Origin of the sequence: Geomonas sp. Red32 (genome assembly GCF_023652955.1) — a bacterium.
GTDB lineage: Bacteria > Desulfobacterota > Desulfuromonadia > Geobacterales > Geobacteraceae > Geomonas.
Genome location: NZ_JAKLOY010000002.1, coordinates 57,672 through 288,357 on the forward strand (window position 1 = coordinate 57,672; position 230,686 = coordinate 288,357).

The window sequence follows — 230,686 nt, forward strand, 5'->3', positions numbered from 1 at the left end:
GAGACTGCAATAGCCTTCTTCGGCGGGATCGCCGAGCATAAAGGGGTCCATTACCTGGTCGAGGCGGTGAGCCTTCTCCAGCAACGAAGGCCGGGATCCGTCGTTCTCCTTTTGATCGGGGGATTCAACAACGACGGCACCAACGACCTCTTCCAGGCCGAGATGAAGGAGCGGATCCGGACGCTCGGCATCGAAAGGCAGGTCCGTGCCATCGAGCCTCCGCCTCCTGAAAAGGTCTCCCGCTGCCTCTTTGCTGCCGACCTGGCCGTCTATCCGTTTGTGAACGGAGTAGGGGAGAACAGCGGAAGCATGCTGGCCGCCCTGGCCCACGGGCTTCCGACCATTATTACCTCGGGGCCGGCCAACAATCCCGACTTCGCTTCCCGCCTCGGGGTCGCCATGGTTCCCCCCCGGAGCGCTGCCGCGCTGGCCGACGAGATCGAGTCGCTACTCGGTGATGCCGACCGCCGCCGTGAGCTGAAAGCGGCCTCTTTGATAACCACCAGGCGGCTCAACTGGGATTACATCGCCCAGGAGTACCTCCGCTTCTTCGATAGCCTGCTGGTAGAAGGGGAGGCTGGGCGCCTGCCGGTGTCGGCTGCTGGCGTGGAACGGCTTCCGGTTACCCCCCTGCACGCCAGCGGGGCCCACGAACCGCTCCGGGTGGAGGTCGCCAACTCTCCCGTCCCCCTCTTCTCGGTGGTGATCCCCCTCTACAACAAGGCCGCCGAGGTGGAACGCTCGGTGCGTTCAGTCCTCGCCCAGACGGTGGGCGATTTCGAGGTCGTGGTGGTAGATGACGGGTCCACCGACCACAGCAAAGACTTGGTAGAACGGATCCAGGACCCCCGCATAAGGGTGCTGAGCCAGCCGCACGCCGGCGTTTCAATGGCTCGTAACCGGGGGATCGTGGAGGCCAAGTCGGACATGATCGCCTTCCTGGACGCCGATGACGAATGGCAACCGGAGTTCCTGGAGACCATCGTCCGGCTGACCACCTCGTTCCCGGAATGCCACATCTTCGCCACCTCCTACTTCTACGCGACCCCGGATGGCCGGGTGAGGGCTGCCGTCCCCAAAGGGATTCCTCCCCACCCGTGGGAGGGGGTAAAGGATTTTTGCATCAGTTACGATCAGGACCCTCCCTTCAACATGTCCTGCCTGGCAGTACGCAAGAGAGCGCTGGAGGCGATCGGTGGGTTCCCGGTCGGCGTCAGCGTCGGCGAAGACTTGCTGGTGAAGATGCAACTCCTCCTTCGCTTCGATCTCGCCTACTCCACCTTTCCCTGCGCGGTCTACTGGACCCCGGGAGGGATGCGGCCGGGGAGAATGCCCTCCTATCCGGACCTGGTGGGGGATCGCCTGGAAGCGCTGCGCGGCACCTGCCCGGATTGGAAGACTCCCGAGTTGGAGAACTTCATCGAGCGCTGGTACCGCGGACGCTGCATTGCCAACCTCTCGGGCGGCCGCAGCTGGCGTGCGCGCGAAGAGCTTAGGAAGGTCGCCGGCATGGGGGGGTGGCACGGAGAGCTCTACCTTCTCTTCTTCATGTCGCTCCTTCCCAAACCACTGCCGGGTGAGGCGGTCAAGGCCCTCGCCAAACTGAAGGGATATCGGCGCAGGCTCCCGTTCTAACCAGGGAAGGGCCGGCGAGCGTAAAGGGATACGGATAGCTTATGAACATCATATTCTTCACCTCTTCCCATAAGATGGGGATCACCGGGCAGCTGACCGAGCATGCGCTGGCCTTTGCCAAAGGGGGGCAGGGCAACTTCACCTTCGTTTCGGGTGAGAAGGAGCAGTTTCCCGGCCTGCACCAGCGGATGAAGGAGGCAGAGGTCTCCTCGGTCGCCATCCGCGGCATGGACGACCACGCCGACTTCGGCCGGCTGGCCAGGGAATTCGCCCAGGTCATCAGCACCACCCGTCCCGATTACGTCACGGTGCAGACCAACTGGCAGCTGGCGGTCACGGTGGCAGCCCGCTTTCTGTCCGGGATCAGGTTCAAGATCCTCTACGTGGTTCACGGCTACCGCCACAACTTCAGGTTCCGCTCGGTCGTGGCTCGGGCGGTGATGGGAGTCGCCCTCCACCTATTTGCCGACCACGTGATCACCCCCAGTTCGTTTCTCAAGGAGAAGTTCCGCTTCCTCGGGGAGAAGATCAAGGTGATCTTCATTGGCGAGGACGAGGCCCTCTTCGCAGACCACCCGTTGCCGGAGTTTGGCGGTACCAAGCGCCTGGTCTTTCCGGCCGAATTCAGAACCGGCAAGAATCAGGAGATGGTGATCAGGGCTCTCAAGGGGTACATCGATCGCACCGGGGATCAGGATGTGGAGCTGTATCTCCCGGGGAAAGGGGAGCTCGTCGCGAGCTGCCAGGAGCTTTGCCGCACCCTGGGCTTGCAGGATAAGGTCCATTTTCCCGGCTTTGTCACCCGGCCGGAAGTAGCAGAACTCTACCTATCCAGCCAGTTCGCCCTGGTCGCCTCCAACGTGGAAACCTTCGGGCACTGTGTGGTGGAGCCGTTCATCCTCGGCCGGGTGCTCCTCACCAGGCACGTCGGGGTGGCTGATGACATCATCCGGGAGGGGGAAAACGGGTTCTTCTTCGATAACGAGCAGGATCTGATGGAGCTCCTCGTGAAGGTGCTCCCCGACCATGCCCTCTGCCGCCGGGTAGCCGCCAATACCAGGCTGGAGCGGGACCGCTTCCGCTGGGACCCGATCTGCCGGCAGCATTTCGAATTGATTTTCACCTAAGCCTCCCCGGTACCTGGACGACGAGATAATGAAGATTCTCCTGGTGCACAATTTCTACGGATCCTCCGCTCCCAGCGGCGAGAACACCGTCTATCTCGCCGAGCGCGACCTCCTGGTCTCGCGCGGCGAGGAGGTGCTGGAATTCAACCGCCACAGCGACGAGATCCGGGGACAGGGGGCGGTCGGCGTGCTGAAAGGGGCGCTGGCCACTCCTTGGAACCCCTTTTCGGCACGGGCCATCCGGGAGTTGATCGCGCGGGAGCGGCCGGAGGTGGTGCATGTCCACAACAGCTTCCCGCTGATATCCCCCTCGGTCTTTAGCGCCGCACGCAGCATGGGGTGCGCCACCGTGCTCACCCTCCACAACTACCGGACCGTCTGCGCCGCCGGCATTCCGGAACGGGGAGGGGTTCCCTGCACCCTCTGCCTGGAGAAAAGGAGCTCGCTCCCCGCGCTCGCCCGCGGTTGCTACCGCGACTCCCGGGTCGCGACCGTCCCGATGGCCGCCAACATCGAGCTCCACCGGGCGCTCGGGACCTGGCGAAAGCAGGTGGACGCCTTCATCGCGCTCACCTCGTTCCAGCGCGACATGCTCTCGGTGGCGGGGCTTCCCAAGGAGAAGATCCACGTGAAGCCCCACTTCTACGACAATCCTCCCGATCCGCTTCCCTGGAGCGGCCGTGAGGCACGGGTGGTTTTCATCGGCAGGCTCGGCCAGTACAAAGGTGTGCACGTGCTGATCGAGGCCTGGAACCGATGGGGAGCAGAGGCACCGCGGCTGGAGATCATTGGCGAGGGGCCCGAACGGAAGAGGCTCGAGGAGTTCGCAGCCTGGGGCGCCGGGAAGGTGACCTTCAGCGGACATCTCCCCTTCGAGGAGGCCCAGAAACGACTTGCCTCCAGCCGGCTGCTGGTGCTTCCCTCCCTCTGTTTCGAGGGGTTCCCGATGGTGATACGGGAGGCCTTCGCCCTTGGGGTGCCGGTTGCCGGGTCCAATTTGGGCTCCATCCCCTGCATTGTCGAGGACGAGACCAACGGTGTCCTCTTCACTCCCGGCGATCCCGACGATCTCTTGGCAAAGGTCCGTACCGCCTGGGAGGAGCCACTTCTTCTGGAAGGTTTCGCCCGCCGGGCCCGCCGCAGCTTTGAAGAGCATTACACCGCTGACAGTAACTACCGCGCCTTGCAGGAGATCTACCGGAAGGCGCTTCAGCAGAGAAGGTCGTCATGACGCAAACCGCCCATTCATCCGGCGCCCGCTGGGGTGTCAAACGCATCCCGGTCTGTGGTCTCGGGATCGATTCCCTCACCCTCAACGAACTGATGCCCCTATTGGACCGCATGGTGGAGAGCAGCAACGGTTCCTACGTTTCCTTCGTGGACGGGAACCTCTTCGCCCGCGCGCTTCAGGATCCCACCATCGTGGAGGTGCTTTCCAACGCCACGATGGCGCTCCCCGACGGGGCGATGCTGATGGTGGCCTCCCGGCTCCTCGGCGAACCGCTCGCCCAGCGCCTGGTCGGTCCCAACGTGCTCTTGAGCTACCTGCGCCACGCCGCCCCCCTGGGACGGCGGCACTTCCTCTACGGAGGCGCCCCGGGGATTGCCGAGCTCATGAAGGAAAAACTGACCGCGGAGATTCCGGGACTTAGGGTGGTCGGCACCTACTGCCCCCCCTTTAGACCGCTCACCGAAGAGGAGGAGGGGGAGGTCAAGCGGATGATCGAGGAGAGCGGGGCGGAGGTCATCTGGGTCGGTCTCGGCGCCCCCAAACAGGATATCTGGATGGCCGAGCACGTAGGCCGCATCCAGGTCCCGCTCATGCTCGGCGTCGGCGCGGCTTTCGATTACCTGAGCGGTACTAAGAAACGCGCCCCCCTCATCGTCCAACGTCTCGGGATGGAATGGCTGCACCGGATGTGCACCCAGGGAGGGAGGATCTTCTGGCGTAACGCCAAGAGCCTGCCGCTCTCCTTTTACTCGGTGGTGAAAGAGGTGGTCAGGGTCAGGGTTGGCGGAGCCCGCACCGGAGGAGGTCTGTCATGAAGAAAGTGCTGGTTACCGGAGCCACCGGCTTCGTCGGGCGGGTAGTCTGCCGCCGGCTGCTCGACCGTGGGCTGGCGGTGAGAGGGACCCTGCTCCCCGGTGAGCCGTCCTTAGCGCTGGTGCCAGGGGTAGAAGGGGCCACTGTCGATCCCTTAGGCCCCGATACCGACTGGCGGCAGGCGCTTCAGGGGATCGACGGTGTCATCCACCTGGCGGCCCGCGTCCATATTATGAACGACACGGCGGCCGATCCGCTGGTGGAGTTTCGCAAGGTAAACCTGGCCGGCACCGCTCGGCTGGGGGCTCAGGCGGCTGAGTGCGGTGTGCGGCGGCTGGTCTTCGTCAGTTCGGTGAAGGTCAACGGCGAGGAGTCTCCGGCCCCTTACCGTCCCGATTCCCCTCCCAAACCGATCGATCCGTACGGGATCTCGAAGCACGAGGCGGAACAGGCCCTGAGGAGGATCGAGGCCCTGAGTGGGCTCGAGGTGGCGGTGGTACGGCCGACCCTGGTGTACGGACCGGGAGTGAAGGCCAACTTCCTTCAGCTCATGAAGGTGGTGGAGCGTGGGATCCCGCTGCCGCTTGGGTCGGTCGACAACCGCCGCACCCTCGTCTACGTGGAAAACCTCGCCGACGCCCTGGCCGCCTGCCTCCTCCATCCTGCCGCGGCCGGGGAAACCTTTTTGGTAGGGGAGGGGGGCGACCTTTCCACCCCCGATCTCATCCGCGGTATCGCCCGCTCGCTTAACCGCCCGGCCCGTCTCTATCCCATCCCTTGCTCGCTTTTGCGCCTGGCGGGGCGGCTCACCGGGAAGAGCGGGGCCGTCGACCGGCTGCTTGGCTCGCTCACCGTCGACGATTCTGCCATCCGCGGCAAGCTGGGGTGGACTCCCCCCTTCACGACCGAGGAGGGGCTGAGGGAAACCGGAGCCTGGTTCAAAAACGCCATCAAATGACGGAGCCCTGCCGATGAAGCGTCTCTTCGATTTCGTCCTTACCCTGCTGCTCATGGTGCTCTTCCTGGTGCCGATGCTGCTGGTCGCCCTAGCCGTCAAGCTGACCTCCACGGGGCCGGTCCTCTACTGGTCCGACCGGGTCGGCAGGCACAACCTGATCTTCAGGATGCCCAAGTTCCGCACCATGAGGACGGATACTCCGCCGGTGGCCACCCACCTCCTCACCGATCCCGACCGTTTCCTCACCCCGATCGGCAAATTCCTGCGCAAGTCGAGCCTGGACGAGCTTCCCCAGCTCTACAGCATCCTCAAGGGGGACATGAGCTTCGTAGGTCCGCGCCCCGCGCTCTTCAACCAGGACGACCTGGTGGCCCTGCGGACCGAGAAGGGGGTCCACACCCTCACCCCCGGCCTGACCGGCTGGGCCCAGATCAACGGCCGCGACGAGCTCCCGATCCCGGTCAAGGTCGACTACGACGCCTATTACCTCGCCAACCGCGGCTTTTTCTTCGATCTCCGCATCATGATGCTCACCTTTCTGAAAGTTGTCCGCCGAGAGGGGGTCCAGCACTAGCAAAGCTCCCTCCCGCCGCGACATAGATCGCTCCCCCTCCTTTCGCCATGCACTGGTTTATACTTAATCCGCGCCTTGCCAACCCATTAGCATGATGCTATAGTTCACTCCATTAAATTCCCCCAATACAACTTCGGGAAGTCCTGATGCCGACCGCATTGCCACACGGTGCAGTTGGCGTTTTTCGTTCATCGGCCGGACACCAACCGTTGCCAGGGAGAAGCCATGACCGCCCCCCTTAACAACCTCAATTGGCACCAGCACTGGCTTAAGCGGCGCCAGTACCGGGAACGCAACGGGCACGCTCCGCGGCTCCTCTGGTTTACCGGGCTTTCCGGCTCCGGCAAGTCGACCCTTGCTCGCGCGGTGGAGGAGCGGCTGTTCGCTCGCGGCTGGTATACCTACCTCCTGGACGGCGATCACCTGCGCTACGGATTGAACAACGACCTCGGCTTTTCCGCCGCCGACCGCAAGGAAAACATCCGTAGGGTAGGGGAGGTTGCCCGGCTGATGGTGGAGGCGGGGCTGGTGGTCCACGCAGCCTTCATCTCCCCCTTCGCGGAGGACCGCGACCGCGTCCGTTCCCTGCTGCCGCCGGGGCAGTTCGTGGAGATCTACCTGAAGTGCCCCCTCGACGTCTGCGAGCTGCGTGATCCCAAGGATCTCTACCGCAAGGCCCGTGCGGGAGAGATCCCCGAATTTACCGGCATCGACAGCCCCTACGAGGAGCCGCCCCGTCCCGAGCTGGTGATCGACACCAGCCGGACCGATCTCGACCGCTCCGTCGCAACGATCCTGAACTACCTGGACGGGAGGTGAACTTGGTGGCTGAATCGTTCTCGCTGGTGCTGACCGGCCATGTCGACCATGGTAAATCGACCCTCCTGGGGAGGCTCTACGCCGACACCGGCACCCTCCCCACCGGACACCTCGAAAAGGTGCAGGCCATCTGCCAGCGCCAGGGAAAGTCCTTCGAGTACGCCTTCCTCTTCGACGCCTTCCTCGAGGAGCAGGAACAGGGAATCACCATCGACGTCGCCCGCGCCTTCTTCAACTGGAAGGGGCGCCGCTACCTGATCCTCGATGCTCCCGGCCACAAGGAATTCATCAGGAACATGGTCTCCGGCGCATCGCGTGCCGAGGCAGCGGCCATCATCGTAGACGCCGCCGAAGGGGTGCAGGAACAGTCCCGCCGCCACGCCTACCTCCTGAAACTCCTCGGCATCCGGCAGCTGCTAGTGGTGGTCAACAAAATGGACCTCGTCCGCTTCTCGCACGAGGCCTTCCGTGCCATCGAGCGGGACTTCCGCGCGGTCCTGGAGCCTCTCGGGCTCGTCCCGCGCCAGTTCATCCCGGTCTGCGCCCGCGAGGGGGACAACGTCGCCGCCGCCAGCCTCAGGCTCGACTGGTACCAGGGGCCGACCCTGTTGGGCGCCCTGGAAAAGCTCGAAAAGGCCCCCGACCGCCACGACCTTCCCCTGCGCTTCCCGGTCCAGGATGTGTACAAGTTCGACGACCGGCGGATCGTGGCGGGACGGGTGGAATCCGGGGAGCTCAGGCTTGGGGACCGGCTCCTGTTTTCACCCTCCGGCAAAACAGGCCGCGTGAAAAGCATCGAGGCCTTCAACGCCGCTACCCCTCCTCGTTCCGTCCCGGCCGGATACTCAACCGGCTTCACTTTGGAGGAGCAGATCTTCATCGAGCGGGGAGAAGTCGCCACCCTGGCGGATGCCGCTCCAGCGGTGACCTCGTTGTTTCGGGCGGTGGTCTTCTGGATGGGGAACGCGCCCTTGGAGCCGGCCAAGCGCTATCTGCTGCGGATTGGTACGCTGGAAACGGAGATGGAAATCGATGCGGTGGTGGCGGTTATCGACTCCTCGACCCAGCTGCGCAGTGAAAAGAGCCGCTCGGTCGCCCGTAACGAAGTGGCCGAAGTCGCCATCTCCACCCGTCGCCCCGTCGCGCTCGACTGCTACGGCGACCTGGAGGCCACCGGACGCTTCGTCATCGTGGACGGCTACGATATCTGCGGCGCCGGGGTGGTCACCGCGCCCTCACCAGAGCTAGCCGCGCGACGCCGGGCCATCGATTCGCGCCCGGCCGTCGCGCGCGGAGCCGTGGCCCTGCGGGAGAGGATCCGGCGCAACGGGCACCGCCCGGCCCTGGTCGTTCTCTCCGCCCCCCCCACCCGTAGGCTCCTGCGGCTTGCGCGCAGGCTCGAGCGCCGTCTCTTCTCCGCGGGGCGGCAGGTCTATCTCTTTAATCCCCGGGAGCTGGTGGACGGCCTTGCCGCCGGTGCCAATTTCGGCCACGAGGTGATCGAGGAACGGGCTGTCGCCGGCATGATGCGCCCTCTGCTCGACGCCGGCCTGGTGGTCATCGCGGTCATCGCCCCCCCGGCCATCGGGTGGGAGCCCCTTCGTCGTGAGCTAGCGCCCCATTTACTGGTGGTGCTATCACCGCCTTTTGGTGAGGCTACGACCAACAGCGAGGCAGGTGACGCCCTGAACGTTGACCGAGGGGATTCTCTGGAGCTGACCATCCAATTGCTGATGGAACAAATGGAGTCGTCCGATCCTTTCGGTCTCCCTCAGCTGTGGGAATGAAGCTTTTGTGGACCTCTTCTCATTGACACTGCGCACTCATCGGCTGACAAGATTGGTAGCTATTCAGTCATAAAGCTGTCATAAAAGTTGAAAAAGGCTTTCATCATGCTCACAAAACGCACAAATTTCACTGAAATATTGATGCAAAAGGGGAATGTGAAGAATTATGTCTTAGAAAGTTATATTAAAAAGTTGAATTCCAAGGGGCTCATGCTATACTTTTCGCTCTGCCGGCAGGAAGGACTCACTTTAGGGTAATTTCTTGGGTACATACCGGTTTTTCTGGGGGCGAAATGTTCCGAACCAAGAGGTTTCTGGTCTTTTTTCTCGATATCTTCCTGATCGCTTCATCCATTGTCATATCGTTTCTGTTGCGTTTTGACTTCGACGTTCCTCCCGAGCGGTGGCAACAGCTTGTTCAGGCACTTACCGTCGCCTTGATCGCCAAGCCGATCCTGTTCGCCGCTTCCGGCATGTACCGGAACATCTGGCGCTACGCCTCGCTGCAGGACGCCTACGAGATCTTCAAGGTCGTCTCCTTTTCCTCCCTGGTCACCGCCTTCACCCTGGTTTCCGTCAGGGGACAGTATGCCGTCCCCCGTTCCATCTACGTGCTGGACTGGTTCGTCCTCTTCGCCCTGGTGGCCGCCAGCCGCCTGCTCTGGAGGATCTACCGCGAGACGCGGGTGATCCCGTCGCTGCGCAAAGGGAAGCGGACCCTGATCATCGGCGCCGGGGAGGCCGGCAACCTGCTGTTGAAGGAGATCAGGAAGCAGTCGAACTCTCCCTACAACGTGGTCGGCTTCGTCGACGACGACAAGGATAAGCGTGGCCTGCGCCTGTCGGGGGTGCGGGTGCTCGGCGGGACCGACCGCCTGCGGGCGCTGATCCGCACCCACCGCGTCGAGGAGGTCATCTTCGCCATCCCCTCCGGCGACCGCGCCCTCATGCGCCGCGTCATCAACAACTGCGAACGGGCCAAGGCCCGCTTCAAGACGCTGCCGGGGATCACCGCCATCATCGACGGCAAGGTTTCCGTCTCCCAGATCAAGTCGGTCGAGATCGAGGACCTCCTCGGCCGCGAGCCGGTGGTCCTCGACCAGAGCGCCATCCGGAGCTACCTCACCGACAAGCGGGTGCTGGTCACCGGCGCAGCCGGGAGCATCGGCAGCGAGATCTGCCGGCAGGTCGCCCGTTTCAGCCCGGCCAAGCTCATCCTGTTCGACAACGCCGAGACGCCCCTTTTCTACATCGAGAAGGAGCTCACCGCCGCCAACCCGGAGCTGCGCATCATCCCGATCGTGGGTGACGTGAAGTGCCAGGATCGCGTGGAAGCGATCTTCGACGAGTTCGGCCCCGACGTCGTCTTTCACGCCGCCGCCTACAAACACGTGGCAATGATGGAGTACAACCCGACCGAGGCGATCCTCAACAACGTGATGGGCTCCAAGATCGTGGCCGACGCCGCCCACAAGTTCAAGGTCCACAATTTCGTCATGGTCTCCACCGACAAGGCGGTCAACCCCACCAACATCATGGGGGCCAGCAAGCGGAGCGCCGAGATCTACGTCCAGACACTCTCCCGCTCCAGCCGCACCAATTTCACCACCGTCCGCTTCGGCAACGTGCTCGGCAGCAACGGGAGCGTCATTCCGCTGTTCAAGGAGCAGATCGGTAAGGGTGGGCCGGTAACGGTCACCGACAAGGACGTGGTCCGCTACTTCATGACCATCCCCGAAGCTTCCCAGCTGGTGCTGCAGGCCGGCTGCATCGGCAAAGGGGGCGATATCTTCGTGCTCGATATGGGCGAGCCGGTACGCATCCTTACCCTGGCCGAGGAGCTTATCCGCCTCTCCGGCCTTGTTCCCTACCGTGACATCGACATCGTCTTTACCGGCCTGAAGCCGGGCGAGAAACTCTTCGAGGAGCTCTTGATCGACGGCGAGGGGATCAAGCCGACCACCCACTGCAAGATCCGGGTCATGGCACCGGTCGATACCGATTTGAAGACCACCAGCAAGCTTTTGGAAGAGCTCTTCGAGCTGGCGAGAAACTCCGATCTCGGCGGCGTCATGTCCTGCCTCAAGGAACTGGTGCCCGAGTTCGCACCCCGCTACAACTTCCATGGTGTGGCACCGTCGCCGGCGTTCCAGCGGGTCCGTCCCGACCTCTTCCCGCCCAAGCCCAACATCGTCAGAAACCTCCGGGTCGCCAGCCCGAGCGAGGGGTCGGCCGCCTGACCGGCTCCTGGATTTCCCATTGACACTAATGAAGGTGGACGGGTATCGTCACCGCTATCGTCCGGGGCTCATGGCCGCTCCCGGTTTATAGCGCGCCCCGGCCCCCGGACCGGAGCTTCCCTCGGCATTCCCCTCGCCCCTGCAATGTGGTTACTGTAAATGAAGCTATCGACAGTCGTTTTCGCTCTCGTTCTGACCCTGCTGGCTTACCCCTGCACCGTTTTCGCCCTTTCGTCGGCGAACATCCCGCTGGACAGCCCGATTTATCTCTATCTTGAGAAGCTCGCCGGGTATGGCCTGATCGAAACCGACGTGAAGGGGATTCGTCCCTTCTCGAAAACCGAGGCGGCCAGGCTTTTGCTGGAGGCCGAGGACCGGCTCGAGGCCGGAAGTTATCCTCCCCTGGCCAGGGAGTTCGCCACCAGGCTGCGGACCCTGATCCCGCGGGAGGCGAACCTTTATCAACAGCCTGACCAGGCACCCACCTTCGATTACAACCCATTCTCCCAGGCCCGCCTTCGTTACGTCTACCTGGACGGAGTCCCGCGCAACTACTACCGCGCGGTCAACGACCCGGGCAACGACGGCGTCTTCGGCATCGGCAGCGGGCTGCGTCCCCCCAACCCGTACCCGGATCCGGTTCAGCAGCGCGGCAGCGAAGGGACCCCCCTCTTCGAAAACAACGAAGGGGTCGTCTACGGCAGGGGCAACAACCTCGACCTGAGATTCGACGCCGAGGCCTACTACAAAAGTTCCGCAGCACTGCTGCTGGAGCCGATGTTCCTCTATTCCCAGGCCGACGGCGACAGTCGCGTCCGGCTCGACAAGGGATACCTCAAGGTGGGAGGAGAGGGGGCCGAGCTCGAAGTGGGGCGGGACGAGAACTGGTTCGGCCTTGGCTACCGGGGCGCCCTGACCCTCTCCAATAATGCCAAGAACTTCGATTTCGTGAAGATATCGAGCCCGGAGCCGGTGAAAAGCCGCTACCTCTGGGACCTGAAATACAGCCTCCTTTTTTCCCGGTTCGAAAAGACCGTCACCGACGGAATGGAACGCCAGCCCTGGTACGTGGCCGGCAAGCTCTCCTTCAAGCCGCTCGAGGACCTCGAGTTCGGGATCAACTTCGGGCGCCAGATCGGCGGCCCCGGGGTCGACAACCATGCCATGGAGGTGCTGCGCGGCATCGTCGGCGGGACCAGCAAGGACAACACCAACTCGCTCGCCGGCTTCGAACTGCGTGCCCGGCTCTCCTGGCTGAGGGAGACCGAGGTATTCGCCGAGTACTCCGGCGAGGATGCCGCCGCCTTCTGGCCCATCGTGGAGAGCTACCTGGCGGGCTTCTACATCCCGCGGCTGACCGACGACGGAGCCAACGACCTCCGTTTCGAATACTTCCGGGGCAACAACATCCTCTACACCAACGGAACCTTCGTCGAAGGGTACTTGCGCGACGGGCTTCCCATCGGGCACTCCCAAGGGGGCGCCACCCAGGACTTCTTTCTCCGCTACAGCCACTGGTTCAATCCGCGCAACAACCTGGCGTTTGAGGGGTTCCGGACCTCTCGTGGCGATGCCGGCCGTCTCCCCGTCGACGCCGCCGGAACCTTCGACCCCAACGGCACGATGGAGGCGGTCGAGCGCACGTACGCCGTCCGGGTGCACTGGATGCTTCCGGTGGCCGGCGACTGGAACGCGCTCTTGTCCTGGGGCCACGAATGGGTGGAAAACTTCAACCTCAAGGCGGGCGTCAACCGCTCGAACGAACTGGTGCGTGCCGAGCTCTCCTACCGTTATTAATCTCGATTTCCTGCTAACTCTTTATTTCCGTGCCGATTCGCGCTATATTTCCTGATCTCGTTTTCCGGATCCCCCAACAGCGAAGGTAGGCGCCATGTACTGTGAGTTTTTCGGCTTCCGGGAAAGTCCCTTCACCATCACCCCGAACCCCCGTTTTCTCTTCATGAGCGAGCGGCACCGGGAGGCGTTCGCCCACCTCCTCTACGCCATCGACAGCCGGGCCGGTTTCGTCGAGCTTACCGGCGAGGTCGGGACGGGAAAGACCACCCTTTTGCGGACTTTTCTCAACCGCCTCGATTCCAAGGGGCACCGCACCGCGCTCATCTTCAACCCCTGCCTGTCGTCCTTGGAACTCCTGCGGAGCATCAACCGGGAGTTCGGCATCCCCTGGGAGATGGAGAGCCGAATCGACCTCCTGCAGCAGCTCAACACCTTCCTTCTCGAGCAGAAGAAGGCCGGGCGGGCGGTGGTGCTGGTCATGGACGAGGCGCAGAATCTTTCCGCCGAGGTGCTGGAGCAGATCCGCCTGATCTCCAACCTGGAGACCGAGACCGACAAGCTGATCCAGATCGTCCTCTCCGGGCAGCCCGAGCTTTTGGCCTTGCTGGCCAAGGACGAGCTGCGGCAGCTCAACCAGAGGATCACGGTCCGCTACCACCTGCTGCCGATGGACTTCGACTGCGTCGGGCGCTACATCGACCACCGCATGGAATTGGCCGGCCGGTTCCGGGCCGCCCAGTTCACACCGGGAGCCCTCAAAAAGATCTATCGCTTCTCGGGTGGCGTTCCGCGCCTGGTGAACATCGTATGCGACCGTGCCCTGCTGATCGGCTACACCGAGGAGACGCGGGTCATCAATGGACGGATCGCCTCCCAGGCGATCTCCGAGGTGACGGGACGAAGCCCCTATGCCAGGGGGGTGGCTTTCTTCAGCCGCCTGCTGCGCTTTCTGCCCCGCTGATATTTGAAAGGACCGAGGTGAATACCCAATGAGTTCGATTCTTAAGGCCCTTGAAAAGGCTGAACAGTCCTCCTCCACACGGCGTGGCGGTCCCGAGCGGATCGTCGCTTCCCGCCAGCAGCGCCCTTCCTGGGTGCTTCCGGCCGGAGTCATCGGTGGCGCCGCAGTGGCGGCGATGCTTACCTATGCCGCCATGGGAGGATTCAGCAAACACAACGAAAAGGTTGCCGCCCAAGCGGTCACTCCTCCCGTTCAGGCTGTGCCCGCCGAACCGGCACCGGCCCCGGCGGCAACCAAGGCAGCCACGGCTGTTGCACCGGTGGCCGCACCTGCGGCACCCGCTTCGGTACCGGCAGCGGCCGCCCCGGTAGCCGCCAAGGCAGCTCCGGCGCCTGCCGCCAAAAACGCACCCCCCGTTAAAGCCGTGGCCAAGCCGGCCAAGCAGCCGGTGGCCAAGGCGTCGGCCGCCGCTCAACCGGCCCGAACGGTCACGGCGGCCAAGGCGATACGCCCCGGCCGCGATGCTTCCCGTCCGGCGGCTGCCGTTCAACCGGCCGCGGTGCCTCTCCAGCTGGCGAGCCCTTCGCCCGCCCCGGCGGCTGCCGAGCCCGCCCGTCCCGAGCTGCGGGTCACCGGAATCGCCTGGCAGAACAACAGCGAGTCGAGCGTGGCCATCGTCAACGGACGGATGTTGCAGCAGGGGGGGAGCGTCGACGGCTACCGCATTGAAAAGATCTTCGAGGACAGAGTCCGCCTGAGCAGCAAGGGGGGGACCGTCGAGGTGCCTCTCACCGGGGGCGAATAGGAGAAACAGTGGCACCACGAGACAAATCGACGGATAACTGGGAGGCCCTCTGTAATCAGTGCGGCCTCTGCTGTTTTGAAAAGCTGGAAGACGAGGATGGAAGGATCCTCTACACCTCGACGCCGTGCCGGTATCTCGACATCTCGACCCGGCGCTGCAAGGTGTACAACAAGCGTTTCAAGGTGAACCCCGAGTGTGTCCAGCTCACTCCCGAGCTAGTCAAAGAACTCAAGTGGCTTCACCGTAGCTGCGGCTACAAAGTCGCCCTTAAAAAAGAGAGCGAATAGACACCGTACCCCATCCTCATCCCAGCTTCGAAGGGGAGGGTGCGTGTTACGGAACGAAGAGCAATATCGCCCCCGGCGACTAACAGTGTGAAGGAGACAGTGAATTGGCAAAAGTGATCAAATTCGAAGCGAATGGCAGGCTTTCCAGCAAGGCTTTCCAAGCGCTGGATCTGCAGGAGAAGCGGAGGTACCTGGCAACCCGAGACGCCAAGGAAAAGATGGAGCTGATCGTCTCCGACCCGGATGCCAAGAGGCTCGCCGCCTCGTTCGAACCGCAGGAATTCTACTGGCTGGTCAAGGATATAGGGGAGACCGACGCGCTGGAGCTCCTGGAGCTTGCCTCGCCGGAGCAGTCGGTGTTTTTCTTCGACCTCGAGACCTGGGATGGTTACGACTTTTCCGAGGATAAGACGTGCGAATGGCTGGCCCATTTCCTGGAAGGGGGCGAGGCGCGCATCCACCAACTGCTGAAGCGTCTCGACTTCGAGTTCCTGCAGCTCTTCTTGTCCCGCGAGCTGATCGTCGGTGGAGGTATCGGCGACCAGAGCAACGACGAGGAGCGGCTGGCGGAATATGACCACACCTTAGACGGCGTTTTCATGCTGACCTTCAAGAATCCCGAGCACAGCCAGTTGATCGGGGCTTTCCTCTCCATGCTCATCAAGCTGGACAACCCGCTCTACACCGCGCTCATGGAGGGAATCAAGGGGGACGTCGACCTCGAGCTCGAGGAAAGCTGCCTCCGCTTCAGGACCGGCCGTCTGGAAGATCTCGGCTTTCCCCCGTTCGAGGAGGCGGTCTCCATCTACGCCCGGGTCAATCCTGCCAACTTCCAGCTGGAGGGCGACAAGGACCTCTCGTTGATTGCCGAAGAGGGCGCCGTGATACCGCTGCCGTCCCAGGACGAAACGCTTTTCTTCCGGGCCTTGGCAATCGCCGAGCGTCCGGCTCTCGTGCAGGAGCTGAATTACCTGGTGAACAGCGCCCTGGTCGCCGAGGGGCAAGCGATGAGGGAGCCGGAGGCGATGGGGGACATCGCCCGGCGCACCTGTGGCTACCTCAATATCGCCCTGGAAAGCCTCTGCGGCACCGATGAAGAGAAAGCGGCGGGGATTCTGCGGAGCGAGCGTCTCAAGCACCTTTTCCAGCTTGGCTTCAGCATCGTCTACCAGCTGCACTTCGAGGCCGAGAAGATCAAGGCGACCGATCCGGCCACGGAAAAACTACTGGGGGGCCTTTTGGCCAAGCGTCCCCGCTACTACCGTGCTCTCGACCCCGATGCCGTCGATGCCTACCGCGAGTTCCGCGACCTGGCCGACGTGAAGCGAAATACCGAACTCCTCAACGGGCTCATCGGCTGACGCCGAGGCAAGGCGGGCCAGGATGGGGACGCCCCTCCCGTAAAGATAGGGTGGCTTTCATAGAGCCACCCTATCTTCGTTATCATGAAGTTGCGGGGTTTCGGATTTCGTGAAAGCCGGTAAAATTGGATGGATTATTTTTTCTGCTCCGGACTTCACAGGCCGGTAAAAAGGAGCGAACAGATGCCGGGTCGACACCTTAAAGCAATCAGGACCCCAGGACTCGAGGATCTTCCGCCGCTTCCGATGGACGCGGCGAACCTGGTCAGGGACTTCGAACACCACTACGCACACCACCTGGGACGCGACAAGTACTGCCGCTCCCTTCGCTACCACTACCAGGCGCTCGCCTTCACCATCCGCGAACGCCTCCTGGAACGCTGGAACCAGACCCGCTACGCCTACATCGCCGCAAGTTCCAAGAGCTGCTACTACCTCTCGCTGGAATTCCTGATGGGACGGGCACTAGGAAATTCGATGCTCAATCTCGGCATCACCGACGAGGTGGCCGCAGCCGTACACCAGATCGGCGTCACCATGGAGGAGATCACCGACGAGGAGATCGACGCGGGGCTTGGCAACGGCGGCCTCGGGCGCCTCGCCGCCTGCTTCCTCGACAGCTGCGCGACCCTGCAGCTGCCGGTGATGGGTTACGGCATCCGCTACGAGTACGGCATGTTCCGCCAGCGGATCGAGGACGGACGCCAGGTTGAGGAGCCGGACCACTGGCTGCGCGACGGGCACCCCTGGGAGCTCGAGCGGCAGGAATATACCCAGGTGGTCCGCTTCGGCGGGCGCAGCGAATTCATGCGCGACTACCAGGGGGCCGGGCACTTCCGCTGGGTCGATACCCAGGACGTGCTGGCGGTTCCCTACGACATCCCGATCCCGGGGCACCGTAACGGTACCGTCAACACCCTGAGGCTCTGGAAGGCGGCGGCCACCGACGAGTTCGACCTCGTGGAGTTCAATGCGGGGAGCTACTCGGAATCGGTGGCCATGAAGAACGCGGCCGAGAACATCACCATGGTTCTCTATCCCAACGACGCCAGCGAAAGCGGGAAGGCGCTGAGGCTTCGTCAGCAGTACTTCCTCGCCTCCGCGAGCCTCCAGGACGTCATCGCCCGCTGGATCTCCCGTAACAGGCGGGACTTCACTGAGTTCGGCGACAAGAACTGCTTCCAGTTGAACGACACCCACCCGAGCTGCGCGGTTCCCGAACTGATGCGGCTCTTGATGGACGAGCAGGGGATGGGATGGGAAGAGGCGTGGAACATCACCAGCAGGTGCATGGCCTACACCAACCATACGCTTCTCCCCGAGGCGCTCGAGAAGTGGTCCCTGGATCTCTTCCGGCAGCTTCTTCCCCGCGTGCTGGAGATCATCTTCGAGATCAATGCCCGTTTCCTGTCGGAAGTCTCCAGCCGCTGGCCCGGCGACAGCGACCGGCTGAGAAGGATGTCCATCATCGAGGAGGGGCCCGATCCGCAGGTCAGGATGGCCTACCTCGCCATCGTGGGGAGCTTCTCGGTCAACGGGGTCGCCGCCCTTCATTCGCAGCTCCTGGTGGAGGGGCTTTTCCGCGACTTCTACGAGCTTTGGCCCGAAAAGTTCAACAACAAGACCAACGGGGTGACCCCGCGCCGCTGGCTCGCCTGGTGCAACCCGGGGCTAAGCCGCCTCATTGCCGACCGGATCGGTGAAGGGTTCGTGGCCGACCTCGAGCATATCCGGGAGATCGCCCCCCTGGCCGACGATCCCGAATTCAGGGAGCGCTGGTACCAGGTCAAGCAGGCCAACAAGGAACGGCTGGCAGCCCTGGTCAAGGAGCAGTGCAGCGTCGAGTTCGACGTCCACGGGCTCTTCGACGTCCAGGTCAAGAGGATCCACGAGTACAAGCGGCAGCTCCTCAACATCCTGCACGTCATCCACCTCTACGACCGGATCAAGCGGGGCGACACCGAAAACTGGACCGACCGCTGCGTCCTGATCGGCGGCAAGGCGGCTCCCGGCTACTTCATGGCTAAGCTGATCATCAAGCTGATCTGCAACGTGGCCAAGGTGATCAACGACGACGCGGTGGTCAACGGCAGGCTGAAGGTCGCGTTCCTCCCCAACTACCGCGTCACCGCCATGGAAATTATCTGCCCGGGAACTGACCTCTCCGAGCAGATTTCGACCGCCGGCAAAGAAGCCTCGGGGACCGGCAACATGAAGTTCATGATGAACGGCGCGGTCACCATCGGCACCCTGGACGGGGCCAATATCGAGATCCGCGAGGAGGTGGGAGACGACAATTTCTTCGTCTTCGGCCTGACCGCCCCCGAGGTGGAGGAGATGCGGCGCAGCTACGATCCCGCCTCGATCGTCGCCAACGACCCCGACTTGAGCCGGGTGATGCAGCTTTTGAGCAGCGGACACTTCAACATGTTCGAAACCGGCATCTTTGCTCCCATCATCGCCTCCATCATGAACCCGCGCGATCTCTGGATGGTCGCCGCCGACTTCCGCAGTTTCGTCAACGCGCAGCGGCGTGTGTCGGAAGCCTACCTGGACCGGGAACGCTGGACCAGGATGAGCATAGTCAACACCGCTCACAGCGGTAAATTCTCCACCGACAGAACGATCAGTGAGTACAACCGGGACATCTGGCATTTGAAGCCCGTTCCGGCCTCCTAGCTATTGGATCTGGTTAACGCTCTTTTTCTCAAGGTTTTTGCCGCCTTGCCGATAACCGATCTATACCGCACGCCTGCTCTTGAATCTCCGGGTCAGGTTCAGTGTCAAGACAGTTACCGTACAGTGAGTACAGGCAACCAGGAGGAACAATGTCAGCCCAGAACCTACCGGTCAAAAAAAGTGAGACACAGCGCGAGCTGATCCAGTTGGTCAGCTTCAATCTAGGTGCCGAAGAGTATGCGGTGGAGGTCCTGAAAGTCAGGGAAATCATCCGCATGACCGGCATTACCCATATACCGAATACCCCGCACTACATCGAGGGGATCATCAACCTGCGCGGCCAGGTGATACCGATCGTTTCCCTGAGGAAACGCTTCAGCATGGAGTTCATCGAGAGCGACCATCACACGAGGATCATGGTGATGGATATCGACGGCAAGCTGATGGGATTCATCGTGGACGGCGTTTCCGAGGTGATCAGGATCTCCAGCGGCGAGATCCAGCCCCCTCCGGCCATGGTGGCCGGCGGAGTCGACCAGGACTTCATCTGCGGGGTCATCCAGCACTCCGACCACCTGCTGCTGATGCTGCAGCTGGACCGGATGTTCACCTCGGAGGAGCAGGAAAGCCTGATGCTGATAAACGGTTAGCCAGTGGACCATATGACAACGAAACGGGGACCCGCCAACAAGAGGCCGGTCCCCGTTTTTTTTGTTTTGCCACAAAGGACAAACTCCCGCGCTTATTTCCCTTCCGTCGCTTGGCGATGGCAAACTCTGCGCTGCGTTTGTCATCCGTCACTCGACGATGGCGATCTCTGCGCGGCGTTTGCCTTCCGTCGCTCGGCGATGGCGATCTCTGCGCGGCGTTTGCCATCCGTCGCTCGGCGAAGGCAATCTCTGAGCGGCGTTTGCCATTCGTCGCTCGGCGAAAGCAATCTCTGAGCGGCGTTTGCCATTCGTCGCTCGGCGAAAGCAATCTCTGAGCGGCGTTTGCCATTCGTCACTCGGCGAAAGCAATCTCTGAGCGGCGTTTGCCATTCGTCGCTCGGCGAAAGCAATCTCTGAGCGGCGTTTGCCATTCGTCACTCGGCGAAAGCAATCTCTGAGCGGCGTTTGCCATTCGTCACTCGGCGAAAGCAATCTCTGAGCGGCGTTTGCCATTCGTCACTCGGCGAAAGCAATCTCTGAGCGGCGTTTGCCATCCGTCGCTCGGCGAAGGCAATCTCTGCCGACTCTATTACTTCCGTCGGCACAGAGAAGACAAACATTGCCAAGGGTTCGTTTTCGGTGGGGCGTGGAGATAGCAGCCACCCGGCGCATAAATTCATCTGGGATGGATACGGTGGAAGCGGGAAAGGGAGTTGTTACGCGGAGCAGTTCGACGTTTATGTCTGGGTACGGGGTGCCCAACCTGCCGTCAACCAACTTTTACTTCGGCCTCCACCGTCAGTTTCAATCCGAAGGCGGCTTCGAAGAGGTCCGCCTTGGCCATGGCGCCATGGACCTCAACGGAGAGATCGTCCCGGCCAATCAGCGTGATTTGCAGCGACTTTCCCTCCAGGCTGAATTCCAGGCTTTCGACTGCGGAATTTCGCCTCCGGTCAAGCCCGTCGCACAGGCGGAGGATGCCGCCGAGCCGGGAGACGAGGGTGCGGTCGCCGGGGGCGAGCCGGGTGTACTCGTCGTGCTTCTTCTTGGGGAGGGCCTTACGGTGATAGCGGGCGATGTTGGCGATCAGTTCCCGCTCCCTCGGCGTGAAGCCGAAGATATCGGCATGCCGGATGAGGTGGTAGGAATGCTTGTGATGGCTCGAATAGCTGATGAAATAGCCGACGTCGTGGAGGAGGGCGGCCGCCTCCAGTAGCCGGGCGTTTTTTTCGGACAACTCGAAACGCTTGTTCAAGGCGTTGAAGATTGCCAGCGCAAGTTTTCCCACCTGCCGCGAGTGCTCCGGCTCGAAATGGCAGGCATTGGCGAACTCGAGGACGGAATCCCGCCAACTACGGGGGCGCTTTCCGACGAAGAGCCCCTCCCTGCGCAAGGTCTGTAGGATGAGTCCCTCTCTTATGCCGCGCTCGTTGACCTTCAAGACATTGACCTTGAAGAAGTCCATCAGCTCGTCGACCACCGCCACCCCGGCCACGATGATGTCGGAGCGGTCAGGGTTCAGCCCCTGCACGGCCCGGCGTTCGCGATCGCTCTTGCGGGAGAGCATCGCCAGCAGGTGTACCACCTCGGAACGAAGGAGCTCGTGCCCGTGCAGCGAGTCGTAGCGTTCCTTCTTGGCGGCCGTGATCATCGCCGCGATATTGGTAATGGCACCGCCGGAGCCGATCAGGCACTGCATCCTCAAAAGTTCACCTGCATACTGGGCCTTCAGCGTCTTTCTGACGTGCTTTCTCAGCCTCTGGAGTTCTTCCGGGGTGACCGGGTCCTGTTTCAGGAAAGTCTCGGTCAAAAAGACCGCTCCCAGCTCGAGCGAGATCAGTTTTTCCGTGTGAGTTCCTACCGCCGTGATGATCTCGAGGCTGCCGCCACCGATGTCGAAGATGAGGTAGCGGACCCCTTCGAGATCGAAATTGTGGAAGGCGCTCAGCGCCGCCAGCTCCGCTTCATCCTCGCCGCTGATTACGTTCACCTGGATACCGACCTGCTCCTCGATCGCCCTCACCAGCTCCGGTCCGTTGGCAGCTTTGCGGACCGCACTGGTGGCCACCGCCTGGATCGATCCCACGTGGTAGCCGTCGATGATCTTCTTCTGCCTGGTCAGCGCCTCGATGGCCCGGTCCCCGGCAGCTTCGGATATCTTTCCGGACTGGTTCAAACCCTCGCCCAGGCGGACCAGCACCCGTTCGTCGTCCAGGATGCGGTATTTCCCGTTGGGGAGGGACTCGATGACGATGCTGCGAATGGAGTTGGTCCCGATATCGATGGCGGCCAGCCGCGGCAGTTGGACCGCTTTGGCCTCGGTGGCGGGGCGTTCTAGTTTATGCACCGGCGCTTTGGTCATCATGCTCCTCTGCTGTCAGATTGCCTTGTCGAGCGCTTTCCGGGCGCGCCTGATCCCTTTCCGGATCCTTTTGAGACCGCCACCTTCCAGGCCGGTCAGCCGTTTCTCCGCTTTTTTCATGGCTTTTCCGGCGCGGCGGGAGCGGTGATGCCCGTCGGGGAGAGCCCTCAACGCGTCCTCGATGCGAACGAGGTCGGCGGACAGCTTCTTCCCGGCCTTACCTCCAAGCTTGGGGGCAAAGCGGTCCTCGGCCTCCCGGGCCAGGTTGCGGGCGTGGTCCCTCACTCCGGCCGCCTGCTGCTCCAAGTCGACGTTGCACTCCTCGACCTGATCCGGAGAGGCGGCAGGCTCACCGGCCTCAGGGGCGGCGAGGGGGGCACCAGCAAGCTCTTTCTTCGCCTTCGCCTTCGGCGCGTACCGTACCCCCTCCCGTGACAACTCCCCCGCCTGGGTCAGAATGATCCCGATTTTGCGGGCGCCCACGCCCGGAATAGCCTGGAGCCCTCCTTCGCCGGCCCGGACGATCTTGTCGAAACTGTCCAGGCCGCCGTCACTCAATCGCCGGGCGAGTACCGTACCCACCCCCTTCAGTTGCCGTAGTTCCGTTCGGGTCGTCTTTCTCATGGTCCAGTCCCCTTTTCAGTAAAATCGCAATGACTGTTATTCCTGCAAGCGTGCCAGCGCCTCGGCGGTCGAGTCGATGGTCTTTCCCCCGCCGGTTATCATCTGGAGCAGCTTAGCCTCGCCCGGTTTGAAACCATCGGTTTCCAGAGAGACAATGACTCCTTTTTTCAGCGAGCAGGGCCCGTTAACCTCAAGTAGATCATGAACAAGCATCCCCACGTCCGGCTCGTGCCCCACCAGGACAACCTCCTTGGCTTCGCGATGACCGGCGAGGCATTTCTGCAGAAGGGATAGCCGGAAACCGGGGGAGAGTTGGGAAGCGACGTCGCAGTCGCCGGCAAAGTGCAGCGCCTCGGCGAGAATGTCCGCGGTCTGCACGGCCCGGACCAGCGGGCTGGTGAGGATGACATCCGGCCGGAAACCGGCCTTCTTGAAGGCCCTGGCGGCATCACGAAACCGTTCCCGGCCGCGCGCCGTCAGGTATCGATGTTCTTCGGAAACTTGTGGGGAACGATCCACGGCTTCGGCGTGACGTACGACGTGAATGATCATGGCAGGCCTTTCGTTCAGTAATGTCTCAACTTTAACGAAAGGGGATCGAAATGCAACTCATGGGAAAGGATGGTTCATTAGAGAGGCCAGGACGAGCTCACTGGGGAGGCGTCAAGGTGTCGGTACAGTGGAGGCGGCGAACAGTCGGGGCGGGCCGTGAGGTGTGGCAGATCCCCCCTGCGCGCGAGGGGGGATACTTTATGGAAAGACGCTTAAGCGGTGGCGACGAGGAGCTTTTCGAGGTTTTCCCGGATGGCATCGGCGATGGCGTCGGAGGGGCGGGAGCCGCCGACTCCGCGGAGCCAGAAACGGTCGACCGCGGTATTCCCCACGGTTTCGATGGTCATCTTCACCGGGAAGAGGCAGCGCATGCTGAAGTAGTCGAGGAGATCGCCCAAAAAGCCGAGCCTATCCACCCCTTTGATTTCCATGAAGAGGCTGTCCTCATCCCGGTAGCTCGAAAACTTCAGCAGCGAGATGCTGGCCACCGCACGGTCAGAAGGGAGCTCTCTCGATGCCAGCGCGGCATAATCCAGCGTCAAGGGATCGCTGGCAAACGGAGAAGCCTTGAGCTCGAAGCTGGAGTACCAGGCGCTCTGGCTGACCTTGGCGGCCTCGCCACGCTCGATGCTGATCCGGTGCTGGGCCAGTGCGGCAGTGAGGCGGCCGGTCCATCCCGGGGAGAGGAACCCCTTGACGACCAGGGTGTAGCAGTTCGTTTTGCCTGGGATGGGATCTATGGTGAATCCGACGGTGCTGGGTGAGGAAGCGGAGCTCTCGATGGGGGCTCTGGTCCGGAAGGCTAATCTGTTCATGGCTCTCTCCTTTGAGTATATATTCACGTCGCATCGTGATTATTGGCCGTCGTCGGCGGTCGTTACTCGACCCGTCCTCTTTACCGCGGGTCGATCCGGTGGTCCTCGATGAATTCGCGCGTGCTCCCGGCCAGGAAGCGGAAGACTTCGCCACGGCTGTTGACGAACCGGGGGAGGTCTTCGTTGAGGATGTCCTCGACCAGGTGAAGGGTCCGGCCGTCATCGCGCCCCAATTCGTCCATCACCGCCTCGAGCATCGGGATGATGTCGAAGAGGTCGTCACGGTTGAACGGCGCCGGATCGCCCGGGCCGGTGAACTTCGGATCGTCACGGGTCTCGAATATCTTCGGGTATTTGTACTTGAGATCGGACGGCTTGATCATGAGCCCCATGGGGCACCTCCTCGATACCGGTCAGTGGGCGCCACACCCGCGACAGCTGCCTCCGCAGCCGGCGGCCGGGAGTTCCTCCGGTGCCGACGGCTGGTACGTGGCCAGCGACTCGGAAGTCACAAACCAGCCTCCCTCGATCTGGGTTCCGCAGAGAGCTTTCTGCCTCAACAGCATCAAGATCTTCAGCTCGGTGGTCCCCAGATGCATGGCGGCGTCGGCCACCGGCACATATTCGATTCCGTCCATCATCAGCGTCATGGGCCACCTCCTTTTCGGATGCCAGTATTGTTTCACGGACCATGCCAGCGAAGGGACGCCGGCTAAAAGCGGGGATTTGCCTGTAGTTGAGAGAATTGCCGTTTTTATCCTGCGGGAACTATGCTCATTAAATAGCCACCGCTGCCTTCATGGCGGCAACGAGCGGAAGGGGAGGGCTCAAATTTCCATCCCCAGTGATTTCGCCTGGTTCCGGGAGAACGGCCGCAGGATGTGGTACAATACCATCTCGGTTAATGGGAGGGGCAGCATGGCGGTAATCATGGAGGGGACTTGAAAGCGGCATTAGTTAGCGAGGTGAACGACGGCAGGGGGGCTCGATGAGCGACGGCACGCTATCCGGGCGGATGTCAGCCTCCGACGCGAAGACGGTAGAGAACGCGCTGAACGTCCTGGGGAGCCAGAAAAAGCGCAACATCTTCGCGCGCCTTCTCCCGTTCATGGGCCCCGCCTTCATCGCCTCGGTCGCCTACGTCGACCCCGGGAACTTCGCCACCAACATCCAGGGGGGCGCCCAGTTCGGCTACCTCCTCATATGGGTCATCGTGGCGAGCAACCTGATGGCGATGCTGATCCAGGCGCTTTCCGCCAAGCTCGGGCTGGTCACCGGGCGCAACCTCGCCGAACACTGCCGCGATCGCTTTCCCAAGCCGGTGGTCTGGGGGATGTGGGCCCTGATGGAAGTAGTCGCCATGTCGACCGACCTGGCGGAATTCCTGGGGGCCGCCCTCGGTTTCCAGCTCCTCCTCGGGGTTCCCCTGCTGCTCGGGGCCGCGCTCACCGCCCTCGCCACCATGCTCATCCTCGGCATGGAGCGTTTCGGCTTCCGTCCACTGGAGGCGTTGATCTCCTCCATGGTCGCCCTCATCGCCCTTTGCTACGTCGCCGAGACTTTCATCGTGCTCCCCGAGTGGGGGAAGGTCTTCCACAGCACCTTCGTTCCCCGTTTTGCCGGGGCGGAGAGCGTCTTTCTCGCCTGCGGGATCCTCGGTGCCACCGTCATGCCGCACGCTATTTTCCTCCATTCGGCCCTCATGCAGGGGCGGATCGTGGTGCGGGACCGGGCCCAGCTCAAGAGCCTCTACCGGTTCGAGCTCGCCGACGTGGTGATCGCCATGGGAGTGGCGAGCTTGGTCAACGCCGCCATGCTCATTATGGCCGCCGCCACCTTCCACCGCACCGGCCACACCTCCATCGTCTCTATCGAGGAGGCCTACCGGACCCTGGAGCCGCTGCTCGGCTCGGGCGCCAAGTGGATCTTCGGCCTTTCGCTGCTGGTCTCCGGACTCTCTTCCTCCACGGTCGGTACCGGCGCGGGCCAAGTCATCATGCAGGGCTTCCTCGAGCGCCACATACCGGTCTGGCTCAGGAGGATCCTCACCATGGCTCCCTCGGTGGCGGTGATCGGCGCGGGCTTCGATCCAACCCGAACGCTGGTCGTGAGCCAGGTGGTGCTTAGTTTCGGGCTCCCCTTTGCGGTCATTCCCCTGGTCCTCTTCACCAGCCGCAAGGACATCATGGGGGATCTCGTCAACCGGCCGTGGACGACGGCGGTGGCGACCTTGATCGCCGTAATCATCGTTCTTTTGAACTGCTACCTCATCTACAAAACCATAAGCGGGTGATGTCATGCTGAAGCACATTCTGGTACCGATAGATGGATCGCGGCTGGCCGAGGCAGCGCTGCCGGCGGCTTCGCTATTGGCAGTACGGTTGAAGGCCCGGGTTACCCTCATGCACGTGGTGGAGAAGGACGCGCCCGAAGAGGTCCACGGGCAGCCCCACCTCCAGCACCCCGCCGACGCCGAAAACTATCTCCACGAAGCCGCCGGGCGCTACTTCCCGGACTCGGTGCCGGTCGAGTGCCACGTACACACGAGCGAGGTGGTCGACGTGGCGGGGAGCATCGTGGCGCATGCCGAAGAGCTCGAACACGACCTGGTGATCATGTGTTCCCACGGCAGGGGAGCCGCCCGCCACCTCTTTCTCGGCAGCATCGCCCAGAGCGTCATCGCCCGGGGCTCGCTGCCGGTTATGATTACCCATCCCGATGCCGAAGGGCGTCCTCCCGCCTTCGCCTGCCGCCACATCCTGGTACCGCTGGACGACGACCCGGAACACGCCGAGTCGCTGCCGGTATCGAGGAGGCTCGCCAAGGCCTGCGGAGCGACCCTCCATCTCGCCTATGTCATCCCCGACCTGGCGACCATTTCGGGGGAGACCGCGCTGGCCAGCCGGATGCTGCCGGGAACGACCCGCCGGGCGCTCGATCTCACCACCCAGGATGCGGAACGCTACTTTGCGGATTTGGAGGCGGCTTTACGGAAGGAAGGTTTTCAGGCGAGTGCGCACGTCCTGCGCGGAGACCCGGCGACCGTGATCCTGGAGGCGGCCCAGCTTCCCGAGATCGACCTGGTGGTCTTGGGGACGCACGGCAAGACCGGCATGGAGGCTTTCTGGTCGGGAAGCGTGGCGCACCGGATCTGCAGCCAGTCGAAAGTACCGCTTCTCCTCGTTCCGGTAGGGAAGGGGGGAGAGCGGGAAGATGAGTGGTAAAGGTGGGAACCCTCCCCGTGAAGGGGAGGGAGCGTTTATTGGAAGGGAGGAAGCGTTTCGGGTGTGCCGCGGCGGATAGTTACGGGGCGACCAGCTTCCAGCTCGGATCGGGGTTGTAGGCGGTCATCTTCCGCGCTATATCGGCGGTCTTCGGCCCCAGGTTCTTCTGATAGACCCGGCCGCTCTGATTAACGATAAAGGTCATCACCCCCGAAACGCCCCAACGGCTCGGGTAGGCCACCAGCGCGTGGCCCGCCACCATGTTGCCGTTGATGACGTAGCTGAATTTCCCGCCCGGGGCGCTCTTCTCCTGCTTTTTGAGGATCCTGAAGTAATAGCCATGGAAGGGGCGGCGGCCATGTTCGCCCGGCTTGCGCGGGGCCATGTACCCTTCCTCCTTGGCCTTGGCCACCAGCGGTCCCAGCGGGCTCTGCTTCATACCGGGGGCGGTCGGCCAGTAGAGCCCGTTGCGGGTACCCGGACGGCTGATCATGTGCTGGGCGTATTTCGGGATCGGGGCGCCGCCCTGGTCCGGCATGTTGTAGTACTCCTTCTGGGCATCGACGTAGGAACGGCAGACGTTGATGGCCAAAAGCTCGTTGTGCCCGATCCGGCGGTTAAGGATCTCCTCCCGCCCCGCGGTGGTGTCGAAGGCCCAGACGCCGTTCTTCTTGACGACCGGTATCGGGAAAGGCCACTTCTCGCTCCCTATCTGCAAGGTCGCCTTGCCATCCCCCTCCTTCACCAGTTGCACCCCTTCCGCCACGTGGCTGGCGAAATGGTCGAATTCCGCAGCCTCCTCCACCGGGTCTCCCGGTTCGAGATCCTTGAAGGCGGGTCCGAAGATGCGGGCCAGCCGCTGCCGGTCCTTCTCCTTGACCGCGTCCACCATGGCCTGGCTGGCCGCCTCCGGCGTGGGGAAGGTCAGTTGGGCTGCCTCGGTACCGGCAGCCATCGGCTCTCCCTTGAGGGAGGGGACGGCGGTCAGCAGGGCAACGGCCACCAGCAATCCCAGGGATACCTTCACGATAAAGTCGGTCGTTCTCATATCTCGCGGTTCCTTTTTTCTATCCGGATAAAGATCGTCATTACATGCAAACGGTGCGGTTTCCCGGGCCGGGACTCCGCTCTCCCTAGCGCCGCTCTCCCTAGCGCCGCTCTCCCTAGCGCCGGTCGCCAGGTGCCTGCCGCGGAGCCGCCGGAGCCTGCCGCGGCGCGCTCGGTGCCGGGCGCTGCCCCGCTGGTGCCGAGCGCTGTACCGCTGGTGCCGGGCGCTGTACCGGGGGCGCCGGGCGCGGCTGCGGAGCGACCGGCCTGGGGACGACGGCCCGCGGCTGCACTGCCGGGGTCAGACCGCGGCTGGACTGCCCGCGCTGGCGGTAGGTGTTGGCGTCCTGACTGGTACCGTACCCGCCGTACCCCGACTGAGAGGCGGGGAGCCGCTGCTGGACATCCCGGCCACGGTAAAGATCCTTCATCCCGGACTTGGTGGTTGCCGGAGCGCCGGGAGTCTGAGGTTGCGGCGACGGCTTGACCGCAGGGGCAGTAGAAGGGGTACCCGGCTGCCGGTGCTGAGGTTCCTGACGCTGGCGATCCGGCCGTTCTCCGGCAGAAGGACGCTCGCCCCCTCGCACCGGTGCCGGTGCCGGTGCCGCCGCACCCGGGCGTTCCCTGCGCGGTTTCTCGGCATTGGGCCTCAAGCGGGGATTGGCCTCCACCGGACGGCCTTCCCGCCGCCGGGCGCTCTCGCTCCTCAGCTCCTGGCGGAAACGGGTGTCGTGGTGCTCGAGCACCCGGCGATTGACGCGGACCTCGGAATAGCGGGGATTGACGTATATCCCCCTGCGGTCCCTGATGTGGGGCCTGACCCTTCCGACCCATCCGCCTCCCCGCCAGCCGTGATAATAGATCCGGTGGCGGTGCCAGTCGCAGTCGCGGCTGAGCCACGCCCCGATGATCAGCCCGGTGCTGAAGGTGATGAAGGGATAGGCGGGGCTGTAGCTCTCGTAGTAGACGACGTTGGGATCGTAGACGGGGACGTAGATGTACTCCGGGGAGGCCGGGACGATGCTGATCGCTTCCGGCTCCACCACCACCTGCTGCTGCGGGGTCGAGTAGAGGTTACCTGCCTCCTCCGCCTCTTCGCGCAGCCTCTGAATGGCGTCCATCACGTCCTGGGGCTGCTCGATGTAGGCCTGCCCCAGCGCGACCGTCCAGTCGTACTTCTGCTCCATCATGAAAAGCACATCGGGATAGTGGGCGATCGCCTTCACGCTCACGTCCCAGGGCTGGTCGTCGATGCGGGCAGCGCGGCCGTACTCGCGAACGTAGCGGGCCGCCTCGTCCACCTGGTCCACGAAGGTGGCGGCGGGGAGTATCTGGGCGATGAGCGGGTCCGGATAGAGGGCGATGGGGGCCAGCAGATCGTCCATTTCGTCCGGGGCCAAAAGGGGTGCGTCCGCAAGCGAGGAGGTGTCGTAGTACACCACCTCGTCCATCGGGCCACCCTCCTGCGCCAAGGCCGGCGAGCTCATCCCGCAGGCGAAGAGGAGCAGGAGGGCCGGCACGGCAAAGAGTGTTTTTTTCATGGGTGTCTCCATCTTGAGCTTTTCATCTTCACAGTGTACCAGATGCCCGGGCCGAGGCAAAGGAGGCAGGAGTGCTAACCTCCCGAAACCACCGGGATCCCGGCCATACCCACCGCAACCCCTTGACCCTTCACTTCAGCATCTTGACGCCATATCAGCTCATGATATCGTTTTTCCTGTTTATTAATTACAACTAATGCGACTGCGAGGCCGGGATGATAGCAAGGACGATTTTCGCACTGGTGGCCATTCTTTTCGTGTTGCCGACCGCTGCGGCGATGGCTACCCCCTCCAAGATAATCTGGATACCGTCCGTGGACGTGCAGCCGCTACTGGTCGGCCACCTGGACGTCGACACCTTTTTCCGCCGCGATTCGGCATCGGCAGGGGGAAGGGAAGTGAACACCATCGACGTCGGCTTCACCATCGGGGTCCTTCCCTACGACAAGCTCAGGCTCGAGGCCGGCTTCGACTACCTCACCAGGGCTCAGGATCCCAACGATCAGCACCCCTGGAGCGGCAACGTCAAGCTCGGCACCCCCGAGGATGCGATCTTCACCTACTCCCCGGCCATCGCGGTCGGCCTCTACAACGCCCGTCCGGTCAAGGACGTCGAGGCGGGGGACGCTCCCCGCGTGGTGTCGGGACAGAACATCGTGTACGGGCTGGTGGGGAAGACGGTCCCCGAGTTAGGGAGCGTCCCGTCCCTGGGGAGATTCGCCCTCGGCTATTACCGCGGGTCGAGGAGGGCGCTGGTAGACATCACCGGCGACGGTTCCAGCCGCTACGCCAATTCGGGGCTTCTCTTCTCGTGGGATCGGACCATGAGGGAGATATCGGACCAGCTCTGGCTGGGAGTCGACTACCAGGGGGGAGACAACGTCGATTCCAGCTGGAACATGGCGTTCACCTGGAAATTCTGCACCAACGTCTCGGTGCTCTTCGGCTTCGACATCTACACCAAGCGATCCCTCGCGGGACAAAACACCTTCACCATCCAGCTCGACCTCGATTTCCCGAGATGAGTAGCGCCGGGTAATCCGGTAAGACACTACACACCTACTTACCCGGCACGCCTAACTCTCGCGCACCTCGACGATTTTCGTGTGGAGCCCCTCCATGTTGAACGGCTTCTGGATGTAGAACATGCCGTTCTCGAGCACCCCTTCCTTGGCGACCAGTTCGGTCGAGTACCCGGACATGAAAAGCACCTTGGTCTCCGGGCGGCGGCCGACCATCCGCTGCGCCATTTCCCGCCCGTTCATCCCCGGCATCACCACATCGGAGAGCACCAGGTCGATCCCGTCCCCGTGGGAGTCGAAGAGCTCCAGCGCTCCCTCGGGCGTTTCGGCCTGGAGGACCGAGTACCCCATCTTCTTGAGCATCGCCGTGGTCATGGAACGGACATCGGAATCGTCTTCCACCACCAGCACGCGGCCGGACCCGGCCGGGATACGCGGCGGATCCACACTCTCCTGCTGTTTTTTCACGATCCAGCGCGGAAGGTAGATCCTGAAGGCGGTGCCGTTACCCGGCTCGCTCTCGACGTCGATGAAGCCGTGGTTCTGGGTGACGATTCCGTAGACGGTGGCCAGACCGAGACCGGTCCCCTTGCCGACCTCCTTGGTGGTGAAGAAGGGCTCGAAGATGCGCTTGATGAGGTCCTGGTCCATGCCGACCCCGGTATCGGTCACCGTGAGGCAGACGAAGTCGCCGGGGCTCGCGTCCAGCCGGTAGTCGCAGAACTCCCGGTCCACCGTGATATTTTCGGTCCGGATCACAAGCGAGCCCCCCTGCGGCATGGCATCGCGGGCATTGACGGCCAGGTTGATAAGGATCTGGTCCGCCTGGCAGGGGTCGATGCGCACCGGCCAAAGCCCCTGGGTGGGACGGAAGCTCAGGAGGACCTGCTCCCCGAGCAGGCGGCTCAGCGTCTTCTCGGTCTCCAGGTAATGGGCGTTGAGGTTCACCTCCCGGGGGGAGACGATCTCCTTGCGGGAGAAGGCCAGCAACTGGCGGACTATCTCCTTGGAGCGCTCTCCGGCCCGGGTGATCTCCTGGATGTACTGAGAGAGGGGATTGTCGGGCGAAACCTCCACCTGGCAGATCTGCGCGTACCCCAGGATGACGCTCAGCATGTTGTTGAAGTCGTGGGCTACGCCGCCCGCCAGCTGCCCCACCGATTCCATCTTTTGCGACTGGGCGAGCAACGCCTCGGTCCTTCGGTGCTCGGTGACATCGATCCCGAAGCAGAGGGTCCCCACCACGGCATCCTCCTCGAGAATGGAGGAGTTGCGCCACGAGATGGTGCGCAAGGCGCCGCTCCTGGTGACGATCTGGTTCTCGCAGGTACTCCTCATCTCCAGGCTTTCGCCGGGGACGATGCACATCTCCTCGAAGGCATCGCCGGTCATCACCAGGTCGAACCAGCTCCTGCCGGTCAGCTCCTCGGCCTGGTAGCCGAGCGCCTCCTCCGCCGTGCGGTTCATCAGGGTGACCACCCCCTCGGTGTCGAGCCCGACGATGATGACGTTGGCGGATTGGATCAGCTTCTCGGTGTACCTCTTGGCATGGCGAAGCTGCTCCACGGCGGTGGTGCGCTCGGCGATGTCCTCGATGCAGAGAACCGTGCCGGCGATCATGCTGTTCTGGAGTATGGGGGCGGCTCCGCAGGCGATGGGAAGGGTGCTGGCGTCTTTTTTGAGGAGGAGCGTCTCGAACTTGGCCATCCGGGTCTGGTCGCCGATCAGCCGGTCGAGTTCCCCCTGCACCTCGCGGCCTGCATCCACGGGGAAGAGCGAGTCGAGGCGGGCACCGTAGAGCTCGTCGCAGGAGTAACCGCTCATCTCGTAGCAGCGGCCGTTCACCATCCGGATCACCCCGCCGAGGTCCACCGCCACAATGGCGTTGGTGCTGCTCTCCATCACCCGGGCCAGGAAATCGTGGGAGTCCCGCAGTTTCACGTTGGCCAGCGCGATGGCGCGGAAGGGGAGCAGGACGAAGGCGAGCAGGCTGAAAAAGAGCCCGACCAGCCCGGTGACCGCCGTCCGCTGGAGGATGGGGCGCATCGACCGGGTGATCTCGATGTAGGCGACCTTGCGGCCGGAGTCCCAAAGGGGCTGCCTTCGTTTGATGATCGGCCTTTGGACGACGATGTTGTTGGAAGCAACCTCGCTGCCGTCGAGTTCCAGGATGCGTCTTTCCACCGTTTCATCGGAGGACGTCTGCCGGCGCAGGAGAAGGGCTTCCAGACGGTCGTGCTCGTATTTCCAGAAGACCGGATTGGCCTGGACGATCCCGGAGACGATGGGCGCGGTGATCTCCGCCTCCGCATCCAGGGTGCCGAGCGTGTACTGATAACTAATGGCGAAGTAGCCGCAGGAAATGGCGAGGGCAACCACTAAGGCCACCAGCACGGTCAACTCGGAACTCAGCCGCAGGTTACTACGGGTAATGGTCATACCTACCGCTCCTTCTCCGGGACCGGAATATTCCCGGATGAGCGAAGGATGCTTCGCCCCTTGGCAGAGGTGACGAATCTGGCGAACATCTTGGCCGAAGAGGAGGCCCTGTCCGGGACGACGAGGTAGAAGCGCTTTTCCAGGGGGTAGGCTCCTTCGGCGAGGTGGCGCAGGGTGGGCTTGATGCCGTCGAAGGAGAGCACCTTGAGGGGATGCCTGAGGGCCACCAGCTCAGTCAGGGTGACGGTCCCCAAGGCGCCGGGGGTGGCCGCCAGCGTGCTAATCGTCTCCTCGTTGGTGGTGGCGATGGTCATCCCGGGCCGGGAGTAGGCCTTTTCGACGGAGTCGGCCATACCCCGGGAGATGCCCATGATGATGGCGGTATCGATGTCGTTGAAAGGGCGGAGGACCAGGCGGAGAGGGGAGTCGTCCGACCATTGGTTTCTTTTCCCGCTGTAAATGAGCTCCAGGTCGGCGATGGTGAGGTCGGCATCGTTGACCGAGGGGTGGGCGGCGAACAGGAAGGGGGAACGGGCATATTCGATGACGGTACCGGCCCGGGCCTCGCACTTCTTGAGCGGCCGGCCGGTCACCGCCAGGTCGATGGCTCCCTTTTGCATGGCGGCGAGCCCTCCGCTGCTCCCGAGACTGGGGAGCACCTGCACGGTGACGTCGGGATGAGCGGCAGAAAAGGCCTCGGCCAGCAGATGAAGGGAGGGGAGGGCGGAACCGGTGCCCCCGATCCGGATTACGGTGACGGCGTTCGCGGAGGAGATGAGGGGCGGGGCGGCCAGCGACAGCAGCAAAAAGAGGGCTACCAGCAGTGGGGTATGTGGCCTCGTCAGCAGCATTACCTACTCCCGATACTCGATAACAAGATATACATCCCTTGCGGAACCAAGGGGCAGGACCGGAAGGGATAAGCATTCAATTGAATTCATCTAAAATAACAGAAGCCGAGGGGCTGTGACAGAAGTGAGAGGACATGCCAATCCTACTATTGCTGGCGGGGTGACGTTAACACATTTTAAAATAAAAGAGAAGAGTGTTTTAACCTGAGGAAACTGTCGCAGAAGGTGGTTCGGTCCCACCTGATTCAGACAAAGCCACCCTTGGGCAGTGACAGGAAACAACGTATACGCTATCGGCAGCCTGGCGGCCGCACCTCAAAACCGGCAATCACCGCGCTTTTGACTTAATATTACCTGATGTTATGAGCGCTATGCCAAGCTTTGCTTCAACTATCCAGAGACCGCAAAATGATTTGACACCGCCCGCATCCCTCTTGTATATCTATCGCACCGTGTCACAATTCTCACATTCGTGCTACCGTCCGCCGGTCGATAGGAGATACCCAACATGCATATGGCAGATGCTCTGCTCTCCCCGACCGTGGGCGCCGCCATGTGGGGTGTCTCCGGCGTATCGGTCGCCTGGTGCGCCTCCCGGCTGGGGAAGGATCCGGATGACCGGAGCGTTCCGCTGATGGGGGTACTGGGGGCCTTCCTCTTTGCCGCCCAGATGATCAACTTCTCGATTCCCGGCACCGGGTCGAGCGGACACCTCGGCGGAGGGCTGCTCCTGGCGATTTTACTGGGACCCCAGGCGGCCTTTTTCACCGTCGCCTCCGTCCTGGTGGTGCAGGCGCTGTTCTTCGCCGACGGGGGGCTCTTGGCGCTCGGCTGCAACATCTTCAACATGGGCTTCATCCCCGCCTTCCTGGTTTACCCCTTCTGCTACCGGCGCCTGGCCGGGGAGGGTGGCGCCGGAAGGCGTTCGGCGGCGATCATGATCTGCGCCGTTGCCTCGCTGCTGCTCGGTGCGCTGGCCGTGGTCCTGGAAACCTCGTGCTCGGGAATTTCCGAGCTCCCGGCGGGAACCTTCGCCACCCTCATGCTCCCCATTCACCTCGCCATCGGCCTCGTGGAAGGGGCGGCCACCGTCGCCATCGTCTCCTTCCTATCCAAGGCGCGTCCCGCGCTGGTCGAAAGCGAGCCATCCGCCGCCCGTCCCTGGTACCGCTCCGCCCCGGCCGTAATTCTCTTCTGCGCGCTGGTGACCGCGGGAATCCTCTCCTCCTTCGCCTCCAAAGATCCCGACGGCCTGGAGTGGTCGGTGGCAAGGGCGACCGGGAAGAGCGATCTGCTTGGTACCGCTCCCCTTCACCGTGCACTGGCCCGGGTGCAGGCCCAGACCGCGTGGTTTCCCGAATACGGCTTCCGTCCCTCGCCGAAAACCGGCTCTGCCGCCGCTTCCGCCGGGCGCTCCGCAACGGCCGCCGCAGGCACCGGTGCCGCCGGTCTGACCGGCACCGTCGTGACCCTGTCGCTCGTGCTCCTCACCGTTTTCGTTCTCAAAAGGCGAAAACAGGGGCACCTGTAGGCGCCGGGGATGGCATCGCTCGACGGCGCACTCCTCGACCTCAAGCGACTCGACCGCCTCGCCACCGGTTCCACCTTTCTCCACCGGCTCGATCCCCGGGTTAAGCTCGTCACCACCCTCGTTTTCCTCGTCTGCGTGGTATCCTTCGGACGCTACGAACTCTCCGCGCTGGTTCCGTTCTTCGTCTACCCCATCCTTTTGGCGGCGCTGGGCGATCTCCCCCTTGGCTATCTCGCCCACAAGATCCTCCTGATGTGCCCGCTGGCGCTCTTCATCGGCATCGCCAACCCGTTTTTGGACCACCAGGTCGTCCTGGAGCTTGGCGGGATCGGCATCACCGGCGGGGTCCTCTCCTGGCTTTCCATCGTGCTCCGCGCCGTGCTGACCGTCAGCGCCGCCCTGGTCCTCGTAGGGCTGACCGGGTTCCCCGACCTCTGCCGGGCCCTGGAGCGGCTCGGGGCTCCCAAGGCCTTCGCCGTGCAGCTTCTCTTCCTGTACCGCTACCTGTTCGTGCTGGTGGAAGAGGGGGGGAAGGCGTCCCGCAGCCGTGAGCTCCGCTGCGTCGGCAACCGCGGCAGGGGGATCTCGAGCTACGCCTCGCTGGTCGGGCACCTTCTGATGCGGACCTGGCAGAAGGCGGAGAGGATTCACATGGCCATGCTGGCCCGCGGCTTTACCGGATCGTTCCCCCGGCCGGAGGAATCATCCTTGAAGGCGGCCGATCTCCTCTTTCTGGCAGGCTGCACCTTCGCCTTCATCACCTTCAGAACCACCAACGTCACGCGGGCCATCGGCTCGCTGGTCACCGGAATACTGCCATGAGCCACCATATCGTCGAAGTCAAAAAGCTCCGTCACGTCTATCCCGATGGGACCGAGGCGCTCCGGGAGGTTTCCTTCAGGATCACCCACGGCGAATCGGTCGCCCTGATCGGAGCCAACGGGGCGGGTAAATCGACCCTTATCCAGCACCTGAACGGATACCTGGCCCCGACTGCCGGAGAGATCCGGATCGGGGACTTCCCGCTCTCCAAGGGAACGCTTCCCGAGATCAGGCGGACGGTGGGGATGGTCTTCCAGGATCCGGACGACCAGCTTTTCATGCCGACCGTCTACGAGGACGTGGCCTTCGGGCCCCTCAACCTGGGGCTCGCCGGGGCGGAACTGGAAGCGTGCGTAAAGGGGGCGCTCGACCGGGTAGGCGGGGCGCACCTGGCCCGCAAGGCGCCGTACCACCTTTCGGGCGGAGAGAAGAAGCGGGTGGCCATCGCCGCCGTACTCTCCATGTCTCCCGACATCCTGGTCATGGACGAACCCACGAGCGGCCTGGACCCGTACGCGCGGCGCCAGTTGATCTCCCTGCTGCGGGAGTTCCGCCACACGAAGATCTTCACCAGCCACGACCTCGACATGGTCCTCGAACTGTGTGAGCGGGTGATCGTACTGAAGGATGGAGAGGTGAGGGCGGACGGTCCCGCTCTGGAGATCTTCAGGGACGAGCAGCTGCTGGCAGAGTGCAGACTGGAGCCGCCGTTTTCGATGCAAGGGTGCCCGGTTTGTGGTAGTGTTGGACGGGACAAAGGGTAGGGGAGGGAGCCGTTGATACAGCGGTAGATTCACCGGATACTCTAGCTTTGTCAGCGTAACTTCTGCAATGCCATCGCTTTTGCATCGGTAAAGAGGTAAATACCTGCACAGGTAAGGAGAATCGTCATGCCGATTGACAGAGCCGAAATTCTCATCGTCGGGGCCGGCATCATCGGCCTGACCATCGCCCGTGAGCTCGTCAATAAAGGTCACGGCGACATCGTGATCATCGAGAAGGAGACGGATCTCGGCCGCCACGCCTCCGGCCGTAACAGCGGCGTTCTCCATGCCGGGATCTATTACTCCCCCGACAGCCTCAAGGCCAAATCCTGCCTGAACGGCAATTTCCTGATGCGGGCGTACTGCAAGGAGAAGGGGCTTCCGCTTCTAGAGAACGGCAAGGTGATCGTGACGAGGACCCCCGAGGAGTTGCCGGTCCTCGATGAGCTTTACACCCGGGCGACCGCCAACGGCGCCAAGGTGGAGATGATCGACGAAAAGCAGCTTGCCGGACTGGAACCCAACGCCCGGACGGTAGAGCGGGCGCTCTACTCGCACTACACGGCGGTGGTCGATCCGAAGGCAGTCCTGAAAAGCCTCAAGCACGACCTGGAAGAAAGCGGCAAGGTGAAGATCATCCTCGACTGCCACCTCACCGGCATCAAGGGAAGCGGGACCGCGCAGACGAGCAAGGGGGAGATCGGGTTCAACCGCTTCGTCAACGCGGCAGGCGCCCACTGCGACAAGGTGGCGGGGCACTTCGGGGTCGCCACCAACTACCGGCTGATCCCGTTCAAGGGGGTCTACCGGCTCCTGAGCAAGAGCGCCCCCTTCACGGTCAACTCCAGCATCTATCCGGTGCCGGACATCCGCAATCCGTTCCTCGGGGTGCACTTCACCCGCAGCGTCCACGGGGACGTCTACGTCGGCCCGACGGCCATTCCCGCCTTCGGCCGGGAGAATTACGGCATCCTGGCGGGGATCGATGCGGAAGGGTTCGCCATCGCCTTCGAAGACCTGGTTCTCTTCATGGCCAACGCCAAGTTCCGCAGCGTCGCCCTCTCGGAGCCGGTCAAATACATCCCGTCCTGCTTCTTCAAGGATGCCGCCCGTCTCGTCAAGGAGATCGCCCCCGCCGACCTGGTGGCCGCCACCAAGGTCGGCATCCGCCCCCAACTGGTCGACTGGAACACGAAGGAGATGGTGATGGATTTCATGGTGGTGGCCGACGGACCGGCTCTCCACGTCCTCAATCCCATCTCGCCGGCCTTCACCTCGTCCATGGATCTCGCCCAGGGTATGGTCGCCAAATACTTCTAACTCCTTTTCCCCTCCCTCAAGGGGAGGGGAAAAGGCTTGCCGCCGTCTCAGCCGCCGCCACTCCCTTCTTCGATTTCCCCCTTTGACTACCCTCCACAAAATTTCTCTCTCACCAGTTGCAAATCAAGACATCCCCCTTAATATTAATTCTTATTAATGCCATTGATTAGTCGTGTTTAATCTGTTCCTCTCCGGAAAGGTGGCGCCACTGACATGACTCAACTCGACGAGCTAGAGGCCCGCTCCATCTACATACTGAGGGAAGCCTACAAAAACTTCGGCAATCTCTGCATGCTCTGGTCGATGGGGAAAGACTCCACCGTCCTCCTGTGGCTGGTACGCAAGGCCTTCTTCGGGCACTGCCCGGTACCCCTGGTTCATATCGACACCTCCTACAAAATCCCGGAAATGATCGCCTACCGCGACGAGACCGTGAAGCAGTGGGGGCTCAACCTGGTGGTTGGCCAGAACCGCAGGGCGCTCGCGGAAGGTATGCACCCCTCCAACGGGACCCTCCAGTGCTGCAGCGCGTTGAAGACCGAGGCCCTCCGCCAGCTTTTGGAGGAGAAGGGGTACACCGGCGTGATCGTCGGGGTCCGCTCGGACGAGGAGGGGACCCGGGCCAAGGAGCGCTACTTCTCGCCGCGGGACCGGAACAACGACTGGGCTTTCCGCGAGCAGCCTCCCGAGCTCTGGGACCACTACAAGATCACCTTCCAGCCGGGAACCCACCTGAGGATCCACCCCCTGCTGGACTGGAGCGAGATCAACGTCTGGGAGTACATCGAAAGGGAGCATATCCCGATCATCCCCCTCTACTTCGACCGCGGCGGCGGCCTGCGCTACCGCAGCCTCGGCTGCGCCCCCTGTACATCCCCGATCGTCTCCAAGGCCGTCACGGTGACGGACATCATCGAGGAGTTGCGCCACACCCGGGTGGCGGAGCGGAGCGGCCGGGCCCAGGACGGCAACCGCGGAATGGAGAAACTGCGCAAGGACGGCTACATGTGATGACTCAATGAAACGTGAGGAAGGAGAGGACCGTGGAACAGCTTGCCAGGGTGACGAGCGGAACAGGGGAGGGGAGCTCCAGCACGAAGAAGATGCTGACCGCGCTGGGGACCAACATGATCAAGGGGATGAACGGCTTCGGCAGGGTGGCCCTCAAGGACGGCCGGGCCTTCCTCAAGCTGGACCGCGAGTACCTCCTGGAGAAGAGCAGGCGGCTCACCGGCCTCGACGATTTCGGCGAGAGCGACTTCCTGGAACCGCTCGAGATCCTCTTGGAGTCCTTCGAGCGGGACGCCAAACTCAACCTGATCGGCCGCATCACCGTCCACGCGGAGATGCTCCGCATGCTCTGCAACAAGCTCACCATGCACCATGACCGGAAGATGAATTCCGGCATTGCGCAGGAACAGGTGGTCAAACCGATCTTCATCACCGGCCTTCCCCGAAGCGGCACGACCTTTCTCCATGCGCTCCTCTCCTGCGACCCGGCCGCCCGCGCCCCCCAGGTCTGGGAGGTCATGCACCCGTCGCCCCCGCCCGAAAGCGGAAGCTACCACACCGACCCGCGGATCGCCAAGACCCGGCGCGAACTGGCCTGGATCGACGTGCTGATGCCGGGTTTCGACAAGTGCCACACCATCGACGCCACGCTCCCCCAGGAATGCATCGCCATGACCGACCATTCCTTCCTGAGCTACGTCTTCGAGTCGATGTACTACGTCACCGGCTACCGGGCCTGGCACGACCGGCAGGACAAGCTTCCGGCCTACCGCTGCCACCGGGGATTCCTGCAGCACCTGCAGTGGCGCTGTCCCGGCGGACACTGGGTGTTGAAGGCGCCCAGCCATCTCATGGCGCTCGATTCCCTCTTCCAGGTCTATCCCGACGCCCAGGTGGTGCTCACCCACCGCGACCCGCTGAAGATCCTCCCTTCCTGCGCGAGCTTCGCCCACGTTCTTCGTTCTCCCTTCACCGGCCCCATCGACCTCAAGGTGCTCGGGGCCGAAGTCAGCAAGCGGTGGGCCGCCAGCGCCCGGCTGGTGACCCGGCTGCGCCAGGAACGGCCCGAGCTGGAGAGCCAGTTCTGCGACGTCGGCTACCAGGACCTGATCCGCTACCCGATGTCCGTGGTGAGGAGGATCTACCGCCATTTCGGCCGGGAGCTCACCAACCATGCCCAGCGCGCCATGGAGCATTTCATCCGGGAGAATCCCAAGGACAAAAACGGCGTCCACCACTACTCGCTGGAACAGTTCGGGTTCGACCCGGACAGCGAGAGCAGGGCGTTTGCCGAGTACGTCGACCATTTCAAGGTCGTCCCGGAGGGTCACCATTCCCGGTCAAGACACCCCAACCACCACCGCTGATCCGAGCCGCCTGACCATGCGCCGCCTCAACCTGGCGCTTTTGGCGATCGCCGCCGTCGCCCTGGCCGTGCTGCTACGGGGCCTGGACTGGCCCGCGCTCGCCGTCACCCTGGCCAAGGCGAAGCACCGCTGGCCGCTTCTGCTGATCCCCTACGCCCTGACCACTTTCCTGTGGACCCTTTCCTGGCGCCTGCTCCTGCCGGGGGCGCCGGGCCGCGTATCGCTGTGGCGTCTTTACCTCCTCAGGCTGGCCGGCGAATCGCTCAACCAGCTCACCCCCACGGCCTCGCTCGGCGGGGAGCCGTTCAAGACCGTGCGCCTCCAGGCGGCAGGTGTTCCCTGGCAGCAGGCAGCCACCTCGGTCATCATCCACAAGGCCGCCATGGTACTCAGCCTGGTCCTCTACCTGCTGATCGGCCTCGCCATGCTCCCCGCGGTGCTCCCGGAGGTTCCCTCCCGGCTCGCCTGGTCCGGCTGGCTCGGGACCGGCGTACTCGCCCTGGCGGGGGGATCCTTCCTGGTCGTCCAGCGGGCGAGCCCATGCACCTCGCTGCTCAGGATACTCAAGCGGTTCGGCATCTGTCCGGGCTTTCTCCGCAGACGCGAGGAGGCACTGGCCTCGCTGGATGCCACCTTGGCGGCCTTCTATCGCCGTCATCCGTGGCTCGCCCTCGGATCCCTGCTGATGTTCCTCCTGGGATGGGCCGCCCACGCGGCCGAGGTCTACGTAATCTTCGCCGCCCTCGGCCACGGAATCGGCCTGGGTACCGCCCTTTGCCTGGACGCCCTTTCCCAGATGGTGGCTGCCCTCGGCTTCATGATCCCCGCCTCCCTCGGCGTCCAAGACGGAGGCAACCTGCTATTGGCGCTCGGCTTCCGATTGGGTGCCACCCTCGGGGCCGGTTTCGGGCTCCTCAGGCGTTTCAGGGAGGCGTTCTGGCTGCTGCTCGGCCTGTTGGCGGTGACGGCGGAGAGGTGATAAAGATCGACACTTGGTTTCCAGGGGATGCGATGCCGGGTTTTCTCATCATGGTCATGACGCTCCTGCTGACGGGATGCTCCCTCGGGCTTCCCCGCGATTACCTTCCCCCCCCTGTGCAGTCCGATTTCCCCGACCCGGTCAAGACCGTGGCCATCCCGCTGCCGGTGGTGGCAACGAGCCCCAACGAAGGGATCACCTTCGGCGGGCTGGTCGCCTTTCTCCTCCACGACAGCCACGACCAGGTGAGCGCGCTGGTCGTCCCCCAGGAGAACTACAACCAGTACTTCGGCTACACCTCCTCGCTCTACGCCGCCTTCTATCCCGAGCCCGACCGCAGCTACAAGCTGAACCTCGCCAAGGCAACCACCATCAACGAGGAGCTGAAGTTCCGCTACCAGGACGAACATTTCCTTTTCCCCCGCTTCTACTTATCGGCCCATGCCTTCACCTATGCGGACGGCTCGGCCCGCTTCTTCGGCTTCCAGTCCACCTCCCAGAAGAGAAACGAGACGAACTACACCGACCACGAGACCGGGATCGCGCTGACCGTCGGCTACCGCCCGGCCTATCCCTTCGAAATCGCCCTCGGCGAGCGCTTCAAGGACGTCGATATCCGCCCAGGAGCGGTGAAATCCCTGCCGTTCATCACCGGGGTCTTCTCTCCCGATTACGTTCCGGGGGTGGAGGGATACCATCTCCACGCCCAGAAGCTTTCCGTCCTCTACAACACCCTGAACTCGTCGGGAATGCCCACCGAAGGCACCTACGGCCGCATCTCCATCGAGAACAGTTCCAAGATGCTCGGCAGCGCCGCCCCTTTCCTCACCTACGAGGCCGAATTGAAGCTCTACCGCCCCCTCCAGGAGGAGCGCTTCATATCCGTTTTCCGTTTCGCCTTCAACCAGAACGAGGGGAACCGGATCCCCTTCCTCGAGCAGGCCATCCTGGGAGGGGAGACCACGCTGCGCGGTTACGGGCAGAACCGTTTCGTCGACAAGAGCTACATGCTCGTGAACCTGGAGGAGCGGATCAGGCTGTTCCGGTGGGAGGTCTTCAAGGTCAAGGCGGACTGGGAGCTCGCCCCCTTCGTCGATCTCGGCACGGTGATGAGATCGCTGGTGGAGGTCAAACGGCAGAGCTTCGAGTTCAATCCGGGGATAGGAATCCGGGCGGTGGTGAGGCCAAATATCGTGGGAAGGATCGACGTCGGCTTCGGCAAGGACGGCCCGGCGGTCTTCGCGGGGCTCGGCTACCCGTTCTAGCGGACGTGAGAAATGGGGATATGGGACGAAAAAAAGCGGGACCCCGGTGAGGGATCCCGCTTCGTTTTTCACGGCTGTGGCGAACCTTGGCGGCTAGTTGATGGTGCTGCCGGTGGAGCCGGTGCCGGTGGTGGTCTGGCAGTTGATCGGGGACTGGATGGTCACCGCCGCCGAGTTGCCGGAGACGGCCAGGGTCTTGGTACCCCAGGTCTTGTTGGTCCGGTCGTAGGCGAAGAAGCTGTAGTTGCCCGGCAGCAGGTTGAAGGTGTAGGTACCGTCGTTGCCGGTCGCGCCGGTGACATTGGCGTGGCTCGAGGTGTTCATCGCCATGACCTGGCCGGAGGGAACCGCGCGGGTCACGCTCGAATCCTGGATGCAGTACTCGAGAACGGTGATGGTGGTCGGAACCGGTTTCAGGGCAGCGGGTGCCACGTAGTCGAGCGAGATGGCATGGTTCGGCTGTGCGCACCAGTCGACGCCGTTGGGGGAGTTGGCGGTGGTGGAGGCGACCACGTTGTTGGCGCTATCGATCAGGTAGAGGTCGAGCTTCTGGCCGGACGGAATCCGGTACGCAGTGACGGAGCCGTCGCCGGAGGGCTTGGAACCGCGGTAGAGGAACCCGGCACCGTTGTGGAAGGTGGCCTTGATGGTGAGGGCCAGCTTCTGGGCGTCGTTGGTCAGGTTAAGGACGCCGGTGCAGGTGTTGGAGTACATCCAGTCGAGGTTCCAGTAGGAGAAGTGGTTGGTGGTGTAGTTGACGTAGAGCTTCCCGTTCTGGTCCTGCAGCACGGTGCCGAGGACCTGGTCCCCCTGGGCGTCCACCTCGGCTTTCCAGGTAGCGGTGCTCTCGTTGTAGGTCCAGATGGGTACCTGGTCGCCGGGAACGACGGCAACGCCGGTCTGGGGGTTGATGGTGCCTGCCGGGATGTCCATCCTGATGGTGAAGGGGGTGTTGGCGGTACGGGCGACCTTGCCGGTGGAGTCGGTGACGTTGACCGCCACGAACCCGGCGGTAGCGAAGGAGCCGGCGGTGGCCCCGGCGTTCTGGTTGGCGGCGACGCTCACGTTGGTCAACCCGCCCGGGAAGTTTTCCATCGGGGTGGAGTTGGCGATGTTGGAGCTGCTGAGCGCGGTGGTCGGCGGAGCGAAGGTGGTCACCGTGGCGGTGACGGTGCCGGTCAGCGCGTTGCCGCTGCCGTCCTTAAGGATGGTGCTGGCCGGGATGGTCACCTGGGCGGCGGACCTGGTGGTGTCGGCCGGAGCCACGGTGGCGGTGATGGGGGCGGCCAGGCCGGTAGTGGCGGAAGCGGCTACCGGAGCGCTGGTGACGGCTGCCAAGCCCGGGGTCGCCGAGGCAGTGTTGGGATCGACCAGTTTCACCACGAAGCTGTAGGAACCGACGCTGGCGATGGTAACCTGGGCGGAGCTGGAAACGCGGCCGGTTGCGTTGCCGATCGCAGTCACGGTGACCGGGAGGGTGGCGTTGGAGGAGACGTAGAAGCTCACCAGGCCGTTGGCCCCCACGGTGGCGTTGGTCAGGACGGTGCCGCCGGTGTGGTCGGAGTAGACGTTGACGTGGTTGCCGTTGGCGTCGGTGGCGGAGAGCGTGACGGTGCCGGAGATCGGTGCGCCGCTGGCATCCGCCAGCACGCCGGAGACGGCGTACTTTTCAGTGCTGAGAGCCGTCACCTGGTTCATGGTGACCCCCCCTTCGGGGTGGTTGCTGCAGGCCGGCAGGGCCAGCAGTGCTGCGCCGAGACAAAGATAGACACGTTTCATGATAAGGCCTCCTGTATTAAACTCGATGGAATAGTGGCATTTCAATTGATTCATCAACGTTGATGCAATCAACCGTGACGAAGAACTGTACCAGTGGATGCAACCATGCTGAAAAAGGCGAGACCGCAGAGGGGGAGAGGATGCGGAGGGACAGGTATAGAAATTAGAAATATCTATATCACTGACAAATCCCGTTTTATTTTGCCCTGTTGAGAGATGGAGGCGACCTGCTGATACTGCTAAGCTATAAAAATAGCGACACTTTATCTTTCTATGAACTCCATGTCAAGATCGAAATAGGTATGCTCGGCCCTTTTCCAGTGTGACGGACAAGCAGCCGCAAATTCTCCTCTGTCCCTCCCGGGCACAAATTGCGCGCCCAAAAACTATCATCTTGATGACATTACAGCGACTTTAGCCTGAACCAACGTCGCCGGAGCGATATTCCGGTATCAGTCGCGGTTGCCCGGATCGGGTGCAATCCCCCGCCGACCACGACAGCCTCCCGCCGTGGGAAATATTGCCCCTTCTCGGAGAGATATAATTAAATCCGCGCCGGAAGCTCCCCCCATCCCTTTGCAGCTCTCATGTGCCGCCCCCCATTCTCCCCTACGCGAGACCCCGCTCTCCCGCGCGCTCCCGGCTCTCTCCGGTTGCGTTCCCCCTCGGTACCGTTATACTTTCGGGGTCCCCAGATACTCATAAATACCCGGCCCTTGCCGTATTAACCTTCCCAGTCGCCGGCCGGACCCGTGCCGGTCCGGCCGGCGGTGCAGCCAACGAGAGCGCATGGCAATGACCCAGAAAATCTGTCTGATCCTGATGCCTTTCGACAAGCGTAAGGACGCCTCGGGGCGCGTGATCGACTTCCAGGCGGTGTACGAACGGCTGGTGGTCCCCGCGGTGGAGGCGGCGGGGCTCTACCCGGTGCGAGGCGGACAGGGACGCACTGGCGGGATCGAAGAGCACCTCCTGGAGCGCCTTACCCTCTGCGACCACGCGCTGGTTGATCTGACCGCCGCCGACCCCGCCGTTTTCTACCAACTGGGGGTCCGTCACGCCCTCAAGCGGCGCTCGACGCTCCTCATCTACGCGCTCGAGAGGGGGCAGGTCCCCCTCGACGTCCAGCGGCTCGAGGCGGTCCCCTACCGGCTTTCTCCCCAGGGACAGCCCGAATACGAGGCCAAGTACCGCACCCTCATCACCGACCGGTTGAAAAACCAGGAACAAACCGACGAAAGCCCGCTGTTCCCCCTCATGGAGCGGATACCGAAGCGGGGAGGGGAGTCGCTGGCCAGGCTCTGCGAGCAGGTCCGGCAGGAGGCCGCGCTTTGGGACCGCCTGGAGCGTGCCCGCCAGGAAGGGGGCGAGGCGGTCCGGGGAGTAGCCCAACAGATAGGGAACACGGTGCAGGCGGAACCTGGACTGGTGCTCGAACTCTTCTTCGCCTACCGGCAAGTCCGCTGGTGGTCGGAGATGGTCGAGCTGGTGAAGCGGATGCCACCCGAGCTGGCGGACTCCATACTCGTGCAGGAACAGCTCTCCTTGGCCCTCAACCGGATGGGAAGCGGGGTAGAGGCCGAGCAGACCATGCGGGACCTGATATCCCGCCGCGGGCAGAGCAGCGTGAGCTACGGGAAACTGGGAAGGATACTGAAGTACCAGTGGGAAAAGACGCTGGAGCAGGGAAATCGCCAGCAGGCCAAGGAGCTCCTCGAGAAGGCCGCCACCGCGTACCTCAAGGGGTTCGAGGCCGACTGGCGCGACACCTATGCGGGGGTGAACGCGGTCACGCTAATGGAGCTCAAGCAGCCGGCCGACCCGCGACGGCGCGAGATTCTCCCGGTGGTGCATTACGCGGTGGAGCAGAGCATCAGGTCGGGGGCGGCCGATTACTGGGATTTCGCCACCCTGCTCGAACTGGCGGTGCTCTCCTGTGATGAGGCGAAGGGGATCGATGCCTTGGGGAGGAGCCTCGCCCGGGTCCGCGAAGCGTGGGAGCCGCAGACCACGGCCAAGAAGCTCAAACTGATCAGGGATGCCCGACTGGGGCGCGGTGCGGAGTGCCCGAGCTGGGCGGACGCCGCCATGGAAAAGCTCCTGGAGGCGGCCGCCCGCTGGGGTGGAAACGGGTAAATCAGGAGCGGGCGAATTTCCCGAAGGCCTGCAAAAACTGCGGGAGGAGCAAAGGAGCGCTCGCCTGGATCTTGCCGCTGAGAAAGTCCATGATCCCCGGCTGGTAACCGTCGAACCAGATCTTATGGAACATCTGCTGGCTGGTCTTGCAGCTGCAGTCCGCATCGCCGCCGGCGTTTCCTCTATCGACCGAGTAACAATCCGCGTCCACCGTGACGGTGAAGGTCTCCTCGTCCATGGAGAAGCGGAAAACGGTCTTCCTGGCGAACACCCCCTTGGTAAACAAAGGCCCCATCTGCTTTATCAGGTCGTCAACTACCGAGTTGGACATCAAGTACTCCCCTATATAGATAATCCGGCGGCCCCGCCGCCGGAACTCCGGCCAAGCCGCGGGCGTCCCTGACGGGAACCGGCCGGTCCCGAAGGAAGGGAGATCATAGTTATCCTTTCCGCGGCTGTCAATCGGTAGCTTTACCCCGGCAGTCGCCCCCCCGAAATTGACGGCGGACGCACTCCCGTATATCATTAAAATCAGAGGGAGTTCTCGGGATCGATGTTTGCGTGGCCGCCGATCCTTCATCCTACCGCCGATTTGGGTGACCCGATGGAAACCGTTCCTTACCGATCGATACCGGACATGCTGAGGCAGGGCGCTCTTCGCCTTGGCGAGCGTCCCGCGCTCCGTTTCAGAAAGCTCGGGAGCTGGGTCACCCTGAGCTACGCGCAGTTCTACCAGCGGGCCCTGATGGTGGCCCGCGGCCTGCGAAAGCTCGGGATCGCGCCGGGTCAGCCGGTGGCCATCCTCTCGGAGAACCGCGCCGGATGGGTCATCGCGGACATGGGGATCCTGGCGGCGGGCGGGATCGCCGTCCCTATCTACGCCACCAACACCCCCGCCCAAGTCGCCTACGTCCTCAGCCACTGCGGCGCCACCCTGGTCTTCATTTCCGGCCGCGAACAGTACCGGAAGCTCCTTGCGGCACGCGACGAGATTCCCGAACTCCGCCTGGTGGTCTCCTTCGAGCGCTTTCTGGGCGAACCGGAACTTCCCCTGACCACCTTCTACCAGCTCTCCGAGATCGACGACCCGATCCTTCCCGAGGAACAGGGAGCCCTGGAACGGGTGATCGACACCATCGAGCCCGAGGACCTGATGACCATCATCTACACCTCGGGCACCACCGGCATCCCCAAGGGGGTCATGCTCTCCCATCGCAACGTCCTCTTCGACGTCTCATCCACCATCATGAAGGCGGGCGTCCTGGGCGACCAGGAAACCTTCCTGAGTTTTCTCCCCCTGACCCATGTGCTAGAGCGAAGCGTCGGCTACTACCTCTGCCTGATGCTGGGAGGGCTCATGGTCTTCGCCGACAGCGTGGAGAAGATCGCCGAGAACATGATCGAGGTGGAGCCAACCATCATGGTCTGCGTCCCGCGGCTCTTCGAGAAGATCCATTCGCGCATCTTCGAGTATGTCCACCAGCTTCCCCTGTTCAAGCGGCGGCTGTTCCGGACCGCGCTGGCCATCGGCAGCCGGTACATCGACGCCAAGTATCAGCAGAAAACGGTGCCATTGCTCCTCAGGCTCGAGTACTCCCTGGCGGACCGGATCATCTTCACCAAGCTCCGCCGGCGTTTCGGGGGGAGGCTCAAGCTCTGCTGCTGCGGCGGCGCGCCCCTCGATCCCCACATCAACGAATTTTTCTGGATCATCGGCGTCCCCATCCTGGAAGGGTACGGGCTCACCGAGACCAGTCCGGTCATCGCCAACAACAACTTCCAGCAGCTGCGCTTCGGGTCGGTGGGGACCCCGCTCCGGCAGACCGAGGTGGCGCTTGCCGAGGACAGCGAGCTGATGGTCAAGGGGCCGCAGGTAATGCTCGGCTACTACAAGGACCGCGAGGGGACCCGGGAAGTACTCAAGGACGGCTGGTTCAAGACCGGCGACATCGCCCGCCTGGAGGACGGCTTCATCTTCATCACCGACCGGAAGAAGGAGCTGATCATCACCGCCGGCGGGAAGAACGTCGCCCCGCAGCCGATCGAGAACCTCCTCAAAAGGGACAAGTACATCTCCCAGGCCGTCATCGTCGGCGACCGCAGGCCCTACCTGACGGCGCTGCTGGTCCCCACCATCGAGCGCCTTTTGGAGTTCGCCCGCGAGAAGGGGATCCCGTACAACGACCTCGACGACCTGGTGGTTCACGAGCCGGTCCAGGAGCTCTATCGGGAGCGGGTGGCCGAGATCAACAGCCAGCTCGCCCACTACGAGACCATCAAGAAGTTCGACCTGCTCCCCCACGATTTCACCCTGGCCGCCGACGAACTGACCCCGACCTTGAAGCTTAAGCGGAAGGTGATCGCCGAGCACTACCGTGAGCGGATCGAGCGTATGTACGCGGGAGAGAGCTGAAAGCAGGAGTGGCTTTGAAAACGTGGATGCCTGGAATACTCTCCGTGGCGCCTCCGGCAGCGTGGCACCATCGGCAAACGTAAACAAGTTGGGGGTGTTATGAGAACGATCGAAAGAGGAGCCGTACTGGGTGCCGGGGTAATGGGTTCCGCTATTGCCGCCCACCTGGCCAACGCCGGAATCAGCGTGCTCCTTTTGGATGTGGCAGGGGAGGGGAGTTCCCCGAAGGAGCGGAGCGCGGTGGCAGTGAAAGCCCTCGATGCCCTCACCAAGGCGAAGCCCGCACCTCTCTACCTCGCAGGCTACCGCGACCTCATCGATGCGGGGAACTTCGACGACGACGCGGGAAGGCTCCGCGAGTGCGACTGGGTGATCGAGGCGGTGGTCGAGAACCTGGAGATCAAGAAGCGCCTCTTCAGCGACCGGGTGGTCCCGAACCTCAAGGAGGGGGCCATCCTCTCGACGAACACGAGCGGTCTGTCCGTCAACGAGCTGGCGATGTCGCTCCCCGAGGAGCTCCGCCGCCGTTTCCTGGTCACCCATTTCTTCAACCCTCCGCGCTACATGCGGCTCATGGAAATGGTCCCCTGCCGCGACACCGATCCGGAACTCTATTCCTTCATGGCCGAGTTCATCCGGGTCAGGCTCGGCAAGGGGATCGTCCATGCCAAGGACACCCCGAACTTCATCGCCAACCGGATCGGCACCTACGCGGGGGCGGTCACCTTCAAGCACCTCATGGAGGCCGGGCTCACCGTGGAGGAGGCGGACCTGGCAACCGGCCAGGCCATGGGGCGGCCCCGGACCGGGACCTTCGCCCTCTGGGACCTGGTGGGGATCGACACCGTGGTGCGGGTCCTGGAGAACAGCCGGCGGCTTTTGACCGGAGACGACGAGGCTGCGGTCTTTGAGGTTCCCGAGAGCGTGCGGAAGATGGTGGCCGCCGGCCAGACCGGCAATAAGGGAGGGAAGGGGTTCTACCGCAAGGAGAGAGGGGAGGGGGGAACCACCCGGTTCTACTGGGACTTTGCGACAGAAAGCTACCTCCCGGCCGCCTCGCCGAAATCTCCGGCGGTGGCCGCCGCCAAGCAGCAGGACGACCCCGCCGTGAGGGTCAGGACGCTCGTCGAGGGTGACGACCCGGTCGCCCGCTTCGCCTGGGTCACCCTGCGCGATACCCTCATCTACGCCGTGAAAAGGCTCCCCGAGATCGCCGACGACGTGGTCAACGTCGACAACGCCATGAAGTGGGGATACAACTGGGAGCTCGGCCCCTTCGAGACCCTCGATGCCCTCGGGGTCGCCTCCTTCGTGGCCCGGGCGGAACGGGACGGGGTCGCCATCCCCGAGCTCCTCAGGAAGGTCGCCTCCTTCTACCGGGTGGAGAACGGCCGGCTTCTCTACTACAGCTTCCGCGACGAGGGGTACCGCGAAGTCCCGGCCTCTCCGGACCGTTACTCGCTCACCCTCCTGAAGAGCGCGGGGAAGGTGGTCGAGAAAAACGGCGCCGCCTCCCTTATCGACCTGGACGACGGGGTCTTCTGTCTCGAATTCCATTCCAAGATGAACACCATGGGGCCGGAGACCCTCTCCATGATCCAGAAGGGGGTGCGAAGGGCGGAACGCGACGGCACCGGCATGGTCGTCGCCAACGAGGGCCCGATCTTCTCCGCGGGGGCCAACCTCATGCTGGTGGCGATGGCCATCGCCGAGGGGGCCTTCGACGAGATCGAGCTGACCGTCCGCTCCTTCCAGAAGGCGATGATGGCCATCAAGTACGCCAGGGTCCCGGTGGTGGCCGCCCCCCACAACCTCGCCATGGGAGGAAGCTGCGAGACCTGCCTCCATTCCGACGCCATCGTGGCCCATGCGGAGACCTACATGGGGCTGGTTGAGATCGGCGTGGGGCTCTTACCGGCGGGGGGAGGGACCAAGGAGATGGCGATCCGCGCCATCAAGCTGGCCGAGGAGTACGACGCCGAGGTGATGCCGTTTTTGCTCCGCAACTACCGGAACATCGCCATGGCCAAGGTGAGCATGTCGGCCGCCGAGCTCTTCACCATGGGGCTCATGCGCCGGGGAGATTCCATCACCATGGACCTCGACCGCCGGATCCATGACGCCAAACAGAAAGCCATCGCCCTGGCGGTCAACTACCGTCCGGGGCAGCCGGGAACCTCGCTCAAGGCCCCCGGACGCGGCATCGCCGCCGCCATCAAGGCCCAGCTCTGGAACCTGGAGCAGGGGGAGTACATCTCCGCTTACGACCGCCATCTTGCCTCAGGGATCGCCGAGGTCATCACCGGGGGCGACGTCCCGGCGGGGACGATCATCTCCGAGCAGTACCTCCTGGACCTCGAGCGGGAGAAGTTTCTCCGCTTCTGCGGCGAAAAGAAGACCGGCGAGCGGATCCAGCACATGCTTAAGAAGGGGAAGCCCCTCAGGAACTAGCCCCATCGATGGGAGGAACCATGTCGAACGCGTACGTACTCGCCGCCTACCGCACCGCCGCCACCAAGGCGTACAAGGGGCATTTCAAGGACACCCGGCCCGACGACCTGGCGGCCGCCGCCATCAAGGGGCTTCTCGAGAGGACCGGTGTCGACCCGGCCCAGGTCGAAGACGTCATCCTCGGCTGCGCCTTCCCCGAGGCGGAACAGGGGATGAACATGGCCAGGATCGCCTCCTTCAAGGCGGGCCTTCCCTACCAGGTCCCCGCCCAGACCGTGAACCGGTTCTGCTCGTCCGGCCTTCAGAGCATCGCCTCGGCCGCCGAACGGATCATGGCCGGATTTGCCGACTGCATCGTGGCGGGAGGGGCGGAAAGCATGAGCATGATCCCGATGGGAGGGGAGAAATTCGCCCCCAACCCCGGCCTCATCGCCGGCTGGCCCGAGACCTACGCCGCCATGGGGGTCACCGCCGAGATCCTGGTCTCCAGCTACGCCATCAGCCGCGAGGAGCAGGACCGCTTCGCCCTGGAAAGCCACCGCAAGGCTGCCGACGCCATCGCCTCGGGCCGCTTCGACGAGGAGATCATCCCGGTGGAGGCGGAAAAATGCACCAGCGAGGGGGGCAAGCCCCGCTGCCGCAAGGAGCTCGTGACCGCCGACGACGGGGTCCGCAGCGACACCACGCTGGAGGCGCTCGCCAAGCTCAAGCCCGCTTTCAAGGCAAGCGGCACGGTGACCGCCGGCAATTCCTCCCAGATGACCGACGGTGCCGCCGCGGCACTGGTGGTGTCCGAGGAGTTTCTGAAAAAGATCGGCAAAAAGCCGATGGCCCGCTTCCGGGGCTACAGCGTGAAGGGAGTCCCACCCGAAGTGATGGGGATTGGTCCGATCGAGGCCATCCCGGCCGTTCTTGCACGCAGCGGCGTGAAGCAGGAGGAGGTGGGGCTGATCGAGCTGAACGAAGCCTTCGCCGTCCAATCGCTCATCTGCATCCGCGAACTGGGGCTCGACCCGGCCAGGGTCAACGTCAACGGCGGGGCCATTGCGCTCGGCCATCCGCTGGGCTGCACGGGAACCAAGCTGACCGCCACCATCCTTCACGAGATGCGCCGCCGCGGCAGCCGGTACGGATTGGTCTCCATGTGTGTCGGTGGAGGCATGGGCGCTGCCGGCCTCTTCGAGTTGGTCGACTAGCCCGTTGAGACGTCCGACCTGGAACCTGGAACGTAGAACCTAGAACCTGTCTATCGAGGTATGCCATGGCCAAGATCTTCAAGGGTGGAGAATTCCTGATCACCGAGTCCTCCGACGCCGACATCTTCACTCCGGAGGACTTCACCGGCGAACAGCGCCAGATTGCCGCCACCACCGAGCAGTTCGTCAAAAACGAGGTGCAGCCGGTGCGCGAGGAGATCGAGCACCAGCAGTTCGACCACGTGGTGAAGCTGATGAAGCGCTGCGGGGAGCTCGGGCTCCTGATGATGGACGCTCCGGAGGAGTACGGGGGGCTCGAACTGGACAAGGCGACCAGCATGCTGGCAGCGGAAAAGATCGCCTCGGCCGGTTCCTTCTCGGTCGTCTACGCGGCCCACACCGGCATCGGCACCCTCCCGCTCGTCTACTACGGCACCGAGGAGCAGAAACAGCGCTACCTGGAAAAGATCATCTCGGGAGAATGGATCGCCGCCTACTGCCTGACCGAGCCTGACTCCGGCTCCGACGCGCTGGGGGCCAAGGCGACCGCCACCATCTCCGAGGACGGCCGCTACTACCTTCTCAACGGCACCAAGCAGTTCACCACCAACGGGGCCATCGCCGATCTCTACACGATATTTGCCAAGGTGGACCGTCAGCACTTCACCGCCTTCCTGGTGGAGCGGGGAACCGAGGGGTTGAGCGTCGGCCCCGAGGAAAAGAAACTCGGGATCAAAGGCTCCTCCACCACCCAGGTCATCCTCGACAATGCGAAGGTGCCGGTGGAAAACGTGCTGGGCGAGATCGGGAAAGGGCACAAGATCGCCTTCAACGTCCTGAACGTCGGGAGGTTCAAGCTGGGCGCCGCGGTCACCGGCGCGGCCAAGGTGGCCCTCGGGGAAGGGATCCGCTACGCGAACCTGAGAAAACAGTTCGGACACCAGATCTCTTCCTTCGGCGCCATCAGGGAAAAGATCGCCGACCTTTCTGCCGCCATCTTCGCCTCCGAATCCCTCGTCTACCGGCTGGCCGGTCTGCTGGACGACCGCCTGGCCACCATTCCGAAGGAAACACCCAACTACTACGAGGTCTACCAGCGGGGGATCGAGGAGTACGCCCTCGAGTGCGCCATCGCCAAGGTCTTCTGCAGCGAAGTGCTGGCCGGGGTGGTGGACGAAGTGGTGCAGATCCACGGTGGCTACGGCTTCGTCCAGGAGTATCCCGCCGAACGCTTCTACCGCGACGAACGGATCAACCGGATCTTCGAGGGGACCAACGAGATCAACCGGATGCTTATCCCAGGCATCCTGCTGACCCGGTCCATGAAAGGGGAAATCCCGCTCCAGGCCGAGGTCGTCAAGGCGTTCGAGGCGCTCACCACACCGAGTTTCGAGGAACTCGACGAAAGCGTCCCGTTGGCCGCGGAGAAGGCCCTGGTCGCCAGCCTCAAGCAGGTCTTCCTGGTGGTAGCGGGGACGGCCGTTCAGAAGTACCGCGACGCGATCCGTGAGGAACAGGAGATCCTGCTGGCCCTGGCCGACCAGGCCATCAACGTTTTCGCCCTGGAAAGTGCCGTGCTGCGGGCCGCCAAGATGCTCCCGAGGCTGAGCGAGGAGAGAAGAAAGTCGGTCGAGGCGGCCGTCAGGATCTTCGCCTTCGCCATGTCCGAGCGTACCGCCACTGCGGCGCGTAAGGCGGCCTTTTACTGCGCCGAGGGGGATACCCTGACCCTCCTGCTGGCCGGGATCCGCAGGCTCACCAAGTACCAGGCAACCGGCCTTTTGGATGCCAAGCGGACCTTGGCTGCGGCGGCCACCAGCGCCGAGCGCTACCCCTTCTAGCACGCGGCGGGACCGCGATTCTCATCGCCCGGGGCGGGAGGCAGGTGCCGCCTCCCGCCTCCCGCCTCCCGCCCCGGGCCGGGAAACATCACTCATGGGTCCTGTGCTCGATACCCGCTAATTATTTTTTGCGACAACCTGCTTTAATTCTTGGTACTCCCACGATAATGTGGCAAAATCTTTTGGGTACCAAGATTAGCATCTGCTTATGTAGTGAGACCGCCAAGGTCCCGTTGAGGAGGTAGTGACATGGGAGGCATATCCGGAGGGGATTGCGGGGAGATTTCCATGACTGATTCCAAGCTAGCATCCGCCCTGAGACAGGTGCAGGCCGAGTTGGCCCAGCACGAAGCGGTCGAGGAGCAGCTGTACATCCTGGTGGATACCCTCGAAAAAGCCTTGGGCGACCGGCAAAACGAAATGGCGGCCTATAACCAGAAGCTGCGCTTGGAGAACCATACACGGGTACAGGACCAGCGTGAGATACGCGCCCTGAGGGAGCGTCTGGTGCGCAGGGAAGAGGCGTACGCCAACCTGTCGAAGGAGCTGGAGGCCTTAACCTACGGTATTTCCCACGATCTGAGGGCTCCCCTCCGGCACCTGGTCGGCTTCAGCGGGGCTCTGCTGGAAGACTACGCCGGAAGTCTTGACGATACTGCCCGCGGCTACCTCGACTGCATGCTACGGGCGGGGGAAAAGATGGAAGGGCAAATCGAGGCCTTGGTAAAGCTCTCCCGGGTAACCAATCAGCGGCTGACCGTGAAGACCGTAGACCTCGGAAAACTGGTCCGCGACCACGCAGACATCCTCGTTCGCCAAGCCCCCGACCGCCAGGCAGTGCTCACCATCCCGGAAGGAATCTCGGTCAACGCCGACCACGAACTGATGGCCACCGCAATAAACAACCTGGTGGATAACGCGTGGAAGTTCACCGTGCGCAAGGAGACCGCCCTGATAGAGTTCGGTTACCACCGGCAGGGGGACGAGACGGTGTATTACCTGAGGGACAACGGGGTAGGGTTCGATATGAGATACGCCGAGCGGCTCTTTGGCCCTTTCCAGAGGATGCACGGAGGGAGCGAGTGGCAGGGGGCCGGTGTCGGGCTGGCCTTGGTGCAGCGCGTCATCCATCGCCACGGAGGAAGAATCTGGGCCGAGGCGGAACCGGGGGAGGGCGCCACCTTCTTCTTCACCATCGCCGACCAAAACGCCCCCGGAGGGGGCGCCTACTAGCAGTTGGTAAACTGACTTTCCCGCCTAAACGCGCTGGTAACTTTCCAGCCTGAGTGCCATGGCCTTCCTGGTCACCTGCTCCGCCAGCAGGGGATCGCCTGCCTGGGCCGCCACAAGCAGTTCCTCGTAGTAATTCCTGGCCAGGGAGCGATGCTCCTGGGTCGAGAAAAACTCCCCTTTGATACGCTGGTAGAGGTCGGTGAAGCTGTTCATGATGAGCGGATAGAGCTTGTTGCCGGACAGCACGGCCATGGTCAGGTGCAGCTGCGAATCGAATTTGACCAGGGAGCCGGGGGTGTTGCGGAGCTTGCTGGCGCGGGTGAGGAGCTCTGCCAGCTTGGGTGCCTCGTTCTCGACGGCCCGGCGGGCGTAGTCGGGGGCGAACTGGACCCGGAGCTCCATGAGGTGCAGGGCCAGTTCCCTCGGGAAGGCCTCGCTGTTGCGGTTGATCGAGGAGAGCAACTGCAGGTCGCCCTGCGACCAGAAGTCGTTCACGATGGTCGAGCGTCGCTGGTGGACCGAGATCCATCCCGACTCCTGTAACTTGAGTAGCGCTTCTCTCACCGTCGCCCTGCTGACGGCAAAGCGCGCCGCCAGGTCACGCTCGCTCTGGAGGGTGCCGCCAGGGCGGACCTCCCCGCTCAACAATCCAGCAACCAAAGCCCGTTCCACCATCTGGTACGTCTTCCTCATGCCCAACTCTCCCAGTACTCAAGCGAAATCCGACGGCTCCTTCGTGATTTTAGAACAAGCCGTTTCAACCGGTTGGCCACTACTATAGAACATAGTTTTGCATTTTGGTAGTGTTATTTTGAGATTACCGTGAAATTTCCAGCAGAGAAGCTCATTTCCCCGTTTGATCGCCCGAGATGAAGGAAAGGTAAAGATAACGTGAGGATTTTTTGGCGGGGAGCAAACAGAAGTTTGACAAAAAGAAATTGAACAGAGTTCTACGAATTCACGAAGCCAACGCTTAAGGCCACCACAAGCACGATGCGCCGCCGCCAAAGAGGGAACGAGAGGGAACGAGAGGGAACGAGAGGGAACGAGAGGGAACGAGAGGGAACGAGAGGGAACGAGAGGGAACGAGAAGAGGAAGGTACGGGAAGAGGCGGGGCGGGGAGGGAACCAAAGGCAGCCCACGGTGTCGAGACGGAAGGAGAGGGCGCGGCCACGGGGAGAGCCGCGCCCCTTTTAGTTTTCCGGTGAACGGGGAAGCGTGAAGTAGAAGGTGGCTCCCTCCTGGTCCAAGCCATGCGCCCAGACGGTGCCGCCGTGACGGTCGATGATCCGCTTCACCGTGGCGAGCCCGATTCCGGTTCCCTCGAACTCCGAGCCGTGGAGCCTCTGGAAAGGTTGGAATAGCAGGTTCGCAAACGCCATGTCGAAGCCGACGCCGTTATCCCTGACGTAGAAGGCTGCCTTACCATCGGTCACCGTGCGGCCGAACTCGATGCGGGACTCTCCGTTGCCGGAGTACTTCAAGGCGTTGCCGATCAGGTTTTCCAGCACCAACCGGACGAGGATGCTGTCGCCGAAGGCCCTCAGCCCTTTCTGGACCACGAACTCCGCCGACGTATTCCCCTCGGCCTCGCTCAGCATGCTGGCGACCTCCTCGGCCATCTTGCTGATGTCGAAACGGTTTCTCTTCATCTCGGTCCGGCCGACCCGGGTCAGGGTTAAAAGGTCGTCGATCAATTTCCCCATCCTGGAGCTGGCGGTACTGATCCGCTCGAGGTACTGGCGGGGTTCCTCGCTCAGTTGATCGGCGTATTCGGTCAGAAGGATGGTGCTGTAGCTGTTGATGTGTCGAAGCGGTGCGCGCAGGTCATGGGAGACCGAGTAACTGAAGGATTCGATCTCCTTCTTGGCCGCCGCCAGCTGCGACGTCCGTTCGATGACCCGGCGGTCCAGCTCGTCGTTGAGGTCGCGAATCGCCTGCTCGGCGTCCTTTCGCTCGGTAATGTCCTGGATGGTGCCGACCATCCGGCAGAGCTTGCCCGACTCGTCCGGTTTGAGCTCGCAGCACTCCGCCACCCAGCGGTCGACCCGATCGCTTTGCCGGGTGATCTTATATTCCATCTGGAATTGCTTGGCATTGACGATAGAAGCGAAGTAGGACTCGATGAACTGCTGACGGAAGTCGGGATGGACTATTTCGTAATGCCCGAGGAGGCTCATCGGGGTCTCCTCCTCGAGCCCGAGGATTTCGCCCAGAGTGGCCGAGCAGCTCCAACGGTCCTTGGCCAGGTCGAGCACATAGCTCCCCAGCTGGGCGATCCGCTGGGTCTCGCTCAGCAGGCGGTCGCTGTCGGCCAGGACTTGCTCGTAATGCCTCTGCTCGGTGACGTCCTGCAGCACCAGCACGGTACCGCCCGGCTCCCCGTCAGCACCGGCGAAGGGCGAGGCGTTGACGGAGAGCAGCACCCGTTCGCCGTCGGGGCGCTTGATCGCAAAACAGGTCGTTGGCATCACGCTGCCGCCGGCCAGTACTTCGCGCAAGGGGAGTTCCTCTTCGTGGGAGGATTTCCCGCCGCGGGTTACCAGGTGGCAGACCGGGAGGCGGTAGCGGGAGAGATTCATCTCTTCGCGGGAGGTCCCAAGGATCTGTTCGGCGCTGGGGTTGGCGAAGATGAGGTTTCCTTCCAGGTCGATGACCACGAGCCCCACCGGGATGTTCCCGGTGACCACCTCCAGAAGGGAATGCTCCACCTGGTTGAGCTGTTCGACCCGTTTTTGCTCCCCGATATCGACCAAGGTCCCCACCACCCGAGCCAGACGGCCGTTGCCGTCGTGTTGGGCTTTGCCCTGGCAGAGGAACCACCCCCATTTGCGGGTGCCGGTTTTGAGCCGGAGTTCGACGCGGAAGCCGCGGTCCCCCGCATGACAGCTGGAACGGATGGACAGCAGGGTCTCCTGGTCCTCGGGATGGACCAGTTTTTTTAGCTGCTCGAGGCCCGTGGAAAGTTCCCCGTCCTGGTAGCCGAGGATTTCGTGACAGCGAGGGCTTACATGGTATATCCCGGCGATCAAATCGATATCCCACAGCCCGGCGCAGGCTGCCTCCAGAGCCAGGCGATGCCGCTCCTCGCTCAGGGCGACTTCCTCGCGGACCGCCACCTTGGCGGTAATGTCGACGTTGCACCCGAGGTAACCGGTGACCTCACCGGCCGAATTTCGGATCTGGGCGATGGAGGCGTGCACGATCACCGCCCCGCCGTCCGCGGCACGATAGGTCAATTCCGACGACCATTCGAGGCAAGCCCCCATGGTGGTCCTCCAGGCGGCAACCAGGTAGGGACGGTCATCGGCCACCAGGAGAGGGGCACCTTCATTCTCGGAAACGCAGGAAAGGCCGCAATCCAGGCCATCGGCGTTCGCGGGGCGGACGAAATCTCCGCCCGGATTGCACTTGAACAGTCCAAGGTGGAGCATGCCGAATATGTTGTTGAAGACCGCATACTGATCGCCTGGATGAGCGGTTTCTTCCCTCGGGAAATCGGCGGGTGTGATACGTGAAAACGGGTCAGCTTTTCCGCAGCCTTTCTTTTCCGGTTGATACCTCGCAGTCATAAATGGCCTCGCTGAGTCACTAACTTCGTTTTTCACCGGCATGGACGGGTGAACGTATAGTGGAGGGTGGATGGCATTGCGGCCCGGTAGTTAGGGCCACTCTCAGTAGGGCCTCGGCAGGTTGTGCTGTGACTGAGGTATGTAAAATCTACTATCAAGAATAAATTTTTGCAATTAAATTTATCAAATTATATTGCTATCGGTGTACCTTTTTATTGCCACCATCGCCGATTTGTTTAATCTTTATACAGGACAAGGTGGAGCAGGTCGTGTCACGTACCCCGCTCTGCCAGCGTCATCCAAAACTTCACTCAAGAGGAGACACCATGAGCACCGAAACCTGCCGTTGCGGAGCGAAGCACACCGGCCATATCTGCATGCTTAAGAGTAAAGGGCTCGTCGAAGAAATCGCCCACATCACCGATCAGCCCACCGTCGTTTGCTTCACCTGCGGCGCCGAGGCCAATACAGCGGACAACGTCTGCGCGCCGATGCCGATAGAGAAGTGAGGGGCGCTCATTGAATCGGGATCGACACACAGGAAAACACGGGCAGGGGAGGGGAGAGCATGCCTGAACTCCCCGAGGTAGAGGTAACGAGGCTTGGGATCAGCGGCCACCTGGTAGGCCGCGCGGTGGCCGGTTTCTTCGTTCATGGGCAGAAGCTCGGCGCCACCATACCTGCCGAGCTGGCCGCCCAACTGGCCGGCCAGCGGATCACGAGCGTCGAGCGCAGGGGGAAATATCTCATCCTCCGCTTTGCCGCCGGATCGCTGCTGGTGCATCTGGGAATGACCGGCCATCTGCGGGTGGTTCCCGGCCAGCGCACCGCCGGCCCCCACGACACCCTGGACATCCTGCTGGATTCGGGACAGATGCTCCGGCTGAACGACCCGCGCCGCTTCGGATCGCTCCACTGGACGGCGGCGGACCCGTTCCAGCACAAGCTATTGGCAAGTATCGGCCCGGAGCCGCTCACCGGCGCGTTTACCGGAGCGTACCTGTTCCGCAGAAGCCGCGGCAAGAAGGTCGCCGTGCAGCCGTTCATCATGGACAGCTCGGTGGTTGCCGGGGTAGGTAACATTTACGCCGCCGAATCCCTTTTCCGCTGCGGGATACTCCCGGCGACACCGGCTGGGAACCTGACCGAATCGAGTTGCGAGGAACTGGTTGCCTCCATCAAGCAAACCCTCACCGATTCCATCGCGGCCGGACGCTCGACCATGAAGTTCGACAAGGAAGAGGACAAGCTCGTCTATTTCCCCCAGACACTCTACGTCTATGGCCGGGAGGGACAACCCTGCCGCACGTGCGGGGATCCCATCCTGCGCGGCCGTTTCGGGAAGCGCTCCACCTTCTTCTGTCCCAACTGCCAACGCTAGTTATCCCTTCCCATCTCCTATACCGGCGAGGGTGCCGTACTTAACACCCTCGCCGGTATGGTAATCTCTTTACTGTTCCACATTGAGCGTTTCCATGGAGGCTTCCCATGAGTCGACTGTTCTCCCCCATCACCTTCCGGGAATTGAATATCCGTAACCGCATCTTCGTCTCGCCCATGTGCCAGTACTCGAGCAAGGACGGACTCCCCACCGACTGGCACCTGGTCCATCTCGGCAGCCGCGCCGTCGGAGGCGCCGGCCTTGTCATGGTGGAGGCCACCGCCGTCACGCCGCAAGGGCGCATCAGTCCGGACGACAGCGGCATCTGGAGTGCCGAGCACGCGGCAGCCTTCGCCCCCATCACCCGCTTCATCCGGGAACAGGGAGCGGTAGCCGGGATCCAGCTCGCCCACGCCGGCCGCAAGGCTTCCACCGAGCTTCCCTGGAGGGGCGGGGGGCCGCTCGGCGCGAAGAACCGCGGCTGGCAGACCGTCGCCCCCAGCGCGATCCCCTTCGCCCCGGGACACCTGATGCCGCGCGAGGCGACCAGCCACGACCTGGAAAATATCCTCGGCCAGTTCACCATGGCGGCCCGCCGCTCCGTCGAGGCCGGTTTCCAGGTCGTGGAACTGCACATGGCGCACGGCTACCTGCTGCACGAGTTCCTTTCCCCGCTCTCCAACCAGCGCACCGACGAATTTGGCGGATCTCTGGAAAACCGCCTCCGTTTCCCGCTGCGGGTGGCCAAGGCAGTGAGAGAGATATGGCCCGGGCACCTGCCGCTCTTCGTGCGGGTCTCGGCAACCGACTGGATCGAAGGTGGATGGGAGATCAGCCAGACGGTCGAGTTGGCTAAACGTCTCAAGGAGATCGGCGTCGATCTGATCGACTGTTCCAGCGGCGGGCTCGTTCCCGAGGCGGCGCCACCTTTTGGGCCGGGGTTCCAGGTTCCCTTTGCGACCGCCGTCAGGCAACAGGCAGGCATCGCCACCGGTGCGGTCGGCTTCGTGAGCGACCCAGCCCAGGCTGAGCAGATAGTGGCCACCGGGTTGGCCGACGTGGTCTTCCTGGCCCGGGGAATGCTGAAGGATCCGTACTGGCCGCTGAGCGCGGCAAGGGCGCTGGGAGTGGACCTGACTTGGCCTGCCCAGTACGAACGGGCGAAGAATTTCTGAGCGGGGTTATGGGAGTGAAGGGGTAGGGGAGCGTGAATGGGAGGAGAAGCTTCCGGTCGGAAGTCTTCCTCCCCCCATTTCAGGAAAGCGGGGGAGAGTGATCAGTCCTTATTAAAGGCGAAGGCATGGAGGGCGACGAGGGCACCGGCCGCGCCTACCCAGTAGATCCAGCGGTACTCGCCGAAATGGATGTCCACGAAATCGCGGAAGGTCATGCCGCTATGGCTGCGGCGGGGTTCTTTGACCTCGGTGGCGCCCGTGGCCGGATCGGTACAGTCGTTGGCCGCCATTACCTGGGCGGCAGCCATCTGCGGCGACGGGACGGTGCTTGCCTTGACAGGCGTTACCGCCGCCGTCTGTTCCACCGGCTGCTGGCTTGCCAGCCTGCCCAACTCCTGCGCTCCTGCCGCGGCCGGGATGAAGGTGACGAGACAGATGACTACCATGAGTTTCCTGAACATTGGCATTCCTCCTTGGCGCAGTCCGGTACCAGTGGTGGAGCTGGCAGCGACATGCAATTAGTGGTGACAAGTCGGGTACGGTGAGGTAGATTATACCAGCCTTTCCCGGGACGAAACCTCTACCCGGCTAATATCACTAATTTAAAAGGAGTACCCATGGAAAGATATCAGACCCAGGCCGCCGCCAGAACCGTCCCCATCGCCCAAGGCGGCGTGATGCGGGGGGTATACGGCTGGATGGGCGCCGGGCTCGCGCTGACCGCGTTCGTTTCGCTGTTGACGGTCTCCTCGCCCGTCCTGCTGCAGGCGATCCTCGGTAACCGCATCCTTCTCTACGCCCTGCTGTTCGGCGAAGTCGGCCTCGTCCTCGCGATCAGCGGCGCCATCAACAGGATCAGCGCCACCACCGCCGGCATGCTTTTCCTTGCCTACGCCGCCTTGAACGGCCTGACCATGTCGACCATCTTCGTGGTCTTCACGGCATCCTCCATCGCCTCGACCTTCATGGTCACCGCCGGGATGTTCGGGGCCATGAGCCTCTACGGCTACGTTACCCGCAGCGATCTCACCTCGTGGGGAAGCTTCCTCAACATGGGCCTGATCGGCGTGATCATAGCCTTCGCCGTCAACATCTTCCTGCACAGCCCGATGATCTCCTGGGTGACCAGCATCTGCGCCGTCATCGTCTTCACCGGACTCACCGCCTATGACACGCAGAAGATCAAGTACCAGGCCGCCGGCCGCAAGGGAGCCATCATGGGGGCCCTGACCCTCTACCTGGACTTCATCAACATGTTCCTCGCCATGCTCCGGCTGTTCGGGGAGAGGAGATAGAACAAAAAATCAGTTCTAGGTTCTAGGTTAGCAACCAAACGAGACAAAAGAAAAACGGGATGGCACCTTCGGGAGCCATCCCGTTTTTTCTTCGGAGTGTGTTTCTGCAGTGTCTTTAGCAGTTAACTTTGAACGTAGAACCGGTTCATTTCAGCTTGATCCCGTCCTTGGTTATTTCGACGACCCCCTGCTTGTAGAGGTTGCCGATGACGGTTTTGAAGCTCTTCTTGCTCATGCGGAAGAGCTCGTAGATGACCTCCGGGGTGCTCTTGTCACCCACCGGCAGAAAGCCGCCCCGCTCCTCGAGCACCCTGATGACGGTATCCCTGCTGCCGGCCACCCCTTGGAATCCGGTCTGTCTCAAGGTCACATCGATCTTGCCGTCTTCCCTGACCTTCTTCACGAAACCCCGGGGGTGATCCCCAATCCGGTACCGCCCAAAGAGATCGTTCTTGAAAAGAAGGCCGGGATAGCGGCCGTTCACCACCACCTTGGCGCCCAGGGCGGTGAACTCGTAGAAGACGAGATCGACCTCCGCACCGTTTTTGAGCTCGGCCGGCGTCCGCTCCAGGAACCGGTCGATCCGGGACGACGCCGCGATCCTTCCCGAACGGTCGAGGTAGAGCCTGACCAGGTGCTTCTCTCCCTTCATCATGGGGTGCGCCTGCTCGGCGAACGGGGCCAGCAGGTCCTTCTCGAGCCCCCAGTCGAGGAAGGCTCCTACCGTAGCCGTCTCCTTGACCTGCAGCAGGGCGAATTCTCCCACCTGCCCCTTCGGGTGCAGGGTGGTCGCCACCAGGCGGTCCTCCGAATCGAGATATACGAAAACCTTGACGCGATCTCCCGCGGCCAGCCCATCCGGGAGGTACTTGGATGGAAGGAGGATATCCCCCTCGGACGAGGCGAGGTAGGCGCCGATGGAGGTCAGTCTGCTGACCGGCAGAGTGTTGTATCTTCCCAGTTCCAGCATGGTGCCTGCTGATCGATCCTTCATGTAACCTCACTCTGCAATAATAGAATTAGATATCGTTCACTCACTGGTAAAAATTAAACTGCAGGAAAAAATGGTCGATACCTATCAGCAGATATGCCATAATTTGGCTTCCATTGCCACCTGTCTAAAAAGATCCAGTATCTTTTTAACGTCAACCTATCATAACACCAGACTTTAGTGGCTGCCAGGACACACGCGGAACCTCCACAGGATCCCGGCAGTGTGTCCTCCCCATGGAGATCCACCTTGAGCCTGAAAACCAAGCTTACCTGGGCCATTTCCCTTCTTATCGCTGTTCTCCTTACCATACTTACCCTTTCCGCCGGTATCTATTTCGTCGATCAGATCAAGCAGCTGGTGTTCACCCAGCAGTTTGCGATGGTCAGCGCGCTCTCGGAACAGCTGGACGACAAGCTCCTCTCCCTGCAGACCGAACTGGTCACCACGGCCGGCACCATCACCAGCGGCACCATTAACGATCGCTCCACCATGGAGAGCTTCTTCCAAAGGCGTCCCGACACCCGGGCAGCCTTCGACAACGGCCTCTTTCTGTTTTCGCCCCGGGGGCGGCTGCTCTTCGAAACTCCGCGCGAGCAGGAGATGATGGTCCGCGATTTCTCCGGGAGCGAATTCCTCAAAACCACCCTTGCCACCAGGGCTCCCCAGATTTCCGAGCCGTTCGTCTCCCCCCAGACCCACCACCACCCGGTGGTCATGTTTACCGCCCCCATCTTCGACTCCCAGGGGGGAATAATGGCGGTCCTGGCAGGCTCCCTCGATCTCACCAAGAGCAACTTCCTCGGCAAGGTCTCCTCGACGAAGATCGGCGACCAGGGATACCTCTATCTCTTCACCAGGGGTAAAGCCGTCGTTTCCCACCCGATCCGGGACCGGATCCTCAAGCCCTACGACGCCTTCGGGGCCAACTCGCTGGCAGACCGGGCCTTGAGAGGGTACGAGGGGACCGGAGTGCGGACCAACGCCCGGGGTACCCGGATCATCAGCGCCTACCGGAAGCTCTCCACCTCCGGATGGATCCTGGCGATCGACTATCCCGAATCGGAAGCCCTCGCCTCCGTCCAGCGCGCACACCAGTTCCTTTTGGCGGCACTTGTCTGCGTCTTCCCGATATCCTTTCTGGCCGCCTGGATCCTGATGCACTACCTGACAGCGCCTCTTTTGGATATGACCGGCCAGATCCAGTCACTTCTCAAGGCCGGCGACGGAGACAGGAAGCGGATCTCCGTGGAGAGCGGCGACGAGATCGCAACCCTGGCCGGCGCCTTCAACACGCTGCTGGACGAGCTGGAGCACCGCAGGGAGGAGATCCACAAGCAGCTCGCCTTCTCCCAGCGGGTGATCGACACCACGCCGATACCGATCTTCTACAAGGACTCCCGTGGATACTACCTGGGATGCAACCGCGCCCTGGAAGAGTTCCTGGGGGTCGACCGCACACAGGTGATCGGCAAGTCGCTCGGCGACCTTTTCCCGGACGACACCGCCGAGGCGAACCGCCTCGTGGACGTGAAATTGGCCCGCGACGGGGCATTGCAGGTGTACCGGTCTAAAATCCCCCGCGCCGACGGCCAGAGCAGGGATGTCATCATCTACAAGGACCTGTTCCCCGCCGCCGACGGCACCGTCGGGGTGATCGGCGTCATCCACGACGTCACCGATCTCAACCTTGCCCAGGAGGCCCTGGAAGGGCAGAAGGAATTCGCCGAAAGCCTCGTGCAGAATTCGATCCTCCCCACCTTCGTGGTCAACGGCAACCACGAGGTGGTGATCTGGAACCACGCCTGCGAAACCCTCACCGGCTACCAGGCCTGCGAGGTCCTTGGGGTCAACGACCTCTGGAAGATCTTCCACGAGACCGAGCACCCGCTTTTGGCCGACCTGATCGTGAAGGGCGGGGGAAGGCTGGCGACCGCCTACCACGCCGTGGAATCCATCGACGACCAGATCCCCGACGGGGTGCAGACCGAAAGCTGGTACCGGGACCGCAATGGGGTTCTCCATTACCTGGTTGTCACCGCAGCCCCCATCCGCGACCGCGACGGCAAACTCCTCGGCGCCATCCAGACCCTCGAGGACATCACCGCGAGAAAGCACGCCCAGGACGCCCACGAGAAGACCAGGCGGCAGCTCCAGCTGATCCTGGACGCGGCAGGGGAGGGGATCTACGGGGTGGACATGAAGGGTAAGGTGACCTTCGTGAATCCGGCGGGGGCCCAGATGATGGGGTGGGAACCGCAGGAGATGCTCGGCAAGCACCACCATTCGCTCGGGCACCACACCAAGCCGGACGGCAGAAGTTATCCCCAGGAGGAATGCCCGATCTCCCAAGCCCTGCACGACGGCCGTCCGCACCACGGCGAGGAGCTCTTCTGGCGCAAGGACGGCAGCAGTTTCACCGTCGAGTTCATCAGCACCCCGATCAGAGAGGAAGGAGAGCTGGTCGGCTGCGTGGTGGTCTACCGGGACACCACCGAGCGGAACCTGGTCGAGGAGCAGCTTTTGAAGCTATCCCAGGCGGTCGTGCAGAGCCCCATCTCCATCATGATCACCGACACCACCGGAAAGATCGAGTACGTGAACCCGAAGTTCATCCAGACCACCGGGTTCCAGTCGTCCGATGTGCTCGGAGAAAATCCCCGCGTGCTCAAATCGGACAAGACGGCACCCGAGCTCTACCGCGACCTGTGGGACACCATCACCGCGGGGAAGGTCTGGTCGGGCGACATCTTCAACCGCCGCAAGGACGGCGAGACCTACTGGGAGCATGCCACCATCTTCCCGATCAGGAACTCGGCGGGAATCATCAGCCATTACATGGCCTTCAAGGAGAACATGACCGAGCGCAAACGCCTCGAAGAGCAGCTGCGCCAGGCCCAGAAGATGGAGGCCATCGGGCAGCTGGCCGGAGGAGTTGCCCACGATTTCAATAACATACTGACCGTCATCACCGGTTTCGGCCAGCTTCTCCACTACACGCTCGACCCCGAGGATCCCAAGCGAAGCCACATGGAGCAGATCCTGGACGCCGCCGACCGGGCCACCCACCTGACCAGGAGCCTGCTGGCCTTCAGCCGCAAACAGGTCATGCTCCTGCAGCAGCTGGAACTGAACGACCTGGCCCGCAACCACATCAAGTTCCTCACCAGGATCATAGGCGAGGACATCTCGCTGAAGACCGACCTGACCGGCGAGCGGCTGGTGGTGATGGCGGACAATGGCCAGATAGAGCAGGTGCTGATGAACCTCGCCACCAACGCCCGAGACGCCATGCCGGGAGGGGGCGAGCTCACCATCCGGACCGAGATCGTCGCGCTCGGGAAGGAATTCCAGCAGGAACACGGCTTCGGCGCCCCCGGCCGCTTCGCCCTGATCACCATCTCGGACACCGGCACCGGCATGGACATAAAGACCCAGCAGAAGATCTTCGAGCCGTTTTTCACCACCAAGGCCAACGGGCGCGGTACCGGGCTCGGGCTTTCCATCGTGTACGGCATCGTCAAGCAGCATAACGGCTTCATCACCATGAAAAGCCAGCTGGGGGGCGGAACGACCTTCTTCGTCTATCTCCCGCTGGTTCCGGGACTCGAGGCGGAAGCGAAACGGGCCTCGCTGGTGATGCCCAACGGCGGCAGCGAAACGATCCTCGTGGTTGAGGACGATCCGGCAGTCCGCCATCTGGTGGATTCGGTGTTGACCCGGTTCGGTTACTCGGTACTCCTCGCGGAAAGCGGCGAACAGGCACTCGATCTCTTCGAGCGGAACCCGAACGACATCGACCTCGCGCTGCTGGACGTCATCATGCCCAAGATGAACGGCAAGCAGGTCTGCGAGGAGCTCAGGTCCCGCGATCCGCAGCTCAAGGTACTGTTCTTGAGCGGTTACACCTCCGACGTCATCGAGGACAAGGGGATCGAGATGGACGGGATCGACATCATCATGAAGCCGGCCAAGCCGTCGGAACTGGCCAAGAAGATCCGCGACCTCCTGGATGCGGAGTGAGGAGGCAAAGATGCTGCTGGAAGAGATGACCATGAACGAGTTTGCAGAGGGGCGCAAGAGCTGCCGCACCGCCTACATCCCGTTCGGCTCGGTCGAGGAACACGGAAGCCATCTCCCGCTATCCACTGACACGATCGAGGCGTACGAGGTCGGGAAGAGGGCGGCAGAACGGATTCCGCTCTTCGTGGCCCCGCCAGTCCATTACGGCTGCTGCCGGTCGACCTCCCTGCACCCCGGAACCGTCTCGATCACCACGGCAACATTGAAGGCCCTCTTCAAGGACATCGTCCGCTCGTTGCATGCACACGGTCTAATGAATTTCATCGCCTTGACCGGGCACGCCGGGGGTAGCCATCGAATGGCGCTACAGGACGCCGGGGAGGAATTGCTGCTGGAGATCGCCGGCATTAACATGGCGGTGGTGACCGAATACGACCTGGCCAAGGATTCGGCGGCCCATCTCTTGGAGACGCCGGGCGACGCCCATGCCGGCGAGATCGAGACCTCGCGCATCATGCACTCGCATCCGCACCTCGTGAAAGGAAGCTCGCCGGAGGAATGGCCGGCGTTCCCGCCGGGAATCCTGGTCCGGGACAAGCGGAGTTTCTGGCCCGGTGGCGTCTGGGGCGATCCGTCCAAGGCCAGCGCCGAAAAAGGAAGGATCCTGGAGTCGCTGGTGGCCGACAAGGTGGTCGAACTGGTAAAAGCGCTGGAAAGCCGCCGCTGGTAAGGCTTTCCGGTACCCCTCGAGGATTGCCTAAAAAGGCGGCTTCCAAATTTGCGTTTTAAGCGGCTTTTTCTGTTTAGTCCAGGGGTAGGTATGGGTTGTTTTTCCGTCTGTATTGACTGAGAGGGAAAATAGGGCTTCCAAGACTGTCTCAGGACAGGTGACGCATAATCAAAGATAGATCTGGTGACAACTACCGGGCCGCTCGTTGAGAATGGCAAAGGACGATCCGGAACGTCTGAGACAGCGAAGCAGGCAAGGTCGTTACTATAGAATCACGAGGCGGGTATCAGTATCAACCGAACGAGAGTATCTGAGTTGACTGAGACGTTTCATCGAAGAGCCGGGAAGTAGCCAGTGGCCGGTTTCTGCCGGCCGGTCCAATCGGCACAAACGATGTAGCAGAAGTGATCGAACCGATCCTCCATTTAACCCGGGCTTAAAGCCGTAGCGAATTCCCCCTCAAGCCGTCCGCTCAAAAAGACACATCGTACTTTACATAATATATCTTATGGGACGTAACAGATATCTGAAGGGGAGAGCGGGGTGAGCCCCGCCGCCGCCCCGGAGGTCGCTCCCCCCCACTTAGGAAGTGCCACAGCAAATCCTCGAGAAGATGGCTGTCCTTCGTCTGGCATTCCCACACCACAAGGACCCGCCAGCCGAGACGGCGTAAGGCGTTTTCGTTTTCGACATCCCGCTGGTGATTGCGGGATAGCTTCGGAAGCCAATAGGATGTGTTGGATTTCGGCAGCCTGGCGTCTTTGCATATTGGAGACGGAGGGCGGACCTGCGGACTGCCATCTCGGGAGCCATATTCACCCTACCCTGACAACATTTTCCAGGAAAGGTGGCGAGCGGCTGAGGGAGGCTGTGCGGGAGTGCGCCAGGAATTTGCAGGTATGAAAAGATAAAGGAGTGCTGCGAAGAGAAGTAACGACGAATGTGCTGCGGCTTTTCCGGTTGCTGCCGGCTTCCCCCCTCGTTGGCGGAGGGGGGAAGTGTTATTTCTCGATGGGGAAACGGCTCCGGCGCCATTCGGCCATGTGCCCGGAGAGAAGGGAGACGTTGCGGTACCCGTGGAGCCCAAGGATGGAGCTCGCCATGGCGGCACGGGGGCCGTGCTCGCAGGTCACCACGATCTCGCTGTTTTTGTCGTTCGGGAGGTTGACCATCTTGACCAGGAGCTTCCAGCTCGGAGCATGCACCGCCCCGGGGATGTGGCCGCTTTTGAACTCGAAACCGGTGCGGACATCGAGTATGACCGGCTGGCGTTTGGACTTAATTTTCTCAAGCACTGCTTTAGCTTCCATCTAAAACCCCCGTAACATCTCCCCACACTTGAAGCAGAGGATTTCTTTTCCAACACCAACTATCTAGTTTTAAAACGGTTATTTTCTGGCAACCGCAACCATGCCTATTCAAGTAATCATATATATAGTCTGTCAGGAGTCGTATGTCAACCACGCATCATCGCTGCGAGGTCCCCACAACAAGGACTCCCCTGCCCCCTCAAGGAGATCTTACTTCAGCCAAAAGCTCTGGATGACGATCGAGGACCTTCAGCAATTTTACTAGTGCCAGCGGCGGTTTCGTCTTGCCGTTCTCGTACCTGGAAAAAGCGTTAACACCCCCACCAAAAATCTCACCGGCTTCACGTTGGTCAAGAGCGAGCTTCTTTCGAACGTTGGCGATAAAGGCCGGGTCGACAATGGAAGCGTTCACCGTTTTATTAAATTCAATCATCAATGAGCTGACGCGCTCCGATTCCTTCTTCTCAAGGACCGATTCGTCACACACGGGACAGAACTCTCCTGTCACCGAAGGAACCATGACCCGTTCCCCCTTGTACGCATAAGGAACGTCGCGGGTATCATGCACGAGTTCAGCTCCTCCGCAGGCTGGACATCTCATGTTCATAACTCCTTGAATGAAACAACCACCACTTCGTCGATCACCGTCAGTTTCAGATACACCCTGCCAACCGGCGTCAAAGGCCGATAGACATCCTGCCAGATTCGATGATCTCCATACGTAGTCATGCTTTTATAGAAGTCTTTCGTCTCCAGCGCCAAGACGACACCAATAATGCCGTCCGCATCATATCCCAACACCGCGCCGCCAGCGAGTGCTCCCAGAGTTATCCGGACACGGCCTGCTTCGAACCCGTTATGGTGGACAGCTTGCAGTGTGGTGTCCGCTTTTCCATCCTTTACAATAACCTACTTGGTTAATATTAGCAACGGCGGTTCCTTCCTTCACCTTACCCCGACCAGCATCAGTGCCCCCAGGGTGGCTGCACTCACCAGCAGCCAGAGGGTGACCCCCTGCAAAAGGGGGCGCATCCCTACTTTTTTCAGCACTTCCTTCGAAAGACCGGTTCCTATCAGAAAGAGTGTGAGCACCAGCGCCTGTTTGGAGACCGCCGAGGCTCCGTCGAAGAGCCCGTGGAGCTGCGGGAGCATGGTGCGCATGGTGGCCGCCACGATGAAGCCGACTATGAAAAGCGGGACCGTCGCCCGTTGCGACGACCTCTTGAAATACCCCGCCGCGATGACTACGGGGGTGATCCAGATCGCCCTGGAGAGCTTTACCGTGGTGCCGACGGCGAGCGCCTTGGAACCGTAGGCGGCGGCGGCACCGACCACGCTGCTCGTATCGTGGATGGCGAGGCCTGCCCAGGTGCCGAAGAGCTCCTGGCTCAGTCCGGCCATGTGCCCAAAGGGAGGAAAGACCAGCAACGCCACGGAGTTCAGCAGGAATACGGTCGCCAGCGCCACCGCGATCTCGTGATCCTTGGCCTTGAGGACCGGGGCCATGGCGGCGATGGCGCTCCCTCCGCAGATGGCGGTCCCAAAGGACACCAGCGCGGAGGTGTTGCTCTCCACCTTGTACCATTTCCCCAGCAGGTACCCGATGGCCAGCGTCAGGGAGATCCCGATGGTGGTGTAGAGAACCGACGCCCTCCCAGCCTTCACCACCTCGCCAAGGCTCAGCCCGAAACCAAGCCCCACCACCGAGAGCTGGAGAACGATCTTGCTCAGCTTGGCGGCCCCTTTCCCCCACGGGTTGCCGACCAGCAAGCTGAAGAGCATCCCGGCCACCAGGGCCATCGCCGTGGACACCGCTGGCCAGCAACAGGCAGCGAGGCAAACCACAAACAGGAACTTCCGATAGGCATCTCTTTCCATTTCCCCCCTCCTAGGTGGATAATTGTTGCAATATATATTGCATAACGACTATAAATAAAAATTCAAAGTATTCATCTTTACCATGAGTTTTACTTATATGGAGGCGGTATGGCGATAACCCTGCGGCAGCTCGATGTCTTCGAGAAGGTAGCCACCTGCGGACAGGCCACCAGGGCCAGCGAATTGACCGGCATCACCCAGTCGGCGGTCAGCATGGCCATCGCGGAACTGGAGCGTCTGGCGGGGGCCCCGCTGTTCGACCGGCGTGGCCGTAAACTGCTCCTCAACGACCGCGGGCGTTACATCCTCCCCCAGGTGCGCGAGATCATCGCCAGGGTCTCCAGCGTGGAGAGCTTTCTCAACGATTCGGTGGGCGAACCGGTGGGGGTCCTGAAGGTCGGGGCGAGCACGACCATCGGCAACTACCTGCTGCCGCTGCTGGTCGGGGCCTTCGAGCGCCAGTACCCCCGTGCCCGGGTGCTGCTGGAGGTGGGTAACACGAAACAGGTCGAGGAGGCGGTGGAGAGCGGGGCCTACGACCTGGGGCTGATCGAGGGGCCGCCTCATATCGCGTCGCTCAAGGTAAGGCCGTGGAAGAAGGACGAACTAGTCGTGGTGGTGGGGAAGGAACACCCCATGGCCAACAGCGGCACTCCGGGCTGCGCCGAGCTGGCGACGACGAGGTGGATCATGCGGGAAGCCGGTTCCGGTACCCGCGAAGTTTTCGAAAAGGCTCTAGCTGCGGCAGGGATCCCCTGCGAAATCGCCATGGAGCTAGGCCACACCGAGGCGATCAAGAAGGCGGTGGAGGCGGGACTTGGGGTGGGATGCCTGTCAAGGATGGCGGTCCAGCGCGAACTGGACCATGGCTGGCTGGTCGAAGTGAAGACGCCGGTGGACCTCGGGAGGACCCTCTTCATCCTGACCCGGGACAGCGACTACACATCGAAGCTGATGTCGGCCTACCTCTCCCTGCTCGAAGACGCGCGGTGACCGTCTCCGGCCGCTTCGAGGGATTCCAGCGGGGCTAGGCTCCCGCTTTCGCGCGGTCCAGCAGTTCGCGGATCTTCACCAGCAGCCCCTGGGGGGTGATCGGCTTCATGAGCAGATCGAAGTTCTCCTCGATCATGCCGCTTCGCTGCACCACGTCCCGGGGATAGCCGCTCACGAAGAGGACCGGGACCTCGCGGGACATCGTCCGTATCTCGGCGAAGGCCTCCTTGCCACCCATGCGCGGCATGATCAGGTCGAGCATCACCAGGGCAATCTTTTCCTGGTGCTCGCGGAAGAGGTTCACCGCCTCCACCCCGTCCCACGCCTCGATCACCTGGTAGCCGAACTGGGTCAACACGCTCACCGCCAGGCGCCGTACCTCGGCATCGTCCTCGGCCAGCAGCACGGTCTCGCTCCCCTCCGGCGCCGAAGCCGCCGCGGCCGACTCCTCGGCCGACTCCTCCCCGGCGGTCAGCCGCGGCAGATGGATGCGGAAGGTGGTCCCCCGCCCCGGTTCGCTGTTCACGGTGATGAAACCGTCATGCTGCTTCACGATCCCGTACACGATGGAGAGCCCGAGCCCGGTCCCCTTCCCTGCCTCCTTGGTGGTGAAGAAGGGGTCGAAGATCCGCTCCGCCGTCTCGCTGTCCATGCCGATCCCGTTGTCGGAGACCGAGATGACCACGTAGCGCCCCCCCTTCCCTTCGGTTTCGTCGGAGGAGAGCTCCACCCCCTCGGTGGATATGGTGAGCGTCCCTCCGGTCGGCATCGCGTCGCGGGCGTTGGTGGCCAGGTTCATCAGCACCTGCTCGATCTGCCCTCCGTCGGCATTGACCGGGAGGGGATCCTCGCGGAATTCGGTGCAGACCGTCACGTCCTCGCCGATGATCCTGCTGAGGAACTTCTCCACCTTGCGGACCACCTCGTTGAAGTTGAGGGGCCTCAGCACCATCGGCTCCTTCCTGCTGAAGGCCAAAAGGCTCCGGGTGAGGGTCGCGGCCCGGTCGGCGGCGGAGAGGAGCTTGTCCATGTTCTCCTTAAGCGGGTCGTCGTCCGCCATCTTCATCTGCACGATGTTGGCGTACCCGAAGATGACCATCAGCATGTTGTTGAAGTCGTGAGCCACCCCGCCCGCCAGTTTCCCGATGGCCTCCATCTTCTGGGCCTGGCGAAGCTGTTCCTCGAGCCTTTTCCTTTCGGTGACGTCCTCCTTGATGGCGATGAAATGGGTGATCTCCCCTTCCCTGTTCTTGACCGGGGCGATGGTCGCCTGCTCCCAGAAGTAATCCCCGTCCTTCTTGTGGTTATGGAACTCGCCGTGCCACACCCTTCCCGAGGTGATGGTCGACCAGAGCCGGCGGTACTCCTCGTCGGGGGTCTTTCCCGACTTCATGATGCGGGTGTTCTGCCCGAGCGTTTCCGCCGGGGTCAACCCGGTGACCTGGTAGAACTTGGGATTCACGAACTCGATGATGCCGTCGGTGTTGGCGATCATGATGGAGACCGGGCTCTGCCGGATGGCGGAGGAGAGCTTGCGGAGCTCCTCTTCCGCCCGGGTCCTTTCCGTCACGTCCTCGCAGATCCCCAGGATGTAGGTGGTTTGGTCGGCCTGATCGAGGATGGAGATCTTCTTCCCGCCGATCACCCGGTCGCCCCGGTAGCGGGTCGCGATGGTCTGTTCCGGCATTTCCACCACGCTCCCCGCCGGCGGCGGATCTTCGGCCAGGCGGGCAAAGTAGCGGGCGAGCTCTGCCGGGAGCACCTCGGACGGCTTGCACCCCACGAGCTTCTCCCGGCTGTACCCAAGGAGCTCCTCTCCCGCCCGGTTTACCCTGAGGATGGTCCCCTGGACGGCGTCCTCGACGAGGATCATGTCGGGTATGTTCTCGAAGATACTGGAGAGAAACTGCTCGCTCTTCCTGAGGGCTTCCTCCGCCTCCAGCCGGAGCGCGAGGCTGTCCTCCAGCTCCAGTACCTTCTCCTCCAGCTTGGCCGCCACCACCGTGCTGTACCCTTTGAGATACTCGCTCTCCTCCCCGAGCGGGGTGGCACCGCCGCTCTCCTTTTCGCCTCCCCCCCGCCGGTTGAGCGCCGCCAGGATCTCCTGCCAGAACTCTTCCGGCTCTTTGGGCTTGGTGATGAAGGCGTCGGCACCGAGCTTGCGGGCGAACTCCTCGTCCTTGGAGCCGGTGTAGACCGCCGAGTAGAAGACGAAGGGAATCTTCTTCAGAAGGTCGTTGATCTTCACGTTGCGCAGGAACTCGAAGCCGTCCATCTGGGGCATCAGGGCGTCCGAGATGATCAGGTCGGGAAGCTGCTCGAGCGCCACGTCGTACCCCTCGCGGCCGTCGCGTGCCTCGATCACGGTCACTTCTCCGCGGTTTTCGAGGTAGTAGCGAAGCCCCCTGCGGTCATTGGCATTGTCGTCCACCACGAGAATCTTCATGCCTCTCCCTCCCCGGGATACTCCGGCTCACCACCGGCGTCCCCCAACCGCGCCGGCACGACGATGCCAAAACGGCTTCCCTTCCCGAGCACGCTCTCCACGGTCACCTCCCCCTCCAAGACGCCGCTGACGAGCTTGTGGGTCAGGTAGAGACCGAGACCGGTGCCGGGAGGGCTGCCGCTCGGATGCCCCAGGCGAACGAAGGCCTGGAACATGCGGGGGAGGTCGTCCTCGGCGATCCCCATCCCGGTGTCGGTGACGCTGATCTCGACCATGCCCCTCCCCTGCTCGTCGAAGAGCCGGGTCGCGACCGTCACCTCACCCTCCGCGGTGAACTTCTGCGCGTTGGAGAGGAGGTTGATAAGGGCCTGCAAAAGCCGCCGCCGGTCGGTGTGAAGAGGCGCCCTGCCGGCTTCCACCCGCAGCAGGAGCCCCTTTTCGTCGTAATCCTTCTTGACCAGCTTGACCGCCTCGACGACCAGGTCGAAGAGCTCGAACTCCTCGAGCACCGCCTCGATCTTTCCCGCCTCGATCTTGGAGACGTCGATGACGTCGTTGATCAGGTTCAAGAGGTGCTTCCCGCTTCTGAGGATGATCTCCAGGTTTTCGGACTGCTCCTTGGTGACCGGCCCGGTCCAGCCGTGCAGGATGATGCTGGAGAAGCCGATGATCGAGTTAAGCGGCGTCCTCAGCTCGTGGCTCATGGTCGCGATGAACATCGACTTGAGACGGTCGAGGTCCTTCAGCTTGATGTTGGCCTGCTCCAGCTCCTCGGTCTTCTGGTTGAGATCGTCCACCAGGTTCATCAGGGCCCGCTGGCTCTGGGCAAGTTCCGAGCCCCTGCGGTCCAGCTCGGCGGTCCGTTCCCGGACCCGGTTCTCCAGCTCGGCGTAGAGCTTCCGGAGCTCCGCCTCGGCCTTCTTGGTGGGGGTTATGTCGCGGGCTATGCTCGCCGCCCCCACTACCTCGCCCCGGGTGTCGAAGATGGGGGAAACGGTCACCGCCACGTCGACCCGGCGCCCATCCTTGCAGACCCGGACCGTCTCGTGGCGCTCGACCGGAGTTCCCTTGGCCACCTGCTGGAGGACATTCTTTATCTCCTCCGCCCGTTCGGGAGGGACCAACAGGGATATCGAGCGCCCGAGCACCTCGTCCCGCCGGTAGCCGTACAGATGTTCGGCCCCTCGATTCCAGCTCACGATGTTCCCTTCCAGGGTCTTGCCGACGGCGGCGTCGTCGGTGAATTCCACGATGGCGGCCAAGTGAGCGCGGGCCTCCTCACCTTTCATCCGTTCGGTGATGTCCCGGTTACTCCCCCGGGTCCCGAGGAAACGCCCCTCGCTATCGACTACCGGTTGACAGGTATGGTCGAGCCAGCGGATCTCCCCGTCGGCCCGTACGATGCGGTACCGGATCTCGCAGGGGTTCCCCTCGACCGCCTCCTTGCGGTGGGAGCGGAAAACCTCCAGGTCATCGCGGTAGACGATCCTCGAAAATAGCCCCGGATCTTCGCGGAAATCGGCCGCCTGGAAGCCGGTGATGCGGTGACAGGAGGGGGAAATGTAGAGGAACTCGCCGGCCGGGGCGATCCAGAATTCCCAGTCGTAGGTGTTATCGGCCACGATCCGGTACTTGTCGGCCGCCGCCTTGGCCAGCTCGTTGCTGATGGAGATCTCGTCGGCCATGCGGTCGAAGGCCTTGCCGAGCTCGGCCAGCTCGTCGGCTCCCTTCAACCGGCAGCGGGCGGTCAGGTCCCCTTCGGTCAGCCGCTTCGCGACGTTGACCAGGAGGGCGACCCGCCGGGTAAGGGCAACGTGGAGCAGGGCGCCCAGCATCAGCAGCAGCCAGCCGAAGAGGATGGCTTCGGCGAAGGCCTGCTGCCTGAGCGCCTGCCGCCGGACCTCCTTCCGGCGCCCGGCATCGTAGCGCATGACCAGCATCCCGGCCCGGCGCGCTCTCAGCTCACCGGGCCGGGGGTCTTCGAAAACCGGATGGTAGGTAATGATGACCCTGCGGTCGGAGGAAAAGAGCGTCTTTCCGGCCGAAGTGGCGGCCGCCTCTTTCATTACGGCAGGATCCAGGCCCGGGATGCCGCGGGAGGCAGGAAGCCCAACGGTCCGGATATTGGTGGAGGCGGCGACGATCCCCCTCTCGTCAACCAGGGAGAGGTTGATGATATTTGGATGGGTGGACCAGGCGGCGAGGGTTTGCTGGACACCCGGCCAGTCGCCCAAACGCAGGCGCTGCAGCACGGATATCTTGAGGACGGACATGTCCTGGGCAACCAGGGTGAGCGACTCGCGTTCCTCTTCCTGGTCGGCCTGAATCCGGCTGTAGGTCGTGCTGAAAAGCTCCACCGTCAGAGCGATGACGAGGAGCAGCAAGGGTATGCTCAGGCGTAGCGGGAAGCGGCTCAGCGGACTCACGGGAGACTCTCCACCAGCCGCCCGTCTAAAGGCCGGTCAAGGCTTACGGTCCTGAGCGAGTTGCGGCGGAAAGCGGGCAAGGGGCGCATCCCCACCATCCCGCTGCAGAGCTCCCTCCATGGGCTGCTTGAACCATCGGTCATGTAGCCCCTCCCTCCAGGGTCGAACCGCTTAGCCGGCAGCTCAGTTACTGATCAAGATAAGGGGGGTGGATCGAACTATCATTGGAGTAATCACATTAACTAGACACTGTCCTTTATTTCACCGTAACAGACCGAAAAAGACATTATACTTTCAGGCCACCTTCCTTGAAGAGTCTAACCCTGCTTCAACGAAATGCAATAAACGTGCTCTCCTGCTTCATGCCGCTACTTCCCCCTGACAGTCCCCCCTGCCCCGGCCGCCTCTGAAAAAGAGAAGGCCTGCGTCGGCAGGCCCTCAATGACATCTTTAACGGTGGCGGAATCCGGAATTCGATCACTCCTGCTGCTCCAAAAGCTCACTTACCTTGGTGGCCAGCACGTTCATCGTGAACGGCTTGTGCAGGAAGGATACTTCGTTGGATGCCACCCGTTCCTTCATCTCGGGAGGTTCCACGTAGCCGGACATGAAGAGCACCTTGGCCTCCGCTCCGCGCCCAGCCAGTTCCTGCACGAGGGTGTAGCCGTCCATCCCGGACATGGAAAGATCGGTGATCACCAGGTGGACCTCGCCGCGGCACTTCTCCCAGGCGACAAGGGCATCCTCGCCGCTGTTGGCGGTTACCACCGAATAGCCGCAGGAGTTGAGGTAGTCGCTGGCAATGCTACGGATGGCGTCCTCGTCCTCCACTAGCAGGATGCACCCCTTTCCGCAGGTGGTCTTCTCCACGCCGGCGACGTCATCGTGCGGCTTCTCCCCATGGTACAGCGGGAGGTACACCCGGAAGGTGGTTCCCCGGCCGACCTCGCTGTAGACGCGGATCTCGCCGCCGCTTTGTTTGACGATGCCGTGAACGGTGGCCAGACCGAGCCCGGTCCCCTTCCCTACCTCCTTGGTGGTGAAGAAGGGATCGAAGATATGGCTGAGGGTCTGGGCGTCGATACCGACCCCTGAGTCGGTTACCGAAAGAAGGACGTAACGTCCGGGGGTGACGTCCTTGCCGACCATCGGCGAACAGGTGGCATCGAGGTCGATGGTGCTGGTGACGATATCGAGGATGCCCCCCTCGGGCATCGCGTCGCGGGCGTTGAGCGCGAGGTTCATGATCACCTGCTCCATTTGCCCCTTGTCGGCCATCACCAGGCAGGGTTGGGAAGCGCAGTCGGTGACCAGCCCGATGTGACCGTTGGTGAGCTGGCGGACCATCGGCTCCATTCCGGCGATCACCTGGTTCAAATCGAGCACCATCGGGCTGAAGACCTGTTTGCGGCTGAAGGCGAGCAACTGGCGGACTAGCCCCGCCGCCTTCTCGCTGGCTGCCATGATCTGGCCGGAGGCGATCCTGATCATGGCGGGGTCGGCATCGAAATGAGCGACGATCTCGACGTTCCCCATGATGACGGTAAGGAGGTTGTTGAAGTCGTGGGCGATGCCACCTGCCAACCGGCCGACCGCTTCCAGCTTCTGGGCATGGAGGTAACGCTCCTCGAGCTGCTTTTGCTGGGTGATGTCAACCATGACGCCGATGGCGCCAGAGCTTTCGCCGGCCGCCGGCGCGAAATGGGCCTGGGCCAGGAGCCAGGCCTCCTTCCCGGTGCTGGTGACGATCCTGAATTCAACCGAACATTCCCCGCCCGGTATCCTCGCGCCGCGCAATGCCTGATCCACCCGGGGACGATCGGCCTCCTTAACAAGGGAGAACCAGTCCCTCTCGAGAGAGGCGAACTCGTCCTTGGTAAACCCGCAGAGTTCCTCCACCTTTCGGTCGTGGAACGACAGACGCCCGTCGGAAGCAATCCGGAAAAGGAGCACGGGCAGGGTTTCCACCATGGTCCGGTACCGGAGCTCGCTCTCCTTGAGATCGTCCTGGGACTTCCGCGCCTCGGTGATGTCGGCCAGCGACAGGATCACGAACGGCCTCCCCTCCAGCACGATCCGCTCGACGCCATACTCCACGGTGACCACGTCGTACTCGCCGCCGGTCATGGTGACGATGCAGGCCTCCCCGGTGGCCGCCCTCCCCTGCTGCATCGCCGTCCAGATGGCATTGTTGAGAGGGCAGGAAAGGCAGTCATGAGCGGCACCGCACCCTCGTTCGTCCACCAGTGCGTTGATGCAGCGGACGACCCCGCCGGGGCGCTGGCCGCGCCAGCCTGTAACCTCGAGGGAGAAGTTGGTTTGCATCGCCCTGTTGACCCGTACCACCTGGAGGTTTTCGTCGACCAGCAGCATGCTTACCGGCGCAGCGTCGAAGATGGCGGTCAGGTTGTTACGTTCGACCGTCAGGTTGGCGGTGGCTTCCCCGATCTTGCGCCAGCCGACCCAGATACCGAGGAGCCCGATCAACCAGACCGCCACGATTACCGACTGATGGGAGAAACGGTTGTGGTCGGTTACCTTCACGAGCCCTTCGAGCGGAATCCAGACGCTGATCCCCCCGCGGAGCTGTCCCTCGCGATACCCTTGGGCCGCATGGCAGTTGAGGCAGGCCTTCTCCGCCATGAGCGGCCGCATGTACCGGTAGTAATTCTTCCCGGCGAAGGAGGTCATCTCCCCATACTCGGGGACGCCGCGCTCAAAAGCGGCGAGGGCGGCGGACTCCCAGGCATCGGGATGGTTCTCGGGGCGGATCGGGTTCAAGCTCGTTATATGCCCCTGCGGGGCATAGGAGTCACGGCGGCTGAGCTCGTAGAGCTGGCGGATCATGTAGGCAGGATTCACCAGGGTGAGCAGCCGCCCCGAGCCGGTGGCGATCTCGCGCTCGGGGACCTTCAGGTAGGGATTGGGCTGGGTGCTCGGGGAGACCGGAACGTACACTCCGCCATGGGAGGCACCCCAGCGGCGGAACAACAGGTCCTTGTCGAAGGACAACTTGGCCATCGCTTTGGCGTTGGTGAGGAGAAACTCCCTGCTCTGCTGGTATTCGCCGGCAAGACAGCCGATGGCCACCATGGTCCAACCGATAACGGTCGCCAGCCTAAGTTTATGGAATGGAAACCTTGTCCCTGCTGCCGATTGCACTAACTCTTTCATATCCGATCCTCTACAGCCCGGTGCTCATAGCCACTCCGGCGGGCTGCCCCCGGTACGTCCGGCATCGCCTTATCAGGCGGACTCCAGGGGGATGCCGATCCTGGAAAGGAGATTCATGAGGTCTTCGACCTCGACCGGCTTGACGAAATACTTGAGCACTCCCAACTCCGTTGCCTTTTCGTGGACGTCGCCGTTCCCGTACCCGGTCATCAGGATGACGGAGGTATCCGGTCTCGAGCGCCGCACCCGTTCCAGGATCTCGAGCCCCTCCCGGCCGTCGGGATCCGATAGCCGGAGGTCGGCGATGACGACGTCGTACCCGGTTTGATCGAGCATGGCGAGGGTGTCCTTGAGGTTGCCGCAGACGTCCACCTCTACGTTCTCCCGCCGGAACAGCCGCTGGTAAGAGAACTGGATGGACTCTTCGTCGTCGACCACCAGGATCCGCTTCTTTTCCATCTCCATGGCGCTTTACTCCCTGTCGAAGGTTCAGGATCTCCTCTCTCCATAACAAGAAGGGTGCCAGCAGGGTGGGCATTGTGGATTCAACAGGTTAGCGTTCTACAGCGGCGTTGACGGTGAGGGAGGTTTCTCATTATGAGAAAGGGAGTCTCATTCTGCGAAATCAAAGGAGAGGCGAAGGACCCGTTTCGGCCAGCCGAATTTTCTTGTAAGGTAGGGGAATTACATGGGGAAAGCAGTTTTTTTGTTGCAACGGCGGAATCAAGGTGAGAGGGAAGGCTCCATTTCGGACGTCCGAGATATTCTTGTAAGCTGTAAGAATTACAAGGGAAAAAGCAATTTTTTTTCAACGGCGGCGGGACTTGAACCGTCTGGGCCGGGTTCGCGGGGCTGGTGCAGGGGCAGTCTGTCACCCGGTGCCCGATGGCTTCTTCAGCTCTTTCAGACGGCGGTAGACCGTTGCCTTGGAAATCCCGAGCTCCGTTGCGGCTTTGGCGACGTCGCCGCCGCAACGCTCCAGCACTGCCAGAAGGTGGGCCTTCTCCACCTCTTCGAGGGTCGCCTTGCCCGCGACCTCCGCCCACATCGAGGTGTCACGCAGGGTGGCGAAGTGTTGAGGGGTAAACGGCTTGCCGCGGGACAGGATCACTCCCCTCTCGAGCACGTTGCGGAGCTCACGGACGTTCCCCGGCCACGGGTAGGCAGTCAGCATCTCCAGGATTTCCGCGGAGACCTCCCGCTCGGGCGCCCCCAACACCCCCAGCATATGCCGGGTCAAGCCGGGGATGTCCTCCACCCGCTCCCTAAGCGGCGGGATCCATATGGTGAGGAGGTTGATCCGGAAGAAGAGGTCCCGGCGAAAGCGCCCCGCCCGCACCTCCTCCTCGATATCCTTGTTGGTCGCGCAGATGAGCCGGAAATCGCTTCGCCGCACCTTGGTTTCTCCCAGCCTCCGGAATGATTTCTCTTCCAGAACCTTGAGAAACTGCGCCTGCATGGGGATTTCCATCTCGCCGATCTCGTCAAGCACGAGGGTGCCGCCGTCGGCGGCATCGAAGAAACCTTCCCGGTCACGGTCGGCCGAGGTGAAGGCCCCCCGGACATGCCCGAACAGTTCGCTCGCCAGCAGCTCTCCCCTCAAAAGCGAGCAGTTCAATTCGACGAACGGCCCGGTCCGGCGGCGGCTCTGCCGGTGGATCCAGGCCGCCAGCACCCCTTTCCCGGTGCCGGTCTCGCCGGTGATCAGCACCGGCGAATCCTCCCCGGCGGCCAGCCGCGCGATTTCGGCGGCCTCTTTCATTGCGGGGGATTCCCCGAAGTACGGGTCCCTCACCTTCTCGATCCGTTGACGCGAGCTGATCCCTTTCCTGATCATCCCGATCTCCAGGGATTTCTCCAGGAACAGCTCGATTCCCTCCATGTCGACCGGCTTGGTCAGAAAGTTGTCAGCCCCGCGGCGCATCGCCTCGACGGCAAGGGGGATGTCTCCCGCACCGGTAATGACGATGATCGGGACGTCAGGCGAATCGCTGCGGACGGTTTCGATGAAATCGAGCCCACTGCCGTCGGGGAGATTCAGGTCGACGATGACCGCGTCGAACTTCTGGGCGCCGTAGGCCGCCGACGCCCTGGTCAGCGATTCTGCTTCCTGCACGTCGTACCCGCTCAAGGAGAGGAAACGGGTGAAACCGAAGCGGGTACCGGCATCGTCGTCAAGGAGAAGGATCTTCCTCTTCATTGGAGGGCCTCCGCAGCTGCACGCTTAAGAACCACCTCGGCCGTGCATCCCGGTGGCGGATCGTTGTTGAAGATCCTCACCTCACCTCCCATGTTTTCCACGAACTGCTTCACGAGGGTGAGCCCCAGGCCGGTCCCTTCCCGGCGTGAGGTGAAGAACGGCTCGAAGATCCGCACCAGCTTCTCTTCCGCCACCCCCCGCCCGGCATCCCGGACCCGCAGGGCTACCCGGTCTCCCGGAGCGCTTTCCAATTCGAGGGCGATGGAGTTTCCCTCGGGAGAACTCTGGGCGGCATTATCCAGCAGGTTGATGAGCACCTGCTGAAGCCTGGCCTCGTCGGCACTTACCTCCAGTCCGTGCTCGTCGAGTCCGTAGACCAGGTGTACCTGGTGCTTTGCTGCCGCAGGGGAGGCATTCCAGAGGGCCACGGTCTCGCGGCAAAACCGCGGCAGGGAAATGCCGGTGATGCTCGAGGCGGGAATCGGTTTGCCAAGGTCGAGGAGATCGTTCATAAGCTTCGACAGCCGCCCGATCTGGGCCCGGATATGAGTGAGATAGGGAAGGTATTCCTGGTTTCCGGCAAATTCCTTCTCGCGGAAAAGTGCTTCGGAGATGGAGAGGATGGCGTTGAGCGGATTGCGGACTTCGTGAGCCACCCCACCGGCCAGGTGGCCGATGATCTCCATCCGCTTGGCTTCGAAGAGTTCCTTCTCCATGGTCTTCTTCTCGGTCACGTCCCTCAGGAAGGAGACCAGCCTGCCGCCGGAATTGGGGAGGCAGTGCACGCTGACGTCGAGATCGATCAGTGCCCCGTCCTTGCGCCGGTGCCTGGTCTCGAAACGGGCGGAACCTTGGAGACGGATGTCCGAGATTCGCGTCGCCACGTCCTCGTCGGTATCGACCACATCCAGGTCGGGGAGCCTCATCCGGAGGAGCTCGTCCCGCTCGTACCCGGTCATTCTGCAGTAGGAGTCGTTGGCGTCCATGACTTGCCCCTGGTAATCCACCAGCAGAAAACCGTCCATGGCCGTTCGCAGGATGGCCCGGTAATCCTCGGCCACCCGCTGCCGGTCCGCCTGGGTCTCCTCCAGTTCGGCCACCTTCTCCTCAAGCTTGGCGGCCACCACCTCGCTGTACCTCTTCAGGTAGAGATCCGATTTCTCGACCAGGTCGTGACCTTCCTGCCGCTGCCGGACTCCCGCTTCCAGGACCTGGGCTATTTCGTGCCACAACTCCAACGGGTCCTTCGGCTTGGCGAGAAAGCATTCCGCGCCGAGGGCGCGTGCCAGTTCCACCTCCTCCTTTCCCTGGTACACCGCGGAATAGAAGATGAAGGGAATGGCGCCGAACCGCTTGAGGGTCCTCAGGAACTGGAAGCCGTCCATCCCCGGCATGAAGACGTCGGAGACAATCAGGTCCGGCAGGTGATGGACCGCCAGCCGGATGCCCTCCTCCCCGCCCCCGGCCACCAGCACCTCGTGGCCGTGGGCCTCGATGGTCTGCCGGAGGATCTGCCGGTCATTGGGATTATCGTCGACGACGAGGATCTTCATGGCACCCTCTCGATGAAAAAAAGAACTGTCAAAGCACAGCGGCGGCTGTCAAAGGGATGAAAAGGTATTCTCTTTACGGCTTACACATTGGCAGAGATGATGGTGTCTTGAGTACCACAGGTAAGGGGAGATGCAACTTTTTTTGCAAGGCTGTTGTTTCGATGCTATGACACAGGTAAAATTGAACGAACGAGGTAGGTGCGTTTCGTGCTGCGGAGACAGGAGAGGGACCGCATCAAGGAGTGGGGATCAGGGGACGTGAATGGCGCCTTCGGTCCGGGGAAGGGAAACGGAGAGACCTCATGAAAAAGGTGCTGGTAGTCGAGGACAACAAGGACAACCTCCGTCTCATCACCTACGCGCTGGAGCGTTGCGGGTACCAGGTAATCGCCGCGGAGACCGGCCTCAAGGGGGTAGAGCTCGCGATCTCCGAGCTCCCCCCTCTTATCATCATGGACATCAATCTCCCCGACATCGACGGCTTCGAGGCGACCCGGCGCATCCGGGAGTCGGGGGCCGACGGGACAGTCCCCATCATCGCCATTACTTCCTACGCCATGTCCGGCGACAAAGACCGGATCCTCGCCTCAGGATGCACCGGCTACTTCGAAAAGCCGATCGACCCGCTGACCATCATGGACAAGATACACAGCCTGCTGGAAGAGCAAAAGCTTTCCTAGAGCGGCTCAAGGTTCTGACTCCCCCCGGCTAACGGGCGGCCCCCACCTGGGTGGCTATGATCTGCGGCGGCAGGGTCGCTTCCACGACATTTTCGGGAAATTTCTTCCGCAGGTGGGCAAGAAGAGGCTCCGTTCCCTCCGCTAAAAGGATGTCTCCCAGCCGCACCCGCCCCTTTCCTTCGGCCTTCGCCTGGTACCATTCCAGGACGCTGGAAATGAAATCGACCACCCGGTCCTCCTCAACGAAGGTGGCAAAGAGGGTTCCCACCAGGGGATTCCGTCCCCATTTGCCGCCGATCCGGACGGTGTAGCCACGTCTTTTCTCGCCCCATGCCCCGGTCGGGCAAACTTTCACGCAGTCGCCACACCAGATGCAGGGATCGTTTTGGTAGAGCGGTTTCCGGTCCTCACCCATGGTAATCGCCTTGGGGACGCAGTTCTTTGCGCAGAGACCGCAACCGATGCAGGAGGAAAGGTCAAGGGCGGGTTCGACGGCTCCCTGGAAACCGGCATCGTTGGTGGCCGACTTGGGGCAGTCGAAGGGGCAGCCGGCGAAGGCAACCTTGAACTTGTGGTGGCCGGTAGCGGTTCCGAAGAGCTTGGCATCGACCTCCATGGCTGACTTCTGGGTGTCGATCAGCCCATTGGGGTTGTACTCGCATCCGCCGCAGGCGACCGGCACGCGGACGCGGGCGCCGCAGGACGCGACCTCCTGCCCGGCTTCGCCCAGGTCCTTCACCACGGAGTCGAAATCCCTGAAGTTGACGTTGACGATCTCCATGGACTGGCGCATGGAGAGATGCACGAACTCCCCGCCGAACTTCTCCGCCACCTCGGCGATCCTCTTCAGCCGCGGAACCGAAAGCCGTCCGCCAGGGACCCTCAGACGGATGGTGAAAAGGTCCTTGCCGCGCTCCTTTATGAATCCGCCAGCCTTCAGGTTCTTAAGATCGACGGCGGGCGTTTTTTCTTTCGACATGCAGTATCTCCTCCTGGTATTCCAAGGTGTTACGTGATGGCTAATTCTTCCTGCTCTACCTTGCCCCCGGCAATCCTGAACGAGCGGACCTCCGGATTATCCGGCTCCGTGAGCGAAACGATGACATAGGAAACATCGGGGGCCACCGCCAGCCGGATGTCTTCTTCCGAGGGGCAGGCAGGCGCTTGCGGATGGGAATGATAAATGGCAAGCATCGTGAGCGATCTCGCCCGCAGATCACGGGCCACCTCGAACTGCTCCTTGGGCTCCATCGTGAAGTGCTCGCGGCTGGCATCGGTGTTGGTCATCCGGTAAAGCCTGGAGACGGCGCCGTCGCTCCCGCCCAGGATCCCGCAGACCTCAAGCGGAAACCCGATGCGGGCATGGCCGATCAGCTCGTTGATGATTGCGCGCGGTATCTCGATCATCTCTTCTCCGGGCCGCAAGGCCCTATCCCCGTCGCCTCTCGCTAGAGCCGGGCCGGGGTGAGGCAGTCACGGCCGCCTGGTCCGGAATCCCCGGCGGTCCTGGCGGCTCGAAATAAGGGGAAGTTTCATTCTATTACTTGGCGGCGCATTGTAGGCCAGTACACGGCCTGAGTGAAGTGGAAAGCGTGGGAATGGGAAACTTGAGCGATATCGTCATAAACGCCTTCCTGATACTTTTCCATTTCAGTGGTGTAAACGGATAGCAATTACACACACTATTTGTCAAGTTAAAAATCGAGGATTAGGTCCCCCTCGCCCGCCTTTCGGCCACCATCAAAGCCTAAAGCGGCGAGGGGGAGGAAGCGCTTCCGGCACCTTCCCGGTTGAGGGACGAGGAAAGGGTGGGCGCTTGAGATAATGTCTAGAGAGGCGGGGGTAAGAGAGTGGGGTTTTTGCGGTACATGGCTACCACCGCGTGGCTCCGGTAGTAGTGGCTGATCCGCCGCATACCGTACGGGTTGAAGAGGGCATCGAGCTCTTCGTGGGTGAGGGTCTTCGAGCAGGTGCTGGTGAAATAGTCGTGGCAGGCAAGGGAGCAGCGTTCGCTCAGCCGCGGGCAGCGGGTCTCCATCAGCAGGTACCCGCCAGGGCGCAGGTTAGCGACGATGTTGCGGACGTAGAGGTCACGGCTGGCATGATCCATGATGATGTTGAAGACATAGGTTGAGAGGACGACATCGACATTGAGATGGCTTTCAGCGAGCACCTCCACCGGCAACAGCCGCTCCACGTACTCAAGGGCCGGCGCCCCGCTCAACCGGGCCACCTGGTCCGGCAGGTCGGCTGCCACCACGTGGAAACCTTCCCGCGAGAGATAGATCGCATTCCTCATGGTACCGGTACCGTAATCGAGAACACGCAGGGCCGACTGTTTCTTGAAGAAGCGGCTGTACCGTCTGACACCTTCGGATGCCGTGCTCATTATCTCTCTCCTCGCTACCGGCATTTACGTTCATCTGGAAATACTGGGGATAGCAGGCCCCCCCTTTGGAAAAGGGGGGACAGGGGGGATTTGTGACGTTGGCAACGGGGAAAATCCCTCAAAGTCCCCCTTTTTTTTAAAGGGGGACTTTGAGCCTCCCGATGAACCCTTTTTGAGCTCCTTCCCTTTCCCGGATGGGTGGCGCATTCATCTCATTACATTTATTTAATACCAAGTATACTCCTTCGCCCTGACAGTGGAGATGATGGGCGGGACCGATCCTGCTGTCCGGAGTCAGATCCCGGTTTAGTCACTATCTTCCGCCTCGGTGAACTCCCCACCCTCTCCTTCTGGAGATGGCCGGAGTGAAGACGGGAAAGGGAGCACGAAGAAGTAGCTGGTACCGCCGTGGTTGGGAGAGGGCCGTTTTGAGATGGAGTTGCGCTGGTTATCGGGAATGGAATCGGCAATCGGCAACTGCGCCGGGCCTTGCCTGGGGAAAGACGGTGGCGGTTAAACGAGGATGGTAAATTCGGCACCTTCCGCGGTGTTGTGCACGCTGATCCTGCCGTTCATGTTCTTCTCGATGATGTTCTTGGCCATGAAAAGGCCGATCCCGGTTCCCTGGGCACCTTTAGTGGTGAAGTGGGGCTCGAAGACCTTGTAGATGATCTCCTCCGGAATGCCGCCGGCGTTGTCGCCGATGGTCAGTACGGATCTTCCCTCCGAAGCCCCCATGGTGATGGTGACCCTTGGCTTCACCACGTTTCTCGCTTCGATAACTTCCCGGGCGTTACTCAGCACGTTGAGAATGACCTGCGAGTATTCGTTGGGATAGCCGTAGACGACCGGATCCTCTTTGTCGTTGACGACGATCTCGATCTGGCGGCTTTTGAAGCTTCCCTCGACCAGGTGAAGCGCATTGCAGACCACCTCTTTCAGGTGGAACTCGGTCTTTTCCTTGTCGGGCTTGAAGAAGTTGCGGAAGTCGTCGATGGTTCCCGACATGTGCTGGATCAGCATCATCGCCTTCTCAACGGTCTCCAGCAGCCGCTGCTCGGTAAAGACACCGGCGCGGAAGGCGACCGGAAGCGATTGCACCTGCAGAGCCAGCGAATTGAGCGGTTGCCGCCACTGATGGGCGATGTTCCCGATCATCTCCCCCATCGCCGCCAGCCTGCTCTGCTGCAGCAGCAGGTGCTCCTTGTGGTGGAGCTCCCGTACCGTGGCCTCCAGCTCGGCCGTCCTCTCCTCCACCCTCCGCTCCAGCTCGTCGCGGGCGGCCTGCAGCTCGACCTCCACCCGCTTGCGGTCGCTTACGTTGGTAAAGTAGACATCGAGCGCGTCCTGCCGCGGGTGGAGATGGACCTCGATCCAGTATCCCTTCTGAAGCCTGGATTCGAACTCCAGCCGGGCCATGGCCCCGGTCTCCCTCGCCTTGGTGAAAGCCGTACGTACCCTGGAGCCAGCTGGCCAGCCGGTGATCTCCCAGAGGTTCATCCCGATGAGGTCCATGCCGGGGCGTCCGAAATACTGCTGCGCAACGGGGTTGGCAGCGACGAAGCACCAGCCGGCATCCAGCGAGTAGTACCCTTCCGCTATGCTGTCCAGGGTGAGCTGCAACTTCAGGTTGGCCTTTTGGAGCTCCTCCTCGAAACGCTTTTGGTCATTGATATCCACCGCGATTGCGGTGAAGTAGCTTGGTTCGCCAGCCCGGTCACGGGCCAGCCCAACGGAGAGATTGACCCAGGAGATAGTTCCGTCCTTGCGGCGGTAGCGTTTGACGGTGTGGTAATCGGCCGTCTCCCCAGCCAACAACCGGCCGGCGAGCAGCAAATCGCCAGCGATATCGTCAGGATGGGTAACATCCTGGAAGGTCATTCCTTCCAACTCCCCGGCCGCGTACCCCAGGAGGTCCGCGTACACCCGGTTGACCTCCAGGAATTTACCGTCCAGCGCAACGCGCCCGACTCCCGCCGCTGCCGAATTGAAGACCGTGCGGAATTTCTCCTGCTCGGTTTGCAGCGCATGTTCCGCCGCCAGCCGCGCGCGTACGGAAGCGGAAACCTCGGTCGCCATCTCGATGATGGCAACCATGACTCCGAAAGAGACCAAAGGGGAAAGCTGCCAGTTGAACCAGCGCGGCCCTTCTGCGCCTCCGACCGGGAGCTCGTCTTGGCTGAAAGAGTGGCCGGTTTTCTGGACGCCGGTGAGGCGGGAGAGAATCCATCCGACGGGTGCCGTGCCGGTGGCATCCCGGCTTGCGGGGGGATCGGGAAGAAGGTCGAGGTAGGCGTTGTTGTGGGCGATCACCCGGAAAGGTGGGAGAGGCTCCCTGAGGGCTACCGGAGAGGAAAGGTCCAGAAGGTGCCCGGCTATCTGCAGTATATCCAGCTTGGCATCCCCCATCTCTACTACCCTTTCCATTGCCAGAAAAGCCCCTCAGGCGGCCTGACTGCGGGCCGGGCTACCTGAGGGGCGAATGTCGCCATGGGCAGGCCACGCTTCATGAGTGAACCGGCCCTGCCAGGTTGGCTGCCTGGTTACCTGATGAACTGTCTCAGCACGAAGGGGAGGATCCCCCCGTGACGGTAGTAGTCGAGCTCGTTGGATGTGTCGATCCTGACGACCACGGTGAACTCCGAGCTGGTGCCGTTGGCAGAGATCTTAACCTGCAGCTGTTGCCCCGGGGACAGGGATTCCAGCCCGGGGATCTCGAAGGTCTCCGTGCCGGCGATCCCGACGCTCTGGGCGCTCTCTCCGGGGAGAAACTGCAATGGAAGAATTCCCATCCCCACCAGGTTGGAACGGTGAATCCGCTCGAAGCTCTCCGCGATGACCGCGCGCACCCCGAGGAGCTTGGTCCCCTTGGCCGCCCAGTCGCGGGAGGAGCCGGTCCCGTACTCCTTCCCGGCGATCACCACCAGTGGCGTCCCCGCCTGGGCGTAGCGCATGGCGGCATCGTAGATGGCCATCTCCTCCCCTTGGGGATCGCCGCCGGCGAAGCACTTGGTCACCCCACCCTCCTGGGCAGGCACCAGCTTGTTGCGGATCCGGATGTTGGCGAAGGTCCCCCGCACCATGACCTCGTGGTTCCCGCGGCGGGCGCCGTAGGAGTTGAAGTCCTTGGGGGCGATTCCGAGCGAGACGAGGTAGCGGCCTGCGGGGGAATCCTTGGCGATGGAGCCCGCGGGGGAGATGTGGTCGGTGGTGATGGAGTCGCCAAGGTAGGCCAACACCCGGGCCCCCTGGATGTCCCCCACCGCGGACGGTTGCGGGGAGAGGTCCAGGAAGAACGGGGGCTCCTTGATGTAGGAGGAATCCGGCTGGAACTGGTAGAGCTCCCCGGTCGGGACCGTGAGGCGGTTCCACTGTTCGTCCCCCCGGAAGACGTCCGCATAGTTGCGGCTGAAGGATTGAGGGAGGACATGGGTGTTGACCAGCGAGGCGACCTCGGCGTCGTCGGGCCAGATGTCGGCCAGGTAGATTTCCTGCCCGTTGGCGTCGGTACCGAGCGGCTCCCGGGTAAGATCGATGTTGATATTACCGGCCAGGGCGTAGGCGACCACGAGCGGCGGCGAGGCGAGGTAGTTAGCGCGGACGTGGGAGTTGATCCTCCCCTCGAAGTTGCGGTTGCCGGAGAGAACGGCTGCCACCGCGAGCTCGCCGTCGGTGACCGCATTGGCGATGTGCTCGGGAAGCGGTCCGCTGTTGCCGATGCAGGTGGTGCAGCCGTAGCCGACCAGGTGGAAGCGGAGCGCTTCGAGGTAGGGAATCAGACCGGCCGCGGCCAGGTAGTCGGTGACCACCTTCGATCCCGGGGCGAGACTGGTCTTCACCCAGGGACGGACCTGCAGGCCGCGGCGGACCGCATTGCGGGCCAAAACACCGGCGGCCATCATGACCGAAGGGTTGGAGGTGTTGGTGCAGCTGGTGATGGCGGCGATGACGATGGAGCCGTGGCAGAGCTTGTAGGCGACGCCGTCCGGCTGCCGGACCGGCGCGCAGTGCCCCAGCGAACCGAGGTCCTGGTCCGGATGCACCTCCATAAGCTCACGGGCCACGGTAACCGGAGATCCCCCCTCCCCCAGCCACCGGTCCAGGGTCTCCTTGTCGATCTTGGCGGCGTCGGACTTAAGGAGCGTCACCAGCTGTCTGCGGAATGAGCCGCGGACGTCGGCCAGTGGTACCCGGTCCATGGGGCGGGAGGGGCCCGCCAGCGAAGGCTCCACGCTCCCCAGGTCGAGGTCGAGGGTATCGCTGAAGAGCGGCTCGGGGCGCTGCGGGTCGGGCCAGAGCCCCTGCTCGCGGAAGTAGGCCTCGACAAGCGGCGCAACCTCGCCGCGGCCGGTCATCTTCAGATAGGCGATGGTCTGCTCGTCCACCGGGAAGATGCCGATGGTGGCGCCGTATTCCGGGGCCATGTTACTGATGGTGGCGCGGTCGGCGATGCTGAGCGATGCAGCACCGGGGCCGAAGAACTCCACGAACTTACCGACCACCCCCTTCTTGCGAAGCATCTGGGTTACGGTGAGAACCAGGTCGGTGGCGGTGGCGCCGGGCTTGAGCTTCCCGGCGAGCCGGAATCCCACCACCTGCGGGATCAGCATCGAGCACGGCTGCCCGAGCATGGCCGCCTCGGCCTCGATCCCCCCCACGCCCCAGCCGACCACGCCGACGCCGTTGATCATGGTGGTATGGGAGTCGGTGCCGACCAGGGTGTCGGGGTAGAGCCAGGTCGTGCCGCCCGTCTCGTTTCGGATCACCACCTGGGCGAGGTATTCCAGGTTGACCTGGTGGCAGATCCCCGTTTCCGGCGGCACCACCCGGAAGTTGCGGAAGGCGGACTGTCCCCAGCGAAGGAACTGGTAGCGCTCGTGGTTGCGTTCGAATTCCAGGGTGGAGTTGGTCTTCACCGACGAGACGGTCCCATAGTGGTCGACCTGGACCGAGTGATCGATAACCAGGTCGACCGGCTGGAGCGGGTTGATCCGGGATGCCTTGCCGCCAAGCCGTGCCAGGGCCGACCGCATGGCGGCCAAGTCGGCGACCGCCGGCACTCCGGTGAAATCCTGGAGCAGAATCCTGGCCGGCATGAACTGGATTTCCCGGTCGGGGGTAGCGGCCGCTTCCCAACGGGCGACGGCCTCGATGTCGTCGCTTTTGACCGTCACCCCGTCCTCGCGCCTGAGCAGGTTTTCCAGCAGGATCTTCAACGAATAGGGAAGCCTGCCGATATCGATGCCGGCCTTTTGCGCAAAGGCATTGAGCGAGCGGTACTGGTAGTTTTTCCCGTCAACGGCGAGGGACTTGGTCGATTGGTAACTGTCGAGAAGATTGGTGGCCATTTTCACGCTCCAGGCAAGTAGTAACTACGCTCGTTCGAACAGACTCTTGTCCACACCGCACACCGGGCAGACCCAGTCGCCGGGAAGATCTTCGAAACTGGTTCCCGGTTCCACACCATTGCCGGGATCGCCGACCGCCGGATCATACACATAGCCACAGATGGTACAACGCCACTTTTCCATTACTGACCTCCTTGATCTTGATTGGATTGAGACATGAGGGCACGACTGTGAATGGATCAATCGAAAACGCGGTACTACAGAGAAAACCACATCCATTGTGTCGGTTGTCCCACGCGGAAACATTAGATAAAAATAGCGGCGCAACGGAGAAAGTCAAGCATGACAGCCTTTTGGACATTTACAGAAAGACGGCAACAGTGATACAAAATCAGGGGCGAGGCACTCCCCTCCCCTTTGCACTCCCCAAACAAACTCAAGGAAGCAAATCCAGAATGCAACGGTTACTCGGCAGGATAAACCCCGGCGCCATCACCTCCGAACAGCGCCCCATGCTCCGTTTTCTAATCATCATGACCGCGGCCTCGACCATCGGCCTTCAGGGATACACCATCCTTTTCAACAACTTCGCCGCCGAAGTGGTGCATCTCGACGGAAGCCAGGTCGGCATCGTGCAGTCGGTCCGCGAGGTCCCCGGGTTCCTCACCCTCCTGCTGGTCTTCATCCTCTTATTTGTCCGCGAGCATCGGCTGGCCGCCCTTTCGGTGGCGCTCCTCGGGCTGGGAACCGCCATCACCGCATTGGTTCCGACTTACGGGTGGGTCATCTTCACCACCGTGGTGATGAGCTTCGGCTTCCACTATTACGAGAGCACCAACCAGTCGCTCACCCTCCAGTACTTCTCCACTGCCGTCTCTCCATTGGTCTTCGGCCGGCTCCGGGCGCTAGGTGCCATCTCGAGCGTGGCGGCGGGGCTTCTGGTCTATGTCCTGGGGGCGGTGACGCAGTACCGCGAGATGTACCTGGCGATCGGGGGACTCGTGCTGGTGGCGGGTTTGTGGGGGCTCATGCAGGACCCCACCCACGCGGGGGTGGTGCCGCAGCGAAAGAAGATGATCCTGAAGAAAAGGTATTCCCTCTTCTACATCCTCACCCTTTTGTCGGGGGCGAGGAGGCAGATCTTCGTGGTCTTCTCCATCCTGCTGCTGGTCCAGGTCTTTCACTTCTCGGTGAGAGACATGACGCTGCTTTTCATCGTGAACAACATAGTGGCGTACATCCTCAACTCCCTCATAGGGAAAGCGATCAACAAGGTGGGAGAGCGCTTCATCTCTTCCATCGAGTACACCGGGGTCATCGTCGTCTTCCTGGTCTATGCCTTCAGCACCTCCAAGACCCTGGTGATGTTCATGTACATCGTCGACAACATCCTCTACAACTTCGACGTCGCCATCCGGACCTATTTCCAGAAGGTCGCCGATCCGGCGGACATCGCCTCCTCCATGTCGGTGGGATTCACCATCAACCACATCGCCGCCGTCTTCCTTCCCGCCCTCGGCGGTTACTTCTGGATGCTCGATTACCGGATCCCCTTCGTGGCAGGCAGCGCCCTCGGCGTGGTCTCCCTGGTGGCGGCCCAGTTCATGCGGGTGCCCGCGAAGAAGGCCGGGTCCGACGTTGCCACGGCCACTCCTGCCGCCCTCGCCCCTTCAGGGGAGACCGCGGTCTGAGAGTGCAGCTCGCTCCCCCACACCTCCCCTCCCACCAAACTAAAAGCCGAGTACTCATCATCTTCCGCTAGGCTCTTGCCGGCTCACCCCCTTTTGAGAAAGGGGGGCCGGGGGGGATTTCTCAAGGTCCGAACCCGCTGTAAATCCCCCTTTTTCAAAGGGGGACTTTCTGCCGCGGAAGATCATCGCTAATCAGGAACTAAAAAGAGCACCTGCCCGGATTTCGGACAGGTGCTCTTTAAATTCATGCTCCCAGCGGATCGTTACTTGAAGGAAGCCAGGATGTACTTTGCGATGGCGGCGGCTTCCTTGTTGGAGACCGTCTTGACGTCGAACTTGGTCATACCAGGACCGGGGTTACGCATCTTGGCGACGATGTCCTTCTCGGTCTTGACGCCGTTTGCCGCCATGACCTTCTTGCCGAGCGTTTTCTTCGCGTTGACGATGTTGCCGCCGTTGGGATGGCAGCTCGCGCAATGTTCTTCGAACTCGTGCTTCCCGTCGATCTTGCCACCTTTCGGTGTGTCGCAAAGAGCGGTGCCAGCCATCAGGGCAAGGGACAAACAGGAAACGGATGCGGCGAGAACTTTCTTCATGTGACTCCTCCTTGTAGTGAGCCGGCAATACCCGAATCGGGATTCCGATCAATGATTTGGCCCTGTTAGAGTGCCTCCCAGGGTGGAATCAATGCTAATCTAGATTTTGCGTTTGTCAATTACGCGGCTTGCCTTCCCTTCCGCCCTGGGGATGCTGTTCGGCTCCACCAGCTTGACGGCGGCCCCCACCCCGAGCATCGAGTCGATGCGGCGCTCCACGTTGTCGAGGAAGGCCTTCTGCATCTTCATTTCGTCGAAGAAGATGTTCTCGGTCACCTCGATCCTGATCTCCAGGGTGTCCATGGTCCCCTTGCGATCGACCACCAGCTGGTAGTGCGGCTCGCACCCTTCGATGGCGAAGAGCACCTCCTCGATCTGCGACGGATAGACGTTGACCCCCTTGATGATCAGCATGTCGTCGGAACGTCCCATGGTCTTCTTCATCCGGACGGTGGTCCTGCCGCAGTCGCACTTCGCGTAGTCGAGCGAGGTGATGTCGCGGGTCCGGTAGCGGACCATCGGGAAGGCCTCCTTGGTGAGCGAGGTCAGCACAAGTTCGCCGACGCTCCCCGGAGGAAGCACCTGGCAGGTATCGGGATCGATGATCTCGGCGATGAAGGAATCCTCCGAGATGTGCATCCCTTTCTTGCACGGGCATTCGCCGGCGACACCCGGGCCGATGACCTCGGAGAGTCCGTAGTTGTCGGTGGCGGAGATGCCGAGGCGGCTTTCGATCTCCCGCCGCATCGCCTCGGACCAGGGCTCGCCGCCGAAGAGGCCGACCTTGAGGCAGAGACTTTTCGGATCGATCCCCATCTTCTCGATCCGCTCGGCGATGGTGACCGCGTAGCTCGGGGTCGAGACCATGGCGGTGGTCCGGTAGTCCTGCATGATCATGATCTGCTTCTCGGTGTTCCCCGCCCCCATCGGGATGACGGAGGCGCCGATCAGCTCGGAGCCGTAGTGGAGGCCGAAGGCGCCGGTGAAAAGCCCGTAGCCGAAGGCGATCTGGACCACGTCGTCGCTGTTCACGCCGGCGGCGGTCATGAAGCGGGCGACCAGGTTGGACCAGACCTTGAGGTCGTTCTTGGTGTACCCCACCACGGTCGGCTTGCCGGTAGTGCCGCTCGAGGAGTGGATCCGGACCACCTCGCGAAGCGGCACTGCGAACATGCCGTACGGGTAGTTCAGGCGCAGGTCTTCCTTGGTGGTGAAGGGAAGTTTGGAGAGGTCGGAGAGGGAGAGGACATCCTCGGGGACGATCCCCGCCTCCTTGAACTTGTTCCGGTAGCAGGTGACGTTCTTATAGACGCGGTTCAGCGTCGCCTGCAGCCGCTCGAGCTGGAGCTGTTCCATCTCCTCCCGCGGCATGCACTCGTAATCGGGATCCCAAATCTGCATGACATCACCTCGTATAAAAATCCGAGATCCTTACCGTTCCCAGATCTCTTTCTTGTCGCGCCCCAGGTAGGCGCGCTGCACATCCTTATTTTCCAAAAGCTCCGAAGCCACCCCTTCGAGGATCACCTTACCGGTCTCCAAAACGTAGCCGCGGTCGGCGACCTTGAGGGCCGCCCGGGCGTTTTGCTCGACCAGGAGGATGGTGGTTCCCTCTTCGCTTCTCAGCCGCTGGATTACCTTGAAGATGTCCTGTACCACCAGCGGGGCAAGCCCCATGGACGGCTCGTCCAAAAGAAGAAGCTTCGGGCGGGCCATGAGCGCCCGGCCGATGGCGAGCATCTGCTGTTCTCCGCCGGAGAGGGTACCGGCGGCCTGGCGGCGCCGCTCCTCCAGGCGGGGGAACATGGCGAACATCCGCTGCAGGTCTTCCTTGATGGCGCCCTGCTGGCCGCGGGCGCGGTAGCGGAGGTAGGCGCCAAGCTCCAGGTTCTCCTCGACGGTGAGCGGATTGAAGACCTGCCGCCCCTCGGGCACCTGGGAGAGCCCAAGCGAAACCACCCGGTCGGCGGGAAGACCGGCGATCGATTTCCCCTCCAGAAGGAGTTCTCCGCTGGCGGCCGGGATGATGGCCGAAAGGGAGTTGAGGAGGGTGGTTTTCCCGGCCCCGTTGGCACCGATCAGGGTAACGATCTCCCCCTTGCTGAGGTGGAGGGAGACGTTCTTCAGCGCATGAACTTTGCCATAGTATGTGTTTAAATTCTTTATCTTAAGCATCGAACCCCATCCTCACCCCAGCCCTCACCTTGAAGGGGAGGGAGAGTGCAGGTAAGCAGGTAAAGTAACAATTCCCCCGCCCCTTGAGGGAGGGGGCCAGGGGGTGGGGGAAGGTGGCGCGGAGTGACGCTATCCGCGGCGCAGGAACCGCTAAAATCCCCCCTGTCCCCCCTTCGCAAAGGGGGGAACGCTAGGCCGGTCCTTGAACGCAAGGCCGGGTCATTCGGCCTCGCCCAGGTACGCGGTGACGACCGCCGGGTTGTCCTGGATCTCCCGCGGGGTCCCGGTGGCCAGCATGGTCCCCAGGTTCAGCACGACGAGGGAATCGCAGATGTCCATGACCAGGTCCATATCGTGCTCGACCAGCCCGACGGTGACTCTCAGGTCGCGGATCCGCTTGATCAGGTCGGCGAGGTCGGCGGTCTCGCTGCTGTTGAGGCCGGCGGCGGGCTCGTCCATCAAAAGGAGCTTCGGCTTGAGAGCCATGGCGCGGGCGATCTCCAGAAGCCTCCCCTTCCCGAAGGAAAGGGTCCCCGCCTCGACGTTCTCCAGCTCCGGAATCCCGACGAATTCCAGCCATTTTCTCGCTTCTTCCCGGATCCTCCGCTCCTCGCTCATCTGCCAGGGCATCCGCAAGGCACAGGCGAATATCCCGCTCTTGCTCTGGGTATGGAGGCCGACCATGACGTTTTCCAGCACGGTCATCTTCCCGAACAGCTCGATGTTCTGGAAGGTCCGCACGAGTCCCAGGTAGGCGCGCTTCTCGGGGGGCCAGTTGGAGATGTCCTTGCCGTCCAAGAGCACGGCGCCCTCGGAGGGGGGATAGATCCCGGTGGCGATGTTGAAGAGGGTCGTCTTGCCGGCGCCGTTGGGGCCGATGATCCCGGTGATGGATCCCGGGACGATCTCGAAGGAGATCCCCTGCAGCGCGGTCAGGCCGCCGAAGCGTTTGCCGATGCCGGTGAGCTTAAGCATGGGACCCCCTGGCCGGCACGATCTTCCTGAAAAGTGCGGGAATGCCGCGCACCAGGCCGCCGGGGAGATAGATGGTCATGGAGATCAGCAACAGCCCGTAGACGATGATGTCCATGTCCTGGAAGGCCCGCAGCATCTCGGGAAGCAGGGTGAGGAGCAGCGCACCGAGGACGCTTCCGAACACGCTCCCGAGCCCGCCGATGACCACCATGGTCAAGAGTTCGATGGATACCGGGAAGCTGAAGGAAGTCGGCGAGATGAAGGTCATCACATGGCAGTAGAGGCTCCCTGCGATGGCGGAAATGAATGCCGACAGGGCGAAGACCTGCACCTTCATGAGCCGGGCGTTAACCCCCATCACGCGGGCGGCCACCTCGGAGTCGTGAATCGCACGCAGGCCGCGCCCAAAGCGGGAATTGACCATGTTCATCGCCAAAAGGATCGAGACCAGCGCGAAGCTCCAGACCAGGTAGTAGTTCTTGATATCGGAGTCGAAGACGAAGCTGCCGATGGAGAGGTTTTCGATTCCCGACAGGCCGGAGGGCCCGCCGGTGAGATCGACCGTCTCGTTGAAGGAGATGTAGGCGATCACCCCGACCCCCAGGGTGGCCATGGCTAGGTAGTGCCCCTTCAGGCGGAGCACCGGGAAACCGATGGCGAAGGCGAAGGCGGCCACCCCGACGGCCACCAGTGCCATGGCGAGCCAGGGATTGATGACGTACTGGGTGTTGAGGACGCCCGAACCGTAGGCGCCCAGCCCGAAGAAGGCCGCCTGGCCGAGGGAGATCTGTCCGGCGTACCCCAAAAGGAGGTTGAGCCCCAGGGCCAGCATGCTGTTGATGCCGACGAAGATGAGCACGTTGGTGAGATACCCCTTGGGAATGAAGAGGGGGATGGCCAGCACCACCACGGCGAAGAGCAGGAATTTGAGCTTGTCAGATTTCATAGTGAACCTATTGGCAGCCATCCTCCCCCGTCAAGGGAAGGAGTGGTGGGGGAGGACGTCTCTCACACCCGCTCCGTTTCCCCCTTCTTGAAGAGTCCCTGTGGCCGTATGAACAGGATCAGCAGCAGGATCAAGAAAGCGATGGCGTCCTTGTAGCCGGAAGAGATCCACCCGGCCCCCAGCGATTCGAGGGTGCCGAGGATGAGCCCGCCGAGCACGGTCCCGAGCCCGCTCCCCATTCCTCCCATGATCGCTGCGCAGAACCCTTTCAGACCGAGCATGACGCCGACGTCGTAGGCGGTCATGGTAAGGGGGGCGATGATCACCCCGGCCAGCGAGCCGAGGGCGGCGCTGATCCCGAAGGAGAGGAGCACCATGCGCCCGACGCTGATGCCGACCAGGTTGGCCGCCTTGCGGTTGAAGGAGCAGGCCCGCATCGCCTTGCCGGTGATGGTGTGGTGGAAGAAGAAGCGGTTCCCGGCGATGACCAGCAGCGTCACGCCGAAGATCCAGATGTGCTGGGGAAGCATGGTGGCGCCGGCGACCTCGATCGGGTCGTTACCGGAGAAGGCGGGAAGGGCCTGGGTGTCCTTTCCCCACAAGAGCATGACCAGCCCCCGGATCAGGATGCTGGCGCCGATGGTGATGATGATCAGGGCAAGCGGGGTGGCGTTCTTGAGCGGCCGGATGGCCAGCCGCTCGAAGACCACCCCCACAGCCGTGGTGCCCAGGATGGCGACGGCCACGGCTATGAGGATGGGGAGCTTGAAGGCCGTGATGCAGAAGATGGTGATCACTCCGCCCAGCATGACAAACTCACCCTGGGCGAAGTTGATGATCCCCGTCGAATTGTAGATGATGGCGAAGCTGAGACCTATCAGGGCGTAGATGGCACCGGTGGCGAGCCCCGATATGACGAACTGCATCGTTTCCTTTAAGAACTCCATGAACCCCTTCTTTACTTGACCAGCGTCCAGTTCTTCTTCTTGACTTCGACCAGGACGAAGGCGTCCTTGGTAAGACCTGCGTGGTCGCGGGCGGCGTAGTTGAACACGCCGCCGATACCGGCGAAGTTGCGGGTCGCCTCGAGCTGTTTCCTGATGGCGGCGGGATTGTCTCCGCCCCTTTCGATGGCGTACCTGAGCAGCATGACGGCATCCCAGGCATGGCCGCCGAAGTGGTCGCCTTCGGTCCGGTAGTGGTGCTGGTAATCCTTGATGAAGGACTGGAGCGACTTCTTCTGCTTGTCGTTTTTGGGGAGCAGGTCGGCAACCAGCACCTTCCCGGTCGGCAGACGGATCCCCTCGGCGGCATCGCCGGCAAGCTCGATGAACTTCTTGGAGGAGACGCCGTGGCTCATGTAGAGCGGGATGTTGATCCCGAGCTGCTTGGCGTTACGGGCGATGACGGCCGGGCCGGGGTTGGTGCCCCAGCAGATGATGGCCTGGGGATGAACGCCGCGGATCTTGGTCAGCTGGGCGGTCATGTCGGTATCTTTCGGGCCGTAGGTGTCGTCGGCCACGATCTGGATCCCGTAGCGGGAGGCCTGGGCCTTGAGCTGTTCGCGGCCGGAGGCGCCGAACCCGTCGGAGACGGTGAGAAGAGCGATCTTGGTCCTTCTCTCCTTCTTGAGCTGCTCGTAGATACGGGCGACGGCGAGGCTGTCGTTCTGGGCGGTCTTGAAGACCCAGGGCTTCACCGGCTCGGTGATCTTGATGGCGGCGGCGCAGGAGATGAGGGGAACCTGGGCCTTCTCGACCACGGGAATGACCGCCATGGTCTCACCCGAGGTGCTGGGGCCGATGATGGCCACCACCTGGTCGTTCTTGATCAGCTTGTTGGCAAGCTGGACGGCCTTGGTGGAGTCGCCGCCGGTGTCGTAGGCGATCAGTTCGATCTTCCGCCCCTTGATGCCGCCGACCCGGTTGATCTCGTCGACGACCATCTGGGCGGTGTTACGCTCGGGCTCGCCGAGGAAGGATGCGGGACCGGTGACCGAAAAGAGAGCGCCGATCTTGATGGGAGCTGCGGCCATTGCGGCCGAGGCCATGCAAAACACGAAGAATGAAACAAGAGCTACGGTGATGAGTTTTTTCACGTACTTCCCCCTTTCATTTCATTGCCGTTACCGTTTACCCCTCCCCCCAGCCGGCAACCGGGTGGCGCCCTGCGATGATGACGGTTCCATCGCCGCCGGAAGAGCGTCCCCCCCTTTGGCAAAGGGGGGACAGGAGGGATTTGCCTTGGTTGCTAGTGAACGATGGCCCAGGTCCCCTTGTCGATGCGAACCATCTCGAAGGCGGAGAGATCGAGGCCGTTGTGGTCGCCGGCACTGATGTGGAAGATGCCGGAGACACCGGCCAGCTTGCCACCTTTCTCGATGCCGTCGCGGATCTGGGCCGGGGTGGCGGCACCTTTGGCAAGGGCGCCGGCCACCAGCTGGAAGCCGTCCCAGGCGTAGCCGCCGAAGGTCGACGGCTCCACGCCGTAAGCCTTCTTGTAGGAATCGGCGTACCCTTTGAGGACCTTGGCCTGGGGATCCTTCTTGCCCAGGAGGTTGTACACGGTGAGCTTGCCGGCAGGAAGCATCAGCCCCTGGGCGGCTTCGGGACCGGCCAGTTCGATGAACTTCTTGGAGGCGACGCCGTGGCTCTGGTAGAGCTGGGTCTTCATGCCAAGCTGGTGCATGTTGCGGGTGATGACGGCCGGCCCGGGGTTGGTACCCCAGCAGATGATGGCGTCCGGCTTGGCCGACTTGATCTTGGTGAGCTGCGGAGTCATGTCGGTGTCTTTCGGCGAGTAGACCTCGTCGGCCACGATCTTGAACCCTTTCTTGGCGGCCATCTGTTTGAGCTGTTCGCGGCCCGAGGCCCCGAAGGAGTCGGAGACGGTGATGATCGCGATATTCTTCTGCTTCAGCTTGGCGGCCTGGTTGAGGATCTTCTCGGCGGCCACGTGGTCGTTGGCCGGGGTCTTGAAGACCCACCTCTTCACCGGCTCGGTGATCTTGATCCCGGCGGCGCAGGAGATCAGCGGGATCTGCTCCTTCTCGACGAGCGGGATGATGGCCATGGTCTCCCCGGTGGTGGAGGGGCCGATGATGGCGACGACATGGTCGTTCTTGATCAGCTTGTTGGCGAGCTGAACCGCCTTGGTGACGTCACCGCCGGTGTCGTAGGAGAAGAGTTCGATCTTGCTCCCCCTGATCCCGCCCTTGGCGTTGATCTCCTTCACGAGAAGATCGAGGGTGTTCTTTTCCGGTTCACCCAGGAACGACGCCGGACCGGTCACCGAGAAGAGCGCCCCGATCCGGATCGGACCTGCGGCGAACGCGGTGGCGGCGGTGCAGATAGCCACCAGAAAACATCCAACAGCAAATAACCTTTTCATTCGACAAGCCCCCCTGTCCTTTTAGTTAAACAGCGTTTTGATACTGCCAAACTAAGGTTTTAGAGGTCCCCCTCCAGTCAGGGGGCTCGTCGATGGTTCCCCCTGTCTAGAGGAGAACTTCCGCCTCGATTATCAACCGGCTGCCGCCGGAGCAGCCGCAATGCACTACATGCTGTACAGCCTTTCCCCCGGGAGCACGGTGAAGCCGTTGCCGGCCAGAGCGGAAAGAGCCTTCTCCGTCTCGTCGAAACGGAAGATCATGACGGCGTTCTCGCCGCAGCGTTCGACGAAGGCGTACATGTACTCGACGTTGATGCCGTCCTTGTCGAGCGCCTGGAGGATGTCGGCGAGCCCGCCGGGACGGTCCGGGATCTCGACCGCCACCACGTCGGTCTTGCTGACGGTGAAACCCTTCTCCTTCAGGACCAGCTTGGCCTTCTCGGTATCGTTCACGATCAGGCGCAGGATTCCGAAGTCGGAGGTATCTGCCAGGGAAAGGGTACGGATGTTGATGCCGGCGTCTCCCAGGATGCGGGTAACCTCGGCGAGCCTGCCGAACTTGTTTTCGATGAAGATGGAGATCTGTTCCACGTGCATGACTATCCCCCTTTTGGCTTTGATCGGAATTGAAGTTACCTCCCCCCTTGTCAAAGGGGGGGCGGTGGGGATTTGCCTCGAATCAAATCCCCCTAAATCCCCCTTTAACAAGGGGGACTTACCTACAAAGGAATTCTAAGGATCTTCGCAACTACGCCTTCGGCCTGTTGTCGATTACCCTTTTGGCCTTCCCTTCGCTTCTCGTGATGCTCTTCGGCTCGACCAGGCGGACGCGGCAGGTGACGCCGAGCATCTCCTTGATCTGCTTCTCGATGCGGGCGGAGAGAGCCTGCAGGTGCTTGACCTCGTCGGAGAAGAGATCCTCGCCCACCTCGACCTGGACCTCCAGGGTGTCAAGGTTGTCCTTTCTCTCCACGATCAGCACGTAGTGCGGCTCGACCCCTTCCACCCCCATCAGGATGGACTCGATCTGGGACGGGAAGACGTTAACGCCGCGGATGATCAGCATGTCGTCGCTTCTGCCGCTCATGCGGGCGATGCGGGCGTGGGTGCGGCCGCAGGCGCACGGCTCGTAGGTGAGCGAGGTGATGTCCCGGGTCCGGTAGCGAAGAAGCGGGATCCCCTCCTTGGTGATGGTGGTGATGACCAGCTCGCCCTTCTCGCCGGCCGGCAGCACCTCGCCGGTCTCCGGGTTGATGATCTCGGGGATGAAGTGGTCCTCCCAGATATGGAGCCCCTTCTTCGCCTCGCAGCACTCGATGGCGACCCCCGGCCCCATGATTTCGGAGAGGCCGTAGATGTCCACCGCGGAGAGGTTGAGTTTCCCTTCGATATCGGCCCGCATCGCCTCCGACCACGGCTCGGCGCCGAAGATGCCGACGCGAAGCTTCAGGTCGCGGAAGTCGATCCCCTCCTCGCGGGCGGCTTCCGCCATGAAGAGGGAGTAGGACGGGGTGCAGGTCAGGACGGTGGAACCGAAGTCCTGCATGATCATGATCTGTTTCTTGGTGTTCCCCCCGGACATGGGGATGACGGAGGCGCCCAGCTTTTCGGCGCCGTAGTGGGCCCCGAGGCCGCCGGTGAAGAGACCGTAGCCGTAGGAGTTATGGATGATGTCGCCCTTGTGGACCCCGGCCGCCACGAAGGAGCGGGCCATCAGCTCGCTCCAGGTGTCGATGTCTTTCTGGGTGTAGCCGACCACCGTCGGCTTGCCGGTGGTACCGGAGGAGGCGTGGATGCGGACGATGTCCTCCATCGGCACCGCAAAGAGCCGGTACGGGTAGGAGTCGCGCATGTCCTGCTTGTAGGTGAAGGGAAACCGGCGCAGGTCTTGGAGGCTCTTGATGGAATCGGCGGTGAGACCGGCCTTGGCGAGCGACTCGCGGTAGAAGGGAACGTTCTCCTGGACCCTGGCCACCATGGACTTCAGCCTCTTAAGCTGCAGCGCCTCGAGCGCTTCCCGGGGCAGGGTCTCGAATTCCTCGTTGAAATACATGGCGCACTCCCTAAAAAACAGTCTTTTTCTTCGCCAATCCAAGGTCATCGCCCGTTCAAAAAGGTTCATCGGGGCAACCAGGAAAAGCTGTCGAACAAGGTCCCCCCCTTGTCAAAGGGGGGACAGGGGGGATTTGAAGCTCAGGGTAAAGAGGCAATCCCCCCGAATCCATCTTTAAAAAGGGGGGACTATCCGGCTAGGACAGCGACCGGCCCACCTGGAAAGCCTTGAGGTTGACCTCCAAAGCCTTCTTGGGGACCATCTTCTCGATCGACTCCAGCCAGAACTTCTCCTCGATGTGCATCCGCTTCGACACCGCACCCAGCAGCACGATGTTGGCGGCGCGAGCGTTACCCGCCTCGATGGCCAGCTGCTGGCCGTCCACCAGGAGAAAGTCCGGGAACCTGGCGGAGATCTTCCCGGCGAGATCGGCGGGGTAGCTCTCCTGTCCCATCAGCACGGAAGGAGGCGGAATGCAGAGATCGTTGGCGATCACCGCGGCGCCCTCTTTCAAAAGCGGCAGCGAGCGGTAGCTCTCCATCAGCTCAAAGCCGAACAGGATGTCGGCCTCCCCTTCGGGAACGATCGGGGAGAAGACCTCCTTGCCATAACGGACGTGGGAGACGACCGAACCGCCGCGCTGCGACATGCCATGGATCTCGCTCTTCTTGACGTCGAAACCGGCCAGCATGCAGGTCTCGGAAAGCACCTCGGCGGCCAGCAGGATACCCTGCCCGCCCACCCCTACCAGGAGGATATTGGTTATCTTGTCGCTCATTTCGCCTCCTGAATCGCGTTGAACTTGCAGAGCTGGCGGCAGACTTCGCAGCCATTGCACAAGAGCGGATCGATGTGTGCCTTACCCTTCTTCTCGCCAGGGGTTCCCACCCACTCGATGGCGGGGCAGCCGATCTTGAGGCAGGCGCGGCAGCCGCTGCAGGAATCCGGCTCTACGGCGAGGGTCCCCCCTTTGACGAAGACCCCTTCGCGCTTGATGAGGACGCACGGCTGGTTGGTGATGATGACCGAGGTCTCCGGCCGCTCCATCTCCTCGGCGATCGCCTTCTGGCACTCGTCGAGGTCGTGCGGGTTGACGCCGCGCACGTGCTTCACGCCGATGGCCTTGCAGAGCATGTGCAGGTCGACCGCGTTGGTCGGGTCGTCCATCAGGGTGTGGCCGGATGCCGGGTTGTCCTGGCGGCCGGTCATGGCGGTGATCCGGTTGTCGAGGATGATGACGGTAGCGGCGCCCTTGTTGTAGACCATGTCCATGAGGCCATTGACGCCGGTATGGAGGAAAGTCGAATCGCCGATCACCGCGACCACCTTCTTCTGCTCCTCGGGGGGCAGAACCTTGACCGCGCCGGTAGCCATCCCGATGGAGGCCCCCATGCAGATGCAGGTGTCCATGGCGGAAAGGGGCGGCATGAAGCCCAGGGTGTAGCAGCCGATGTCGCCGGTGACGTAGGCCTTGAGTTTATTCAGGGAGTAGAAGACGCCGCGGTGCGGGCAGCCCGGGCACATGTTGGGGGGACGCCCCGGAAGCTTCTCGGGAGCCACCGGCTCCTGCTCGGGGAGACCGAAGCCCCTCCGGATCCTGCCGGGAGTGAGCTCGCCGCAGATGGAGAGAATCTCCTTGCCGGTCACGGCGATGCCGGCCGCCTTTACCTGCTCCTCGATGAAGGGATCGAGCTCCTCCACCACGTAGAGCTTGTCGACCTTGGAGGCGAACTCCCTGATCAGCTCCATGGGGAGCGGGTGTACCATACCGAGTTTCAGAACCGATGCCTCGGGGAGCACTTCGCGGACGTACTGGTAGCTGACCCCGGCGGTGATGATCCCCATCGAGGTGGAACGCATCTCGGTCCGGTTGATCGGCATGGAGCAGCCGTCCTGGCCGAGCTTCACCATGCGGTCTTCCACGACGTAGTGGCGGCCGCGGGCGTTGCCGGGGAGCATGACGTACTTCGGCGCGTTTCTGACCAGCTTCGGCTCGGGGAGGTCCCCCTGCCTCTGCCCCAGTTCGACCACCGACTTGCTGTGGGAGATACGGGTGGTGGTCCGGAGCATGACCGGGGTGTCGTACTTCTCGGAGATCTCGAAGGCAAGCTTGGTGAACGCCAGGCACTCCTGGGAGTCGGAGGGCTCGAGCATGGGCACCTTGGCGAACTTCGCGTAGTTGCGGTTATCCTGCTCGTTCTGGGAGGAGTGGAGCTCCGGGTCGTCGGCGGTAACCAGCACCAGGCCGCCGTTTACTCCCACCCCGGTGTAGGAAAGGGTGAAGAGCGGGTCGGCGGCGACGTTGACACCGACGTGCTTCATGGTGACGATGGATCTCGCTCCGGCGAAGGAAGAGCCGATCCCCACCTCGAGGGCAACCTTTTCGTTGGGGGCCCAGGAGGAGTTGATCTCGCGGTAGCGGATGATGTTTTCAAGAATCTCGGTGGAGGGGGTTCCAGGGTAGGCGCAGGCGACCCTGACGCCGGCCTCGTAGGCCCCTCGTGCGATGGCCTCATTACCAGAAAGTATTTCCTTCATTGAGTACCTATTTCCTTGTAAGACGATTTGCTGAGTCGGCGAAATATACAGGACTACCGCTTTGACTGTCAACTGCTTTCTAGAACATCGTTCAATACTTAGACCGCTTCTTGACGGGTTCTTTACTCTCTTCAAACACTTAACAGAGAAGGGAGGAGATGGGTCGAATCTCATTGTTCCATCAAAACTTATTCACCCTCCTTAAACACAGTTTCATTCCCCCAAACCGCCTCCAACCTCTAGCTAAGTCGAAGCCCCAAAACGCCCCATCCTTCGACTACCGCCCCCTAAGATTTCCCCCCCGCCGGGCCGGCGTGAGCGATGAAACGAATAAGGTATAATGAATCCAGCCCCGGCAGTGCAAAGTGGCCGGAGGCTTTGCGGAGGACATCATGACATTTCTTTTCCATTGGCTGATCCGGGCGCTCGCCATCATCATCACCGCCTATCTCTTGCCGGGAGTGAGGCTCTCCGGCTTCTTCGCCGCCCTGGTAACCGCGCTGGTGCTCGGCTTGGTCAACACCTTCATAAAACCGATCATCCTGTTGCTGACCCTCCCCTTCAACATCCTTACCCTGGGACTGCTCACCTTCGCGATCAACGCGTTCATGATCCTTCTGACCAGCGCCGTCGTTCCCGGCTTCCAGGTCACCGGCTTTTTCTGGGCCCTCATCTTCAGCCTCGTGCTGGCGGTGATCAACTTCGCCCTCGGCACGATGATCTTCTGAGCCGCTCCCATGACCACCGGCGCCATCCGCATCGGCACCTGCTCCTGGACGGAATCCGAAGGGGGAGAGGCCGGCACCTTCGGGGTCGAGAGCCCGCACGACCGCCTGGCACGCTACGCCGAGCGGTTCGACACCGTCGAGGTCGACAGCAGCTACTACGCCCTCCCCGCCCCGTCCATGATCCGTGCCTGGCTGGAACGGACTCCGCCGGGTTTTCTCTTTCACGTCAAGGCGTACGGGGCGCTGACCGGCCACGGCATCGATCCTTCCCGCCTCCCGCCGCAACTAAAAAGCCTGGCCGTCTCCCCTTCCCTGCTCCCCGAAGCAGCGATGCTTGCCAACTCTTCCGCGGATCGCGAACTGGTCCGGATCTCGGACCCGGTGGCCCTGCGGGAGGTGGCCGACGCCTTTTGCGAGGTACTCCAGCCGCTGCGGGAGGCAGGAAAACTCGGCTTCATCGTCTTCCAGTATCCCCCCTGGTTCACCTGCAAAAGCGCCAACCGCGACTACGTCCTGTACTGCCAGGACATGATGAAAGCCTTTCCCATCGCCGTGGAGTTTCGGCATGGAAGCTGGCTGACCACGCCCCGCGCCCCCGGCACCCTCTCCTTTCTCAGGGAAAACCGGATCTCCTACATCGCCTGCGACGAACCCCAGTACGGCAACCTCACCACCGTACCGTTCCTGCCGGACCTCACCACCAAGGTGGCCTACCTGCGGCTGCACGGCAGGGACAGCGAGGGGTGGGCGGGGCATGCACTAAGCCGGGAAATGTATAGCTACGGCGAAAACGAGCTCCGCCTCTTCGCCAACCACGCCACCCGCCTGGCCCGAAAGGCACGGACCGTCTTCGTCATGTTCGCCAACTGTCATGGGGGGCACGGACTAAGAAACGCACTGACAATGAAAACCATCTCTAACTGACGATGGGCAGGGTTTTCTCTCAAAAACCGGCACTGAATGGCGACCTAATTCGTTTTATTTAGACATTGCAACACCTTAAAAGGTGTTATATAGTGGCCGCGCAATTGTGGGCCATGACTCCTGACAATGCGGCAGCCGCTCTTTTTGCCGGCTTGTCGGGACCACCTTTCACGCTGCCCGCTCCGGCGGACACCAAAGAGAACACTTCATGATTTTCCAACTCAAAAGACGACTAGCCGCACTGGCAGAGGCCATAAGAAGGCCATCCGACTCCGCCTATGACCAGGAAGGCTTCTCACTGATAGAGATGGTGGTGGTCGTTGCCATCATCGCAATTCTCGCGTCCCTGGCGATACCGGCCTATTCCCAGATCGAGGACCTCGCCCGCAATGCCAGGGCCGTGGTCGAGATACGGGAAATGGAACATGCCATCGCCGCCTACTCGATCGAGCACGGTGGCGTGTACCCGACCACCCTGGCGGACATCGGCCGCCCCAATGCCATCGACCCGTGGGGCGCACGCTACGTTTACTCTGATTTCAAGCCCCCCAACGATGCCCCCCGACTGGGCTCCATCGGATCCAGCGACGACCAATGGAACACTGACTTCGACCTGTACAGTCTCGGCACCGACAGCGACTCCAAGGCCAGCAACTTCATCGACCCATCCACCCAAAACGATGTCATCCGTGCCGGCAACGGCGCCTACTGTGGCTTGGCCAGAGACTTCTAACCATCGATGCGGCGACCGCCGCGCCGATCAGCATCCTTTACAGAAGGTAATCGATTTATGACGTGCAACTGCCCAAAATGTCACGCAACCATAGAGCTCGACCTTCCCGAAGTGACCGAACAGGGGACTTCTGCCACCTGCCCCTCTTGCAACGCAAGCTTCAACATCTACCGGGAATCGTTTGGCGGCCGCGCCTTCCGGAAATCGGCCGAACTCTCCTGCGCTAACTGCGGAGAACAGCTCGGGCCGGAGAACCACTGCCGGACCTGCGGAGCCCCCTTCCCCGACTACGTAGTAGCGGGGCTGGGTCGCCGCAAGGCCGTCCGCAAGGTCACCAAGCTCGAACTGAAGTCCAACCCTTTCCAGAGAAAGGTAAAGTACAAGCCGACGCTCCCTACCCTGGACGAGGCGATGAACCTGGAAGGCGGGGCCAGGAAGAAAACGCAAGCAGCCAGCGAAGGCTTGACCAAAGGAAAGAAGATCGCCATCGCCCTCCTCGTGGTGGCCGTCATCGCCCTCGGGGGGGCCGGCTTTTACTTCAAGAAGAAAGCCGAGGACAACTACATCAAGAACTTCGCCCAGGCCACCTACGCCGTTCAACTGGGCGCCGACAAGTGCCGGAAGGTCAGCCAGAAACTCGCCGCCGACTGGAAAGCAAAGAACGACGCGGGGCAGCCGTTTACCCCCCGCATCGGCATCACGGACGAAAAGGACCTCGGCATCATCTCCGACAGAATCACCGACCTCAAACACTCCATGTCGAGAGAGCCGGGCAAGTTCGAGGGATGTACCGACAAGCTCGGTAAAATCGAGGCCCCCTACAACAAGATGAAAAACATGGTCCTCAATCCCGGCAACTCGCTGCCAGCCTTCATAGACTCGGCCAACAAGCTGGACGCCGAATACAACGCCGGCGCGAGCGACTTCAAGGGGAGCATCCCCACCGAGGCCCTGGATCGTCTGCGCCAGGCATCCCAGCACTACATTGGGCTCAGGACGCTCTTCAAGTAGGGCAGAAAAATAGCGCCGCCGCCCTCTCACCGGGGGGACCGACTCGAGACTTTTCCGCTTAAGGAAAGCGATAAAAAAAGGGAGCTCCCCACCGGGAGTTCCCTTTTTCGTTCCGTCAGCTAAAGCCGATTGCTAGCCGGAGGCTTAGACTCCCGCCAAGATGTCGTTGACCACCACCCCCGCCATGGTCAGCCCGAAGATGGAGGGGATGAACGACACGCTCCCCAGGATCACCCGCCGGTGCTCACACGAAAAGCGCTGGTCGTCCTTATTGGGACAGATGCAGTTCCCCTTGCACCCGCCATCCTTGATCGCCTGCTCACGGTATTCCTCGGTCGAATACACCACCTTCACCCCGTCCGCCACCCCCTGCTTCTTCAGGAGCTTGCGGACCGAGCGGGCCATCCGGCACTTGGTGGTCTGCGAGATGTCGGCCACCTTGATGAGGGTGGGATCGAGCTTGGAGGCCGCCCCCATGCTGGAGACGATCGGGATTCCCCTCTCCTTGCAGGTGCGGATCAGGTGGAGCTTGCTGGTGATGTGGTCGATGGCGTCGACCACGTACTGGTAGCGGTCGGAAAGGAGGAACTCGCTGTTTTCAGCCGAGTAGAAGTCCTGGTAGGGAACGACCTCGCAGTCGGGGTTGATGAGCCGCATGCGATCGGCCATGACGAGTGCCTTGGCCTTGCCGACGGTGCCGTCCATCGCGTGCAGCTGGCGGTTGACGTTGGTCAGGCAGATCTCGTCGAAGTCGACGATGACCAGCCGGCCCACACCGGCGCGGCAGAGGGCTTCGGCTGCGTAGCTCCCCACCCCGCCCAGCCCGAAGATGGCGACGGTGGAGTTCTTGAGTTTATCGAGCCCCTGCGGGCCGATAAGAAGTTCAGTACGGGAAAAGCGATGCAGGTGTGACATGTGGATCCTTCGGCGAGTTAATGGATTGCCGGGGGGCAGGCCGCGGCATATTCCCGGAGTATCGCACAAGCGGCACTTCTCATGAAAGAGAAAGTTGCACAAGGGGACTGGCACCGCCAGGCGCCTGTCCCCCACTCCCTTATTAGTGTTACCAATCCAGCCGCTGGTCCATCTGCAGGGCCGGCTCGCCGGAGGCAGGCTTCCCGACCACCTTGGCAGGCACACCGGCCACCGTTGCGTGCGGAGGGACCTCCTGCAGGACGACGCTGCCGGCGGCGACCTTGGAGCAGTCCCCAACCTTGATGTTCCCGAGGATTTTGGCCCCGGCGCCGATGAGGACGCCATAGCCCACCTTCGGGTGCCGGTCCCCGCTCTCCTTCCCCGTCCCCCCCAGGGTGACCTCGTGGAGCATGGAGACGTCGTCACCGACGACCGCGGTCTCCCCGATCACCACGGAGGTGCCATGGTCGATGAGGATCCCCTTCCCGATCAGCGCCGCCGGATGGATGTCCACCGCGAAGACCTCGGAGATACGGTTTTGTAGAAAGAAAGCCAGCGGGCGGCGCTCACTTTTCCAGAGCCAGTGGGCGATCCGGTAGGCCTGCAGGGCATGGAACCCCTTGTAGTGCAGAAACGGCTGGGCCAGCCCCTTGGCGGCTGGATCCCGCTCGAGCACCGCGGTGAGATCCCTCCTGACGGCCACCCTGATCTCCTCGGAGGAGGCGAACGCCTGGTTGGCCACATCTCGTAGCGACATCGAGGAGAGATAGGGAGAGGCGAGTTTTCCGGCCAGGTGGTAGGAGAGCGCGTCTTCAAGGGTCTTGTGGTTCAACACGGCGGCGAACAGGTAACTGGCGAGCATCGCTTCGGAGCGGGCCATTTCGACCACCTCGTTGCAAAGCTTTTCCCATACCGGATCCCCGGCCGACTCCTCCTGCTTCTGCATGGCTCCCTCCCGGTCATTCTCAATAGTTACTGACGAAAGTCTATCTCCCTTAAAGTGGCAGGGCAAATATCCTCATGAAAGCTGCTCTCCCTTGGGATGCACCGCCGGCTCGCACGCCGACTGCAGCCCGGCGGCTACTTCCGGCATGATTCCCAACCTGCGGTAGATGGGGTGCACCATCGCCCTCAGCCCCGGAAGCCTGAAAGAGAAGATGAGCGCTCCCAAGAGGCAGGCGGCGCCGCCGATCTGGACGGTGATCGGGGCTCCGAGCCGGGCGGCCACGGCTCCCGCGAAGAGCGAACCGAACGGGGTCATCCCCATGAAGGAAACGGTGAAGAGACTCATCACCCTCCCCCGCTTGTCGTCCTCGACGATGGTCTGGAGAATGGTGTTGCTGGAGGCGACCTGGACCATGGCGCCGAAACCGGCGGGAAGCAGCATGAGGAGCGAGAGCCACTGCGAATGGGAAAAGGCGAACCCGGCGATGCCGAGCCCGAAGAGCGAGCAGGCGATCACGATCAGGCGGCCGAGGCCGAGCACCGTGCTCCGGGTCGCCAGATAGACGGTCCCGGTGAGCGCCCCGACGCCTGCCGCCCCCATCAGGAATCCGAAGGTATGCGGGCCGCCGTGGAGGACGTCCTTGGCGAAAACCGGCATCAGCACAGCGTACGGCATTCCCATCAGGCTGATGAGGGCCAGCAGCAGCAACAGGTCGCGGATAGGCGGAAACTTCACGGCATAGGCAATCCCCTCCCGCAGTTCGTGCAGCACCGACTTCTCTTTCGGGCGCACCGGGCGCGGGGTAATCCTCATGAGGATCAGGGAGAGAAGCACGGCCAGGTAGCTTACCGTGTTGATAGCGAAGCAGGCCCCCTCCCCCATCGCCGAGATCATCATACCGGCCAGCGACGGACCGATCAGCCGCGCCGCGTTGACCATGGACGAGTTGAGCGCGATGGCGTTGGCGAGCGCCTCCTTCTCCTCGACCATCTCGATCACGAACGATTGCCGGATCGGGATATCGCAGCCGTTCACGACCCCGAGCACGAGACTCAGCACGACCAAGTGCCAGACCTGGATGGTCCCGGAGAAGACGAACAGGGTGAGGACCAGCGCCTGGAGCATGGCGAGGCTTTGGGTGGCGATCAGGAGGCGGCGGCGGTTCCAGCGGTCGGCGAGCACCCCCGCGAAGGGGGAAACGACGAAGGTGGGGATCTGGCTGGTGAACCCGATGGTACCCAAGAGGAGCGCGGAGCCGGTCAGGCGGTAGACCAGCCAGCTCATGGCCACCTGCTGCATCCAGGTCCCGATCAGGGATACGCTCTGCCCGAAGAAAAAGAGCCGGTAGTTACGGTAGGAGAAAGCGCGCAGGAGGGCGTACCGGTAAGCCCCTTTCAGCCGCAAGTCGTTATTATCCATAAATTGGTGACGCCTATTTCGCCCCCTCGTAAAGGGCATCCGCTTCCTTTTCGGAAAGCTTGATCCCCTGGCGATCGAGAATCACTCCGGAGACCAGCCACAGCTGCGTGATGGCGTTGTTGTAATCGACCAGGGCCTGGATCTCGTTTCCCTGCGCGGCAACCAGGTCGTTTTCCACGTCGAAGACATCCTTGGCGGTGGCAAGTCCCACCGCATTGCGCTTTTGGAAGGCCCTCAGGCGCTCCTCCGCGTAGGCCCTCCCGCGCGAGGTCACCTCGATCTGCTTGTAACTTGCCTCTACCAGCCTGAGCGCCGCCCTCACGTCGTTGACCACCCCGGATTCGAGGCTCTGCAGCTGCGTCTTGGCCTGGTCGACGGCCAGCTTGGCCCTGATGTAGTCGTTCTCCGCCGCCCGGTTGCCGATCGGGTAGCTGAACTGCAGTCCCACCCCCCAGACCGGATCGTCGGCACTGATCGTTTTCTGGTAGCTGCGGAGAAAACTCTGGGCAAAGCCCGCGGTACCGACGTTGGCGGTCAGGTTGAGATCGGGACGGGTGCGGTTTCTCGCCACCCGCTGCTGCAGATCGTTGATCCTGATTGAGACCCGTTGCGCGGAGAGCTCGGGCCGGTTCTCCAGTGCGTCGCGCACCGCCTGCGCCTCGGGCACCTGGTACGGTTCCCGGTACGGCCGGTCAACCAGCACGAGGTCGCGCCCCGCCGGCAGCTGCAGCTCGAGCCGGAGGAGATCCATCTGGTCCCTCACGGCACGCTCGGCATCGATGACCGCCTTCTCCCTGGTGGCCACACTGAACTCGGCGCTCAGGATCTCCATGGCAGGCAACACCCCGGCCTTGACCCTCCCCTTGGTTTCCACCAGGATCCGGTTGGCCAGGGCCAGCGCGGTCCGCTGCACCGCCAGGACTTCCTGGAAGTTGTACAGCTTGAGATAATCGCTGCGGACCTGGGCGACGGTGGCGCTCAACTTGGTCCGGAAACGGTCCAGGTCCCCTTCCTTGGTGAAGCGGGCCACGTTGATGTTGAGCTCGGTGGCTTCCTTGCCGAAGTTGCGCAAAAGAGGCTGAGTGACGCTGAAGTTGGTCCCGCTGGAGAAATAGCTCGCCGAGTTGCTGACGTAGCCCGAGTTGGCGTTGACGCCGACCGATCCGCCTGTGGAGAGGAGTTGGCTGACACCGGCAGTGCCGTTGACCTGATCCACGATGAAGGGCTGGAAATTGAAGGTATTGGGGCTGGCGGTCCGGGTGTAGTCGACCGAGGCGGTGACCAGCGGGTCGAAGATCCCCTCGTTGCGCCGGATATCGGCCTCGCCCATGGCCGGATTGTAGAGCTCGACCTTGAGATCGAGGTTCCGTTCGACGGCGAGCTTGACGGCGTCGGCAAGGCCGAGGTTGACTACCGTCCCGCCCGGGGCGTTGGCTTGAGCGTTGGCCGGGGTGATGGTTTGAGTGTTAGCCGGGGCGGTGGCAGTGGCGTCGGCTGGGGCGTACACGGGGGCGTATGCGGGAGCCTGCGTCGTGGTCGCGGTCTGGTTCGCGGTCGAAGCCGCGGCCGGACTCGCAGTCTGAGCCCACAGCGGCCGCGTGGCGCCCATCGACAGGCAAAGAAGCAGCAGGGCCGTGACTCGGCGGGAAATCCTCATCAAAGATCCTTTCTTACCCCCGCACGGCGCGGGTGATTGGCATGGACGATCACTCATATCTTAGCGCATCTATCGGGTTTAGGGAGGAAGCCTTGCGGGCGGGGTAGAACCCGAAGAACACGCCGACCCCGGCCGAAAAGAGGAACGCGATCAGGATGGTATGGACGGAGACCAGCGTGGGCCAGCCGACGAGAGCGGCCACCAGGTGCGCACCGGCCACCCCGACAAGGATCCCGAGGAGACCGCCGAAGGTGGTGAGGAGCACCGCCTCGGTCAGGAACTGCAGGAGGATGTCCCGCTGCTTGGCCCCGATGGCGATCCGGATGCCGATCTCGCGGGTCCGTTCGGTGACCGAGACCAGCATGATGTTCATGATCCCGATCCCCCCGACCACGAGCGAGATCGAGGCCACCGCGCCGAGAAGCATCGACATGACCTTCGAGGACTGTTCCGAGACGGCCAGTATTTCCGAAAGGTTGCGGATCATGTAGTCCGGCTCCCGGGAAGGGCCGACCCGGTGCCGCTGATTCAAAAGCGCGGTCACCTCTTCCTCGGCCTTTTTCAGCACCTCGGCGCTCTTGGCCTGGATCATCAGGGCGCCCACCGTGTTGGGGAACTGGCCGCCTATGAGTTTACGCTGGGCGGTCGTCAGGGGCACATAGATGATGTCGTCCTGATCCTGCCCCTGGGGAGACTGCCCCTTGCGGTCCAGCAGCCCCACCACGGTAAAGGGGATCTTCCTGACCCGGATGACCTTCCCAACCGGATCGGTGTCGCCGAAGAGGTTCTCGGCCACCGTCTGCCCGATCAGGCAGTACTTGGTGGCGCCGTCCACGTCGGACTGGGTGAAGTTTCGCCCGCTGATGACCGCCCAATCCCGCACGACCAGCATCTCCGGGGTGACCCCGGTGATAACCGTCGACCAGTTCTGGTTCCCGTAGACCACCTGGCCCGAGCCGCGCACGGTCGGGGCAACCTGGGCCACCGACGGACACTCGGACCTGATCGCCTTGGCGTCGTCGTAGGTGAGGGTCTGGGTGGCGCCCGATCCGGAGCGCATGCCGCCGCTGGTCACCGAACCGGGCAGCACCAGCAGCAGGTTGGAGCCGATAGAGGCGATCTGGTCCGAGATCATCTTGCTCGCCCCGGCCCCGATGGCGACCATGGCGATGACGGCGGCGATCCCGATGATGATCCCGAGCATGGTCAAAAGGGCGCGCATCTTGTTGACCCTCAGGGCACGCAGGGCGATCCGGAAACTCTGCAGGAAGGTCGTCATGAAGCCACCTCCCCCTTGGGAACCGTCAGCGGGACGTGAGAGATGTCGCTCACCACCACGCCGTCGCGGAAGACGATGTGACGGCTGGTGAATTCCGCCACCTCCGGCTCGTGGGTCACCATGATGATGGTGATCCCCTGCCGGTTCAGCTCCTGAAAAATGGACATGATCTCCACCGTGGTCCTGGTGTCGAGGTTACCGGTCGGCTCGTCGGCCAGGATGATGGAGGGCTCGTTCACCAGGGCGCGCGCGATGGCCACCCGCTGCTGCTGCCCCCCGGAGAGCTGACTGGAATAGTGCCCTTCCCGGCCGCCCAGCCCCACCCGCTCGAGTGCCGCAAGGGCGCGCGACCTCCGCTCGGCCGCGGGTACCCGTCCATAGAGCAGCGGAAGCTCCACGTTCTCCCGGGCGGTGGTCCTCGCCAGCAGGTTGAACCCCTGGAACACGAAGCCGAGTTTGCGGTTGCGGATCTCGGCCAACTGGTTGCGGGAAAGATCCCCGACCCGCACCCCGTCCAGGAGGTAATCGCCGCGAGTGGGGACGTCGAGACACCCGAGGATATTCATGCAGGTCGACTTGCCGCTTCCGGAGGCCCCCATAATGGCGACGAACTCGCCACTGGATACCGAGAAGGAAACGCCTTTCATCGCCTCCACCTTCTCGTCACCCATGGTGTACACCTTGGCGACATCGCTCAGACGCACCACTTCGCTCATCTAGAACCTCGGTCCCATCGGCGAACCCATCCCCGGCTTTTTACCCTTGGTGATCTGCTCGACAATCACCTCGTCGTTCTCCTTGAGCTGTCCGGAGGCAACCTCGGTAAAGCCGGAATCGGAGATGCCGGTGGTGATGGAAACCGGCCGGGGGTCCCCCTCGGGAGTCAGGAGATAAACCTTCTGGACTGCCTGCATCGATCTCGCACCGCCGCGCCCGGGCATACCGGCCATGCCGCCCGGTCCGGCGGGAGCAGTTGCGCCGCTTCCGGCGGGTCCGGCGGGTCCGGCGATTCCGGCGGGTCCGCCATGGCCAGCGGAACCTTCCCGGCCACTCGCCTTGTCACCCTCCGCGGAACCTTTCCCTTCAGATGCAGCTTTGCGGTCCTTCCCGCCCTTCTGGTCCTTGCCCGTTTTGGGCTTAAAGCGTAGGGCGGCATTGGGGACCTTCAGGACATCCTCCTTGCTCTGGGTCTTGACCGAGACGTTGGCGGTCATCCCCGGCTTCAGTTTCATTTCCTTGTTTTCCACACCAATGACCACCACGTAGGTCACCACGTTCTGAGTCACCACCGGGGCGTTGCGGATCTGCGTCACCTTCCCCGTGAATTGCTGGTCCGGGTAGGCATCGACCGTAAAGGTAGCAGTTTGACCGGTCCTGAGCCGGCTGATATCCGACTCGTCCACGCTGGTGTCGATCTCCATCTTGGTGAGGTCCTGGGCAATGGTGAAGAGGGTCGGCGTCTGGAAGGAAGCGGCGACCGTCTGGCCGACGTCGACGTTACGCGAGACTACGATGCCGTCCACAGGGGAGCGGATGGTGGAATAACGGAGATTGGTCTCCGACTGCCGGAGCGCGCCACGGCTTTGCACCACTCCGGCCTCGGCGGCGGAGATACCGGCCACCGCCGCATCGTAGGCGGTCTGGGATGCATCGAGGTCGCTTTGCGAGACGATCCCTTCCTGAAGGAGTTGGCGGTTTCTTCCCAACGTCCGCTTGGCGTCGGCCAGGGTCACCTTGGCCTTGGCGAGATTGGCCTGGGCGTTCAGCAGGTTCCCGCGGGACTGCTCGACGGCTGACTGGAAAAGTGCCGGGTCGATCTGGGCGATCGGCTGCCCCTTTTTGACCGGGGAGTTGAAGTCGACGTAGAGCTTGGAAATGGTTCCGGAGACCTGGGTGCCGACCTGGACGGTTACCACGGCGGTCAGGGTGCCGGTAGCGGAAACGGTAGAGACGATAGCGCCTCGCTCCACTTTCAGGGTCTTGTACTGGGGCTTGGGCTCCTGCTTAAAAAAGAAGAAGCCGGCCAGGCCGAGAACAGCCACAGCCAACAGCGCGATTACAGCGATTTTTTTCAACGCCTCACCTCGTACCCTGGATTTGTTGGGCCACGGTATCCTGTAAATGTGCAAGAAAGATGACTGGATAGCAGGTATCCAGCCGGCTCCTTCTTTAAAAAGGAGCCAGTGTATCGGTACTCCCTTTAAGGGTCAACGGGAAAGATATCGGCCGGTTCGCTGGCACGCGAAGAGCCGTGCTCCCGCCTACGCTCTCCCAGCCCTGGCCTCTCCTCGCCTCCTCGCCTCCTCGCCACCGCGTCCACCGCGTCCACCGCGTCCACCGCGTCCACTGCCGTCCACAACAACTGCGCACGGCTCAGGCAGCCCCCGCCCCTCAAAATTCCCCTAAAGCATCAATAGATCTAACCGATTGAATCCTGTAAGTGATGCATCACTTTAGGTATTAGATTTAAATAACTGTTTATCCGTTGTTTTTTTCGAGGCCAAAAGAATATCATGCGTAAGCATCCTTCGGGGTGATCCACCGTAACTATTTGCCAAGAAAGGGGTCTCCGTGAGAAACGAGTCAGACAGCGTGTCCGCATGCTGAAAGTCAAAACCACCGCAGCAGTCCTTCTCGTCGCAGCAACCATCACCGTAACAGCCCATGCAGAACCCCTCGACTCCTCTCAGCAAGTAGTCCAGGTGGAAACAGGCGGGATCCAGCCGGCTCCCGTAACCACGTACGAAATACCGACGACCGACGACACCCCGAGGCCAGTGGACAAGTTCGACTTCGGCTACATCAAGGGGGCTTTCGCCGACACCGGCAAGGTGCTGATTTCACCGATCCACTGGGACGGGAAAGACTGGCTGAAGTTCGGCGCCGTCGCGGGCGCCACCGCCGGCTTTTTCCTGTTGGACGGCGGCATCAAGAACTTCGCCCAGAGCCACAAAAGCAAAACCGCCAACGGCTTTGCCACCATCGGAAACGATCTCGGCAACGGCCTGTACACCGTCCCCGCCTTAGGGGCCTTCTACGCCTACGGTGCCATGGGGAACGACCACAAGGCGCGGCGGGCGTCACTGTTGGCCCTGGAAAGCTACGCCATCTCCGGGTTAATCACCGAAGGGCTCAAGACCACCTTCCAGCGCCATCGCCCCAACAGCGGTCAGGACCCGGACTCTTTCAACGGCCCCCACCTGAGCCTCAAGAACGTCTCCTTCAGCTCCGGCCATACCGCCTCCGCCTTCTCCATCGCCACCATCTTCGCCAATGTCTACAAGGACAACCCGTTCATCCCTCCCCTGGCCTACGGCCTGGCGAGCCTGACCGGACTCTCCCGGATCTACAGCAACGAGCACTGGAGCTCCGACGTCTTCGTCGGTGCCGCGCTCGGCTACTTCACCAGCAAAGCCCTGTTGAAGTTCCACCCGGACGAGCGGGACACCTCGCTCAGCAAGCGTCTCATGATACTTCCCCAGGTCGGCAAAGAGATGACCGGCCTCACCGTAAAGTACGACTTCTAATCCCGCAACCTACCCAACGCCCCCTCCGGTCTAAGAGACCGGCAGGGGGCCCTTTAATTGACACCCTCCGGGCAGCGTGTAAACTTGCCCAATAATCGCCCGCCTCACCCCGGCCGGCCCCCTACGGCCCGACATCGACTTCACGCACGAAATTACGGACGGCTGACGTGCCTCACCCACACCGCACCGGTTCCCGGTCCGGCCACGGGAGGCTTATTACTGCATCCAATACAACGAGTGGAAAAGGAGAGCACCATGACTGCTTACCAGGCGAAAGATTTCCAGAAATTGATCGGGATGGAAGGATTCAGCGAAACCCTCCTGAAAAACCACTTCACCCTCTACGAGGGGTACGTGAAGAACACCAACGCCCTCACCGAGCTTCTTTCCAAGATGAACCAGGATGGAAAAGGGGCATCGCCGGAGTACGCCGAGACCAAACGCAGGCTGGGATGGGAATTCAACGGCATGCGGCTGCACGAATACTACTTCGAGAACCTCGGCGGGAAGAACCAGCTGAACCAGGAAGGAAAGCTCGGCGCCGCCATGAGGAAGTCCTTCGGAGGCTACGACCAGTGGCTCCAGGACTTCAAAGCCACCGGTGCCATGAGGGGAATCGGCTGGGCCATCCTGTACCAGGACCTGACCAACGGCGCCCTGCAGAACTTCTGGATCAACGAGCACGACACCGGGCACCCTTCCGGCTGCCAGCCGCTTTTGATCATGGACGTCTTCGAGCACGCTTTCCTCACCGATTACGGCCTGAAGCGGGCCGATTACATCGCCTCGTTCTTCAAGAATGTAAACTGGGACGTGGTCGAGCAGCGCCTGAAATAAGCTCGCCAACACGGAACGAGGAATCCCCCCCGGCACAGGGCCAGAGGGGATTCCCTTTCAACCTGGAGCAAATGCCCCCACTCGGAACGGTCCTCTCCAGACAGGGCCCGCCCTTGAAGCGGCCCCCCACTACCCACAGCCGGTGCCTTATGAGACGCGTACTCCAAACCATCATCGCCGTCGCCATTCTTTGCGCCCCCCTCGTCTCCCCTGCCCCGGTCCGGGCCTCCGAGCTCTACGCCCTCGGAGGGCTCATGCAGTCGTCCGACCCGACCGCCAACTCCTATTCATGGCAGCTCGAATACCGGCAGGACCTCCTGAAGCACCTCGCCGCCGGAACCTCCTACCTCAACGAGGGGCACATCGACGGGCACCACCGGGACGGCTACACCGTCCAGTTCTGGGGGCGGACCGAGCTCCTGAACTACCGCCTGACCTTGGGCGCGGCGGTCGGGCCCTACTTCTACCTGGACACCAAGCGGGAGCCGACCCCGAAGGGGTTCTCCAACGATCACGGGTTGAAGGCGATGATGAGTCTCGCCGCCGCCTGGCATTTCGACAACGACCTGATATTCGAGCTGCGGAGCAACTGGGTGAAGGCGGGAAGCAGCTTCGACACCGTCTCCGTGCTCGGGGGGATCGGCTATCACTTCGATCCCAACCTGGAACCGGTCAGCGCGGAGCTGGCAAGAAGCGAGGAGCTCAAAAACGAGATCACCTTCTTCCTCGGCCAGACTATCGTCAACAGCTTCAGCTCCCAGCACTCGATCGCCGCCGCGGTGGAATACCGGCGCCGGCTGTCGCGGCACGTCGACTGGACCCTGGAAGGGCTCTACGAGGGAGACAACCGCCTGGTGAGGCGTGACGGACTGATCACCCAGATCTGGGCCAGCCAGCCATTGCTGGAGGGTCTTTTCTCGGTGGCCGGCGGCGCGGGGCCCTATTTCGACATCGGTCACTACCACCGTCCCGCCGACCATGAGGTCGATCCCGTCGGGCTCCTGCTGACCATTTCCGGCAGTTACCGGTTCACCCCCCACTGGTTCCTGCGCGCCTCCTGGAACCGGCTGGTAACCAGTAACGACCGCGACACCGACATCATTTTAGGCGGCCTCGGTTTCCGTTTCTAGCCGTCTCCATCTTCGAAAACCAAAAAGGAAGGGCCTTCCCCGCGAGGAGAACGCCCTTTCTTTTTTGGCTACCCCCGCGGACTACACCGAGGCGAAAAGGCACCACCACGGCTGCGTTCGCTCCACTCTGCCGTTTCATCGCATCCTCCTGCGTCCTCCCGACGCCCGCCCCCTACCGTTGAGCAGCAGTAATCAATTTCCCGGTGCGTTCGCGCCAATTCCCTCCTCGTAAGCTTCCCCCAGAGAAGTTAGCTTTATTCCCCTGGGGATAAGCTTATTCCAGCGGACTTATGCTTATTCCAGCGGACGTAAGCTTATTCGCGCGGACTTAAGCTTATTCCGCCGGACTTAAGCTTATTCCGGCGGATTTAAGCTTAAAACAGACATTTTATTGGCCCGGAAGCCCTCCGGCTGACATTTCCCGTCGATTGAGCGCGAGGGTGGCGCGATTCTTGTCGGTAACCACTCATCATTCCTCCAAAACCTCCGTTTCAAGCTTAGATCCGCAGGATTTAAGCTAAGGTCGGCGGAAATAAGATAAAATCCCCCGGTTTATTCTTATTCCCCTAGAACCAGCCAACGGCGCGCCCCCCCAAAAAGGGGACCGCGTAGGGAAGATCAGCGGGCGGAAGTGGCGGCCTGCCGCTCCCGCCCCGCAATGCAGAAGGTGCAAAAAAAAAAGCACCCGGCCAGTTGGCTGGGTGCTCGATTTTGTGGTGGTGCCGGAGGTCGGGGTCGAACCGACACGGGGTTGCCCCCGCTGGATTTTGAGTCCAGTGCGTCTACCAATTTCACCACTCCGGCAAAGGGGGTGTATCTGTTTCAGTTGACGTCTCTGTCAACCGTTTGTGAGCATTCCTACCGCTTCATCCCTGCGGTCTCGGCTCCTCTTGAAGAGAACGTTTTATATCGCGAAAATGTGAAGCCGTCAAGAAACTTTGATAAAGGCGCGATCAATCCGGCGGCCCGGCAGCCATAGCAACCAAGCTAACATGGGCTGACACTCACGGCTAAGGCCGCCATCGTTGCCCTCCAGGCCAGGACATTGATTCCCCTACTGCCGGTATTATCGCCCATGATGGAGGGTTACCGGGAAAAGGGATAACAGGAGACTCAGTCCCGCCTTCTTCGCGGCGTGGAGACAAGGGAGATCAAGGAAGGCACGGCTGCCAAGGTAAAGAGAGTCGTGGCGATTACTCCGATATTGGTCGCCGAACCTATCGACGCCATCGCAGCATAATCGGTCAGGGCCAGGGAGCCAAAACCGGCGATGGTAGTGAATGCGGAGAGTAGGACAGCCCGTGCCGACTGCACGAAGCGCTCCTGGTACTCCTCATGTCGGCAGTTCCGGACCCGGTGCCCTATGTGGAGCCCACAGTCACTCCCCATGCCAAGGATGGTAACCAGCACCATCACATTCATGAAGTTCAGGGCGCTGCCGGTGACAGCCATCACTCCCAACATGGCGATCACCCCCGATACCAGAGGAAACAGGGAGTACAGGATACCCGGTAGGGAGTTGAAATGCATCAGGAGCAGCACAAGGACCATACCCAGGCCCCAGATTACCGCCCAGACAAAGGTTTCCTTTACCGATGCCGTCAGTTGCTCGCTCACTAGATCGATCCCCGTGGCACGAGCCTGCGGAACCTCCCTCTGTAGTTCGTTCAGAAACTGCCCCCGGTTAAACTCGCTTCCGCGGTAGTCGAGATGGGTGAGGAGGTGGTACCCGGCGGGATCATGGGCGAGATAGCGGTCCATGATCCCGCGGAAAGGGGAATCGGAGAGGTGCTGGACGCCTTCTGCAAATGAGGTAACAGGCGGGTTGTGCAGGGTGGCGAGACTCCTTACATACGGCAAGAAGGCCTCCACGGCAAAACCCTCCTGGGCCAGCGCCCGCTCCAGGCGCGCCGCCACCTCCCTCGTTTCCGGAGACCGCCGAAGAGCTGCAATCACCTTTTCTTCGCTCCCGCTGCCGTTGATGACATCGAGAAGGGAACCGTATGCCACCAGCTCTCCTTTCCGCTTGTAACGTCCGGCAAGGGTGACCACCTTGCCGCCGCCGGAAACCACCTGAGCCAGGTCTTTCCCCTCGACAGCCACAATCATCTCCTTCGGGCTGATGGCGAGATGCTTTTCCAATTTTTCCTGGGTCCGGAACGCCTCCGACGATTTCGGCTGCAGGTTCTTCAGTTCCCCCTCGAATTTAATTCTGGTGGCGCAGGCCAGTAAGGAGACGGCCACCACGACACAGCCGAAAACGAGCTTCCTGGGGTGGCGGTTCGCCAGCTTCCAGACGTAACGCAGACCGAAGGCCGGGAGGGGGCGATAGACCTTCAGAGGGTGCCTTTTTTCCATAAAAACGAGCAGCGGCGGCAAGAAAAACAGGGTGGCGTACATGGAAAAAACCACGCCGAGGCCTACCAGAAGTCCCAGCTCTGCCAGGACCCGGACGCCGGAAAATGCCAGGGCAATAAACGGTATGGCGGTAGTCGTTGCCGCAGTAAAGAGAGCATGCCCGGTATCCACCACCGCGAGGCGGACCGCCTCTTCCAACGAGCATCCGGAGAACCTCTCGAAGTGGAAGCGGTCATACAGGTGAATGGAATAATCGGTGCCGATGCCGACTATGAGGGAGGCGAAAGCAAAGGAGATTACGCTCATCGAGCGGTAGATCACCCCGCCCACGGCAACCGCAACGACGACACCGAAAACGAGGATCACCGGTATCAGGAGGGTAGGCAAAAACCGCCGGTAGACGGCGTAGAAGAGTCCCAGCACGATGGCCAGCGAGAAGATGACTCCCTCAACCACGTTCTTCTTCATCTCGGCCTCGTCCGTCACCGCGCTGAGATGGGCACCGGCACAGGTGATAGCGACCGGGGAGCCGCGGCGGGCGGCATCGATGCCGGCAACGAGGTTTCTGGCGAAGTCAAGATCGGTCACCGGCCGCGCGGGCCGCGCAATCATGACGAGGACTCTGCCATCGCGGGAAAGGAAGTAGGGTGACGAGGGATCGAAGGCGAGAGATTCGGAAGCAGCCTTGAGCCGGGGCAGTATCAGGTTCCGCAGGTACAGCGGATCGACCCGGATGAGGCCGGAAAAGGCGCCGGGAGTGGCAAGCTCTACCGTTGCCTTCCGGAGCGAGCTTTCGATCCCGCCGGCAGAGAGGAGCTCAAGATACGACGCAACGTCGGCAGGCGCCACAAATAGTTGCGGATGGCAGACGGCGTAGGACAAAAACCCGGTCAGCGGTTGCAGTTCGCTGGGGTCGGAAACCGTATACTTGACCTTCGTGAAAGCGGGAGCACCATCGACCTTGAGCTCTTTCAGCTTCCGGGCGAAAACCGCCGCCTCCTGGATCACCTGCTCCTTATCCCCCTCCAGGAGGAAGTACGTGTTTCCGGAGCTCCCGGTCCAGCGCATGATATCGATGAACAGAGAAAGCGGCCCGCTCTGCGGAAACATCCGGAAAATGTCCGCCTAAAATTCGATCCTGGCGATGGCGAGACAGGAGAGGGCAAAGACCAGACAGCAGATGGCGCAAACGGCCGCCGGTCTCTTCGTAGTGATCCTGTAGATCCAGTGAAGGTGGCGCTGAATTCCGGTCTGGGCAGCCGAGAGAACGGTGGCTAACATATGGTGACGGGCACTCCATTAGGTGAGGTTAGTGCTGCTAGCTTTACTCTATTAGTACATATTAATCAAGTATCATTCGTGGCAGCTTTGCCCTATCCCTCTAACTTGTGCTCCTGCCCTTCACATCTAGCCTAACCTCCCGAAACCGCGCTGGATGGGGCTCTACGGACTCGCAGCCATCCCCTGGCTGCAAAAAATTTTCAGGACCCGTGAAGAAAAAGTATTGACGGAGAAGCAACCGTTTGCTATAAGTTGGGCTCCTTAGATGGGGCTGTAGCTCAGTTGGGAGAGCGCTTGAATGGCATTCAAGAGGTCGTCAGTTCGATCCTGATCAGCTCCACCAAAACAAAATCAAGGGATAGGGTAACGGCCTATCCTTTTTTTTGCGCCCGCCGGAACGGCTTCTGCCGCCGGTAAGCTGTTTCAAACTGTACGGGACCTTCCCTGACAGACACTGTTTCACAATGTAGTACCTTCGATGGGGCTGTAGCTCAGTTGGGAGAGCGCTTGAATGGCATTCAAGAGGTCGTCAGTTCGATCCTGATCAGCTCCACCAAAAACAAAAACAGGGGATAAGGTTAACGCCTTATCCCTTTTTTTGTGCCCATCCCCTTCCCTCCCTTACGGCGCCTCCTTCCTTACCTCCGTCCCTGACGAAGAAGAGCCGTTCCCCGGATCACTGCTCGCTGCCGAACTCAACCACCGCCTGTTTCTTTTGCGCCGAATACTTGTAGGCGTTACCGAGCAGATTCTCCAGTACCGAGCGGAGCAGATGGGGAACCTCGATGTCGAACCTCGTCACCGGCATGGTATCCGGCTGCCTGGTCTGGACCACGCGCCGCAAGGATGCGGTAAGGTCGGCCAGGGCGGTTCCATCTTCCCCCACCAGGTCGCGAAACACCTCGTGGATGCCGAGGCCGACGATCTCCTCCCGGAAGGTCAAGGTGGCCTTCAGGTAGGCCTCGTTGGCCGCGACGATCACGAACTCGCAGTCGAGGACCAGACAGGGGTCGGGTACCGCTTCAAAGAGGGCGCCGCCCAATGAAAGGGTGCAGCCGGGGCGCCGGAAACAATGGATTTGGAGGAGGGGAAAAGATGCTGCTCAGCCCGATTTACCCTGTTGCTGGGTTCTTTTCTCGGGGAGGCAGAGACAAGGGAAACCGGTGTTAGAGGAGTGGAGAGGGGACTGTTTAGGGGGCGCGCCGGAAAGCGGGAGATGCCGGCGAGGAGAGGAAAGAAAAAGACCCGCCCCCTTCATCCGGGGCGGGTCTTTTTAAGTATAAACAACGGCGGCCTAGTTGACGGCCTTGACCTGGGCGGCCCGGGCCTTCGCTTTGCGCTTGGCCACCCTGGCGCTTGCCACTACCGTCTTACTCCGCGGCTTACGGGCCACCATGGACATCTTCATCTTCCGGATCTCTTTCTTCACGTTGGTCATGTCGCGGTTGAGGCCGAGGACGTTCAAACGGAGATTGGTGATCTGGATGGCCAGCTGCTCGTTGCTCGGGACGTAGGGGGCGGACTGCGGCGGGGGAGGAACCATCCGCGAGGTATCGGAGCGGCCGTAGGTATAGCTGACCGGCGGCCTGGGCGGGAGAGTCCGGGATCCGCCGCTGGTAGCTGCGTCGCCCTTACCAGCTCCCTGGAGGGAGGAAGGCTTGGGGAGCTGCGATTTGGAGTTGATATCCTGCTCGGAGGGGGTGAGATCGGTATCTACTTTGGTGGCGTCCGGCCTTCCGAAAGACAGAGAGAGTCCCCCCTCGGCATGAGCGGGAACTGCATAAAGGGCAAAGGCTAGGACGGCAACAAGCAGGGTACGAATCTTATGTCTCATTCTGACTCCTGTGAAGATTAATAATGCCGGTCAGGGCAGAGGGATACTTGGAAGGGAGCCTGATTATATTGGTTGGCGCTCAGCGGGGCAAGCAATATCTTTTGTGAAGTTGGGAAAGAGTATCCCTGCGAGTATCACCGGTGGGTTTGTTATCGGCAGCCGATACTACAACTTTAGGAGGACTCCTTCGAGGAGTCCCGAGTCACTGATCTTGAAGGAACCGAAGCCAAAGTTCCTCATGGTTGCCAGCACCACCAAAAGGCCGGCCACGATCAATTCCTCCCGCCCCGGCTCCAAACCGGGGACAGCGAGGCGCTGTTGCGGGGTCAAAGGAAGGAGCTGCCGGTAAATCCTCTCCACCTCGGCGAGAGGGACGGCGTGGTTGTTGAGCTTGCGGTAGTCGAAGTCGGTCAGGGAGAGCTGGATGGCTCCCAGCGAGGTGGCGGTCCCGGCGGTCCCGACCAGGGCCGCCCGGCCAAAGCGCTCGCCGAACCCCTCCCCTTCGAGCTCCACCCGGAAACGGGCAAGTTCCCGTTCGATCTTGTCCGCCATCTCGGCAGGCCCCGGCTTTCCCTCGGTGAGCCTCACCACGCCGATCGGAAGGCTGCGGGAGAAGACGAGCTCGCCGCCATGGGCCAGGGTGTACTCGGTACTTCCTCCCCCTACGTCGAAAACCGCCACGTCCCCCTCGCGGTCATCCAGGATAGAGCCGACTCCTACCAGCGTGAGGCGGGCCTCCTCGGCCCCGTCGATCACTTCGAGCCGGATCCCGGTCTCCCGCTCCACCCTCCGGCAGAATTCGGTGCCGTTGGCGGCATCCCGCACCGCACTGGTGGTCACCGCCCTCACCTTCCCGACCCGGTGGCGCTCCAGCTCCCCGGCAAACAGCTTAAGGGCCGCGACCGTGCGCCCCTCGGCCTCCGCGGAAAGCCCGCGCTCGCGGGTGAAGCCGCCCCCCAGCCTGGTGATGATCCTCTTCAAAAGGAGCACCCGGTAGGGATCGCGATCGGCGATCAGCAGACGGGCGGTGTTGGTTCCCAGGTCAATCGCTGCTACCGGCCGATCCATCGCTCAATCCCCTCTTCTCATCGATCACCGAGCAGCTCAGCCGGGCAACGGTGGCAAAGCTCGCGACCATGTCATTAAATAGCAGCCCGGCGACGATTCCGCATTTCCCGCTTTTCAACCGCCGCAGGTGGCTTTGGTGCAGCTCCGCCTCCAGGGCGGCCAGGGCTCCTTTCAGCTCGTGTAGCTCTTTTCCCTCGCTCTTATCCTGAAGTACCTCGTTGGCGAGAAGCACCGCCTCCCCGACCTTGGCCGCAAAGCGCTTGATCTCGTCCATGGCCGTGCCGGAGAAACGAAGCCGCTCCTCCTTCTTGCGGACCACATAATCCAGTACCCGCTCGACCTGATCCCCCACCGACTCGATCTGGTTGACCATCTGGAGCATGGCGGGAATCTCCACCGCGCGTTCAACCGACAGCTTCTCGCGGGAAAGGGCGATCAGGAACTGAGACAGGTCGCGGTTGAGCACGTCGAGCACCAGTTCCTTGTCCCGGATCGAGGAGGCCACCTTGGGATCGTAGCCGTCGAAGAGGGAAACGAGCTCGCGGTACATGGCGAGCGACAACTCGAACATGCGCCCGAGCTCCATCCAGGCCTGGGCCAGCGCAATGGTCGGGGTCTTGATCACCCTAATGTCGATGAAACGCGGCCTGGGCTCGCTCTCGGCGCGGCGGGCCGGGAGCAGGGTCTCTGCGGAGCGGGCGAAGAAGCCTATCAAGGGAAGGAAGATCACCGCGCTGGAAACGGTAAACAAGGTATGGGCATTGGCAAGGTGCCGGGCCATGCCGGGGTGTACCGATCCATCCAACCCCTGGGAGACGGCGGCCCGGTGCCACTCCGCCAGGTTTCCCGGCGAAACGAAGTCGACCGCCCGCAGGAAAAACGGGAAGAAGATCAGGGCCAGCGAGATCGCCGCACCGTTGATGGCGAGGTAGATGACCACGGCGCGTTTGGCCGTCTGGCTGCCGCCGATCGAGGCGATGAGCGGGATGAGAGAGGCGCCGAGCACCTCCCCCACCACCATGGCGATGGCGCCGTCATACGGGATCACCCCCGCGGAGGAGAGGGCGATGACCAGACCCAGGGTGGCGCTGCCGGACTGAACCAGGAAGGTGATCAGGGCGCCGAGCAGCACCGCCATCAGCCGCAGGGAGAGGAGGTTTTGCTGCAGCCCCGCCAAAAGCGCGCTGTTTCTCAGCGGAAGGCACGCCTCCTCCATCATGGAGAGTCCGAAAAAGACCAGCCCGATCCCCAGAAGAAGGATGCCGAAGTTGGCGACCCTTCTTTGGCGGGAGAAGAAGGAAAGAAGAACACCAAGGCAGATGGCGGGGAGGGCTACCTCCGAGACGCGGAAGGCGATGAACTGGATGGCGAGGGTGGTGCCGATCCCGGTGCCGAGGAGCACACCGAGGGCTTGGTAAAGAGAAAGGAGACCGGCGTTGACGAGCCCCACTACGAGAACCGAGGCGGCACTGCCGGACTGCAGCAGCGAGGAGAGACAGGAACCGATGAGAGGAGCGGTCAGCCGGTTTCCCGCCCCCCGCTCCAGCAGTCTGCGCAGGCGTTCGCCAGTGGCTTTTTGCAACCCCTCCGACATCGTCCGCATGCCGTAGACGAAGAGGGCCAAGCCGCCCAAGGCGGTGAAGAGCAGATTGAGGTCGATATCGGGTAATTTCAAGGCGCTGACCCTTTTGCTGCCATCTTCATGAGTGTAACGCGGGTGCCATAACAAAGCGGGCGCCAAGGCCCCCGGTAAAGGAGCAACGAGGCGCCCGCCAAAAAAAAGCAGGTATCGATGGAGGCGGCCTGGGTACGGGAACCTGGGGCGAGCGGCGCCGCAGGCGGTGGACGGCCATGCCGCCACCCCTATCTCAACCTATATCAGGCGTTGGTCCGTTACCCGGAAACTTTCTCTTTGAGTTCCTTTCCGACCTTGAAGAAGGGAAGCTTCTTCGCCTTCACCGAGATCGACTCGCCGGTCTTGGGGTTCCTGCCGGTATACGCCTCATACTCCTTGACCACGAAACTACCGAAGCCCCTGATTTCTATCCGGTCCCCGGAAAGAAGCGCTTCCGTCATGGAGTTGAAGACGGTGTTGACTACTTCCTCCGCCTTTTTGAAGGAGAGGGTCTTTTTTGCGGCGAGAGTCTCGATCAGTTCCGACTTGTTCATGGCCGTCCTCCTGCTTTCCCCATTTAAATGGTGCTAACAACACCCTTTTAGGTACTTTTTGGCGAGGAATTTCGCTTCCTCCTGGCGCCCCTGACTGCTCAAAACCGGCACGAGCCGCTCGGCCGCCGCCTTGGCCCACAACGGGTTGGCCACCAGCTTGGACCAGGCGTCCAAAGCCGCGTTTTCCTCCCCGGCATTGTGGAGCAGATCGCCGAGCATCAGCTGTGCCGTTTCGGTCAGGATGTCCATTTCGATCATCTTCTCGGTCGCCTCGATAGCCAGGGTATGCCTCCCGGTATCGGCGAGCAGGTGAACGAGTGCGAGGTGGGTGGCGGGGTTCCGGGGGCTCAATTCGAGAGAACGCCCGAGCAGCCGCTCACACTCATGAATGTTCCCTGCCCTATACATTATAAGAGCGATCTCGTAGATGACAATGTCGTTATCGCCAGAAACTAGCATTTCCTTTAGGATTTTAAGCGCCTGAGGGTCGTTCCCATCATGAATAAGTAGGTAGGCTTTAATAAATTCGCTCCCCAAAGTGGCGTAACGTTGCGGAAGATCGCCAGGTAGGGGCTGCACCAGGAGGGAGAAACGCTCCTCCTCGGAAATATCGAGCTGGACCGAGTGATCGGGAGGAAGTTCCTCCCGGCGATCGTCTTTGCAGGAGCCGCACGCAGCTCCGCCGTGGGCATGCCCCTGGCTCTTTTCCTTGACCGGTGCCGGCTGGGCAGCCTGCTGACCAAGTTTCTGCATTTTCTGGCGCGCCACCCCCTTCACCTCTTCGCCGGAGGCCAATTCGCAGGCGAGGGTGTAGTGGCTGGACGCCTTTTCAAGATCGCCCGCACGTGCGCAGTGGTCCCCTTCCTCGATGTTCAGTTCGCCGAGACGGTCACCGGCGATTCTCATGCCGTTGAGGATGGCGTCGCGATCGGCGGCCGCGTCGGAGGGGCAGCAGGCAAGCGCCTCCTCGAAATCGATGCGTGCGTCGGCGTAACGCTCGCCGGCGAGATACTTCTCCGCTTTGGCCATCAGGCTCTTGTGGTCCTTCTTGCCACCGAACAGTTTGGAAAAAAAAGACATCAGACTCCCCCTCGTTATTTTGATTGGTATTAAAAATGTGCAGGACAGCATCGCGTTTCCTCCCCTTCGAGGGGAGGGCCAGGACGAGGATGGGATTCCCCTCCTCAATCGGCCAGGACAAGCTCCGTCACGCTTTCCAGATGATAGGTCTGCGGGAACATGTCCACCGGCTGCGACCGCACGACCCGGTAGCCGCCGGCGCACAAGGTTCCCAGGTCGCGGGCCAGGGTAGCCGGGTCGCACGAGACATATATAATATGCGCCGGTCTCAGCCGGGCGATCTCTCCGGCAGCCTCCGCCCCGGCCCGGGGAGGATCGAGGACCACCAGGTCGAAGCGCTCTCCCCGGCTGGCCAGTTTTCTCACCGCGGCCGCGACGTCGCTCACCCGGAAAGAGGCGTTGGCGACACCGTTGGCGGCGGCGTTGGCCACGGCATCCTCGATGGAGGGGGCGTACCCTTCCACCCCGACGACCTCCCGGGCGAAGCCCGCAAGCGGCAGGGAAAAATTCCCGTTGCCGCAGAAAAGATCGAGCACCCGCTCTCCCCCGCTCAAGGCGGCCCACTGGACCACGGTCCGGATCAGCTGGAGATTCTGGAGATAATTCACCTGCGAGAAACCGCCGCGGCTGAAGCGAAGCACCAGCTCGTCGCGGCCGTTCAAAAGGCCGGCCGGGATCCGGTAGCGCAGCGCCTCGATGCCGAACACCGGCTCCGGCGCTCCCCGCTCGCCCTTGCGCAACAAGAGGCCGCCGATGGACGGGAGATCGGCGCGGGCCGCGCTGAGCCGTCTCGCCAGGGCACCGGCGTCTCCCCCGCGGTAATGCACCACGGCAAGCCCCTGCTCGTCATCCCCTATGGAGAGGTCGATCTGCGGGATGAAACGCGCCTCCGCGAGGCCGGCCAGCAGCGGCCTAAGCTCAGAGGTCATCCGGTTAAGGAGCGGGTGGGCGATCGGGCACCCCTGCGGACAATCGACGACCTTGTGGGAACCGGTCATGAAAAAACCGGTCTGCAAGACGCCGGCTTCGCGGGCGATCTTGATCTGAATGCGGGAGCGGTAGCCGAAGGCGTTCGGGGAGGCGATGACGGGGAGGATCTCCACCTCGCCGAGTTTCCCGATACGGCGGAGGCTTTCTGCAAAGATCTCCCCCTTCTGGGTCACCTGCTCCGGATAGGGAAGATGCTGCCAATCGCAGCCGCCGCAGACACCGAACAGGGGACAGGGAGGAGCCGTGCGCAGCGCGGAGGGGACCTCGAGCTCGACAAGCTCCCCTTCCAGGTAGGAGCGTTTCTCCTTCACCACCCGCACACGGGCGCGGTCTCCCGGGGCGGTAAAGGGGACGAAACAGGCCTTCCCTTCCACCCGGCCAAGGCCGGAGCCGCCGTAACATAACTTTTCTATGGCTACGGAAATATCAGCCATTCGCGGGGGGCGGAACGAAAGATTTTCGGCGGGAACGGAGACGGGCCAGTTCGGAGTGAACGAGCTTGCGGGGAAAGGCGCCGGAATCGAGGTAGCGCCCCGAGTGATCCAGGAATTGCTGGATGACCTGTTCGACCGTGCCGGAGACGGCGCCGGTCGGGACCCCCTGGTGCTCGACCTGCTTCAGGAACTGGACCTTGGCACCCAAAAGGCGGGAAGCGGTTTCGAATTCGGTGGGATCGTCGAAGAGGTCGGGAGTGAGGTCGACCTCGCAGCAGATCTCCAGGCGGACCTGGTGGTAGTCGCCGAAGTAACGGCGGCTGGCATCGAAGAAGCGAAGGGTGAGCCCGTTGGAAAGCGGGACCTCCCGGACAAGTTTTTTCATAAGTAACGCTACCCCTTGAAAATTCCTGTTATTTTTAGCATGTTATACTTGCCGATGTAAATAGCCGATGAAACGGAGGCGGTTAAAGTCTCCTGAAGATAAAAGCGGCTTGCATTTTCCGATGATTATTTGTAAAGTTGCTGTTTGTTGAAAAGACGCCAATGAACGGCCAGGAGAAAAAATGAGCAAGGAAGAAGCAATCGAAGTCGAAGGGACGGTCATTGAACCGCTTCCCAACGCGATGTTCAAGGTGAAGTTGGAGAACGATCACATGGTGCTCGCGCACATTTCGGGCAAAATGCGGAAGTTCTTCATCAAGATTCTGCCGGGCGACAAGGTAACCGTAGAGCTCTCTCCCTACGACCTTAGCCGCGGCCGCATCACCTATCGCGCCAAATAACAAGCCCTCCCGAAAAGAGACACCGGCGTTCGTCCCGGCCCTCCTCCGAGTCCCGCTTCAGCAATTAAACGGACGATAAGGATCAGCACAGGCTCACCTGCACTCTGCCCCGGGAATCCGCCAAGTATTTAAATTTGTTAATTTTACACCCATAAAGAAGGAAGCGACATGTACACTGCAGCGGACCTGAGAAAAGGATTGAAGATCACCATCGACAACGAGCCGTACATCATCACCCACTTCGACTTCGCGAAACCGGGCAAGGGGCAGGCCCTCTACCGGACGAGGATGAAGAATATGATCAGCGGCCTCACCATGGACCGGACCTACCGCTCCGGTGAGACCTTCGAGCCGGCGCATCTCGAGGACCGCAGGATGCAGTACCTCTACCAGGAAGACGACCACTGCGTGTTCATGGACACCGAGACCTTCGAGCAGATCCACATCAGCGAAGCCGCCATGGGCGATGCCAAGAACTACCTGATCGACAACCTGATGGTGGACGTGCTGATCTTCAGGGAGAAGGCCATCGGCGTCGACGTCCCGAACTTCGTCAACCTGCGGGTAACGCAGACCGACCCGTGGGTCAAGGGCGACACCTCCGGCTCCGACTCCAAACCGGCCACCGTCGAGACCGGCTACGTGCTGCGCGTCCCCCCCTTCATCGAGGAAGGCGAGCTGATCACCATCGACACCCGCACCGGCGACTACTCCACCAGGGTCAAGGAATAAGCATGGACGGAAACTGGACCCTGGCCCGGCGGCGGAGCAATCTGGCCGGGCGGGGGGCCATCATAGCCAGCATCAGGAATTTCTTCCAGCAAAAGGGGTATCTCGAAGTCGAGACCCCTTTTCGCATTCCTGCACCCGCGCCCGAGGCCCAGATCGAGGCCATCCCCTCGGCGGGGTGGTTTCTCCAGACCTCGCCGGAGCTCTGCATGAAGCGGATGCTTTCCGCGGGCTATCCCCGCATCTACCAGATCTGCCGCTGCTGGCGGGAAGGAGAGCGTGGGGTAAGGCACCTGAGCGAGTTCACCATGCTCGAGTGGTACCGGGCCGGGGCCGATTACCGCCAGTTGATGGAGGAGACCGAGGAGCTGGTCCGTGCCGCCGCGGGCTCCGCCGGAATCGCCTATCGCGGGGCCACCATCGACGTAGCTTCTTCCTGGGAACGGATCACCGTCCGCGACGCCTTCCGGCGTTATGCAGGAATCGGGATGGAAGAGGCCCTCGAAGGTGGCCTCTTCGACGAGCTGATGGTGGAGAAGATCGAGCCGCGTCTGGGTCTCGCCACTCCCACCTTCATTTACGACTACCCCGCGAGTTGCGGAGCCTTGGCGAGGCTCAAGAAGGACGACCCGACGGTCGCCGAGCGTTTCGAGCTCTACATCGGGGGGCTCGAGATCGCCAATGCCTTTTCGGAATTGACCGATGCCGGCGAGCAGCGGGCACGTTTCGAGGCAGAAGCAGCGGAACGGGCCGCCATGGGAAAGGCCGGCTACCCGGTGGCCGAGAAATTTCTCGCCGCCCTCCCCTCCATGCCCGAATCGGCCGGCATCGCCCTGGGGATCGACCGCCTCGTCATGGTCCTCCTCGACGCCGGCAGCATCGACGACGTCGTCGCCTTCACCCAGGAAGAACTGTAAGCCTCACCTCGCAAACAGTGGTTCCCCCCTTTGCGAGGGGGGGACAGGGGGGATTTTAGCGCTCCCTTTAACGCCAACTATCTTCGCTCGGGCCACCTCCCCCCACCCCCTAGCCCCCTCCCTCACGGGGCGGGGGAATCGAACCAACACACCTCCCACGTCAACACCCTCCTCGTTCGTTAACCAACCCCATCGAAGCGGTTGACAACACTTTCCCTCCGTGCTACATGACCGGTGGGAGGAATTCATGGAACAATTCATCAACGCAATGGCAGACAAAGTACTCAAGGGAGAAAACCTCACCCCGGAGGAGGCGCTGCGCCTTTCCCAGGCCGAAGGCTCCACCGTTTTCGACCTTTTCCGGGCGGCGACCCGCATCAAGGAACAGTTCGTGGGCAACGACGTCCATCTCTGCTCCATCATCAACGCAAAATCCGGACGCTGCGCCGAGGACTGCGCCTTTTGCGCCCAATCCAGCCATCACAAGACCGACGCGCCCGTGTACGGGCTGGTTCAGGAAGAGGCCATGGTGGAGGGAGCCAGGGCTGCGGAAACCATGGGCTCGGCCTGCTACGGCATCATCACCAGCGGCACCACGGTGAAGGGGCAGGAACTCGAAAACATCCTGGCCGCGCTTCGCCGCATCCGAAAGGAAACCACCATCCTCCCGTCCTGCTCGCTCGGGATCATCGACGAAGAGACCGCGTTCAGGCTCAAGGAAGCCGGGATGGACACCTACCATCACAACCTCGAGACCGCGGAAAGCTTCTTCCCGTCCATCTGCACCACCCACGACTACCAGGACGACGTCAACACCGTCCGCGCCGTCAAGAAGGCGGGGGTGAAAGTCTGCTCGGGCGGGATCTTCGGGCTCGGCGAAAGCGTCGCCCAGCGGATCGAAATGGCCTTCACGCTCAAAGAGCTGGACGTCGATTCCATCCCGATGAACTTCCTTAACCCCATCGACGGCACCAAGCTTGAGGGAGCCTGCAACCTCACCGCCATGGATTGCCTCAAAACCATCGCGCTCTACCGCTTCATCCTTCCGGACAAGCGGATCACCATCTGCGGCGGCCGCGAAAAGAACCTGCGCGACCTGCAATCGTGGATCTTCTTCGCCGGAGCCAACGGCACCATGATCGGCAACTACCTGACCACGCTGGGGAGAAACGTCGGCGTCGATCTCAAAATGTTCGAGGACCTCGGCCTCTCGACCGTCATGTGCGAACACTGAAGCGGAAGGGAGAAGTCATGGCAGCAAAAGCAATCTTCATTACCGGTACCGATACCGGAGTAGGGAAATCCATCGCCTCGGCGGTAATCGCACGGCTGCTCAGTAACCGCGGCCTTTCCGTCGGAGTCATGAAGCCGATCACCAGCGGCTGCATCGAGCGGGACGGGAAACTCGTCTCGGAGGACGCCGAGCTCCTCGCCTTCGGCGCCGAAATCGAGCTCGAGCCCGACTGCACGCCGTATCTTCTCAAGGCGCCGCTTGCCCCCTCGCTGGCAGCCTCCCTGGAAGGAGTCCGGATCGACTTCAAGGTCATCAAGGAAGCCTACGGACGGCTTTCGGAGCATTTCGACTACCTCATCGTGGAAGGGGCGGGTGGCCTCATGGTCCCCATCGCCGGAGGTCTGCTGATGGCCGACCTGGCCCAGCAGCTGGGTCTTCCCCTGGCGGTGGTCGCCCGGCCGAACCTGGGAACCGTCAATCACACCCTCCTGACCACCTTTGCCGCCCGCACCATGGGAATCGAGGTGAAGGGCGTCATCGTCAACCGCCTCCCCGAGCACCCGGACCAGGCCGAGCAGTCCGCTCCCCACCTGATCTCCTCGCTCTCGGGCGCGCTCCTGCTCGGGGAATTCCCGGACGTGAAGGGAGCCAACGACCGTGAAGTGGTCGAGGGGGTGGTACGCGAACTGGAAAAAGATCCCGCCACCGCCATCATGCTGAGAGAGATGTTCGAATAGCTGACACGCACGTCGATGCCTCGTCCCCATCCTCACCCTGTCCCTCCCCTTTGAAGGGGAGGGAACGAGGGGACGGACCACCGGGTGTGGAAAGGAAAAAACGTTGAAAGAACTCGATACCGCGACACTGAGAAAATACGACTCCGATTACCTCTGGCACCCCTTCACCCAGATGAGCGAATGGGAAGGCGCCGACAACATCGTCATCACCAAGGGCGAAGGATCCTACCTCATCGACTCCGACGGCAACCGCTACCTCGACGGCGTCGGCGCCATCTGGACCAACGTCCACGGCCATTGCAAAAGGGAGATCAACGATGCCATCAAGGCACAGGTCGACCGGCTGGAACACTCCACCCTGCTCGGGCTCACCAACGACCGGGCGGTCATGCTCGCCAAACGCCTGATCGACATCGCTCCGGAAGGTCTCTGCAAAGTCTTCTATTCCGACAACGGCTCCACCGCCGTCGAGATCGGCGTGAAGATGGCCTTCCAGTACCAGGCCCAGACCGGCCACCCGGAAAAGACCAAGTTCATCGCCTTCGACAACGCCTACCATGGCGACACCGTCGGCTCCATGAGCGTCGGCGGGATCGACATCTACCACGCCGTCTACTCCCCGCTGCTCTTCCCGACCATCAAGGCCCCGGCTCCCTACTGCTACCGCTGCAAGCTCTCCCCCGAAGGAGACTGCACCCGCTGCGGTCTGCTCTGCCTGAAAGAGCTCGAACGCCTCATGGAGCGGCACGCCCACGAACTGGCCGGCCTCGTCATCGAGCCCGCCGTCCAGGGGGCGGGCGGCATGCTCGTGCAGCCGGAAGGGTTCCTCAAAGGGGTGCGCGAACTGTGCGACCGCTACGACGTCCTGATGATCGCCGACGAGGTGGCGGTGGGTTTCGGCCGTACCGGCTCCATGTTCGCCTGTCAGAAGTACGGCATCACTCCCGATATCATGGCCCTGTCGAAAGGGATCTCCGCGGGCTACCTGCCGCTCGCCGCCACCCTCGCCACGCGCAAGATCTACGACGCCTTTTGGGGCGCCTATGCCGATCTCAAGACCTTCTTCCACGGCCACACCTTCACCGGCAACCCGATCGCCTGCGCGGCGGCACTGGCCAGCCTCGACCTCTTCGAAAACGAGCGCCTGCTCGAATCGCTACCCGCCAAGATCCGCTACATCGACGAGCGGCTGAAGGCGATGTCCGCCCTCCCCCACGTCGGCAACGTCCGCCAGGAAGGGATGATCGGCGGTATCGAGCTGGTCGCCGACAAGGAGACCAAGGCGGCGTACCCGTGGGAAGAGCGGGTCGGAGTGCGGGTCTGCCTGGAAGCACGCAAGCACGGCCTTTTCCTGCGCCCCCTGGGCAACGTGATGGTCATCTTCCCGCCGCTCTCCATTTCGCTTGACGAGCTCGCCCTGCTGATGGACGGCATCGAGGCCTCCATCCGGACCGTGACCGGCTAGCCCTGCCTTCCTCTCTCCGGCTATAATTAGGCTGGAATCCTGACAGCAATTCCATTAAGATAGCCAATTCCGAATGTTCGTCTTTCAGGGAACGACGAAGGGGACAGGCACCTGCCGGTGCCAGTCCCCTTCCCCTCACCTGCCACTTGGTACACTCCTCCCCCTCCCCTTGAGGGAGGGGATAAGGGGTGGGGGAGCAATCAACAGCGTGCCGAAGCCGGCCTCCCCCCCCCACCCTCGCCCTCCCCCTCAAGGGGGGAGGGAAAGATCGGTTCAGGCCCGTATAGTCTTTGTAAAGGAGCCACCATGGATCTTATCGATAGCCACGCCCATATCTACGGGGACGAATTCGCCCAGGACCTCCCCGATGTCCTGCAGCGCGCGAAGGATGCCGGGATCACCACCATGATGGTGATCGGAGCCGACATGGAATCGAGCGTGCAGGCCCTCGAGCTTGCCAACGCCCACGACAACATGTACTGCGCAGTCGGCATCCACCCCCACGACGCCGAAGGGGTAACCGAGGAGGATTATCAGAAGATCCGCGCGATGGCGCTGGCCAACCCGAAGGTGGTCGCCATCGGCGAGGTCGGCCTCGATTTCTACCGCGACCGTTCGCCGAGACACCTCCAGGAGGAGGTTTTCCGCCGCTTCATCAGGATGGCGCGCGAGCTCAAGCTGCCGCTCGTCATCCACGACCGCGACGCCCACGACCGTATCATGGCCATCCTCAAGGAGGAGAAGGCGGAGGAGATCGGCGGCGTCCTCCACTGCTTCTCCGGCGACCTCGAAATGGCGCAGGAATGCATCGCCATGAACTTCGTCATCTCCATCCCCGGCACGGTGACCTACCCCTCCAACGAATCGCTCAGGGAGGTGGTGCGCGGAGTGAAGATCGAGCACCTGCTGGTGGAAACCGACTGCCCCTACCTCACCCCGGTCCCCCACCGCGGCAAGCGCAACGAGCCGGCCTTCGTGAGACTGACCGCCGAAAAGGTGGCGGAGCTGAAAGGGCTATCGCTGGAAGACGTCGCGCGGATCACCGCCCTCAACACCCGGAAGGTCTTCGGTATCGAGGCGGCAGCCGAGGAAAGCACCATCGCGTACATGATCCGCGACTCCCTCTACCTCAACATCACCAACCGCTGCTCGAACCGCTGCACCTTCTGCCCTAAATTCGACGATTTCATCGTGAAGGGGCACGAGCTCAAACTGGCCCACGAACCGAATTTCGCGGAGGTGATGGAGGCCATTGCGGGCCACGGCAACTTCAAAGAGGTCGTCTTCTGCGGCTACGGCGAGCCGCTGGTCAGGCTCGACCTGGTTAAGGAGGTGGCCCGCGAGCTGAAAAACCGCGGCTTCGCCGTCAGGATCAACACCGACGGCCAGGCCAACCTGGTCCATGGCCGCAACATCCTCCCCGAGCTGGCCGGCATCGTCGACGTCCTTTCGGTCAGCCTCAATGCTGCCGACGCCGCGACCTACCAGAACCTCTGCAACACGCCGTTCGGCGAGGCCGGCTTCCGTGGTATCTGCGACTTCCTCAAGGAAGCCACCCGCTACATCCCGAAGGTGGTGGCAAGTGCGGTCACCGTCCCGGATCTCGACGTGGAAAAGGTGCGGGAGCTTGCCCTTTCCCTCGGCGCGGAATTCAGGGAACGGGAGTACGAGGAGGTAGGTTAGACCGGCAAGAATATAGTGGTATCATTGGGTAATCCATGTATTTGCCAGTCCATCTGTCCTACACAGGTTGTAAGGGAAGATTGCCACTCAGGTTGGAACTTTTAATGCGATTGCAGGGAGGGCCCGCTCTATGCGGATCAACAAGAAAATCCTCGGCTGGACCTCACTGGCCATTGCCGTCATCGTCGCAGGGATCCTGATCGGACTCCCCCCGCTCGTCAAGTATCTCGCCATCAAGAACATCGACGAGAAGACCGGCCGCAAGTCCACCATCGCCGGTCTCTCCATCAATCCGTTCACGCTACGGGCTGAAATCAAGGGTTTCCGGCTCCAGGAAAAGGGGAGCGGGGCCACCTTTACCTCGTTCAGCTCCGCGACCGTCTCCATCAGCCCCCTCTCCCTCCCCAAACGCGCCGTCATCGTGAGGGAAATTCGCGTCGTCTCACCCTACGTCCACATCGTGAGGGATGCGGTGAACCATTACAACTTCTCGGATCTCGTGACTCCCTCACCGAAGGAGCCCAAGAAAGAGAAGGAGAAGTCGACACTCTTCTCCCTCAACAACATCATCGTCTCCAAGGGGAGCATCGACTTCGAAGACAGCGCGATCTCTCCGGCAAGAAACCATCGCCTGCGCGGCATCGAGATCGCCCTCCCCTTCGTAAGCGACCTGCCGTACCTCGCCGACCGCTATGTCACCCCGCATCTCAAAGCCGAAGTGAACGGCTCCCCCTTCGAGTTCAAGGGGAGGCTCAAGCCGATGACCAAGGCGGTGGAGGCCACCCTCGACCTCAGCGTGAACCAGGTCGATGTCCCGTTCTACCTCGGGTATCTCCCCTTCCCTCCGCCGGTCAAGGTGGTCTCCGGCCACTTCAGCAGCAACCTCGAAATAGGCTACCGGGTGGACGAAAAGAAAGGGCCGGATGTGACCGTGAAGGGAACCCTCGGGCTCGACAAGGCCTCGGTCCGCGAGTACGGCGGGGCGCCGCTCGCGTCGGTCGACCGGCTGGCGGTCAAGGTCAACCAAGCCTCCCTCTTCACCAGAGTCATCGACCTCGCCTCGGCCGAGATGGAGGGATGGGAGGTCTACGCCGACCGCGACCGGGTCGGCAAGTGGAACTTCCAGAAACTCCACGCACCCTCGCAGCCTGCGGAAAGGACGGCAGCGAAAGCCGCCAAGGCGGAGCCCGGCAAGAAAGGCGGCGAAGAGGCGGCGAAGGAAGAGGACAAAAAAGAAGAGGCCAAGAAGAAGGCGCAGGAGAAAAAAGAGGCCGGTAGCAAGGAAACGCCGCCGCTCGACCTGCGTCTGGGCAAGCTGGCGATCAAAGCCGGGAAACTCCATTTCTCCGACCAGGTCCCGGCCAAGGGGTTCCGTACCGAGCTGCAGGCGATCGACCTGGAGATGCGGGATTTCTCTCTCCGGGGAGGCCACAAGGCCCCGGTCGATTTCGGCTTCAAAACGGCCCGGGGCGAAAAGGCCGTCCTCAAGGGGGAAGTGGCACTCGAGCCCACTTCGTTCGCCGGGCAGCTCACCCTCTCCGGAATCCCGCTCCAGGACTACTACCCGTACCTCTCGGGATCGCTGGCCGCACCCGTCAGCGGGATACTCTCCGCCTCTTCCCACATCTCCTACGACGAAAAACGGGGGCTTCTCCTCGATAAAACCCAGGTGAAGGGCGAGCGGCTGGCGGCGCCGTTTGGACAGGGTGACGGGGTCAAACTTGCGGAGGCGGTTCTCGGCGGGATATCGCTCGATCTCAAGCAGAACAAGGCCGTGGTGGAGCGGGTCGATCTCAAGGGGGGCAACATCGCCCTCACCGCCCTCAAGGGGGGCGGCTATACCTACCAAACCCTCCTGAAGCCGGGCGAAAAGCCGGCCCCCACGGGGAAACCGGCCAAGAAAGCCCCGCACGAAAAGAAAGCGTCCCCCTTCTCCTACCGGGTCGGAAAGATCACCGGAACGACCTTCTCCGTAAAGTTCACCGATAAGAACAACGAAGAGGAACCGGTCTTCAGCCTCAACCGGCTCAACTTCTCGGTAGGCGGAGTGACCGGACCCAAGTTGGGGAGCATGCCGATCGCCATCTCCTCAGGTTACGGCAGCAAGGGATCGCTCTCCGCCAACGGTGTCGTGGCCGTCGAGCCAGTCAGGTTCAAGGGAAAGGTCGACCTGCACCGGATACCGATCCGCGATTTCGATCCCTACATCCCCGAAGATACCAACGTCTTCATCGCCGACGGGACCATCGATACCTCCGTTGCCCTCGACCTCGTCAAGGGGGAGACCGGCCTCAAAGGAAGTTTCTCCGGCTCCCTCGGGGTCAACTCCTTCTACTGCCAGGATCTCGAGCTGAACGAGGATCTCCTTAAGTGGGAAAGCCTCCAGATGGACCAGGTGAACGGCACCCTGTCCCCCTTCACCCTCGCCATCAACGAGGTCGCCCTCAGTAACTTCTACTCCCGCGTAATCGTGGAGAAAGACGGCACCCTGAACCTCCAGCATCTCAGGGACGAACAGGAACCTCCGGCCGCTACCCAGGGGGCGGCAACGGCAAAAGCGCAGGCTCCGCCCGCAGCGGCCGCGAAAACTGCGGCCTCGGCGTCCGCACCGGCGGCACCCGCCGCCCCGGCGCATCCGTCCGGGTCGCAGCCCACTCCGGCCGCGCTGGCCGCAGGAGTCCCCGCCGTCACGGCGGGCGGCGAGAGTACCGCGCAGCCGCATCCCGTCCGGATCGACACCATCACCATCCAAGGCGGCACCATGGCCTTCACCGACCGTCACCTGCAGACTACCTTCGACACCACCTTCTACAACCTCGGCGGAAGGGTCAGCGGTCTCTCCTCGCAGGCGAAGACCGTGGCCGACGTGGACCTGAGGGGGAACCTGGAAAACCACTCGCCGCTTTCCATCAAGGGGGTCATCAACCCGTTGCGGGGCGATCTCTTCCTCGACCTGAAGATTGCCTTCAACGACATCGAGCTCTCCCCGTTCACCCCGTACTCGGACACCTATCTCGGCTACAACCTGGACAAGGGAAAGCTCTTCCTCGACCTCGCCTACAAGATCGACAAGAAGGCGCTTACCTCGCAGAACAAGGTGTTCATCGACCAGTTCACCTTCGGCAAGTCGGTGGACAGCCCACAGGCGACCAAGCTTCCGGTCAAACTGGCGGTGGCGCTTCTCAAGGACCGCAAGGGGGAAATCCACCTCGACCTGCCGGTCACCGGACGCACCGACGATCCCCAGTTCAGCGTCTGGGGTGTGGTATGGCAGGTGCTCAAAAACCTCCTCGTGAAGGCAGCCACCTCGCCCATGGCGCTTTTAAGCTCCATGTTCGGCGGAGGTCACGACTTCACCGCGGTCGATTTCGCTCCCGGCTCCGACCGGCTGGCGAAGAACGAGCAGGACAAGCTCGAGAAGCTCGGCAAGGCTCTCATCGACCGCCCCGCCCTCACCCTCGAAATGTCCGGATACGTGGACCGGGATATCGATGCCGAAGGGTACCGTAACGAAATGCTGATGAAGAAGATGAAGGGTGAGAAATTCCGCAAACTGGTCAAGGAAGGAAAGACCAAGCAGGGGCAGACCCAGGAGCAGACGGCGATCCTGCCGGAAGAGTATTCCAGCTACCTGAAGGCGGTCTACCAGAAGGAGAAGTTCCCCAAACCGAGGACGGCCCTGGGATTTTTGAAGGATCTTTCCGACGAGGAGATGAAGAAGCTGATCCTCACCCATACGTTGGTGGGTAACAACGAACTGCAGGCCCTGGCCAGGGAACGGACGGCGGCGGTGAAAACTTTCCTGACGACGGAGGGGAAAGTTCAGCCCGAAAGGCTGTTCGAGGTGACTTCAGACATATTCAAGCCGTCCGCCAAGGGAGGCCCGGGGGGAAGGGTCGAATTCACGGCCAAGGTGAAGTAGAAGGAGGCCCCGGCTCCCGCGGTGCTGTCGCACCAGATTTCCCCTCCCATGCGGGCGAGCGACCTCTTGACGATGGCCAGGCCAAGGCCGTGACCGGCAAAGGTGTCACGGTCGCAAAGCCTCTGGAAGGGCATGAAGAGCCGCTCGGCGAGTTTCATGTCGAAACCCGGGCCGTTGTCGCGGACAAAACAGACCCCGTCCTCACACCCGAAGCTGATGGTGGCGGACGGGGTTTTTGCGCTGTACTTCCAGGCGTTCCCCAGCAGGTTCTCAAGGACGCTCGTCAAAAGCGAACGGTCGCCGACAACCACCACCCCCGGCTGAACCCGGATCGCGACCTCACGCCCCTGACCGGCGACCCGCAATCCCTCCAGGATCTCCCCGGCCATTTCGCTCAGGTCCACCCGCTCAACCTTCAGCTCCGAGGCCCTCATCCCGGAGAAGTCGAGGATGCGGTCGAGAATCGCCTCGATCCTCGCCCCCCCGTCGATCATCGCGCCGAGATACCCCTTCGCCGTGTCGTCCAGCTTATCCCGATAGCCCTCCAGCAGCAGATCTCCGTAGCCGTAGATCAACCGGAGCGGTGTCCTCAGGTCGTGCGTCATGGAATCGTAGAGGAGCTCCAGCTCCTCCCGGGCCTGGCGCAATTCGGCCGTCCGCTCGTCCACCCTCCGCTCGAGAAGTTCGGAAGCCCCCCGCAGCTCTGCCGCAAGGCGGCGTTCGTTGGCGAGCCGCATGGCGTTTCTCACCGCAACACCGATCATGGAGGCGACGCCGTTGACGAGATTGAGATCGCTCTGCAACAGATCCCCTTTCCGGTCGGGATCGTCCACCACCAGGATCCCCAGCGGCTCCCCTTCGCAGACGATGGGGACGCAGATGAACGACTTGACGCTGTAGAAAAGGCAGTGCTCGGGGAGCATTTCCCCCCGGCCCTCCTTGACCAGAACGGGTCGTCTGTCGAGGTAGCAGCGGGCGAGGAGGCATTTGGGGCGATCGGCGATCAGGGCATGTTCCCGGCGCTCCAGCGATATCCTCTCGTTCTCGGTCAACCCGAACCAGCTCCGCAGGACCAGGGCGTCGCCGCTCTCGTTGGCCAGCATGATGATCCCCCGGCCGTAGTTAAGCCTTTTGAGCAGGATCTGGTTAACGGTGGCGAGGACGTCGTCCAGTTCGGTCTTGCGGGATACCGCTTCGCCGATCTGGTTGATGAGGAGCGCGTTGTCGTAGTTCTCCTGGGCCAGGGCGAGGTGACGTAGGCTCAACTCGCGTCCCCGCTCGAAAGAGGCGATGAGGTAGCTCCGCTCGGAGCGCCAGGCCATGAAGGAAACCACCAGGTAGGCAGGAATAGGGAGCAGCAGGGATGCGGCGACCAGCGGGGTGAGTCCGTTCAACAGCAAGGCCGGAGCCGACAGGAGCAGGGTGGCCAGGGTGAAGCGGTGGGCGGATACCAGCCGGGAGGCCTCGGTCTCACGCCAGGTGATCCGGTAACGGCAGACGGTCCCCCCGTGGAAGATGCATTCCGGATGCTCGATACTTTCGCAGTCGCGCTTGAGGAGAAGAAAGACGGCCTCGAAGTACCCCATGCGGTTTTGGCACTGGTACAGTTTCTCCTCCACCCCATCCCGGTAGGTCACCGTCACCTCGATGGTACGGGGCCCCACCTTGCGGGTGGCGCTGCGGAAGGAGCGGCTGAAATTGACGGAAAAGCGGTCGAGAAGGGAAAAGAGGATTTCGGGAGAGGTGAAACCGGAAAGGATGTCCCTCATGAAGGAATCGGAGACGGCGGCGTACCTTCCCGCCTCGCGGGCGATGCCGCGGTTGCCGCTCATCGCTACCAGCTTCTCGTGAAAAAGGTCGGCGTGGGTCTGGGTGAACCAGTGCCCGGGATCGGCCAACTCGTGGTCCTGCATCCCGGCATAGGCCAGGAGCTCCCCCGTGTCGATCCGTGGGTACCTGTCTTGGACCAGTTTCAGAAAACTGTCGAAGATCCTGCTGTTGTACAGAGGCGTGTCAGGTGAAACCGCTGGCATTAAAACCCCGAGAGGAATTCAAGATAGGGGAGTCTACCCGACTTTCCCTCATTAAATCAATGAATTTGTGCTCAAGCCCCGCCCCCAAGGGGAGTAAACTTTCTCTTGCCCTGGTTAGGAAAAAAGAGTAAAAGACATACGTTATTAAATAAATATAATACACCAGTCGCAAACCAGTCATCGTCTCGTAGCTTTCAAGCTGTCCCGCAGTTCACGCAAAATCCGCTTCATCTCCGTGACAATCAAGGTTTTTATCCCCTGACAGAGGAAGCGGTCCGGTGTCATCGTGGCCCGCTCATGGAGTAACTACGCCGTGGACAAGGAACTGGACTTACAAAAATTCAATAAAGGGTGGTTGAGAAGGAAAAATCAGGACCGCGACCGGACGGACCGGAGGCTGCACGCCATCGCCACCGCCCTTGAGCAAATGGAGGGAGCGCAAACCCTCACCGAAACCCTCGCCCTCACCGCGGACACCATCATCGCCAACTTCGGGATCTCCGGGCTGGCGGTGGCCCTGCGGAACGGGCAGGGAACCACCTGCCGGGCCGCCGGTCTCCATGGCCTGCCGGAGGAACTGGGTGAATTTCCCATCGATTCGCTCGATGCCTTCAGCACGGACACCCGCGTAAAGCGGAGTATCGCCTTCGATGCGAGGATGCATTCCCTGCTCCCCCACCTGACCGCCACCACCTGCAACATCTTTCCCCTGCAGTCGCTCGAGGGGGACCTCGGCTTTTTCATGGTCACCGACAGCCGCCTGAGCAAGGGGGAGATCATGATGATTTCCATGGTGGCCCACGCCGCGGCCGCGAAGTTTGCCCGCATCCTCAAGGACGCCGAGTACGAGAAGTCGAGCGCCCTCTCCCAGAAGCTCATCTCCCTGGCCAACACCCTGCTGGATCTGGATGGCAAGGACGAGCTCTACCCGGCCGTCCTCCGTATCGCCAGCGACCTCGTGGAAGCGTCGCAGGGGTCGGTCATGCTGGTCGACCCCGGCGGCCTGACCTTGCAGATTGCCTGCAGCGAAGGGCTCCCGGCAAGCCTCGCCCGCGACGTCACGGTCGAGGTCGGCTCCGGGATAGCCGGCACGGTAGCCGGAAACGGCGAACCGCTCCTGATCGGCGACATCGAGCAGGACCTCCGCGTCGGCAGCCGGATGCGCCCCCGCTACCGCTCAAAATCGCTGGTGAGCGTACCGCTCAAGGTAAAGGACCGGGTGATCGGCGTCCTCAACCTGACCGACAAGAAATCACTCGCTCCTTTCACCGAAACGGATCTCGAGACGCTGAGCTCCTTCGCAAACCTCGCATCCCTCATGATCGAACGGGTCTCCATGCTGGAAAAGTCGACCAGGTTCGAGATGCTGTCGGTAACCGACGCCCTCACCGGCCTGTACAACAGGCGTTTTTTGAAGAGCAGGCTGGAGGAGGAGATCAGCCGGAGCAAGCGCCAGGCATTGAGCCTCACCGTCCTGTTCATCGATCTGGACGGATTCAAGAGGTTCAACGACCTCTGCGGGCACCTGGCCGGCGACGACGCGCTCAAGAAAGTGGCCGAGATCATCAAGACCACCCTGCGCGAAATGGATGTGGTCGCCCGCTACGGCGGCGAGGAATTCTGCGCCATCCTGCCGGACACCGGCAAGGGCGAGGCCTCGATCGTGGCGGAACGGATCCGCAAGGGGATCGAGCAGGAAATCTTCAATAATGGCACCCTGGCGGTCAGCACCCTTACCGCGAGCCTCGGCATCGCCTCCTTCCCCGAAGACGGAACCAGCTTCACCACGTTACTGCATGCCGCCGACATGGCCCTGTACCGCGCCAAGGCCGGAGGCCGCAACCGGGTCATGACCGCGCTCAAGGAAAACGAGGAGCCACCTCAAGGCTTCCGTCCCCGGCAGCAGATCATCGGGGTGTAGGTAAACCGCCGCGGGTCCTTGAAGAACGTGCGGAACTCGTCCACGAACTCCCGGTACCCCCCCTCGTATTCGCGGAAATCGTACCCGCTCTCCTTGGCGGCAACTTCGATCTTCTTTCCCCAATTGAACTCGTCCGTGCCGGAGAGTGCCCCGTAGATAAGGTGATGCGCCTCCATTTTCACCCTGATGTCGACGTAGCCGAGATCGTAGAGCAGGGAGTAGAGCTTTCTTCCGGCGTAGGGGTCGAAGTCCCTCTCCTGTTCAAGCCTCCCTACGATCGCCGCCACGGCCCTCTCCAGCCGTGCCGGTTGTCCGAAATGGTTGAGACAGTTGTGGTCGAGATCGATGAGGCAGAGGATCCCGCCCGGCTTGAGTATGCTCGAGACGTTCTTCACGATGTCGGGGCTCTTGGTACGGTGATACTCCAGCAGGAAGCGGATCCAGCCGAAGTCGAAACGGCCCGCCGCTTCGAGCGGTGTCAGCAGGTCCACCTTGGTAAAGCTCGTCGCGTTATCAGCGTAATACTCGCGGGCAAAGCCCACCCGCTGATCGGAAAAGTCGAGCCCGACCGCCTCCCCTCCCGGCTGGGCGAGGGAAGCGAGCTTGCTGGTGGTCTTCCCCGATCCGCAGCCGACATCGACCACCCGCATCCCCGGCTCCAGCCCGGCCCAGCGGGCATCCCGTTCGGTCACTTCGTCGCCGGTCTTCAGATCCAGCCGGAGAGCCTCTTCATCGTTCTCCATGAGATAGCGTGCCTCGTCCATGGCTTCCTCCTGTTACTTCCACTACGATGATACGTCGCCGCCGCCCCCCCTTTCAACCCGCCCCGCCTCTTTCGGCTCCCGATCCGCGTCCCTCGCATCGGCACCGCAAAAATTGGAGACTAAGGAATTGCGCAGGCCGCTTCCTTTCCGTATACTCCTTAAAATTCCACGAAAACCGGGAGGGGTATGAGGAATCGAGCATGGGCGATGGGGATGGCGGTCGCGGCGGCAATCGCGCTGGGACCGGGAACCATCACCTCGGCGCAGGCCGCGGGATATGCGATTTTCACCCAGGGTGCCTCGCCGCTTGGGCAGGGAAACGCGGTAACCGGGCACACCGACAGCCCAAGTACCGTCTTCTACAATCCCGCCCTCATGAACCGCCTCGACGGGACCCAATTCGAGGTCGGTACCACCTTCATCGTTTCCAGCCATGAGTTCGACAGCGGCACCATCCCCGGCGAGAGCACCACGGACCACTCCACCTTCTTCCCCAGCACGGTCTACGCAACCCACAAGATCAACGATTCCTGGAGCGTGGGGCTGGGGATCTTCAATCCGTTCGGATTGGGCACCGACTGGAACGACCGCTGGGAGGGGCGCTACATCGCAACCAAGTCCGAGCTGACCACCTACGACATCAATCCGGCGGTGTCCTGGCGGGTCATCCCCTCGCTCACCGTGGCCGCAGGCCTCGATGTCATTCTGCTGGACGCCACCTTGGAGCGGCAGATCCCCTCGGTGGCCTTCTTCCTCCCCCCGGGGGCGGATATCGGCCAGAAATTCAAGGGAGACGGCACCGGCGTTGGCTTTAACGTAGGATTGGCGTACGACGTGACGGACACCGTCACAGTAGGGGCGTCCTACCGGAGCGAGACGAGGGTGGACATCAACGGGCACTCCAGCACCTCGCTGGGAGTCACCCCGCTGGACAGCCCGGGGAAGTCGAGCGTGAAACTGCCGCAGCAGGTGACGGCGGGGATCTCGTACCGGCCGATGGAGCCGCTGGTGGTGGAGGCGGGGATCAGGTGGGAGGGGTGGTCGGCGTTCAAGGAGTTGAACGTGAACTTGGAGAGTGGTGCGCCGGTTCCGCCTTCCGAGCGAAACTGGCACGATACGCTGGGGATGAACGTCGGGGCGAAGTACCGGGTAAACGATACGGTGGCCCTGATGGGAGGGTACATCTACGGAGAGAACGCGGTTCCGGATTCAACCTTCGACCCGTCGATACCGGATTCCGACACCCACATTTTCTGTACCGGGGCGGAGTTCTCCCTGCAACGGGCGAAGCTCGCCCTCTCCTACGCATACCAGCACTACGTGGACCGGACCAAGAACAACACTATCGGCGCCCCCTTCGATCCCGCCAACGGCAGGTACAAAAGCGACGCGCACCTCGTCGCGGTAAGCCTTGGATACCGCTTTTGATAATCTAGCCGGCTTTTTCCGGGATAAACGCGTGCGCCAGCAAGTTTAACGGCCGGCCGAGCAGTTTAAAAACTTTTTTCCGGAGATAAACGGCCGTCCCGGATTTTTTCGCGACGGTTTTTCCCGTTTCGAGATTTTTTTCCGGCGAAAACTCGAGCGCCGGCAAGTTTAGCGGCGGCTCGGGCAGTTTAAAAACTTTTTCCCGGAGATAAACGGCCGTCCCGGATATTTTCGCGACGGTCTTTCCCGTTTCCGGATTTTTTTCCGGCGAAAACTCGAGCGCCGGCAAGTTTAACGGCGGCTCGGGCAGTTTAAAAACTTTTTCCCGGAGATAAACGGCCGTCCCGAAGTTTTTCGCGACGGTCTTTCCCGTTTCGAGATTTTTTTCCGGCGAAAACTCGAGCGCCGGCAAGTTTAGCGGCGGCTCGGGCAGTTTAAAAACTTTTTCCCGGAGATAAACGGCCGTCCCGAAGTTTTTCGCGACGGTCTTTCCCGTTTCGAGATTTTTTTCCGGCGAAAACTCGAGCGCCGGCAAGTTTAACGGCCGCCAGGGAGGATACGAGCCCAGCTACCGCTTGAGAAGGTACTGGCCGACCCAGTTGCTCGCGAACTGGTTGGCGATGCGGCCGCTGCGGTCCCCCTTCTTCTGGGACCAGAGAATGGCGGCCTCCCGGCACTCGGGGGTCCAGGGAACCTCCTTTTCCAGCCGCTCGGCGAGTTTGCCGATCCACTGGCGGACAACTTCGAGGTACTGGTCCTGGCTGAAGGGATGGAAGGAAACCCAGATCCCGAACCGTCCGGAGAGGGAGATCTTTTCCTCCACCGCCTCGCCGTGGTGGATCTCCCCTTCCACCATCATGGCACCCTTGTTGTCGCTTTCGTACTCGGGGATCAGGTGGCGGCGGTTGGAGGTGACGTAGATCAGCATGTTCTCGGGAGGGGCGTAGACCGAACCGTCCAGGGCGCTTTTCAGCATCTTGTAGCTCGATTCGCCGACCTCGAAGGAGACATCGTCGGAAAAGATGACGAACCGGTACGGCTGCCCCTTCAATTGGTAGACGATGTCCGGCAGATGGATCAGGTCGTCCTTGTCCACCTGCACGACCCTCAGCCCGTCCGTTGCGTAACGCCTGAGAAGAGCACGCACCAGGGAAGATTTCCCGGTCCCCCTCGTTCCCCAGAGAAGGATGTTGTTGGCAGGAAGCCCCGCGAGGAACTGGAGGGTATTCTCCTCCACGATCTTCTTCTGCTTCTCGATGCCGAGAAGATCTTCCAGCCTGATCCCCTCGATGGACTCAATGGGCTCCAACGACCCCGAGAAGGAGTGACGCTTCCAGTTCGCCGCAGGCGTGACGCTCCAATCGATGTCGGGAATCGGCTTGGGCAAAAGGTACTCGGCCGCTTCCAGAACCCTTTTCAACTGTCCGATCAATTCAGCATCCAGTTCCACGACCTTCTCCTTTCGCTATTTAAGATTGGCCACCGTCGGATCCATCTCCCTGATCAGGTCGTCATAGGCAATGAGCGACTTGATGAGCGGCTCGTCCTTTTTCACGGTATCGCCGAACCCCTTGAACTTGCCATTGAACGCCAGGGCACGATTTCTCAGCGCCGTGGCACTCTCCGCGAGAAAGCCCTTCTCTTTCTTGTCGTCGCTCTTTAGAAGCGACTTGGTCTTGGCCCAGTACTCGTCGGTGGTGCCCAGGTAATGATGCAGGCTTTCCAGGAAGGAAAGCGAGGAGGCCGAAAGCTCGGAGGTGCTGGCCAGTTTCTCCTGCACATCCTGCATCCCTTTAAGCAGATCCTGGTCGGCGAACTTGACCAGTTCGGAGACCTCGCGGGAGTTGACTCCCTTGGCGAGATCGAGCTTATCGGTCCTGTTGAGGAATTGCTGAGAGGTTACCAGGTATTTGTTGATGGAGACCGACGCTGAGCTGAGAGAAAGGGTCGCATTGGCGACGAACTTGGTGAAGACGGAGGCTTGGCCTGCATAGGGGATGGGGAGGACTTTGGCGAAGCCGGCAGCGACCGACCCCGCGGATATGTATTTCGAGTAGCCGGCGACGTTGGAAGACATCCACTTCACGTACCCCTCGAAATCGGCTAATCCCTGGCGCTGGGCACGGATATCGACGGCGATTTCCTTCAGCCGCTTGGCGTTTCTGACGGCGAGGTCGCTACCGGTTATGCTGCAGGATTCGAGCGCCCGGAGCTTCTCCTTGAGGAGGGTGTTTTCCTTGACCAGCTCGGCAACATGGTCGGGAGCCGCAGGAGCGGCGGGAGCGGCGGGGGCGACGGGAGCGACGGCGGCAGCGGGGACGGCTGTGGTGGCAGCAGTGGCCGGGACGGCAGCGGTGGCCGGAGCTGCGGGAGTATCCTGGGCATGGACGGGTGCCGCTACCACCAGGGATAGAGCGGCAAACCCGGCTAGGGCGCTCGGTATTTTCAAGGAACCTACCTCCTCAATTTCTTGGGATGAACCGGCTGCCTCGACAGGCCTTCGGCCACCCTTTCCCGCTAGGCGCGAGGGTTCCAACCATACCGCAAAGAAGTTCCAGAAACAAGGCCAAAGGTGCGGAAAGATTGCACCTACCCTCGCCCGGACGGAGCGCCCTCCCACCTCCATGGTGCCTAACGAAAAGGGGCGCACCGTAAACGGCACGCCCCTTCCCTACCCTTTCCAATCGGAACGGTTATTTCTCGCGGTAAGTGATCCGATAGCTGAAGCTCTTCGGCTCGTAGAAATCAACCTGCTTTCCCCCCACCTCAGCGTAGGGATAGCCGAAGTCGTTGAGCGGCGCTCCCGCCTGGGGAGGGTTCAACACGATGTCGCGGCCGGAGGAGAGCTTGATGCGATAGGCATCGACGCCTCCCCAGAAGTAATCGCGGTAACGGGCGACCTTCGGATCCTTCAGCTCCAGATTCTCGACCAGCATGGCCTTGCGCACGTCGGCGGGGTCGACAACGACCCACCCCTTGCCGGGGAGGAAGAATTCGACCCAGCAATGCTGCCAGGTGGTGATGTCTTCCTCGGCCTTCTTGCCGAGCCTGATGCCGAAGACTTCGCGGGCCGGTACGCCGGCGGCGCGGGCCAGGGCAATATAGACCGAGGAGATGTCGGTGCATTTGCCGCCCGGTTTCTTCAGCAGTTCGCAGACGTCTCCCTTGCCGCAGCCGACGGTCAGGGGGTCGCGGTACATGTTCTCGCAGGTCCAGTCGTAGATGGCCCGGGCCTTCTCCAGCACGGTCGTCTTTCCTTGGGTGATCTTGGCGGCGAGCTTTTGGACCTCGCCATCGACCGGACCAAGGGAGGTCGCGTGCAGGTACTCGGCATAGTCGGCGCTATTCCACGCCGGTTCGCGGCCGGGTAAGGTACCGCGGGTGATTTCGTCCCGCTCGACGGTAAAGGTATAGGTCAATTTGCGGCTGCCGGCATTCTTGTCCCAACGGGCGAACAGGGTGGGATTGCCGTTGGCCTTGTCGGTGTAGACTGCCGAGGCGGCGTAATCGCCGCTGACCTTGACGTCGGAGACGGTCTGGTAACGGTCGGAAACCACGTAGGGAATCCAGAGCTTGGTCTCCTGTCCGGCTTGCTGCTTGGAAAGGTCGACCTCGACGGTAACGACCCCGGCACGGCTACGCGCCCAGGCCGAGGAGGTCAATAACAGCATCAGTGCCACGACAAACAACAACTTTTTCATCAAAGAGCTCCTTGCAATTTCGAATCTTTCTTTTGCCTCATGCGAGGCAGGTGTACTGGTTGAGCGGGAGCCGCGACACTCCGGGAATGGACCAAAACGGACCAGCTTTGGGCAAATCTCATGCAATCGTTGCTAAAATGAGAAATTCGTAGTACCCTCAGGGCCGTTTTGCGCCTCTCCCGCCCGCAAAGACAAGAGATAGTTGATAAATGATTGCGGAACGATAGTCAAATTGATAAATTCGATGATGCCAATATACCCTATCGGCACTGCCGATGGAGCTACCAATGAATCTTAAACAACTCGAAGTTTTCATCAACGTCGCTGAAACCGGCAGCTTTTCCAAGGGGGCGGAAGCGACCTTCCTCACCCAATCGACCGTCAGCCAGCACATCTCCGCCCTGGAGGAAGAGTTCGGGCTGAGGCTTTTGGACCGGACGGGCAAGGGGGCGCTTTTGACCGAAGGGGGGAAACTCCTTTTGGGGCGGGCGCGGAAAATCCTCGAGTGCTCCAGCGAAATCACCGCCGCCATGGCACGGTTCAAGGGAGTCGAGGAGGCCAACCTCTCGGTTGCGGGAAGCAGCATCCCCGGGGAGTACATGATCCCGGCCGCCCTCCCCCATTTGATGGAGTGCTACCCGGGACTCGTCATCAACGTTCTCCAGGGAGACAGCCGGAAGGTCCTCAGGATGCTCATATCCGGAGAGGTGGAGTTGGGAATCGTGGGGGGGAAATTCGACGAGGACGGAATCGACCTGACCCCGTTTGCCACCGACGAACTGGTGCTCATCGCTCCCGCCTTTCACAGCTGGAGGAAATCGACGACCGTCGCCATCAGCGAACTCGTGGACCAGCCGTTCATCCTGCGCGAGAGCGGCTCGGGGACGGGGTGGGCCGCGCTGGAAACGCTGCGCGGGGCGGGGATCGACCCGGGGCAGCTCCGGGTCTCGGCCCAGCTCGGAAGCAACGAGGCGATCAAGCAGGCGGTCATGGCGGGGGCCGGGATCTCGTTCGTCTCGGCGCTGTCGGTTCAGCGCGAGCTGACCGAAGGCGCTCTCATCCGGCTCCCGGTAGCGGGTGTGAAGATGGAGAGGGAATTTTTCATCGCGACCAGGAGAGACCGGGAGCTTTCCCCGGGGGGCGCGGTGTTTTGCAAAGTGATGAGGGAGATGTACGGGAGGTAGCCGGAATCAGTCGATGGTGGAACGAAGTTTCTTCCGTTCGGAGACGATCTTCTTCACGGTCAGCCGTTTTTCCTTGGCGCCGCGCGGCACCTTGGTCGCGATCCTTTTCTTTACCTTTTTTTCCCTTTTGCGGAGCAGTTCCGCCAATCGCTCCAGCGCCTTCTCGCGATTTTGCGCCTGGGACCGGCTTTCGCTGGCCTGGGCGACGATTCCCGTGGGGAGGTGCCGGATCCTCACCGCGGAGTCGGTAGTGTTCCGGTGCTGTCCTCCCGGCCCCGACGCGCGATAGAATTCCACCTTGATGTCCGTTTCTTTTATTTCCACAACAAACCTCTCGAGTGTATACCGGCGGGGGGAGTATAGCACCACCCTCCCCGCCCCGATACCCTAATCGAAATCAACAGGAGGAGCACCTATGAAAAGTCTTGGCGCCGCCACCCTGGCAATGCCGACGCCGGTCTGGCTGGTTGGAACCTACGACCACGACGGAAACCCCAACATCGCCACCATCGCCTGGGGCGGGATCTGCTGCTCCGAACCTCCGGCAGTCGCGGTTTCCTTGAGACGGACCCGCTACACCTACGACGCGATCGTGGAACGGAAAGCTTTCACGGTGAACATCCCCGCCGAGAGCCAGATCAAGGAAGCCGATTTCGCCGGCATGGTCTCCGGCCGCAAGGTCGACAAATTCGCGGCCGCCGGGCTCACCCCGGTCAGAAGCGAGCTGGTGGATGCCCCCTTTATCGCGGAATTCCCCATGATAGTGGAGTGCAAACTGATCCAGACGGTCGAGATCGGGATCCACGTCCAGTTCATCGGGGAGATCATGGACATCAAGGTCCGCGACGAGGTGGTCAACGCCGAAGGCCAGGCCGACGCCACGTTGGTGAAGCCGGTGATGTTCAACCCGTCGGACCGCAATTACTACGGCATCGGCGCCACGATCGGACGCGGTTTCGAGGTGGGGAAGGATCTCATCAGGTAACCCGTAAAAAACCTGCCCCTCTCACTCAAAGGGGAGAGGGGCACCGGAAAAATCGGCACAGGTTCTTTTGTGAGGTGTCAACGTGCGGCGGGACGGTGGACGAACCTTTTTTCGAAGTCGGCGGTGACCCGGCGAAGATCTTCGTCGAGGAAGGCGAGTGTGCGGGTGGCGATCGGCTCGGGGACGCCGCCGTAAAAGGCCTGGGCCATCCCGCCGGTGATGGCGGCCAGCGTGTCCGAATCCCCGCCCAACGAGATGGCGAGCCTAATGGCGCCTTCGAAGTCGGTCGATTCCAGGAACGAGACCACCGCCTGCGGTACGGTCCCCTGGCAGGAGACGTCGAAACTGTATCCGGGCCGGATCTGATCGCAGCTCAGCGAGAGGTCGTAGTGAAAACGCCCCTCGACGAAGCGGCGGATCTCCTCTTTGCTGGCACCGGTCCTCCCGAGGTAGACGGCACCCGCAACCGCCTGCGCCCCCCTGATTCCCTCCGGATGGTCGTGGGTGACACAGCTGTACTCTTCCGCCTTTTGCAACACCTCTTCGAGCGAGTCGAAGGCCCAGCCGGCCGGCGTTATCCTCATCGCCGCACCGTTTCCCCAACTGTGATACGGCCGCTCGTCCGCACTCTTGGCCCAGGCCAGGAAATTCCCCCCGTACCCGGCGTCGGGATAGGCCCGGCAGTATCTTTTCATGACGGAGCCGTATCCTTCGCCGGTCAGGATCGATTCGGCGAGCGCCACGGTCAGTACCGAATCGTCGGTGAAACGGCAGTGGTCCTGGAAGAGCGGGAAGTCGGTGGTCTTAATGTTGTTCCACTCGTAGATCGACCCGACGATATCACCAGTCAGCGCGCCCAGCATAGGTCCTCCTCGGTTGAAAGGTCCCCAGCATACCGTAAAGTTTACTTGTTCGCACCTTTTCTCACCGGCGGTCTTTAAATGAACTACCTATTCCATCTCTACCTGTCGGGGGACGACCCGGATCTTCTCACCGGCAACTTCATGGGGGACTTCGTCAAGGGGCACCTCGACGGCCGCTTCCCCGCGGCAATCCAGGCGGGCATCCAGCTTCACCGCGCCATCGATTCCTTCGCCCACACCGATCTTCATTTCAACCAAAGCCGCCTCCGCATCGACACCTCGTTCGGACTCTACCGGGGAATCCTGGTCGACCTCTTCTACGACCATTTCCTGACGGCCTCCTGGGAGCACTGGTCCGATGAGCCCCTTCCCCGCTACCTCGGGCGGGTGCGGGACATCGTGGAGGAACGGCGGCACCTGCTTCCCGAGCGGCTTCAGCAGCTCATCCCGATCATCTTCGAGGATCTCATCCCCTCCTACCTCGATACCGCGGGAATCGGACAGGCCCTCGTCAGGATGTCCCGCCGCATCAGCCGGCCCAATCCGCTGGCAGGCGGGGAGCGGGAGCTGGTTCTCAACTACGCGGGATTGCGGGAGGATTTCGAAGCCTTTCTCCCCGACGCCACCCGGTTCACCCTCCCCCGCCGCCACGGCGCCTGAAGGGCACCGCGCCCCCCGTCGCCCTAACCCGCCGCATATCTCGCCGCCCTTCGCAGCTTTACCCGCTTCCCACCACCCGCTCGAACTCCTCGGCCACCATCGGTCTGCCGGTCAGCGTTCCCTGGACTTCGTCGCACCCGAAGCTCCGCACGATCTCCAGCTGCGCCTGAGATTCCACGCCGACCGCATTTACTCTCATGTTGAGGTTGTGGGACATGCAGATCACCGCATTGACGACTGCCAGGTCGTTAGGCTGGGTCAGGATGTTCTTGATGAAGCTCTTGTCGATCTTCACCTTGCTGATCGGGAGTTCCTTGATCCGCTGCAGCGACGAAGCACCGGTGCCGAAGCAGTCCACGGAGAAGGTGACCCCGAGGCCGGCCAGCTGACGCATGGTTCTCACCGAGAAGTTCGGATTCTCCATGATGGCCCGCTCGGTGATGTCCAGCTCGAGATGGCGCGGGTCCAGCCCGCTCTCGCTCAGCGCACGCGAGGTCAGTTCGACCAGGCCGGGACGGTGGAATTCCCGGTTGGAGAGGTTGACGGTGAGGGAGAAGGTGTAGCCGCGCCTGCGCCACCGGCTCATCTGGGCGCACGCCTCGTGAATCACCCACTCGCCGATCGGTATGATGACCCCGGTTTCCTCGGCGACCGGGACGAACTGCGAGGCATCCATGAGCCCAAGTTCCGGGTGGTGCCACCGCAAAAGAGCCTCGGCACTCACGACCTTGCCGGTGTCGAGCCTGATCTGCGGCTGGAAGACCAGCTCCAATTCCCCCTTGGCGACCGCCTCCCGCAAAAGCCGTTCCATCCTTTGCCTTCTGCCGGTGCGCGCGTTGATCTCCTCGTTGTAGAACTGGTAGGTGTTCCCGTTTCCCTTTTTGGCCACGTACATGGCGCGGTCGGCCTTGGCCACCAGGTCCTCGGAACTCTCGCCGTCCACCGGGAACATGCTGATCCCGACACTGGTGGTGGCGTTGATCTCGATATTGTCGAGGAGAAACGGGGTGCTGAATACCCCCATGATCTTGCCTACCACGGTGCCGACGTCGTCGGTCTGGGTCAGGTCGGGCATCAGGACGTTGAACTCGTCCCCGCCGATCCTTGCCACCGTGTCCGATTCGCGCACGCAGCGCCGGAGTCTCTGCGCCACCGACTGGAGGAGGAGATCGCCTGCCGCGTGGCCGAGGGTGTCGTTGATCTGCTTGAAATGATCGAGATCGAGGAAGAGCACGGCAAGGTTCTTCCGGTTGCGCCGGGCCTGGGCGAGTTCCAGCGAGAGAAAGTCCATGAAGAGCTTGCGGTTGGGGAGGTCGGTCAGGGTATCGTGCTGCGCCTGGTGGCGGATGGTCTCCTCCATCCTGGTCCGCTCGGTCACGTCCCGGGCGATGCAGGAGATCCCCGCCAGCTCGCCGCGGGGCGTGGTGATGGAGGAAAGCGTGAGGGATACGTAGATCTCCGCGCCGTCCCGGGTGAGGTAGACGGTCTCCAGGTGGCTCACCGCCTCGCCGCCGGCGACACCTTTCAGGATGCGGGCCATTTCGTCGCGGCGGCTGGCGGGAACCAGGGTGGAGAGATGCCTTCCCTTGGCCTCCTCGGCAAGCACCCCGAGCATCTTTTCCGCGCCGGTATTCCAGCTGACGATGACCCCGGTGGGATCGGCGGCCAGGATGGCGTCGTCGGAGGACTCCACGATGGCGGCCAGCCAGGCCCGGTCCTCCTCGAGTTTCTTCCGTTCGGTGATGTCGTTGAAAAGGGTCAGCAGGGAACTCTTCCCCCCGATCTCGATGGTATCGGCCGAGACGAGCCCGGCGAGCCCTCTGCCGTCCCGGGAGCGGAAACGGGCCTCGAGGTCCCGCACCTCCCCGCTTGCCGCGATCGCCTGCAAGAATCTTCCCCGTTCCCCCTCGTCGGCCCAGATCCCCAGCTCCTGCTCCCGCTTGCCGATCACCTCCTCGCGCCGGTAGCCAAGCGCCTTGAGAAAGCCGGCGTTGACCTCGACGAAGCGCCCGTCGTCCAGGCCGGTGATGTTCAAAAGCTCGGGAGTCGCCTGGAAGATCTTGGCGAACCGCCGTTCCGAGGCCTGGAGGGCCGCCTCGGCCCAGCGCTGCTCGGTCAGGTCGTGGCAGGTTCCGATCATGGAACGGGGACGGCCTTCCCCGTCGAAGGCGATCTCTACCTGCCCGCGCAGGATCCGGAAGGAGCTGTCCGGCCGCTGGATTCTGAAGAACTGCGAGACGGCCGCTTCCCTCTTCCGGAAGGCCTCCCGGACGGCACTTTCCACCCCGGGCCGCTCGGCGGCCGGAATCCTTTCCAACAGCGCCCGGTAGGACGGTTCCACCGTGTCGGGCTCCGCACCGAAGATCCGGTAGAGCTCGTCGGAGGCGGTGACCGTGCCGCTTTCCCGGTCCCACTCCCAGCTGCCAAGATGGGCGACCTTCTGCGCTTCGCTCAACTGCTGGTCCCGGCGGCGGATCCGCTCAAGTTGCTCGTCGACCACCTTCCTCAGCACGATCTTCTCCCGGATCTTCCCCAGGAGGGCGAAGAGCTCGTCGTAGTTGACCGGTTTGAGAAGGTAGTGGTCTATACCGATCTCGATGGCGTCGAGCAGGTAGGAGGTGTCCGAGTGGGCGGTGACCGCCACGATGGTGGTATCGGGGGAGAGCTCTTTGATCCGGCGGGCCATCTCGATGCCGTTCATGACCGGCATGTTGATGTCGGTCAGCACGACCGCCGGGGAGGCTTCCCGGAACTTCTCCAGCCCTGCCGCACCGTTATCGGCCATCACGAGCTCCATCTCGGGATAGTTCAGGGTGAGCATGCGCCCCAGCATGTCGCGGGAATCGGCCTCGTCCTCGACGAACATGAGTACGAAATGCGTTTCCGGGGAGAGTTTTTGCTCCATGTCAGACCTCGATCCTGAATTCGGCCCCATCTGCGGTGTTACGGACGGTGAGGCTTCCTCCCATGTTCTTCTCGATGATGGTCTTGGACATGAAGAGCCCGATGCCGGTTCCCTTGTCGGGGGCCTTGGTGGTGAAGTACGGATCGAAGATCTTGTCGATGAGGTCCGGGGGGATGCCGCCGCCATTGTCGGTAATGGTGATGACCGCCCGGCCGTCTTCCTTGGAAAGGTGCAGGGTGACCTTGGGATCGGGGACCTTCCGCTCGAGGATGGCGTCCTTGGCGTTGACGAGGATGTTGAGAATCACCTGGGAGAATTCGTTGGGATAGCCGTAAACCTCCACCACCTGGTCCATCTCCATCTCGATCCGCATGTTGAGCTCGGTGAAGGCCGCCTCCACGATGGAGACCGTCCTCGTCAGCACGTCGCAGGCGCGGAAGTACTCCTTCTCCTTGTCCTGGCCGAAGAAGTTCCGGAAGCCGTCGATGGTCTTGGACATGTAGTTGATGACCTGCATCGCCTTGGCCACCGAGGCCTCGAGGTACTCCTGGCTGAAGAGCTCGTGGGCGTACATCCGCGGCAGCTCCTGCACGATGAGCCCGAGGGTGTTCAGGGGCTGGCGCCACTGGTGGGCGATGTTGCCGATCATCTCGCCCATGGCGGCAAGCCTCCCCTGGCGGATGAGGAGCTGCTCCTGCTTGCGGAGCTCCTCCACCGTCCTCAGCCGCTCGGCGATCTCGTCCTTCAGCGCCTTCTCGGCCTCCACGATGTGGGTGATATCGAGGCAGGCCCCGGTGATCTGCAACGGGTTCCCATCCTGGTCGAAAGTCACCTTCCCCCGCGAGGTGAGCCAGCGCAGCTTGCCGTCGGCGATTCCCACCGTACGGTACTCGGCGGCGAAGTTGCCGTTTTGGGGGGCCAAGGCCTCCTGGAGGGCGCGGCTGAAATGGTCCCAGTCCTCGGGATGACAGGCCTGGCGCAAGAGCGGGGGGGTGATCTCCCGCGCGGCAGGAAGGCCGTAGTGCTCTTTGGCCAGCGGCGACCAGTCGAGGACGTCGGTGGTGAAATCCCAATGGAAGATCCCCAGGCCGGCGGTCTCCACCGCCACGTTGAGGCGCTCCTCGCTGCTTTGCAGGGCGAGGTCGGCTTTTCTCCGCATGGTGATGTCCATGAAGGCGGCCAGGGCTGCGCTGATGTTGCCTGCGGAGTCGCGGATGGGAGCGGCGTTGACGATGAGGTAGGCGAAGGTGCCGTCGCCCAGTTCGATCTCTACCTCTTCCTCCCTGACCTCCTCGCCCTTCAGCGCCCGCACCATCGGGTACCTTTCCAGCGGCAGCAGGGAACGGTCGAGCCCGCGAAGCTGGTAGCGGAGGTAATCGGCCACCCCGTTCACCTGGCCGGCATCCACGCTTAAAATCTCGCGGGAGCGGAGGTTGTCGTACATGATCTTTCCGCTGGGAGCCTCGGCGATCATCACCCCGACCGGCATCTGGCAGACTACGGCCTCGAAGCGGGCCCGTTCGAAGGAGAGCGCCTTGAGCATCCGCTCCCGCGCCTCCTCCTGGCGCTTGCGCTGGGAGACGTCGCGGGCAATGCTCTGGATGGAAGCGGTCCCCTGGTAGTCGATCACGGTTGAGGCGAGCTCCACCGAGATGGCGGTGCCGTCCAGCCGCTGGAGCCGGTATTCGCGTAGCGGGATCTCCTCGCCGTCCAGAAGGTCCTGCAGGCGGGTGCGGACCTCGTCCCGGTCGTCGGGGTGAATCAGGTCCAGGATCGAGGCCCGCGCACGGAGCTCGTCCAGCGACTGCGCACCGCTGATCCCGAGCGCCGCGCAGTTGGCGTAAACGATGCTCCCATCCTTGTGTACCAGGATGGCGTCGGGAGCCATCTCGACCAGGGTGCGGTAGCGTTTCTCGCTCTCCCTGAGGGCACGCTCGGCCCGCACCCGGGCCCCTATGTCGCGGGCGATGATCGATATTCCCCTGATGGAGCCGTTTCTGCGGAGAATGGGGGAAAGGGTGAGCGAGACGTCGATCCGCCTGCCGTCCTTGGCGAGGCGGACGGTTTCCAGGCCGTCGACCCGTTCGCCGCGGGTGACCCGCTCGGAGATCCAGGCGAGCTCGTCGAGCCGGTCGGCGGGGACCAGTATGGAGATCGACCGGCCGATGGCCTCCTCGGCGCTGTAGCCGTAGAGCTGGTGGGCGCCGCGGTTCCAGCTGGTGATGGTCCCCGAGAGGTTCTTGCTGATGATGGCGTCGGCCGAATAGTCGACGATGGCGGCGAGATAGGCCTTGGCGTCGCTGTCGGAGTACGGCATCTTCTCCCATTCCCGTTGCGGGGCCGGGAGGGTGGCCGGACGGAGGTACACCTTGCGCCGTGCGGCACCGTAGCGCCCCTTGGGGCTCCCCCCCCTCCGGCTTTTGGCTCGACCTTTCATAGCGAGGAAACGTCCTCCAGGAAACTCCCCGGCTCGGGGTTGGGACTCAGGGTGAAATAGAAGGTGGCGCCGCGGTCGACCTCCCCTTCGGCCCAGATCCTGCCACCGTGGCGCAGGATGATGGAGTGGACGGTGGCGAGCCCGATGGCGGTCCCGTCCCAGGTGTACTCGCCGGGGCTGTGGATGGTCTGAAACGGTTTGAAGAGCTTGTTGACGTACTTCATGTCGAAGCCCGCCCCGTTGTCGCGTACGAAGAAGACCCGCCCCTCCCCTTCGTTCATCTGCCCGAACTCGATGCGGGCGGCGTCCCGGCGGGAGGTGAACTTCCAGGCGTTGCCCAGAAGATGCTCGAGGGCTATCTGCAGAAGGCGGCGGTCACCTTTGACCGCGACCCCTTCGTTGATGGCGAATTCCACCCGACGTTCGGGCTCCGACTGCTGGAAGGCGGTGGCGATCGCGCGGGCGACGGCGGAGAGGTCGACCTCGTCGATCACCATGCTGCAGCGGGCGTAGTGACTGAGATTATTGAAGGCGTCGATGATGTGCTTCACCTGCCGGACCACCTGCTGGGCCCTTTGGGCGTACTGGGTACAACTGCGGTTGGAGCACCCCTGGCAGTCCTCCACCAGCGCCTGGCAAAACCCCTCAAGGCGCGCCACCGGGGCACGGAGGTCGTGGGAGACCACGTAGCTGAAATTCTCCAGCTCCCTCACGGTCGCCTGCAAAAGCGAGGTGCGCTGGATCACCTGCCGCTCGAGATCGCCGGTGAGGAGCCGGATCCGCTCCTCGGCCTGCTTCAATTCGGTGACGTCGTGGGAAGTGCCATACATCATGGAGGGGATCCCGGTACCGTCGAGGAGCACCTCCGCCTCCACCCGCAGGACCCGCTGGGTCCCGTCGGGACGGACGATGCGGCAGAAATGGGGAGCGACCGGCTCCCTGTTCTCGACCGCCTCCCGGATCGCCTGCTTGATCGCCTCGCGGTCGTCGGGGACGAACATGTCGAGAAAGGCCTGGTAGCTTGCCGTGAGCGCTCCCGGCTCGAAGCCGAAGATCCGGTAGAGTTCGTCGGACCAGTTCATGCTCCCGTCCCCCAGGTCGCGTTGCCAGCTTCCGAGATGGGCAATCCGCTGGGCCATGGCGAGCTGCATCTGGCTCTCGACGATCCGCAGATTGACGTCCGCCACCACCTGCTTCAGGACGATCTGCTCGAGGATCTTGTCGGTGACCGAGAAGAGTTCCTCGTAGTTGACCGGCTTCAAAATGTAGTAGTGGATCCCGATCTCGATGGCGCTCAAAAGGTAGGAGGTGTCGGAGTGGGCGGTGACGGCCATGATGATGGCCTCGGGGTTGATGGCCTTTATCTCGCGGGCCATCCGGATGCCGTCCATGACCGGCATGTTGATGTCGGTCACCACCAGGTCGGGGGAGTGTTCGCGGTACAGCTCCAGCCCGACCGCCCCGTTTTCCGCCGACAAAAGCTTCAGCTTCGGGTAGTTGAGGACGAGCATCTTGCTCACCATCGTCCTGGCATCCGCCTCGTCCTCGACGTAGAGCAGGGTGATGCCGCTGATGTCGTACGGTAGGAGACTCATGTCGCTCCCCTGACCTCCTTCCGCCGGCCGGAGGCGGGCTACCCGGAGAAGGCCGGACGGCTCCGCTCCCCTTCGGAAAGCGCAAGCTGCAACCGCTCGGCGGTCATCGGCTTGAATATATAGTCGATCACCCCAAGCTCCCGGCAGCGTTCCTGGTCGAGGTCGTTGTCGGAGGAGGTCAGCACCACGACGGGCAGATCCCGCAACTGGGGGGAGCGCCTGATCGTCTTCAGGACGTCCAGCCCGCTCAGTTTGGGAAGTTTCAGGTCGAGAAGCACCAGACGGACCAGGGTGTGGCTGCCGTCCTGTTCCATCTGAGCCAGGAGATCGAGTGCCTCCTCCCCGTCCCGCACCACCACGATCCGCTCATTGCAGACCTTCTTGACTATCCGGCTGGCCAGAAACGCGTCGTCGGCGTTGTCCTCAACCAGCAAGATGCAGGGCTCAGACATCGTCATCTCCCGTTAGATAAAGGCCGGGCGAACCAAAGGTACTCTCTTCGGCGGCCCGGCCGTCTCTTTACCAGCAGCTGCAAGTCGTTGTGTCTTGGGGATTCTTTTCCATTCTAACCGCCGCCGCTTTCATGTCAATTTATTAATTTGCAATGACTAATCTCTTTCCCAGTAACCATTCTCCTGTCACTGACTAAGCGGTAACTCGATAGTGAAGCATGCGCCGCCGTCGACGTTGTTGACTGAAAGCCGGCCGGGTATGTTCTTCTCGATGATGATCTTGGACATGTACAGCCCGATCCCGGTTCCCTTCTCCGGCCCCCTGGTGGTGAAGTACGGGTCGAAGATCTTCTCGATGATCTCCTCGCCGATCCCCCCCGCGTTGTCCTGCACGGAGACCACCGCGTAGCCGTTTTCGGCTGCGATCCGGATGACGATCCGGCGCCCCTCGACCTGACGGTCCAGGAAGGCGTCCCGGGCGTTGAAGAGGAGATTCAGGATGACCTGGGAGAATTCGTTGGGGTGTCCGGTCACCACCGGCTCCCCCTCCGCGTTCACCTCGATGGCGATGTCGAGGTGCCGGAAACTCTCCTGGACCAGCGACAGGGTCTGCTGCACGAGCTCCCGCAGAGAAAAGGGGACCCGCGCCTTGTCGGGCTTGAAGAAGTTCCGGAAGTCGTCGATGGTCTTCGAGGTGTGGGTTAGCAGCCGCATGAACTTGGCCACGCTCTCCCTCAGGTAGCCGCGGTTGAAGTCCCCCTTGTCGTAGACGATGGGGAGCTCCTGCACGATCAGCCCGAGCTCGTTCAACGGCTGCCGCCATTGGTGGGCGATGTTGCTGATCATCTCCCCGAGCGCGGCCAGACGGCTTTGCTGGAGAAGCAGCCGCTCCTTCTCCGCCAGTTCCTCCAGCGCTTTGAGCCGCTGACCGGTCTCCTCCTCCAGCTCGAAGTAGGTCCGCTCCAGCTCCTCGTGCTGGAACTGCAGTTTCCCGCGGCTCAGCTCCAGATCCTTGGTCCGCTCCACCACCCGCTGCTCGAGATCTTCCTTGGCGGCCTCGAGGTCGCTGATCAGCTGGCAGTTTCTCAGGCTGATTCCGATCATGGAGGCGATCCCGGTCACCAGGCTGATGTCCCTTTCCACGAGGGGCTTGCGTGCCTTGACCTGCTCCACCGAGAGGACCCCGAGCGACACCCCTTCGGCCACGATGGGGCAGCAGATGAAGGCCACCGTCCCGGTCATCCTCACGCAGGCGAGCCGCCGCTCTCCCAGCCCGCCCTCCGGTCCGGCCAGATCGTTGACGAGCACCGGGCGCTGTTCGAGGAAGACGTCGACGTAGACATCCGGGGACTCTTCCCCGTCGAGCAGAAACGGGAAGCCGTACAGGCAGGCCAGCTCCTCCTCGCCGTAGCCGTAGCTCGCCCCCACCTGGAGCCTCCTGCGCGCCTCGTCGGCCAAAAGGATGAGCCCGCGGTCGTACTCGAGCCTTTCGCTCAGGATCCCCGCCACCCGGTCCAGCATCTCGCCGCGCCTGGTGAAGGCCCCCAGCGCCTGCCCGATCTCGTTGGTCAGCATGGCGTTGTTGTAGTTGATGTCGATCTGGTCGAGGAGGTTGTCCATCGCCTCCTTGGTGTTGTCGAGGCTCTGCTTGAGGGCGCGCTTCTCACCCTTCTCGGCGAAGAGCGCGAGGAGGGAGTAGACGCAGAACGAGGCGGGGAGCGAGGCCGCGAGCCCTTCCCAGAGCCCGAGGATCGCCAGGGTCAGGTTGAAGACCACCAGGAAGACTCCCGCCACCGCCTCCACCTTTCTCAGCACGACGTAGGTGGCCTTCTCCCAGGTGATGATGTAGCGGCAGACCTTCCCTCCCTGGAAGACGCACTCCGGGTGCTGGATGGTGGGAAGGCGCTTGAGCTCGGGGAGGTAGCGGAGCCCGCTCAGCCGGTGGTTGAAAAGGAGCACGATGGCCTCGAAGAAACCGATCCGGTTCTCGCACTGGTACAGCCTCTCGAGCCCCTCCTGGAGCGGGGTCACCACGATCTCCACCGCGTTGGAGGCGAGGGTGCGGGACTGGTAGGTGGAGGAGCGGGTGAACTTGGCGGTGGTCTTGTTGATGATGTCGAAGGTGCTGGCGGCATCGACCAAGCCGAGGATGTACTGGCGCATGGCCCCGAGGACGTCGGGAGAGGCGGCATAGCGGCCGGCCTCGCGGGCAATACGGGAGTTGCCGGTCAACTGCACGAGCTTATCGTAGAAGCGGTCCACCTGCTCCTGGTTGAACCAGTGCGCCTGGTCGGCCACCTCGTACTCCTTCATCCCGGCGTAGGACAGGAGCTCGCTGATGTTGACGTAGCTGTACTTCTGCTTGATGAGCAGGATGAAGGAGTTGATGATCCTGCTGTTGTAAAGCGGCCTTTCCCTAAGCGGCGAGCCGTCCATGTCACCTCTCCCCGCTGCCGGGCCGCCCCTTTGCCGGGGAGCTGAAGAGCGTTTCGCAGAACTCGAAGTAGTGGTCGGTGTACTGGAGGTTGAGGATCCAAAGGAGGTAGCTCTTCTCGGCGGGAACCTGCGCCTTCTGGACCCAGCTTTCCGGGTAGGCAAGGACCGGCATCCCCCCCGCCTCGTAGCCGCGGCTGATAATTTCCAGGGCCGCGGTCACCAGGGTGGCCGGGACATCGTCGTCGAGCACCATGGCAGTCACGCAGTTGGTGAGTTCCGCCATGTTGAAGCCGGCGTCGGTCCGGTTCACCAGGAAAAAGGCCTTGAGAGCCCCCTCCTTGCGCAGCGAATAGTACAGCTTGTCCTTGGCGAACCCCAGGGCGCGGTACTCCCTCTCCAAGTCGTCATCGAAGGCGACCCCGGGGTTTAAGTCGAAGGCCTCGGTGAGGAGCCCCCCCGAGCGGAAGCGGTAGAAGCTTGCCACCTCGGTCAGGTCGAAGCGGCTGCTTTCCGCCAGATCCCACGGGGAAGGAAGCGCTTCGGGGCCGCTGCCGCTGGGGCGGAAGTGGAAGTAGGCGAAGCGGTCCTCGGAGCAGGCGTTGCGGTCGGTTTCCTGCGCCGCGTACCCGCCGAAGACCCGGCGGGGGAACTTGTTGTCGGGGCGGTAGTAGCAGTAGACGAAGCGCAGGTGGGCGAAGGCGAAGTTGTCGAGCTCGTTCAAGTATTCCCCCACCCTCTCCAGTACCGCGAGCCCGGCCCGCACCATCGACTTCCTGGCGGCGTGATGATGAATCATCCAGGAGTCGCGATAGAGGCGGACCATGGCCAGATGGCCGAGAATGGCCCCGCGGTCGAGGTTGATGAAGTGCCGGGCGATCTGGGGGTTGTCCCGGTAGAGCTTCGCGTAGAGACGTTTGATCTCCTCCTTGTTGGCCTGGAAGTGGGCGTACTTGCCGGGATAGATGAACCCGGTCTCGAAGAAGAAATCCCACAGGTCGTTGAGGTCGACCTCGGTGCAGACGTAGGACTTGCGGTCGGCCGCCTGGTGGAGGAGGGAGAGGATCTTCACATGGTCCTTCACGTCCATGTCGAGGATGACCAGCCCGCAACGCACGGTCCCGTCCCCCTGCGGGTTGCGGGAGACCACCTGGGCGGTCAGCTCGAGGCTGAAACCGGGGCCGAAGACGAGCCTCACTCCCGGCAGGATGAGGCCGGCCATGAGAACCGACTCCCCCTCGCTCTCCTCGACCCCCAGCCCGGTCCCGGAGATGTCGAGCACCTTGAGGTTGACCCGCTTGTCGATAAGGGGGTGGTTGAAAACGATGTTGGGGGACGGGACCAGTTGCTGCCGGTTGGTCCGGTACCTTCTCGGCTTGAACCTTTGGATGGCGTGGGTGAGCTGCCTCAAGACCAGGGTGCTGGAGTCTCCGTCCACCCGCTGGGAAACCATCTCGAAGGGGCCCGAGTGGACGATGGCGCCGTTGCGGGCCAGCCGGAGGTTCAGCTCCCGCTCGGGGTTGAACCACTGCAAGGTGGCCGGCGATAAGGTGGCGCCGGAGATCCGTACCGAGACCGGCGTGAAGTCGTCCAGCTCACCCTTGAGCAGCGCGGCATTCTGGATCATCTCCACTTCGACGTCGACACCGGCATGGCGCTTGATCCTGCGGGCCTCGAATTCCCGGCAGGTGACCGGCAGCACCAGGGAGAACCCCTCCTCGTCCAGGGTGACCAGCTCGGAGTTCACCACCAGATACTTCCTGCCGTCCGGGATGAGGAGGAATTCGAAACCGTAGGTGGTCAGCACCGCCCCCACCCCGGCTTCCTCGGCCCAACGGCAGTCGAGCCGCTCGCCGGCGCACGGCAGGGGGCGCGCCCGTAGCGTGACGGAGCTGTCGTAAGCGAGGTGCCGAAGGCTCACCAGGACGGTCTGATCCTGGAAATTGATGAAGTTCAGGCGGTTGACCAGTTGGGCCTTCCCGACGCTTCTCCCCCTGGGGATCCGCTCCCCGGCAGGTACCTGCGCCGATTCCCGCCTTGCTTCTTGGTCCGTCACGCTGGCCTCCGGCCCCGGCAGCCTCATAAGGCTCCGGGTTTTCCACCCGCCTCCCCGGGGAAGCCCCCCGGAGTCCCCGGCATACCGTTCCTCACCCGCCCTCCGCCCCCCCCAAGGGTGGCCGGAGGGATCGTCACGGGGCGTTTTCCCTGTTGTTGAGCTCGATCCTGAACTCGGCGCCGTCGCCGACGTTGGCGGCCGTCAGGCTCCCCCCCATGTTCCTCTCGATAATGCTCTTGGCCATGAAGAGGCCGATGCCCGTCCCTCCCGCCGGTCCCTTGGTGGTGAAGTAGGGGTCGAAGACCCGGTCCAGGATCTCCGGCGGGATGCCGCCTGCGTTGTCGGCGATCGCCACCTGCGTCACCCCCGGTCCTCTGCGCACCCGGATGGTGACCGCCGGCTTTTCCGCTTTGGCGGCCAGCAGCGCGTCGCGGGCGTTCATGAGGATATTGAGGATGACCTGCGAGAATTCGCTGGGGTAGCCATGCACCACCGGGTCGCAGTCGGCATCGAGCTTGACCTCGATGTTACGGGAACCGAAGGCCGCCTCCAGGAAGGAGCGGACCTTGCCGAGCACCTTCACGAGCCGGAAATCGACCATGTCGAACTCGGGACGGAAAAAGGTGCTGAAGTCGTCGATGGTCCTCGACATCCGGCGCACCGTCTCCATGGTCTTGGAGAGGTTTTGCTGTATGAACTCCGGGGTGAACTCCCCGAGCCGGTAGGTCATCTGGAGATCCTGGGCCAAAAGCCCCAAGGTGTTGATCGGCTGGCGCCATTGGTGTGCGATGTTGTTGATCATCTCGGCCATGAACGCCTGCCGTCCCTGGACCATCAACTGGTCGTCCTTTAACCGCTCGAGCCTTACCTCTTCCTTGACGAGCCGCTTGCCGGCCGCCTTCAGTTCGCGGCATTCCTGCTCGCACCTTCGCCGCGCCTCCCGTTCCCTCACCAGGGAAGCGAACTTCGCGTCGAGGTTTTTTTGCAGGGACTGAATCTGCGAAAGCAGCAGCCTGTTTCGTTCATCCAGCGGCTTCATAATGCTCTCCGATCACCGCTTCCCTCCCGTCCGATCCAGCAGCGGGATAGGGCCGGGGAGGACAGTTACAGATAGAGTCGCCGTTTGCTCATTTGGCCGGCTTGGTCCGGGCGGCCAGGGGATCCGGGGTGGCCACCAGCAGGGGAGCCTTGGCGGCCCTCGGGAGCTCGATCCAGAAACGGCTCCCCTCCCCGGCCCTGGACTCGACGCCGATCCTCCCCCCCAGGCGGTTGACCGCCCTTCTCACGATGGCGAGGCCGACCCCGGTGCCGGGATAGCTCTCGATGGGGTGCAATCGCTCGAAGATGTTGAAGATACGCTCCTGGTGTTCGGCGGGGATACCGATGCCGTTATCCTCCACGTAGAGCCGGCAGTACCGCTCCCCCTGCTCGGCCGAGATCCTCAGCCGCGGGTGGACGCCGCCGGGGACGAACTTGATGGCGTTGGTCAGCAGGTTTAAAAGCACCTGCACGAGCACAGTGGGGTGGCCTGCCACCTCGGGGAGCTCTCCCCGCACCTCCAGGCGGTACTGCTTCCCCCCCGCGACCAGATCGAGCTGGCGAAGCGCCTCGGCCACCACCTGGGAGAGGCTCACCGTCTCCAGTTGGATCTCCTGGCGGCTGAGGCGGCTGTAGGCGAGGAGGTCCTGGATGAGCAGGTCCATCCCCTGGGCGGCGGACAGGATCCTCCCGAGGTACTCGATCCGCTGGGATTCGTCGAGGGTACCGTCCTCGAGGAGGATCTCGGCGAACCCGCGCATGGCCCGCAGCGGAGCCCGGAGGTCGTGGGAGACCGAATGGGCGAAGGAGTCGAGCTCGCTGTTGATCTCCTCGAGCTGCGCGGTCCGCTCGGCGACCCGCACCTCGAGGCCGGCCGCATCGGACTGGACCCGGGCCAGCAGCTGGGCGACCTCGGCCTCGGCCCGGCACCGCCCGGTGACGTCCTCCAGCATGACGATTGCGTAGTGGACGCAGCAATCTTCCTGGACCGCCGAGACGGTCAGCCGCACCCACAACTCCCGGCCGCCGGTACCGCGGAACAGTTTCTCCTCCTGGTAGCGGCCGAGATTGCCGTCCACCAGCGAGGCGAAACGGGCGCCGTCCAGGCCGAGGCCGACCGTTTCCCACTGCTGGTCCTCGTTGCCGAACATCTCCCGCAGGGCCGGGTTGCCGTGCAGAATCTTCCCCTGGCGGTCGACGATGGCGATGCCGATCCCCGCCCCCTCGAAGATGGAACGGAAACGCTCTTCGCTGCGCCTGAGGAGTTCCTCGTTGGCCATCGCCTCGGTAACGTCGACCATCACCCCGCGCAAGGTGGCGCCCCGCTCTCCCCTGACCACCCGGGCGTGATCCCTCAGCCAGATCTCGGCTCCCCCGGCGGCCAGGAAACGGTAGCGAAAACGGCGGTCTCTTCCTTCGGCGGCGGTCTGGCGGCAGATCCCCACCACCCGCTCGCGGTCGCCGGGGTGAAGGTGGCGTACCCAGAAATCGGGCTCCTCCAGCCATTGGGAGACGGGATAGCCAAGGAGCTCCTCGGCACGACGGCTGACGAAGGTGAAACGGAAGGGATCGACTTCGGCCTCCCACACGATGGCGTCGAGCCCCTCGACGAGCTCGCGGTAGCGCTCGGTGCTCTCCCTGAGCTTCGCCCCGATGGCGCTGACGGTCCGGAAGGCGTGGGCGTTGCGGGCGGCCAACGCGGCAATCTGGGCGGCCGAGGCAAGCTGGTCCTGGTCGAAACGGGTGAAGCCGGTGCCGTCCTTCTTGTTGTGGAGTTCGAGGAAACCGATCATTTGGCCTCCCGCATCGTGGATCGGTGTACCGATGAGCGAGGTGACGCCGTAACGGGCCGCGAGCTGGGCATCGACAGCGGGGTCGTTTCCCACGTCGTTGCAGAGGTGGGGAAGCGGGGTGGTAAGGATCCGCCCGGGGATCGGGTCGCCGGGGGACCAGTGGCTGTCAGGAGTGGCCAGCTGACCGCCGGCGATGCGCCGGAAGCCGGAAAGCCCGTCGCTGGCGCAGAGGGCGGCGATCCCCCCTTCCGCACCGGCCATGGCAACCGCGGCGCGCACGAGGCCGTCGAGGATGTCGTCGACCTCGAGGGTGGACTGAAGGGATACGCTAAGCCCCCTCAGTGCCAGCAAGGCTCTTTCCGTCCGGGTAGCTTCGTCCATGTGAGTCTTCCTTGGAATTGCCTCATGAATAAACCAAGTATATCCGAGGCGGAATTCCTTGCATCACAAATTTCGAGGGGGATGCTTCGGGGAGCGCGGTCCAGCGAGGGCCGCCGGTCCTGCTTTCCGGTGGCAAGGCGGGGTCAGTAACGGGAGACGAAGCGGTTTCCTTTCAGGTAGAAACGAAGGGGCGCGGCCGCCCAGGAGCCGGAATAGGCGACGCCGATCCTCGGGCGGGCGGCGATCTCGGCATCCCCGGGTGGCGTTCCGGCAGCGATGAAGAAGTCGGCGGAGAGGAGATCGTGACCGTTGAGGCGGCCGTCGATGAGCATGGCCTTCGAGAGGAGCCCGGGGCCCCGGGTGTTCGCCGCCAGGTTCGCGACCGGCTCCAGGGCGCGCAGCAGGACGGCCGCGCCGTGCCCCTCCCGCTCGGTCACCACGTTCATGCACCAGTGGATGCCGTAGACGAGGTAGACGTAGGCGTAGCCGGGGGGGCCGAAGAGGATGCGGGTGCGGGGGGTGATCCCTTTGGAGGAGTGGGCGGCCAGGTCGTGAGGGCCGAGGTAGGCCTCCACCTCGACGATGGCTCCTACTCTCGCCACTCCCGCCACCCGGTGAACCAGGAGCTGACCGAGCAGCGCCCTGGCCACCGTTTCGGTGTCGCGGTCGTAGAACGAGCGGGGAAGCGGGTCCCAGCAGTCGGGAGAGTCCATGGCACCACCGCTGCCGCTAGATAAGCCCCTGGCGGGAGAGCGACTCCACCACGATGCGGGCCAACTCCTTGCCGACGGTGACCACCTTCTCCGGCTCGTTGCTCTCCACGGTGGCGGCCCAGATCAGTTTCCCGTTGGTGGCATCGAAGAGGTTCAACTGCATGGTGGCCACGTCATAGGTGGTGATGAAGGCGGGACCGTAGTTGGCCATCGAGCCGTAGTAGCCGTAGAGATCCCAGGCGGGGAAGGCTTCCGGGTACCAGTGCCCGGGGTAAGTAGTGACGTAACCCGGCTGGACGGTGGTCTGCTGCTCGACCCGGATGGTCTGCACGGTGAGTACCGCCTGGACGGAGGCACGCTTCACGGCGCCGTCCAAGGCTTCCCAGTTTGCCATCCCGGTCGGAAGCTCGGTGTAGCCGGGGATGGCCTGCACCCCGCGGGCAGCCAGTTCCGCCGCAATCATGTCCTCATAGACCCTGCGGCTCGACTCCTTCTTGGTGATGCTCACCACCATGACCTTCTTGAGATGCGGGGTTGAAACGGCGGGATTGCGCCAGGTATCGACGACCGAGACGGACGCGCAGGAACAGAGGAGGAACGTAAACAGAAGCAGACCGCCAGCCTTGCAAAGGGAGAGCGTTTTCATTGCCTTACCTCCTGTAGCCGCTGAGGTGAAGAAAGATCCACTCTTCTGATGATAACACCTCCGGGGTGTTTGCACATTAACGTAGGCCATAATCTTGCTCCCATTTGGCAATGGTATATACTAAGTATTATCCACCGTTAGCGCATTCCTTTTAGGTTCCGGACACCTCGGCCACGCCCACTTTATCATGAAGGGCACTACCGCTCGTGCCACGACCTTCACGCTGGCGAAACGAAAAGGAGGAAAGCCATGGACACCATCAATCGCATTCTTGCCATCAGCAGGATCAGCGAAGATTGCCGCGACGTCGTGAACAACGGCATTTCTCTGGCCAAGAAACTCGGGGCGGAGCTGGAAGTGCTGCACCTGATATCGAACCCGGTGGACCAGGAGGCCCTGAACGCGCCCCTACCCTACCCGGATGCCGCGCACAAGACCTACGCGAGCATCCGCGAAGAGGCCAAGGAAGAGCTGGAAAAGATCCTCCGCCGGGAGCTCAACTCGGGATTCCCGATCAAGCTGATCGTCCGGGACGGGAGCCCCATCGACGAGGTGACCAGCGTCGTGAAGGAGGAGAACATCGACCTGATCGTCATGCTGGCCCACCAGGAGACCCGGCTGGAGCACGCGCTGTTCGGCAGCGAGAGCGAGGCCATCCTGCGCTCCATGCCGTGCAACATCCTCCTGGTGAAGAAGGAGCCACACCCGATCAAGTGGTAGCCGCAGGCGCAGGAGGCACCTTCCCCGTTCACGGGACAGGGATTTTACCGGTACAGGAGGCGGCATGCAGAGTTGGACCTGCACGATTTGCCAGTACATGTACGATCCGGACGAGGGCGACGCCATCAACGACGTCCCCCCCGGGGTCTCGTTCGAGGAGTTGCTGGAGGAGTGGACCTGCCCCGTCTGCAAAGGGGGCAAAAGGAACTTCGTTCCGGTCGCGCCGCCGGAAGAGCGGTAAACGGTACGATTCCAGCGGCTAGAAAAGATTGACCGACAGCGGGACCGGGGTTACCCTGTTCCCGCTTTTCATTGTGTATCACTACCCCATCCTCACCCACCCATCCCCTCGAAGGGGGGAGCGTTGGACTTGGCGGACTACTGGCGGAAACTGCATGCCCATTCTCGAGACAACCACTCTCTCCAAAATCTATCTCATCGCAGGAAGACCGGTGCCGGTACTCGACGATGTCTCCCTTAAGGTCGAGCGGGGGGAATTCCTGGTCGTGAAGGGGGAAAGCGGGAGCGGGAAGTCGACCCTCCTCTCCATCCTTTCCGGGCTGGACCGCCCCGACCGCGGCCGCGTGCTGATCGGCGGGATGGACATCACCGATCTCGGCGAGGACGCGCTGGCCCCCTTGAGAAACACCACTTTCGGCTTCGTCTTCCAATCCTTTCACCTGGTTCCTTCCTTGACCGCGCGGGAGAACGTGATGTTTCCGGCCGAGCTGAAGGGAGACCCGCAGGCCCGCGGGAAGGCAGAGTCGCTCATGGGGCGGGTTGGGCTTTCGGAGCGGCTCAACAGCTTTCCGCACCAACTCTCCGGAGGCGAGAAGCAGCGCTGCGCCATCTGCCGTGCTCTCATCAACGATCCCCCAATCGTCTTCGCCGACGAACCGACCGGCAACCTCGATTCGGTGAACGGAGCCGGTATCCTCGAACTTCTTCTGGAGTTGCAGCGCGAGCGGCGGACCACCCTCATCCTGGTCACCCACAGCCAGGAGATAGCCGCCAGCGCCGACCGGGTCATCACCCTCCGTGACGGCCGCATCGTCACCGGCCAGCGCTCCTGATCGCCCCGCCATGGTCAACGCTCACTTCATCCTGCGACAGATAACCGGAGCCAGACGCCAGTCGGCCCTCTTCGTCCTCTGCGTCGCTCTCTCTATGATCACCCTGGTCTCCCTCGGGAGCTTCAACCGGAGCGTCCAGCGCTCCCTCTGGCGGGACGCCCGCGCCCTCCACGCGGCGGACATCATCGTCCGCGCCCACGCCCAGCTCCCTCCTCCCCTGGAGACTGAGATCGCGGCCCTGACGAGAAACCGCGCCATCACGACCGCCCGCTACTACGACTTCTACACCGTCATCCAGAAGACCACCGGAGAAGGATCGCTGCTGTCGGATCTCAAGGCGGTCGAGCCGGGATACCCTTTCTACGGACAGGTACTCCTCGCCTCCGGCCGCCCGTTCCACGAAGTGCTAACCACCGGGAGCCTCATTGCCGAAAGGTCTTTCCTCGACCGCCTCGGCGTCAGGACCGGGGACCGGGTACGCATAGGTAATGCGACACTTACCGTCAAGGATGTAGTCGTCCAGGAACCGGACCGGCCGGTCAATTTCTTCGCGCTCGGGCCCCGGGTCTTCGTTCCGGCGGCGGATCTCCCGGCCATTGGCCTCTTGGGCAAGGGGAGCCGCGCGGAGTACGTGACACTCGCCAAACTGACTGACCAGGCGAAGCTCGCGCCGGTGGTGGAGGCGCTCCGGAGCGCGGCCGGAGAGAGCCGGGTGCGGGTGGAGACCTACCGGGACGCCGACTCGCGGGTGAAGAAGTTCTTCGACAACCTCCTCTTTTTCCTGGATTTAAGCGGGATCTTCACCCTTCTTTTGGCCGGGTTCGGCATCCAGAGCACCCTCTTCGCCCTTCTCAAAGAGCAGGAGAAGACCATCGCGGTCATGAAGGCGGTGGGGGCGAAAAGCCGCTACATCATCGGCCACTTCCTGGCGGTCACCCTGCTCCTCGGGCTCACGGGGACCGTGGCGGGGCTTGCGGCCAGCTTCGCCCTCCAGCGCTATCTGCCCAGGCTTTTCAGCGGGCTCATCCCGGCCCAGGTCGATTATGCCGTCTCGGGGTGGGCGGTGGCCGAAGGGGTGGCGATCGGGTTCATCGTGGTGCTCCTTTTCACCGCCCTCCCCCTGTACCGGCTCAAGGAGGTGAAGCCGCGCATCATCCTCGGCAAGGAGGAACAGGAGGGATTCTGGACCCGCTCGACCTGGGTCATCGGCGGCACCGGTACCCTCTTTTTCTTTGCGATGGTCCTGCTGAAAATACGGGACGTGACCACCGGGCTCTACTTCGTCGGGGCGATCGTGGGGCTCGTCTTCGCCGCGTTCGTGCTGGCCTCCATCATCCTGTGGGGATTGAAGAGGCTCCACCCGAAAAACCTCGCCCTGCGCCAGGCGCTCAAGGGGCTCTTCAGGCCGCGCAATGCGTCCCGCCCGATCCTGGTCACCCTTTCGGCCGGTTTCGCGGTCATCTTCGCCATCACCCTGGTCGAGCAGAATCTCGATGCCTCCTTCATTCAGTCTTTCCCGCCGGGTGCGCCGACCGTTTTCTTCATCGACATCCAGCCGGCGCAAAAGGACGACTTTGCCAAGACGCTGGGGACCAAGGGGGAATTCTTCCCCATCATACGGGCCACCATCAACGCCATCAACGGTGAGCCGGTCGACATGGCAAAGCAGCGCCAGTCGAGGGGAGACAACCTGAGCCGCGAATTCAACCTCACCTACCGCGACTACCTTTTGCCGGACGAGCGGATTACCGCGGGGAAGGCCCTCTTCAGAAACGATTGGCAGGTGCCCCAGGTTTCGGTGCTCGATACCGTGCTGAAGATGCACCAAATGAAGGTGGGCGACACCTTGACCTTCCGGGTCCAAGGGATCCCGATCGAGGCCCGGATCTCCAGCATCCGCACGCGAAACAGCAGCGGGTTCACCCCGTACTTCTATTTTGTCTTCCCGCCGAGCGTCCTGGCCGATGCCCCCCAGACCCTTTTCTGCGCGGCCCGTATCGCCAAGAAGGAGATAGCAGCCGTCCAGAACCGGATCGTCCAGCGCTTTCCCAACATCAGCGTCATCGACCTCACCGAGACCGCGGAGCTCTTCGGACGCATCATGGGGAAACTCTCGACCATCGTCAGGTTCTTCACCTCCTTCAGCCTGCTGGCCGGGATACTGATCGTGGTCAGCTCGGTATTCGCCACCCGCTACGCCCGCACCCAGGAAGCCGTCTATTTCACCATCCTGGGAGCCCGGGCCAGGTTCGTCATGGCGGTCTTCGCCGTCGAGAACCTGCTCTTGGGCGTATCCAGCGGCGTCATCGCCCTGGCGATCTCCCAGGTGGCAAGCCTGGCGATCTGCCGGAAGAGCCTCGACATGGAGTACCACCCCTACCTCGCCCAGAGTCTCCTGCTGGTGCTGGCTACCACCGTGCTGGTGATGGTGGTCGGGATGGCGGCGACTATCCCCATCCTGCGGCAAAAGCCGGTGGTCTTTTTGAGGGAGCATGCGGAGGAGTGAGGTGCGAGGGTGATTGGGAAGAGGATGAACAGGGGCGAAGGGGAGTGGTTGCCGGCCGGGAGGGAGACACGCAGGGTAAAGAGATACGCGGATAAGTATCCAAGGGGGATTTTTCACATGAGACCGATAACGCTGGTGGCGTGCGCCCTTACCTTCTGCACGCTCATGGGCGGATGCAAGAAAGAGGAACCGGCAACCGCGCGACAGCCCGCCGACCAGCCTAAGGCGGAAGGGACCATCGTGGCAGTCGGAGACAGCCTCACCGCCGGTTACGGGGTGAAGGAGGACGAGGCTTACCCGGCCCAACTGGAGAGGAAACTCGAGGCCGCAGGCTACCACTGGAAGGTGGTCAACGCCGGGATCAGCGGCGAGACCTCGTCGGGAGCGCTCTCGCGGATCGACTGGATCCTCAAGCTCAAACCGGACATCGTCATCCTGGAGACCGGCGCCAACGACGGATTGCGCGGCATCGACCCCGCGGTAGTCAAGCGGAACATCGACCGTATTGTCACCGGACTGCAGGCCCACGGCGTCGAGGTGGTGCTGGCGGGGATGCAAATGCTCACCAACATGGGAACCGGTTACACCACGTCATTCGTGAAGATCTACCCCGAGGCCGCTCAGGCACATCACCTCATCCTCGTCCCCTTTTTCCTCACAGGGGTGGCGGGCGACGCGAGCCTCAACCTTTCGGACGGCATTCATCCCACCGCAAACGGATACAAAATCGTCACTGAGACAGTCTATCCGTATACCGTAAAAGCCATTGAGAGAAAACGGTCGAAGAAACAGAGCGGAAGCTGAATTTACCTACTGTTACGCTCGAACTTTTCACCTCCAGACTTGCCTTTTCGACCATTTTAATGTAAACATGGTCTGTTTTAAGGGAGGATTTCCAAGCCTCGTACTACTGCCCTCCGACCACCCATGGACCCGCTAGAAAACATCGGCAACAGGAGTAGCACGTTTGAACCAGTTTTCTTTTAGTTATGACGCGTCCGGCCACTCCGCCCATACCCTGGGAACAGGTTCCGCCGCCGGGGACACCGGGCTTGACCACGCCGCGCTCAAGGAAGCCCTCCGCTCGGTCCGTCACCCCCTCTACCTGGTCCACCAGGACGGCGTGCTCACCCCCGAACTGGCCCGCACCGGCCAGGGCGCCCCGTTAGCCCGCGAGGGTGCGCGAGTGGTAGCCTTTGCCCCCCCTTCCCTTCCCGAACATCTGGGCGATCCCTCTTTCTGCCGCGAGCTCGGCATCCGCTTCCCCTATCTCGGCGGCTCGATGGCCAAGGGGATCAGTTCCGCCGCCATCGCCGAAGAACTCGGGCGCGCCGGGATGCTCGGGATGTTCGGCGCCGCAGGGCTTCCCCTTCGCCAGGTCGAAGACGCCGCCGACCGGCTGGCATCCTCCCTCGGAAAGATCCCCTACGGCTTCAACCTTATCCACTCCCCCCACGAGCCCGACCTGGAGCGTGAACTGGCCGAGCTCTACATCCGCAAAGGGGTCCGCATCGTAGAGGCCTCGGCCTTCCTTGCCCTGACGCTCCCGCTCGTTCGCTACCGGGTGCATGGGATCAGGCGCGAGGCCGACGGACGTATCGTCGCTCCCAACCGGATCATCGCCAAGGTCTCCCGCGAGGAGCTGGCGGCGAAGTTCTTCGCCCCCGCCCCCGAGAAGTTTCTCCGCGAACTGGTTGCCAACGGATCCATCACCGAGGAGCAGGCCGAACTGGCCGCCCAGATCCCGCTGGCCCAGGACGTCACCGCCGAGGCCGATTCCGGCGGACATACCGACAACCGCCCCGCCATCGCCCTCTTCCCGACCATCGCTTCCCTGGCCTCCCGGCTCCAGCAAACGCACGGCTACGACGTGAAGCTCCGGGCCGGCCTGGCCGGAGGGATCTCCACCCCGGCTTCAGCCGCTGCCGCCTTCGCCATGGGCGCCGCCTACATCATGACCGGCTCGGTCAACCAGGCCTGCGTCGAATCGGGCACCTCCGACGCCGTCAGGGGGATGCTGGCCGACACCCGCCAGGCCGACGTCATCATGGCCCCCGCCGCCGACATGTTCGAGATGGGGGTCACCGTCCAGGTGCTGAAGCGCGGAACCATGTTCCCGATGCGGGCGGCCAAGCTCTACGAGTTCTACCGCGCCTACCGGTCGCTGGAGGAGATCCCGGCCGCCGAACGGGAGAAGCTGGAAAAGACCTTCTTTCAGGCGACCTTCGACCAGATCTGGCGCGACACCCGCAGCTACTTCCTGACCCGCGACCCCTCCCAGGTCGAACGCGCCGAGCGCGACCCGAAACACCTGATGGCGCTGGTCTTCCGCTGGTACCTCGGCATGGCCGCCCATTGGGCCAAGGATGGGGCCGAACAACGCCGGATGGATTACCAGGTCTGGTGCGGACCCGCCATGGGAGCATTCAACGAATGGGCCACCGGGTCGTTCCTGGAGCCCCCCGCCAACCGCAAGGTCGTTGACGTCGCCCTCAACATCCTGCACGGTGCGGCGCAGCTCAACCGCGCCAACGTTCTCCGCAGCCAAGGCATCCAGCTCCCCCAGGACGCCCTGACGGTCGAGCCTCTCGAACTAGCCAAGATCAAGGAGTATCTTGTTGAAAACTGACGAAATCAAACCCGCCGCCCGCAAAGGAAACGAGCTGGCCATCATCGGTATCGGCTGCCTCTTCCCCAAGGCCGAGGATCGTACCGGATACTGGGCCAACATCGCCGAAGGCATCGATGCCATTACCGAGGTCCCCGACACCCACTGGGCGGTCGAAGATTACTTCGACCAGGACCAGAAGAGCCCGGACCGCACCTATGGCCGCCGCGGAGGTTTCCTCTCCCCCGTCGATTTCAACCCGATGGAGTTCAACATCCCTCCCAACGTTTTGGAGGCGATCGACAGCTCCCAGCTCCTCGGCCTGGTGGCCGCCGGCCAGGCGCTCAAGGACGCCGGTTACGGCCCCGACCGCACCTTCGACAAGGCCCGCGCCAGCGTCATCCTCGGCGTCACCGGCACCCTTGAGCTGGTGATCCCCCTGGGCGCCCGCCTCGGCCACCCGATCTGGCGTTCGGCCCTCAAGGACGCAGGGGTGGACGAAGCGGTCGCCAAGGACGTCGTGGAGCGGATCGCCGACTCCTACGTCTCCTGGCAGGAGAACTCCTTCCCGGGCCTGCTCGGCAACGTGGTCGCCGGCCGCATCAGCAAGAACTTCGACCTGGGCGGCACCAACTGCGTGGTGGATGCCGCCTGCGGCAGCTCGCTTGCCGCTCTTAACCTCGCCGCCCTGGAGCTCACCTCCGGCAAATCCGACATCGTGGTGACCGGCGGGATCGATACCTTCAACGACATCTTCATGTACATGTGCTTCAGCAAAACCCCGGCGCTCTCCCCGGCCGGGAACGCGAAGCCCTTTGACGTCTCCGCCGACGGAACCATCTTAGGCGAAGGGCTGGGGCTCGTGGTGCTGAAGCGGCTCGCCGACGCCGAACGCGACGGCGACCGGGTCTATGCGGTGGTCACTGGCATCGGCTCCTCCAGCGACGGCAAAGGGGACGCCATCTACGCCCCCAGCGCATCCGGCCAGAAGAATGCACTCGTCTCCGCCTACGCTGCCGCCGGGGTAACTCCCGACAGCATCTCGATGATCGAGGCGCACGGAACCGGCACCAAGGTCGGCGATGCCGTCGAGATCTCCGCCCTGCGCGAGGTGTACGGCAAGGCGGACAAGCCGTGGTGCGCGCTCGGTTCGGTTAAGTCCCAGATCGGCCACACCAAGGCCGCGGCAGGCGCCGCCGGTCTCATCAAGGCCGCCATGGCCTTGCACCACAAGGTGATCCCGCCGACCATCAAGGTCCAGACCCCGCAAAAAGAGGTGGTCGCCGGGAATTCCCCCTTCTACATCCCGACCCAGAAGCGTCCCTGGTTCCCGCGCCCCGGCATCCCCCGGCGTGCAGCGGTCAGCGCCTTCGGCTTCGGCGGTTCCAACTTCCACCTGGTGCTCGAAGAGTTCCGCGCCGAGAAGAACGTGGCTGACTGGGACGGCCACAGCCAAATCATTCCCCTGTCCGGCGCAACCCCGGCGGTCCTCTCTTCCGCCCTCGGGCAACTGGAGAGCGTGGCCTCTTCGTGGAATGCACTGAGGGATCTCGCGGCGACGCTGCGCAAGAATTTCGACCCGGCCGCCCCCTGCCGCCTCGCGATCGCGGCGGAGAGGAACAAGACCAATCTCGCCGCTATCGTAAAGAACGCCCGCGCCATGCTGGAGAAAAACCCGAAGGGGGCCTGGCAGACCCCGGACGGCGCCTTCTATGCCTGCGGCGCCAACAGCGGCAAGCTCGGCGTGGTCTTCCCCGGCCAGGGCTCCCAGTACACCGGGATGCTGAACGACCTCTGCTGCCGTTTCCCGCAGGTCATGAGCAGCGTCGTCAACGCCAATGACGGCTTCCTGGCCGAAAACGGCGCTTTCCTCTCCGACCTCATCTACCCGATCTCCGCCTTCGACGCCGAGACACGTAACCGGCAGGAAGAAGAGCTGAGGTCCACCGAGGCCGCCCAGCCCGCCATTGGCGCCACCAGCCTCGGCGCCCTCCGTCTCGTCCAGGATTTCGGTATCGTCCCCGCCGCCGTCGCCGGTCACAGCTACGGTGAGCTCACCGCCCTCTGCGCGGCCGGAAAGATCGGCGAGGAGAGCCTGCACGCCCTCTCGCGCCTGCGTGGCCGCCTGATGGGCGAAGGAAAAGGCGACAAGGGGAGCATGCTCGCGGTGGCCGCCCCGCTCGCCAAGGTGAGCGAGGTCATCAAGGAAGAGAAACTCGACCTGGTGATCGCCAACAAGAACGCCCCGACCCAGGCTGTCCTTTCGGGCAAGACCGAGGAGATCGTGCGGGCGAAGGATGTCTTCACCGCCCGCGGCATGACCTGCAAACAGCTTCCGGTAGCCGCCGCGTTCCACAGTGCGCTGGTTGCCGATGCCGCCAAACCGTTCCTGGCCGCCCTCGAGAAGGTGGAGATCAAGAAGGGCGAGATCCCGGTCTACGCCAACACCACCGCCGCCGAGTACCCCGCCGACCAGGCTGCCGCCAAGGCCCTGCTGGCCGGTCAACTGGCCAAACCGGTGGAGTTCGTGGCCGAGATCGAGGCGATGTACCAGGCAGGGATCACTACGTTCGTTGAGGTGGGCCCCGGCAACCGGCTGAGCGGACTCGTTCAGGCCATCCTCGGAGACCGTCCGCACCAGGCCATCGCCATCGACTCCTCCTCCGGCAAGCGCGCCGGAATCGCCGACCTCGCCCGCGCGCTCTCCCAACTGGCGGCGGCCGGGTTCCCGGTCAAGCTCGCCGCCTGGGATGAAGGGCATGTTCCGGCGGTGGCTGGCAAGAAGAAGCTCATGACGGTGCCGATCTCCGGCGCCAACTACGTGAAGCCGAAGGCGAAGAAGCCGCCGGTCCAGCGTCCCGCCGTGACCGCCCAGGTTGCGGCACCTGCGGCAGCCCCGGCGGCACAGCCCACTGCGGGCATCCAGCCGGCACTGGCGGCACAGGCTGCACCCGCCGCCCCCCAGGTTGCCACCGCTTCGCAGGCGTTCGCGAACAGTTCGCAACCGCAGGCCGTTCGCCCGGTCGCAGCGCAGGTTCCGCCGACGGTCCTCAGCGAGACTCTGCGGATGACCAGGGAAAGCATGGCGATCCTTCAGAGGATGCAGGAGGATACCGCACAATTGCACCGCAGGTTCCTGGAAGGCCAGGAAACCGCGGCGAAGACCTTCCAGACCCTGCTGGAGCAGCAGCAACGCATCATTTCCAGTGGCGTGGCCGCTTATCCGGCAGCTCTGTCATTCGCCTCCGCCCCAGCCGCGGCCCCGATGCAGGCCCCGATTACGGCCAGCCCGGCTCCGGTTGCAGCACAGCAGGCACCGGCCCAGGCGCAGGCTCGTCAGGCATCCGTTGCACCGGCAGCCCAGGCGGCTCCGGTTGCAGCTCCGGTGGCGGCAGTTATCGCCCCGGCTCCGGCACCGATGGCTGCTACCCCGGCAGCCGGACCTTCCAAGGTCACCGAGACGCTGCTGGCTGTGGTCAGCGAGAAAACCGGCTACCCGGTGGAGATGCTCGAGCTCGACATGGGGATGGATTCGGATCTGGGCATTGACTCGATCAAGCGGGTGGAGATCCTTTCGGCGCTCCAGGAGCGGCTTCCCGGCTCCCCGGTGATCGGGCCGGAGCACCTGGGAACTTTGAGGACGTTGGGGGATATCGCCGGGCATCTTTCGGCAGGTATGGCTTCGGCACCCCATTCTCACCCTGTCTCTCCCCTTGAAGGGGCTGGTACCATTGGCGCGGCTGCAGCGTCGGCGCCTGCGGCACAGGTCACGGAAACACTGCTGGCTGTCGTGAGCGAGAAAACCGGCTACCCGGTGGAGATGCTCGAGCTCGACATGGGGATGGACTCGGATCTCGGCATCGACTCGATCAAGCGGGTCGAGATCCTTTCCGCTCTGCAGGAAAGGCTTCCGGGTTCCCCGGTCATTGGACCGGAGCACCTGGGGACACTGAGGACATTGGGGGACATCGCCGGGCACCTCGCGAAGGGGGGCGGGCTGCAAGGGACTCAAGGGACCAAAGGGACCCAAGGGAGCGTGGTAAGCTTCGACGTCACTGCGGTTTTGCTTGAGGTGGTGAGCGAGAAGACCGGGTATCCGGTGGATATGCTTGAGCTTGAGATGGGGATGGATTCCGACCTGGGGATCGACTCCATCAAACGGGTCGAGATCCTCTCCACCTTGCAGGAACGGCTGCCGGGTTCCCCCACCATCGGACCGGAGCACCTGGGGACTCTGAGAACGCTGGGCGACATCGCCGGGCATCTTGCCAATGGTGTCGGCCGCCAAGGGACTCAAGGGACTCAAGGGACTCAAGGGACTCAAGGGACCCAAGGGACTCAAGGGTGCCTGGAAAGCTCCGACGTCGCTGCGGTACTTCTTGAGGTTGTGAGCGAAAAGACCGGGTATCCGGTTGACATGCTCGAGCTTGAGATGGGGATGGATTCCGATCTCGGCATCGATTCCATCAAGCGGGTCGAGATCCTCTCGACGCTCCAGGAGCGGCTTCCCGGCTCACCCACCATCGGCCCGGAGCACCTGGGAACGTTGAGGACGTTGGGGGATATCGCTGGGCACCTGTCGGCTGGCATGGCTTCGGTACCCCATCCTCACCCTGTCGGGGAGGGTACCATTCTCCCGGCGGCAGGGGCAAGTTCTGCTACCCAGGCGGGGCTGATTCAGGGCCAGGATGTGGCGGCCGTGCTTCTCGAAGTTGTGAGCGAGAAAACGGGGTACCCGGTCGACATGCTGGAACTGGAAATGGGGATGGACTCCGATCTCGGGATCGACTCCATCAAGCGGGTCGAGATCCTTTCCACTCTCCAGGAGCGGCTCCCGGGATCCCCTAACATCGGGCCGGAACACCTCGGCACCCTCAGAACGCTGGGGGATATCGCATCCTTCCTCGACGGAGCCACTGCCGGGGCTCCTCAGGCTGCCCCGGCACCTGCCGCTCAGCAGCCTTCAGCTCCCGAACAGGCGGCTACCGTAGCCTCCAAAGTCGAACCGGCTAAAGCTGCCAAAGCTGAACCGGCCATCGTCCATCCTATCGAGAGAAGCACGGTCGTCCCGGCCGCCCTGACCGAGGAGGACGACGCAGATGCCATCACGCTGGCGAATGACAGCGAAATCTGGGTTACCGACGACCAATCCCCGTTCACCGCCGAACTCTGCAGCATCCTCCTCGAGCATGGCTGCACCGTTCGCAAGATCGACCCCGCCAATGCCCACCAGACGGTCCCGACCGGCAAGCTCTCCGGCTTGATCGTCTCGGCACCGGTCAGCGGGACCGACGACCTGTTCCTAAAGAACGCCTTCCAGCTCCTCAAGAACGCCTCCGAGGCGCTCATCCAGACCGGGAAGGACGAGGAAGACGCCGTATTTGTCACCGTCTCCAGGCTCGACGGCGCCTTCGGGTTCGGAGACGAGGCTTCCCTCAAGGATCCGCTTTCCGGTGGACTCGCCGGCCTGGCCAAAACCGCCGCACGCGAGTGGCCGGAAGTTTCCTGCAAAGCCATCGACCTCGGAGCCTTCCCGCACCAGTCGGCAGCCGCCAGCGCCGTGGTTCTCGAATTGCTGCGCCGCGGCCCGGTAGAAGTCGGCCTCTCCCCGGCAGGCAGGGTCGGCCTCAAAACCGAGATCCTCGCCGAAACCTCCGCTCCGGAAACGCCCGCCGTTGAAACAGGCGACGTGGTCGTCATCACCGGCGGCGGGCGTGGCGTCACTGCGGCGGCGGCCCTCGCCCTGGCTGAGCAATACCACCCATTCCTGGTCCTCCTTGGCCGCTCCCCGGAACCGGAAGAGGAACCGGCCTGGCTGGTCCCCCTGACCGAGGAGAGCGAGATCAAGCGGGCCATCATGCAGCAGGCGACCGGAAAGCTTCACCCGCGCGAGATAGAGGAGCGTTACCGCGCCGTATCGGCCGCCCGTGAGCTGCGGGATACCCTCTCCAAGATCTCCGCTACCGGCACCGAAGTCATCTACCGCTCGGTCGACATCCGCGACCAGGGAGCGATGGAGCTCGTGCTGGCCGAGGTCCGCCGCTCGCGCGGGACCATCCGCGGCATCGTCCACGGCGCCGGCGTACTTGCCGACCGGCTGATCGTCGACAAGTCGATCGAGCAGTTCGAGCAGGTCTACGGCACCAAGGTTCATGGCCTGAGGTCTCTCCTCAATGCCACCCGCACCGACGAGTTGCGCTTCATCGCCCTCTTCTCCTCCAGCACCGGCCGCTTCGGCCGCGTCGGCCAGGTCGATTACGCCGTGGCCAACGAGGTACTGAACAAGGTCGCCCAGCGCGAAGCCCGGCGCCGTGAAAATTGCCGCGCCGTCAGCATCAACTGGGGCCCCTGGGACGGCGGCATGGTCACCCCCGCCCTCAAAAAGGTCTTCGCAGGCGAAGGGATCGGCGTGATCGATCTCGCCGAAGGGGGCGCCTTCCTGGCCCGCGAGATTGCAGCCACTGGCGCCCCGGTCGAGATCGTGGCCCTGGCAGGACTCGGTCTCCCCGAGAGCGCCGCGGCACCCGCCAAGCCGCAGGTTCTTCATGAAGCATTCGGCCTTACCCTCACCGTCTCGGATTACCCGTTCCTCCGCTCCCACGTCTTGGACGGCAAGGCGGTCCTCCCGATGGCCATCATCGTGGAATGGCTCGCCCACGGCGCCCTCCACGGCAACCCCGGCTTCCGTTTCCACGGCTTCAACGATCTCCGGATCTGCAAAGGGGTGGTCTTCGAGAACAACACCGGCTTCAAGCTGAGTGTGATGGCGGGCCGCGCCGAGAAACGCGAGTCCTTCCACCTGGTTCCGGTCGAGCTCTGCAGCGAGGGGGCCAACGGCAAGACGGTGCTCCACGCCCGGGCCGAGATCGTGCTGGCCACCAAGCACCCGGAAGGGATCAGGTCCATCACCGAGATCCCCAGCACTCCCTACACGCCGGAAAACGGGGTGATCTACAACCGCGAACGCCTTTTCCACGGCCCGGATCTGCACGGCATCGAGCAGGTCGACGGCTGCTCCGCCAAGGGGATCGCCGCCATCGTCAAGAAGGCTCCGGCCCCGGGCAACTGGATCAAGCATCCGCTGAGAAGCGCCTGGCTGACCGATCCGCTGGTGATCGACAGCGCCTTCCAGATGATGATCCTCTGGAGCTTCGAGCGTTTCGGTGCCGGGTCCCTCCCCTGCTTCGCCGGCCGCTACCGGCAGTTCCAGGAAAGCTTCCCGCGCGAAGGGGTCCAGGTGGTCATCCGCGTCACCTCGGAAAGCGCCCACGGTGCCACCGCCGACATGGAATTCCTCGACCGCCACAACGGCAAGCTGGTGGCGCGCCTCGAAGGATATGAGTGTGTGATCGATCCATCGCTCAAGCAGGCATTCCAGCGTAACAAGTTGCAGCCGGTTTCCGTGATGGGGGCCGCCTGAGCATGAAAGAGCAGTCCCCCTCGGTTGCCATCGTCGGGATCGGCGGGATTTTCCCCGGCGCTCCCGACCTCACCACGTTCTGGGAAAACATCCGTTCCGCCAAAAGTGCCGCCAGGGAAGTCCCCGAGGGTAGATGGCAGATCTCCGCCGATACCGCCTTCGATCCCGAGCCCGGCAAGCCTGACCACGTCTACTCGCGCCGCGGCTGCTTCGTCGAGGAACTGCCGCCGCTCTCTGAGCTCGACGGCCTCTTCATCGACCAGCCCCAGATCTCCCGGCTCGACCCAGCGTTCCGGCTCCTCCTGCACGCAGGGAAGCGCGCGTTTGGGAGCGCGGTCACCAAGCCGGTCGATCTCTCCCGGGTCGGCGTCATCATCGGCAACCTCGCCCTCCCCAGCGAAAAATCCGCCGAAATCACCCGCGCGCTCCTCGGCCGCACCTTCGAGGAAAAGCTCATCGGCAAGGCCATCGAGACCGCCGCCACCGAGCCCCTCAACCGCTACGTTGCCGGGCTCCCGGCGGGCCTTCTGGCTGCCGCCCTCGGGCTTGGCGGCGGAGCCTTCACGCTCGACGCCGCCTGCGCCTCCTCCCTCTACGCCATCAAGCTTGCCGTGGACGAGCTGACCTCCGGCCGGGCCGACGCCATGCTGACCGGCGGACTCTCCCGCCCCGATCCCCTCTTCACCCAGATGGGCTTCTCACAGCTGCGGGCGCTCTCCAAGCGCGGCATCTGCGCTCCGTTCGACGCCACCGGCGACGGTCTCGTGGTCGGCGAAGGGGCCGGTATCTTCGTGCTGAAGCGGACCCAGGACGCTCTCAAGCACGGCGACAAGATCTACGGGATCATCCGCGGCGTAGGCGTTTCGAACGATGTCGGGGGAAGCCTCCTGGCACCGCTTTCGGACGGGCAGCTGCGCGCCATGCGCGGCGCCTACGCGAAGGCGGGATGGGCGCCGCAGGACGTCGACCTCATCGAGTGCCACGCGACCGGCACGCCGGTCGGGGACGCCACCGAGGTCGCGAGCCTCAAGGAACTTTGGGGAGCCGCACCGGGATCGGAAAAGTGCTGCGTGATCGGCTCGGTCAAGTCCAACATCGGCCATCTCCTCACCGCCGCCGGATCGGCTGCCCTCACCAAGGTACTTTTAGCCATGGCCGAGGAAACCCTCCCCCCGACGGCCAACTTCGCACAGGCTCCCGCCAACTTCGGGCTGGAACAGAGCCCGTTCGGCGTGCTCAAGTCTCCGGCGCCGTGGATCCGCCGCGGAGACGGGATCCCGCGCAGGGCCGGGGTCAGCGCCTTCGGGTTTGGCGGGATCAATGCACACCTGCTCGTTGAGGAGTGGGTTGGGCAGGAGGAGTTGGAGGAGGTTGACGCGGCGGTTGGGGCCCACGTCGACTCCAAGGCAAATCCCCCCTGCCCCCCCTTCGCAAAAGGGGGAACCTCTGGCCAGACGGGGGGCGATGATATCGCTATCGTCGGGCTGGATGCGCGGTTTGGGAAGTGGCAGTCGCTTGCTTCGTTCCAGGCGCATGTGCTCGGGGGAGACCAGGAGAGTAAACCGGGACGGCCGACGGATTGGTGGGGCGCGGAGAAGAGCGAATGGTTTGCTCAGGACGGGCTGTCGTCTACCCCGTTTGCGGGCTATTTCGTGGACGGCTTTTCGGTGCCGCTCAATCAGTTCCGCATTCCGCCGCGCGAGATGGAGGAGATGCTGCCGCAGCAGCTTCTGATGCTGCAATCGGCGGCGGCGGCCATCGGCGATGCGAAGCTGGATCGTTCGGAGAACCTGCGCGCCGGGGTCTTCGTCGGGATCGCTCTCGACCTCAACAGCACCAACTTCAGCTTCCGGTGGTCCATCGCGGAGAAGGCGCGGATTTGGGCCAAGGAGCTCGGCCTCGACTTGAACGACGAGCAGCTCGCCGCCTGGATCCAGGAATTGCGCGAAAAGAGCGGCCCCGCACTTACCGCCAACCGGACCATGGGTGCCCTGGGAAGCGTGGTGGCCAGCCGCGTCGCCCGCGAATTCCGCTGCGGCGGCCCAAGCTTCACCATCTCCAGCGAGGAAAGCTCGGGAATCCACGCCCTGCAGACTGCGGTGCGCCAGCTGCAGTTGAACGAGATCGATCGCGCCATCGTCGGAGCGGTGGACCTTGCCGGCGACCTGCGTGCTGCCTGGGGCCATCACATGGCCCGCCCCTTCTCGAAATCGGGCCGGGCTACCCCCTTCGACCAAAGTGCCGACGGCACCGTCATCGGCGAAGGTGCCGCGGCTCTGGTTCTCAAGCGCCTTGAGGATGCCCAGGCCGCCGGAGACCGGATCTACGCCGTCATCAAAGGGGTCGGCGACGCCAACGGGGAGTTGAAGCTGCCGGGTGCGGCTGCGTACCGCCGGGCGCTCGAACGCGCCTACCGCGAGGCCGGGATCGACCCGGTCCGGGTTGGTCTCGTGGAGGCTCACGGCAGCGGCGATCCCGCCGAGGACCGGATGGAGTGCGCCGCCCTCTCCGACTTCTTCCAGCCCGCCGGTTCCACTTCGAAATTCGCTCCCCGCCGGCTCCCGGTCACCGCCGTCAAGGGAACCATCGGCCACTGCGGTGCCGCAAGCGGTATCGCATCCCTCGCACGAGCGGCCCTGGCACTTTACCAGGAGATCATTCCGCCCGCGCCCGCGGGGAAAGCACCGCTGTCGAAATTCTCCGGCAACGACGCCTTCTTCCTCCCCTCAGGGCCCCGCTTCTGGCTCCGCAATCGCGCCGAGGGGCCCCGCCACGCCGGGGTCAGTGCCTTCGGCGTGGACGGCGGTTGCTGCCATGTGGTGCTTGAGGGGTATGACAGCGTTCCTGCCGAGGCGAAGGCCGCGCGCATAGCGCCGCTTGGCTCCGGAACCGACTTCCTCTTCCCTATCGCGGGATCCGGACAGGGTGAAATCGCCGAAGCGCTCCTTCAGTTGCGGGATAAGGCAACCCTCCCCTCTCCTCCCGATATCGCGACCCTTTCCCGCGATCTCATCAAGCGTCAGCAGGCGATGGCCAACCAGCCGTTGGCCATGTCGCTGGTGGCGCGCAGCCCCGACGAACTGATCGGGCTCATCGATCAGGCTGAGCGGCTGTTGAGTGCGGATTCGGTCCAGAGCGAGGCGATCCTTCACCCGTCGCTACGGGATCGGCTCTTCTTCTCCCGCAACCCGCTCGGCGCCACCGGGAAAATCGGCTTCGTCTTTCCCGGCTCGGGTAATCACTTCGCCGACATGGGGAAGGATCTTTCGGCCCGCTGGCCCGAGATCTTCCGTCGCCAGGACGCAGAGAACCAGTATCTGCGCGAGCAGTTCCAGCCGGAAGCATTCTGGAACGGAGCCCCGATCGAGGAGGTCAACGAAGATCACCTTGCGGTCATCTTCGGCCAGGTGGCGACCGGCTGCGCGGTGAGCGACATCGTGCAGGGCTTCGGGATCAAGCCCAACGCCGTCATCACCTACAGCCTCGGCGAGAGCGCAGGCCTCATCGCCACCCGGACCTGGCAGGAACGGGACCTGATGCTCTCCCGCATGAAGAATTCCACCCTCTTTACCCACGACCTGGCCGGCGAGTGCCGCGCGGTCCGCAAGGCTTGGGGCGAGATGGAGGGGAAGGAAATCAACTGGTGCATCGGCGTGGTCGATGCCCCGGCGCGCGAGGTCCGCAGGGCGCTCAAGAAGAGCTCGCACGTCTACCTGCTGATCGTGAACACCCCGGACGAGTGCGTCATCGGCGGCGACGTGAAGTGGGTGAAGCACGTGGTGGCGATGCTCGACTGCCGGTTCTTCCCGCTGCAGGGCGTCACTACGGTCCATTGCGAGGTGGCGCGGCCGGTGGCCGAGGCCTACCGCGACCTCCATCTCTTCAATACCTATCCGCCGAGCAACGTCACCTTCTACAGCGGGGCCTACGGCGCCTCGTACCAGGTGAACCGCCGGTCTGCCGCGGAATCGATCCTGGCTCAGGCACTGGAAGGGATCGACTTCCCAAAGGTGATTGACGCGGCTTACGAAGACGGCGTCCGCATCTTCATAGAGATGGGACCCGGCGCATCCTGCACGAGGATGATCGGAAGGATCCTCAACAAGCGGCCGCATGCCGCCAGGGCGGTCTGCTTCCCCGGCGGAGATGAGAATTCCGCGGTGGTGAAACTGCTGGCCCACCTCTTCGCCGAACGGGTGCCGATGGACCTGGAGCCGCTGATGGCGGGGTATGCGAAGGATGTCCCGATCGCAGGGGCGAAATCGCTCAAGTGCGTCACCGGCTGCGGAGGGTTTGACGTGGCCGCAGCACCCCATCCTCACCCCAACCCTCCCCTTGAAGGGGAGGGAGTTATTGCGTCCGATCTTGCCCGTTCAGGGGAGGGAGTTATTAGGACCGATGTTGCCGGTACAGGGGAGAGTGTTGTTGGGGCCGATCTAGCCGGTACAGGTGCGGGGGTTGTTGGGCCCGATCTTTCCCGCACAGGACAGGGAGTGATTGGGTCAGTTCTTCCCGGTACAGGGGAGAGAGTTGCTGGGGCCGATCTTGCCGGTGCGGAACAGGGAGTCATTGGGAATGGGGCGGCCCACCTCGAGCAAACACAGACGGTTGGATTTGCGGTACAGGAAGGGTTCGATTTCAATACCGGAGGGGCTTCCGTCATCGAGTCCGCAGTTTCACCGGCTCCGGAAGTAGAATTCGTTCCGGCAGCATTTGAGGGGGCGGGGACGCATTCCGAGACGGCTACCGGTATGAACCAAAACATTCACTTTGAGAGGCAACCCGCTATTTCTGCTGCCGATTCGTTTACCGCACCCCAGCAAACATTTGAGCATCCTGCCCCGGTGAATGCTCCGGCAACGCCGGTGCCCGGCGCAGAACAGGATGGGGTTGATTCTCTGCTGCAGAACTTTGCCGCCGCCCAGCAGGCGACTCTTCAGGCGCACGACGCGTACCTGCGCGTGGCGGGAGAACTGACCCGCTCGATGACGGAGGCACTGGCTCTTCAACTTGCCTTGCAGGAGAAGATGCTGGCGGGCGGCGTGCCGGCCGAGCCGTATGCGGTGGACACTTTGGGCGACACGCTAGGCGCGGCCGGGGCCGTGGACGCCGATTGTATGCACGCAGCGGTCAATGCTGGAAGTGCAGCGGGCGCTGCCGTCTATCTTGCTCCGGCGGTGCAGCCGGTCCGGCCGGTTAAGCCCGCGGTATTCGACCGCGACATGTGCATGGAGTTCGCCATAGGCTCGGTCGGCCGCATGCTGGGACCGGCTTTTGCCGAGGCGGACAGCTTTCCGACCAGGGTACGGCTTCCCGATGAACCTATGATGCTGGTCGACCGGATGGTCACCCTCGAGGGTGAGCCGAAATCGATGACCAGCGGCCGCGTGGTCACCGAGCACGACGTCCTTCCGGGCGCCTGGTACCTGGACGGCGGCAGGATCCCGACCTGTATCGCGGTCGAGGCGGGCCAGGCCGACCTCTTCCTCTCCGGCTACCTCGGCATCGACTTCATTACCCGCGGGCTCGCCGTCTACCGGCTTCTCGATGCAGTGGTCACCTTCCACCGCGAGTTGCCGCGCCCGGGCGAAACCATCAGCTACGACATCAGGATCGAGCGTTTCTTCCGCCAGAACGACACTTACCTGTTCCGGTTCCACTTCGAGTCGACGGTCAACGGGGAGCCGCTCCTCTCCATGCGTAACGGCTGCGCCGGGTTCTTCTCGCAGGCAGAACTGGACGCGGGGAAAGGGATCGTCCGCGGCGCTCTTGACCTCCGCCCCACCACCGGCAAACTCCCCGCCGACTGGCAGGACCTGGTGCCGATGGAAAAGGCATCCTATACCGGCGAACAGCTGGACTGCCTGCGCCAGGGGGATCTCGCGGGCTGTTTCGGCCAACTTTTCCAGGGGCTTAGCCTGACCCGCCCCCTCACCATCCCGGGCGGCAGGATGCGGCTTGTCCACCGCGTCATAGAGTTGGTACCCAAAGGGGGCCACTATCAGCTCGGCTTCATCAGGGCCGAGGCGGATATCCGTCCCGACGATTGGTTCATCACCTGCCATTTCGTCGATGACAAGGTCATGCCGGGCACTCTCATGTACGAGTGCTGCATGCACACACTCAGGATCTTCCTGCTGAGGATGGGGTGGATCACCGAGGGAGACGAAGCGGCGTGGCAGCCGGTTCCGGGCGTGGCCAGCCAGCTTTGCTGCCGCGGCCAGGTCCTGGAGAATACCAAGGTGGTCACCTACGAGGTCACCGTGCGCGAGTTGGGATACCGTCCGGAGCCGTACGCCATCGTGGATGCCCTCATGTACGCTGACGGCAAGCCGATCGTCGAGATCACCAACATGTCGGCTCGTCTCACGGGTACTGACCGGGATAAGCTCACGAGGCTTTGGGCGGAAAAGCAGGGGACAGCGGCTGGCAGTGTGCCTCAGGCAGGCTTCCCCCACCCCCTCGCCCCCTCCCTCCAGGGGAGGGGGGATGTCACTCGGAAGCCGGCGGTGTACACGAAGGAGCAGATTCTCGCCTACTCGAACGGCAATCCTTCTGAGGGGTTCGGGGACAAGTACAAGGTCTTCGACCGGGAGCGGAAGATCGCCCGGCTGCCGGGTCCCCCGTTCCAGTTCATGGACAGGGTCACTGCCGTCGGTGGCGAACCGTGGAAGATGGTACCGGGAGCCATGGCCGAGGCGCAGTACGATATCCCGGTGAACGAGTGGTACTTTGGGGTGGAGCGCCAGGGAAGAATGCCGTTCTCCGTCATCCTGGAGGCCGCTCTTCAGCCGTGCGGGTGGCTGGCCGCCTACGTCGGATCGGCCCTTTCCTCGCCCACCGATATCTCCTTCAGGAACCTGGGAGGGACCGCGGTCCAGTATCGTCCCATTACCCCGGAAAGCGGCACCCTGACGGCGACCGCCAACCTCACCAAAGTCGCCAACAGCGGCGGGATGATCATCCAGGAGTTCACCTTCTCGGTCGCCGACCGGGACGGGGTCGTCTATGACGGCGACACCATGTTCGGGTTCTTCGGGAAAGAGGCCTTGGCCAACCAGGTCGGGATCAGGGACGCCGCGATCTACCAGCCGAATGAAGCAGAAGCGGCTGCGGCGGAGTGTCTCCCCTACCCTGCGGCCCCTCCCTTCCCGGACACCATGCTGCGGATGATCGACACGATCGAGATGTACCTCCCGAACGGCGGCCCCGCCGGGCTTGGGTACGTGAAAGGAACCAAGCAGGTTCAGCCGGAGGAGTGGTTCTTCAAGGCGCACTTCTACGAGGATCCGGTCACGCCGGGATCGCTGGGGCTGGAGTCGTTCCTGCAACTGGTCAAGTTCGCCGCCGTCCGGCGCTGGGGATGGTCGGAGGGCGATGTGCTCGCCGCGGTGGCGCTTGACCACAGGCATCGGTGGCTCTATCGCGGACAGGTGGTTCCGACGAATAAGGAAGTTACCGTCACGGCGTGGATTACCAAGATCGACGACCAGGCTAAGGTCATGACTGCCGATGGTTTCCTGTCGGTGGACGGAAGGGTCATTTACCAGATGAATGACTTTACGGTGAGAATCGAAAAGAAGTAGCCATTAAGTCCGCCTTGTTAAAGGGGGATTTGCCTCTTAACCTTGCAAATGCAAATTCCCCCTGCCCCCCCTTTGACAAGGGGGGGACCTTCTGCCGACCTGCTTTTCTGGCGCAGGGGGATGGCAGTGACAACACAAATCAACCTTTAAGGTGGTGTATGAAGTATTCAAAGGTATTCATAGAGTCTTTCGGTTATGAACTGGCGCCGGTGGTGGTCACGTCGGCGGAGCTGGAGGCCCGGCTAGAGCCGTTGTACAAGACGCTCCACTTTGCGCCGGGACAGCTCCAGGCTCTGACCGGCATCCGCGAGCGCCGCTGGTGGGAGCCGGGATTCCCTCTTTCCAAGGGTGCCCTGGCCGCCGCCAGAAAGGCCCTGACCGCCGCCGGACTTTCGGGCGCAGACCTCGGCGCTCTCCTTTACACCGGCGTCTGCCGTGAACAGTTCGAACCTGCCACCGCCTGCCGCGTGGCGGCCGGCCTCGGCATCTCCGGCCAGGCCGCGGTTTACGATCTCTCCAACGCCTGCCTCGGGGTCCTCAACGGCATCCTCGAGGTCGCCAACCGCATCGAGCTCGGCCAGATCCGCGCGGGTCTGGTGGTCTCCTGCGAAAGCGCGCGCGACATCAACGACATCATGATCCAGAAGATGCTCACCGACCGCGGCATGGAAAACTTCGCCAGCTCGCTTGCCACCCTGACCGGTGGCTCCGGCGCCGTCGCGGTGCTCCTCACCGATGGTTCCTTCTCCAATTCCGGCAGGCGCAGGCTCCGCGGCGGGGTCGCCCTCACCGCTCCCGAACACCACAATCTTTGCCTCTGGGGCATCCAGCCGGACGGCCACGGCGGCTTCATCCAGTCCATGAGCACCGACGCGGTAAGTGTCATGAATTTCGGCGTCGAGCTCGGCGTGAAGACCTGGGCACAGTTTCTTCCCGAAGTCGGCTGGAAAGACAGCGACGTCGACCGGGTGGTCTGCCACCAGGTCGGAAGCGCCCACCAGAGCGCCATCCTGAAGACCCTCGGCATCCCGCTCCAGAAGGACTTCACCACCTACGAATTCCTCGGCAACATGGGCACCGTCTCGCTGCCCCTTACGGCCGCGCTGGCGGACGAGCGCGACGTCATCTACGAGGGGGACCGGGTGGCGATGCTCGGGATCGGAAGCGGGCTCAACTGCCTCATGCTCGGGGTGGACTGGTAAATGGCCATCGATCTCGGCAAACTCTACCCGTTCGTCGGCAAAACCCTCGACCTGGGCGGCCTCTCCTACCATTACCTCGACGAGGGGAGCGGCGACCCGGTGGTCATGGTCCATGGGAATCCTTCCTGGTCCTTCTATTACCGGAACCTGGTCCTGGCGCTCAGGAACCGCTACCGCTGCATCGTCCCCGACCACATCGGCTGCGGCTTTTCCGACAAGCCCGGCGACGACCGCTACGACTACACCCTCTCCCGCCGGGTGGACGATCTCGAGAAGCTGATCGACCATCTCGCGCTTACGGGAAAGATCACCCTCGTCGTCCATGACTGGGGCGGGATGATCGGCATGGCCTACGCAAGCCGCCACCCCGAGCGGATCGGCAGACTGGTGATCCTCAATACGGCTGCCTTCCATCTCCCCAAGGAGAAGAAATTCCCGCTGGGGCTGAAAATCTGCCGGGACACGCTGCTCGGCACCCTGCTCGTCCGCGGCTTCAACGCCTTCAGCGCCGGGGCCTCCATCGTAGGGTGCAAAAAGAACCCGATGAGCGCCGAACTGCAGGCCGCCTACCGAGCGCCGTACGACTCATGGGCCAACCGGATCGCTACCCTCAGGTTCGTGCAGGACATTCCGCTTACCCCGGAGGACCGCGGCTACTCGCTGGTGAGCGAGGTGGCCGACGGGCTCGAGCGCTTTGCCGATCTCCCGATGGCTATATTCTGGGGGGAACTCGACTTCGTCTTCGACAGGAGCTTCCTCAAGGAATGGATGAGGCGCTTCCCGAAGGCCAAGGTGAAAAGCTACCCGGACGCCGGACACTACATTCTCGAGGACATGAAAGAGGAAGTGGTGCCGCTGATAGAGAAGTTTTTCGCGGAGACTGAGTGCGGTACGGCTAAATCACCATCCTCACCCTGACCCATCCCCGCTCTTCAGGATCCCCCCTTTCAAGGGGAGAGATGGGATGAGGCTGGGGTAAATCCGAAACAAAAGGATTGGCATGAGCAGCGACATCGTCAACATAGCCGCCCACCTCCCGGCGATGGCTAAGCGCCAACCGGACACCACGGCCATCATCTTCCCCAAGCAGAAGCGGCGGATGAGCTTTGCCGAACTGGACAAGCTGAGCGACCGGATCGCCTCGGGCCTCATCGGCGCCGGCATCTGCTCCGGCGTCCGTACCGTCCTCATGGTGACGCCCAGCCCCGAGTTCTTCGCCCTCACCTTCGCGCTCTTCAAGGTCGGCGCGGTGCCGGTACTGATCGACCCGGGCCTGGGGATCAGGAACCTGAAGACCTGTCTCGCCGAGGCCGAACCGCACGCATTCATTGGCATTCCCAAGGCACATATCGCCCGGCTCCTCTTCCGCTGGGGCAAGGGAACCCTCCGCACCCTGGTCACCGTCGGCCACCGCCTCGGCTGGGAAGGGACCACCCTCTCGTCGATCATCGAGAACACGCCGCCTGACGAACCGTTCATGATGGCGCCGACCCAGCGCGACGACGTAGCCGCCATCCTCTTCACCAGCGGCAGTACCGGCATTCCCAAGGGGGCCGTCTACACCCACGGCAACTTCGCCGCCCAGGTGGAAGCGCTCAAGAAGGTGTACGGGATCCAGCCGGGGGAGATCGATCTCCCGACCTTCCCGCTCTTCGCCCTCTTCGCCCCGGCGCTCGGGATGACCGCGGTGATCCCCGAGATGGATTTCACCCGCCCCGGCTCGGTCAACCCGGTCAAGATCATCGACGCCATCACCAGGTACAACGTCACCACCATGTTCGGCTCCCCGGCCCTCATCAACCGGGTGAGCCGCTACGGTGTGCGGCATGGGATCAGACTTCCCACCCTGCACCGGGCGATCTCCGCCGGAGCGCCGGTGCCTGCCGCCGTGCTGGAGCGCTTCACCTCCATGCTCAATCCCGGCGTCGAAGTGTTCACACCCTACGGGGCCACCGAGGCGCTTCCGGTCTGCTCGATCGGCAGCAGCGAGATCCTCGGCGGCACGCGGGATATCACCGACGCCGGCGGCGGGGTCTGCATCGGCCGCCCAGTGGAAGGGATCCGGCTGGAGATCATCGAGATCACCGACAGCCCGATCTACTACTGGGACGATGACCTCAAGGTACCGGCCGGCAAGATCGGCGAGATCGTGGTCCAAGGGGAGCAGGTCACCAGGAACTACTACAACCGTCCGGAATCCGACCACCTGGCCAAGATCCTCGATCCGGAGACCGGGTCGTTCTTCCACCGGATGGGGGACCTCGGCGGGCGCGACGAGGATGGGCGGGTCTGGTTCTGCGGCAGGAAGTCCCATCGCGTGGAAACCGCTGCCGGACCGCTCTTCACCATCCCCTGCGAGGCGGTCTTCAATACCCACCCGGCAGTCTACCGCACCGCGCTGGTCGGCATCGGCGCCCCCGGAGAGATGAAACCGGTCCTCTGCGTCGAGCTGGAGAAGGGTTCCAAGTGGGACCAGGACAAGGTGCGGGAGGAACTGCTGAAGATCGCCCAGGAGCATATCCACACCCACGCCATCGAGACGATCCTGTTCCACCCCGCCTTCCCGGTCGACATCAGGCACAACGCCAAGATCTTCCGGGAGAAGCTGGCCAAGTGGGCGGCGGAGAAGGTGAAATGAAGGCGCTCGTCACCGGTGGGGGGGGATTCCTCGGGGCGGCCATCGTGCGTCTGCTCGTCGCCCGCGGCGACCAGGTGGTGAGCTTCTCGCGCGGCCATTATCCCGAACTGGAGGCCCTGGGGGTCCGGCAGGTGCACGGCGACCTGGCCGACCCGAAGGCGGTGGAGCGGGCTGCCGACGGTTGCGACATCGTCTTCCACGTGGCGGCCAAGGCAGGCATCTGGGGCGACTACCAGGAGTACCACCGGGCGAACGTGGTGGGAACGAACAACGTCCTCGCGGCCTGCCGGGCCCACGGGATAGGCCGGCTTGTCTACACCGGGTCCCCGAGCGTGGTCTTCGACGGCTCGGACGTGGAAGGAGGGGACGAACGGCTCCCCTACCCTGCCCATTACGAAACGCACTACCCGCAGACCAAGGCGATGGCGGAGAAGGAAGTGCTGGCGGCGAACTCGCCGGAGCTTGCCACCGTCTCGCTTCGTCCCCACCTGATCTGGGGGCCGGGGGACAATCACCTCGTACCGCGCATCGTGGCCAAGGCGCGCGCGGGGAAGCTCCGGCGGATCGGCAACCGTCCGTGCCTGGTCGACACCGTCTACGTCGACAATGCCGCCCAAGCCCATCTCGACGCCGCCAGCCGGCTTGTTTTCGGATCCGCCCCGGCCGGGAAAGCGTACTTCATCACCAACGGTGAGCCGCTCCCGCTTTGGGAGATGGTCGACAAGATCCTCGCCGCCGCCGGACTCCCCCCCGTTACCCGCTCCATATCCCCTTCTCTGGCCTACGCCGTGGGAGCCGCCTGCGAGAAAATCTGGAAAACGTTCAGACTTTCGGGCGAGCCCCCCATGACCCGTTTCGTCGCCCGCGAGCTTTCCACCGCCCACTGGTTCGACATCTCCGCCGCCAGGAACGATCTCGGCTACGCACCCGCCGTTTCCGTCGAAGAGGGGCTAGCGCGCCTCAAGGCGTGGTTCCAGGCGGGAGTCCCTCGATGAAGCCGGAAGTGCCGGCCTCCCTTTCCGGGCTTGTCGACATCCTCTATTTTCCCTTGGACGTGTCAGATGGCGAGGCCGGTCGCCTGCGTGCGTTTCTAACTGCCGCCGAGCTGCGGCGGGGGAACCGGTTGATAGACGAGGTCCGCCGCAGGCGCTTTTTCGTAGGACGCGGAATACTGCGGGAAGAGTTGGGGTATGCGCTGGGGAGACCGCCTGCGGACATCGAGCTGAGGGAGGGAGCGTTCGGGAAGCCGAGGCTTGTCGAGGAGCCCGAGCCGGTGTCGTTCAGCGTGGCGCACGCGGAGGAGCATCTGCTGATTGCGCTGGCCAGGGGGCGGCAGGTTGGGATCGACCTGGAGTTGGTAAGGCAGGAGATTCAATTCGCGGAGATGGCGAGGCGGTATTTTTCCGAGAGGGAAAAGGAAGAGCTGTTCTCGCTCCCCGCGGACCAGCAACTGGCCGCCTTCTACCGCTGCTGGACGAGGAAGGAAGCGTATCTGAAGGGGACCGGCACCGGCTTTTCCCAGCTCTCCACCGGATTCGACGTATCCCTGCTTCCCGGCGAACCGGCAGGCCTTTTGGCCCACCGCGGGAGACCGGACGAGCCAGCCAAGTGGATCCTGGCCGACCTCGCCTTACCCGCCCCCTTCTGCGCGGCGGTGGCCGTTGAAGGCTTGTGACCCTTTCTACCCGTTGGGGGGATAATTCTGCCCGAGGTCAACGGCTGTAAGGGAGACATGACAACCGGTCGGCCCTCCTTAGGCACCCGCGGCTACCTAAGGAGAGCGATCGTCAGCGGCAAGGTGAAGAATGAGAGGCAGGTCTGCACGGTGATGATGGTCGCCATGCTGTTATGATCGCCTCCCATCTGGCGGGAGAGAATGTATGCGGTGGGCGCGGTCGGCACGCTGAACAACAGCACCGCCACCCCGGTCGCCACTCCCGGCAGCCCAAGATAGGTCGCGAGCCCCCACGCGATGGCCGGCTTGCAAAGAAACTGTATGGTGCTGCTCACCACCAGCGACTGCCAGTGAGCCCTCATATACCCCGCCCGGTACGCCGCCCCAACCGCCATCAGGCCGATGGGAAACGCGGCTTTTCCTCCCAGCATCAACACGCCGTCGATTGCCTTCGGAATCTTAAGCCCCAACACATTCACCCCGACGCCGATCACGCACCCCAGGATCAGCGGGTTGCGCGCCAGGTCTCCCACAATCCGCGTCAGGCTCACGCCATCGTCCTTAGTGACCGCCACCGAAAAGACCGAGACGCACAGGATGTTGATCAGCACGATCATGAAGCCCGCCCCGAGCGCCGCCAGCATCAGACCCTCGTTCCCGAATAGGTTTTCCGACAACGCCAGGGCCACAAAGGTATTGAAGCGGACGCCCCCCTGAAAGAGCGAGGTAAAAGCCGGGCCACCCATCCGGCGGTCGCTCAGCCACCAAAGTAAGACCAGCAGCGCACTGGCAGCCACGGCACCCTCGACTGTCAGAAGCATCTTCAGCCAGGGGAGATCGCTGATCTTTTTTGCGGCAAGGCTGTGTATCAACGCCGCCGGCATAAGCAGGAAATAGGTGAGTTTTTCGGCGGAGGGCCAGAAGCTGGGGTGCAGGAAGTTCGTGCGCTGAAGGAGAAAGCCGACCACTATCATGGCCAGCACGGGGGTGAGTGCGTCGCTTATGGAAATCATGGTCCCCTCCTTGATGAGAGGGACCATAGCATGACTGAACCGTAAATAAAAATTGATAATACTTGAAGCTATACCAAGTATTACTCAAGTGAGCATTCGCGACTGAGTTCGTCGAGGACCAGTTCAGTCAATACCTGGCGCACGTGATGCCGCTTCTGATACATCCCCACCCGCCTGGTGAGTGGCGGTGTGCCGAAGCTGGTGAGACTGAAATGGTTATCTGCCTCGATGAGACGCTTGCGGTTGAGCGGGATCACGGCGATGCCTAGCCCCTCTTCGACCAGGCGGAGCACCGCCTCCAGGGAGTCGATCTCCATCACCTCACGGGGCGAGATGTTCTGAGCCATAAGCTGACGGTCGACCATGGCGCCTGCCCAGGCGGTTTTGTCGAACCGGACGAAGGCAAAGCGCTCGAATAGCCCTTCGGTGTCGCTGACGTCGGTCCCCTTGGGGGCCGCAATGAAGAAGGACTCCTGGTCGTAAGCGCGCCACTCGTACTGGGGGGCGGCAGCAAAAGGAGGCTCGGTGGTGAGGGCGGCATCGAGCTCGCCATCTTCCACCTTCCTGAAGAGATCGGCGGAGAGGCCGGAAACGAGCCGTACGTGGAGCTTCTCGTGTTCCTTCCGCAGCCGGCCGAGCACGGAGGGAAGCGGGCCGGTCAGCACGGTCGGCACCACCCCGAGGGTCAACACGCCTCCGATACGGTCCGAAGGGATCAGCTCGGCCTTCACCCCTTCGTACAGGGCAAGGATCTCTTCCGCCCGTTCCACCGCCAGCCGTCCGTTGGCGTTAAGCTTCGGGCTGCGGCCGGAGCGTTCGAAGAGCTGGACGCCGAACTCTTCCTCCAGGTTCTTGATCTGAAGACTGATGGCGGACTGGGTGAGCCCCAGGTAATCGGCGGCCGCGGCGAAGCTACCTTTGCGGGCGACGGCGGTGAGAATTTGAAGGTTACGCAGCGACATGGTGCCTCGTTGCCTCTCAGGGTTGGTCCGTATTTTCGTGAAGGAGTGCCTTTTCCCGGTACGCCTCGATGGAACGGCGGTACTTTCTCAAGTTGATCTCGTCGCTGAGCCATCCATAGACGATGACGTTACTCTCTTTGTCGTGCTTGAAATAGAGCCGGTACCCGCCTGAGAGTATCGCCCTCCGCCACTGGCGTGACCCGTCGCCGTCCCCTTCCCCCTGGTAGTACTCGGCATGCTCGGGGTGTGCGGGGATTTCCTTGACGATGGCGCGATGGACCTGGGCCAAGAGTTTCGCAAGTGGCGACTCGTGGTAGCTCTCCGGGTGGCGCTCCTTCTCCTTGGCGACCAGGGTCGCCAGCTCGTCGAACACCGCGGCGAAGGCGGGATGAAACACCAGGCGGGACTCGTTACTGATCATGTCCGCGCCTCCACACCATGGACCAGCTCTCCGATCGCCTTGAGCCTCTCCGGGTCCGGGATGACCGGCTCGCCACCGTCTACCCCTTCCATTTCCATGACCCGGTAGAGATCGCGGACGGCGGTATTTTCCACGCTGAAAGATACAACCTCGAAGGTCCGGGGATGGAGCGGGAGCGATCGAAGGCCCGAGCGGACCAGGTCTTCGTAGTAGGAGGCGGAAAATTCATCGGGGATGACGAAGCGGTAATGGAGAAAGGGTGCCTCGGGGACGGGGACCACAGAGAAAGAGTAATCACGCAGGATGACGTCGGTCTGGGACAGGGCGCAGCCGATGCCGTCCAGGACGGACTTCAGGTCGCGCTCCAGCATACCGTTGGCGGTGAGCAGGTCGCCCACGGCTTCGCACTGGCTCGCCTCGGGCAGCGGCGCCCAGCCCCCCTTCTGTTCCAGCAGCCGTTTGTACAACGAGAAGCGGCCGGTCAGGGGGGCCATACGGATCACCTCGTCGAGAAGCTTCGGGTTCTCCGGATCCTTATCGAGCGCCATCAGGGCGAAGCGGACCGCCTCCCCCCAGAGACAGCACTTTTCGAGGGACGCGGAGTAGTACATGAGGGTGACCAGGGACTCGGAGAGCTCCAGGGCCTTCTTGTGATGGTCGTGCATGGCCGCCGAATCGTGCTCGAGACAGGCGGCCAGCCCAAGGAGAAGGTTTGCCGCCACCGGCTCCATTTCCATCATCCCCAGGGCGCTTTTCTTGTACTTGCCCAGTTTCACCCCCTGCGTCACGTCCCGGCGAGTGTAATCTCCGAGCTCGCGCACCATACGGGCGAAGTCTGCCTGGGCCTGGGTGATCATCCCCTTCAGCCGGCCAGATCGGTCTTGCAGAAGCGGCAGACCGTCTCACGCCACTTGCTGAACTCGTGGCAGTTGGGGCATTCCCGGTAGCGCCCCGGCACCGCCCGCGCGGGGCCCTGGAAGATGGTGACCATCAGGGTCGGAGGGAACAGCGTGTTGAGCAAAAACCAGAGGAAGGGGTTTCTCCCCTTGGTCCAGGCGATCCATCCGCCGACCAGACCGGGGATAACGAAGAATACAACGATGAAAGCGATCTGCAGCAGATATGCGTGAATCATGTGCGGTGATTCTCCTTCAAACTAAGGGGAGCTACGTTCTCGGTTCGGTCCTGGTGATGGTGCTCCGCAGGTCGAGGCCCAAAAGGCCCGCAGCCTCGTGCAGGGCGTGGTGGTAACGCTCGCGGAAGTGGTCGAAGTTCTCATTGGGGCGCCCTTCCTCATCCCAGGGGACCCCGGTCCGCACCAGGACGATCAGGATCTCCTCCAGGGCGTCCCGCATGCTTTTCAATTCGCGAAGCTCGGTGACGGCGGCGGCAATCACCTCGCGGTCAGCCGGATCCGCCACGTTCAGCTCTTCGAGTTTCTTAATGATCTCAGGCATGGTTACCTCCGTGCGAGCCGCATGGTAGCAGTGCCGGTCACACCCGTCAACCTCGATTCGGAGGGGGAAGAGACGATCCGGTCACCGTTTATATTTCGACATTAAAATTGAGTTCGCCCGAAAATCATGGTAAACCTTCTATCGTTTCCCTAATCCCACAGATATCACGAGGATAGCATGAAAAAACTTGCTTCGCTCCTGGCCGTCGTGGCCCTCTCCGCATTCTTCTCGGCACCGGCTATTGCAGATACCGCTTCCCAGCCGGCCGCCACCAACACCAAACCTGCCGCAACTGCCCCGGCTCCGGCAACCACCCCGGCTCCGGCAACCACCGCCACCACCAGCGCCACGACCACCCCGGCGACCGCGATGGCACCGGCCGCCAAGGAGCAGGGTCCGAAGGTTGCCTTCGTCGACATGTCCAGGATCGCCACCGAATCCAAGACCGGCAAGGGTGTCAGCGACGCGCTCAAGGCCAAATCGGAAAAGTACAAGGAGAAGCTGCAGGGCAAGGATAAGCAGCTCGAAAAACAGAAAGAGGCCATCCAGGCCAAGCTCCCCACCATGTCCCCCAAGGAGCGCGCGGCCAAAGGGAAGGAATTCCAGAAGAAGGTCGAGGACTTCCAGAGGCTCGTCCGTCAAAGCGAGGAGGAGATGGAAAAACTCCGCGAGCGGATGACCGGTGACGTGGTCAAAAACATCAAGAAGGTCGCCGCCAGCTACGCGAAGGCCAACGGCTTCGGCCTCGTGGTCGACGAGAAGGCTGTCCTCTTCGTCTCCGACTCCCTCGACACCAAGGACATCACCGACCAAGTTATGACCCTGCTCGACGAGAAACAGGCCAAATAGTTGCATATCGACGCGGCATGGTAGACTTATTCGAAATTCCCGGCTCCCCCGGATGCTTCAGAAGGTGACCGCCATGAAAATGCCCAGGTTTTCCACGTTGCTACTGTTATCGGCCGTTGCGTTGAGCGCGCTGCCTGCCCCCCCCGCCCTCGCCGTGCTTGGCGAGAAAGCCGATTCCGTCGCCAAGGACGGCACCCCCGTTTCCTCGGTGAGACGGGTGCTGGCCACCAACGGCACCAGCAGTTATCAGGTGCAGGAGGTGCAGACGGCCGCCACCAGGATCCGCGAATACATCGCCCCCTCGGGCGTGGTTTTCGCCGTGGCCTGGAACGGGATGAACAACCCGGACCTGAGCTCGCTTTTGGGCTCCTACCACCAGGATTACCAGACCGCCAAGAAGCAGGCTCCCCGCATCCGCGGCCGCAGGCAGCTGCAGGTCCAGGGGTCAAACGTGGTGGTGGAAACTTGGGGGCACATGAGAAATCTTCAGGGCAGGGCCTATCTTCCGGCCATGGTCCCATCCGGGGTGAACGTCAATGACCTTCGATAAATTCCTGGCCAGAGCCGCTATCGTTCTCACCCTTTTCTCCCTGATAGGATTGGCAGGCTGTGGTGGCGGCGGAGGCGGCGGAGGCCCCGCACCATCCTCCGGCACCCTCGTCTCGGTTTCCCTGAAGCCTGCCACCTCCACCTTCGTGGCGGGCAAGGTCTTCAACTTCATCCTGATCGGGACCTACTCCGACAACACCACCGCCGACATCACCAGCACCGCGACCTGGACCACCTCGGCCACCAGCGTGGCCACCGTCAGCGACACGGCCGGGAGCAAGGGGACGGCCACCGCGGTTGCCCAAGGGACCGCGACCATAACCGCCACGGTAACGGTCACCCCGGCTACCACCACCACGACCACCACCACCCCGGCGGTGACCTTCACCGATACCGCCAGCGTCACCGTTATCCCCTCTACCATTCCGCTCCCCGGCGGCAACGTCATGCAGGTCACCGTCAACGGCGGCCTCTGCTCGTCGGCCACTTCGGTGAACTACTTCAACAAGCCGTGCGTCGCCGTTACCATCTGCAACCCCGATGGGAGCGGCTGCCAGACCATCAACGATATCCTGCTCGACACCGGCAGCGTCGGTTTGCGCCTCTTCAAGCAGGCCATCCCGGCTTCGATCACTACGACCCAGGTGACGGTCAGCGGCGGCAACCTGGCAGGCTGCGTCCAGTTCGCCGATGGCTCCTCCTTCTGGGGACCGATCCAGACCGCAAATATCCAACTCGGAGGCGAAACCCCGGTCTCGATCCCGATCCAGGTCGTCGATTCCACCTTCGGCAACCACCTGGTTTCCCCCTGCAGCGTACCGGACACCACGCCGCTTAGCGCCGGCATGAACGGTATCCTCGGGGTCAACACCCAGCTGACCGACTGCGGCACCGCCTGCGTCCAGCACCCGCTTAACTCCAGCCCAACCGAATCGCTGGGGAGATACTACGCCTGCTCGGGAACCAACAACACCAACTGCGTCGAGACCCGGGTCCAATCCGCGAACCAGGTCCAGAACCCGGTGGCGAGCCTTTCCCAGGACAACAACGGCATCCAGCTAATCTTCCCGCCAGTTCCCTTTGGAGGCACCACCACGGTGACCGGGAGCATGATCCTCGGCATTGGCACGCAGGGCAACAATACGCCGACCACCGGTCAGCAGACGGTGTTCCCGGTCGACTCCACCGGTGACTTCGCCACCGTCTACCCGCCGACCTCCACGGCGAACACCTGGAACGCCTTCCTCGACACCGGCTCCAATGCCTATTACATCCCGAACGCCAATCCCGGTGTGCTGCCCCCCTGCTCTTCCCCCAACAGCGCCTGGTACTGCCCGCCGGTGACCCGAGCCCTGATCGGGACAGCCGAGGGTGCTTTGGGAAGCCCGAGACAGGACGTGCCGTTCAACGTCGGCAACTTCATCGCCCTTTTCAACACCAACAACAACGTCTTCAGCGACATCGCCGGGGTCTCGTCCTTCGGATTCGACTGGGGCCTTCCGTTCTTCCTGGGACGCAAGACTTACTTCGGCTACCCCAGCCGCACCACCACGCTCGGGACCGGACCGTACGTCGCTTTCTAGCAGTTGAGCAGACCGAAGGGAGGTAGGAGCTTGGTGAGAGGTTTTCTGGTTGGATGTGCCCTTTGGATGGGGACTGTTTCCGCAGTAACGGCCATGGCGGCCACTCCGGGGGATGGAAAGGAGGCTTCCGCCGACAAGGGGGGAGCCCGCGCCGAACAGGAAAAGCCCCTCCTCCCCCCGACGAAAACGGTGGTGACCAGCCACCGCGCGAAGATTGCCGGCAAGGAAATCGCCTACCGGGCCACCGCCGGCACCCTTCCGGTGCTAAACGACAACGGCGAGACCGACGCCGAGATCTTCTACACCGCCTACACCGTCGAGCCCCCCGCTTCTGCCAAACGGCGCCCGCTGCTCTTCGTATTCAACGGAGGGCCGGGCGCCGCTTCCGTATGGCTCCACCTCGGGGCCATCGGCCCCCGCCGCGTGGTGATGCTCCCGGACGGCAACATGCCTGCCCCCCCCTTCACCATGGCCGACAACGACCAGAGCTGGCTTGATTTCGCCGACCTCGTCTTCGTCGATCCGGTAGGAACCGGCTACAGCAGGGCAGTGAAGCCGGACGGCACCAAGAAGTACGCCGCCGTGCGCGCCGACATCGAGTCGCTCGCGCAATTCGTCAGGTTTTACATGACCCGCAACCAGCGCTGGGGATCGCCGGTCTTCCTGGTCGGCGAGAGCTACGGGACCTTCCGTTGCGCCGGGCTTTCCGAACGCCTGGTGGAGCATGGCTTGGCCCTCAACGGTATGATCCTCATCTCCACCGTGCTCAACATGCAGACCATCTCCTTCGACAACGGGAACGACCTCCCGTATGAGCTCTATCTCCCCAGCTACACGGCGACCGCCTGGTACCACGGGAAACTGGCACCCGACCTCCAGAAGGACCTGGACGCCACCCTCGCCGCCGCCGAGGAGTGGGCAGGCGGGGAATATCTCTCCGTCCTCAACAAGGGGGACCGCCTCACCCCCGAGGAGCGGCGGCGTGCGGTGGAGACCATGGCCCGCTTCACCGGGCTCTCCCCGGCCTTCATCGACAACAGGAACCTGAGGATCGACCAGCGGATCTTCGCCACCGAGCTGTTGCGGGACCGCTCCCGCATCGTCGGCATCATGGACAGCCGCCTCACCGCCGACAACGTGGTACCGGCCGCCCCGCACGGTTTCGATCCGACCATCACCACCATCCGGCCGCCCTTCACCTCGATGATCAACAAGTACCTGGGCGAGGAGCTTTCCTACCAGACCGACATCGAGTACTTCAGCCTCGGAGGAGGGATCCCGCACTGGGACTGGGAAGCCAAAAACTCCTACGCCGACACCAGCGACAACCTGGCGAACACGATGGCGAAGAACCCGTACATGAAGGTGATGACCGCCTCCGGTTACTTCGACCTCGCCACCCCGCACATGGCCACCAGCTACACGATGTCGCACCTGGGGCTCACCCCGGACCTCAAGAAGAACATCACCATGAAGCACTACCGCTCCGGCCACATGATGTATCTCGAACTGAATGCACTGGAACAGCTGAAAAAGGACGCCGCTGACTTTGTAGGAAAAGCGCTCAAGTGAGGCATCGAGTGGTTGTCACCGTCGCACCATGAGCAGCCCCCATTCTATGTCAGGAGCGGAGTGCGACAGTTGAAGGCAGGAATAATGAAGGGGGAGGCTACAGAAAGCGGCGGTAGTCGCAATTCAAAGCGGCGGCCAGCCTTTTAGCTGTTTCCTTGCCGATGGGGCGCCTGCCGTGTTCCATGGCGCTGATGTTCGATCGGGAAATGCCTGTAATCTGTGCCAGCGCGTCCTGAGTGAGGTCTTCACGGTTGCGAATCCCACGCAGATAAACCCCGGCGGAATTGGTGACGAGTTCAGGAGAAAGTTCGATTGCAGGAATACGTTCGGAAGGTTCAATGACACCGGCACCGACCTTCACTGCATATTTCCGTAGCCGGTTGATCACTTCCGGAGAACCGACAAGCTGTATGGTTTCAGTACGGTGCTTTTTCGTGCGTCCCAACATAAACAATCTCCACAATACGTATTCCTCCGCTCTCCAGACAGCCACATAGGTAGGATGCCCTTTTTTCAGGTGACAATGGTGCAACTCGCCGGATAGCTTCGAGTAGTTGGGCCAATCGCCACGAACCGGACCGGTTGCCGCCAGATCCAGAACAAGGGCATCAAGCGCCGACTTTACCCGCCCCGGAATTCTTTCACGAAGCTTTGCCGCCTTCCGGCTATACACCACCTCCCAGGCCATGTCGATAATGTATCAACGGATGATACATTGTCAACAGCGGAATCGAGGTTGTTTAGGCGACAGATGAGGCGAAAAAAAGGGGGAAAGGCAGGCACTAACCTGCTTTCCCCCTTTTCGTTTCATTCCACCCTCATGCCCCACCTTCAACAACGCGGCGACATGGCTTTGGTAAAGCCGAAGGAGAGGTTAGAGGTTTTGGGCGACGACCTCGGCGATGTCTTTGACCTGGGTGGTCACGCCGGTGAACTCCTTGATCCCGTCTTCGAACATGGTCATGCAGAACGGGCAGCTCACGCAGATGGTGGCGGGTTTCTGGTCCAGCGCCTCCTTCACACGGCTCCTGTTGATCGCGGTCCCTTCATGCTCCTCCAGCCACATCCTCCCCCCGCCAGCCCCGCAGCAGAACCCGTTCTCCTTGTTGCGGGGTAGTTCATGGACGGCCGCCCCGGTCACCTCCCTGATCACCTCGCGCGGCGGCTCGTAGACCTCGTTGTGACGGCCGAGGTAACAGGAGTCGTGGAAGACGACTCGGCCGAGATCCTCGCCCCCCTTGACCTTGAGGCTGCCACGGCCGATGAGCCCCTTGATGAATTCGGTGTGGTGGATCACCTCCAGCTCCAGCCCATACTGGCGGTAGTCGTTTTTGAGCGTGTTGAAGCAGTGGGGGCACTGGGTGATGACCTTGGTGACGCCGCGGCTGCGGAACTGGTTCACGTTCTCGTTGGCCATGGTCTCGAAGAGGTACTCGTTACCGAGCCGGCGGACGCTCTCCCCGCAGCACTTCTCGTCCTTGCCGAGGATGCCGTAAGAGACCCCCGCCGCATCGAGCACCTTGGTGAGCGCTACCGTCACCTGCTTGTTGCGGGCATCGAAGGCGCCCGAGCAGCCGACGAAGAGGAGGTACTCGGTCTTTCCCGCCTCGAACGGCTCGAGGTCGAGCTGCGAGGACCACTTGCTCCGCTCGGAGGGGGCCATCCCCCAGGGATTGGAGCGCTGCTCCATGTTCTCGAAAAGGTTCAGGAGCTCCTCGGGGAAACGGGCCTCCATCTCCACCAGGTGCCGCCTGAGTTTGACGACCTTGGGAAGGTGCTCGATGAAAACGGGGCACGATTCCATGCAGGATCCGCAGGAAGTGCAGCTCCAAAGGGCGGCCTCGCTCACCGTCCCCTCCCCTTTCCCGATCAGGGAGGCGGCGGAGCTGGCGGCCACGGCATCCGCGGAGGAAGGGAGGGAGCTGCCGTTACCGAGCAGGCTCTCCTTGATGGCATGGATCAGCATACGGGGATTGAGTTGTTTGCCGGTTGCCGCCGCGGGACAGGAATTCTGGCACCTGCCGCACTCGGTGCAGGAAAAGGAGTCCAGGAGATCCTTCCAGCTCAAGCGGTCGACCGTACTGGCGCCGAACGTTCTCCCCTCGGCAAACTCCTCACGCGGCTGGGAATTGACCTTGCCCAGCGAGCGGAGAAAGACGTTGGGAATGGCGGTCAGGATGTGCATGTGCTTGCTGTAAGGAAGAAAGTTCATGAAGGAAAGGAGCAGCACGGCGTGAACCCACCAGCTGACGGCCTTGATGACGGGAAGCTGGCCCGCGAGGGGGGTGTGGCCGAGAAGGGTTGCCAGCAGCGAGGAAACGGGAGCGGAGAAGGAGGGAGATGCCTCTCCCATGGCGATCTCGGCTGCATGGACTCCGAAATACGCCGCCATCAGCCCGGCGATCATGGAGAGGATGAAGAAGGCTTCGAAGGTGCGGGCCTCCTCATAGGGCGGATTGAAGATCCTCCTCAGGAAGGCGAGCGAGACGGCGGCCATGGTGGCCAGCGAGCTGAGCTCGAAGAGAAGCGACAGGGTCCCGTGCAGCGGCGGCGGAAGGAGCGTGAAATTGAGGTTCGGGAATACACCGGAGATCAGGAACTCGGCGTTGGCCAGGGTGAGCACCAGGAAGGCCCAGAAGATAACTCCGTGGTTGATGCCGAAGGGGCGTTTCATCACCCGTTTCTGGCCAAGGGCGTAGACCAGCACTTCCTTCAGGCGGGTCATCGGGTGGTCGAAGCGATACTCGCCGGCCCCGACCGACACCAGGGCAAGACGCCGGTAACAACTGAAGACGAAAGTTGCGAGCGAGGCGACCAGAATTCCTGCAAATAGGGTCTGTTGCATGGGAGACTCCGTACTTTAGAGAGTTTTCTTCCTCCCTCAAGGGGAGAGGGTCGGGGTGAGGGCTTTCCGGGGCTTTCAGGCCTCTTTCAGCTCCCGCAGGCGGTTGGTCAGGGCCGGGACCACCTCGAAGAGATCGCCGACGATGCCATAGGTGGCGACCTCGAAAATTGGTGCCTCGCGGTCGCGATTGATGGCGATGATGACGTCGGAATCCTGCATGCCGACCAGGTGCTGGATCGCACCGGAGATCCCGCAGGCGATGTAGATCTTCGGCCGCACCGTCTTGCCAGTCTGCCCGACCTGGCGGTCCTGGGGAAGCCACCCGGCGTCCACGGCGCTGCGGGAGCCTCCCACTACTCCCCCCAAAAGATCGGCGAGCTCCTCCAGCATCCCGAAGTTCTCTTTCGCCATCATCCCCCGTCCGCCGGAGACGATGAATTCGGCACCGGCCACGTCCACCTTGTCCTTGCCGCTCTTGTCGGTTATCACCTCCAGTACCCGCGTGAAGATGGAGGATTCGGAAATGGTATAGCTCTCGGTGACGACCTTGCCGGTGGCGCCGGGACGGCGTTCGGGCATCGGCATGACGTGGGGGCGGACGGTGGCCATCTGGGGGCGGAAACGGTCGCACATGATGGTGGCCATGATGTTCCCCCCGAAGGCGGGACGGGTCTGCATCAGGTTGCGCTTCTCGTCGATGCCGAGCCCCGTGCAGTCGGCGGTGAGCCCGGTCTTGACGCGGGTCGCCACCGCGCCCGCCAGGTCGCGCCCCATCCCGGTGGCGCCCATCAGGACTACCTCAGGCTTGTACTTCCCGATGAGGTAACACATGGCGTCCAGGAACGGTTCGGTCCGGTATTGGCTGAAGACCCGGTCGTCGATCAGGCAGGCGCAGTCGGCGCCGTAGCTGAAGGCCTCGTCCGCCAGGTGGCCTATCTTCTCCCCGATGATGATCGCGGTCAGCTCCACCCCAAGGGAATTCGCCAGCTCGCGCCCAACCCCGGTCAGCTCCCAGGAAACCCGGGCCGCCTCCCCCGAGTTCTGCTCGATGAAAACCCAGACCCCGCGGTAGGAATCGACCAGCCTGCGGCGGGCCAGTTCCTCCTCGTCGAGCTCCTCTTCCCCCTTGTTGGCCAGGGCGGCAAGGATCTCGAGCTCCTCGGGGGTGTAGAACATTTCCAGCGCGCCGGCGGGGCAAGCCTTGACGCACTTCACGCAGCCGATGCACTTCTCCACCAGGATGAGCGGTTCGCCAGCCTCGCTCATCTCCACGCCGTCCACCGGGCAGGCGCTTTGGCAGCGGGCGCCGCAGGCAACGCACTTGCCGGTCACCACCCTCGCCTTCCCGCGCGGCTTCTTAATTTTCTTCGGTTCAGTCATTGGTTCACCCTTTCCTTTTTAAACCGCCAGCAGATCCCCCTCGACGAGACGGTCCACCAGCATGAGCGCAGCAGCAACCGGGTCATTCATGCCATCACCGAGGATCTCACCCTGAGCGCGCTGGGGAGAAAAGATGCGGCTGACCCAGGTCGGGGAGCCTTTGAGCCCCACCGAATTGACGTCCAGCTTCAGTTCCTCGTTGCTCCACCGCTCGACTTCGGCCTTGGCGGAGGCAAGCCGCATGGGAACGGTCGGATAGCGGGGACGGTTCAGCTCCCTCACCACGGTGATCATGGCGGGCAGCCTCGCCTCGACAATCTCGTAGCGCCCTTCGAGCTTCCGGCGGACGGTGATGGTCCTGGCCCCGGTATCGATCCGCTCGATGCGGTCGACCAGGGTGAGTTGGGAGAACCCGAGCCGCACGGCAATCCCCGGCCCCACCTGGGCGGTATCGCCATCGATGGTCTGCTTGCCGCAAAAGACGATGCCGATCTCGTCCTCATCCATCAGTCTCCTGATGGCGGCCGAGATGACGTTGCTGGTCGAGAGGGTGTCGGCGCCGCCGAAGACCCGGTCCGAGAGGAGGATGCTCCGGTCCACGCCCAGTGCCAGCGCCTTCCGCAGGGCGGCCTCGGCATTCGGAGGGCCCATGGAGAGGGCGACCGCCTTGAAGCCGTGGCTGTCCTTGAGCCGCAGGGTTTCCTCCAGGGCGTGGGTGTCGTAGGGGTTGATGATGAAGGGGATGCCCTCCCTGACCAGCGTGTTGGTCACCGGATCGATCTGAACCTGGGTGGTGTCCGGGACCTGCTTGATGCAGGCGACCACGATCATTGCTCGTTCCTCCCTTGCCTTTGTTGCCTTAATTTGTGCGACTTACCGGCTTACCGCCGTACCCGCTTACCTCATTACCCCATACTTCCCATGCTGGCCAAGCCGAAGACGTGCTGCGGGCGATACCCCGGTTCGATTCCTCGATACATCAAAAGGTTATCCCCGCAAACTTCGAACCCTCGTTGAGCGAGCAGGGCACCCGCCAGCTGGTTCCCTGCCGGCACGTCGAGGAAGACGCGGCCTCCTGCACCCACCAGTGCGGCGTCCAAAAGTTCCTCACCCCGGGTCCCGTCCGCGCTTCCCCAAGGCCCGAGTTGGACGCCGGTTTTCCAGGACTGGCAGCAGACAAATCCGCCCGAATTGGTGAAGACCTTGCCGCGGCCGCACGTGGTTCTAAGCAGGGAATCCCGGCGGTCACCCCACCCTTCCCGGTCCATTTCCACCACCAGGTCGAGATCGGGAGCCTCGGCGCTGGCTGCGCTTCCCGGCCGCCCGCTCCCCACCCAGCGCTGGATCCTGTCCACCGTCACGAACCCGAGCCTCTTGTAGATGCTCGCCCCCTTTTCGGAGGCGGTAAGCCAGATGGTCTTGGTCCCGCGCTCCTGCAGGGCCTCGATGGCAAGTTCCATCAACCCTTTCCCGATGCCGCGCCGCCTGGCTTCCGGAAGCACGAGGAGGTTCCCGATCCAGCCGCTGTTGCCGTACTTCACCGAGGTCACGTACCCGAGGTCGTTCCCCGCCTCGCGGCGGACGTAACAGCCGGAGGGAAACTGCTCCAGCAGGAACTCAAACTCCCACCTTCCGCAGATCCACCCTTCCTCGCGGGCCCGCACCAGGAAAGGGGCGATATCGGTCTCGACGAACTGGTAGACCATTGGCGGCCTCCTATTGGTGAAGGCGAAGTTCCTCCAGCGCCGGTTCCTGCGAAACGGCGGCCGGTTTGGATAACTGCAGGTCCTGGCCGATCAGCCCCACCGCATCGGCCCGGCACTGTTTGCAGTGCTTGAACTGGCCGATGATTTTCTCGTTGGAGCTCCGCAACTCCTCCAGCTTCTCGGGTGCGGGAGGCTCGTGGGCGGCGAAGTCGGCCTGCGGGATAAGCGGCATGAGGTTCATGACGAAGGCGCCGAGCTCCTTCACCTTGCGGGCGATGAGCGGGATCTGGTCATCATTCACGCCGGGAATCACCACCGTGTTGATCTTGATGGTGAAGCCCGCTTCCGCAGCCAGCCGGAGCCCCTCGAGCTGGTTGGCGGCCAGGATAGCCGCCCCTTCCTCGCCGCTGTAGCGCACGCCGCGGTAGTTGACGTGCGAATAGATCCGGGCTCCCACCCTGGGATCGAGGGCGTTGAGGGTCACGGTGAGGCTGTGAAGATCGATCGCCTTGAGATCCGCCATCCGGTCGGGAAGGAGGAGGCCGTTGGTGCTCAGGCACTTCATCAGGTCCGGGAACTCCTCCCCTACCAGCCGGAAGGATTCGAAGGTCTCCTCGTTGAAAAGAGGATCGCCGGGGCCCGCGATGCCGATCACCTTGATGATAGGGCCGGTGATCGGGCTGGCCATCACCTCGCGCACCTTGACGATCGCCTCCTGCGGGGTGAGGAGCCGGCTGGTCACCCCCGGGCGGGATTCGTTCGCGCAGTCGTGGCGCCGGGTGCAGTAGCCGCACTTTATGTTGCACCGCGGGGCGACCGCCAGGTGCATCCTGCCGTTTTTCTGGTGGTTGCCGCCGAAGCATGGGTGGCCCTGAATCTTCTGCATCTGCTTGCATGACGAAGCCATGGTGTTCCTCCTTTTGCTGCCGTGCGTTCGGGACCCGAAGAAAAAAAAGCCCGGCGCAGATCTATTCTGCGCCGGGCTTCGTTGCCTTTTGTTTCAGATACCCCGTTGTACCGTTACGGCTATCCTGAGCATTTTGCGTGCCAGCATGCCGTATACGCCCGGTCTCCCCGTAATCAGGGGAGTTTTGGCTGGTCCTGGCCATGCCGGAAGTGGGGAATACGCTCCCGGGGCGCTGCTTCTCGTGGCGGTAAAGCGATTAAATTTTGGGCAGCGGCCTGGCGGCGTGTGGATGGCGAGATGGATGGAGCACGCGGGAAATGGCGGAGAAAGGGGAAGGCAAAGCAGGATCGCGAGAAGCCCTGCGCGGAAGCGAATAACCGCGGAGCTACGCTGGAAGCAGCCTCCCGGCCGGGCGGGGAGCCCTGAGCTCGGCAGGGAGGGGAATCGAACGGATGCAGCGCCGGGTGGTTACCATGAGACGGAGTGCTTATTGCATCTTACGGCGGCATGCACAGCTTAGCCGCCAAAGAAGAGATCCTTTCCCGGGCCAGGGGTGCCTTCCTCGGTCTCGCCCTTGGGGACGCCCTGGGGGCGCCCGCCGAATTCCTGACCCGCCAGGAAATCAGGGGCAAGTACGGCGTTCTCAACGAGATGGTGGGAGGAGGATGGCTCAGGCTCAAGCCGGGGCAGGTCACCGACGACACGGAGATGTCGCTTTGCCTCGCCCGGGCGGTGGCGGACCATGGAGAATGGAAGCTGACCGCGATCGCCGACAACCTGGCCGGGTGGCTCAAGTCGAAACCGATCGACGTAGGCGACACCTGCCGCCGGGGGATCAGGAACTACCTCCTCAAGGGGACCCTGGAGACGCCTCCCAACGAATGGGACGGCGGCAATGGCGCCGCCATGAGGATGCTCCCGGTGGCACTCTGCACCCTCTCCGACCAGGAACTGCTGGAGCGCTGCACCATCGAGCAGGCCCATCTGACCCACAACCAGCCGCTCTCGGATGCCGCCTGCCTGGCGGTGGGCAAACTCCTCCAGATGGCGCTGACCGGAAAATCCCTCCTCCAGCTCCGCAGAGAGGTGGACCTTCTGATCTCCCGCTTCCCCAGCTTCACTTTCGATCCGTACAAGGGACTCGCCACCGGCTACGTGGTGGACACCATGCAGACCGTTTTCCACTGTTTCTTCCGGGCGCGTTCCTTCGAATCGTGCGTGGTCGAGACGGTCAACCAGGGTGGGGACGCCGACACCACCGGCGCCATCGCGGGTGCCTTGGCGGGAGCCTACTTCGGAGAGGAGTACCTTCCGGCCCGCTGGCTTAAGAAGATGGACAAGAAGCTGGTGGCGGAGCTAAGAGAGCTGGCCGACCGGCTGGTAAAGCTATCCCCCCTCTTCACCCCCTGACCGCTCCCGCAGCCTCCACCGTACGGGCGGCCCTCCGTGCCCACGCGGCCCCTTCGCCACCCCACCGGTACACCCTGCACCGTGCCACGCGGCTTTCGCAACTCCTGCCGGTACACCCTACACCGTGCAGAGGAGCCGCTTCACCCGGAACTCTCCCCCGATCACCAGACACTCACCCTCCCCCTTCAGGATCGAATTCGGCAAGAGGTGGTCGAAGAAGAAGATCTTGGAGAGCGGCACCTGCGTTTCCCAGACGATGAACCCGAACTCCCAGGCCCGCTCCTGGTCGGTGGTGAAGGAATTGAGGTTGTTGAGCCGCACGATCTCCTCGCGCTTGGAGAGGACCTCCAGCACGTCGTGTTCGCTCCGCTCGAAGGTGCCGCGGTAAAGGGTGAGGTGCCGCTGGCCGGGATAGCGCTTGGCCAGTTCGTACTGGCAGTATTCGTAGAGGAGATCGAGCTGCGAGTTGATGGCGGAGGTGCGCGCGCTCCCCTTGGTACGGTCGACGGCGTACTGGAGATACTCCTCGTCGTGGATGCCGCCGATCCGCGTCCGGTGGAAGGTCGGCGAAAGCCCCATCCGGCTCTCCACCCACCCCTTCAGGACGGCCCCCTCCGGCGAATTGGAGTCCATCATCCACCCGCGCAGGAAACGGAGGTAGCTGTTCTTCAGGCTCTTTCTGGCGGTGGCGGTCCCCTGCTCCTGCCACTGGTGGAGCTGGAACTTCACCGACATGTAGTCGTTGAAAACCGAGCCCCGTTCGTCGGCGGAGGCGATGGTATCGAGCTTGTCGAAGAGGAAACGGTTGGCGGCCCGCACTCCCTGAATCTCGAGGGGCTGCGGATTGTCATTGAAGTGACGGGAGGCGATTACCCAGGGGGGTAGATTACAGTGATTGAACGATGTCTGCATAACTCGGTCGAGCGCCTCCAATAACACCGGCGCCGTTGACGGTGATGCAGGCTCACATGTAAATCAACTTACCGGCTAAGTCAAGTTATAGCTGGCTAAGGTATGCTCTCAGCAAAGAATCTTTCCCTCCCTTGATTTTAGGAGATCGCGCAACTATATTACCGGCAGAACCCAGGAGCCTTCCATGACCATGAAATCGACGCCGGTTGCCGGTGAGAGAGCAAACGTGCCCCGATGAGAAGATCACCCGGAGCACCCCACCGCCGCTACCGGCTTGGCTACCTGCAACGCCCGGAGGCGGAGCCGTGCGAAGACGGCACCCTCCTCCCGCCGGAGGAAGTGCCGGCTCCCCCCTCCCCTTCCTTCCCCGCGCCGGTCCAGGATTTGTCCGTCCCCGCCAAGGAGGAGTGGGTGGAGATCGTTCCCACCCAGGTCGACCGCTTCATACGGGGAGCCCTCCCGTCGAAGCGGGCCCATCTCTGGTCGCTGGTCCTGGAATCGCGCTACATAACCTGCCGCGTCGAGCAGGGCGACGGCGGCTTTTACCTCCTGGTCCCCGCCTCCAAGCAACGCCAGGCGGTGGCCGAACTAAAGTCCTACGTCGACGAGAACAGGAACTGGCCCCCGCCGCCACCGGCGGTCCGCCCCCTGATCGAGAACGCGCTCCCCGCCCTTTCCGTGCTGTTACTGCTGGCCATCTTCTACAACATCACCCTTTTGCCGGTGACCATTGCCGGCAAGGTGCCCGACTGGGTGGAGATCGGCAAGGCGCAGGCCGGGGCGATCATGGATGGCGAATGGTGGCGGGTGGTCACCGCCCTCACCCTCCACGCCGACTGGGTACACCTCTTCAGCAACATCGGCATCGGGAGCATCTTCATCATCTTTCTCTGCGGAGACCTGGGATCCGGGCTCGCCTGGACCCTCATCCTGTCCAGCGGGGTGCTCGGGAACCTGGCCAACGCCTACTTCCAGCTGAGAGGGCACAGCTCCATCGGCTTCTCCACCTCGGTCTTCGGCGCGGTCGGCCTGCTGGGCGCGCTCGCCGTGGCACGCTACCGGAACCACGTCAGGAAACGCTGGCTCGCTCCGGCCGCGGCCGCACTGGCCCTGCTCGTACTCCTGGGAACCGAGGGAAAGCAGACCGACCTCGGCGCCCACCTCTTCGGGTTCGGTTTCGGCTTCCTGCTCGGGCTGGTGGCCGAGCCGCTGTTGGCACGCTACGGGCGCCCGGGTCCACGTCTGAACTTCTTGCTGTCGGTCGCCTGCGCGGCCCTGGTGGTCGGCGCCTGGTGCGCCGCCATCTTTTTGGCCGATTGAAACGACGAGGGGCAGGTCCGATATTCCGGCCCGCCCCTCACCACTTCCCCTCGTTTTGACGGCGCTCACCGCCACGCCAGGTTACCTGCCGCGGCCCTCGTGCTCGCCTCCCCCTTCTCCGCGTCCACGGTCACCGCGTTCGCCATGCTCGCGTCCTCCAGGCCCGCCGCCATGCTCACCGCGGAACTCGCCGCGCGGCGGCCCGCCACGGTGCTCCCTGAATTCCCCGCCACGGTGTTCCCGCCACTGGCCGTAAGGGATGTGCCGCTCGTGCATGTACACCCGCCGGTAATCACGGGGGACGCCATAGACGGAACGCGGTACCGCCCGCCGCGACACGCCGCGCCACGGTCCGTCATAGGCGCGGGCCCGGTACCAGCGGTCGCCGCGGGGTGACCACCAGTAGCCGTTGTAGAAGAAGATATCGAAATCGATGCCGGGGACGAAGTAGACACCGGTACTCGGCACCATTACCACCTCCGGCGGTTGCGCCACCACAATCGGAGGTGGACCCAGATTCACGTTCACGCTCACCTCTGCGGCGGCCAGCGACACACTACCGGCGGCCAGCAGAGCCACAACCAAACCAGTTTCTGCGATCCTCGCAAATGCTCCTCTCATTGGTTCCTCCACTTTCGGAGCCCTCCAGCTCCCGTGTAAAAACAGGAAGATGCCAGCCGGGAACTGAGAGCGATTCTTTAATAGCTCCTTTTATAATGAATCACATAGTTCGCGATTAGCAAATACTGCGATTTGGTTACTACAGAAACGGCAGCGGCTTCCCCGTCCTGAAAGCAAGCGCCTGGCAGACCGCGATCAGCTCCCCCTGCTGGTCGCGGACCTTGATGTCATAGGTCGCGGTCCGCTTGGTGCCGCTCACCTCGACCGCTTCCGCCCGCAGGCGCGCGCCCGTCTCAGGACTGGCCACGTAATTCACGTTGACACTCATGGCCACCGTCGTGCTCCCGACCGTCTGGCAGGCGGTCTGGAACGCCTCGTCGATGAGGGCGAAGATGGCGCCGCCATGCATCCGGGCAAAGAGATTGTCCATCACCGACGGATCGTAGTCCATCTCGACCACCGAACGCCCCTCCTCCAGTTCCACCAGCTCCATCTTCAAGGCCCGGGCGAAGGGCTCGTTCTCCACCCCTCTGAAAATCGCCTTCACCAATTCGTTATCCATCGCATCCTCCCCGCCCCTTCCGGTGAAACACCAGAAGCCAGCTTGACTATTAATTTTTTCAAATTATTCTTTCGTATGGAAAACGACCCCTAATCTATCCAGTTAATCCCACATACATGACGGGGGCTACTGGCTCCTTCGTCGAAGGTGCCTGTCACTTTCGACCGGCGGCACTAGGACCAAGCCACCTAACACGGCCGCACCCATCCTCCCATCCTCACAAGGTGGAGGGAGGATGGATGAGCCGACCCAATAACGTGCGTCAAATCGGGAACAGCGGAGGTATCAGCATGAAGACCGACGTCAAGATCAAGATGAAACTGTTCATCGGCTTTGGCATCATCATAGCGGCCTCGGCAGTTGTAGCACTCACAGCTTTTTATGCAATATCTTCTTTGAACACGAACCTGGTGACCCTGCTCGACACCCGTATCCCCCAGATAAAAGGTGTCGGGCAGATCAGTCTCAACATCGCCAACAGCGCCCTTCACATGGACGAAGCGGTGCTGGCTGACGCTCCGGATGTGGTCCGCTCCGAGCTGGGCGCCATGGTTGCCAACAAGAAGAACGGCACCGAGACGCTCGACATGCTGAAGGCTACCCTGACGACGGACAAGGAAAAGGCCCTCCTGCAGAACGTCACCGACCGGCGGGCGTCGTACTTCGCGGTGCGCGACAAGATCATCGGGTATCTGAACGAGGGAAAGAAGGTGGAGGCCCAGCGGGCACTCGGCGACGTGAAGCCGCTACGGACGGCGTACCAGGCTGCACTGGGTGATTTGCAGACCTACATCCAGGAAACGGCCAAGGTGGACGGCAACGCCACCATGAACGGCGTGAAGCGGGCACGGCTTATGATCGTGGCGCTGGTGATAGCCTCCATGGCGGTGGCCGGGTTGGTGGCGTTCTGGATCGTCAGCAGCATCACCAAACCGCTCTACACCGCGGTAGCAACCGCCGACCGGATCGCGGATCGCGACCTCACCGTGGAAGTCACCGGCATCGACCAAACCGAAACCGGTCAGCTCATGGCGGCGATGAACAACATGGTGCAAAACCTCAGAGACATCGTCTCCCAGACCACCGACATATCCCAGAGCATCGCCACCTCGTCGAGCCACCTCCACGCGACCTCCGAAGAGATCGCCAACGGGGCCGAGCAGGTCGCCCTCCAGACCCAGACGGTGGCGACGGCCAGCGAGGAGATGTCGGCCACCTCCAACGACATCGCGGCCAACTGCCACGAGGCGGCCAGGAACTCCCAGCAGGCGAGCAACGCGGCGGAGGCGGGAGCCCAGGTCGTCTCCCAGACCGTGGAAATCATGAACCGCATCGCCGACCGGGTGAATGCCACCTCCCGGACGGTGGAAAGCCTCGGCGAGCGTTCCGACCAGATCGGCGCCATCGTGGGAACCATCGAGGACATCGCCGATCAGACCAACCTGCTGGCCTTGAATGCAGCTATCGAGGCGGCCCGGGCCGGCGAGCAGGGACGCGGATTCGCAGTGGTAGCCGACGAGGTGCGGGCCCTGGCGGAGCGGACCACCAAGGCGACCCGGGAAATCAGCGAGATGATCAAGGCGATCCAGGCCGAGACCAAGGGAGCGGTCTCGGCGATGGAGGAAGGGGTGCGGGAGGTCAAACAGGGTACCGAGGAGGCGGCCAAGTCGGGGAACGCCCTCCAGGAGATCCTCGACCAGATCAACGCGGTGAGCATGCAGGTGAACCAGATCGCCACGGCCGCCGAGGAACAGACCGCCACCATCAGCGAGATCACCGGCAACATCACCAGGATCTCCGACGTCGTCCAGCGCACCGCCCAAGGCTCCCAGGACTCCTCGGTCGCCGCCGCCGAACTCGCCAGCCTTTCCGACAACCTGAGCACCCTCGTCACCCAGTTCAAGCTAAGCTGAGCCGCCGATAGCAGCAGGCCCCTCCTTGTCCAAAGGAGGGGCCACTCCCCTGACTGTCCTCATCTCCCCCCTTGACTATGTACATACAACGTGCATATAATCCATGAAGTACGAATGGGATCCAGACAAGGCCACGCGAAATATCCAAAAGCATGGCGTAACGTTCGCCGATGCGGTTGGAGTCTTCGAAGACGACCTGGCCATCACCATCGAAGATGCGGACCATGCTGAATATCGCTATGTAACCATCGGTATGGATTTCACCCTGAGCCTGCTGGTGGTCGTATACACCTGGCGAAGGGAAAACACGATCAGGATCATCTCAGCCCGTAAAGCTAATTTCAGGGAGAGGATAGTCTATGAAAAAAAATTATGACTTCAGTGATGGCGTTCGTGGCCTGGTGGTCCCACCTGATTCTACCAAAACCCGGATCACCATTCGGATAGACAACGATATTCTCGACTGGTTTCGTGCCAAAGTGAACGAGCAAGGTGGAGGAAACTACCAGACCATGATCAATCAGGCACTTCGCAGCTGCATCCAGGAAAAACCGCTCAAAGAACTGATCAGGGAAGCTGTCCGCGAGGAATTATCGAATTTGAAGCCAGTCGTTTAACATTTAGACTCACTCCTCTGCTCAGAGATTTCACGTGGCCTTTTGAAGAGCCCTCCTCGCAGCTTGGTATTCGATGAAGTCGTAGACCGAGGTCTCCACGCAACGTTTGAAATATTCTTCAGCCCCGCTGGTGTCCCCCTTCCAGATCCGCCCTTCCCCAAGATAGTAGTAAGCCTCGCAGAGGTGCTCTCTTATCTCGCGGTCGTTTTTTCCTTTATGAGCCTCCTCCAGCACTGATTGTTCCGTCAGACCGTCCATCCCGAGATAGTACCTGGCGATGGTCCTGATAAACATATCCGAAGGGTGGGATGTCACATGGTTCCGTAACTCCTCCAACTGATCGTTTGTCCGTTCCTTCGACACCGTTCGCAGTGTCAGCAACAACCAGAGGCGGGCATAGTCGTCACTGGGGTCGAGGCGGATGGCATTGACATAGTCGGCAATGGCCAAGTCATAGCTGCCGGTCAGCCGGTAGGCATAACCGCGGCTGGCATAGTTGGCGGCCTGCTGGGGGGCCAAGTCGATGGCTTTGGAATAGTCGGCGATGGCACGCACGTAGTCGCCTTTGATTCCATAGGTATAGCCACGGTTGTGGAAGGCGGGAAAAAGCTTCTGATCCAGTTCGGTCGCCCTGGTGTAGTCGGCGATCGCCAGGTCCCACTCGGTCTTCGTTTTGTAGGTATTGCCGCGGCTGTAGTAGGCGGTTGCCAGCTTGGGATCGAGTTCGATGGCCTTGGTGAAGTCGGCGACTGCACGGTCGTTGTCGCCCTTATTCGAGTAGGAAACGCCGCGGTTGTGAAAGGTAACCGCATCGCACTGGCCAAGCTCGATGGCTTTTGTGTAGTCGGAGATAGCGAGATCGTCTTCGCTTCTTTCCGAATAGGCGTCACCGCGGTTGCGGTAGGCGCTGGCCAGCTTCGGGTCAGACTGAATGGCCCTGGTGAAGTCGGCGATTGCCGATTCTGTATCGCCTTTGGACTTGTAGGCAAAGCCACGGTTGTTGTATGCACAGCAATGGCTGGGTGCCAACTGGATGACCTTCGTATAGTCGGCGATGGCGTGGTCGAACTCTTCTTTGCTCAAATAGTGGTTGCCGCGGTTGTAGTAAGCGTTGACGTAGGTAGGATCCAACTCGATCGCCTTGCTATAGTCGGCAATCGCGCGATCGTTGTCCTCCTTGAGGCCATAGGTATTCGCGCGGTTGAAATAGCCATTAACGAGCTTCGGATCCAGTTTTATGGCCTTCGAGTAGTCGGCGATGGCACGGTCGAGTTCGCTTTTGTCGACGTAGGAAACCCCACGATTGAAGTAGGCTTCGACAAACGTTCCGTCCAATGCAATGGCCCTGCTGAACTCCGCAATGGCCCGATCAGGATCGCCTTGTTCGCTAAAGACCACACCCTGGCAGTTGATAGCGGTAGCCGCTTTTCTTTGTCGGCACCTGTCGGAATCGAGCGCGCCCGAACATACCTCGCTGTTCGCCAGGGTGGCGCGCACCCCGCACGGACTCTCGATTCGGGAGCTCGTCGTGCATGAAGCAAGCAAAAGAGCCCACCCGCACGCGACGACCAATTTTCTAACCATGCGATCCCCTTTTCAATCGTTGGCAGCAAAACGTCCAGTGTCCGGCCAACGGTAATCGACCGTCACTATCGTTCCCTCACCCGGCCTGGGCCAGATGTGCACCTTCCCTCACCAGGAACTAGGTCACCCTCCCCCAACCGGGGGCGAGGGGGTAGGCTCTAGGAAAAAGAACGAAGGCTTTGGCATCCAAATACCGGGAGATTTCTTAAATTAGCGGGGACTATATAGGGACAACTGCCTGGTGTCAAAGGGGATATTGCGGAGTTGCGAGTTGGGAAGGGATCGGGGCCGGTCCCGAGGTGAAATTCCCTCGGGACCGGCTTTCCAGATATAGGGGAGTCCTGCGGAGAGCGGCTAGCGGTGCATCAGACCAAGCTTCGACATGACGTTGTACAAGCCGTCCTTGGAGACGGGTTTGACGAGATAGGCGGAGGACTGGGCGTTGCAGAAGGAATCCATCGCCTCGTTGGTGGAGTTAAGACCGGTGAGCATCACGATGTCCACCCGTTTCTCGACGTTGCGCTCCTTCTCGAGACCCCGTATCGCCTTGGCTGCGTCGTGTCCGCTCATCCCCGGCATCATGATATCCATGAAGATCACGTCATACGGATCATTCGCGTCGAGGGCGGCGCGAACCTTGACTATCGCTTCGTCCCCACTTCCCGCCTGGTGGCAATCTCCCATCGAACGAAGCAGAGTAGCAACGAACTCTCTGCAGAAAATCTCGTCATCCACTATCAGACATTTCATAATCTGTCTCCTGGTTTGATCGGCTTTAGTTCGGGACTGTTACACCTGCTCCCTCTGCCGGCTGGTTTCTCGTCAAATACTTTCTGTGTTCAAGAAGGGGAGCAATTCGTCCAGCACCGTTTCCTCACCGCTGTCGGTCAGCTGCTCCCGAAGTGCTACGAACTGCTCCAGGTTCGCCATGAATAAATCGTAGAGCCTGGGATCGAAGAAACTCCCCCGCCCATCGTTCATGATGGCGATCACCTTTTCCAGCGGGAACGCCTTCTTGTAGGGCCGCTCGGAAAGAAGAGCGTCGAAGACGTCGACCAGCATGACGACCCTGCCGAAGATATGAATCTGCTCCCCCGCCAACCCGTTGGGATAACCGGTCCCGTCCCACTTCTCGTGGTGCTGGAGCGCGATCAAATGACCGGCTGCGATGACCGGATAGCGCTCGGCATGGGAAAGGATCTTCGCCCCGACCACAGTATGCATCTGCATCAGCCGCATCTCGTCCGGGTCAAGTTTTCCCGGCTTCAGAAGTATCCGGTCGGGGATACCGATCTTCCCCACGTCATGCAGAGGGGAGGCGTACCTCAGTACCTCGCAGGCCCGCTCGGAGAGCCCCGCCAGCCTACCGAGCAGCGCCGAGAATTCGGAGATCCTCCTGGTGTGCTGGCCAGTTTCGACATCCCGGAATTCGGCCGCGCGTCCCAGGCGGATGGAGATCTCGTACTCGGTCCTCTTGGAGAAATCCAGGGCCTTCCTAAGATCCGCCGTCTTCTTGACCACCTGTTCCTCGAGGGCGTTGTTCATCCCGAGGGAGATGTCCATCAACTTCTTGCTGCGCAGATGGTTACGGACCCGGAGTTTCAGCTCGTCGGGATTGTACGGCTTGGTCAAAAAGTCGTTGGCGCCCAGGGAAAGCGCGCTCAAAACCTCGCTCCGATCGGCCGTCACCACGATGACCGGAATGTCCCGGTAGCGGTCGTCGCGCTTCAGCCGGGACAGGAGCTCGTAACCGTTCATCACCGGCATCTCGAGGTCGAGCAGGATGGTGTCCGTATCCTGGTGCTCTCCGAGCAGCTCAAGAGCCTCCTGGCCATTGGACGCCTTCAGGAAGGTCGCCTCCAGGTCGGAAAGCATTACCTCCAGCATGTCCAGGTTCATCGGCACATCGTCCACCGCCATGATTTTCACAGCGTCGATCATGCACCACTCCCTTGGGCATCCAAATATTGCCTGAAGGCGGCAAACTCCCTGGCAACTCCTGCCAGATGATCTTGCCCGCGCGAGAGATCGCCCTTGCGCGCCGAAAGTTCCAGCCGGGCCGCTAGCGACGACAGCCGCTCCGCCCCCACGGTTGCCGCAACGCCGCCGATGGTGTGGGAAAGAAAGACAATCTCCACGAGGTTTTCCTGTTGTACCGCACGGTCAAGCGCGGCGATGTGCTTCAACAAACTCGTCACGGAAAGGCTCAGCATATCTTCCATGGCATCTTCCGCCCCGTCCAACCGGAGGAGGAAAAGCTCACGGTTGAAGACTTGGCCGTCCGCGGCGCCGTCGGCTCGAAACATCATGTTTCCTCCCCTGCCAGTCCCACCAAGGCCACAGATCATCCCCGGCGGTGCGGTTGAGGCGCCGGCTCGGGTGGCCAGCCATCGGGCAGCCGGTCGTGAACCTGATTGTAATATCGGCAGAGCTGGTTCCTCCTTTAGCTCATTAACGACGTAAAGTTACGAATTTAACGTAAAGCCGGATAGGAGGACGGATGGGGAGGAGTTCGAAAAGGGGACAAAGCCGGGCGGGTTGCGGGGGGAGAGTCTGGAAAGGAAGGGGGCCGCATGGCCCCCCGATGATTGCGGTTAGACGATGATCCGGACGGGGTTTTCGAGAATCGATTTGAAGCGGACCAGGAACTCGGCGACGTAGGCGCCATCGACCAGCCGGTGGTCCGCGCAGACCGTCACCTTCATCACCTTCGCGCAGGCGGGAGCGCCGGCGCGCACGATGACGGTGTCGGCCACGGCGCCGACCGCCATCACTCCCGAGTGGGTGGGATAGATCACTGCGGTGAAATCGCTCACCCCGTACATGCCGAGATTGGAGACCGCGAAGGTCCCGCCGCTCATTTCCTGTTCAGTGAGGGAACCGGAGCGGGCCTTTTCCGCAAGCTTGCGGCCGGTCTCCGAGATCTCCTTCAAGGAAAGGTTCTGGCAACCGGGGATCACCGGGATGAGGACGCCGTCCTGCACCCCGACCGCGACGCCGATGTTGATGTCACCGTGAGCATGGATCCCGTCATCCCCGAAGGAGGCGTTGAGGAGC

182 protein-coding genes, 3 tRNA genes and 1 pseudogene (2 of these 186 only partly in view) are annotated in these 230,686 nt (G+C 62.4%); 86 read left to right on the plus strand and 100 right to left on the minus strand.

The window, feature by feature from the left end; all coding sequences use genetic code 11:
* From L4X63_RS07240 to L4X63_RS07315, 16 genes are all read left to right on the plus strand, one after another.
* Positions 1 to 1,635 carry the 3' portion of a glycosyltransferase gene (locus tag L4X63_RS07240; protein WP_250677948.1) on the plus strand. Its footprint begins 615 nt before the window's first position, so only the last 1,635 of its 2,250 coding nucleotides appear in the window; its start codon lies beyond the left edge, outside the window; it ends in the stop codon at positions 1,633 to 1,635.
* 41 nt (positions 1,636 to 1,676) lie between these two features.
* On the plus strand, positions 1,677 to 2,762 hold the full coding sequence (locus tag L4X63_RS07245) for a glycosyltransferase family 4 protein (protein WP_250677949.1): 1,086 nt from the start codon (positions 1,677 to 1,679) through the stop codon (positions 2,760 to 2,762).
* 28 nt (positions 2,763 to 2,790) lie between these two features.
* Positions 2,791 to 3,993, plus strand: a complete 1,203-nt coding sequence (locus L4X63_RS07250) for a glycosyltransferase family 4 protein (RefSeq protein ID WP_250677950.1) — start codon at positions 2,791 to 2,793, stop codon at positions 3,991 to 3,993.
* Positions 3,990 to 4,808 carry a WecB/TagA/CpsF family glycosyltransferase gene (locus L4X63_RS07255; protein ID WP_250677951.1) on the plus strand — a complete coding sequence of 273 codons (819 nt, stop codon included), beginning with the start codon at positions 3,990 to 3,992 and terminating at the stop codon, positions 4,806 to 4,808. Before L4X63_RS07250 ends, L4X63_RS07255 begins: the two co-directional genes overlap by 4 nt.
* Complete coding sequence (locus L4X63_RS07260; protein ID WP_250677952.1) at positions 4,805 to 5,764, plus strand: NAD-dependent epimerase/dehydratase family protein; 960 nt, start codon at positions 4,805 to 4,807, stop codon at positions 5,762 to 5,764. Before L4X63_RS07255 ends, L4X63_RS07260 begins: the two co-directional genes overlap by 4 nt.
* Positions 5,765 to 5,777: 13 nt before the next feature.
* Positions 5,778 to 6,338: a sugar transferase gene (locus L4X63_RS07265; protein ID WP_250677953.1), complete on the plus strand. Its 561-nt coding sequence runs from the start codon at positions 5,778 to 5,780 to the stop codon at positions 6,336 to 6,338.
* A 225-nt stretch (positions 6,339 to 6,563) separates the two neighbouring features.
* A complete protein-coding gene (gene cysC / locus L4X63_RS07270) occupies positions 6,564 to 7,157 on the plus strand; it encodes an adenylyl-sulfate kinase (protein WP_250677954.1) in 594 nt (197 codons plus the stop codon).
* A 5-nt stretch (positions 7,158 to 7,162) separates the two neighbouring features.
* Positions 7,163 to 8,944 (plus strand): sulfate adenylyltransferase subunit 1, encoded by a 1,782-nt coding sequence (locus tag L4X63_RS07275; RefSeq protein WP_250677955.1) that lies wholly within the window; start codon positions 7,163 to 7,165, stop codon positions 8,942 to 8,944.
* Positions 8,945 to 9,237: 293 nt separating this feature from the next.
* Positions 9,238 to 11,184 carry a polysaccharide biosynthesis protein gene (locus L4X63_RS07280; protein ID WP_250677956.1) on the plus strand — a complete coding sequence of 649 codons (1,947 nt, stop codon included), beginning with the start codon at positions 9,238 to 9,240 and terminating at the stop codon, positions 11,182 to 11,184.
* 159 nt (positions 11,185 to 11,343) lie between these two features.
* A complete protein-coding gene (locus L4X63_RS07285) occupies positions 11,344 to 12,981 on the plus strand; it encodes a capsule assembly Wzi family protein (RefSeq protein WP_250677957.1) in 1,638 nt (545 codons plus the stop codon).
* 94 nt (positions 12,982 to 13,075) lie between these two features.
* Positions 13,076 to 13,942 carry an ExeA family protein gene (locus L4X63_RS07290; protein WP_250677958.1) on the plus strand — a complete coding sequence of 289 codons (867 nt, stop codon included), beginning with the start codon at positions 13,076 to 13,078 and terminating at the stop codon, positions 13,940 to 13,942.
* Between the two features lie 28 nt (positions 13,943 to 13,970).
* The gene (locus L4X63_RS07295) at positions 13,971 to 14,747 is read left to right on the plus strand and encodes a hypothetical protein (protein ID WP_250678331.1); all 777 of its coding nucleotides are present in this window, start codon (positions 13,971 to 13,973) and stop codon (positions 14,745 to 14,747) included.
* Between the two features lie 8 nt (positions 14,748 to 14,755).
* Entirely contained in the window at positions 14,756 to 15,034 is a 279-nt protein-coding gene (locus L4X63_RS07300; RefSeq protein WP_250677959.1) for a YcgN family cysteine cluster protein, read from the plus strand.
* Between the two features lie 113 nt (positions 15,035 to 15,147).
* Positions 15,148 to 16,395 carry a DUF6178 family protein gene (locus L4X63_RS07305; protein ID WP_250678316.1) on the plus strand — a complete coding sequence of 416 codons (1,248 nt, stop codon included), beginning with the start codon at positions 15,148 to 15,150 and terminating at the stop codon, positions 16,393 to 16,395.
* A 183-nt stretch (positions 16,396 to 16,578) separates the two neighbouring features.
* Entirely contained in the window at positions 16,579 to 19,074 is a 2,496-nt protein-coding gene (locus tag L4X63_RS07310) for a glycogen/starch/alpha-glucan phosphorylase (protein WP_250677960.1), read from the plus strand.
* Between the two features lie 149 nt (positions 19,075 to 19,223).
* Positions 19,224 to 19,724 (plus strand): chemotaxis protein CheW, encoded by a 501-nt coding sequence (locus L4X63_RS07315; RefSeq protein ID WP_250677961.1) that lies wholly within the window; start codon positions 19,224 to 19,226, stop codon positions 19,722 to 19,724.
* A gap of 769 nt (positions 19,725 to 20,493) precedes the next feature.
* Here the strand turns inward: L4X63_RS07315 and L4X63_RS07320 are convergent.
* The 6 genes from L4X63_RS07320 to L4X63_RS07345 form a co-directional block, all read right to left on the minus strand.
* Positions 20,494 to 22,089: a Ppx/GppA phosphatase family protein gene (locus tag L4X63_RS07320; RefSeq protein ID WP_250677962.1), complete on the minus strand. Its 1,596-nt coding sequence runs from the start codon at positions 22,087 to 22,089 to the stop codon at positions 20,494 to 20,496.
* 12 nt (positions 22,090 to 22,101) lie between these two features.
* Positions 22,102 to 22,710, minus strand: coding sequence for a helix-hairpin-helix domain-containing protein (locus L4X63_RS07325; RefSeq protein WP_250677963.1), 609 nt, complete (start codon positions 22,708 to 22,710; stop codon positions 22,102 to 22,104).
* Positions 22,711 to 22,746: 36 nt separating this feature from the next.
* Positions 22,747 to 23,262 (minus strand): phosphohistidine phosphatase SixA, encoded by a 516-nt coding sequence (gene sixA, locus L4X63_RS07330; protein WP_250677964.1) that lies wholly within the window; start codon positions 23,260 to 23,262, stop codon positions 22,747 to 22,749.
* A 212-nt stretch (positions 23,263 to 23,474) separates the two neighbouring features.
* Positions 23,475 to 24,077 carry an ACT domain-containing protein gene (locus L4X63_RS07335; protein ID WP_250677965.1) on the minus strand — a complete coding sequence of 201 codons (603 nt, stop codon included), beginning with the start codon at positions 24,075 to 24,077 and terminating at the stop codon, positions 23,475 to 23,477.
* Between the two features lie 80 nt (positions 24,078 to 24,157).
* Positions 24,158 to 24,469 carry a hypothetical protein gene (locus L4X63_RS07340; protein ID WP_250677966.1) on the minus strand — a complete coding sequence of 104 codons (312 nt, stop codon included), beginning with the start codon at positions 24,467 to 24,469 and terminating at the stop codon, positions 24,158 to 24,160.
* A gap of 21 nt (positions 24,470 to 24,490) precedes the next feature.
* Positions 24,491 to 24,727 (minus strand): hypothetical protein, encoded by a 237-nt coding sequence (locus L4X63_RS07345; protein ID WP_250677967.1) that lies wholly within the window; start codon positions 24,725 to 24,727, stop codon positions 24,491 to 24,493.
* Positions 24,728 to 25,065: 338 nt separating this feature from the next.
* Here L4X63_RS07345 and L4X63_RS07350 point away from each other — a divergent pair, with 338 nt between their 5' ends.
* Positions 25,066 to 26,370 (plus strand): Nramp family divalent metal transporter, encoded by a 1,305-nt coding sequence (locus L4X63_RS07350; protein ID WP_250677968.1) that lies wholly within the window; start codon positions 25,066 to 25,068, stop codon positions 26,368 to 26,370.
* Positions 26,371 to 26,374: 4 nt separating this feature from the next.
* A complete protein-coding gene (locus L4X63_RS07355; protein WP_250677969.1) occupies positions 26,375 to 27,301 on the plus strand; it encodes a universal stress protein in 927 nt (308 codons plus the stop codon).
* Positions 27,302 to 27,380: 79 nt separating this feature from the next.
* Here the strand turns inward: L4X63_RS07355 and L4X63_RS07360 are convergent, their stop codons facing one another.
* A complete protein-coding gene (locus L4X63_RS07360; protein ID WP_250677970.1) occupies positions 27,381 to 28,349 on the minus strand; it encodes a DUF2950 domain-containing protein in 969 nt (322 codons plus the stop codon).
* A gap of 115 nt (positions 28,350 to 28,464) precedes the next feature.
* Positions 28,465 to 29,889, minus strand: coding sequence for a DUF3300 domain-containing protein (locus L4X63_RS07365; RefSeq protein WP_250677971.1), 1,425 nt, complete (start codon positions 29,887 to 29,889; stop codon positions 28,465 to 28,467).
* Between the two features lie 215 nt (positions 29,890 to 30,104).
* Here L4X63_RS07365 and L4X63_RS07370 point away from each other — a divergent pair, with 215 nt between their 5' ends.
* Complete coding sequence (locus L4X63_RS07370) at positions 30,105 to 30,914, plus strand: hypothetical protein (RefSeq protein ID WP_250677972.1); 810 nt, start codon at positions 30,105 to 30,107, stop codon at positions 30,912 to 30,914.
* A gap of 51 nt (positions 30,915 to 30,965) precedes the next feature.
* Here the strand turns inward: L4X63_RS07370 and L4X63_RS07375 are convergent, their stop codons facing one another.
* Together L4X63_RS07375 and L4X63_RS07380 are read right to left on the minus strand one after the other, a co-directional pair.
* Positions 30,966 to 33,350 (minus strand): hybrid sensor histidine kinase/response regulator, encoded by a 2,385-nt coding sequence (locus tag L4X63_RS07375; RefSeq protein ID WP_250677973.1) that lies wholly within the window; start codon positions 33,348 to 33,350, stop codon positions 30,966 to 30,968.
* 2 nt (positions 33,351 to 33,352) lie between these two features.
* Positions 33,353 to 34,201, minus strand: coding sequence for a PstS family phosphate ABC transporter substrate-binding protein (locus L4X63_RS07380; protein ID WP_250677974.1), 849 nt, complete (start codon positions 34,199 to 34,201; stop codon positions 33,353 to 33,355).
* Between the two features lie 508 nt (positions 34,202 to 34,709).
* On the opposite strand from L4X63_RS07380, the gene L4X63_RS07385 reads away from it, so the two are divergent.
* The 8 genes from L4X63_RS07385 (at position 34,710) to L4X63_RS07420 (ending at position 43,260) form a co-directional block, all read left to right on the plus strand.
* Positions 34,710 to 35,732 (plus strand): energy-coupling factor ABC transporter permease, encoded by a 1,023-nt coding sequence (locus tag L4X63_RS07385; protein WP_250677975.1) that lies wholly within the window; start codon positions 34,710 to 34,712, stop codon positions 35,730 to 35,732.
* Positions 35,733 to 35,741: 9 nt separating this feature from the next.
* Complete coding sequence (gene cbiQ / locus L4X63_RS07390) at positions 35,742 to 36,554, plus strand: cobalt ECF transporter T component CbiQ (RefSeq protein WP_250677976.1); 813 nt, start codon at positions 35,742 to 35,744, stop codon at positions 36,552 to 36,554.
* Positions 36,551 to 37,318, plus strand: coding sequence for an energy-coupling factor ABC transporter ATP-binding protein (locus tag L4X63_RS07395; protein WP_250677977.1), 768 nt, complete (start codon positions 36,551 to 36,553; stop codon positions 37,316 to 37,318). Before cbiQ ends, L4X63_RS07395 begins: the two co-directional genes overlap by 4 nt.
* Before the next feature lie 126 nt (positions 37,319 to 37,444).
* Entirely contained in the window at positions 37,445 to 38,638 is a 1,194-nt protein-coding gene (gene lhgD, locus L4X63_RS07400; protein ID WP_250677978.1) for an L-2-hydroxyglutarate dehydrogenase, read from the plus strand.
* 213 nt (positions 38,639 to 38,851) lie between these two features.
* Entirely contained in the window at positions 38,852 to 39,649 is a 798-nt protein-coding gene (gene cysD / locus L4X63_RS07405; RefSeq protein WP_250677979.1) for a sulfate adenylyltransferase subunit CysD, read from the plus strand.
* 32 nt (positions 39,650 to 39,681) lie between these two features.
* Positions 39,682 to 41,016: a sulfotransferase family protein gene (locus L4X63_RS07410; RefSeq protein ID WP_250677980.1), complete on the plus strand. Its 1,335-nt coding sequence runs from the start codon at positions 39,682 to 39,684 to the stop codon at positions 41,014 to 41,016.
* Between the two features lie 16 nt (positions 41,017 to 41,032).
* A complete protein-coding gene (locus tag L4X63_RS07415; protein ID WP_250677981.1) occupies positions 41,033 to 41,995 on the plus strand; it encodes a flippase-like domain-containing protein in 963 nt (320 codons plus the stop codon).
* Positions 41,996 to 42,027: 32 nt separating this feature from the next.
* Positions 42,028 to 43,260, plus strand: a complete 1,233-nt coding sequence (locus tag L4X63_RS07420; RefSeq protein ID WP_250677982.1) for a BamA/TamA family outer membrane protein — start codon at positions 42,028 to 42,030, stop codon at positions 43,258 to 43,260.
* A gap of 93 nt (positions 43,261 to 43,353) precedes the next feature.
* Here L4X63_RS07420 and L4X63_RS23600 read toward each other — a convergent pair whose 3' ends face one another.
* Positions 43,354 to 45,039 carry a hypothetical protein gene (locus tag L4X63_RS23600; RefSeq protein WP_284694540.1) on the minus strand — a complete coding sequence of 562 codons (1,686 nt, stop codon included), beginning with the start codon at positions 45,037 to 45,039 and terminating at the stop codon, positions 43,354 to 43,356.
* 789 nt (positions 45,040 to 45,828) lie between these two features.
* Between L4X63_RS23600 and L4X63_RS07430 the strand changes: the two genes are divergently transcribed.
* Positions 45,829 to 47,175 carry a TRAFs-binding domain-containing protein gene (locus L4X63_RS07430; protein WP_250677983.1) on the plus strand — a complete coding sequence of 449 codons (1,347 nt, stop codon included), beginning with the start codon at positions 45,829 to 45,831 and terminating at the stop codon, positions 47,173 to 47,175.
* Position 47,176: 1 nt separating this feature from the next.
* Here L4X63_RS07430 and L4X63_RS07435 read toward each other — a convergent pair whose 3' ends face one another.
* The gene (locus tag L4X63_RS07435; protein WP_250677984.1) at positions 47,177 to 47,506 is read right to left on the minus strand and encodes a hypothetical protein; all 330 of its coding nucleotides are present in this window, start codon (positions 47,504 to 47,506) and stop codon (positions 47,177 to 47,179) included.
* A 306-nt stretch (positions 47,507 to 47,812) separates the two neighbouring features.
* On the opposite strand from L4X63_RS07435, the gene L4X63_RS07440 reads away from it, so the two are divergent.
* From L4X63_RS07440 to L4X63_RS07460, 5 genes are all read left to right on the plus strand, one after another.
* Positions 47,813 to 49,588 carry an AMP-dependent synthetase/ligase gene (locus L4X63_RS07440; protein WP_250677985.1) on the plus strand — a complete coding sequence of 592 codons (1,776 nt, stop codon included), beginning with the start codon at positions 47,813 to 47,815 and terminating at the stop codon, positions 49,586 to 49,588.
* 99 nt (positions 49,589 to 49,687) lie between these two features.
* Entirely contained in the window at positions 49,688 to 52,039 is a 2,352-nt protein-coding gene (locus L4X63_RS07445) for a 3-hydroxyacyl-CoA dehydrogenase/enoyl-CoA hydratase family protein (protein WP_250677986.1), read from the plus strand.
* Positions 52,040 to 52,059: 20 nt separating this feature from the next.
* Positions 52,060 to 53,235 (plus strand): thiolase family protein, encoded by a 1,176-nt coding sequence (locus L4X63_RS07450; RefSeq protein ID WP_250677987.1) that lies wholly within the window; start codon positions 52,060 to 52,062, stop codon positions 53,233 to 53,235.
* A gap of 65 nt (positions 53,236 to 53,300) precedes the next feature.
* Positions 53,301 to 55,076 (plus strand): acyl-CoA dehydrogenase FadE, encoded by a 1,776-nt coding sequence (locus tag L4X63_RS07455; RefSeq protein WP_250677988.1) that lies wholly within the window; start codon positions 53,301 to 53,303, stop codon positions 55,074 to 55,076.
* 288 nt (positions 55,077 to 55,364) lie between these two features.
* Positions 55,365 to 56,309 (plus strand): sensor histidine kinase, encoded by a 945-nt coding sequence (locus tag L4X63_RS07460; RefSeq protein WP_250677989.1) that lies wholly within the window; start codon positions 55,365 to 55,367, stop codon positions 56,307 to 56,309.
* Positions 56,310 to 56,333: 24 nt separating this feature from the next.
* On the opposite strand, the gene L4X63_RS07465 is transcribed toward L4X63_RS07460, so the two are convergent.
* Together L4X63_RS07465 and L4X63_RS07470 are read right to left on the minus strand one after the other, a co-directional pair.
* Positions 56,334 to 57,002 (minus strand): GntR family transcriptional regulator, encoded by a 669-nt coding sequence (locus L4X63_RS07465; protein ID WP_250677990.1) that lies wholly within the window; start codon positions 57,000 to 57,002, stop codon positions 56,334 to 56,336.
* Between the two features lie 501 nt (positions 57,003 to 57,503).
* On the minus strand, positions 57,504 to 59,744 hold the full coding sequence (locus L4X63_RS07470) for a PAS domain-containing sensor histidine kinase (RefSeq protein WP_250677991.1): 2,241 nt from the start codon (positions 59,742 to 59,744) through the stop codon (positions 57,504 to 57,506).
* 464 nt (positions 59,745 to 60,208) lie between these two features.
* Here L4X63_RS07470 and L4X63_RS07475 point away from each other — a divergent pair, with 464 nt between their 5' ends.
* The 3 genes from L4X63_RS07475 (at position 60,209) to L4X63_RS07485 (ending at position 62,438) form a co-directional block, all read left to right on the plus strand.
* Positions 60,209 to 60,391 carry a hypothetical protein gene (locus L4X63_RS07475; RefSeq protein WP_250677992.1) on the plus strand — a complete coding sequence of 61 codons (183 nt, stop codon included), beginning with the start codon at positions 60,209 to 60,211 and terminating at the stop codon, positions 60,389 to 60,391.
* A gap of 59 nt (positions 60,392 to 60,450) precedes the next feature.
* Positions 60,451 to 61,263, plus strand: a complete 813-nt coding sequence (gene mutM, locus L4X63_RS07480; RefSeq protein WP_250677993.1) for a bifunctional DNA-formamidopyrimidine glycosylase/DNA-(apurinic or apyrimidinic site) lyase — start codon at positions 60,451 to 60,453, stop codon at positions 61,261 to 61,263.
* Between the two features lie 107 nt (positions 61,264 to 61,370).
* On the plus strand, positions 61,371 to 62,438 hold the full coding sequence (locus L4X63_RS07485; RefSeq protein WP_250677994.1) for an NADH:flavin oxidoreductase/NADH oxidase: 1,068 nt from the start codon (positions 61,371 to 61,373) through the stop codon (positions 62,436 to 62,438).
* A gap of 101 nt (positions 62,439 to 62,539) precedes the next feature.
* Here L4X63_RS07485 and L4X63_RS07490 read toward each other — a convergent pair whose 3' ends face one another.
* Positions 62,540 to 62,899 (minus strand): hypothetical protein, encoded by a 360-nt coding sequence (locus L4X63_RS07490; RefSeq protein ID WP_250677995.1) that lies wholly within the window; start codon positions 62,897 to 62,899, stop codon positions 62,540 to 62,542.
* Positions 62,900 to 63,055: 156 nt separating this feature from the next.
* On the opposite strand from L4X63_RS07490, the gene L4X63_RS07495 reads away from it, so the two are divergent.
* Positions 63,056 to 63,733: a Bax inhibitor-1/YccA family protein gene (locus tag L4X63_RS07495; RefSeq protein WP_250677996.1), complete on the plus strand. Its 678-nt coding sequence runs from the start codon at positions 63,056 to 63,058 to the stop codon at positions 63,731 to 63,733.
* A gap of 145 nt (positions 63,734 to 63,878) precedes the next feature.
* Here the strand turns inward: L4X63_RS07495 and L4X63_RS07500 are convergent, their stop codons facing one another.
* On the minus strand, positions 63,879 to 64,727 hold the full coding sequence (locus L4X63_RS07500) for a CvfB family protein (RefSeq protein ID WP_250677997.1): 849 nt from the start codon (positions 64,725 to 64,727) through the stop codon (positions 63,879 to 63,881).
* A gap of 246 nt (positions 64,728 to 64,973) precedes the next feature.
* Between L4X63_RS07500 and L4X63_RS07505 the strand changes: the two genes are divergently transcribed.
* Positions 64,974 to 68,747: a PAS domain S-box protein gene (locus tag L4X63_RS07505; RefSeq protein ID WP_250677998.1), complete on the plus strand. Its 3,774-nt coding sequence runs from the start codon at positions 64,974 to 64,976 to the stop codon at positions 68,745 to 68,747.
* 10 nt (positions 68,748 to 68,757) lie between these two features.
* Complete coding sequence (locus tag L4X63_RS07510; RefSeq protein WP_250677999.1) at positions 68,758 to 69,477, plus strand: creatininase family protein; 720 nt, start codon at positions 68,758 to 68,760, stop codon at positions 69,475 to 69,477.
* 1,001 nt (positions 69,478 to 70,478) lie between these two features.
* Here the strand turns inward: L4X63_RS07510 and L4X63_RS07515 are convergent.
* The 4 genes from L4X63_RS07515 to L4X63_RS07530 form a co-directional block, all read right to left on the minus strand.
* Positions 70,479 to 70,787: a rhodanese-like domain-containing protein gene (locus L4X63_RS07515; RefSeq protein WP_250678000.1), complete on the minus strand. Its 309-nt coding sequence runs from the start codon at positions 70,785 to 70,787 to the stop codon at positions 70,479 to 70,481.
* Positions 70,788 to 70,986: 199 nt separating this feature from the next.
* Positions 70,987 to 71,388, minus strand: coding sequence for a type II TA system antitoxin MqsA family protein (locus L4X63_RS07520; RefSeq protein ID WP_250678001.1), 402 nt, complete (start codon positions 71,386 to 71,388; stop codon positions 70,987 to 70,989).
* A gap of 2 nt (positions 71,389 to 71,390) precedes the next feature.
* On the minus strand, positions 71,391 to 71,693 hold the full coding sequence (locus L4X63_RS07525) for a type II toxin-antitoxin system MqsR family toxin (protein WP_502799901.1): 303 nt from the start codon (positions 71,691 to 71,693) through the stop codon (positions 71,391 to 71,393).
* Between the two features lie 39 nt (positions 71,694 to 71,732).
* The gene (locus L4X63_RS07530; RefSeq protein WP_250678002.1) at positions 71,733 to 72,665 is read right to left on the minus strand and encodes a YeiH family protein; all 933 of its coding nucleotides are present in this window, start codon (positions 72,663 to 72,665) and stop codon (positions 71,733 to 71,735) included.
* A gap of 108 nt (positions 72,666 to 72,773) precedes the next feature.
* Here L4X63_RS07530 and L4X63_RS07535 point away from each other — a divergent pair, with 108 nt between their 5' ends.
* A complete protein-coding gene (locus tag L4X63_RS07535) occupies positions 72,774 to 73,658 on the plus strand; it encodes a LysR substrate-binding domain-containing protein (RefSeq protein WP_250678003.1) in 885 nt (294 codons plus the stop codon).
* Positions 73,659 to 73,692: 34 nt separating this feature from the next.
* On the opposite strand, the gene L4X63_RS07540 is transcribed toward L4X63_RS07535, so the two are convergent.
* From L4X63_RS07540 to L4X63_RS07565, 6 genes are all read right to left on the minus strand, one after another.
* Positions 73,693 to 76,104, minus strand: a complete 2,412-nt coding sequence (locus L4X63_RS07540; RefSeq protein ID WP_250678004.1) for a hybrid sensor histidine kinase/response regulator — start codon at positions 76,102 to 76,104, stop codon at positions 73,693 to 73,695.
* Entirely contained in the window at positions 76,101 to 78,530 is a 2,430-nt protein-coding gene (locus L4X63_RS07545; protein WP_250678005.1) for a PAS domain S-box protein, read from the minus strand. Before L4X63_RS07545 ends, L4X63_RS07540 begins: the two co-directional genes overlap by 4 nt.
* 477 nt (positions 78,531 to 79,007) lie before the next feature.
* Positions 79,008 to 81,623, minus strand: coding sequence for an ATP-binding protein (locus L4X63_RS07550; protein ID WP_250678006.1), 2,616 nt, complete (start codon positions 81,621 to 81,623; stop codon positions 79,008 to 79,010).
* 153 nt (positions 81,624 to 81,776) lie between these two features.
* Positions 81,777 to 82,169: a response regulator gene (locus L4X63_RS07555; RefSeq protein WP_250678007.1), complete on the minus strand. Its 393-nt coding sequence runs from the start codon at positions 82,167 to 82,169 to the stop codon at positions 81,777 to 81,779.
* Positions 82,170 to 82,575: 406 nt separating this feature from the next.
* A complete protein-coding gene (locus L4X63_RS07560) occupies positions 82,576 to 83,904 on the minus strand; it encodes a sigma-54-dependent transcriptional regulator (RefSeq protein WP_250678008.1) in 1,329 nt (442 codons plus the stop codon).
* Entirely contained in the window at positions 83,901 to 85,457 is a 1,557-nt protein-coding gene (locus tag L4X63_RS07565) for an ATP-binding response regulator (RefSeq protein WP_250678009.1), read from the minus strand. Before L4X63_RS07565 ends, L4X63_RS07560 begins: the two co-directional genes overlap by 4 nt.
* A 302-nt stretch (positions 85,458 to 85,759) precedes the next feature.
* Here L4X63_RS07565 and L4X63_RS07570 point away from each other — a divergent pair, with 302 nt between their 5' ends.
* Positions 85,760 to 86,137 (plus strand): response regulator, encoded by a 378-nt coding sequence (locus tag L4X63_RS07570; RefSeq protein WP_250678010.1) that lies wholly within the window; start codon positions 85,760 to 85,762, stop codon positions 86,135 to 86,137.
* 28 nt (positions 86,138 to 86,165) lie between these two features.
* Here L4X63_RS07570 and L4X63_RS07575 read toward each other — a convergent pair whose 3' ends face one another.
* The 6 genes from L4X63_RS07575 to rd all read right to left on the minus strand — a co-directional run bounded on the left by L4X63_RS07575 (position 86,166) and on the right by rd (position 94,057).
* Positions 86,166 to 87,116: a ferredoxin-like domain-containing protein gene (locus L4X63_RS07575; protein ID WP_250678011.1), complete on the minus strand. Its 951-nt coding sequence runs from the start codon at positions 87,114 to 87,116 to the stop codon at positions 86,166 to 86,168.
* 29 nt (positions 87,117 to 87,145) lie between these two features.
* A complete protein-coding gene (locus tag L4X63_RS07580; protein WP_250678012.1) occupies positions 87,146 to 87,544 on the minus strand; it encodes a M67 family metallopeptidase in 399 nt (132 codons plus the stop codon).
* 421 nt (positions 87,545 to 87,965) lie between these two features.
* Entirely contained in the window at positions 87,966 to 88,526 is a 561-nt protein-coding gene (locus tag L4X63_RS07585) for a class I SAM-dependent methyltransferase (RefSeq protein WP_250678013.1), read from the minus strand.
* A 513-nt stretch (positions 88,527 to 89,039) separates the two neighbouring features.
* The gene (locus L4X63_RS07590; protein ID WP_250678014.1) at positions 89,040 to 90,953 is read right to left on the minus strand and encodes a PAS domain-containing sensor histidine kinase; all 1,914 of its coding nucleotides are present in this window, start codon (positions 90,951 to 90,953) and stop codon (positions 89,040 to 89,042) included.
* A gap of 116 nt (positions 90,954 to 91,069) precedes the next feature.
* Positions 91,070 to 93,874 (minus strand): aconitate hydratase AcnA, encoded by a 2,805-nt coding sequence (gene acnA, locus L4X63_RS07595; protein WP_250678015.1) that lies wholly within the window; start codon positions 93,872 to 93,874, stop codon positions 91,070 to 91,072.
* A 24-nt stretch (positions 93,875 to 93,898) separates the two neighbouring features.
* A complete protein-coding gene (rd, locus tag L4X63_RS07600) occupies positions 93,899 to 94,057 on the minus strand; it encodes a rubredoxin (protein WP_250678016.1) in 159 nt (52 codons plus the stop codon).
* Between the two features lie 272 nt (positions 94,058 to 94,329).
* Between rd and L4X63_RS07605 the strand changes: the two genes are divergently transcribed.
* Positions 94,330 to 95,565 carry an MFS transporter gene (locus L4X63_RS07605; RefSeq protein WP_250678017.1) on the plus strand — a complete coding sequence of 412 codons (1,236 nt, stop codon included), beginning with the start codon at positions 94,330 to 94,332 and terminating at the stop codon, positions 95,563 to 95,565.
* 263 nt (positions 95,566 to 95,828) lie between these two features.
* Here L4X63_RS07605 and L4X63_RS07610 read toward each other — a convergent pair whose 3' ends face one another.
* The 12 genes from L4X63_RS07610 to iorA form a co-directional block, all read right to left on the minus strand.
* Entirely contained in the window at positions 95,829 to 96,161 is a 333-nt protein-coding gene (locus L4X63_RS07610; RefSeq protein ID WP_250678018.1) for a c-type cytochrome, read from the minus strand.
* 99 nt (positions 96,162 to 96,260) lie between these two features.
* Positions 96,261 to 97,562: a phenylacetate--CoA ligase family protein gene (locus tag L4X63_RS07615; protein WP_250678019.1), complete on the minus strand. Its 1,302-nt coding sequence runs from the start codon at positions 97,560 to 97,562 to the stop codon at positions 96,261 to 96,263.
* A 30-nt stretch (positions 97,563 to 97,592) separates the two neighbouring features.
* Positions 97,593 to 98,336, minus strand: a complete 744-nt coding sequence (locus L4X63_RS07620) for an ABC transporter ATP-binding protein (protein WP_250678020.1) — start codon at positions 98,334 to 98,336, stop codon at positions 97,593 to 97,595.
* Positions 98,337 to 98,555: 219 nt separating this feature from the next.
* Positions 98,556 to 99,311, minus strand: a complete 756-nt coding sequence (locus L4X63_RS07625; protein WP_250678021.1) for an ABC transporter ATP-binding protein — start codon at positions 99,309 to 99,311, stop codon at positions 98,556 to 98,558.
* On the minus strand, positions 99,304 to 100,257 hold the full coding sequence (locus L4X63_RS07630; protein WP_250678022.1) for a branched-chain amino acid ABC transporter permease: 954 nt from the start codon (positions 100,255 to 100,257) through the stop codon (positions 99,304 to 99,306). Before L4X63_RS07630 ends, L4X63_RS07625 begins: the two co-directional genes overlap by 8 nt.
* A 62-nt stretch (positions 100,258 to 100,319) precedes the next feature.
* The gene (locus tag L4X63_RS07635; RefSeq protein ID WP_250678023.1) at positions 100,320 to 101,204 is read right to left on the minus strand and encodes a branched-chain amino acid ABC transporter permease; all 885 of its coding nucleotides are present in this window, start codon (positions 101,202 to 101,204) and stop codon (positions 100,320 to 100,322) included.
* 11 nt (positions 101,205 to 101,215) lie between these two features.
* Positions 101,216 to 102,355 (minus strand): ABC transporter substrate-binding protein, encoded by a 1,140-nt coding sequence (locus L4X63_RS07640; RefSeq protein ID WP_250678024.1) that lies wholly within the window; start codon positions 102,353 to 102,355, stop codon positions 101,216 to 101,218.
* A 152-nt stretch (positions 102,356 to 102,507) separates the two neighbouring features.
* Entirely contained in the window at positions 102,508 to 103,647 is a 1,140-nt protein-coding gene (locus L4X63_RS07645; protein WP_250678025.1) for an ABC transporter substrate-binding protein, read from the minus strand.
* Between the two features lie 165 nt (positions 103,648 to 103,812).
* Entirely contained in the window at positions 103,813 to 104,244 is a 432-nt protein-coding gene (locus tag L4X63_RS07650; protein ID WP_250678026.1) for an ACT domain-containing protein, read from the minus strand.
* Positions 104,245 to 104,395: 151 nt separating this feature from the next.
* Complete coding sequence (locus L4X63_RS07655) at positions 104,396 to 105,700, minus strand: phenylacetate--CoA ligase family protein (protein ID WP_250678027.1); 1,305 nt, start codon at positions 105,698 to 105,700, stop codon at positions 104,396 to 104,398.
* Positions 105,701 to 105,896: 196 nt separating this feature from the next.
* Complete coding sequence (locus L4X63_RS07660) at positions 105,897 to 106,478, minus strand: indolepyruvate oxidoreductase subunit beta (protein WP_250678028.1); 582 nt, start codon at positions 106,476 to 106,478, stop codon at positions 105,897 to 105,899.
* Positions 106,475 to 108,238 (minus strand): indolepyruvate ferredoxin oxidoreductase subunit alpha, encoded by a 1,764-nt coding sequence (iorA, locus tag L4X63_RS07665; protein WP_250678029.1) that lies wholly within the window; start codon positions 108,236 to 108,238, stop codon positions 106,475 to 106,477. Before iorA ends, L4X63_RS07660 begins: the two co-directional genes overlap by 4 nt.
* A 392-nt stretch (positions 108,239 to 108,630) precedes the next feature.
* Between iorA and L4X63_RS07670 the strand changes: the two genes are divergently transcribed.
* From L4X63_RS07670 to L4X63_RS07685, 4 genes are all read left to right on the plus strand, one after another.
* Entirely contained in the window at positions 108,631 to 108,966 is a 336-nt protein-coding gene (locus L4X63_RS07670; protein ID WP_250678030.1) for a phage holin family protein, read from the plus strand.
* 9 nt (positions 108,967 to 108,975) lie between these two features.
* Entirely contained in the window at positions 108,976 to 109,890 is a 915-nt protein-coding gene (locus L4X63_RS07675; RefSeq protein ID WP_250678031.1) for a DUF72 domain-containing protein, read from the plus strand.
* A gap of 208 nt (positions 109,891 to 110,098) precedes the next feature.
* Positions 110,099 to 110,623 carry a type IV pilin protein gene (locus L4X63_RS07680; RefSeq protein ID WP_250678032.1) on the plus strand — a complete coding sequence of 175 codons (525 nt, stop codon included), beginning with the start codon at positions 110,099 to 110,101 and terminating at the stop codon, positions 110,621 to 110,623.
* A gap of 57 nt (positions 110,624 to 110,680) precedes the next feature.
* Positions 110,681 to 111,634, plus strand: coding sequence for a zinc ribbon domain-containing protein (locus tag L4X63_RS07685; protein WP_250678033.1), 954 nt, complete (start codon positions 110,681 to 110,683; stop codon positions 111,632 to 111,634).
* Positions 111,635 to 111,778: 144 nt separating this feature from the next.
* Here L4X63_RS07685 and L4X63_RS07690 read toward each other — a convergent pair whose 3' ends face one another.
* The 7 genes from L4X63_RS07690 to L4X63_RS07720 form a co-directional block, all read right to left on the minus strand.
* Entirely contained in the window at positions 111,779 to 112,549 is a 771-nt protein-coding gene (locus L4X63_RS07690) for a tRNA threonylcarbamoyladenosine dehydratase (RefSeq protein ID WP_250678034.1), read from the minus strand.
* 148 nt (positions 112,550 to 112,697) lie between these two features.
* The gene (gene cysE, locus L4X63_RS07695; protein ID WP_250678035.1) at positions 112,698 to 113,495 is read right to left on the minus strand and encodes a serine O-acetyltransferase; all 798 of its coding nucleotides are present in this window, start codon (positions 113,493 to 113,495) and stop codon (positions 112,698 to 112,700) included.
* Positions 113,496 to 113,567: 72 nt separating this feature from the next.
* Complete coding sequence (locus L4X63_RS07700) at positions 113,568 to 114,914, minus strand: MFS transporter (protein WP_250678036.1); 1,347 nt, start codon at positions 114,912 to 114,914, stop codon at positions 113,568 to 113,570.
* Positions 114,915 to 114,927: 13 nt separating this feature from the next.
* Positions 114,928 to 116,571, minus strand: coding sequence for a TolC family protein (locus L4X63_RS07705; RefSeq protein ID WP_250678037.1), 1,644 nt, complete (start codon positions 116,569 to 116,571; stop codon positions 114,928 to 114,930).
* A gap of 49 nt (positions 116,572 to 116,620) precedes the next feature.
* Positions 116,621 to 117,850 (minus strand): ABC transporter permease, encoded by a 1,230-nt coding sequence (locus L4X63_RS07710; protein WP_250678038.1) that lies wholly within the window; start codon positions 117,848 to 117,850, stop codon positions 116,621 to 116,623.
* Entirely contained in the window at positions 117,847 to 118,566 is a 720-nt protein-coding gene (locus tag L4X63_RS07715) for an ABC transporter ATP-binding protein (RefSeq protein WP_284694541.1), read from the minus strand. Before L4X63_RS07715 ends, L4X63_RS07710 begins: the two co-directional genes overlap by 4 nt.
* Positions 118,567 to 119,925, minus strand: coding sequence for an efflux RND transporter periplasmic adaptor subunit (locus L4X63_RS07720; protein ID WP_250678039.1), 1,359 nt, complete (start codon positions 119,923 to 119,925; stop codon positions 118,567 to 118,569).
* A gap of 525 nt (positions 119,926 to 120,450) precedes the next feature.
* On the opposite strand from L4X63_RS07720, the gene L4X63_RS07725 reads away from it, so the two are divergent.
* From L4X63_RS07725 to L4X63_RS07735, 3 genes are all read left to right on the plus strand, one after another.
* Positions 120,451 to 121,377 (plus strand): phosphatase PAP2 family protein, encoded by a 927-nt coding sequence (locus tag L4X63_RS07725; RefSeq protein ID WP_250678040.1) that lies wholly within the window; start codon positions 120,451 to 120,453, stop codon positions 121,375 to 121,377.
* Between the two features lie 255 nt (positions 121,378 to 121,632).
* Positions 121,633 to 122,214, plus strand: a complete 582-nt coding sequence (locus L4X63_RS07730) for a superoxide dismutase (protein ID WP_250678041.1) — start codon at positions 121,633 to 121,635, stop codon at positions 122,212 to 122,214.
* A gap of 149 nt (positions 122,215 to 122,363) precedes the next feature.
* Complete coding sequence (locus tag L4X63_RS07735) at positions 122,364 to 123,344, plus strand: hypothetical protein (RefSeq protein ID WP_250678042.1); 981 nt, start codon at positions 122,364 to 122,366, stop codon at positions 123,342 to 123,344.
* 717 nt (positions 123,345 to 124,061) lie between these two features.
* Here L4X63_RS07735 and L4X63_RS07740 read toward each other — a convergent pair.
* The 3 genes from L4X63_RS07740 to L4X63_RS07750 form a co-directional block, all read right to left on the minus strand.
* Positions 124,062 to 124,148 (minus strand) — tRNA-Leu (locus L4X63_RS07740).
* Between the two features lie 309 nt (positions 124,149 to 124,457).
* A complete protein-coding gene (locus tag L4X63_RS07745; RefSeq protein WP_250678043.1) occupies positions 124,458 to 126,812 on the minus strand; it encodes an MMPL family transporter in 2,355 nt (784 codons plus the stop codon).
* Between the two features lie 15 nt (positions 126,813 to 126,827).
* On the minus strand, positions 126,828 to 126,983 hold the full coding sequence (locus L4X63_RS07750; protein WP_250678044.1) for a hypothetical protein: 156 nt from the start codon (positions 126,981 to 126,983) through the stop codon (positions 126,828 to 126,830).
* A gap of 267 nt (positions 126,984 to 127,250) precedes the next feature.
* On the opposite strand from L4X63_RS07750, the gene L4X63_RS07755 reads away from it, so the two are divergent.
* Positions 127,251 to 127,326: transfer RNA gene (locus L4X63_RS07755), tRNA-Ala, on the plus strand.
* Positions 127,327 to 127,463: 137 nt separating this feature from the next.
* Positions 127,464 to 127,539 (plus strand) — tRNA-Ala (locus tag L4X63_RS07760).
* A gap of 120 nt (positions 127,540 to 127,659) precedes the next feature.
* Here the strand turns inward: L4X63_RS07760 and L4X63_RS07765 are convergent.
* The 8 genes from L4X63_RS07765 to L4X63_RS07800 all read right to left on the minus strand — a co-directional run bounded on the left by L4X63_RS07765 (position 127,660) and on the right by L4X63_RS07800 (position 134,943).
* The gene (locus L4X63_RS07765) at positions 127,660 to 128,025 is read right to left on the minus strand and encodes a PAS domain-containing protein (protein ID WP_250678045.1); all 366 of its coding nucleotides are present in this window, start codon (positions 128,023 to 128,025) and stop codon (positions 127,660 to 127,662) included.
* 252 nt (positions 128,026 to 128,277) lie between these two features.
* Complete coding sequence (locus L4X63_RS07770; protein ID WP_250678046.1) at positions 128,278 to 128,817, minus strand: hypothetical protein; 540 nt, start codon at positions 128,815 to 128,817, stop codon at positions 128,278 to 128,280.
* Between the two features lie 165 nt (positions 128,818 to 128,982).
* Entirely contained in the window at positions 128,983 to 129,885 is a 903-nt protein-coding gene (locus tag L4X63_RS07775; protein ID WP_250678047.1) for a Ppx/GppA phosphatase family protein, read from the minus strand.
* Positions 129,860 to 131,560 (minus strand): Na/Pi cotransporter family protein, encoded by a 1,701-nt coding sequence (locus L4X63_RS07780; protein WP_284694542.1) that lies wholly within the window; start codon positions 131,558 to 131,560, stop codon positions 129,860 to 129,862. The genes L4X63_RS07775 and L4X63_RS07780 overlap by 26 nt, the downstream gene beginning before the upstream one ends.
* Positions 131,561 to 131,778: 218 nt before the next feature.
* Positions 131,779 to 132,054: an HU family DNA-binding protein gene (locus L4X63_RS07785; protein ID WP_250678048.1), complete on the minus strand. Its 276-nt coding sequence runs from the start codon at positions 132,052 to 132,054 to the stop codon at positions 131,779 to 131,781.
* A gap of 33 nt (positions 132,055 to 132,087) precedes the next feature.
* Complete coding sequence (locus L4X63_RS07790; protein ID WP_250678049.1) at positions 132,088 to 133,134, minus strand: tetratricopeptide repeat protein; 1,047 nt, start codon at positions 133,132 to 133,134, stop codon at positions 132,088 to 132,090.
* Positions 133,135 to 133,238: 104 nt separating this feature from the next.
* Entirely contained in the window at positions 133,239 to 134,558 is a 1,320-nt protein-coding gene (gene rlmD, locus L4X63_RS07795; RefSeq protein WP_250678050.1) for a 23S rRNA (uracil(1939)-C(5))-methyltransferase RlmD, read from the minus strand.
* Positions 134,551 to 134,943: a hypothetical protein gene (locus L4X63_RS07800; protein WP_250678051.1), complete on the minus strand. Its 393-nt coding sequence runs from the start codon at positions 134,941 to 134,943 to the stop codon at positions 134,551 to 134,553. Before L4X63_RS07800 ends, rlmD begins: the two co-directional genes overlap by 8 nt.
* Positions 134,944 to 135,124: 181 nt before the next feature.
* Here L4X63_RS07800 and infA point away from each other — a divergent pair, with 181 nt between their 5' ends.
* From infA to L4X63_RS07840, 8 genes are all read left to right on the plus strand, one after another.
* A complete protein-coding gene (gene infA, locus L4X63_RS07805; RefSeq protein WP_012530490.1) occupies positions 135,125 to 135,343 on the plus strand; it encodes a translation initiation factor IF-1 in 219 nt (72 codons plus the stop codon).
* A 168-nt stretch (positions 135,344 to 135,511) separates the two neighbouring features.
* Positions 135,512 to 136,075, plus strand: coding sequence for an elongation factor P (gene efp / locus L4X63_RS07810; RefSeq protein ID WP_250678052.1), 564 nt, complete (start codon positions 135,512 to 135,514; stop codon positions 136,073 to 136,075).
* A 2-nt stretch (positions 136,076 to 136,077) separates the two neighbouring features.
* A complete protein-coding gene (gene epmA / locus L4X63_RS07815; protein ID WP_250678053.1) occupies positions 136,078 to 136,989 on the plus strand; it encodes an EF-P lysine aminoacylase EpmA in 912 nt (303 codons plus the stop codon).
* Between the two features lie 247 nt (positions 136,990 to 137,236).
* Entirely contained in the window at positions 137,237 to 138,223 is a 987-nt protein-coding gene (bioB, locus tag L4X63_RS07820) for a biotin synthase BioB (RefSeq protein WP_250678054.1), read from the plus strand.
* Between the two features lie 17 nt (positions 138,224 to 138,240).
* Entirely contained in the window at positions 138,241 to 138,960 is a 720-nt protein-coding gene (gene bioD / locus L4X63_RS07825; RefSeq protein ID WP_250678055.1) for a dethiobiotin synthase, read from the plus strand.
* Positions 138,961 to 139,063: 103 nt separating this feature from the next.
* Complete coding sequence (gene bioA, locus L4X63_RS07830; protein ID WP_250678056.1) at positions 139,064 to 140,425, plus strand: adenosylmethionine--8-amino-7-oxononanoate transaminase; 1,362 nt, start codon at positions 139,064 to 139,066, stop codon at positions 140,423 to 140,425.
* 306 nt (positions 140,426 to 140,731) lie between these two features.
* Positions 140,732 to 142,108 (plus strand): TatD family hydrolase, encoded by a 1,377-nt coding sequence (locus L4X63_RS07835; RefSeq protein ID WP_250678057.1) that lies wholly within the window; start codon positions 140,732 to 140,734, stop codon positions 142,106 to 142,108.
* Positions 142,109 to 142,238: 130 nt separating this feature from the next.
* Positions 142,239 to 146,030, plus strand: coding sequence for a DUF748 domain-containing protein (locus L4X63_RS07840; protein WP_250678058.1), 3,792 nt, complete (start codon positions 142,239 to 142,241; stop codon positions 146,028 to 146,030).
* On the opposite strand, the gene L4X63_RS07845 is transcribed toward L4X63_RS07840, so the two are convergent.
* A complete protein-coding gene (locus tag L4X63_RS07845) occupies positions 145,931 to 148,063 on the minus strand; it encodes a sensor histidine kinase (protein ID WP_250678059.1) in 2,133 nt (710 codons plus the stop codon). The two genes, L4X63_RS07840 and L4X63_RS07845, sit on opposite strands and share 100 nt — an antisense overlap.
* 355 nt (positions 148,064 to 148,418) lie before the next feature.
* Between L4X63_RS07845 and L4X63_RS07850 the strand changes: the two genes are divergently transcribed.
* Positions 148,419 to 149,984, plus strand: a complete 1,566-nt coding sequence (locus tag L4X63_RS07850; protein ID WP_250678060.1) for a sensor domain-containing diguanylate cyclase — start codon at positions 148,419 to 148,421, stop codon at positions 149,982 to 149,984.
* Here the strand turns inward: L4X63_RS07850 and L4X63_RS07855 are convergent.
* On the minus strand, positions 149,945 to 150,748 hold the full coding sequence (locus L4X63_RS07855; RefSeq protein WP_250678061.1) for a class I SAM-dependent methyltransferase: 804 nt from the start codon (positions 150,746 to 150,748) through the stop codon (positions 149,945 to 149,947). The genes L4X63_RS07850 and L4X63_RS07855 overlap by 40 nt on opposite strands.
* Before the next feature lie 186 nt (positions 150,749 to 150,934).
* Here L4X63_RS07855 and L4X63_RS07860 point away from each other — a divergent pair, with 186 nt between their 5' ends.
* Positions 150,935 to 152,176, plus strand: coding sequence for an OmpP1/FadL family transporter (locus L4X63_RS07860; protein WP_250678062.1), 1,242 nt, complete (start codon positions 150,935 to 150,937; stop codon positions 152,174 to 152,176).
* Positions 152,177 to 152,180: 4 nt separating this feature from the next.
* Here the strand turns inward: L4X63_RS07860 and L4X63_RS07865 are convergent, their stop codons facing one another.
* The 4 genes from L4X63_RS07865 to L4X63_RS07880 all read right to left on the minus strand — a co-directional run bounded on the left by L4X63_RS07865 (position 152,181) and on the right by L4X63_RS07880 (position 155,877).
* The gene (locus L4X63_RS07865) at positions 152,181 to 152,711 is read right to left on the minus strand and encodes a hypothetical protein (RefSeq protein WP_250678063.1); all 531 of its coding nucleotides are present in this window, start codon (positions 152,709 to 152,711) and stop codon (positions 152,181 to 152,183) included.
* Between the two features lie 33 nt (positions 152,712 to 152,744).
* Complete coding sequence (locus tag L4X63_RS07870; RefSeq protein WP_250678064.1) at positions 152,745 to 153,626, minus strand: ATP-binding protein; 882 nt, start codon at positions 153,624 to 153,626, stop codon at positions 152,745 to 152,747.
* Between the two features lie 15 nt (positions 153,627 to 153,641).
* Complete coding sequence (locus L4X63_RS07875) at positions 153,642 to 154,625, minus strand: hypothetical protein (RefSeq protein ID WP_250678065.1); 984 nt, start codon at positions 154,623 to 154,625, stop codon at positions 153,642 to 153,644.
* Between the two features lie 244 nt (positions 154,626 to 154,869).
* The gene (locus tag L4X63_RS07880; protein WP_250678066.1) at positions 154,870 to 155,877 is read right to left on the minus strand and encodes a transglutaminase-like domain-containing protein; all 1,008 of its coding nucleotides are present in this window, start codon (positions 155,875 to 155,877) and stop codon (positions 154,870 to 154,872) included.
* 287 nt (positions 155,878 to 156,164) lie between these two features.
* Between L4X63_RS07880 and L4X63_RS07885 the strand changes: the two genes are divergently transcribed.
* Positions 156,165 to 157,061: a selenium metabolism-associated LysR family transcriptional regulator gene (locus L4X63_RS07885; RefSeq protein ID WP_250678067.1), complete on the plus strand. Its 897-nt coding sequence runs from the start codon at positions 156,165 to 156,167 to the stop codon at positions 157,059 to 157,061.
* Positions 157,062 to 157,067: 6 nt separating this feature from the next.
* On the opposite strand, the pseudogene L4X63_RS07890 reads toward L4X63_RS07885, so the two are convergent.
* Positions 157,068 to 157,385: pseudogene (locus tag L4X63_RS07890) on the minus strand (peptide chain release factor-like protein); the annotation flags it as partial.
* 91 nt (positions 157,386 to 157,476) lie between these two features.
* Here L4X63_RS07890 and L4X63_RS07895 point away from each other — a divergent pair.
* Complete coding sequence (locus L4X63_RS07895; protein ID WP_250678068.1) at positions 157,477 to 158,046, plus strand: flavin reductase family protein; 570 nt, start codon at positions 157,477 to 157,479, stop codon at positions 158,044 to 158,046.
* A 77-nt stretch (positions 158,047 to 158,123) separates the two neighbouring features.
* Here L4X63_RS07895 and L4X63_RS07900 read toward each other — a convergent pair whose 3' ends face one another.
* Positions 158,124 to 158,909, minus strand: coding sequence for an ADP-ribosylglycohydrolase family protein (locus L4X63_RS07900; RefSeq protein ID WP_250678069.1), 786 nt, complete (start codon positions 158,907 to 158,909; stop codon positions 158,124 to 158,126).
* 78 nt (positions 158,910 to 158,987) lie between these two features.
* On the opposite strand from L4X63_RS07900, the gene L4X63_RS07905 reads away from it, so the two are divergent.
* On the plus strand, positions 158,988 to 159,569 hold the full coding sequence (locus tag L4X63_RS07905) for an acyl carrier protein phosphodiesterase (protein WP_250678070.1): 582 nt from the start codon (positions 158,988 to 158,990) through the stop codon (positions 159,567 to 159,569).
* A gap of 58 nt (positions 159,570 to 159,627) precedes the next feature.
* Here the strand turns inward: L4X63_RS07905 and L4X63_RS07910 are convergent, their stop codons facing one another.
* From L4X63_RS07910 to L4X63_RS07955, 10 genes are all read right to left on the minus strand, one after another.
* Positions 159,628 to 162,474 (minus strand): EAL domain-containing protein, encoded by a 2,847-nt coding sequence (locus L4X63_RS07910; protein ID WP_250678071.1) that lies wholly within the window; start codon positions 162,472 to 162,474, stop codon positions 159,628 to 159,630.
* Between the two features lies 1 nt (position 162,475).
* On the minus strand, positions 162,476 to 164,911 hold the full coding sequence (locus L4X63_RS07915; protein ID WP_250678072.1) for a PAS domain-containing sensor histidine kinase: 2,436 nt from the start codon (positions 164,909 to 164,911) through the stop codon (positions 162,476 to 162,478).
* Positions 164,908 to 166,506 carry a response regulator gene (locus L4X63_RS07920; RefSeq protein WP_250678073.1) on the minus strand — a complete coding sequence of 533 codons (1,599 nt, stop codon included), beginning with the start codon at positions 166,504 to 166,506 and terminating at the stop codon, positions 164,908 to 164,910. The genes L4X63_RS07915 and L4X63_RS07920 overlap by 4 nt, the downstream gene beginning before the upstream one ends.
* 38 nt (positions 166,507 to 166,544) lie before the next feature.
* Positions 166,545 to 166,958 (minus strand): response regulator, encoded by a 414-nt coding sequence (locus L4X63_RS07925; RefSeq protein ID WP_250678074.1) that lies wholly within the window; start codon positions 166,956 to 166,958, stop codon positions 166,545 to 166,547.
* Positions 166,959 to 167,144: 186 nt separating this feature from the next.
* Positions 167,145 to 169,394: an ATP-binding protein gene (locus L4X63_RS07930; protein ID WP_250678075.1), complete on the minus strand. Its 2,250-nt coding sequence runs from the start codon at positions 169,392 to 169,394 to the stop codon at positions 167,145 to 167,147.
* 1 nt (position 169,395) lies between these two features.
* Complete coding sequence (locus tag L4X63_RS07935; RefSeq protein WP_250678076.1) at positions 169,396 to 171,447, minus strand: PilZ domain-containing protein; 2,052 nt, start codon at positions 171,445 to 171,447, stop codon at positions 169,396 to 169,398.
* A 133-nt stretch (positions 171,448 to 171,580) separates the two neighbouring features.
* Positions 171,581 to 172,486 (minus strand): sensor histidine kinase, encoded by a 906-nt coding sequence (locus L4X63_RS07940; RefSeq protein ID WP_250678077.1) that lies wholly within the window; start codon positions 172,484 to 172,486, stop codon positions 171,581 to 171,583.
* Between the two features lie 88 nt (positions 172,487 to 172,574).
* Positions 172,575 to 174,659, minus strand: coding sequence for an ATP-binding protein (locus L4X63_RS07945; protein ID WP_250678078.1), 2,085 nt, complete (start codon positions 174,657 to 174,659; stop codon positions 172,575 to 172,577).
* Between the two features lie 143 nt (positions 174,660 to 174,802).
* A complete protein-coding gene (locus L4X63_RS07950) occupies positions 174,803 to 175,372 on the minus strand; it encodes a DNA-3-methyladenine glycosylase (protein WP_250678079.1) in 570 nt (189 codons plus the stop codon).
* Positions 175,373 to 175,388: 16 nt separating this feature from the next.
* A complete protein-coding gene (locus tag L4X63_RS07955) occupies positions 175,389 to 176,018 on the minus strand; it encodes a DUF4136 domain-containing protein (protein ID WP_250678080.1) in 630 nt (209 codons plus the stop codon).
* A 249-nt stretch (positions 176,019 to 176,267) separates the two neighbouring features.
* On the opposite strand from L4X63_RS07955, the gene L4X63_RS07960 reads away from it, so the two are divergent.
* From L4X63_RS07960 to L4X63_RS08020, 13 genes are all read left to right on the plus strand, one after another.
* Positions 176,268 to 176,738, plus strand: a complete 471-nt coding sequence (locus L4X63_RS07960) for a universal stress protein (RefSeq protein WP_250678081.1) — start codon at positions 176,268 to 176,270, stop codon at positions 176,736 to 176,738.
* Between the two features lie 64 nt (positions 176,739 to 176,802).
* On the plus strand, positions 176,803 to 176,979 hold the full coding sequence (locus L4X63_RS07965) for a rubredoxin (RefSeq protein WP_250678082.1): 177 nt from the start codon (positions 176,803 to 176,805) through the stop codon (positions 176,977 to 176,979).
* 154 nt (positions 176,980 to 177,133) lie between these two features.
* On the plus strand, positions 177,134 to 177,811 hold the full coding sequence (locus L4X63_RS07970) for an ABC transporter ATP-binding protein (protein ID WP_250678083.1): 678 nt from the start codon (positions 177,134 to 177,136) through the stop codon (positions 177,809 to 177,811).
* Positions 177,777 to 180,317 carry an ABC transporter permease gene (locus L4X63_RS07975; RefSeq protein ID WP_250678084.1) on the plus strand — a complete coding sequence of 847 codons (2,541 nt, stop codon included), beginning with the start codon at positions 177,777 to 177,779 and terminating at the stop codon, positions 180,315 to 180,317. Before L4X63_RS07970 ends, L4X63_RS07975 begins: the two co-directional genes overlap by 35 nt.
* A gap of 117 nt (positions 180,318 to 180,434) precedes the next feature.
* On the plus strand, positions 180,435 to 181,121 hold the full coding sequence (locus tag L4X63_RS07980; protein ID WP_250678085.1) for an arylesterase: 687 nt from the start codon (positions 180,435 to 180,437) through the stop codon (positions 181,119 to 181,121).
* Positions 181,122 to 181,284: 163 nt separating this feature from the next.
* Complete coding sequence (locus tag L4X63_RS07985; protein WP_284694543.1) at positions 181,285 to 182,946, plus strand: PfaD family polyunsaturated fatty acid/polyketide biosynthesis protein; 1,662 nt, start codon at positions 181,285 to 181,287, stop codon at positions 182,944 to 182,946.
* The gene (locus tag L4X63_RS07990) at positions 182,936 to 190,345 is read left to right on the plus strand and encodes a type I polyketide synthase (protein WP_250678086.1); all 7,410 of its coding nucleotides are present in this window, start codon (positions 182,936 to 182,938) and stop codon (positions 190,343 to 190,345) included. The genes L4X63_RS07985 and L4X63_RS07990 overlap by 11 nt, the downstream gene beginning before the upstream one ends.
* Positions 190,346 to 190,347: 2 nt before the next feature.
* Positions 190,348 to 197,931: a beta-ketoacyl synthase N-terminal-like domain-containing protein gene (locus tag L4X63_RS07995; protein WP_250678087.1), complete on the plus strand. Its 7,584-nt coding sequence runs from the start codon at positions 190,348 to 190,350 to the stop codon at positions 197,929 to 197,931.
* A 158-nt stretch (positions 197,932 to 198,089) separates the two neighbouring features.
* Positions 198,090 to 199,133: a 3-oxoacyl-ACP synthase III gene (locus tag L4X63_RS08000; protein ID WP_250678088.1), complete on the plus strand. Its 1,044-nt coding sequence runs from the start codon at positions 198,090 to 198,092 to the stop codon at positions 199,131 to 199,133.
* Positions 199,134 to 200,051, plus strand: a complete 918-nt coding sequence (locus L4X63_RS08005) for an alpha/beta fold hydrolase (RefSeq protein ID WP_250678089.1) — start codon at positions 199,134 to 199,136, stop codon at positions 200,049 to 200,051.
* Between the two features lie 82 nt (positions 200,052 to 200,133).
* Entirely contained in the window at positions 200,134 to 201,771 is a 1,638-nt protein-coding gene (locus L4X63_RS08010) for a fatty acid CoA ligase family protein (RefSeq protein ID WP_250678090.1), read from the plus strand.
* Positions 201,768 to 202,766, plus strand: a complete 999-nt coding sequence (locus L4X63_RS08015) for an NAD-dependent epimerase/dehydratase family protein (RefSeq protein ID WP_250678091.1) — start codon at positions 201,768 to 201,770, stop codon at positions 202,764 to 202,766. Before L4X63_RS08010 ends, L4X63_RS08015 begins: the two co-directional genes overlap by 4 nt.
* Positions 202,763 to 203,446: a 4'-phosphopantetheinyl transferase family protein gene (locus L4X63_RS08020; protein WP_250678092.1), complete on the plus strand. Its 684-nt coding sequence runs from the start codon at positions 202,763 to 202,765 to the stop codon at positions 203,444 to 203,446. The genes L4X63_RS08015 and L4X63_RS08020 overlap by 4 nt, the downstream gene beginning before the upstream one ends.
* A 92-nt stretch (positions 203,447 to 203,538) precedes the next feature.
* Here L4X63_RS08020 and L4X63_RS08025 read toward each other — a convergent pair whose 3' ends face one another.
* The 6 genes from L4X63_RS08025 to L4X63_RS08050 all read right to left on the minus strand — a co-directional run bounded on the left by L4X63_RS08025 (position 203,539) and on the right by L4X63_RS08050 (position 207,299).
* Positions 203,539 to 204,459, minus strand: a complete 921-nt coding sequence (locus L4X63_RS08025; protein ID WP_250678093.1) for an AEC family transporter — start codon at positions 204,457 to 204,459, stop codon at positions 203,539 to 203,541.
* Between the two features lie 80 nt (positions 204,460 to 204,539).
* On the minus strand, positions 204,540 to 205,421 hold the full coding sequence (locus L4X63_RS08030) for a LysR family transcriptional regulator (protein ID WP_250678094.1): 882 nt from the start codon (positions 205,419 to 205,421) through the stop codon (positions 204,540 to 204,542).
* A gap of 16 nt (positions 205,422 to 205,437) precedes the next feature.
* A complete protein-coding gene (locus L4X63_RS08035) occupies positions 205,438 to 205,842 on the minus strand; it encodes a type II toxin-antitoxin system YhaV family toxin (protein WP_250678095.1) in 405 nt (134 codons plus the stop codon).
* Positions 205,839 to 206,699 (minus strand): hypothetical protein, encoded by an 861-nt coding sequence (locus tag L4X63_RS08040; protein WP_250678096.1) that lies wholly within the window; start codon positions 206,697 to 206,699, stop codon positions 205,839 to 205,841. The genes L4X63_RS08035 and L4X63_RS08040 overlap by 4 nt, the downstream gene beginning before the upstream one ends.
* A 5-nt stretch (positions 206,700 to 206,704) precedes the next feature.
* A complete protein-coding gene (locus L4X63_RS08045) occupies positions 206,705 to 206,977 on the minus strand; it encodes a hypothetical protein (RefSeq protein ID WP_250678097.1) in 273 nt (90 codons plus the stop codon).
* Between the two features lie 31 nt (positions 206,978 to 207,008).
* The gene (locus L4X63_RS08050) at positions 207,009 to 207,299 is read right to left on the minus strand and encodes a hypothetical protein (RefSeq protein ID WP_250678098.1); all 291 of its coding nucleotides are present in this window, start codon (positions 207,297 to 207,299) and stop codon (positions 207,009 to 207,011) included.
* A gap of 177 nt (positions 207,300 to 207,476) precedes the next feature.
* Here L4X63_RS08050 and L4X63_RS08055 point away from each other — a divergent pair, with 177 nt between their 5' ends.
* The 4 genes from L4X63_RS08055 to L4X63_RS08070 all read left to right on the plus strand — a co-directional run bounded on the left by L4X63_RS08055 (position 207,477) and on the right by L4X63_RS08070 (position 211,852).
* Positions 207,477 to 208,148 (plus strand): OmpH/Skp family outer membrane protein, encoded by a 672-nt coding sequence (locus L4X63_RS08055; protein WP_250678099.1) that lies wholly within the window; start codon positions 207,477 to 207,479, stop codon positions 208,146 to 208,148.
* A 73-nt stretch (positions 208,149 to 208,221) separates the two neighbouring features.
* Positions 208,222 to 208,698, plus strand: coding sequence for a DUF2844 domain-containing protein (locus L4X63_RS08060; RefSeq protein WP_250678100.1), 477 nt, complete (start codon positions 208,222 to 208,224; stop codon positions 208,696 to 208,698).
* Complete coding sequence (locus L4X63_RS08065; protein ID WP_250678101.1) at positions 208,685 to 210,280, plus strand: DUF3443 family protein; 1,596 nt, start codon at positions 208,685 to 208,687, stop codon at positions 210,278 to 210,280. The genes L4X63_RS08060 and L4X63_RS08065 overlap by 14 nt, the downstream gene beginning before the upstream one ends.
* Before the next feature lie 93 nt (positions 210,281 to 210,373).
* On the plus strand, positions 210,374 to 211,852 hold the full coding sequence (locus L4X63_RS08070) for a S10 family peptidase (RefSeq protein ID WP_250678102.1): 1,479 nt from the start codon (positions 210,374 to 210,376) through the stop codon (positions 211,850 to 211,852).
* 97 nt (positions 211,853 to 211,949) lie between these two features.
* On the opposite strand, the gene L4X63_RS08075 is transcribed toward L4X63_RS08070, so the two are convergent.
* The 6 genes from L4X63_RS08075 to L4X63_RS08100 all read right to left on the minus strand — a co-directional run bounded on the left by L4X63_RS08075 (position 211,950) and on the right by L4X63_RS08100 (position 218,690).
* Complete coding sequence (locus L4X63_RS08075) at positions 211,950 to 212,540, minus strand: helix-turn-helix domain-containing protein (protein WP_250678103.1); 591 nt, start codon at positions 212,538 to 212,540, stop codon at positions 211,950 to 211,952.
* A 186-nt stretch (positions 212,541 to 212,726) separates the two neighbouring features.
* Positions 212,727 to 214,697 (minus strand): (Fe-S)-binding protein, encoded by a 1,971-nt coding sequence (locus tag L4X63_RS08080; protein ID WP_250678104.1) that lies wholly within the window; start codon positions 214,695 to 214,697, stop codon positions 212,727 to 212,729.
* 75 nt (positions 214,698 to 214,772) lie between these two features.
* The gene (locus L4X63_RS08085) at positions 214,773 to 216,077 is read right to left on the minus strand and encodes an electron transfer flavoprotein subunit alpha (protein ID WP_250678105.1); all 1,305 of its coding nucleotides are present in this window, start codon (positions 216,075 to 216,077) and stop codon (positions 214,773 to 214,775) included.
* A gap of 18 nt (positions 216,078 to 216,095) precedes the next feature.
* A complete protein-coding gene (locus tag L4X63_RS08090; RefSeq protein ID WP_250678106.1) occupies positions 216,096 to 216,908 on the minus strand; it encodes an electron transfer flavoprotein subunit beta/FixA family protein in 813 nt (270 codons plus the stop codon).
* A 74-nt stretch (positions 216,909 to 216,982) separates the two neighbouring features.
* Positions 216,983 to 217,783, minus strand: coding sequence for a GNAT family N-acetyltransferase (locus L4X63_RS08095; protein WP_250678107.1), 801 nt, complete (start codon positions 217,781 to 217,783; stop codon positions 216,983 to 216,985).
* Positions 217,784 to 217,793: 10 nt separating this feature from the next.
* Positions 217,794 to 218,690, minus strand: a complete 897-nt coding sequence (locus L4X63_RS08100) for a radical SAM protein (protein ID WP_250678108.1) — start codon at positions 218,688 to 218,690, stop codon at positions 217,794 to 217,796.
* Between the two features lie 507 nt (positions 218,691 to 219,197).
* Between L4X63_RS08100 and draG the strand changes: the two genes are divergently transcribed.
* A complete protein-coding gene (gene draG / locus L4X63_RS08105; protein ID WP_250678109.1) occupies positions 219,198 to 220,100 on the plus strand; it encodes an ADP-ribosyl-[dinitrogen reductase] hydrolase in 903 nt (300 codons plus the stop codon).
* Between the two features lie 117 nt (positions 220,101 to 220,217).
* Here the strand turns inward: draG and L4X63_RS08110 are convergent, their stop codons facing one another.
* Positions 220,218 to 221,012 (minus strand): NAD(+)--dinitrogen-reductase ADP-D-ribosyltransferase, encoded by a 795-nt coding sequence (locus L4X63_RS08110; protein WP_250678110.1) that lies wholly within the window; start codon positions 221,010 to 221,012, stop codon positions 220,218 to 220,220.
* A 234-nt stretch (positions 221,013 to 221,246) separates the two neighbouring features.
* On the opposite strand from L4X63_RS08110, the gene L4X63_RS08115 reads away from it, so the two are divergent.
* Positions 221,247 to 222,332: a rhomboid family intramembrane serine protease gene (locus L4X63_RS08115; RefSeq protein ID WP_250678111.1), complete on the plus strand. Its 1,086-nt coding sequence runs from the start codon at positions 221,247 to 221,249 to the stop codon at positions 222,330 to 222,332.
* A 65-nt stretch (positions 222,333 to 222,397) separates the two neighbouring features.
* Here L4X63_RS08115 and L4X63_RS08120 read toward each other — a convergent pair whose 3' ends face one another.
* Together L4X63_RS08120 and L4X63_RS08125 are read right to left on the minus strand one after the other, a co-directional pair.
* The gene (locus L4X63_RS08120; protein ID WP_250678112.1) at positions 222,398 to 222,565 is read right to left on the minus strand and encodes a hypothetical protein; all 168 of its coding nucleotides are present in this window, start codon (positions 222,563 to 222,565) and stop codon (positions 222,398 to 222,400) included.
* Positions 222,566 to 223,092: 527 nt separating this feature from the next.
* A complete protein-coding gene (locus tag L4X63_RS08125) occupies positions 223,093 to 223,515 on the minus strand; it encodes a PaaI family thioesterase (protein ID WP_250678113.1) in 423 nt (140 codons plus the stop codon).
* Between the two features lie 290 nt (positions 223,516 to 223,805).
* Between L4X63_RS08125 and L4X63_RS08130 the strand changes: the two genes are divergently transcribed.
* The 3 genes from L4X63_RS08130 to L4X63_RS08140 all read left to right on the plus strand — a co-directional run bounded on the left by L4X63_RS08130 (position 223,806) and on the right by L4X63_RS08140 (position 226,045).
* Positions 223,806 to 225,428: a methyl-accepting chemotaxis protein gene (locus L4X63_RS08130; protein ID WP_250678114.1), complete on the plus strand. Its 1,623-nt coding sequence runs from the start codon at positions 223,806 to 223,808 to the stop codon at positions 225,426 to 225,428.
* Between the two features lie 103 nt (positions 225,429 to 225,531).
* Positions 225,532 to 225,804 (plus strand): BrnT family toxin, encoded by a 273-nt coding sequence (locus L4X63_RS08135; protein WP_250678115.1) that lies wholly within the window; start codon positions 225,532 to 225,534, stop codon positions 225,802 to 225,804.
* Positions 225,788 to 226,045 carry a BrnA antitoxin family protein gene (locus L4X63_RS08140; RefSeq protein WP_250678116.1) on the plus strand — a complete coding sequence of 86 codons (258 nt, stop codon included), beginning with the start codon at positions 225,788 to 225,790 and terminating at the stop codon, positions 226,043 to 226,045. The genes L4X63_RS08135 and L4X63_RS08140 overlap by 17 nt, the downstream gene beginning before the upstream one ends.
* 30 nt (positions 226,046 to 226,075) lie before the next feature.
* On the opposite strand, the gene L4X63_RS08145 is transcribed toward L4X63_RS08140, so the two are convergent.
* The 5 genes from L4X63_RS08145 to L4X63_RS23855 all read right to left on the minus strand — a co-directional run.
* Positions 226,076 to 227,542: a tetratricopeptide repeat protein gene (locus tag L4X63_RS08145; RefSeq protein WP_250678117.1), complete on the minus strand. Its 1,467-nt coding sequence runs from the start codon at positions 227,540 to 227,542 to the stop codon at positions 226,076 to 226,078.
* A 441-nt stretch (positions 227,543 to 227,983) separates the two neighbouring features.
* Positions 227,984 to 228,379, minus strand: coding sequence for a response regulator (locus tag L4X63_RS08150; RefSeq protein WP_284694545.1), 396 nt, complete (start codon positions 228,377 to 228,379; stop codon positions 227,984 to 227,986).
* A gap of 72 nt (positions 228,380 to 228,451) precedes the next feature.
* Complete coding sequence (locus tag L4X63_RS08155; protein ID WP_250678118.1) at positions 228,452 to 229,570, minus strand: HD domain-containing phosphohydrolase; 1,119 nt, start codon at positions 229,568 to 229,570, stop codon at positions 228,452 to 228,454.
* On the minus strand, positions 229,567 to 229,938 hold the full coding sequence (locus L4X63_RS08160; RefSeq protein WP_250678119.1) for an Hpt domain-containing protein: 372 nt from the start codon (positions 229,936 to 229,938) through the stop codon (positions 229,567 to 229,569). Before L4X63_RS08160 ends, L4X63_RS08155 begins: the two co-directional genes overlap by 4 nt.
* A 285-nt stretch (positions 229,939 to 230,223) precedes the next feature.
* Positions 230,224 to 230,686 carry the 3' portion of a dihydrolipoamide acetyltransferase family protein gene (locus L4X63_RS23855; protein ID WP_250678321.1) on the minus strand. The gene runs 362 nt beyond the window's last position, so only the last 463 of its 825 coding nucleotides appear in the window; its start codon lies off the right edge, out of view; its stop codon occupies positions 230,224 to 230,226.

What these genes read in the sequence shown, in the direction of transcription:
- L4X63_RS07520 (WP_250678001.1), bottom strand. Translation starts at nt 71,388, where the DNA reads ATGAGATGTCCAGCCTGCGGAGGAGCTGAACTCGTGCATGATACCCGC.
- L4X63_RS07450 (WP_250677987.1), top strand. Translation starts at nt 52,060, where the DNA reads ATGTCGAACGCGTACGTACTCGCCGCCTACCGCACCGCCGCCACCAAG.
- L4X63_RS08000 (WP_250678088.1), top strand. Translation starts at nt 198,090, where the DNA reads ATGAAGTATTCAAAGGTATTCATAGAGTCTTTCGGTTATGAACTGGCG.
- L4X63_RS07570 (WP_250678010.1), top strand. Translation starts at nt 85,760, where the DNA reads ATGAAAAAGGTGCTGGTAGTCGAGGACAACAAGGACAACCTCCGTCTC.
- L4X63_RS08115 (WP_250678111.1), top strand. Translation starts at nt 221,247, where the DNA reads ATGAGAAGATCACCCGGAGCACCCCACCGCCGCTACCGGCTTGGCTAC.
- L4X63_RS07515 (WP_250678000.1), bottom strand. Translation starts at nt 70,787, where the DNA reads ATGGAAGCTAAAGCAGTGCTTGAGAAAATTAAGTCCAAACGCCAGCCG.
- L4X63_RS07835 (WP_250678057.1), top strand. Translation starts at nt 140,732, where the DNA reads ATGGATCTTATCGATAGCCACGCCCATATCTACGGGGACGAATTCGCC.
- rlmD (WP_250678050.1), bottom strand. Translation starts at nt 134,558, where the DNA reads ATGGCTGATATTTCCGTAGCCATAGAAAAGTTATGTTACGGCGGCTCC.
- L4X63_RS07635 (WP_250678023.1), bottom strand. Translation starts at nt 101,204, where the DNA reads ATGGAGTTCTTAAAGGAAACGATGCAGTTCGTCATATCGGGGCTCGCC.
- L4X63_RS07645 (WP_250678025.1), bottom strand. Translation starts at nt 103,647, where the DNA reads ATGAAAAGGTTATTTGCTGTTGGATGTTTTCTGGTGGCTATCTGCACC.
- bioD (WP_250678055.1), top strand. Translation starts at nt 138,241, where the DNA reads ATGGCAGCAAAAGCAATCTTCATTACCGGTACCGATACCGGAGTAGGG.
- L4X63_RS08035 (WP_250678095.1), bottom strand. Translation starts at nt 205,842, where the DNA reads ATGATCAGTAACGAGTCCCGCCTGGTGTTTCATCCCGCCTTCGCCGCG.
- L4X63_RS07685 (WP_250678033.1), top strand. Translation starts at nt 110,681, where the DNA reads ATGACGTGCAACTGCCCAAAATGTCACGCAACCATAGAGCTCGACCTT.
- L4X63_RS07345 (WP_250677967.1), bottom strand. Translation starts at nt 24,727, where the DNA reads ATGACGCTGATGATGGACGGAATCGAATATGTGCCGGTGGCCGACGCC.
- L4X63_RS07885 (WP_250678067.1), top strand. Translation starts at nt 156,165, where the DNA reads ATGAATCTTAAACAACTCGAAGTTTTCATCAACGTCGCTGAAACCGGC.
- L4X63_RS07630 (WP_250678022.1), bottom strand. Translation starts at nt 100,257, where the DNA reads ATGAAATCTGACAAGCTCAAATTCCTGCTCTTCGCCGTGGTGGTGCTG.
- L4X63_RS07315 (WP_250677961.1), top strand. Translation starts at nt 19,224, where the DNA reads ATGTCAGCCCAGAACCTACCGGTCAAAAAAAGTGAGACACAGCGCGAG.
- epmA (WP_250678053.1), top strand. Translation starts at nt 136,078, where the DNA reads ATGGACGGAAACTGGACCCTGGCCCGGCGGCGGAGCAATCTGGCCGGG.
- L4X63_RS08005 (WP_250678089.1), top strand. Translation starts at nt 199,134, where the DNA reads ATGGCCATCGATCTCGGCAAACTCTACCCGTTCGTCGGCAAAACCCTC.
- L4X63_RS07770 (WP_250678046.1), bottom strand. Translation starts at nt 128,817, where the DNA reads ATGAGACATAAGATTCGTACCCTGCTTGTTGCCGTCCTAGCCTTTGCC.
- L4X63_RS07735 (WP_250678042.1), top strand. Translation starts at nt 122,364, where the DNA reads ATGAGACGCGTACTCCAAACCATCATCGCCGTCGCCATTCTTTGCGCC.
- L4X63_RS07910 (WP_250678071.1), bottom strand. Translation starts at nt 162,474, where the DNA reads ATGGAGCAAAAACTCTCCCCGGAAACGCATTTCGTACTCATGTTCGTC.
- cysC (WP_250677954.1), top strand. Translation starts at nt 6,564, where the DNA reads ATGACCGCCCCCCTTAACAACCTCAATTGGCACCAGCACTGGCTTAAG.
- L4X63_RS07790 (WP_250678049.1), bottom strand. Translation starts at nt 133,134, where the DNA reads ATGTCTTTTTTTTCCAAACTGTTCGGTGGCAAGAAGGACCACAAGAGC.
- L4X63_RS07495 (WP_250677996.1), top strand. Translation starts at nt 63,056, where the DNA reads ATGGAAAGATATCAGACCCAGGCCGCCGCCAGAACCGTCCCCATCGCC.
- L4X63_RS07585 (WP_250678013.1), bottom strand. Translation starts at nt 88,526, where the DNA reads ATGAGCACGGCATCCGAAGGTGTCAGACGGTACAGCCGCTTCTTCAAG.
- L4X63_RS07955 (WP_250678080.1), bottom strand. Translation starts at nt 176,018, where the DNA reads ATGAAAACGCTCTCCCTTTGCAAGGCTGGCGGTCTGCTTCTGTTTACG.
- L4X63_RS07350 (WP_250677968.1), top strand. Translation starts at nt 25,066, where the DNA reads ATGAGCGACGGCACGCTATCCGGGCGGATGTCAGCCTCCGACGCGAAG.
- L4X63_RS08130 (WP_250678114.1), top strand. Translation starts at nt 223,806, where the DNA reads ATGAAGACCGACGTCAAGATCAAGATGAAACTGTTCATCGGCTTTGGC.
- sixA (WP_250677964.1), bottom strand. Translation starts at nt 23,262, where the DNA reads ATGATCATTCACGTCGTACGTCACGCCGAAGCCGTGGATCGTTCCCCA.
- L4X63_RS07995 (WP_250678087.1), top strand. Translation starts at nt 190,348, where the DNA reads ATGAAAGAGCAGTCCCCCTCGGTTGCCATCGTCGGGATCGGCGGGATT.
- L4X63_RS07785 (WP_250678048.1), bottom strand. Translation starts at nt 132,054, where the DNA reads ATGAACAAGTCGGAACTGATCGAGACTCTCGCCGCAAAAAAGACCCTC.
- L4X63_RS07455 (WP_250677988.1), top strand. Translation starts at nt 53,301, where the DNA reads ATGGCCAAGATCTTCAAGGGTGGAGAATTCCTGATCACCGAGTCCTCC.
- L4X63_RS08090 (WP_250678106.1), bottom strand. Translation starts at nt 216,908, where the DNA reads ATGATCGTGGTCGCCTGCATCAAGCAGGTCCCGGACACCACCCAGGTT.
- L4X63_RS07965 (WP_250678082.1), top strand. Translation starts at nt 176,803, where the DNA reads ATGCAGAGTTGGACCTGCACGATTTGCCAGTACATGTACGATCCGGAC.
- L4X63_RS07855 (WP_250678061.1), bottom strand. Translation starts at nt 150,748, where the DNA reads ATGGACGAGGCACGCTATCTCATGGAGAACGATGAAGAGGCTCTCCGG.
- L4X63_RS08095 (WP_250678107.1), bottom strand. Translation starts at nt 217,783, where the DNA reads ATGGTCTACCAGTTCGTCGAGACCGATATCGCCCCTTTCCTGGTGCGG.
- L4X63_RS07670 (WP_250678030.1), top strand. Translation starts at nt 108,631, where the DNA reads ATGACATTTCTTTTCCATTGGCTGATCCGGGCGCTCGCCATCATCATC.
- L4X63_RS07510 (WP_250677999.1), top strand. Translation starts at nt 68,758, where the DNA reads ATGCTGCTGGAAGAGATGACCATGAACGAGTTTGCAGAGGGGCGCAAG.
- L4X63_RS07370 (WP_250677972.1), top strand. Translation starts at nt 30,105, where the DNA reads ATGATAGCAAGGACGATTTTCGCACTGGTGGCCATTCTTTTCGTGTTG.
- L4X63_RS07625 (WP_250678021.1), bottom strand. Translation starts at nt 99,311, where the DNA reads ATGCTTAAGCTCACCGGCATCGGCAAACGCTTCGGCGGCCTGACCGCG.
- L4X63_RS07340 (WP_250677966.1), bottom strand. Translation starts at nt 24,469, where the DNA reads ATGGGGCTCATGATCAAGCCGTCCGATCTCAAGTACAAATACCCGAAG.
- L4X63_RS07325 (WP_250677963.1), bottom strand. Translation starts at nt 22,710, where the DNA reads ATGAGAAAGACGACCCGAACGGAACTACGGCAACTGAAGGGGGTGGGT.
- rd (WP_250678016.1), bottom strand. Translation starts at nt 94,057, where the DNA reads ATGGAAAAGTGGCGTTGTACCATCTGTGGCTATGTGTATGATCCGGCG.
- L4X63_RS08125 (WP_250678113.1), bottom strand. Translation starts at nt 223,515, where the DNA reads ATGGATAACGAATTGGTGAAGGCGATTTTCAGAGGGGTGGAGAACGAG.
- L4X63_RS07500 (WP_250677997.1), bottom strand. Translation starts at nt 64,727, where the DNA reads ATGAAGGATCGATCAGCAGGCACCATGCTGGAACTGGGAAGATACAAC.
- L4X63_RS08060 (WP_250678100.1), top strand. Translation starts at nt 208,222, where the DNA reads ATGAAAATGCCCAGGTTTTCCACGTTGCTACTGTTATCGGCCGTTGCG.
- L4X63_RS08050 (WP_250678098.1), bottom strand. Translation starts at nt 207,299, where the DNA reads ATGCCTGAGATCATTAAGAAACTCGAAGAGCTGAACGTGGCGGATCCG.
- L4X63_RS07265 (WP_250677953.1), top strand. Translation starts at nt 5,778, where the DNA reads ATGAAGCGTCTCTTCGATTTCGTCCTTACCCTGCTGCTCATGGTGCTC.
- L4X63_RS07280 (WP_250677956.1), top strand. Translation starts at nt 9,238, where the DNA reads ATGTTCCGAACCAAGAGGTTTCTGGTCTTTTTTCTCGATATCTTCCTG.
- L4X63_RS07365 (WP_250677971.1), bottom strand. Translation starts at nt 29,889, where the DNA reads ATGAAAAAAACACTCTTTGCCGTGCCGGCCCTCCTGCTCCTCTTCGCC.
- L4X63_RS23600 (WP_284694540.1), bottom strand. Translation starts at nt 45,039, where the DNA reads ATGAAACGTGTCTATCTTTGTCTCGGCGCAGCACTGCTGGCCCTGCCG.
- L4X63_RS07650 (WP_250678026.1), bottom strand. Translation starts at nt 104,244, where the DNA reads ATGCACGTGGAACAGATCTCCATCTTCATCGAAAACAAGTTCGGCAGG.
- L4X63_RS08040 (WP_250678096.1), bottom strand. Translation starts at nt 206,699, where the DNA reads ATGATCACCCAGGCCCAGGCAGACTTCGCCCGTATGGTGCGCGAGCTC.
- cysD (WP_250677979.1), top strand. Translation starts at nt 38,852, where the DNA reads ATGACTCAACTCGACGAGCTAGAGGCCCGCTCCATCTACATACTGAGG.
- L4X63_RS07360 (WP_250677970.1), bottom strand. Translation starts at nt 28,349, where the DNA reads ATGAGAACGACCGACTTTATCGTGAAGGTATCCCTGGGATTGCTGGTG.
- L4X63_RS08045 (WP_250678097.1), bottom strand. Translation starts at nt 206,977, where the DNA reads ATGATTCACGCATATCTGCTGCAGATCGCTTTCATCGTTGTATTCTTC.
- L4X63_RS07560 (WP_250678008.1), bottom strand. Translation starts at nt 83,904, where the DNA reads ATGAAGAGGAAGATCCTTCTCCTTGACGACGATGCCGGTACCCGCTTC.
- L4X63_RS07485 (WP_250677994.1), top strand. Translation starts at nt 61,371, where the DNA reads ATGAGTCGACTGTTCTCCCCCATCACCTTCCGGGAATTGAATATCCGT.
- L4X63_RS07775 (WP_250678047.1), bottom strand. Translation starts at nt 129,885, where the DNA reads ATGGATCGGCCGGTAGCAGCGATTGACCTGGGAACCAACACCGCCCGT.
- L4X63_RS07445 (WP_250677986.1), top strand. Translation starts at nt 49,688, where the DNA reads ATGAGAACGATCGAAAGAGGAGCCGTACTGGGTGCCGGGGTAATGGGT.
- L4X63_RS07950 (WP_250678079.1), bottom strand. Translation starts at nt 175,372, where the DNA reads ATGGACTCTCCCGACTGCTGGGACCCGCTTCCCCGCTCGTTCTACGAC.
- L4X63_RS07395 (WP_250677977.1), top strand. Translation starts at nt 36,551, where the DNA reads ATGAGCCACCATATCGTCGAAGTCAAAAAGCTCCGTCACGTCTATCCC.
- L4X63_RS07960 (WP_250678081.1), top strand. Translation starts at nt 176,268, where the DNA reads ATGGACACCATCAATCGCATTCTTGCCATCAGCAGGATCAGCGAAGAT.
- L4X63_RS08010 (WP_250678090.1), top strand. Translation starts at nt 200,134, where the DNA reads ATGAGCAGCGACATCGTCAACATAGCCGCCCACCTCCCGGCGATGGCT.
- L4X63_RS07590 (WP_250678014.1), bottom strand. Translation starts at nt 90,953, where the DNA reads ATGGAAAGGGTAGTAGAGATGGGGGATGCCAAGCTGGATATACTGCAG.
- L4X63_RS07915 (WP_250678072.1), bottom strand. Translation starts at nt 164,911, where the DNA reads ATGAAAGGTCGAGCCAAAAGCCGGAGGGGGGGGAGCCCCAAGGGGCGC.
- L4X63_RS07615 (WP_250678019.1), bottom strand. Translation starts at nt 97,562, where the DNA reads ATGCAGATTTGGGATCCCGATTACGAGTGCATGCCGCGGGAGGAGATG.
- bioB (WP_250678054.1), top strand. Translation starts at nt 137,237, where the DNA reads ATGGAACAATTCATCAACGCAATGGCAGACAAAGTACTCAAGGGAGAA.
- L4X63_RS08065 (WP_250678101.1), top strand. Translation starts at nt 208,685, where the DNA reads ATGACCTTCGATAAATTCCTGGCCAGAGCCGCTATCGTTCTCACCCTT.
- L4X63_RS07895 (WP_250678068.1), top strand. Translation starts at nt 157,477, where the DNA reads ATGAAAAGTCTTGGCGCCGCCACCCTGGCAATGCCGACGCCGGTCTGG.
- L4X63_RS07940 (WP_250678077.1), bottom strand. Translation starts at nt 172,486, where the DNA reads ATGAAGCCGCTGGATGAACGAAACAGGCTGCTGCTTTCGCAGATTCAG.
- L4X63_RS07715 (WP_284694541.1), bottom strand. Translation starts at nt 118,566, where the DNA reads ATGAGCGAAGTGGTGCGTCTGAGCGATGTCGCCAAGGTGTACACCATG.
- L4X63_RS07465 (WP_250677990.1), bottom strand. Translation starts at nt 57,002, where the DNA reads ATGAGGAAGACGTACCAGATGGTGGAACGGGCTTTGGTTGCTGGATTG.
- cysE (WP_250678035.1), bottom strand. Translation starts at nt 113,495, where the DNA reads ATGCAGAAGCAGGAGGAGTCGGCCGGGGATCCGGTATGGGAAAAGCTT.
- L4X63_RS07920 (WP_250678073.1), bottom strand. Translation starts at nt 166,506, where the DNA reads ATGAGTCTCCTACCGTACGACATCAGCGGCATCACCCTGCTCTACGTC.
- lhgD (WP_250677978.1), top strand. Translation starts at nt 37,445, where the DNA reads ATGCCGATTGACAGAGCCGAAATTCTCATCGTCGGGGCCGGCATCATC.
- L4X63_RS07440 (WP_250677985.1), top strand. Translation starts at nt 47,813, where the DNA reads ATGCTGAGGCAGGGCGCTCTTCGCCTTGGCGAGCGTCCCGCGCTCCGT.
- L4X63_RS07660 (WP_250678028.1), bottom strand. Translation starts at nt 106,478, where the DNA reads ATGAGCGACAAGATAACCAATATCCTCCTGGTAGGGGTGGGCGGGCAG.
- L4X63_RS07535 (WP_250678003.1), top strand. Translation starts at nt 72,774, where the DNA reads ATGGCGATAACCCTGCGGCAGCTCGATGTCTTCGAGAAGGTAGCCACC.
- L4X63_RS07690 (WP_250678034.1), bottom strand. Translation starts at nt 112,549, where the DNA reads ATGTCACACCTGCATCGCTTTTCCCGTACTGAACTTCTTATCGGCCCG.
- L4X63_RS07295 (WP_250678331.1), top strand. Translation starts at nt 13,971, where the DNA reads ATGAGTTCGATTCTTAAGGCCCTTGAAAAGGCTGAACAGTCCTCCTCC.
- L4X63_RS07375 (WP_250677973.1), bottom strand. Translation starts at nt 33,350, where the DNA reads ATGACCATTACCCGTAGTAACCTGCGGCTGAGTTCCGAGTTGACCGTG.
- L4X63_RS07430 (WP_250677983.1), top strand. Translation starts at nt 45,829, where the DNA reads ATGGCAATGACCCAGAAAATCTGTCTGATCCTGATGCCTTTCGACAAG.
- efp (WP_250678052.1), top strand. Translation starts at nt 135,512, where the DNA reads ATGTACACTGCAGCGGACCTGAGAAAAGGATTGAAGATCACCATCGAC.
- L4X63_RS07435 (WP_250677984.1), bottom strand. Translation starts at nt 47,506, where the DNA reads ATGTCCAACTCGGTAGTTGACGACCTGATAAAGCAGATGGGGCCTTTG.
- L4X63_RS07610 (WP_250678018.1), bottom strand. Translation starts at nt 96,161, where the DNA reads ATGAAGAAAGTTCTCGCCGCATCCGTTTCCTGTTTGTCCCTTGCCCTG.
- L4X63_RS07420 (WP_250677982.1), top strand. Translation starts at nt 42,028, where the DNA reads ATGCCGGGTTTTCTCATCATGGTCATGACGCTCCTGCTGACGGGATGC.
- L4X63_RS08085 (WP_250678105.1), bottom strand. Translation starts at nt 216,077, where the DNA reads ATGACTGAACCGAAGAAAATTAAGAAGCCGCGCGGGAAGGCGAGGGTG.
- L4X63_RS07290 (WP_250677958.1), top strand. Translation starts at nt 13,076, where the DNA reads ATGTACTGTGAGTTTTTCGGCTTCCGGGAAAGTCCCTTCACCATCACC.
- L4X63_RS08160 (WP_250678119.1), bottom strand. Translation starts at nt 229,938, where the DNA reads ATGATGTTTCGAGCCGACGGCGCCGCGGACGGCCAAGTCTTCAACCGT.
- iorA (WP_250678029.1), bottom strand. Translation starts at nt 108,238, where the DNA reads ATGAAGGAAATACTTTCTGGTAATGAGGCCATCGCACGAGGGGCCTAC.
- L4X63_RS07930 (WP_250678075.1), bottom strand. Translation starts at nt 169,394, where the DNA reads ATGGACGGCTCGCCGCTTAGGGAAAGGCCGCTTTACAACAGCAGGATC.
- L4X63_RS07705 (WP_250678037.1), bottom strand. Translation starts at nt 116,571, where the DNA reads ATGAGGATTTCCCGCCGAGTCACGGCCCTGCTGCTTCTTTGCCTGTCG.
- L4X63_RS07335 (WP_250677965.1), bottom strand. Translation starts at nt 24,077, where the DNA reads ATGAACAGATTAGCCTTCCGGACCAGAGCCCCCATCGAGAGCTCCGCT.
- L4X63_RS07255 (WP_250677951.1), top strand. Translation starts at nt 3,990, where the DNA reads ATGACGCAAACCGCCCATTCATCCGGCGCCCGCTGGGGTGTCAAACGC.
- L4X63_RS07355 (WP_250677969.1), top strand. Translation starts at nt 26,375, where the DNA reads ATGCTGAAGCACATTCTGGTACCGATAGATGGATCGCGGCTGGCCGAG.
- L4X63_RS07750 (WP_250678044.1), bottom strand. Translation starts at nt 126,983, where the DNA reads ATGTTAGCCACCGTTCTCTCGGCTGCCCAGACCGGAATTCAGCGCCAC.
- L4X63_RS07555 (WP_250678007.1), bottom strand. Translation starts at nt 82,169, where the DNA reads ATGGAGATGGAAAAGAAGCGGATCCTGGTGGTCGACGACGAAGAGTCC.
- acnA (WP_250678015.1), bottom strand. Translation starts at nt 93,874, where the DNA reads ATGGCCACCAATCTTCTCGACAGTTACCAATCGACCAAGTCCCTCGCC.
- L4X63_RS07725 (WP_250678040.1), top strand. Translation starts at nt 120,451, where the DNA reads ATGCTGAAAGTCAAAACCACCGCAGCAGTCCTTCTCGTCGCAGCAACC.
- L4X63_RS08150 (WP_284694545.1), bottom strand. Translation starts at nt 228,379, where the DNA reads ATGAAATGTCTGATAGTGGATGACGAGATTTTCTGCAGAGAGTTCGTT.
- L4X63_RS08030 (WP_250678094.1), bottom strand. Translation starts at nt 205,421, where the DNA reads ATGTCGCTGCGTAACCTTCAAATTCTCACCGCCGTCGCCCGCAAAGGT.
- L4X63_RS07925 (WP_250678074.1), bottom strand. Translation starts at nt 166,958, where the DNA reads ATGTCTGAGCCCTGCATCTTGCTGGTTGAGGACAACGCCGACGACGCG.
- L4X63_RS07460 (WP_250677989.1), top strand. Translation starts at nt 55,365, where the DNA reads ATGACTGATTCCAAGCTAGCATCCGCCCTGAGACAGGTGCAGGCCGAG.
- L4X63_RS07530 (WP_250678002.1), bottom strand. Translation starts at nt 72,665, where the DNA reads ATGGAAAGAGATGCCTATCGGAAGTTCCTGTTTGTGGTTTGCCTCGCT.
- L4X63_RS07945 (WP_250678078.1), bottom strand. Translation starts at nt 174,659, where the DNA reads ATGGACGAAGCTACCCGGACGGAAAGAGCCTTGCTGGCACTGAGGGGG.
- L4X63_RS08070 (WP_250678102.1), top strand. Translation starts at nt 210,374, where the DNA reads ATGGCGGCCACTCCGGGGGATGGAAAGGAGGCTTCCGCCGACAAGGGG.
- L4X63_RS07905 (WP_250678070.1), top strand. Translation starts at nt 158,988, where the DNA reads ATGAACTACCTATTCCATCTCTACCTGTCGGGGGACGACCCGGATCTT.
- L4X63_RS08025 (WP_250678093.1), bottom strand. Translation starts at nt 204,459, where the DNA reads ATGATTTCCATAAGCGACGCACTCACCCCCGTGCTGGCCATGATAGTG.
- L4X63_RS07605 (WP_250678017.1), top strand. Translation starts at nt 94,330, where the DNA reads ATGCAACGGTTACTCGGCAGGATAAACCCCGGCGCCATCACCTCCGAA.
- draG (WP_250678109.1), top strand. Translation starts at nt 219,198, where the DNA reads ATGCACAGCTTAGCCGCCAAAGAAGAGATCCTTTCCCGGGCCAGGGGT.
- L4X63_RS08100 (WP_250678108.1), bottom strand. Translation starts at nt 218,690, where the DNA reads ATGGCTTCGTCATGCAAGCAGATGCAGAAGATTCAGGGCCACCCATGC.
- L4X63_RS07310 (WP_250677960.1), top strand. Translation starts at nt 16,579, where the DNA reads ATGCCGGGTCGACACCTTAAAGCAATCAGGACCCCAGGACTCGAGGAT.
- L4X63_RS07620 (WP_250678020.1), bottom strand. Translation starts at nt 98,336, where the DNA reads ATGCTTAAGATAAAGAATTTAAACACATACTATGGCAAAGTTCATGCG.
- L4X63_RS07700 (WP_250678036.1), bottom strand. Translation starts at nt 114,914, where the DNA reads ATGGATAATAACGACTTGCGGCTGAAAGGGGCTTACCGGTACGCCCTC.
- L4X63_RS08110 (WP_250678110.1), bottom strand. Translation starts at nt 221,012, where the DNA reads ATGCAGACATCGTTCAATCACTGTAATCTACCCCCCTGGGTAATCGCC.
- L4X63_RS08080 (WP_250678104.1), bottom strand. Translation starts at nt 214,697, where the DNA reads ATGCAACAGACCCTATTTGCAGGAATTCTGGTCGCCTCGCTCGCAACT.
- L4X63_RS07580 (WP_250678012.1), bottom strand. Translation starts at nt 87,544, where the DNA reads ATGATCGAGATACCGCGCGCAATCATCAACGAGCTGATCGGCCATGCC.
- L4X63_RS07675 (WP_250678031.1), top strand. Translation starts at nt 108,976, where the DNA reads ATGACCACCGGCGCCATCCGCATCGGCACCTGCTCCTGGACGGAATCC.
- L4X63_RS07880 (WP_250678066.1), bottom strand. Translation starts at nt 155,877, where the DNA reads ATGAAAAAGTTGTTGTTTGTCGTGGCACTGATGCTGTTATTGACCTCC.
- L4X63_RS08020 (WP_250678092.1), top strand. Translation starts at nt 202,763, where the DNA reads ATGAAGCCGGAAGTGCCGGCCTCCCTTTCCGGGCTTGTCGACATCCTC.
- L4X63_RS07550 (WP_250678006.1), bottom strand. Translation starts at nt 81,623, where the DNA reads ATGGTGGCCATCGGCTGTCTTGCCGGCGAATACCAGCAGAGCAGGGAG.
- L4X63_RS08055 (WP_250678099.1), top strand. Translation starts at nt 207,477, where the DNA reads ATGAAAAAACTTGCTTCGCTCCTGGCCGTCGTGGCCCTCTCCGCATTC.
- L4X63_RS07245 (WP_250677949.1), top strand. Translation starts at nt 1,677, where the DNA reads ATGAACATCATATTCTTCACCTCTTCCCATAAGATGGGGATCACCGGG.
- L4X63_RS07860 (WP_250678062.1), top strand. Translation starts at nt 150,935, where the DNA reads ATGAGGAATCGAGCATGGGCGATGGGGATGGCGGTCGCGGCGGCAATC.
- L4X63_RS07470 (WP_250677991.1), bottom strand. Translation starts at nt 59,744, where the DNA reads ATGCTCCACCTTGGACTGTTCAAGTGCAATCCGGGCGGAGATTTCGTC.
- L4X63_RS07260 (WP_250677952.1), top strand. Translation starts at nt 4,805, where the DNA reads ATGAAGAAAGTGCTGGTTACCGGAGCCACCGGCTTCGTCGGGCGGGTA.
- L4X63_RS08135 (WP_250678115.1), top strand. Translation starts at nt 225,532, where the DNA reads ATGAAGTACGAATGGGATCCAGACAAGGCCACGCGAAATATCCAAAAG.
- L4X63_RS07490 (WP_250677995.1), bottom strand. Translation starts at nt 62,899, where the DNA reads ATGTTCAGGAAACTCATGGTAGTCATCTGTCTCGTCACCTTCATCCCG.
- L4X63_RS07320 (WP_250677962.1), bottom strand. Translation starts at nt 22,089, where the DNA reads ATGATGACCAAAGCGCCGGTGCATAAACTAGAACGCCCCGCCACCGAG.
- L4X63_RS07385 (WP_250677975.1), top strand. Translation starts at nt 34,710, where the DNA reads ATGCATATGGCAGATGCTCTGCTCTCCCCGACCGTGGGCGCCGCCATG.
- L4X63_RS08075 (WP_250678103.1), bottom strand. Translation starts at nt 212,540, where the DNA reads ATGGCCTGGGAGGTGGTGTATAGCCGGAAGGCGGCAAAGCTTCGTGAA.
- L4X63_RS07655 (WP_250678027.1), bottom strand. Translation starts at nt 105,700, where the DNA reads ATGTATTTCAACGAGGAATTCGAGACCCTGCCCCGGGAAGCGCTCGAG.
- L4X63_RS07680 (WP_250678032.1), top strand. Translation starts at nt 110,099, where the DNA reads ATGATTTTCCAACTCAAAAGACGACTAGCCGCACTGGCAGAGGCCATA.
- L4X63_RS08140 (WP_250678116.1), top strand. Translation starts at nt 225,788, where the DNA reads ATGAAAAAAAATTATGACTTCAGTGATGGCGTTCGTGGCCTGGTGGTC.
- L4X63_RS07565 (WP_250678009.1), bottom strand. Translation starts at nt 85,457, where the DNA reads ATGAAGATCCTCGTCGTCGACGATAATCCCAATGACCGGCAGATCCTC.
- L4X63_RS07845 (WP_250678059.1), bottom strand. Translation starts at nt 148,063, where the DNA reads ATGCCAGCGGTTTCACCTGACACGCCTCTGTACAACAGCAGGATCTTC.
- L4X63_RS07710 (WP_250678038.1), bottom strand. Translation starts at nt 117,850, where the DNA reads ATGACGACCTTCCTGCAGAGTTTCCGGATCGCCCTGCGTGCCCTGAGG.
- L4X63_RS07475 (WP_250677992.1), top strand. Translation starts at nt 60,209, where the DNA reads ATGAGCACCGAAACCTGCCGTTGCGGAGCGAAGCACACCGGCCATATC.
- L4X63_RS07540 (WP_250678004.1), bottom strand. Translation starts at nt 76,104, where the DNA reads ATGAAGATTCTCGTGGTGGACGACAATGCCAATGACCGCAGGGGGCTT.
- L4X63_RS07730 (WP_250678041.1), top strand. Translation starts at nt 121,633, where the DNA reads ATGACTGCTTACCAGGCGAAAGATTTCCAGAAATTGATCGGGATGGAA.
- L4X63_RS08155 (WP_250678118.1), bottom strand. Translation starts at nt 229,570, where the DNA reads ATGATCGACGCTGTGAAAATCATGGCGGTGGACGATGTGCCGATGAAC.
- L4X63_RS07575 (WP_250678011.1), bottom strand. Translation starts at nt 87,116, where the DNA reads ATGTCGAAAGAAAAAACGCCCGCCGTCGATCTTAAGAACCTGAAGGCT.
- L4X63_RS07250 (WP_250677950.1), top strand. Translation starts at nt 2,791, where the DNA reads ATGAAGATTCTCCTGGTGCACAATTTCTACGGATCCTCCGCTCCCAGC.
- L4X63_RS07980 (WP_250678085.1), top strand. Translation starts at nt 180,435, where the DNA reads ATGAGACCGATAACGCTGGTGGCGTGCGCCCTTACCTTCTGCACGCTC.
- L4X63_RS07285 (WP_250677957.1), top strand. Translation starts at nt 11,344, where the DNA reads ATGAAGCTATCGACAGTCGTTTTCGCTCTCGTTCTGACCCTGCTGGCT.
- L4X63_RS08015 (WP_250678091.1), top strand. Translation starts at nt 201,768, where the DNA reads ATGAAGGCGCTCGTCACCGGTGGGGGGGGATTCCTCGGGGCGGCCATC.
- L4X63_RS07840 (WP_250678058.1), top strand. Translation starts at nt 142,239, where the DNA reads ATGCGGATCAACAAGAAAATCCTCGGCTGGACCTCACTGGCCATTGCC.
- L4X63_RS07900 (WP_250678069.1), bottom strand. Translation starts at nt 158,909, where the DNA reads ATGCTGGGCGCGCTGACTGGTGATATCGTCGGGTCGATCTACGAGTGG.
- L4X63_RS07970 (WP_250678083.1), top strand. Translation starts at nt 177,134, where the DNA reads ATGCCCATTCTCGAGACAACCACTCTCTCCAAAATCTATCTCATCGCA.
- L4X63_RS07800 (WP_250678051.1), bottom strand. Translation starts at nt 134,943, where the DNA reads ATGAAAAAACTTGTCCGGGAGGTCCCGCTTTCCAACGGGCTCACCCTT.
- L4X63_RS07415 (WP_250677981.1), top strand. Translation starts at nt 41,033, where the DNA reads ATGCGCCGCCTCAACCTGGCGCTTTTGGCGATCGCCGCCGTCGCCCTG.
- cbiQ (WP_250677976.1), top strand. Translation starts at nt 35,742, where the DNA reads ATGGCATCGCTCGACGGCGCACTCCTCGACCTCAAGCGACTCGACCGC.
- L4X63_RS07745 (WP_250678043.1), bottom strand. Translation starts at nt 126,812, where the DNA reads ATGTTTCCGCAGAGCGGGCCGCTTTCTCTGTTCATCGATATCATGCGC.
- mutM (WP_250677993.1), top strand. Translation starts at nt 60,451, where the DNA reads ATGCCTGAACTCCCCGAGGTAGAGGTAACGAGGCTTGGGATCAGCGGC.
- infA (WP_012530490.1), top strand. Translation starts at nt 135,125, where the DNA reads ATGAGCAAGGAAGAAGCAATCGAAGTCGAAGGGACGGTCATTGAACCG.
- L4X63_RS07380 (WP_250677974.1), bottom strand. Translation starts at nt 34,201, where the DNA reads ATGCTGCTGACGAGGCCACATACCCCACTGCTGGTAGCCCTCTTTTTG.